Annotated in this window: 223 protein-coding genes, 2 tRNA genes and 5 pseudogenes (2 of these 230 only partly in view); 97 read left to right on the forward strand and 133 right to left on the reverse strand. The window is 59.2% G+C overall.

The window, feature by feature from the left end:
- The 8 genes from AC0TOF_RS08625 to AC0TOF_RS08660 all read right to left on the reverse strand — a co-directional run.
- Positions 1–308, reverse strand: the 5' end (the start) of a protein-coding gene (locus AC0TOF_RS08625; protein WP_473767920.1) for a M20 family metallo-hydrolase. 922 nt of this gene lie to the left of the window's left edge; only the first 308 of its 1230 coding nucleotides appear in the window; it begins with the start codon at positions 306–308; its stop codon lies beyond the left edge, outside the window.
- Positions 309–432: 124 nt separating this feature from the next.
- Positions 433–2229: a flavin monoamine oxidase family protein gene (locus AC0TOF_RS08630; RefSeq protein WP_473767921.1), complete on the reverse strand. Its 1797-nt coding sequence runs from the start codon at positions 2227–2229 to the stop codon at positions 433–435.
- Positions 2230–2313: 84 nt separating this feature from the next.
- A complete protein-coding gene (locus AC0TOF_RS08635; protein ID WP_473767922.1) occupies positions 2314–3591 on the reverse strand; it encodes an amidase in 1278 nt (425 codons plus the stop codon).
- Positions 3592–3652: 61 nt separating this feature from the next.
- A complete protein-coding gene (locus AC0TOF_RS08640) occupies positions 3653–4846 on the reverse strand; it encodes a substrate-binding protein (protein WP_473767923.1) in 1194 nt (397 codons plus the stop codon).
- Between the two features lie 51 nt (positions 4847–4897).
- Positions 4898–5599 carry an urea ABC transporter ATP-binding subunit UrtE gene (urtE, locus tag AC0TOF_RS08645; protein ID WP_210250354.1) on the reverse strand — a complete coding sequence of 234 codons (702 nt, stop codon included), beginning with the start codon at positions 5597–5599 and terminating at the stop codon, positions 4898–4900.
- Positions 5596–6303 carry an ATP-binding cassette domain-containing protein gene (locus tag AC0TOF_RS08650; RefSeq protein WP_151572732.1) on the reverse strand — a complete coding sequence of 236 codons (708 nt, stop codon included), beginning with the start codon at positions 6301–6303 and terminating at the stop codon, positions 5596–5598. The genes urtE and AC0TOF_RS08650 overlap by 4 nt, the downstream gene beginning before the upstream one ends.
- On the reverse strand, positions 6300–7310 hold the full coding sequence (locus AC0TOF_RS08655) for a branched-chain amino acid ABC transporter permease (protein WP_473767924.1): 1011 nt from the start codon (positions 7308–7310) through the stop codon (positions 6300–6302). The genes AC0TOF_RS08650 and AC0TOF_RS08655 overlap by 4 nt, the downstream gene beginning before the upstream one ends.
- A 4-nt stretch (positions 7311–7314) precedes the next feature.
- On the reverse strand, positions 7315–8163 hold the full coding sequence (locus AC0TOF_RS08660; protein WP_151572736.1) for a branched-chain amino acid ABC transporter permease: 849 nt from the start codon (positions 8161–8163) through the stop codon (positions 7315–7317).
- Positions 8164–8269: 106 nt separating this feature from the next.
- Here AC0TOF_RS08660 and AC0TOF_RS08665 point away from each other — a divergent pair, with 106 nt between their 5' ends.
- Entirely contained in the window at positions 8270–9181 is a 912-nt protein-coding gene (locus AC0TOF_RS08665; protein ID WP_473767925.1) for a LysR family transcriptional regulator, read from the forward strand.
- 262 nt (positions 9182–9443) lie between these two features.
- On the opposite strand, the gene AC0TOF_RS08670 is transcribed toward AC0TOF_RS08665, so the two are convergent.
- The 3 genes from AC0TOF_RS08670 to AC0TOF_RS08680 form a co-directional block, all read right to left on the reverse strand.
- Entirely contained in the window at positions 9444–9992 is a 549-nt protein-coding gene (locus AC0TOF_RS08670; RefSeq protein ID WP_473767926.1) for an FAD-dependent oxidoreductase, read from the reverse strand.
- Positions 9993–10098: 106 nt separating this feature from the next.
- On the reverse strand, positions 10099–10284 hold the full coding sequence (locus AC0TOF_RS08675) for a hypothetical protein (protein WP_473767927.1): 186 nt from the start codon (positions 10282–10284) through the stop codon (positions 10099–10101).
- 215 nt (positions 10285–10499) lie between these two features.
- Positions 10500–11396, reverse strand: a complete 897-nt coding sequence (locus AC0TOF_RS08680; RefSeq protein WP_473767928.1) for a LysR family transcriptional regulator — start codon at positions 11394–11396, stop codon at positions 10500–10502.
- Positions 11397–11535: 139 nt separating this feature from the next.
- Between AC0TOF_RS08680 and AC0TOF_RS08685 the strand changes: the two genes are divergently transcribed.
- From AC0TOF_RS08685 to AC0TOF_RS08710, 6 genes are all read left to right on the forward strand, one after another.
- The gene (locus tag AC0TOF_RS08685) at positions 11536–12309 is read left to right on the forward strand and encodes an SDR family oxidoreductase (protein ID WP_151572758.1); all 774 of its coding nucleotides are present in this window, start codon (positions 11536–11538) and stop codon (positions 12307–12309) included.
- Between the two features lie 73 nt (positions 12310–12382).
- Entirely contained in the window at positions 12383–13759 is a 1377-nt protein-coding gene (locus tag AC0TOF_RS08690; RefSeq protein ID WP_473767929.1) for an aldehyde dehydrogenase family protein, read from the forward strand.
- A 19-nt stretch (positions 13760–13778) separates the two neighbouring features.
- A complete protein-coding gene (locus AC0TOF_RS08695) occupies positions 13779–14408 on the forward strand; it encodes a hypothetical protein (protein WP_473767930.1) in 630 nt (209 codons plus the stop codon).
- 14 nt (positions 14409–14422) lie between these two features.
- The gene (locus tag AC0TOF_RS08700; protein ID WP_473767931.1) at positions 14423–16228 is read left to right on the forward strand and encodes a monovalent cation:proton antiporter-2 (CPA2) family protein; all 1806 of its coding nucleotides are present in this window, start codon (positions 14423–14425) and stop codon (positions 16226–16228) included.
- Positions 16225–16800: a DUF924 family protein gene (locus AC0TOF_RS08705; RefSeq protein WP_473767932.1), complete on the forward strand. Its 576-nt coding sequence runs from the start codon at positions 16225–16227 to the stop codon at positions 16798–16800. Before AC0TOF_RS08700 ends, AC0TOF_RS08705 begins: the two co-directional genes overlap by 4 nt.
- An 83-nt stretch (positions 16801–16883) precedes the next feature.
- A complete protein-coding gene (locus tag AC0TOF_RS08710; protein WP_473767933.1) occupies positions 16884–18134 on the forward strand; it encodes a GGDEF domain-containing protein in 1251 nt (416 codons plus the stop codon).
- Positions 18135–18323: 189 nt separating this feature from the next.
- Here the strand turns inward: AC0TOF_RS08710 and AC0TOF_RS08715 are convergent, their stop codons facing one another.
- Both AC0TOF_RS08715 and AC0TOF_RS08720 read right to left on the reverse strand, forming a co-directional pair.
- On the reverse strand, positions 18324–19469 hold the full coding sequence (locus AC0TOF_RS08715) for an MFS transporter (protein WP_473767934.1): 1146 nt from the start codon (positions 19467–19469) through the stop codon (positions 18324–18326).
- Positions 19466–20818 carry an HdeD family acid-resistance protein gene (locus AC0TOF_RS08720; protein WP_473767935.1) on the reverse strand — a complete coding sequence of 451 codons (1353 nt, stop codon included), beginning with the start codon at positions 20816–20818 and terminating at the stop codon, positions 19466–19468. The genes AC0TOF_RS08715 and AC0TOF_RS08720 overlap by 4 nt, the downstream gene beginning before the upstream one ends.
- Positions 20819–20994: 176 nt before the next feature.
- Between AC0TOF_RS08720 and AC0TOF_RS08725 the strand changes: the two genes are divergently transcribed.
- Positions 20995–21264, forward strand: coding sequence for a hypothetical protein (locus tag AC0TOF_RS08725; protein ID WP_473767936.1), 270 nt, complete (start codon positions 20995–20997; stop codon positions 21262–21264).
- Positions 21265–21357: 93 nt separating this feature from the next.
- On the opposite strand, the gene AC0TOF_RS08730 is transcribed toward AC0TOF_RS08725, so the two are convergent.
- From AC0TOF_RS08730 to AC0TOF_RS08740, 3 genes are all read right to left on the reverse strand, one after another.
- Positions 21358–22353 (reverse strand): DUF4424 domain-containing protein, encoded by a 996-nt coding sequence (locus tag AC0TOF_RS08730; protein WP_473767937.1) that lies wholly within the window; start codon positions 22351–22353, stop codon positions 21358–21360.
- A 17-nt stretch (positions 22354–22370) separates the two neighbouring features.
- The gene (locus AC0TOF_RS08735; protein ID WP_473767938.1) at positions 22371–22976 is read right to left on the reverse strand and encodes a DUF3011 domain-containing protein; all 606 of its coding nucleotides are present in this window, start codon (positions 22974–22976) and stop codon (positions 22371–22373) included.
- A 70-nt stretch (positions 22977–23046) separates the two neighbouring features.
- Positions 23047–23496 (reverse strand): hypothetical protein, encoded by a 450-nt coding sequence (locus AC0TOF_RS08740; RefSeq protein WP_473767939.1) that lies wholly within the window; start codon positions 23494–23496, stop codon positions 23047–23049.
- A 405-nt stretch (positions 23497–23901) separates the two neighbouring features.
- Between AC0TOF_RS08740 and AC0TOF_RS08745 the strand changes: the two genes are divergently transcribed.
- The 16 genes from AC0TOF_RS08745 to AC0TOF_RS08820 all read left to right on the forward strand — a co-directional run bounded on the left by AC0TOF_RS08745 (position 23902) and on the right by AC0TOF_RS08820 (position 41114).
- Positions 23902–24198 (forward strand): hypothetical protein, encoded by a 297-nt coding sequence (locus AC0TOF_RS08745; RefSeq protein ID WP_473767940.1) that lies wholly within the window; start codon positions 23902–23904, stop codon positions 24196–24198.
- Positions 24199–24260: 62 nt separating this feature from the next.
- The gene (locus AC0TOF_RS08750; RefSeq protein WP_265613400.1) at positions 24261–24449 is read left to right on the forward strand and encodes a YegP family protein; all 189 of its coding nucleotides are present in this window, start codon (positions 24261–24263) and stop codon (positions 24447–24449) included.
- A 590-nt stretch (positions 24450–25039) separates the two neighbouring features.
- Positions 25040–26026: a LysR family transcriptional regulator gene (locus AC0TOF_RS08755; RefSeq protein ID WP_473767941.1), complete on the forward strand. Its 987-nt coding sequence runs from the start codon at positions 25040–25042 to the stop codon at positions 26024–26026.
- Between the two features lie 216 nt (positions 26027–26242).
- Positions 26243–28348, forward strand: coding sequence for a hydantoinase/oxoprolinase family protein (locus AC0TOF_RS08760; RefSeq protein ID WP_473767942.1), 2106 nt, complete (start codon positions 26243–26245; stop codon positions 28346–28348).
- A 1-nt stretch (position 28349) separates the two neighbouring features.
- Entirely contained in the window at positions 28350–30494 is a 2145-nt protein-coding gene (locus AC0TOF_RS08765; RefSeq protein ID WP_473767943.1) for a hydantoinase B/oxoprolinase family protein, read from the forward strand.
- 13 nt (positions 30495–30507) lie between these two features.
- Positions 30508–31269 carry an SDR family NAD(P)-dependent oxidoreductase gene (locus tag AC0TOF_RS08770; RefSeq protein WP_151572790.1) on the forward strand — a complete coding sequence of 254 codons (762 nt, stop codon included), beginning with the start codon at positions 30508–30510 and terminating at the stop codon, positions 31267–31269.
- Between the two features lie 45 nt (positions 31270–31314).
- A complete protein-coding gene (locus AC0TOF_RS08775) occupies positions 31315–32769 on the forward strand; it encodes an aldehyde dehydrogenase family protein (RefSeq protein ID WP_473767944.1) in 1455 nt (484 codons plus the stop codon).
- Between the two features lie 57 nt (positions 32770–32826).
- Positions 32827–33615, forward strand: coding sequence for a class II aldolase/adducin family protein (locus AC0TOF_RS08780; protein ID WP_473767945.1), 789 nt, complete (start codon positions 32827–32829; stop codon positions 33613–33615).
- A gap of 17 nt (positions 33616–33632) precedes the next feature.
- A complete protein-coding gene (locus AC0TOF_RS08785) occupies positions 33633–34736 on the forward strand; it encodes a cupin domain-containing protein (RefSeq protein ID WP_473767946.1) in 1104 nt (367 codons plus the stop codon).
- Positions 34733–35338, forward strand: coding sequence for a maleylpyruvate isomerase N-terminal domain-containing protein (locus AC0TOF_RS08790; protein WP_473767947.1), 606 nt, complete (start codon positions 34733–34735; stop codon positions 35336–35338). Before AC0TOF_RS08785 ends, AC0TOF_RS08790 begins: the two co-directional genes overlap by 4 nt.
- Before the next feature lie 59 nt (positions 35339–35397).
- Positions 35398–36102, forward strand: a complete 705-nt coding sequence (locus tag AC0TOF_RS08795; protein ID WP_473767948.1) for a fumarylacetoacetate hydrolase family protein — start codon at positions 35398–35400, stop codon at positions 36100–36102.
- Positions 36099–36743 (forward strand): maleylacetoacetate isomerase, encoded by a 645-nt coding sequence (gene maiA / locus AC0TOF_RS08800; protein WP_473767949.1) that lies wholly within the window; start codon positions 36099–36101, stop codon positions 36741–36743. The genes AC0TOF_RS08795 and maiA overlap by 4 nt, the downstream gene beginning before the upstream one ends.
- 51 nt (positions 36744–36794) lie before the next feature.
- A complete protein-coding gene (locus tag AC0TOF_RS08805) occupies positions 36795–38006 on the forward strand; it encodes a 3-hydroxybenzoate 6-monooxygenase (protein WP_473767950.1) in 1212 nt (403 codons plus the stop codon).
- A gap of 260 nt (positions 38007–38266) precedes the next feature.
- Positions 38267–39247 (forward strand): TRAP transporter substrate-binding protein DctP, encoded by a 981-nt coding sequence (gene dctP / locus AC0TOF_RS08810; protein WP_473767951.1) that lies wholly within the window; start codon positions 38267–38269, stop codon positions 39245–39247.
- 29 nt (positions 39248–39276) lie between these two features.
- Positions 39277–39801, forward strand: a complete 525-nt coding sequence (locus tag AC0TOF_RS08815; RefSeq protein ID WP_473767952.1) for a TRAP transporter small permease — start codon at positions 39277–39279, stop codon at positions 39799–39801.
- A complete protein-coding gene (locus AC0TOF_RS08820) occupies positions 39801–41114 on the forward strand; it encodes a TRAP transporter large permease (RefSeq protein WP_473767953.1) in 1314 nt (437 codons plus the stop codon). The genes AC0TOF_RS08815 and AC0TOF_RS08820 overlap by 1 nt, the downstream gene beginning before the upstream one ends.
- A gap of 155 nt (positions 41115–41269) precedes the next feature.
- Here the strand turns inward: AC0TOF_RS08820 and AC0TOF_RS08825 are convergent, their stop codons facing one another.
- The 11 genes and pseudogenes from AC0TOF_RS08825 to AC0TOF_RS08875 form a co-directional block, all read right to left on the reverse strand.
- Complete coding sequence (locus AC0TOF_RS08825) at positions 41270–41911, reverse strand: trimeric intracellular cation channel family protein (protein ID WP_473767954.1); 642 nt, start codon at positions 41909–41911, stop codon at positions 41270–41272.
- 253 nt (positions 41912–42164) lie between these two features.
- Positions 42165–42515 (reverse strand): annotated as a pseudogene (locus AC0TOF_RS08830) (transposase); the annotation flags it as partial.
- A gap of 372 nt (positions 42516–42887) precedes the next feature.
- Complete coding sequence (locus AC0TOF_RS08835) at positions 42888–43625, reverse strand: helix-turn-helix domain-containing protein (protein ID WP_473767955.1); 738 nt, start codon at positions 43623–43625, stop codon at positions 42888–42890.
- A 340-nt stretch (positions 43626–43965) separates the two neighbouring features.
- Positions 43966–44385, reverse strand: a pseudogene (locus AC0TOF_RS08840) (hypothetical protein); the annotation flags it as partial.
- Positions 44386–44527: 142 nt separating this feature from the next.
- Complete coding sequence (locus AC0TOF_RS08845; RefSeq protein ID WP_473767956.1) at positions 44528–45565, reverse strand: DUF7146 domain-containing protein; 1038 nt, start codon at positions 45563–45565, stop codon at positions 44528–44530.
- Complete coding sequence (locus AC0TOF_RS08850) at positions 45566–49915, reverse strand: strawberry notch-like NTP hydrolase domain-containing protein (RefSeq protein ID WP_473767957.1); 4350 nt, start codon at positions 49913–49915, stop codon at positions 45566–45568. It abuts the gene before it with no gap.
- Between the two features lie 229 nt (positions 49916–50144).
- Entirely contained in the window at positions 50145–50561 is a 417-nt protein-coding gene (locus AC0TOF_RS08855; protein WP_473767958.1) for a hypothetical protein, read from the reverse strand.
- A gap of 65 nt (positions 50562–50626) precedes the next feature.
- Positions 50627–51193, reverse strand: coding sequence for a hypothetical protein (locus AC0TOF_RS08860; RefSeq protein WP_473767959.1), 567 nt, complete (start codon positions 51191–51193; stop codon positions 50627–50629).
- A gap of 201 nt (positions 51194–51394) precedes the next feature.
- On the reverse strand, positions 51395–51559 hold the full coding sequence (locus tag AC0TOF_RS08865; protein WP_192798561.1) for a hypothetical protein: 165 nt from the start codon (positions 51557–51559) through the stop codon (positions 51395–51397).
- Positions 51560–52018: 459 nt separating this feature from the next.
- Entirely contained in the window at positions 52019–52495 is a 477-nt protein-coding gene (locus AC0TOF_RS08870) for a hypothetical protein (protein ID WP_473767960.1), read from the reverse strand.
- A 95-nt stretch (positions 52496–52590) separates the two neighbouring features.
- A complete protein-coding gene (locus AC0TOF_RS08875) occupies positions 52591–54720 on the reverse strand; it encodes a ParB/RepB/Spo0J family partition protein (protein ID WP_473767961.1) in 2130 nt (709 codons plus the stop codon).
- A gap of 160 nt (positions 54721–54880) precedes the next feature.
- Between AC0TOF_RS08875 and AC0TOF_RS08880 the strand changes: the two are divergent.
- A pseudogene (locus AC0TOF_RS08880) lies at positions 54881–55258 on the forward strand (class I SAM-dependent methyltransferase); the annotation flags it as partial.
- Between the two features lie 72 nt (positions 55259–55330).
- On the opposite strand, the pseudogene AC0TOF_RS08885 reads toward AC0TOF_RS08880, so the two are convergent.
- The 8 genes and pseudogenes from AC0TOF_RS08885 to AC0TOF_RS08920 all read right to left on the reverse strand — a co-directional run.
- Positions 55331–55757: pseudogene (locus tag AC0TOF_RS08885) on the reverse strand (ImuA family protein); the annotation flags it as partial.
- Between the two features lie 182 nt (positions 55758–55939).
- Positions 55940–58000: an ATP-binding protein gene (locus tag AC0TOF_RS08890; protein ID WP_473767962.1), complete on the reverse strand. Its 2061-nt coding sequence runs from the start codon at positions 57998–58000 to the stop codon at positions 55940–55942.
- Positions 57997–58527, reverse strand: coding sequence for a hypothetical protein (locus AC0TOF_RS08895; protein ID WP_473767963.1), 531 nt, complete (start codon positions 58525–58527; stop codon positions 57997–57999). Before AC0TOF_RS08895 ends, AC0TOF_RS08890 begins: the two co-directional genes overlap by 4 nt.
- Complete coding sequence (locus tag AC0TOF_RS08900; protein WP_473767964.1) at positions 58527–59762, reverse strand: SIR2 family protein; 1236 nt, start codon at positions 59760–59762, stop codon at positions 58527–58529. The genes AC0TOF_RS08895 and AC0TOF_RS08900 overlap by 1 nt, the downstream gene beginning before the upstream one ends.
- A 108-nt stretch (positions 59763–59870) precedes the next feature.
- Complete coding sequence (locus tag AC0TOF_RS08905) at positions 59871–60221, reverse strand: XRE family transcriptional regulator (protein WP_473767965.1); 351 nt, start codon at positions 60219–60221, stop codon at positions 59871–59873.
- Between the two features lie 41 nt (positions 60222–60262).
- A complete protein-coding gene (locus AC0TOF_RS08910) occupies positions 60263–60541 on the reverse strand; it encodes a hypothetical protein (RefSeq protein ID WP_473767966.1) in 279 nt (92 codons plus the stop codon).
- Between the two features lie 56 nt (positions 60542–60597).
- A complete protein-coding gene (locus AC0TOF_RS08915) occupies positions 60598–60897 on the reverse strand; it encodes a helix-turn-helix domain-containing protein (protein ID WP_473767967.1) in 300 nt (99 codons plus the stop codon).
- Between the two features lie 51 nt (positions 60898–60948).
- Entirely contained in the window at positions 60949–62367 is a 1419-nt protein-coding gene (locus AC0TOF_RS08920; protein WP_473767968.1) for a tyrosine-type recombinase/integrase, read from the reverse strand.
- A gap of 157 nt (positions 62368–62524) precedes the next feature.
- On the opposite strand from AC0TOF_RS08920, the gene AC0TOF_RS08925 reads away from it, so the two are divergent.
- Positions 62525–62607: transfer RNA gene (locus AC0TOF_RS08925), tRNA-Leu, on the forward strand.
- A gap of 65 nt (positions 62608–62672) precedes the next feature.
- Here AC0TOF_RS08925 and AC0TOF_RS08930 read toward each other — a convergent pair.
- The 3 genes from AC0TOF_RS08930 to AC0TOF_RS08940 form a co-directional block, all read right to left on the reverse strand.
- Positions 62673–63011 (reverse strand): hypothetical protein, encoded by a 339-nt coding sequence (locus tag AC0TOF_RS08930; RefSeq protein ID WP_473767969.1) that lies wholly within the window; start codon positions 63009–63011, stop codon positions 62673–62675.
- A gap of 132 nt (positions 63012–63143) precedes the next feature.
- Entirely contained in the window at positions 63144–64427 is a 1284-nt protein-coding gene (locus tag AC0TOF_RS08935; RefSeq protein ID WP_473767970.1) for a cystathionine gamma-synthase family protein, read from the reverse strand.
- A 141-nt stretch (positions 64428–64568) separates the two neighbouring features.
- On the reverse strand, positions 64569–65018 hold the full coding sequence (locus AC0TOF_RS08940; RefSeq protein ID WP_121999971.1) for a universal stress protein: 450 nt from the start codon (positions 65016–65018) through the stop codon (positions 64569–64571).
- 242 nt (positions 65019–65260) lie between these two features.
- Between AC0TOF_RS08940 and cysK the strand changes: the two genes are divergently transcribed.
- The gene (gene cysK / locus AC0TOF_RS08945) at positions 65261–66247 is read left to right on the forward strand and encodes a cysteine synthase A (RefSeq protein WP_121999970.1); all 987 of its coding nucleotides are present in this window, start codon (positions 65261–65263) and stop codon (positions 66245–66247) included.
- Positions 66248–66745: 498 nt separating this feature from the next.
- Here cysK and AC0TOF_RS08950 read toward each other — a convergent pair whose 3' ends face one another.
- The 3 genes from AC0TOF_RS08950 to AC0TOF_RS08960 form a co-directional block, all read right to left on the reverse strand.
- The gene (locus AC0TOF_RS08950; RefSeq protein WP_025092165.1) at positions 66746–67621 is read right to left on the reverse strand and encodes a 3-hydroxybutyryl-CoA dehydrogenase; all 876 of its coding nucleotides are present in this window, start codon (positions 67619–67621) and stop codon (positions 66746–66748) included.
- 353 nt (positions 67622–67974) lie between these two features.
- Positions 67975–68904 carry an electron transfer flavoprotein subunit alpha/FixB family protein gene (locus tag AC0TOF_RS08955; protein WP_121999968.1) on the reverse strand — a complete coding sequence of 310 codons (930 nt, stop codon included), beginning with the start codon at positions 68902–68904 and terminating at the stop codon, positions 67975–67977.
- A gap of 23 nt (positions 68905–68927) precedes the next feature.
- Positions 68928–69674: an electron transfer flavoprotein subunit beta/FixA family protein gene (locus AC0TOF_RS08960; RefSeq protein ID WP_121999967.1), complete on the reverse strand. Its 747-nt coding sequence runs from the start codon at positions 69672–69674 to the stop codon at positions 68928–68930.
- A 351-nt stretch (positions 69675–70025) separates the two neighbouring features.
- Here AC0TOF_RS08960 and queC point away from each other — a divergent pair, with 351 nt between their 5' ends.
- The 3 genes from queC to queE are packed head-to-tail and all read left to right on the forward strand — an operon-like array spanning position 70026 to position 71799.
- Positions 70026–70724: a 7-cyano-7-deazaguanine synthase QueC gene (gene queC, locus AC0TOF_RS08965; RefSeq protein WP_473767971.1), complete on the forward strand. Its 699-nt coding sequence runs from the start codon at positions 70026–70028 to the stop codon at positions 70722–70724.
- Entirely contained in the window at positions 70724–71080 is a 357-nt protein-coding gene (gene queD, locus AC0TOF_RS08970; RefSeq protein WP_473767972.1) for a 6-carboxytetrahydropterin synthase QueD, read from the forward strand. Before queC ends, queD begins: the two co-directional genes overlap by 1 nt.
- Positions 71059–71799 carry a 7-carboxy-7-deazaguanine synthase QueE gene (gene queE / locus AC0TOF_RS08975; RefSeq protein WP_473767973.1) on the forward strand — a complete coding sequence of 247 codons (741 nt, stop codon included), beginning with the start codon at positions 71059–71061 and terminating at the stop codon, positions 71797–71799. Before queD ends, queE begins: the two co-directional genes overlap by 22 nt.
- Here queE and AC0TOF_RS08980 read toward each other — a convergent pair whose 3' ends face one another.
- From AC0TOF_RS08980 to AC0TOF_RS08990, 3 genes are read right to left on the reverse strand one after another with little or no spacing between them, the layout of a single operon-like run.
- Positions 71800–72390 carry a cob(I)yrinic acid a,c-diamide adenosyltransferase gene (locus AC0TOF_RS08980; protein WP_473767974.1) on the reverse strand — a complete coding sequence of 197 codons (591 nt, stop codon included), beginning with the start codon at positions 72388–72390 and terminating at the stop codon, positions 71800–71802. It lies immediately after the preceding gene.
- 2 nt (positions 72391–72392) lie between these two features.
- Positions 72393–72596 carry a twin transmembrane helix small protein gene (locus AC0TOF_RS08985; RefSeq protein ID WP_104754986.1) on the reverse strand — a complete coding sequence of 68 codons (204 nt, stop codon included), beginning with the start codon at positions 72594–72596 and terminating at the stop codon, positions 72393–72395.
- A 33-nt stretch (positions 72597–72629) separates the two neighbouring features.
- Complete coding sequence (locus AC0TOF_RS08990; protein WP_473767975.1) at positions 72630–73484, reverse strand: SDR family oxidoreductase; 855 nt, start codon at positions 73482–73484, stop codon at positions 72630–72632.
- Positions 73485–73625: 141 nt separating this feature from the next.
- Here AC0TOF_RS08990 and AC0TOF_RS08995 point away from each other — a divergent pair, with 141 nt between their 5' ends.
- Entirely contained in the window at positions 73626–74489 is an 864-nt protein-coding gene (locus AC0TOF_RS08995; RefSeq protein ID WP_473767976.1) for a YihY/virulence factor BrkB family protein, read from the forward strand.
- Here AC0TOF_RS08995 and AC0TOF_RS09000 read toward each other — a convergent pair whose 3' ends face one another.
- On the reverse strand, positions 74490–75347 hold the full coding sequence (locus tag AC0TOF_RS09000; RefSeq protein WP_404573000.1) for a DMT family transporter: 858 nt from the start codon (positions 75345–75347) through the stop codon (positions 74490–74492).
- Positions 75348–75462: 115 nt separating this feature from the next.
- On the opposite strand from AC0TOF_RS09000, the gene AC0TOF_RS09005 reads away from it, so the two are divergent.
- Entirely contained in the window at positions 75463–75948 is a 486-nt protein-coding gene (locus AC0TOF_RS09005) for a YaiI/YqxD family protein (protein WP_109369900.1), read from the forward strand.
- Here AC0TOF_RS09005 and AC0TOF_RS09010 read toward each other — a convergent pair.
- Entirely contained in the window at positions 75940–76560 is a 621-nt protein-coding gene (locus AC0TOF_RS09010; RefSeq protein ID WP_473767977.1) for a LysE family translocator, read from the reverse strand. The genes AC0TOF_RS09005 and AC0TOF_RS09010 overlap by 9 nt on opposite strands.
- A 53-nt stretch (positions 76561–76613) precedes the next feature.
- Positions 76614–77318, reverse strand: a complete 705-nt coding sequence (gene tlpA, locus AC0TOF_RS09015; RefSeq protein WP_473767978.1) for a thiol:disulfide interchange protein TlpA — start codon at positions 77316–77318, stop codon at positions 76614–76616.
- Positions 77319–77372: 54 nt separating this feature from the next.
- Between tlpA and argH the strand changes: the two genes are divergently transcribed.
- From argH to AC0TOF_RS09035, 4 genes are all read left to right on the forward strand, one after another.
- Complete coding sequence (gene argH / locus AC0TOF_RS09020; protein ID WP_473767979.1) at positions 77373–78773, forward strand: argininosuccinate lyase; 1401 nt, start codon at positions 77373–77375, stop codon at positions 78771–78773.
- Positions 78774–78882: 109 nt separating this feature from the next.
- Positions 78883–79065, forward strand: coding sequence for an LPS translocon maturation chaperone LptM (gene lptM / locus AC0TOF_RS09025; protein WP_121999956.1), 183 nt, complete (start codon positions 78883–78885; stop codon positions 79063–79065).
- 23 nt (positions 79066–79088) lie between these two features.
- Positions 79089–80354: a diaminopimelate decarboxylase gene (gene lysA / locus AC0TOF_RS09030; protein ID WP_473767980.1), complete on the forward strand. Its 1266-nt coding sequence runs from the start codon at positions 79089–79091 to the stop codon at positions 80352–80354.
- 98 nt (positions 80355–80452) lie between these two features.
- Positions 80453–83086: a TIGR02302 family protein gene (locus AC0TOF_RS09035; RefSeq protein ID WP_473767981.1), complete on the forward strand. Its 2634-nt coding sequence runs from the start codon at positions 80453–80455 to the stop codon at positions 83084–83086.
- Between the two features lie 26 nt (positions 83087–83112).
- Here the strand turns inward: AC0TOF_RS09035 and hpt are convergent, their stop codons facing one another.
- A complete protein-coding gene (gene hpt, locus AC0TOF_RS09040) occupies positions 83113–83649 on the reverse strand; it encodes a hypoxanthine phosphoribosyltransferase (protein WP_473768113.1) in 537 nt (178 codons plus the stop codon).
- A gap of 164 nt (positions 83650–83813) precedes the next feature.
- Here hpt and AC0TOF_RS09045 point away from each other — a divergent pair, with 164 nt between their 5' ends.
- The 3 genes from AC0TOF_RS09045 to AC0TOF_RS09055 all read left to right on the forward strand — a co-directional run bounded on the left by AC0TOF_RS09045 (position 83814) and on the right by AC0TOF_RS09055 (position 86775).
- Entirely contained in the window at positions 83814–84593 is a 780-nt protein-coding gene (locus AC0TOF_RS09045) for a class I SAM-dependent methyltransferase (RefSeq protein ID WP_473767982.1), read from the forward strand.
- Positions 84594–84737: 144 nt separating this feature from the next.
- The gene (hisC, locus tag AC0TOF_RS09050) at positions 84738–85844 is read left to right on the forward strand and encodes a histidinol-phosphate transaminase (RefSeq protein WP_473767983.1); all 1107 of its coding nucleotides are present in this window, start codon (positions 84738–84740) and stop codon (positions 85842–85844) included.
- A 4-nt stretch (positions 85845–85848) separates the two neighbouring features.
- Complete coding sequence (locus AC0TOF_RS09055) at positions 85849–86775, forward strand: prephenate/arogenate dehydrogenase family protein (protein ID WP_473767984.1); 927 nt, start codon at positions 85849–85851, stop codon at positions 86773–86775.
- A 48-nt stretch (positions 86776–86823) separates the two neighbouring features.
- Here the strand turns inward: AC0TOF_RS09055 and AC0TOF_RS09060 are convergent, their stop codons facing one another.
- Positions 86824–87843, reverse strand: coding sequence for a DUF2125 domain-containing protein (locus tag AC0TOF_RS09060; protein ID WP_473767985.1), 1020 nt, complete (start codon positions 87841–87843; stop codon positions 86824–86826).
- A 211-nt stretch (positions 87844–88054) separates the two neighbouring features.
- Between AC0TOF_RS09060 and AC0TOF_RS09065 the strand changes: the two genes are divergently transcribed.
- Positions 88055–88624 (forward strand): gamma-glutamylcyclotransferase, encoded by a 570-nt coding sequence (locus AC0TOF_RS09065; RefSeq protein ID WP_122000004.1) that lies wholly within the window; start codon positions 88055–88057, stop codon positions 88622–88624.
- A gap of 110 nt (positions 88625–88734) precedes the next feature.
- The gene (locus tag AC0TOF_RS09070) at positions 88735–89025 is read left to right on the forward strand and encodes a YggT family protein (protein WP_061344492.1); all 291 of its coding nucleotides are present in this window, start codon (positions 88735–88737) and stop codon (positions 89023–89025) included.
- A gap of 82 nt (positions 89026–89107) precedes the next feature.
- Here the strand turns inward: AC0TOF_RS09070 and ppa are convergent, their stop codons facing one another.
- From ppa to ftsE, 6 genes are all read right to left on the reverse strand, one after another.
- Complete coding sequence (gene ppa / locus AC0TOF_RS09075; protein ID WP_010657539.1) at positions 89108–89638, reverse strand: inorganic diphosphatase; 531 nt, start codon at positions 89636–89638, stop codon at positions 89108–89110.
- 138 nt (positions 89639–89776) lie between these two features.
- Complete coding sequence (locus AC0TOF_RS09080) at positions 89777–90559, reverse strand: lysophospholipid acyltransferase family protein (protein ID WP_473767986.1); 783 nt, start codon at positions 90557–90559, stop codon at positions 89777–89779.
- The gene (locus tag AC0TOF_RS09085; RefSeq protein ID WP_473767987.1) at positions 90559–90684 is read right to left on the reverse strand and encodes a hypothetical protein; all 126 of its coding nucleotides are present in this window, start codon (positions 90682–90684) and stop codon (positions 90559–90561) included. The genes AC0TOF_RS09080 and AC0TOF_RS09085 overlap by 1 nt, the downstream gene beginning before the upstream one ends.
- 26 nt (positions 90685–90710) lie before the next feature.
- A complete protein-coding gene (locus AC0TOF_RS09090) occupies positions 90711–91619 on the reverse strand; it encodes a YdcF family protein (RefSeq protein ID WP_473767988.1) in 909 nt (302 codons plus the stop codon).
- A complete protein-coding gene (locus AC0TOF_RS09095; RefSeq protein WP_473767989.1) occupies positions 91616–92641 on the reverse strand; it encodes a cell division protein FtsX in 1026 nt (341 codons plus the stop codon). The genes AC0TOF_RS09090 and AC0TOF_RS09095 overlap by 4 nt, the downstream gene beginning before the upstream one ends.
- Positions 92634–93257 carry a cell division ATP-binding protein FtsE gene (ftsE, locus tag AC0TOF_RS09100; RefSeq protein ID WP_473768114.1) on the reverse strand — a complete coding sequence of 208 codons (624 nt, stop codon included), beginning with the start codon at positions 93255–93257 and terminating at the stop codon, positions 92634–92636. Before ftsE ends, AC0TOF_RS09095 begins: the two co-directional genes overlap by 8 nt.
- A 252-nt stretch (positions 93258–93509) precedes the next feature.
- Between ftsE and AC0TOF_RS09105 the strand changes: the two genes are divergently transcribed.
- Positions 93510–94136 carry a hypothetical protein gene (locus tag AC0TOF_RS09105; protein WP_473767990.1) on the forward strand — a complete coding sequence of 209 codons (627 nt, stop codon included), beginning with the start codon at positions 93510–93512 and terminating at the stop codon, positions 94134–94136.
- A 9-nt stretch (positions 94137–94145) separates the two neighbouring features.
- Here AC0TOF_RS09105 and AC0TOF_RS09110 read toward each other — a convergent pair whose 3' ends face one another.
- Positions 94146–94418, reverse strand: coding sequence for a hypothetical protein (locus AC0TOF_RS09110; RefSeq protein WP_121999944.1), 273 nt, complete (start codon positions 94416–94418; stop codon positions 94146–94148).
- Positions 94419–94794: 376 nt separating this feature from the next.
- Here AC0TOF_RS09110 and aqpZ point away from each other — a divergent pair, with 376 nt between their 5' ends.
- Positions 94795–95481 carry an aquaporin Z gene (gene aqpZ / locus AC0TOF_RS09115; protein WP_473767991.1) on the forward strand — a complete coding sequence of 229 codons (687 nt, stop codon included), beginning with the start codon at positions 94795–94797 and terminating at the stop codon, positions 95479–95481.
- A gap of 208 nt (positions 95482–95689) precedes the next feature.
- Positions 95690–96931 carry an MFS transporter gene (locus tag AC0TOF_RS09120; protein WP_473767992.1) on the forward strand — a complete coding sequence of 414 codons (1242 nt, stop codon included), beginning with the start codon at positions 95690–95692 and terminating at the stop codon, positions 96929–96931.
- Between the two features lie 22 nt (positions 96932–96953).
- On the opposite strand, the gene AC0TOF_RS09125 is transcribed toward AC0TOF_RS09120, so the two are convergent.
- From AC0TOF_RS09125 to hemC, 5 genes are all read right to left on the reverse strand, one after another.
- Positions 96954–97433, reverse strand: a complete 480-nt coding sequence (locus tag AC0TOF_RS09125) for a tellurite resistance TerB family protein (protein WP_473767993.1) — start codon at positions 97431–97433, stop codon at positions 96954–96956.
- A gap of 179 nt (positions 97434–97612) precedes the next feature.
- Positions 97613–99262, reverse strand: coding sequence for a heme biosynthesis HemY N-terminal domain-containing protein (locus tag AC0TOF_RS09130; protein WP_473767994.1), 1650 nt, complete (start codon positions 99260–99262; stop codon positions 97613–97615).
- A gap of 11 nt (positions 99263–99273) precedes the next feature.
- Positions 99274–100635, reverse strand: coding sequence for a COG4223 family protein (locus AC0TOF_RS09135; protein WP_473767995.1), 1362 nt, complete (start codon positions 100633–100635; stop codon positions 99274–99276).
- Between the two features lie 83 nt (positions 100636–100718).
- A complete protein-coding gene (locus AC0TOF_RS09140; protein WP_473767996.1) occupies positions 100719–101453 on the reverse strand; it encodes a uroporphyrinogen-III synthase in 735 nt (244 codons plus the stop codon).
- Positions 101454–101455: 2 nt separating this feature from the next.
- Positions 101456–102400 carry a hydroxymethylbilane synthase gene (hemC, locus tag AC0TOF_RS09145; protein WP_473767997.1) on the reverse strand — a complete coding sequence of 315 codons (945 nt, stop codon included), beginning with the start codon at positions 102398–102400 and terminating at the stop codon, positions 101456–101458.
- A gap of 64 nt (positions 102401–102464) precedes the next feature.
- Here hemC and tsaD point away from each other — a divergent pair, with 64 nt between their 5' ends.
- From tsaD to AC0TOF_RS09170, 5 genes are all read left to right on the forward strand, one after another.
- Positions 102465–103544 carry a tRNA (adenosine(37)-N6)-threonylcarbamoyltransferase complex transferase subunit TsaD gene (gene tsaD, locus AC0TOF_RS09150; protein ID WP_473767998.1) on the forward strand — a complete coding sequence of 360 codons (1080 nt, stop codon included), beginning with the start codon at positions 102465–102467 and terminating at the stop codon, positions 103542–103544.
- Entirely contained in the window at positions 103541–104521 is a 981-nt protein-coding gene (locus AC0TOF_RS09155; RefSeq protein WP_121999935.1) for an NAD(P)H-dependent glycerol-3-phosphate dehydrogenase, read from the forward strand. The genes tsaD and AC0TOF_RS09155 overlap by 4 nt, the downstream gene beginning before the upstream one ends.
- A 68-nt stretch (positions 104522–104589) precedes the next feature.
- Positions 104590–104880, forward strand: coding sequence for a YciI-like protein (locus tag AC0TOF_RS09160; RefSeq protein ID WP_473767999.1), 291 nt, complete (start codon positions 104590–104592; stop codon positions 104878–104880).
- 12 nt (positions 104881–104892) lie between these two features.
- Positions 104893–105321: an EVE domain-containing protein gene (locus AC0TOF_RS09165; RefSeq protein ID WP_121982353.1), complete on the forward strand. Its 429-nt coding sequence runs from the start codon at positions 104893–104895 to the stop codon at positions 105319–105321.
- On the forward strand, positions 105321–105977 hold the full coding sequence (locus tag AC0TOF_RS09170) for a class I SAM-dependent methyltransferase (protein ID WP_473768000.1): 657 nt from the start codon (positions 105321–105323) through the stop codon (positions 105975–105977). Before AC0TOF_RS09165 ends, AC0TOF_RS09170 begins: the two co-directional genes overlap by 1 nt.
- Here AC0TOF_RS09170 and AC0TOF_RS09175 read toward each other — a convergent pair.
- Complete coding sequence (locus tag AC0TOF_RS09175; RefSeq protein WP_473768001.1) at positions 105974–106846, reverse strand: DMT family transporter; 873 nt, start codon at positions 106844–106846, stop codon at positions 105974–105976. The two genes, AC0TOF_RS09170 and AC0TOF_RS09175, sit on opposite strands and share 4 nt — an antisense overlap.
- Positions 106847–106973: 127 nt before the next feature.
- Here AC0TOF_RS09175 and AC0TOF_RS09180 point away from each other — a divergent pair, with 127 nt between their 5' ends.
- Both AC0TOF_RS09180 and AC0TOF_RS09185 read left to right on the forward strand, forming a co-directional pair.
- Positions 106974–108467 (forward strand): aminotransferase-like domain-containing protein, encoded by a 1494-nt coding sequence (locus AC0TOF_RS09180; protein ID WP_473768002.1) that lies wholly within the window; start codon positions 106974–106976, stop codon positions 108465–108467.
- A 219-nt stretch (positions 108468–108686) separates the two neighbouring features.
- Positions 108687–110168 carry a nucleobase:cation symporter-2 family protein gene (locus tag AC0TOF_RS09185; RefSeq protein WP_473768003.1) on the forward strand — a complete coding sequence of 494 codons (1482 nt, stop codon included), beginning with the start codon at positions 108687–108689 and terminating at the stop codon, positions 110166–110168.
- 5 nt (positions 110169–110173) lie between these two features.
- On the opposite strand, the gene AC0TOF_RS09190 is transcribed toward AC0TOF_RS09185, so the two are convergent.
- The gene (locus AC0TOF_RS09190; RefSeq protein WP_473768004.1) at positions 110174–110719 is read right to left on the reverse strand and encodes a L,D-transpeptidase family protein; all 546 of its coding nucleotides are present in this window, start codon (positions 110717–110719) and stop codon (positions 110174–110176) included.
- A 143-nt stretch (positions 110720–110862) separates the two neighbouring features.
- Here AC0TOF_RS09190 and optR point away from each other — a divergent pair, with 143 nt between their 5' ends.
- Both optR and AC0TOF_RS09200 read left to right on the forward strand, forming a co-directional pair.
- Positions 110863–111546: a response regulator OptR gene (gene optR / locus AC0TOF_RS09195; protein ID WP_006467959.1), complete on the forward strand. Its 684-nt coding sequence runs from the start codon at positions 110863–110865 to the stop codon at positions 111544–111546.
- Positions 111547–111580: 34 nt separating this feature from the next.
- Positions 111581–112039 carry a cyclic nucleotide-binding domain-containing protein gene (locus AC0TOF_RS09200; protein ID WP_473768005.1) on the forward strand — a complete coding sequence of 153 codons (459 nt, stop codon included), beginning with the start codon at positions 111581–111583 and terminating at the stop codon, positions 112037–112039.
- A gap of 6 nt (positions 112040–112045) precedes the next feature.
- On the opposite strand, the gene AC0TOF_RS09205 is transcribed toward AC0TOF_RS09200, so the two are convergent.
- The 6 genes from AC0TOF_RS09205 to tesB form a co-directional block, all read right to left on the reverse strand.
- Entirely contained in the window at positions 112046–113626 is a 1581-nt protein-coding gene (locus AC0TOF_RS09205) for an ABC-F family ATP-binding cassette domain-containing protein (RefSeq protein ID WP_473768006.1), read from the reverse strand.
- A 109-nt stretch (positions 113627–113735) separates the two neighbouring features.
- Positions 113736–114542: an exodeoxyribonuclease III gene (locus AC0TOF_RS09210; protein WP_473768007.1), complete on the reverse strand. Its 807-nt coding sequence runs from the start codon at positions 114540–114542 to the stop codon at positions 113736–113738.
- Positions 114543–114632: 90 nt separating this feature from the next.
- Complete coding sequence (locus AC0TOF_RS09215; protein WP_473768008.1) at positions 114633–115304, reverse strand: outer membrane lipoprotein carrier protein LolA; 672 nt, start codon at positions 115302–115304, stop codon at positions 114633–114635.
- Between the two features lie 64 nt (positions 115305–115368).
- The gene (locus tag AC0TOF_RS09220; protein ID WP_473768009.1) at positions 115369–117939 is read right to left on the reverse strand and encodes a DNA translocase FtsK; all 2571 of its coding nucleotides are present in this window, start codon (positions 117937–117939) and stop codon (positions 115369–115371) included.
- Between the two features lie 226 nt (positions 117940–118165).
- Entirely contained in the window at positions 118166–119467 is a 1302-nt protein-coding gene (locus AC0TOF_RS09225) for an ammonium transporter (RefSeq protein WP_473768010.1), read from the reverse strand.
- Positions 119468–119767: 300 nt separating this feature from the next.
- Complete coding sequence (gene tesB / locus AC0TOF_RS09230) at positions 119768–120670, reverse strand: acyl-CoA thioesterase II (protein WP_473768011.1); 903 nt, start codon at positions 120668–120670, stop codon at positions 119768–119770.
- Between the two features lie 316 nt (positions 120671–120986).
- Here tesB and AC0TOF_RS09235 point away from each other — a divergent pair, with 316 nt between their 5' ends.
- Positions 120987–122231 (forward strand): ubiquinone biosynthesis hydroxylase, encoded by a 1245-nt coding sequence (locus AC0TOF_RS09235; protein ID WP_473768012.1) that lies wholly within the window; start codon positions 120987–120989, stop codon positions 122229–122231.
- 67 nt (positions 122232–122298) lie between these two features.
- A complete protein-coding gene (locus AC0TOF_RS09240) occupies positions 122299–122736 on the forward strand; it encodes an OsmC family protein (protein ID WP_473768013.1) in 438 nt (145 codons plus the stop codon).
- A gap of 46 nt (positions 122737–122782) precedes the next feature.
- Here the strand turns inward: AC0TOF_RS09240 and AC0TOF_RS09245 are convergent, their stop codons facing one another.
- The 7 genes from AC0TOF_RS09245 to AC0TOF_RS09275 all read right to left on the reverse strand — a co-directional run bounded on the left by AC0TOF_RS09245 (position 122783) and on the right by AC0TOF_RS09275 (position 128358).
- Entirely contained in the window at positions 122783–123154 is a 372-nt protein-coding gene (locus AC0TOF_RS09245; RefSeq protein ID WP_006470952.1) for a VOC family protein, read from the reverse strand.
- 8 nt (positions 123155–123162) lie between these two features.
- A complete protein-coding gene (locus tag AC0TOF_RS09250) occupies positions 123163–124023 on the reverse strand; it encodes a nucleotidyltransferase domain-containing protein (RefSeq protein ID WP_473768014.1) in 861 nt (286 codons plus the stop codon).
- Positions 124024–124091: 68 nt separating this feature from the next.
- The gene (locus AC0TOF_RS09255; RefSeq protein ID WP_121999919.1) at positions 124092–124871 is read right to left on the reverse strand and encodes a succinate dehydrogenase iron-sulfur subunit; all 780 of its coding nucleotides are present in this window, start codon (positions 124869–124871) and stop codon (positions 124092–124094) included.
- Between the two features lie 15 nt (positions 124872–124886).
- On the reverse strand, positions 124887–126728 hold the full coding sequence (sdhA, locus tag AC0TOF_RS09260; RefSeq protein WP_473768015.1) for a succinate dehydrogenase flavoprotein subunit: 1842 nt from the start codon (positions 126726–126728) through the stop codon (positions 124887–124889).
- A gap of 7 nt (positions 126729–126735) precedes the next feature.
- On the reverse strand, positions 126736–127131 hold the full coding sequence (gene sdhD, locus AC0TOF_RS09265) for a succinate dehydrogenase, hydrophobic membrane anchor protein (protein ID WP_025089930.1): 396 nt from the start codon (positions 127129–127131) through the stop codon (positions 126736–126738).
- Positions 127132–127145: 14 nt separating this feature from the next.
- A complete protein-coding gene (sdhC, locus tag AC0TOF_RS09270) occupies positions 127146–127544 on the reverse strand; it encodes a succinate dehydrogenase, cytochrome b556 subunit (RefSeq protein WP_121999917.1) in 399 nt (132 codons plus the stop codon).
- 355 nt (positions 127545–127899) lie between these two features.
- Positions 127900–128358, reverse strand: a complete 459-nt coding sequence (locus tag AC0TOF_RS09275) for a GNAT family N-acetyltransferase (RefSeq protein WP_006470954.1) — start codon at positions 128356–128358, stop codon at positions 127900–127902.
- 162 nt (positions 128359–128520) lie between these two features.
- Here AC0TOF_RS09275 and AC0TOF_RS09280 point away from each other — a divergent pair, with 162 nt between their 5' ends.
- A complete protein-coding gene (locus tag AC0TOF_RS09280; RefSeq protein WP_473768016.1) occupies positions 128521–128880 on the forward strand; it encodes a hypothetical protein in 360 nt (119 codons plus the stop codon).
- Positions 128881–128886: 6 nt separating this feature from the next.
- Here the strand turns inward: AC0TOF_RS09280 and AC0TOF_RS09285 are convergent, their stop codons facing one another.
- From AC0TOF_RS09285 to rplS, 3 genes are all read right to left on the reverse strand, one after another.
- The gene (locus AC0TOF_RS09285; RefSeq protein ID WP_121999916.1) at positions 128887–130092 is read right to left on the reverse strand and encodes a GGDEF domain-containing protein; all 1206 of its coding nucleotides are present in this window, start codon (positions 130090–130092) and stop codon (positions 128887–128889) included.
- 174 nt (positions 130093–130266) lie between these two features.
- The gene (gene leuC, locus AC0TOF_RS09290; RefSeq protein WP_473768017.1) at positions 130267–131676 is read right to left on the reverse strand and encodes a 3-isopropylmalate dehydratase large subunit; all 1410 of its coding nucleotides are present in this window, start codon (positions 131674–131676) and stop codon (positions 130267–130269) included.
- A 310-nt stretch (positions 131677–131986) separates the two neighbouring features.
- Positions 131987–132427 (reverse strand): 50S ribosomal protein L19, encoded by a 441-nt coding sequence (gene rplS / locus AC0TOF_RS09295; protein WP_121999913.1) that lies wholly within the window; start codon positions 132425–132427, stop codon positions 131987–131989.
- Positions 132428–132754: 327 nt separating this feature from the next.
- Between rplS and AC0TOF_RS09300 the strand changes: the two genes are divergently transcribed.
- Positions 132755–134218, forward strand: a complete 1464-nt coding sequence (locus AC0TOF_RS09300) for an NCS1 family nucleobase:cation symporter-1 (protein ID WP_473768018.1) — start codon at positions 132755–132757, stop codon at positions 134216–134218.
- 79 nt (positions 134219–134297) lie between these two features.
- Here the strand turns inward: AC0TOF_RS09300 and AC0TOF_RS09305 are convergent, their stop codons facing one another.
- The 3 genes from AC0TOF_RS09305 to rimM are packed head-to-tail and all read right to left on the reverse strand — an operon-like array spanning position 134298 to position 135942.
- Positions 134298–134648 (reverse strand): DUF4260 domain-containing protein, encoded by a 351-nt coding sequence (locus tag AC0TOF_RS09305; RefSeq protein ID WP_473768019.1) that lies wholly within the window; start codon positions 134646–134648, stop codon positions 134298–134300.
- A complete protein-coding gene (trmD, locus tag AC0TOF_RS09310; protein WP_473768020.1) occupies positions 134645–135376 on the reverse strand; it encodes a tRNA (guanosine(37)-N1)-methyltransferase TrmD in 732 nt (243 codons plus the stop codon). The genes AC0TOF_RS09305 and trmD overlap by 4 nt, the downstream gene beginning before the upstream one ends.
- Positions 135373–135942, reverse strand: coding sequence for a ribosome maturation factor RimM (rimM, locus tag AC0TOF_RS09315; RefSeq protein ID WP_473768021.1), 570 nt, complete (start codon positions 135940–135942; stop codon positions 135373–135375). The genes trmD and rimM overlap by 4 nt, the downstream gene beginning before the upstream one ends.
- Positions 135943–136113: 171 nt before the next feature.
- On the opposite strand from rimM, the gene AC0TOF_RS09320 reads away from it, so the two are divergent.
- From AC0TOF_RS09320 to AC0TOF_RS09330, 3 genes and pseudogenes are all read left to right on the forward strand, one after another.
- Positions 136114–137061 (forward strand): tyrosine recombinase XerC, encoded by a 948-nt coding sequence (locus AC0TOF_RS09320; protein WP_473768022.1) that lies wholly within the window; start codon positions 136114–136116, stop codon positions 137059–137061.
- A gap of 42 nt (positions 137062–137103) precedes the next feature.
- Complete coding sequence (locus AC0TOF_RS09325; RefSeq protein ID WP_473768023.1) at positions 137104–138111, forward strand: TraB/GumN family protein; 1008 nt, start codon at positions 137104–137106, stop codon at positions 138109–138111.
- A gap of 70 nt (positions 138112–138181) precedes the next feature.
- Positions 138182–138343: pseudogene (locus AC0TOF_RS09330) on the forward strand (flagellar basal body P-ring protein FlgI); the annotation flags it as partial.
- Here AC0TOF_RS09330 and AC0TOF_RS09335 read toward each other — a convergent pair.
- A complete protein-coding gene (locus AC0TOF_RS09335; RefSeq protein WP_473768024.1) occupies positions 138280–138477 on the reverse strand; it encodes a hypothetical protein in 198 nt (65 codons plus the stop codon). The pseudogene AC0TOF_RS09330 and the gene AC0TOF_RS09335 sit on opposite strands and share 64 nt — an antisense overlap.
- A gap of 386 nt (positions 138478–138863) precedes the next feature.
- Between AC0TOF_RS09335 and AC0TOF_RS09340 the strand changes: the two genes are divergently transcribed.
- The gene (locus tag AC0TOF_RS09340) at positions 138864–139130 is read left to right on the forward strand and encodes a hypothetical protein (protein WP_473768025.1); all 267 of its coding nucleotides are present in this window, start codon (positions 138864–138866) and stop codon (positions 139128–139130) included.
- Positions 139131–139187: 57 nt separating this feature from the next.
- On the opposite strand, the gene lpdA is transcribed toward AC0TOF_RS09340, so the two are convergent.
- The 12 genes from lpdA to AC0TOF_RS09400 form a co-directional block, all read right to left on the reverse strand.
- Positions 139188–140591, reverse strand: coding sequence for a dihydrolipoyl dehydrogenase (gene lpdA, locus AC0TOF_RS09345; protein WP_473768026.1), 1404 nt, complete (start codon positions 140589–140591; stop codon positions 139188–139190).
- 110 nt (positions 140592–140701) lie between these two features.
- Entirely contained in the window at positions 140702–141244 is a 543-nt protein-coding gene (locus tag AC0TOF_RS09350; protein ID WP_473768027.1) for a hypothetical protein, read from the reverse strand.
- A 70-nt stretch (positions 141245–141314) separates the two neighbouring features.
- Positions 141315–141953, reverse strand: coding sequence for a LysE family transporter (locus AC0TOF_RS09355; RefSeq protein ID WP_121982383.1), 639 nt, complete (start codon positions 141951–141953; stop codon positions 141315–141317).
- A 41-nt stretch (positions 141954–141994) separates the two neighbouring features.
- Complete coding sequence (locus AC0TOF_RS09360) at positions 141995–142408, reverse strand: MAPEG family protein (protein ID WP_473768028.1); 414 nt, start codon at positions 142406–142408, stop codon at positions 141995–141997.
- Positions 142409–142417: 9 nt separating this feature from the next.
- Positions 142418–143662: a 2-oxoglutarate dehydrogenase complex dihydrolipoyllysine-residue succinyltransferase gene (gene odhB, locus AC0TOF_RS09365; protein WP_473768029.1), complete on the reverse strand. Its 1245-nt coding sequence runs from the start codon at positions 143660–143662 to the stop codon at positions 142418–142420.
- A gap of 80 nt (positions 143663–143742) precedes the next feature.
- A complete protein-coding gene (locus tag AC0TOF_RS09370; RefSeq protein WP_121999902.1) occupies positions 143743–146748 on the reverse strand; it encodes a 2-oxoglutarate dehydrogenase E1 component in 3006 nt (1001 codons plus the stop codon).
- 237 nt (positions 146749–146985) lie between these two features.
- Entirely contained in the window at positions 146986–147888 is a 903-nt protein-coding gene (sucD, locus tag AC0TOF_RS09375; RefSeq protein ID WP_006467990.1) for a succinate--CoA ligase subunit alpha, read from the reverse strand.
- A gap of 3 nt (positions 147889–147891) precedes the next feature.
- Positions 147892–149088: an ADP-forming succinate--CoA ligase subunit beta gene (gene sucC, locus AC0TOF_RS09380; protein WP_473768030.1), complete on the reverse strand. Its 1197-nt coding sequence runs from the start codon at positions 149086–149088 to the stop codon at positions 147892–147894.
- 130 nt (positions 149089–149218) lie between these two features.
- Positions 149219–150181, reverse strand: a complete 963-nt coding sequence (gene mdh, locus AC0TOF_RS09385; RefSeq protein ID WP_006470965.1) for a malate dehydrogenase — start codon at positions 150179–150181, stop codon at positions 149219–149221.
- Between the two features lie 461 nt (positions 150182–150642).
- The gene (locus tag AC0TOF_RS09390) at positions 150643–152214 is read right to left on the reverse strand and encodes a DUF1254 domain-containing protein (RefSeq protein ID WP_473768031.1); all 1572 of its coding nucleotides are present in this window, start codon (positions 152212–152214) and stop codon (positions 150643–150645) included.
- Between the two features lie 306 nt (positions 152215–152520).
- On the reverse strand, positions 152521–153687 hold the full coding sequence (zapE, locus tag AC0TOF_RS09395; RefSeq protein WP_121999899.1) for a cell division protein ZapE: 1167 nt from the start codon (positions 153685–153687) through the stop codon (positions 152521–152523).
- A gap of 183 nt (positions 153688–153870) precedes the next feature.
- Positions 153871–154410 (reverse strand): protease inhibitor Inh/omp19 family protein, encoded by a 540-nt coding sequence (locus AC0TOF_RS09400; protein WP_121984953.1) that lies wholly within the window; start codon positions 154408–154410, stop codon positions 153871–153873.
- Positions 154411–154777: 367 nt separating this feature from the next.
- On the opposite strand from AC0TOF_RS09400, the gene dapF reads away from it, so the two are divergent.
- The 6 genes from dapF to AC0TOF_RS09430 are packed head-to-tail and all read left to right on the forward strand — an operon-like array spanning position 154778 to position 160499.
- Positions 154778–155704 (forward strand): diaminopimelate epimerase, encoded by a 927-nt coding sequence (gene dapF, locus AC0TOF_RS09405; protein WP_473768032.1) that lies wholly within the window; start codon positions 154778–154780, stop codon positions 155702–155704.
- Positions 155704–156987: a tRNA (N(6)-L-threonylcarbamoyladenosine(37)-C(2))-methylthiotransferase MtaB gene (gene mtaB, locus AC0TOF_RS09410; RefSeq protein ID WP_473768033.1), complete on the forward strand. Its 1284-nt coding sequence runs from the start codon at positions 155704–155706 to the stop codon at positions 156985–156987. Before dapF ends, mtaB begins: the two co-directional genes overlap by 1 nt.
- A 19-nt stretch (positions 156988–157006) precedes the next feature.
- Entirely contained in the window at positions 157007–158491 is a 1485-nt protein-coding gene (gene ftsY, locus AC0TOF_RS09415; RefSeq protein WP_473768034.1) for a signal recognition particle-docking protein FtsY, read from the forward strand.
- A complete protein-coding gene (locus AC0TOF_RS09420) occupies positions 158491–159150 on the forward strand; it encodes a septation protein A (RefSeq protein ID WP_121983439.1) in 660 nt (219 codons plus the stop codon). The genes ftsY and AC0TOF_RS09420 overlap by 1 nt, the downstream gene beginning before the upstream one ends.
- Positions 159151–159169: 19 nt before the next feature.
- The gene (gene gloB, locus AC0TOF_RS09425; RefSeq protein WP_473768035.1) at positions 159170–159952 is read left to right on the forward strand and encodes a hydroxyacylglutathione hydrolase; all 783 of its coding nucleotides are present in this window, start codon (positions 159170–159172) and stop codon (positions 159950–159952) included.
- Positions 159953–160007: 55 nt separating this feature from the next.
- Positions 160008–160499 carry a hypothetical protein gene (locus tag AC0TOF_RS09430; RefSeq protein WP_473768036.1) on the forward strand — a complete coding sequence of 164 codons (492 nt, stop codon included), beginning with the start codon at positions 160008–160010 and terminating at the stop codon, positions 160497–160499.
- Between the two features lie 56 nt (positions 160500–160555).
- Here the strand turns inward: AC0TOF_RS09430 and AC0TOF_RS09435 are convergent, their stop codons facing one another.
- Positions 160556–163081, reverse strand: coding sequence for a heavy metal translocating P-type ATPase (locus tag AC0TOF_RS09435; protein ID WP_473768037.1), 2526 nt, complete (start codon positions 163079–163081; stop codon positions 160556–160558).
- 80 nt (positions 163082–163161) lie between these two features.
- On the opposite strand from AC0TOF_RS09435, the gene AC0TOF_RS09440 reads away from it, so the two are divergent.
- Positions 163162–163587 (forward strand): MerR family transcriptional regulator, encoded by a 426-nt coding sequence (locus tag AC0TOF_RS09440; protein WP_473768038.1) that lies wholly within the window; start codon positions 163162–163164, stop codon positions 163585–163587.
- A 22-nt stretch (positions 163588–163609) separates the two neighbouring features.
- Here AC0TOF_RS09440 and AC0TOF_RS09445 read toward each other — a convergent pair whose 3' ends face one another.
- The gene (locus AC0TOF_RS09445) at positions 163610–164440 is read right to left on the reverse strand and encodes a DUF3108 domain-containing protein (RefSeq protein WP_473768039.1); all 831 of its coding nucleotides are present in this window, start codon (positions 164438–164440) and stop codon (positions 163610–163612) included.
- 348 nt (positions 164441–164788) lie between these two features.
- Here AC0TOF_RS09445 and rpmB point away from each other — a divergent pair, with 348 nt between their 5' ends.
- Together rpmB and AC0TOF_RS09455 are read left to right on the forward strand one after the other, a co-directional pair.
- Positions 164789–165085 carry a 50S ribosomal protein L28 gene (rpmB, locus tag AC0TOF_RS09450; RefSeq protein WP_112586719.1) on the forward strand — a complete coding sequence of 99 codons (297 nt, stop codon included), beginning with the start codon at positions 164789–164791 and terminating at the stop codon, positions 165083–165085.
- Positions 165086–165164: 79 nt separating this feature from the next.
- The gene (locus AC0TOF_RS09455; protein ID WP_121999890.1) at positions 165165–165821 is read left to right on the forward strand and encodes a queuosine precursor transporter; all 657 of its coding nucleotides are present in this window, start codon (positions 165165–165167) and stop codon (positions 165819–165821) included.
- An 82-nt stretch (positions 165822–165903) separates the two neighbouring features.
- Here AC0TOF_RS09455 and cobT read toward each other — a convergent pair whose 3' ends face one another.
- From cobT to AC0TOF_RS09470, 3 genes are all read right to left on the reverse strand, one after another.
- On the reverse strand, positions 165904–167817 hold the full coding sequence (cobT, locus tag AC0TOF_RS09460; protein ID WP_473768040.1) for a cobaltochelatase subunit CobT: 1914 nt from the start codon (positions 167815–167817) through the stop codon (positions 165904–165906).
- 103 nt (positions 167818–167920) lie between these two features.
- Complete coding sequence (gene cobS / locus AC0TOF_RS09465) at positions 167921–168910, reverse strand: cobaltochelatase subunit CobS (RefSeq protein WP_473768115.1); 990 nt, start codon at positions 168908–168910, stop codon at positions 167921–167923.
- A gap of 228 nt (positions 168911–169138) precedes the next feature.
- On the reverse strand, positions 169139–169768 hold the full coding sequence (locus AC0TOF_RS09470; RefSeq protein ID WP_121999888.1) for a J domain-containing protein: 630 nt from the start codon (positions 169766–169768) through the stop codon (positions 169139–169141).
- Positions 169769–169954: 186 nt separating this feature from the next.
- On the opposite strand from AC0TOF_RS09470, the gene AC0TOF_RS09475 reads away from it, so the two are divergent.
- A complete protein-coding gene (locus AC0TOF_RS09475) occupies positions 169955–170269 on the forward strand; it encodes a BolA family protein (protein ID WP_473768041.1) in 315 nt (104 codons plus the stop codon).
- A 702-nt stretch (positions 170270–170971) separates the two neighbouring features.
- Here AC0TOF_RS09475 and AC0TOF_RS09480 read toward each other — a convergent pair.
- A tRNA-Arg gene (locus AC0TOF_RS09480) sits at positions 170972–171048 on the reverse strand.
- 113 nt (positions 171049–171161) lie between these two features.
- Positions 171162–172325 (reverse strand): M20 aminoacylase family protein, encoded by a 1164-nt coding sequence (locus AC0TOF_RS09485; RefSeq protein ID WP_473768042.1) that lies wholly within the window; start codon positions 172323–172325, stop codon positions 171162–171164.
- Positions 172326–172613: 288 nt separating this feature from the next.
- Here AC0TOF_RS09485 and AC0TOF_RS09490 point away from each other — a divergent pair, with 288 nt between their 5' ends.
- Together AC0TOF_RS09490 and AC0TOF_RS09495 are read left to right on the forward strand one after the other, a co-directional pair.
- Entirely contained in the window at positions 172614–173735 is a 1122-nt protein-coding gene (locus tag AC0TOF_RS09490; RefSeq protein ID WP_473768043.1) for a D-alanyl-D-alanine carboxypeptidase family protein, read from the forward strand.
- Position 173736: 1 nt separating this feature from the next.
- On the forward strand, positions 173737–174891 hold the full coding sequence (locus AC0TOF_RS09495; RefSeq protein ID WP_473768044.1) for a CobW family GTP-binding protein: 1155 nt from the start codon (positions 173737–173739) through the stop codon (positions 174889–174891).
- Between the two features lie 3 nt (positions 174892–174894).
- Here AC0TOF_RS09495 and AC0TOF_RS09500 read toward each other — a convergent pair whose 3' ends face one another.
- The 5 genes from AC0TOF_RS09500 to AC0TOF_RS09520 all read right to left on the reverse strand — a co-directional run bounded on the left by AC0TOF_RS09500 (position 174895) and on the right by AC0TOF_RS09520 (position 178854).
- On the reverse strand, positions 174895–175152 hold the full coding sequence (locus AC0TOF_RS09500; protein ID WP_473768045.1) for a sulfurtransferase TusA family protein: 258 nt from the start codon (positions 175150–175152) through the stop codon (positions 174895–174897).
- Positions 175131–176390: a L,D-transpeptidase family protein gene (locus tag AC0TOF_RS09505; RefSeq protein ID WP_473768046.1), complete on the reverse strand. Its 1260-nt coding sequence runs from the start codon at positions 176388–176390 to the stop codon at positions 175131–175133. The genes AC0TOF_RS09500 and AC0TOF_RS09505 overlap by 22 nt, the downstream gene beginning before the upstream one ends.
- Positions 176391–176611: 221 nt before the next feature.
- On the reverse strand, positions 176612–177565 hold the full coding sequence (locus AC0TOF_RS09510) for an acetyl-CoA carboxylase carboxyltransferase subunit alpha (RefSeq protein WP_121999880.1): 954 nt from the start codon (positions 177563–177565) through the stop codon (positions 176612–176614).
- 135 nt (positions 177566–177700) lie between these two features.
- On the reverse strand, positions 177701–178624 hold the full coding sequence (gene xerD / locus AC0TOF_RS09515) for a site-specific tyrosine recombinase XerD (protein ID WP_473768047.1): 924 nt from the start codon (positions 178622–178624) through the stop codon (positions 177701–177703).
- 2 nt (positions 178625–178626) lie between these two features.
- Positions 178627–178854 carry a hypothetical protein gene (locus tag AC0TOF_RS09520; protein WP_121999878.1) on the reverse strand — a complete coding sequence of 76 codons (228 nt, stop codon included), beginning with the start codon at positions 178852–178854 and terminating at the stop codon, positions 178627–178629.
- A gap of 176 nt (positions 178855–179030) precedes the next feature.
- On the opposite strand from AC0TOF_RS09520, the gene AC0TOF_RS09525 reads away from it, so the two are divergent.
- The 4 genes from AC0TOF_RS09525 to AC0TOF_RS09540 all read left to right on the forward strand — a co-directional run bounded on the left by AC0TOF_RS09525 (position 179031) and on the right by AC0TOF_RS09540 (position 182782).
- A complete protein-coding gene (locus AC0TOF_RS09525) occupies positions 179031–179621 on the forward strand; it encodes a shikimate kinase (protein WP_121999877.1) in 591 nt (196 codons plus the stop codon).
- 54 nt (positions 179622–179675) lie between these two features.
- On the forward strand, positions 179676–180809 hold the full coding sequence (gene aroB / locus AC0TOF_RS09530) for a 3-dehydroquinate synthase (RefSeq protein ID WP_473768048.1): 1134 nt from the start codon (positions 179676–179678) through the stop codon (positions 180807–180809).
- Between the two features lie 106 nt (positions 180810–180915).
- Positions 180916–182223, forward strand: coding sequence for an HlyC/CorC family transporter (locus tag AC0TOF_RS09535; protein WP_473768049.1), 1308 nt, complete (start codon positions 180916–180918; stop codon positions 182221–182223).
- A gap of 118 nt (positions 182224–182341) precedes the next feature.
- Positions 182342–182782, forward strand: coding sequence for a GFA family protein (locus tag AC0TOF_RS09540; RefSeq protein ID WP_121999997.1), 441 nt, complete (start codon positions 182342–182344; stop codon positions 182780–182782).
- Here AC0TOF_RS09540 and AC0TOF_RS09545 read toward each other — a convergent pair.
- The 8 genes from AC0TOF_RS09545 to AC0TOF_RS09580 are packed head-to-tail and all read right to left on the reverse strand — an operon-like array spanning position 182779 to position 192622.
- On the reverse strand, positions 182779–184416 hold the full coding sequence (locus AC0TOF_RS09545) for a GMC family oxidoreductase (protein WP_473768050.1): 1638 nt from the start codon (positions 184414–184416) through the stop codon (positions 182779–182781). The two genes, AC0TOF_RS09540 and AC0TOF_RS09545, sit on opposite strands and share 4 nt — an antisense overlap.
- Before the next feature lie 10 nt (positions 184417–184426).
- Entirely contained in the window at positions 184427–185191 is a 765-nt protein-coding gene (locus AC0TOF_RS09550) for a 3-ketoacyl-ACP reductase (RefSeq protein WP_473768051.1), read from the reverse strand.
- Positions 185188–186672: a GMC oxidoreductase gene (locus AC0TOF_RS09555; RefSeq protein ID WP_473768052.1), complete on the reverse strand. Its 1485-nt coding sequence runs from the start codon at positions 186670–186672 to the stop codon at positions 185188–185190. The genes AC0TOF_RS09550 and AC0TOF_RS09555 overlap by 4 nt, the downstream gene beginning before the upstream one ends.
- Before the next feature lie 12 nt (positions 186673–186684).
- Positions 186685–188205: an aldehyde dehydrogenase family protein gene (locus AC0TOF_RS09560; RefSeq protein WP_473768053.1), complete on the reverse strand. Its 1521-nt coding sequence runs from the start codon at positions 188203–188205 to the stop codon at positions 186685–186687.
- Positions 188199–188975 carry an enoyl-CoA hydratase/isomerase family protein gene (locus AC0TOF_RS09565; RefSeq protein ID WP_473768054.1) on the reverse strand — a complete coding sequence of 259 codons (777 nt, stop codon included), beginning with the start codon at positions 188973–188975 and terminating at the stop codon, positions 188199–188201. Before AC0TOF_RS09565 ends, AC0TOF_RS09560 begins: the two co-directional genes overlap by 7 nt.
- Positions 188968–190578 (reverse strand): acyl CoA:acetate/3-ketoacid CoA transferase, encoded by a 1611-nt coding sequence (locus AC0TOF_RS09570; protein WP_473768055.1) that lies wholly within the window; start codon positions 190576–190578, stop codon positions 188968–188970. The genes AC0TOF_RS09565 and AC0TOF_RS09570 overlap by 8 nt, the downstream gene beginning before the upstream one ends.
- Positions 190579–190583: 5 nt before the next feature.
- Positions 190584–191585: a Gfo/Idh/MocA family protein gene (locus tag AC0TOF_RS09575; RefSeq protein WP_473768056.1), complete on the reverse strand. Its 1002-nt coding sequence runs from the start codon at positions 191583–191585 to the stop codon at positions 190584–190586.
- On the reverse strand, positions 191564–192622 hold the full coding sequence (locus tag AC0TOF_RS09580) for a LacI family DNA-binding transcriptional regulator (protein ID WP_473768057.1): 1059 nt from the start codon (positions 192620–192622) through the stop codon (positions 191564–191566). Before AC0TOF_RS09580 ends, AC0TOF_RS09575 begins: the two co-directional genes overlap by 22 nt.
- 243 nt (positions 192623–192865) lie before the next feature.
- On the opposite strand from AC0TOF_RS09580, the gene AC0TOF_RS09585 reads away from it, so the two are divergent.
- On the forward strand, positions 192866–194035 hold the full coding sequence (locus AC0TOF_RS09585; RefSeq protein ID WP_473768058.1) for a dihydrodipicolinate synthase family protein: 1170 nt from the start codon (positions 192866–192868) through the stop codon (positions 194033–194035).
- Between the two features lie 34 nt (positions 194036–194069).
- Here the strand turns inward: AC0TOF_RS09585 and AC0TOF_RS09590 are convergent, their stop codons facing one another.
- Complete coding sequence (locus tag AC0TOF_RS09590; protein WP_121981188.1) at positions 194070–195092, reverse strand: LLM class flavin-dependent oxidoreductase; 1023 nt, start codon at positions 195090–195092, stop codon at positions 194070–194072.
- 269 nt (positions 195093–195361) lie between these two features.
- Between AC0TOF_RS09590 and AC0TOF_RS09595 the strand changes: the two genes are divergently transcribed.
- Positions 195362–196315: an ABC transporter substrate-binding protein gene (locus AC0TOF_RS09595; RefSeq protein WP_121999865.1), complete on the forward strand. Its 954-nt coding sequence runs from the start codon at positions 195362–195364 to the stop codon at positions 196313–196315.
- A gap of 178 nt (positions 196316–196493) precedes the next feature.
- On the opposite strand, the gene AC0TOF_RS09600 is transcribed toward AC0TOF_RS09595, so the two are convergent.
- Complete coding sequence (locus tag AC0TOF_RS09600) at positions 196494–197156, reverse strand: TetR/AcrR family transcriptional regulator (protein WP_473768059.1); 663 nt, start codon at positions 197154–197156, stop codon at positions 196494–196496.
- A 154-nt stretch (positions 197157–197310) separates the two neighbouring features.
- On the opposite strand from AC0TOF_RS09600, the gene AC0TOF_RS09605 reads away from it, so the two are divergent.
- Entirely contained in the window at positions 197311–197511 is a 201-nt protein-coding gene (locus AC0TOF_RS09605; RefSeq protein WP_473768060.1) for a hypothetical protein, read from the forward strand.
- A gap of 262 nt (positions 197512–197773) precedes the next feature.
- Here the strand turns inward: AC0TOF_RS09605 and AC0TOF_RS09610 are convergent, their stop codons facing one another.
- Complete coding sequence (locus AC0TOF_RS09610) at positions 197774–198334, reverse strand: cytochrome b (RefSeq protein WP_473768061.1); 561 nt, start codon at positions 198332–198334, stop codon at positions 197774–197776.
- Positions 198335–198442: 108 nt separating this feature from the next.
- A complete protein-coding gene (locus tag AC0TOF_RS09615; protein WP_473768062.1) occupies positions 198443–198955 on the reverse strand; it encodes a hypothetical protein in 513 nt (170 codons plus the stop codon).
- Positions 198956–198966: 11 nt separating this feature from the next.
- Here AC0TOF_RS09615 and AC0TOF_RS09620 point away from each other — a divergent pair, with 11 nt between their 5' ends.
- The 3 genes from AC0TOF_RS09620 to holA all read left to right on the forward strand — a co-directional run bounded on the left by AC0TOF_RS09620 (position 198967) and on the right by holA (position 201878).
- On the forward strand, positions 198967–199851 hold the full coding sequence (locus AC0TOF_RS09620; protein ID WP_121986877.1) for an ABC transporter permease: 885 nt from the start codon (positions 198967–198969) through the stop codon (positions 199849–199851).
- A complete protein-coding gene (locus AC0TOF_RS09625) occupies positions 199848–200642 on the forward strand; it encodes an ABC transporter ATP-binding protein (RefSeq protein ID WP_122002801.1) in 795 nt (264 codons plus the stop codon). The genes AC0TOF_RS09620 and AC0TOF_RS09625 overlap by 4 nt, the downstream gene beginning before the upstream one ends.
- Before the next feature lie 192 nt (positions 200643–200834).
- Positions 200835–201878, forward strand: coding sequence for a DNA polymerase III subunit delta (gene holA / locus AC0TOF_RS09630; protein WP_473768063.1), 1044 nt, complete (start codon positions 200835–200837; stop codon positions 201876–201878).
- Between the two features lie 179 nt (positions 201879–202057).
- On the opposite strand, the gene AC0TOF_RS09635 is transcribed toward holA, so the two are convergent.
- The 5 genes from AC0TOF_RS09635 to mnmE form a co-directional block, all read right to left on the reverse strand.
- On the reverse strand, positions 202058–202939 hold the full coding sequence (locus AC0TOF_RS09635; protein WP_473768064.1) for a ParB/RepB/Spo0J family partition protein: 882 nt from the start codon (positions 202937–202939) through the stop codon (positions 202058–202060).
- 44 nt (positions 202940–202983) lie between these two features.
- The gene (locus AC0TOF_RS09640) at positions 202984–203781 is read right to left on the reverse strand and encodes a ParA family protein (RefSeq protein WP_473768065.1); all 798 of its coding nucleotides are present in this window, start codon (positions 203779–203781) and stop codon (positions 202984–202986) included.
- Between the two features lie 44 nt (positions 203782–203825).
- On the reverse strand, positions 203826–204467 hold the full coding sequence (gene rsmG, locus AC0TOF_RS09645; protein WP_473768066.1) for a 16S rRNA (guanine(527)-N(7))-methyltransferase RsmG: 642 nt from the start codon (positions 204465–204467) through the stop codon (positions 203826–203828).
- A complete protein-coding gene (mnmG, locus tag AC0TOF_RS09650; RefSeq protein ID WP_473768067.1) occupies positions 204464–206374 on the reverse strand; it encodes a tRNA uridine-5-carboxymethylaminomethyl(34) synthesis enzyme MnmG in 1911 nt (636 codons plus the stop codon). Before mnmG ends, rsmG begins: the two co-directional genes overlap by 4 nt.
- A 217-nt stretch (positions 206375–206591) precedes the next feature.
- Positions 206592–207920 (reverse strand): tRNA uridine-5-carboxymethylaminomethyl(34) synthesis GTPase MnmE, encoded by a 1329-nt coding sequence (gene mnmE, locus AC0TOF_RS09655; RefSeq protein ID WP_473768068.1) that lies wholly within the window; start codon positions 207918–207920, stop codon positions 206592–206594.
- 89 nt (positions 207921–208009) lie between these two features.
- Between mnmE and AC0TOF_RS09660 the strand changes: the two genes are divergently transcribed.
- Complete coding sequence (locus AC0TOF_RS09660) at positions 208010–210034, forward strand: thioredoxin domain-containing protein (protein WP_473768069.1); 2025 nt, start codon at positions 208010–208012, stop codon at positions 210032–210034.
- Positions 210035–210091: 57 nt separating this feature from the next.
- On the opposite strand, the gene rho is transcribed toward AC0TOF_RS09660, so the two are convergent.
- The 3 genes from rho to hemE all read right to left on the reverse strand — a co-directional run bounded on the left by rho (position 210092) and on the right by hemE (position 213157).
- On the reverse strand, positions 210092–211357 hold the full coding sequence (rho, locus tag AC0TOF_RS09665; protein ID WP_105543315.1) for a transcription termination factor Rho: 1266 nt from the start codon (positions 211355–211357) through the stop codon (positions 210092–210094).
- Positions 211358–211598: 241 nt separating this feature from the next.
- Positions 211599–212135 carry a protoporphyrinogen oxidase HemJ gene (gene hemJ / locus AC0TOF_RS09670; RefSeq protein WP_473768070.1) on the reverse strand — a complete coding sequence of 179 codons (537 nt, stop codon included), beginning with the start codon at positions 212133–212135 and terminating at the stop codon, positions 211599–211601.
- Entirely contained in the window at positions 212132–213157 is a 1026-nt protein-coding gene (gene hemE / locus AC0TOF_RS09675; RefSeq protein ID WP_473768071.1) for a uroporphyrinogen decarboxylase, read from the reverse strand. The genes hemJ and hemE overlap by 4 nt, the downstream gene beginning before the upstream one ends.
- 455 nt (positions 213158–213612) lie before the next feature.
- Between hemE and AC0TOF_RS09680 the strand changes: the two genes are divergently transcribed.
- From AC0TOF_RS09680 to dnaQ, 5 genes are read left to right on the forward strand one after another with little or no spacing between them, the layout of a single operon-like run.
- A complete protein-coding gene (locus AC0TOF_RS09680) occupies positions 213613–214458 on the forward strand; it encodes a pyruvate, water dikinase regulatory protein (protein ID WP_122002810.1) in 846 nt (281 codons plus the stop codon).
- Complete coding sequence (locus AC0TOF_RS09685; protein ID WP_473768072.1) at positions 214451–215047, forward strand: Maf-like protein; 597 nt, start codon at positions 214451–214453, stop codon at positions 215045–215047. Before AC0TOF_RS09680 ends, AC0TOF_RS09685 begins: the two co-directional genes overlap by 8 nt.
- Complete coding sequence (locus AC0TOF_RS09690; RefSeq protein WP_473768073.1) at positions 215040–215888, forward strand: shikimate dehydrogenase; 849 nt, start codon at positions 215040–215042, stop codon at positions 215886–215888. Before AC0TOF_RS09685 ends, AC0TOF_RS09690 begins: the two co-directional genes overlap by 8 nt.
- Complete coding sequence (gene coaE, locus AC0TOF_RS09695; protein ID WP_473768074.1) at positions 215885–216487, forward strand: dephospho-CoA kinase; 603 nt, start codon at positions 215885–215887, stop codon at positions 216485–216487. Before AC0TOF_RS09690 ends, coaE begins: the two co-directional genes overlap by 4 nt.
- 51 nt (positions 216488–216538) lie before the next feature.
- Complete coding sequence (gene dnaQ / locus AC0TOF_RS09700) at positions 216539–217240, forward strand: DNA polymerase III subunit epsilon (RefSeq protein ID WP_122002814.1); 702 nt, start codon at positions 216539–216541, stop codon at positions 217238–217240.
- A gap of 105 nt (positions 217241–217345) precedes the next feature.
- Here dnaQ and secB read toward each other — a convergent pair whose 3' ends face one another.
- Both secB and AC0TOF_RS09710 read right to left on the reverse strand, forming a co-directional pair.
- Positions 217346–217837, reverse strand: a complete 492-nt coding sequence (gene secB, locus AC0TOF_RS09705; RefSeq protein WP_006468052.1) for a protein-export chaperone SecB — start codon at positions 217835–217837, stop codon at positions 217346–217348.
- A 154-nt stretch (positions 217838–217991) separates the two neighbouring features.
- Entirely contained in the window at positions 217992–218480 is a 489-nt protein-coding gene (locus AC0TOF_RS09710; RefSeq protein ID WP_121986861.1) for an FxsA family protein, read from the reverse strand.
- Between the two features lie 321 nt (positions 218481–218801).
- Between AC0TOF_RS09710 and AC0TOF_RS09715 the strand changes: the two genes are divergently transcribed.
- The 4 genes from AC0TOF_RS09715 to AC0TOF_RS09730 all read left to right on the forward strand — a co-directional run bounded on the left by AC0TOF_RS09715 (position 218802) and on the right by AC0TOF_RS09730 (position 221822).
- Positions 218802–219497 (forward strand): Tim44/TimA family putative adaptor protein, encoded by a 696-nt coding sequence (locus AC0TOF_RS09715; RefSeq protein ID WP_122002816.1) that lies wholly within the window; start codon positions 218802–218804, stop codon positions 219495–219497.
- 223 nt (positions 219498–219720) lie between these two features.
- Positions 219721–220818: a murein transglycosylase A gene (mltA, locus tag AC0TOF_RS09720; protein ID WP_473768116.1), complete on the forward strand. Its 1098-nt coding sequence runs from the start codon at positions 219721–219723 to the stop codon at positions 220816–220818.
- Complete coding sequence (locus AC0TOF_RS09725; protein ID WP_122002818.1) at positions 220819–221433, forward strand: Smr/MutS family protein; 615 nt, start codon at positions 220819–220821, stop codon at positions 221431–221433.
- Positions 221430–221822: a helix-turn-helix domain-containing protein gene (locus AC0TOF_RS09730; RefSeq protein ID WP_112586821.1), complete on the forward strand. Its 393-nt coding sequence runs from the start codon at positions 221430–221432 to the stop codon at positions 221820–221822. Before AC0TOF_RS09725 ends, AC0TOF_RS09730 begins: the two co-directional genes overlap by 4 nt.
- A 16-nt stretch (positions 221823–221838) precedes the next feature.
- Here the strand turns inward: AC0TOF_RS09730 and AC0TOF_RS09735 are convergent, their stop codons facing one another.
- The 4 genes from AC0TOF_RS09735 to hslV form a co-directional block, all read right to left on the reverse strand.
- A complete protein-coding gene (locus tag AC0TOF_RS09735) occupies positions 221839–222804 on the reverse strand; it encodes a DUF1402 family protein (protein WP_473768075.1) in 966 nt (321 codons plus the stop codon).
- 145 nt (positions 222805–222949) lie between these two features.
- Entirely contained in the window at positions 222950–224254 is a 1305-nt protein-coding gene (gene hslU / locus AC0TOF_RS09740; protein ID WP_122002820.1) for an ATP-dependent protease ATPase subunit HslU, read from the reverse strand.
- Positions 224255–224256: 2 nt separating this feature from the next.
- Positions 224257–224847, reverse strand: coding sequence for a DUF2585 domain-containing protein (locus tag AC0TOF_RS09745; RefSeq protein WP_122002821.1), 591 nt, complete (start codon positions 224845–224847; stop codon positions 224257–224259).
- A complete protein-coding gene (hslV, locus tag AC0TOF_RS09750) occupies positions 224844–225398 on the reverse strand; it encodes an ATP-dependent protease subunit HslV (RefSeq protein ID WP_122002822.1) in 555 nt (184 codons plus the stop codon). Before hslV ends, AC0TOF_RS09745 begins: the two co-directional genes overlap by 4 nt.
- A gap of 191 nt (positions 225399–225589) precedes the next feature.
- Here hslV and hisB point away from each other — a divergent pair, with 191 nt between their 5' ends.
- The 4 genes in view from hisB to hisA are tightly spaced (at most 4 nt apart) and all read left to right on the forward strand, a layout consistent with a single transcriptional unit that may run on beyond the window.
- Positions 225590–226198 carry an imidazoleglycerol-phosphate dehydratase HisB gene (gene hisB, locus AC0TOF_RS09755; RefSeq protein ID WP_473768076.1) on the forward strand — a complete coding sequence of 203 codons (609 nt, stop codon included), beginning with the start codon at positions 225590–225592 and terminating at the stop codon, positions 226196–226198.
- A gap of 3 nt (positions 226199–226201) precedes the next feature.
- Entirely contained in the window at positions 226202–226744 is a 543-nt protein-coding gene (locus AC0TOF_RS09760; RefSeq protein WP_473768077.1) for a DUF2628 domain-containing protein, read from the forward strand.
- Between the two features lie 2 nt (positions 226745–226746).
- Positions 226747–227397 carry an imidazole glycerol phosphate synthase subunit HisH gene (gene hisH / locus AC0TOF_RS09765; protein WP_473768078.1) on the forward strand — a complete coding sequence of 217 codons (651 nt, stop codon included), beginning with the start codon at positions 226747–226749 and terminating at the stop codon, positions 227395–227397.
- 4 nt (positions 227398–227401) lie between these two features.
- Positions 227402–227614, forward strand: partial view of a 1-(5-phosphoribosyl)-5-[(5-phosphoribosylamino)methylideneamino]imidazole-4-carboxamide isomerase gene (gene hisA / locus AC0TOF_RS09770; protein ID WP_473768079.1) — the 5' end (the start) only. 570 nt of this gene lie beyond the right edge of the window; the window shows 213 of its 783 coding nt (coding positions 1–213); its start codon is at positions 227402–227404; its stop codon lies beyond the right edge, outside the window.

Raw genomic sequence — 227614 nt, forward strand, 5'->3', positions numbered from 1 at the left:
AGTCCCGCCAGGACGCCCAGTATTCCATCGAATCGTCCACCGGTCGGTTGGGTATCCAGGTGGCTTCCTACGGCGATCGGCAGGGCTTTAGTGTCCTTGCCGGGTCTCACCGCGAACATGTTGCCGACTTCATCCACAGAAACCATGCAACCGACCTTCTCACAGCTGGATCTGAACCAGTCGCGGACGCGCCGATCTTCAATCGAGAGCGTCAATCGCCGGACCCCGCCGTGCAGAGCTCCACCGAAAGATGCCGTCTCTTCGAGTGTGCTCCAGAGGCGTTCTGGGTTGATTTTCAGATTGTGCAATTATGCGATCCTCGAATAACATTCCAACTATCGGAGACAATTGTCATCTGGCCGATGATCGATCCCAAGGGCAAAGCGCTGGGGACTGATCATCGGCGGTGGTTTTCTGAGTTTTGAAATAGCCTCAGCCCGCAACCGGTTGGGGGTCGATTGGTTTGAGAGCGTCCCACTTATCCAGCGGACCAGCCTTGTTATGAGCATGCCCACCAAACGCCTTGACTACAGCATGCGCGGCATTCAACCCTGTCGTAACGGCACCTTCCGACCAACCGCCGGTCCAGGAAATATCGTCGCCGGCAAGAAAGAAATTGATCCCTCGGTTCAAATCGTGCTCGGCGAAGTGTGAATAGAGTGCCCGCTGGTATCGGTAATGACCGGGCAAGTTGTTCTTGAAGGCGCCCATGAAAAAACGCTCGGAATCCCACATTATGGTCGCCGAATCGAGTTCGCCCGAACTCTTCTTGTTGATTCGTTCGTTGATTTTGGCTAGCGGATACATCTCATCAAGTGCCAGCAAGGCAATTGCGGCACGTTCATGTTCCGTAAGCGGCAACATTTTCAGGGCGTCGTCATTCCAGGTATAGGTCAGGCATATGACTGCCTTGTCGTTCTGGTCTTTGGAGTCCCTGTAGTTCAACAGATAGGTGCCGCGCGTCACACGATCCGAGAGGGTTGTGCTCATCAGATGTTTGCCGTCGCCGTCCTTCTCCGCCCAAAACGCAGACTTTGCCGAGACGAACGTTTTCGACGACTGCATATAGTGCGTGTATTCAATGGCCTCCCACATATCCTCACTCAGAAGGGCCCGCGTTGCCTTTCCGTGGTGGGATTGATCCCGCATCATTTGCAGAACCCGGACGTGCGGCGTGTAAATCACAGCATCGAAGAGAGCGTCGTCGCCAGTTTTTTGCGCGCCGTTCGTATAGACATGGAATTTCTTCGTCTTTTCGTCATGCTCTATGCCGTGCACGACGTTGCCGAGAACGTTGTCCGACCCGAAGTACTCCTCCGCGAACTTTCGAAGGCTCATATGTTCGTAGTTGCCGTTCACATTATCCTTGAAATCTGACGGAGTTTTATCAAACAGCCTCTTCGGCAGGGTATCCACGCCATCAAAAAACAACTGATGGTTCGACTCCATGTCCGTGTAAGCGACCCGTAGGATTTCCAGGAAACAATTGACAAAGTTGGTGTTCCAGCCGCCTGACCCGAACCCGACCTGGCCAAACAATTCAATGTCATCGGCGCTCCAATTGTGATTCACCAGAACGTGGTGAAAACTTTCATTGTCATGTGATCCAACAAGCGCATTCCATATCTTCTTTATGGAAGCAGCGTTCGTTTCCGGATCCGTAAGATGTTGTTGCATCGTCTCTAAATCGTACGGCTTGTTTTTGAGGAGCGCGTCCCATTTTGCCTGGAGGTCTCCGTACTCCTTCGGCCTGGGGAATTTTTGATCCGTTACATCGTAGTATTTGTTCTTCCCCCTGTAGTTCACGAGGTTTCCAGGAGAATTTGGCGTGCCTGGATTTGGAAAATCACCCGTGCGGTCCTTCATTCCCGCCTTGCCGAAATAGTGAAACAGTGTCTTGCAGGTTGGCGGGAAACGCATTGCACCCAGTTCAGCGATCCCTCCGTTTTCCAGCTGTTTGGAATACATCCTGCCGCCAATCCGGTCGCTCGCTTCAAAAACTACGGGAGCAAATCCAGCACGGAGGAGTTCATAGCCAGCGACCAGGCCGGATATCCCCGCGCCGACAATTGCGACGCGCTTGACAGTACCCCCATTGGTGAAGAGTGCATTCCTGCCGGCCGACGTGACGAATTTTCCATAGTCGAACGGAAAATCCGGCATTGCCGCGATAACCTTGGAAGGTTCTGTAGGACCCTTTTGAATTCTGTTGGGAATATTCGCAGTCATTTCACGTCTCCTTGTTGGGTAGCAGGGATCATGGAAATCAATGTGCTGCAGAGCGCGCGCCGACGGCGCATGCACTTTTATTCATCAATCCTCCAGCGATGCGGCAAACGCGATCACGTCGTGATCGCGAAAATGGTTGCCGACGATCTGAATGCTGGCGGGAATAGCTGTTCCAGGAAGCTGCTGCCCCAGTGGCATGGCTAGCGCCGGAAATCCTGTGTAGTTGAAGATGGCGGTGTTGCGGATCAGTGCAGAAAGCACGGGCAGTTGGCGTCCGCTCCATGTCACCGAGGTCGTTCCTTGCGTGGGGGGTGGGCAAGGGAGCGTCGGAAGAACAATAAAATCCACCCGCTCTAAGCCTTGACGGATTCGATGTTCCATATCGTGCAACTCGTCCAGGGCCTGCACGAAATCATAGCCACGGACGCCCTCGGCGAATTCAATTCCACTTGCTGCGTCCGAAGGAAGCTTGGTCAACTCGTCCGGGAAGTGCTTCTTGTAATACGCTGCGGCTTCCGAGAGGCTGCCTGCGAGATGCGCCCGTATCGCCTCCTCTGGGGAGGGCAAATCGATCTGTTCCAGTGAATGGCCTCGGCGCTCCAACGAGACAAGGAAGTCTGTAAACGCCTCGGTGACTTCAATCGCTGCATCGGTCCGGTATGTTTCGGAGTATCCAACGCGAAATGGCCGTTGATGCTTGACCGGAGGGTTGTCGACACGGCTGCTCGTCATCGCGTTTATGATGAGCTGAAGATCGTCTGCACACCGCCCTATAGGACCGACATGGTCGAACGATGCTGCAAGCGGTCGGACGCCTGACGTCGGAACGAAACCTTTAGTCGGCTTGAAACCATAGACGCCACAGCAGGCCGCGGGAATGCGAACACTGCCTCCTGTGTCGGTCCCGACCGCGAAGGAGCTCCATCCGGCAGCGACAGCAGCAGCCGAGCCACCGCTCGATCCTCCGGCTATCCTTGAACGATCGATCGGATTAACGACTTCTGGCGTTCGCACGCCAAACGCACCGCTGTCCGTTCGCGCCATGCCTATGACGATTGCGTCCGCTGCGCGCAAGCGCCTGACAACCTCGGCATCAGTTGAAGCCTTGTATCCGGCGAGAATGTCGAGTCCGCCACAGCTTACCGCATCCTCGACGTCGATCAGGTCCTTGACAACGAAAGGAACCCCGGCCAGCGGCCCAAGTTGCTGGTTGTGCTTGCGTTTAAAATCGATCGCTTCGGCCTCAGCCATTGCCCTGTCTTTCAGGACATGGCTCAGGGCACTGATCTGCGTAGTTTTCTCGTCTATTTGCTTGAGGTAGGATTCGCAGAGGACGGTGGCGGAGACCCGCTGATCGGCCATGGCCGATAGCAGGTCCCTGATCGTCGTTGCGGTCCTTGTCGGACTGGCTAGCAAAATGGCCTCACAGTGCGCAGCCTGTTACGGCCGGAGCGATCATGCCGAAGTTCTCGATGATCTCGAACGTCGTATCCGCCCGGCATCGACCAACGATGCTTGCGGTGTGCATATGGTTGTTGGAGGGATCGATGTGGACCTCGCCTTCCGGCGCTTCGAAACGCGCTTCCCGGATCGCAGCGATAACCTTCCCGGTTTCTGTTGAGCCGGCAGCCTCCACAGCCTTCGCATAGAGCCAAACACCAGCGTAAGTAGATTCACCGATGGCGTTCACGACCGTATTCGCGCCGAATGCGGTCCGGTAGCTTTCGATAAAGGTCTGGCTTGCAGGAGTTTGCAGCGCCGAGAAATACGACTGATTCACGATAATGCCTTCGACCTCACTGCCGGAAAGCCCGGCGGTGAAGATTTCATCGATGCCGTTGCTGACCAGCTTCGCAGACAAGCCGTAGCCCGAATACTGCTTTATGAAACTGACCGCGTCGGCGCCGGCGAACAGGCACCACACCATGTCGGGATTGGCGGCGCGTACGCGTTCCAGAACCGGTCCGAAATCGGTCGTGCCGAAGGGAAAGAACTCCTTGCCCTTAACCTCCCCACCCGCAGACGTGGCCGCAGCCGCGATCTCGTCTGCGGTCTTCTGCGGCCACACATAATCGGACCCGAGAATATAGACGGATTTGCCGACATTTTTCGTGAGCCACGGATAGAAGGGCGCCACTGCCTGATTGGGAATCTGGCCTGTGCAGACGAGGTACGGATTGCATTCACCGCCTTCGTAATAGGTCGGATAAATGAGAAGTTTCTTTGCAGGTGTGCTGACCGTGAGGGCAGCCTGGCGCTCGAGACTTGTGATCATGCCGATAATGGCTTCGACATTGTCCTGAAAAAGCAGCTTGCGGGTCTTCTCGATTGAACCGCGCGTGGTCGTCGCATTGTCTTCGACGACATAGGAAAGACGCCGACCGCCGACGCCGCCGGCTGCATTGATCTGATCGACTGCGAGCTTGAAGCAATTAAGCTGCGTTTCGCCGAGGATCGTCTGAAGGCCGGTCATAGCCGTGCAGAAGCCGATTTTGATGTCATCCGCGGCACGAAGGATGCCGGGAAAGCCTGTGACGGCCGCAGCCGTCCCAGCGCCGATAAGAAGATTCCGCCGGGAGATACCGGTACCCGAAAGCAAAGTGCGATATTCCGTCATGCCCTTCTCCTGCTTGTTCGCCTCTGGTTAGGTTGATGTGGCGGCATGCCGTCAAAGCGACATGGCCGCCACTATGCGTGCGTCGTCCATCAACTCCTCCCTGGATAGCTCGGTCCCTATCAGACCCTTTTCGATGACGATGGCGCGGTGGGCGACCTGCCGAGCCAGGTCGATATTCTGTTCCACCACCAGCACGGCGATCCCGAGTTCGGAACTGACTGACCTCAACAACTCGCCGATCCTTTCGACGATTGAGGGCTGAATGCCCTCAGAGGGCTCGTCCAAAAGCAGAAGCTTGGGTTCGCCACAAAGCGCGCGAGCGAGCGCCAGTTGTTGCTGCTGGCCTCCCGAAAGGGAGCCACCGCGTTGCTCAAACTTCTCAATCAGGATCGGAAACCGTTCCAGTATGTCCCTTGGAATCTCCTTGACGGGCGTTCTTCTCGCACGCAGCCCGGTAAGGAGGTTTTCCCGTACGGACAGTCTGGGAAATATCCCGCGCCCCTGGGGGACGTAGCCCATACCGTGCCGCGCCCGCTGGTGGGGTGCTTCCTGAGAGACGTCCGCCCCGTCAAAGTGGATGCTTCCCGATTGGAGCGGCAGATCGCCGATCAGTGTCCTGAGCAGTGTCGTCTTCCCAACACCGTTGCGTCCCAGAAGCGCGACAACTTCACCAGAACGGACCTCAAGGGAAACCCCATGCAGGACTGGCAAAGCGCCGTATGAAGCTCGAATGTCCGTCGCCTTTAACATCATTGCCGCCCCAGATAGATGTCGCGTACAAGCTGATCGCCTTCGAGTTCCTCGACCCGACCCGACATGAGCAGCTTGCCCTGGTGCATTACATGCGTGAGGCCACCCAGATCGCGTACGAAACGCATGTCGTGCTCGATCGCCAGGATCGTCACCTTACTGGACAGGGTTTTCAGCAGTGCCGCCGTCCGGGCCGTCTCCGTTGGCGTCATGCCGGCGGTCGGCTCATCGAGCAGCAACAGTATGGGCTCGATCATCATTGCCATGCCGATCTCAAGCCACTGCTTCTGGCCGTGTGCCAACAGCCCCGCTATGCGGTGGCGGTCAGCGGCGAGGTCGAGCGTGTCGAGCAGCGCTCCCACCCGTTCCCGTGCCGACGAATCGGTGGCGGACGCAGCGACGAGAAGATTGTCTTCCACGGAGAGAGACGAGAAGACACTTGGCACTTGGAATTTTCGGGAAATCCCGATGCGTGCGAAGCGATGCAGTGGCAGCTTGGTGATGTCGTCTCCGCGAAACAGTATCTGGCCCGACGTAGCTGGCAGCGCTCCGCAGAGAACGTTGAACAGGGTGCTCTTGCCAGCCCCGTTCGGGCCGATGATGCAGTTGATCGTGGAGGGCTCCACGGCGATCGAAACGTCATCGACCGCTTTGACGCCGCCGAAGCTCTTCATGATGTTTCTGGCTTCGAGAATTGGACCGTTCATTGTGCGGCCCTCGCAGGCTTGGACAAACGGTTTTTGGCCGACCCGAGGATGGAAACCGCAAGACCAACGATACCGCGCGGAAATATGAAGACGGCGCCGACGAAGAGACAGCCCAAAACGAGCGGCCAGAGCTGATAGCTGACGGAACTCAGCCAGTTCTCGAGCGCCAGCACGAGCACTGCGCCAATCACAGGACCGGACAACGTTCCCCTGCCACCGATGGCCACCCAGATAACCACCTGTGTCGAGAAGGAAAGGCCAACTGTATCCGGGGCAACGAAGCCCGCTCCAGAGGCATAGAGCGCACCTGCCAGGGCTGCGCAGACAGCTGAAGCGATGAACACGAACAGCAGGTACGCGGGCGTATTGTTGCCGAGTGCTGCGGCGCGAAGCTCGTTGTCGAGGATAGCGTTGAGGACAAGCCCGCGCCGGGAAGTCTTCAGGAAATAGAGGAAGCCGGTGATTGCAACAGCCGCGGCCAGGACGACATAATAGTAGACTGTTCCCTGCAGGAAAAACGGGCCGTCTCCCCCCGGCAGGGCGAGTGTCATCGAGCCGATGATCCCGGTATTTCCGCCCGTCACCCTGGGAAAGCCGAGAACAAGCTGCTCGAAGATAACGGCGAGGGCCAGTGTGACAATGGTGAAATACGCACCACGCACACCGCCGAACAACAGGAAGTAACCGATCAGGGCGCTGACCAGCGCGGCGGCAGCCAGCCCCGCCACAACGCCGAGCCAGGGTCCGGCAAGAGGGCCCAAAGCCGTTGAGCCTATCGCTACCGCGTAGGTGCCCAGCCCGAAGAACGTGGCGTGGCCAAAGCTCAACAATCCGGCCTGCGACCATATGAGGTTGAGCGCCATCGCGAAGATTGCAAAACAGATCAGGTCGCGCAGGAACTGGAGCCGGTACTCGCCAACGAGCAGAGGTGCTACGAGACAGGCGCCCAGAAGCAGGGCCACCACACAAAGATCGGTTTTCGGAGAGAGGTTTGCGGTTTCGTTCATTGGGTTACTCGCTGAAGATGCCGGTTGGCCGGTAGCGGACGAGCATGATCGCGAGGCCCAACACCAATGCTTGCGCGAGAGACGCGCTGATTACGTAATTGAAGACCGTCTCCAGCCCGCCAATTACGGCACTGCCTGCCGCGACACCTGCGACGCTTCCGACACCTCCAACGATGACGACGAAGAACGACTTGGCGAGGTAGTTGACGCCCATCTGGGCAATCACAACCGCCATCGGAGCCAGCAATGCCCCGGCGATAGCCGCGAGCGCGGCTCCGATTATGAATGCGCTCATGTAGATACGGCGGGTGTCGATACCGAGCGCCTCGGCCATTTGCCGGTTCTGCAGCACCGCACGCAGGTCGGTTCCATAGTTCGTATAGCGAACGACTGCCCAGCAACCGGTGATGATCGAAAGCGACAAGCCGATCAAGAGGAAGCGGTAGATGGGGTAGCCAATGCCCGCAAACTGGATACTGCCGGAAATTGGAGCTTGGGCCGGCAGAGGGGCAGCCCCGAAAATTAACTGGAGGAGCTGCTGAATGATAAGGCTAAGACCCCATGTAGCGAGAATGGCCGACACAGGCCGTTCATAGAGTCGTTTGAGGACACCCCATTCGACCAGAAAGCCGACCGTTGCGCCCACCAATGGCGCCACAATGAACCCGATCCAGAAACTACCACCCGCCAGTTGAACAGCGGCAACCGAATAAGCACCGATCGTGACGAACTCGCCATGGGCGAGATTGATCACGCCGATCAGGCCATAGATGACCGCCAAACCGATGGCGATCAACATCAGGATGCTGACAAGTGTCAGGCCGTTCAGCAGTAAGCTGACAACAATCTCCATGCTATTGTTCCCCTTGCCCATTTTTTGAGCTTTTTTGCATCTTGCCTTATATGAAGGCGCAGGGATATTCTAAATTTCTGACATTCACTTCAGGATTTATTGATGTATGGGCCGAACAATCAATCTGCTGCATGACGTCGACATGAGGCTCATCCGGACCTTTATGACTGTGGTCCGGTGCGGGGGCTTTGCCGCTGCACAGGCTGCACTCAATGTCAGCCAGTCCAACATCAGCATGCAGATTAAGGACCTTGAAGTTCGACTCGGCGTGCGCCTCTGCCATCGCGGCCGACGCGGTTTTTGGCTCACCGAAGAAGGTAAGGATATCTATGCCGCTTCAGAGCAGCTGACAGCTGCGATTGGCGAGTTTCGCGCCCGAACGGATGCCGTACGCGGCGGCCTCACCGGTCGCATCCATATATCTGTTATCGACAATTCGATCTTTTGTGAGGACTTCCGGCTGAAGGAGACGGTTGCGTCCTACCGCGATAATACCAGGGCCATGGAGATCGAGATCGATGTGCTCACGCCGAACGCAGTCGAGCAGTCCATCCTCGATGGCAGCCGGGATATCGGCATAGGTTTCTTCATCGCCCGCAGACAGATGCTCGATTATCATCCTCTGTTCGAGTCAGACATCCACCTGTATTGCGGTACGGGGCACCCGCTATTCGACCAGGTTGAAAACGCGGCGGAAGAAAAGGTTACCGCTGCCATACACGCGGCTCGTGGATACGTTACTCAAGCGCAATTGCCCGTATTCGAGCGAAGGCTGGAGGTCGGGGCCTCATCCGCATCTGTGGAAGGATTGGCGACGCTTATCCTTTCAGGCGTCTACACTGCCTATCTTCCGGAGCACTATGCACGTTTTTGGGTTCAGTCCGGTCAAATGCGGGCCATTCGGCCGGACCTGTTTTCATATAGATCAAGCTATGAAGCGATAACGCTTAAAGGTATGGCGAGGACGCGTGCAAAGACCGAGTTTCTCGCGCGACTTCTTCAGCAACATCAAAAATAGCTCATCCTCCTCAACAATCTCCGAATTTCCGCTTCGAGGTACCGATCCTTCGATAAGTGGAGCTTTGAGGAAGTTCCTGATGAGAAAACATACCCACAAGCCGAAGACGCACACTGAGGGAACCGGTGTCGTTCCGGCAAAAGCCGCATAGCCGGATTCATCAGCCGGTCGCGCCTGCTGGCGCAACCGGCTTCTCATGTCGCGGGCGCTGGTTTAGGTTTTTTAACCTGACGGTCGATTCCAGTTCAATCCGCCCAACAAATCATGTGCTTGGGTTCCATTTTGTGTCGTACAGGGGATAGTCCCTCTCGAAATTGAAATTCTTGTTCTGGAACTCGCCGCCTGAATTAACGACAACATGCATCACCGCGTCGAGCGCCATTCTCAATGAAGGCTCGGTCCAGCCGCCGTCGACAGAGAATCCTTCGCCGGACAGATAGAGACCGGACTTCGCACTGTATTCCTGATTGTATGCGAGAAGTCCTTGCGTTTCCGCCCATGCACCGGGCCGATAGAGCTTTGCGCATCCCTGTATAAACCGTTCCTTCTCCCAATGCACGATAACGGGCTGACTTTTGTCGACATAGCTGGAGATCGATTTCTTGATGTTGGTACAGCGAAGTAGAATGCGATCGACTTCCTTCAAGCAGCGTTCGACGAGCTCTTTATTGTCGTACAACCCAAGCTTCGTCGCGTCATCCTCCCAAGTGTAGCTCACGAGTAGGACGCCGTCTTCTTTATATTTATCTGTCGATTTGCCTGCCACCGGCGCGCCCCTCCGCCGCTCAGCCTTCAGCTTGCCCGCCAGCACGGCAAACAGAGGATCATGGCGAGAGCATCATGGTCGTTAACATCCTCACAGCCCAGCGCTAGGCCGAACAGACGCTGGCCAACCAGCGTCTTCACCGAATGTTCGATCAAGTCCGGATCGCACCGATCCACAAAGCAGGCGGGCGCTCAACCAGCCTCAGGCTTCGATCCGTCGATCCCAGCAGCAACGCCCCAGCGTCCGAGGTGATAGCACCCCCGTCGAAACCGGCCACAACTTTATGGCCTTCGACAGGCTCGAAATCGAATCGCTCCGTGTTACGCTCTGTCGGCATCGAGGAACTCCTGAGAGGCAGCTTAACTCTTTGTTACAAAAGAATTTTTACTGATTCTCAGCCTCGATGCACCTGATTTCTGTGAGATATGCAGGCTAGTTGTCTGATGGTTCGTGCTTGGGTGGCGAGCACCCATTAGAGATCTGGGATGGGCTGAAATACCAGGCCGCATCCGGTTGGAATGGAGCAACCACTCTGAGCGCTTTGATCTCGGCTCACCGCAGCTCTCGCTTCAACAGCGCCTCTAGCCACTCAGCAAATACCTGAAGCCTCCGCGAAAGGTGCTGACGATGTGGGTAGAGTAGCGTCATTGGCATCGGTTCGGCGCGGTGAATGGGCATTACTTCCAGGAGTTCGCCCGCTTCGATGTGACGCCTGACGTCATAGGCCGGGATCTGGATCAGGCCGAGGCCGGCCAGACAACAGGCGATATAGGCCTCGGCGCTGTTGACGGTGACGCGACTGCGCATCGGCGTAGTCTGCAATGCTCCTCCCTGGACCCATTCCCATGCTTCAACGCGTCCGCTCGATGGCGATGCGTAGTTGACCGCCAGGTGGCCCTGCAAATCGTCAGGCGATCCGGGTATCCCATGTCGTTTGAGATAGCCAGGGCTCGCCACATTGATAAGTCGGAGTTCCCCAATCGAACGGGCGATCAGACCGGAATCTGCGAGTGGCCCCACCCGCAGAACGCAGTCGACACTCTCCCCGACAAGATTTACGGCCCGATCGGTGACCCCAAGATCGATATCTATCTCCGGATATTGGTCCAGGAAGGCTGGCAACGCAGGCGCAATGATGAGACGCCCGATGCGGCCTGGGACGTCGACCCGCAACTTGCCTGCCGGCGTCGCGGATTGCCGGAAAATGTTCTCTGTGTCCTCGACGTCGGCGATCAGGCGCAGGCAGCGCTCATAGAAAGCGGACCCGTCCTGTGTCGGCGAGACTACTCTTGTCGTTCTATGTAGAAGTCTCGCCCCGATCCGAGCTTCGAGCTCCAGCACCGCGGCCGACACCGAGGATCGCGGCATGCCAAGACTATCGGCTGCACGCGTGAAGCTCGAGCATTCGACGACACGGGTAAAGATGCGAAACAGATCAATGCGGTCCAAGTGAGAATACCTCTATTGTCCAGAAATGCCGACAAGTGATGTCAGGGCGATCGACTTTATAGGATAATCATAGACGATATTATATGCTCTCGAAAGCGGCGGCATGACGCGGTCGCATACAGGCAAGGAGACTGACGCCATGACCGATCACAGCATCAAAGGTAAAACCGTGATTATCGCCGGAGGGGCGAAAAACCTCGGCGGCCTGATCGCCCGCGATTTGGCCGCGCAGGGCGCCAAGGCTGTCGTGATTCACTACAATAGTGCAGCAACGAAGGCAGATGCCGATGCAACGGTTGCCGCTGTCAAGGCTGCCGGAGCTGAGGCAGTCGCAATCCAGGCCGATCTCACGACGGCCGGCGCGATGGAAAAGCTCTTTACCGACGCGGTCGCCGCTGTCGGCAAGCCTGACATCGCCATCAACACCGTCGGCAAAGTGCTGAAGAAGCCGATCGTCGAAATCTCGGAAGCCGAATACGACGAAATGAGCGCCGTTAACGCCAAGTCGGCCTTCTTCTTCCTCAAGGAGGCTGGCAAGCACCTCAACGACAACGGCAAGATCTGCACGTTGGTAACCTCGCTGCTCGGCGCATACACCCCGTTCTATGCCGCCTACGCCGGCACCAAGGCCCCGGTCGAGCATTTCACACGCGCAGCCTCCAAGGAATTCGGCGATCGCGGCATCTCGGTAACCGCGATCGGTCCCGGTCCGATGGACACCCCCTTCTTCTATCCAGCCGAGGGCGCGGATGCGGTCGCCTATCACAAGACGGCGGCGGCCTTGTCGAAGTTCTCCAAGACCGGCCTCACCGATATCGAGGACATCGTTCCCTATATCCGCTTCCTCGTCTCGGACGGCTGGTGGATGACCGGTCAGACTATCCTCGTCAACGGCGGCTACACCACTAAATGATGCTGCAGCACCCCGGCAAGCCTGACATTGCCAGGGTGCTTCTCATCTCGTCGGAAATTGAAGGGAGGTCGCGATGACCAATCCGTTCCAGTCCGTGCTCGACGCTCAGCGCGAACATTTCCTGAGCGATGCGACCAAAAGCTATGAATGGCGCATCGACCAGCTCGATCGCATGGAGCGGATGCTCACAGAGAACAAGGATGCGCTCTGCGCCGCGCTTCACGAGGATTTCGGCAAGCCGCCCTTCGAGCAACTGTTCGAGATCACCGTGCCGATGGGCGTGATCCGCTATTACCGCGAAAACCTGAAGGCCCTGATGACGCCCGAGCCGGTGAAGATTCCAGACGGCCTCGAAGCGACCGGCAATCGCGGCATCATCTACAAGGAGCCCTACGGCGTCACGCTGGTGATCGGGCCATTCAATGCACCGATCCTGCTGCTGCTCGACCCGGCGATCGCGGCGCTTGCCGCCGGCAACACAGTGATCCTCAAGCCCGCCAACACCACGCCGCGCACCGCCGCGCTGCTGGCCGATCTGGTGCCGCGCTATTTCGCGCCCGAGAACGTCGCCATCGTCACAGGCGGGCGCGAACAGATCTCGGCGCTGCTGGAGCTGCCGTTCGACTTCATCTCCTTCACCGGCTCCTCGGCCGTCGGAAAGGTGGTGATGCGCGCCGCCGCCGAGCATCTGACGCCGGTCCTGCTCGAACTCGGCGGACAGAACCCGACCATTGTCGATGCGACCGCTAATCTCGACATCGCCGCCGACCGCATCGCCTGGGGGCACAACGCGATCTCCGGCCAATGGTGCATCGCGCCGGGCTATGTCTGCGTGCATGAAAGCGTCGCCGACAGCTTTATCGCCAAGCTCAAGGCGGCGATCGTGAAGATGTATGGCGACGATCCGAGCCGAAGCCCGGATTTCGCGCGGATGATCAGCACGCATGATGCGGAGCGGGTCGCCTCCTACATCCTGCCCGAAAAGGTCGTGCATGGCGGGCGCTTCGATGTCGAGGCGCGCTATGTCGAGCCGACCATTCTTTATCCCTCTACCTGGGACGATCCGGCCCTGCAGCAGGAGGTGTTCGGTCCGGTGCTGCCGGTGATGCCTTATTGCGACCTCAAGGAGATCGTGACCCTCGTCAAGCGCAAACCGAAACCGCTCGCGGCCTACATCTTCAGCAAGGACCAGGCGACGATCGACTATGTGCTCGGATCGCTTTCGTTCGGCGGCGGCTGCATCAACCAGACCAACCTGCATTGCTGGATCGACAGCCTGCCCTTCGGCGGCGTCGGGAACAGCGGCATGGGCAAATATTACGGCAAGGCCGGCTTCGACGCGCTCAGCAACACCAAGGCCATGCTGATCGGCAATCCTGATGTCGAGCTGGATGTGTTCCCGCCCTATGCGGGCAAGGACATCGCGAAGAATCTGAGCGTGTTTTCCTGAGGAGGATCGATCGATGCACATGGCAATGGTGATTGGCGGAGGCATCGTCCTGTTCGGCCTGTTTCTTCTGTTCGGAAAGCTCTGGGGCGGTGATCTCTCCGGTGTCGCCGCCGGGGCAAAGTTTTTTATTCCGGTCTGGTTTGCCATCGCTCTGACGAATCTGTGGGTTGGCGTCACCCGGGCCGGCTATACAGTGGCTCAGGAATTGCCGATCCTTCTCATCGTCTTTGCGGTCCCCGCGATCGTGTCGGCGGTTACCGCATGGCAACTCGCGGGAACCGCCCCGCCGTATTTGCCTCCTCACCAACAAGAGAGAACAACCATGTCGGTCACTCTTCCGCCAGCCCTTCAATCTGCCGTCTATGCGATAAACGCAGGCGACGAAGATGCCTTCGTTGCCGCCTTTTCTCCCGTCGGCATCATCAATGACTGGGGACGCACCCTCACGGGAACCGATGGAGTGCGGTCGTGGGCACGTTCGGATGCGATCGGTGCTCAGGCCCGAATGACAGTCCTTGAAGCGGCTACCACGGCCAATACGACGCACATCGTGTTCGACTGGCAGAGCCGTGTCTTCAATGGCCGCAGCGAGGCCTATGTGACCATCCTGGACGGACTGATTACAGAATTCCGCATTCCATCGAAATAAGAGAAAGCCAGATCATGGCCGCTGAAACTGTTACCCAGGCTGCAGAAGCGGCCCATCATGGCGGCGTCGACCTGATCGCCGTCGTCGTTCTGCTCGCGGCCGCAGTCGTTGCTGTACCACTGTTCCGCCGCGCGGGGCTCGGCTCGGTCCTAGGCTACCTCGCAGCAGGACTTGCAATTGGCCCGTTCGGCCTCGGCTTCTTCCACGACGCGCAATCGATCATCCACGTTGCTGAACTTGGCGTCGTGCTCTTCCTGTTCATCATCGGCCTGGAGATGCAGCCTTCGCGCCTGTGGGCCATGCGCGGCGAGATCTTCGGGCTCGGCCTCCTGCAGGTGGGCCTCGCCATCGCGGTACTAGTCTGGGTCGGCATCGCGCTCGGCTATCCGACGGCGGCAAGCTTCGTCGCCGGCACAGGCTTCGTGCTGACCTCGACCGCCATTGTGATGCAGATGCTGGAGGAACGCGGCGTGATGGGACTGCCGAAAGGGCGCCGGATCATCGCGATTCTGCTGCTGGAAGACCTCGCTATCGTGCCGCTGCTGGCACTGGTCGCCTTCCTCGCGCCGGGCGGGGCCGAGGCGACCCTGGCCGATCGTCTCACGGGCGTTGCCATCGGGCTTGCGGCAATCGCGGCGCTGGTGCTGGCCGGACGTTATCTGCTCGATCCGATGTTCCGCCTGCTGGCCCGGTTCGGCGCCCGCGAGGTAATGACGGCGGCGGCACTTCTGGTCGTGCTCGGCGCGGCGGTGCTCATGCAGGTCGGCGGACTGTCCATGGCGATGGGCGCATTCCTTGCCGGTGTGCTCCTATCGGAGTCCTCCTTCCGCCACCAGCTAGAAGCCGATGTCGAGCCTTTCCGCGGACTGCTGCTCGGCCTGTTTTTCCTCGGCGTCGGCATGGCGCTCGATCTGAACATCATTGCCGCGAACTGGACCGTCATCGCGATCTCGGTGCCGGCTTTCATGTTCCTCAAGATGGTTGTGATCTACGGTGTCGCGCGTTTTCTGAAGGCAGACAACCGGGAAGCGATCGAGCGTACGGTGCTGATGGCGCAGGGCGGCGAGTTCGCCTTCGTGCTCTATTCCACCGCCATGCAGTTCGGCATCCTGACACCCGAATGGAACGCCAACCTGACGGCAATCATCATTATCTCCATGGTGCTGACGCCGCTGATGGTTATCGTGCACGACCGGCTGCTCCCGAAGCCGGTGCAGTCCATGGATGGCGTGGATATCGCCGAAGGCCTTTCCGGGAGTGTCCTGCTGATTGGCTTCGGGCGCTTCGGGCAGATCGTCAGCCAGCCACTTCTGGCGCGTGGGCATTCGATCTCGATCATCGAGACGAGCACCGAGGCGATCCGCGATGCCGAAGATTTCGGCTTTAAGGTCTATTATGGCGACGGATCGCGCCTCGACATCCTTCATGCAGCAGGAGCGGAAAACGCGAAAGCGATCGTCGTTGCAGTCAATGACGCGAAGGCGGCAAGCACCATCGCCGAACTCGCCCGGCACGAGTTTCCACTGGTGCCAGTCCTGGCGCGCTCGATAGATCGCGAGCATGCCATCGAATTGGTCCATGCCGGGGTCGACTATCAGGTCCGCGAGACCTTCGAATCCGCCCTCAGGCTGGGCGAGCGGGTGCTGGTCGTGCTCGGCGACGAGCCGGAAGCCGCCACTGAGCTGATGGCCGGCATCCGCAGGCGCGATGCGGAGCGCTTCGAGATCGAAACGGTCGGAGGCATCTATGCCGGCCGCGATCTGATCCATGGTAATGCTCCCGGCACAAGCCGACCTGCGCAGCCGGAGGCTTCGTCATGATCGCGATGCTGGGAACGCGGCGGCGCCGAGACGACGGGCTGATTCCAGATGTTGTCGGCTTCTGGAAGGATGCCGGCCAGGAAGGTCGATGGTTCGACAAGGACAAAGACTTTGACCGCAGGTTTAGGGAGCGCTTCTTGAACCTCCACATGGCGGTCGCCGAACGGCGGCATGACGGCTGGATCGAAACGCCGGAGGGTGCACTGGCGCTGCTTATCCTCACCGACCAGTTCCCGCGCAACGCCTTCCGCGGCACGGGCCACATGTACGCCACGGACCCGCTGGCCCGAAACTATGCCCGACAGGCGCAGGCGGTCGGGCATATGGAGCGTGTCGAGCCTGAACTGCGCCTTTTCTTCTGCTTGCCCTTCGCCCATTCGGAAGATGTCGCTGACCAGGACGTCTCGGTGGCGCTCAATGCAAGGCTCGGCGAGCCGTGGCACTCTCATGCCGAGGGCCATCGCGATATTGTCCGTCGTTTTGGGCGATTTCCGCACCGCAATCCTATGTTGGGGCGCGAGACAACCGCCGAGGAAGCCTCCTTCCTGCGCGAAGGAGGCTTTAGAGGATAGAGGCGCGGCGGTTCAACAAGGTGGGAACCAATAAACGGGAGGACAGGCAGAAACGAGATTGCGGTTGGGGGCTTATTGACGACATGTCGGGTTTTCTTGTGCTGCTGACGCAGGCAGTCATCTATTTCGCCGCGATGGCGGCCATTTTTCACTATCGAGCGGCAATAGGGATCGGGATCTTCTATTCCGTCCTCGGGGCCATGCACTTCCTCGAGACCTACCTGGCGGCGGTCTTCTTCATCGAACTGCCGTTCGGGCTGATCTCACCCGGCTCTACCGTGATGTTTGCGGGCAAACTCGCCTTCTTCCTGCTGCTCTACATCAAGGAAGATGCTGAGAGCATGCGCCAACCCGTCTATGGGTTGCTGCTCGGCAACATCCTCATGGTGGTGCTGGCGGTGATCCTGCGTGCCTACAGCGGTACCGTCAGCTTGCCGGGCTATAACGTGGATCTGCCCTTCCTCGACCAGATCGGCTTCCTTATGGTCTGGGGCACGGTACTGCTCTTTGTCGACCTGATCGCCATGGTGATCATCTACGAACGGCTTGGCGCAATGGTGACAAACACCGTTCCGGGCAGGATCTTTATCAGTCTGGCCGTCGTACTAAGCCTTGATCAGGTTTTCTTCTATGTCGGTTTGAACCTTCTGTCCGGGGTGCCGGTCTCGGCCTTTTATGGCGGTTGGATCGCTAAGATCGGCGCGGCGGGCTTCTTCAGCATGATGCTCACGCTTTACCTGCGCATCATCGAGAAAAGCACGCCCCGCAGCCGCCCACAGAAAGCCGGCGACATCTTCGACCGCCTGACCTACCGCCATCGCTACGAAAAGCTTGTCGAACGGATCGGCCGGGACGCCCTTACCGGGCTGAAGGATCGGGGACAGTTCGATGCCAAAGGCCCGGCCATGTTGAAGGCGGCCTCGCGTTCGAAGCTTTCGGTGAGCCTCATGATGATCGACATCGATCACTTCAAGGCGATCAACGATACGCACGGACACCCGACGGGAGACCGTGTGATACAGACGGTGGCCGACATCATCGCGCGGACGAAACGCGAAGGAGACAAGCTATTCCGCTATGGTGGTGAGGAGTTCGCGCTGCTTTGCCCGGAAACACCGCCGGGCGCCATGGCGCTTGCCGAGCGTATCCGCGCCGCCGTGGCAGGCTCTCCAAATCCCGGCCTGGACCTCGAGGTTACGATCAGCATTGGCATTGCAACCTTTCCGAGGGATGCGAAGGATTTCCGGGAACTGCTCACGCGGGCGGATGCCGCGCTCTACCAGGCCAAAGCTCTGGGGCGAAACAGGGTCGTGGGCCGTCCAGATTTTGTATGAGATCACAAATCAAGGTGTCGACAGATGTTCCGAAAGTGTGAATCTATTGAAGGACGGCTCGCACCACCAAGAGTTTCACGGGCAGGAATTGAAGTTCATGCTTCACCGACAGCATTTTCGGCAGCGGTAAGTGTTTTTCACGAGCCCCTCCCGCAATAGTCCACAACGGCGCATAACTGTTAAGCTCGACTAGCGGACGGAAACCCGGCTCCGGATCGGCATGAAGATCGAAGCCAGGCCAAAAATGCCGCAGGCAACGGCAGCAAAGAGCGGAAGCCCGTGCAGGGTCATCTCCATGGCAATGCCACACAGGAGCGGTCCGGCGAAGGCGCCCACTCCCCATGCTACGGAAAGCAGCGCATAGATCCCCACGAGTTCGCCCCCTTCGTAAAGATCGCCGAGCATTGCGACCGTAGTCGTGTAGATTCCGACGAACACACCGCCCCACACGAACAGAAGCGGATAGGCAAGCCAGGCATGCGCGAGCGCCAATGGCCAGAAGGCTGCTCCAACGGTCGCGACCAGTGCCAGCAACATCAGAAGTTTCGAGCGCGGCATCCGGTCCCCGAGCCAGCCAATAGGCAATTGCATGGCAATTGAGCCGATGAGAAGTACGGTTAGAAGGATCGTTGCGGATTGCTCCGGCCATCCGAGGCTCACGGCATAAATTGGCAGAAGGCTGAGTCCCGCCGCTTCCAGAGCTGCATTGAGCGCCGCAGATGCGACTGCAACGGGCACCAGCCTGAGATACCGGAATGGATTTCCGATCTCCTCGCGTTCGGACTTCGGCTCTTTCGGTTTGCCGAAAACAAGGACAATGCAGGCGGCAAATGTGACCAGTGCACCGATGACGAATGCCCAGAGTTCGTGCCGGCCCACAAGGGCGAGAATGGTGGGACCGAGGGCCGTCCCGCACGAAAGCGCGGTCATGTATATGGCAATCAGACGTCCGCGTGATGCCTCGCTTGCCAGATGGTTGAGCCAGGTTTCCGAAACGACGAACAGTGTCTCGGACACGGCGCCAAGCGCTGCCCGCAGCGGAAACCATATCCAGAGAAAGGGAGCGGCGGGGAACAGGAGAAGAATGCTGCCGGCTCCGAGAAGGGCGCTTTTCGCGAGGCGTCCAAAGCCGAACAGGCCGAACAGGCGCGGCATGAACGGGGCGGCCAGCAACACACCGACGGCATACATCGCGCCGTTCGCACCGATGAAGCTCTCGGAAAACCCCGCTTCGGCAAGCTCGAGCGCGATTAGCGGCGCACTCAGGCCATAGGTCAGACCGAAAATCGTCGCCGTTATGGTGATGACCACCGCGGTTCGAGTGTTCTGGTTCATAGCTGCCTCGCGGCAGCTTCGGCGCGCTCGTCCTGATGAGCAAATGAACGTCGCGCCTGAAGCGCCTGGCGAAGTTTCCTGCGCCAGCGGCCCTGATTGTTCTCGACCACAGCGAGTAGCAGGCGCGAATAGTCCAGCACTAGCCCCGGTGTCCAGGTCATCGCCTCCGCACGACCGCGGACAAGGCGCAGCAGCCAGAACTGCGGATTGGTTAGAAGTTTGAAGAGATCGCACCAGATGTGGCCGGTATAGCTGCTCCCTTCTAGGGCCGCATCCAGTGCCTGGATCACGGTTGTAGAGCAATTGCGCGCTGTCAGATTGTAGGTGTTGTCCTCAGAGTAGGCAGCCCAGAAACGACGCAACGCTTCCGGCTTGAAACGCCGGAACGTCACCTTCTGGTCTGGCATGCACCAATTGGCTGCCTCCCATTCCAGCGACGGATTGAACCGACCGGGCACGTCATTTTCGTGACCTGCACGAAGCAGTGCCCGAAAGTCGTCGGGGTTATGGTCGATATCGTCAGCCGGATAGTGGCTGATGTAGAGATGAGGCGGCATTTCGAGCGCCGCGTGTCCAGTCGAAATCACGCCATTCTTGTCGACCGCCGCGACATACCGGTCGATCAGCACTCTTCGCTCCGGGCTTCCGATCGCGCCGGCCGCCGTCCAGACATAGACATTGAGAATCTCATCCGCCGAACTCCAAACATCCTCGTCCAGGGGGATGACGGGGCGCGGCACGCCACCTTGCCAGTTGCGGGCGGCATAAAGCGGAAGAGCTGTTACGGACCCGCCTTCGGGAAGCTCGCGTAACGGCAGCGCCATTCGCACGATGGCGTATCCTGAGGTCAGCAGCAAAAGCGCGAAGCAGAACGGTACAGTCAGCAGATGTGGAACCGGCCATGACATCAATATGGCCACCGCGAGACACACCTCGGTCACTCCCGCAGCTATACCGACGCGCCAGCGCGAGCTGTGGACGACGAAAGCCGTAGCGATCCGGAAAAGCCCATCCACCAGGAAGGCGAAGCCGAACACGATCGCAGCCCCGATATTGCCATCCCAGGGAACATTGAACACGAGAAAGGCGGCGACAAGGAAGGCAAGCCCCCGGAACGCATCAATCCAGTGCTGTCGCACACCGACCGAAAAAGCAGCGGTGAGCTCAATCAGACCTTCAACGATGAGGAAAATGGCGAATGTGTCGAGCAGGAGGAACAGCTTGCCGTCGCTCAGATCGAACAGGATGGCAATGCCAATCAGCATCCAGGCGACGCCGGCGGTTACCAACACTTTCCAGGCGGGTTTGAGCGCCCTGGCCCCAAGAAGCAAGAATACGAGCCGTATCATAATAATCCATCCGGAGAAGCGTCCGTTCTCCTCCGGTTTCTGCTTGGAGGATTCTTATCGGCAGGGTCCTGCCGAATGGTCCGATAAATTCCAGGAATCAGAGCTTTTCCCCGGAGAAGGCCTCGACTGGCTGCGCCGGCGATGATCGAATGAGATAGCCAGCGATGTGCCCGAGAATGGAACCCGGCCCGCTATTGGGTGAAGCCTTTCGCTTTCATGCAATCCGCTACCAGCTTTTCCCTGTCCAGCTCCTGCTCTATGCCATTGGCGATACCGGCGCCGATGGCGCTCTCATAGGTCTTGTAGTGTCCGCCCGATCCGATACCGATCGTGGCGGCCTCAGCCTGGTACTTGCACTCTGCCATGGCCTGTTCGGTTTCGGATTGGGGGACGTCGCTTTTGACCCATGGCTTCTTGCTGCTGGTGCAGCCAGCCAGAAGAATTGACGCGGAAAGTAGAATTATTGAGTTTCTGATCAACACTGTAATTTGTCCCTCGATAATTGTTGTTCACCATCAAGTATAAACTGGCGACGTTGCCTATTGCCCCTCAAAAACGACGAAGCGGATGTCCTCTGTAGGTGTGAAGTCTTTTCGCCTTATCTCGAACGTCGTGGGCCCGGTCTTGTTGAGCCCGCTCATGCAAAGCGAAAGAACCGCATGCGGCTTTTCCTTGTCGATCGTCAGATGAAAATCTCCGATCGGTCCCTTCCAGTTGGCGCCGGTGGTCAACACATAGCTCAATTCGTTGGGTGCGATTCCAGCCGGCTTTTCCGGATCGGCTTTCGCCGCGGCCTGTGCCTGCTTCAGTAGATGGCGGACTCCCGCCTTGCCCTGGTCATCGAGGCAGTAACGTACATAGTCCTTGAACTGCGCTTCGTCCGAGAAAATCGAAGTGCCACCGACGATGGGCTTGTAGCGGTGGTGTATGACGACAGCTTTCCCTGCAGGGAAAGTCTGCTCCCAGTGAAAGGTCGCGCGCAGGTTCCAGTTGACGCTGAAATCGGCCGATCGATCGGACGGATCTTCCTCCTCAATAAACCCCTGAGCCACAAGCTCCCGCCAGACTTTCTCCGGCAAGGCGCGCGCCTTGTCTTCCCACCCTGGCAGTTTCGAATTGACCGGCAGGCCGGCCTTCGTGATCACGGTTGTCACATCGGCGCCGCTATCGGTGAATGCCTTCTGCTCAAGCTTGGGATGGATGGACTTTCCGTCCGCGGTCACCTGGAAGCCAACGAAGTTCTCATGATCCTCAACTGGCAGGAACACCGTTGCAAAGGCGCTCTGATCGATGTCTGGAAGGGGAAAGGCCACCGTTGTGGTGATGTCCCGGTCGCTTTCATTGCGAAAGACGTAATGTATGCGAACCTCGCTCGGCGACAGATAGAGATCCTCACTCGCCATCACGATATGGTCCGAAGTCGTCAGCGACAGCCCGCCGGCGCCGAGCACGGCACTCGTGTCGTTGGCATGGACCGGGGTGGTCACAAGCAGCAACGCGAATAGTGCTTTAGCCGGGATATGATTGGCATGCATGTTGTTGACCTCCCAGATTACTCAGCGTCGCCTGGATCGTCGACGAGGCAACCTGCGCCATGGCAGCCCTGGTAGTTGCCATGCACGTCAAAATTCGGTTCTCCCTGCCTGTCGAATTGCGGTCTGGTATCGATCACCTCGTCCGGATTATCGACCATGCATCCGACCCCGTGACAGCCATTATAGCCGTCGTCGCGCCGGTAATTGCTCGTTGTGTGCCGACGGTTGTGACTGCTATCCGCCATCCCCTCGATCAGAGCGCCGAGAATGGCGCCGCCGACAACCGCACCAACATCATGGCCGCGTTGGTCATACATGCGGGCATTCGGATCAAAAGTGTCGCCGCGGCCATGATGGTAACCCCCGACATCGGCGAAAATCCCTGAGCAACCTTGCGCGACCCAGATATATTTGCTGCGGGGATTGTAGCCCCATGTCCGGTTCAGAATGCATGGGCTGCCGGAGGTCTGATGAATGAGCTGCGGCTTGCTCAGCGGCCCGGCCCAGCACTCACCGTACTGATAATGCCTCGACTGGCATTCGACAGTCGATTGCGCGCGAGCGTCAGAAACCGCCGAGGACGAGCCGAGTGCGAGTGAAGCGATGAACAGGTAACGTAGCATTTGAACCCCTCAAAATTGTCGACGACGGGCGACTCCGCTATCGTCGGGATTGGCCTTCATCGATCAGGTGTCAGTCGTTGATCGCGGTGATCCTGATGGTGTTGCTGTCCCCAACACCGGAAAACCAGACCTCACCGTCACCGATCGACACGCCTTGCCAATTGGCGAACAGCGTCGGGTAGGTCTGCTTGAGAACGGCCTGCTTCACCTTGGTGGTGATGATCTTGTCGTAGTCGGCCAAAAAATGCGCGGCGTCGGTTATCTTGGCAGCCCTACCCCCAATCCGTGCGCGGAACGGATAATCTACCATCGAGGCGACGGCCTGCTTGTCGCTTGCGGCAATGGCTTTTTGCAGCTTCTCGAAAAACTGCTGATAGGCTGCATGGCTGCCGAACAACGCATCAAGCGCCTGGTTTGTTTCTGCGGCGGTCTGTGCTGTCGCGGAGCCTGGGACGCCGCAACTCAAGAAAGCGGCGGAGGCCGCTATCAAGACTAAATGCTTCATTGCATGTCCTTCCATCCGGTTCGTTCAACTGCCAGGCCACTGGCTGGAAATGTCTTTCGGACGTCCATGCCATGGCTGATGCTTCGAATTGACGTCGAACAAAAAGACAACGACACCTCATCATCGGCGGACTGGCATGCAGAGGCGTCCATCAAATCTAATATTTCATTGCTCCGATCCCTCAAAGCATTGCGAAATTTTCGGAACAAAGCTGCCGTCGATTTTGATTGGATTTCGACATACTGATCTGATTTCGACAAGGAAACGGTCGGCAGACAGCAGCAACACCCCACTTCCGCCCCGATTTGCATTACCCAAACAATCGCTGAGTTGAGGGGACTTCTTTAGGTGCTTGTCTTCATTGAAGTTTTATCGCTATCTCTCGATTGGAACAACGTCTGATTTTGAGGAGGTGGAATTATGGATATCGGTACAATTCTCGCCCAGCTTATTGGCGGGGCAGTCGGGGGAACCGCAGGCGGCAAGGTTATCAAGGAGTCTGATCTGGGTAGCCTCGGCAATCTCATCGCTGGCGCGATCGGTGGTATCGGCGGCGGGTCGCTGTTGGGCTCTATCCTCGGCGCGGCCGCAGGGGACGCTTCTGCAGGCCTCGATATAGGCGCGGTCCTCGGCCAGCTCGTCGGCGGCGGGGTGGGTGGAGCGATCGTTCAGATCGTCGTCGGCCTGATCAGGAACCAGCTGATCAGCAGCCGCTGAGCCTCTCACGATAAAATTCGCAGCCGAACTGGCTGGATGTAACCTCGAAAAGGAAATCTGAAATGTACAAATTCGAAGTTTATCAGGACAAGGCTGGCGAGTACCGGTTTCGTTTTCGCGCCTCGAACGGTGAGATCATGTTCAGCTCCGAGGGCTATTCGGCGAAGGCATCTGCCCTGAAGTCGATCGAGTCCCTGAAGAAGAACGTCCCCGCGGCAGCAATCGAAGACCAGACGACAGCTACAGCATAACGCCGCAGAGTCCGGTACGGCATATCTACCGTCCCGGCACCGAAAGGATTCGGCAGGCGGGACAGCTATTGCGTCTCCCCTTGATGATTGGCAACTCTATTGACGCTCCAGTGCTCACACGCTCCAAAGGTTCATTAATGCATATCGTGCATTTGATTGTACCTGCACTGGCCATTCTGCGGGACGGTTGATCGCTCCCTTATGAGCGCATCCCGGCCATCCGCCGGTGGCATACAGTTATTGTTGCTTCCGGAGCACTCGCTGTCGCCGCTCTTGGTGGAATTCCGCAGGGGGCTCCCACCGAGTTTACTCGTAGAACCAAGCTCGTCGCAAGCTCTTGAGCGTGTTCGATCAGAATTCCATTCAGATCCTGGCGCTCACAGCCCACCGCTACTGCATCCGCGTTCATATTTTCAGCTGATCGCGAGAGGGACTCCAATTACCGCTCCTGCATGGTTGATGGCAGCCTTATTGATCAGAAAGTCGAGCTGAATCATCAAGGGAAGCTGCCCGGAAAGGGCAAAACAATGAAAGGTTTGTGAATACCCAGAAGGGGGCTATGATTGGTTTCAACATATAGTCACTGGACTATGTCAGGGAGGGGAGCGTTGAAGCGGATATTTGCGTCACAGACGACGCTGCACAAACTCGAGATATTTTGCACAGTGTGCGAGTTGCAGAGCGTCACTCGTACCGCAGAACGCATGTCAGTGGCACAACCCGTCGTAACTGCGCATCTACGCTTCCTCGAAGACAAACTCGGCGTCAAGTTGTTCGAGCGCAGTGGCAGGCGGCTGGTACTCACAGCCGCCGGTCGGCGTGTCCACATATGGGCCAATGAGGTCATAACACGTACCCGCGAATTGGAGCGTGAACTCAACATTTCAGGTGAGGCCGAACTGGGTACGGCAATTGTTTCTGCATCGATGACCGTCGCATCCTATGTGTTGCCACCTCTTTTTTCCGTGTTTCGTCAAAATCACCCGACAGGTGACGTTACACTGCTTGTTTCCAATCCCCAGCTCGTCACCGCCTCTGTCCGTGACGGAAGCTGCGACTTTGGTGTGTGCATTCTCGATCCTCGCCATGACGTAGACGGACTTTCTGTAGAACGTCTGTGGACCGAACGTCTCGTACTGGTTGCAGCCGCTGGTAGCACCTTGGTCGGTGAATCGGTGTCGCCAGAGGAAATAGCTGCGCTTCCCTTCGTATCTTCCCCGCGCAATCAGGTTCGCCGGGAACTGGAGGAGGATGCACTGCGCGCCCATGGCATCATTGGTCGGCAAGTCGTTCTCGAGCTTGGGCATCCTGAAGCCATGAAACAGGCAGTCCGTGCTCATGCAGGCGTTGCCTTCGTCATGGAGACATCGGTGCGAGACGAATGCGAGCGCGGTATCCTTCGTCGTATCGCGACGCCGGGTGTCGATCTTTCTGTCCCTGTCTTTCTTGTGAGCAGACGGGACAAAAGCTTTTCCGATTTTCAGTCCAGCTTGATGGAGTTTGTCCGCAACTCCGCGGAGGATGGCCAGCCTCCATCCGGTTTTGAGACCGCCGGGCTCAGGTCATTTATCAAGTAGGTTGCTACCCAGCCGCCTCCGTCCGAACCAGAACCATACGAAAATGGCTATGGTTTTGGTGAAATTATATATTGGATAGGCCCCAACGCGATAGATACTATCCTCCTTAACCGCGGTTCCACAGATTCCGCGGACGCATTCGCCGAAGACTGATGAGGCTGTGCCGTATGGCGCGGGGGATTCGGCGGAGTGCGCAGCCAATTCGGGAGGAGCGGAATGTTTCTGGGAGTGGATATCGGAGGGACGTTCACGGACCTCGTCATGCTGGACGAGAACGGCGACCTGGTGACAACGAAGGCCCTATCGACGCCCGGCGAACTGGAAGTCGGTGTCTTCAATGCAGTCGAAGATGCGGCCCGGCAGCGGGGCATGTCGGGCGAGGAGCTCTTGGCCAAGGTCACCGCATTTGGCCACGGCACGACACAGGCGACCAATGCCGTCATTGAGCGGGATGGTGCGCGGACTGGCCTGATTGCCACGCGCGGTTTCGGCGACACGCTGGCAATCCAGCGGTTGATGGGATTTACTGCTGGCGTTCCGGTTGACCGGCTCGGCTGGTACTCGCGGCGGCGTTATCCGCAACCGATCGTGCCACGGCAGTTGGTGCGAGAGGTGCGCGAGCGCGTCGATCATGCCGGCACGATCCTGGTGCCGCTCGATGAGGACGAAGTCCGCACAGCGGTCCGTTCGCTCGTTGCAGAGGGCGTACAGACGTTCGCAGTTGCCTTTCTGTGGGCGTTTCGTAACCCCGAGCACGAACGGGTTGTCGCGCGGATCATTCGCGAGGAAGCACCGGGAGCCTATGTCAGCCTTTCGAGCGAGATTGCGCCGGTTCTCGGCGAATATGAGCGGACCGCAACCGCTGCACTTAATTCCTATCTCGCGCCGAAAGTCGTCTCCTATCTTGACGGTATCGAGCAGATGCTGCGCCGCAAGGGTTTCAAGGGAGCCTTTTCAATCCTGAATTCGGCCGGCGGCGTCATGCCTGTTGCCGAAGCGTCCCGGCGACCGGTCACCCTCGTCACATCAGGACCGACCGGCGGTGTCATGGGTTCGGTTCATCTCGCCAAGAAGCTCGGCTACCGCAATCTCATCACCACGGACATGGGTGGCACCTCGTTCGACGTCGCCATTGTCGTCGACGACAAGCCGTTGATGTCGACCAACCACGAAGCTGGCGGATTCCATATCGCAACTCCGATGATCGAGGTGCGGGCCATCGGCGCTGGAGGTGGTTCCATCGCGCGCGTCATCGACGGCCAACTCCGCGTGGGTCCCGATAGCGCCAGCGCATGGCCGGGCCCTGCTTGCTATGGTCGTGGCGGCACGTTGCCGACCGTCACTGATGCCGATGTCGTTCTTGGCGTTATCGATCCCGAGACCTTCCTCGGCGGCAAGATGAAGCTTGATCGCGTGGCCGCTCTCACCGCGATTGAGACGTACATCGCCAAACCCCTCGGCCTTTCCGTCGAAGAGGCGGCCGCCGGCATTCGCCGGATCGTCGACTCGCAGATGGCCGATACATTACGCGAGGTGACGATCGGCCGCGGATTCGATCCGCGGGACTTCGTGATCTTTGCCTATGGTGGCGCGGGCCCCGTGCACTGCGCGGGCTACGGCGCGGAGCTTGGCGTGTCGAAAATGGTGGTGCCCGTCACATCGATGGCGCACTCCGCCTATGGGGCGCTAGCTGCCGATTTGCAGTTTTCCACCGAACGGGCGCTTCTCATGCGCGGCGGTGGGGGTTCTCGACCGCTTGGCGAAGGGCTGGAAGCCGGCCGTATCGCCGCAACCCTCGCGGAACTTGAAATCGAGTGCCTCGAAGCCATGAGCCGGGCCGGTGTCACGGCGTCGGATGTCAGCCTGGTGCGCACAGCGGACCTGCGCTACCGGCGACAGACCAATGATCTGATCATTCCGTTGGACGACGGCGCCGTCACCGACGCTGCGATCGCAAGCCTCGTCGACAGCTTCGAACAGACCTATGAGCAGACCTACGGCAAAGGCTCGGCGTTCCGTGAAGCAGGGATAGAGTTGACGAATATCCGCATTGAAGCTTTCGGCAAGACGCGCCGTCCGGAAATTGCCCTGCGAACGCCGACCGAGGCGCCGACGGCGGGCAGACGCTCGATCTTTGAGCCGGTGGTCGGGCGCCGCATGGATTGCGCCGTCTACAACTGGCGTGACCTACCCACGGGGTTCACCGTGGAGGGACCAGCCGTCATCGAGCATCCCGAAACCTCGGTCTTCGTAGCGGCGAGCCAGGTCGCGCAGCTCGACAGCCATTCCAACATCACCATCGAGCAGCGGGAGGAGATCTGACATGGCCGCGACCGACAAGAACACCATCGATCCGATCACTTTCGAGGTCGTGCGCAACAAACTCCAGGCGATCACCGAAGAGCAGGCAATCACCCTGAAGTCTGTTTCCGGCTCGCCCGTTGTCACTGAGGCGACGGACTTCAACAACGGGCTCTACCTTGCCGACGGTTCGATCGTGACGATGGGACCACAGGTTCTTTTCCATACCGGGACGATGTCCTCGGTGATCCGCTCGATAAACGAGAACTTCTCGGAAAACCCCGGGATTGGCGAAGGGGATATGTTCATCCTCAACGACCCCTATCGCGGTGCGATTCACCAGCCGGATGTTTCCATCGTCGCGCCGGTCTTCCACAATGGCCGGCATGTCGCCTGGGCAGGCTCCTGCGCTCACCAGCTCGACGTCGGCGGGATGAGCTTCGGCTCCTGGGCGATCGGCGCCACCGAGATCCAGCAGGAAGCGATGCTGCTGCCTGGTATCCGGATCGTCGAAGGCGGCGTCCTGCGCCAGGACCTCTGGCAGATGATCATGGGGATGACACGCTTGCCCCATGTGCTCGGCCTCGACCTCAAGGCAATGATCGCGGCCAACAACGTTGCCGTGCGCCGGCTTGTCGAACTGATGGACCGCTATGGCGGTGATGTCGTCGACTCCATCATGCGCGAGGAGATCGCCAGCTCCGAGCGGCAGGTACGGCAGGTGCTGTCGTCCCTACCCGACGGCGTGTTCCGCGCCCGCGATTACATTGAGCACGATGGCCACGACAACGTGCTCTACCAGGTTTGCGTGACGGCCACCAAGAAAGGCGACCGGCTCACTCTCGACATGACCGGGACCTCGCCGCAGGCGCCGGGTTTCATCAACTGCACCGCCTCCGGCATGCGTGGGGCAGCGTTGACCGGACTCCTGCCCATTCTCGCGCCGCGTATCCGCTGGAACGAGGGCATCATGCGGGCCGTCGACTTCGTCGCACCCGAAGGCATTCTGTGCAACGCGACATGGCCGGCTCCGATTTCCTCGGGAACGATTTCGACGGCTTGGATCGTGCAGAACGTCGTGGTCGCGGCCCTGTCACGCATGGTCGCCTGCTCGCCGGAGCACCGCAATGAAGGCCAGGCGGTGACCAAGGGCCATATGATGGTGATGACGCTCGCAGGCAAGGACCGTGACGGTGCCCTATTCGGCACGTTCCTGCTTGACTCGACGGCCGGCGGCGGCGGTGCATTTCCGGACCACGACGGCCTCGACGGTTCTGGCGACTATTGTGTCCCGCGCCCCGCCATCGCCAATGTCGAGGCGAACGAAGGCAATGGACCGTTTCTTTACCTGTTCCGTTCCTTTGTTCGCGATACTGGCGGGCCGGGCCGACAGCGAGGTGGTGCGGGCACAGCCCTTGCCATCGTTCCCTATGGCACGGACGGATTGCAGGCGATGATGCTCGGCCATGGCGTCGAAGTTCCCAATTCGGCCGGTCAGTTCGGTGGCTTGCCGGGCGCGTGCGGTCGCAATGTCCTGCTTCGTGACGCCGGTGATCCGGCGACAATTGCCAGCCTTGCCGGAAACATCGCAGAGCTTCTGGATGCGGGCGTCGAACACCTGGGGCCGAAGCCGGGTCGGATGGGACTCAGCCAGCGCGACGTGCTCGGATACGCCTTCCAAGGCGGTGGTGGCTACGGCGACCCCCTGAAACGTGATCCAGCCGCGGTGCTGGCAGATGTCCTGAACGGTCATGTGAGCATCGAGGCTGCGCGTGAGCAATATGGCGTAATCATCGTGAACGATCAGGTTGCCGCTTCCGAAACTGAGGCTGAGCGCCATGCGATCCGGACCCGACGGCTTGGCGGCGACGCACCGCGAAGGCTTGCGAGTGCGGGCGAGATGCAGGCCGCGAACGGCAGGTTCAGGTGTGGCTGCGGCTGCGATCTCGGCCCTACCGACGAAAACTGGAAGGTGCGGGCGCGTTGCTATCGCGTGGAGCCCTCGTCCTATGGCCAGCACATTCGCACCCACGCGGATCTGGAACTGCGCGAACATGTCTGCACCGACTGCGGCTCCCTGCTTGAAGCCGAAACCGTGCGCAAGGGGGAGGCGTCACTCGTCACATGCCTGCTCGACATAACCGACAAAACTGACGCTGCGGCCTGACTGGGAGAAAGTTATGAATCGTTATCCTGAAAACGGCGCTGTTGTCGTCACCGGTGCGGCGCAGGGGATCGGCCGGCGGCTGGCGCTGAGCCTGGTGGCCGAGGGCGTCGATGTCCTGATCGCCGACTGGAATGCCGAAAAGGGCGAGGCCGTCGCGGTTGAGGCGTCACCTGGCACCGGTCGCCGGCTCTTCGTTCGAACGGATGTCGCCAGCGAGGAGAGCTGCCGCGCCACCATTCAAGCGGCCACGGACGCCTTTGGCGGCGTCTTCGGCCTGGTGAACAATGCCTCCATCTTTTCGACGCTTGAAATGCGTCCCTTCTGGGACATCCCAAGTGAAGAATGGGACCGCGTGCAGGCTGTCAACCTGAAGGGCGTATTCAATATGACGCGCGCGGCTCGCGAGGCCCTGGTGGCTTCCGGTGAAGGATCGGTCGTCAATATTGCGTCCTCGACCATTCATTTCGGACGGCCGAACTACGCCCACTATGTCTCGTCAAAAGCTGGCGTCATGGGCCTGTCCCGGGCAATGGCGCGCGAACTGGGCGCCTTCGGCGTGCGTGTCAATACGCTGACGCCGGGCCCAACGTTTACCGAAGTGGAGCGGGCAACCGTCACACCGGCGCAGAAGGAAGCGATGATCGAGCAACAGTGCCTCAAACGGGCCGGCGGCCCGGATGACATTGCGGACGCTATTGCATTTCTGCTCTCGCGACAGGCGCGCTGGGTGACCGGCCAGCTTCTGAATGTCGATGGCGGCATGATCACACACTGACGATCCGATGGCGCCCGGCGCCACACATTAACAGGAAACATTGTCATGGCTTACGTGACCGCATCCGATCGTATGCTGATCGGTGGCGAGCTGGTGCACGGCTCGACCGGGGAATTCGACGACTCCATCAATCCCGCGACCGAGGAAATCATCGGCCGCTCTCCGCGCGGCACACGCGACGACGTCGCCCGTGCAGTTGCGGCAGCGGAAGCCGCGTGGCCCACTTGGGCCGCGTTGACACCCGCAGAACGCGGGGGGCGCCTGCGAGCCTTCGGCGCAGCACTGAAAGCGCGGGCAGAAGAGATACTCCAAGTCGAAGTTGCAGATACCGGCAACACCATCACGCCGATGCGCGGCGATGTCGGCATGGCTGTGGAGAGCTTGGATTATTATGCAGGCCTCATCCATGAATTGAAGGGCGAGACCATTCCGGCAACCGCCGAGAACCTGCATCTCACGCTACGCGAGCCTTATGGAGTTGTCGCCCGGATCGCGCCGTTCAATCATCCGCTGATGTTTGCTGTCGCCCGCACCGCCGCGGCACTTGCCGCCGGCAATGCTGTCATTGTCAAACCGCCGGAAACCAGCCCTCTCTCTGCCCTCGTCCTGGCGGAAGTTGCGCGCGAGGCGTTGCCACCCGGCGTGTTTAACGTTCTGACAGGAACTGGCGCCACTGTTGGAGACGCGATTGTGCGCCATCCCGATATCAAGCGCATCGCTTTCATTGGCTCTCCTGTGACCGGGCGTGCGATCCAGCGGGCAGCCGCCGAGGTCGCGGTCAAGCACGTCACGTTGGAACTGGGTGGCAAGAACCCGCTGATCGCGTTTCCGGACATGGATCCCGACGTGATCGCCGCCGCCGCCGTTCGGGGCATGAACTTTACTTGGCAGGGGCAGTCCTGCGGTTCGACCAGCCGCCTTCTGTTGCACGAGGATATTCACGATGCCGTGCTGGCGCGCGTGGTCGAACGCGTTGCAGCACTGAAGGTCGGCGACCCCGCCGATCCGGCCTCCGATATGGGACCGCTGAACTCCCGTGTGCAGTACGACAAGGTGCTGTCCTTCTTCGAAACAGCCCGTCACGACGGTTCGCGACTGATGACCGGAGGCAAGCGACCTGCAGGGCGCGGCTTCGAAAAGGGTTTCTGGGTCGAGCCGACGGTCTATGCCGACATCAAGCCCGGCATGCGGCTCTGGCAGGAAGAGGTCTTCGGTCCGATTCTGTCGGTCGGTCGCTGGAAGACTACGGAAGAGGCCGTCGCGCTCGCCAACAGCACGGAATACGGCCTGACGGGCGCCGTCTGGACCAACGACATCAAAAACGCGCTCAACGTCGCGCGCCGCGTGCGTTCAGGTCATATGTGGATCAACGGCTGCTCCAACCATTTCCTCGGCGTTCCCTTCGGCGGAATGAAAAATTCCGGCGTCGGTCGCGAAGAGGGCATCGAGGAGATGCTGTCCTACACCGAAGCGAAGACGATCAACATCATGCTCGGCTGATCGGCCGGGCCGGAAAGAAGTCGATCTGTTTTCATAGACTTGCCAAGGATTACGCTCATGTGTTCGCCTGACAATCCGCATCAGCCCATCGCCGTCGCGATTACCGACACTGCCGAGGCGGCGCCACCACCATCCCCACAACTGATCGAGGACCTGGTCGCGGCCAACCATATCCTTTTCGATCAAGGCGTGGTTGATGGCTTCGGCCATGTCAGCGTCCGTCATGACAAGCGGCCGGACCGGTTCCTGCTTGCCCGCAACATGGCGCCGGGCCGTGTGAGCCGAGAGGATATCGTCGAATTCACGCTCGATGGCGATGCGGTCGACGCTGCTGGCCGCAAGGTCTATCTCGAACGCTTTATCCACGGCGAAATCTACCGTCGCCGGCCTGACGTCAAGGCCGTGGTGCACAGCCATTCCCACGCCATTGTACCGTTCAGCATCGCCAAGAACTTCCGCATGAAGGCCGTGTTCCACATGGCCGGTTTCGTCGGTCAGAATGTGCCGGTCTACGAGATCCGTGAGGCGGGCGGCGACGCGACCGACCTGCTTGTCAGTAACAACCATCTCGGGCGCGCGCTCGCCGAGAAGTTCGATGCCAGCGATATCGTGCTGATGCGCGGCCATGGTTCCACCGTCGTCGCCGACAGCATCCAGCGCGCGGTCTATCGGGCAATCTATGCTGAACTCAATGCCCGCTACCTGATGGATGCCAGCAAGCTCGGTGAGGTCGTCTATCTCACCGAGGGGGAATGCCGCGCGGCAGCCGAGAACATCGAAGCGCAGGTTCATCGGCCCTGGGACCTCTGGGTCGAGCAGGCCCGTGCCCGGCGCTCAGGCCGGTGAACAGGAGGAGGAACATCATGACGATGAAGGATCACGCGGCGGTCAAGAACGCCATGCAGCCGGACGATACGCCGGAACTGCGCAAACTCTATGCGGGCTTCGAACGCGAGCATCTGAAACCCCTATGGACGCAGCTCGGGAATCTCATGCCGATGCACCCCAAACCGAGGGCCGTGCCGCATGTTTGGAAATGGGCCAACCTTTATCCGCTGGCAAAGCGCTCCGGCGATCTTGTGCCCGTTGGACGCGGCGGCGAAAGACGAGCGCTCGGACTGGCAAACCCTGGCCTCGATGGCAACGCCTATGTGAGCCCGACGCTCTGGGCGGCGATCCAGTATCTCGGGCCGCGGGAAACCGCACCCGAACATCGTCATGCCCAGAATGCTTTCCGTTTCGTGGTGGAAGGCGAAGGAGTCTGGACAGTGGTGAATGGCGACCCTGTTCGCATGAGTCGCGGTGATTTCCTGCTCACGCCGGGATGGCATTTCCATGGGCATCACAACGACACCGACCAGCCGATGGCCTGGATCGACGGGTTGGATATTCCCTTTTCCTACCAGAACGATGTCGGCTTCTTCGAGTTCGGTTCTGAGCGGGTGACGGACTATGCGACGCCGCGTTTCTCGCGCGGCGAGCGCCTGTGGTGCCATCCAGGTCTGCGTCCGCTGTCCGGCTTGCAGAACACCGTCAGCTCGCCGATCGGCGCCTACCGCTGGGAGAACACGGACAGGGCGCTGACCGAGCAGCTCCTTCTGGAGGATGAAGGCCAGCCCGCTACGGTCGGACAGGGCCATGCCGCCATACGCTTCGTCAATCCAACGACCGGCGGCGACGTCATGCCGACCATTCGCGCCGAGTTTCACCGGCTGAGGGCGGGCGCGCAGACGCCACCGCGCCGCGAGGTGGGATCTTCTGTCTTTCAGGTGTTCGACGGTCGCGGCTCGGTTGTGCTCGGCGGCATGGAACACCAGCTGGATATTGGTGATCTGTTCGTCGTGCCTTCCTGGACACCCTGGTTCTTGCAGGCCGAAACGCGGTTCGATCTCTTCCGCTTTTCCGATGCACCGATCATGGAACGCCTGCATTTCGACCGCGTGTTCATTGAGGAAGAACCGAGATGAGCGCGAAAGAGCGGCCGCAAGACGAGCGGGAGGCGCTCGCCGCGCTCCGGGTTCGGCAAGGCAAGGGCGCACGGTATGATTCAGCCGCCGCCCCGGCTTCTGACCTTCTCCTGGCGCGAAGGGGAGCGGCCTATTTCGCCCGCAAGCTTAACGAACTCGACGACGTGGCGCTCGACGGCAGTTCGTCCCTGAGCGGGATCGGTCGTCGGTTGATTGTCGCTCGTGTCGGGTACGAGGCCCGAGCGATGGCGCGTATCGCAGAAGCCGCGCGCGAAGGACGCGGGGAGGAAAGTCTTGGTGACCCCGAACAGGAGCCCGACGACGAGGTGCTGGGCGCCTGCCTTCCGGCCCACGCGTTGCGCTACCTCTTCGAGCATTCCCAGGCGCATCTCAATGTCGAATGGCGTGATCTGACAGATGCGGCATGGGACCGTTCGGTCGTTTCGCTGACGGGCCGCCGGGTGACGCCGAGGCAGATGGTTCGCGAACGCGCCGTCACGCTTTGGCTCAGTGCCGTGGCTCTCGGAAATGGCGGCCGATTAAGCGACGTCCCGGGCGAGATCCACTCAACGAGCATCAGTACGAACCATCAACCGAGCTAACCACGCCTCGGCAGGCAATTCCATGGCGCCGCGCGGGCGCCTCAGACAGGAGAACATCAATGACGTCCCGCAAACTGTTTCCGTCTCCGGCGTTTCCCTCCATCGCTGTCCTTGGAGAAGAGGCAACCTATCCCGTTCATCGCATATTCTGTGTCGGCCGCAACTATGCAGAGCATGCCAAAGAAATGGGGGTGGAGGTCGACCGCGAGGCGCCTTTCTACTTTCTGAAGTCGCCGCTATCGACCGTGAGCAGCGGGCTGACTTTACCTTATCCACCGGGCACCGCAAATTTTCACTATGAGATGGAACTGGTGGTCGCCATCGGCAGGCCAGCCTTCCGCCTCCGCCCGGACGAGACTGAGCCTGCCATCTACGGCTATGCCGCCGGGCTCGACATGACGCGCCGCGATCTGCAGCTTGATGCGCGCGCCAAGGGGCGACCGTGGGATTTAGGCAAGGACTTCGAACAGTCGGCGGTGGTGTCGGACATCGTCAAGGCAACCGACTTCGGCGTTGTTGGAGAACAACGCATCCGCCTTGACGTGGATGGCGCGACTCGCCAGGACGCGCGTCTTTCCGATCTCGTCTGGTCTGTGCCCGAAATCATCGCGCACCTGTCGGGCTTCTACCATCTTGATGCCGGCGACCTCATCTTCACGGGTACACCTGCGGGGGTTGGAGCCGTTATGCCGGGCAATGTCGTCGTCGGGGAAATCGACGGTCTTCCCCCAGTGTCCCTGACGATCGGGGAGGCCGAAGCGTGATTCTGCACGGCTATTTTCGCAGTTCGGCAGCCTATCGTTGCCGCATCGCCTGTAACCTAAAAGGCGTTTCCTACGATACCGTCTCCGTCCATCTGCGGCGGGATGGCGGTGAACAGAAGGCGCCAGCTTACCGAACGCTCAATCCTCAAGCCCTCGTGCCGACCCTTGAGGTCGACGGTGCGGTTCTCACGCAATCGCTTGCGATTGTCGAATGGCTGGATGAAACGGTTCCCGAGCCACCGCTCCTGCCGGCGGATTCGATTGGCCGCGCCCAAGTCCGAGCCTTCGCGCTGGCGATCGCCTGCGATATCCATCCGCTGCAAAATCTGCGGGTGCTGGATTACCTGAGGACAGAACTCAATCAACCGCAGGAAGCACTCGACGCCTGGTGTCGCCGATGGATCGGCGACGGGCTTGCCGCTTGCGAAGCTCTGCTGACGAAGGCAGATCGTTCCGGGCCTTTTGCTTTTGGAGCGCGCCCGGGCCTCGCGGACATCTGCCTCGTCCCGCAACTCTATTCCGCAAACCGCTTCGGTGTCGACCTCTCGGCCATGCCGCGCCTCATCGAAATCGGACGTGCCTGCGATGCGCTACCGGCCTTTGCGTCCGCACATCCGTCCCGTCAATCCGACAGCGAATGAAAGAGAATTTTGCCCGTTGCGAAGGCACGGGCTGCTTGTGGAGGAAATACCATGTCCGAACAGCTTCCCATCATCATCGCCGGAGGTGGCATTGGCGGCCTTGCAGCAGCCCTCGGCCTCGCCCGCAAGGGGTATCGTTCCATAGTTCTGGAGAAGGCGCCACAACTTGGCGAAATCGGCGCAGGTATTCAGCTTGGGCCAAATGCCTTCCACGCTTTCGACTATCTCGGCGTCGGCGACATGGCGCGGCGCATGGCCGTATACATCGACAGCTTGCGCTTCATGGATGCAATGACCGGTGAAGAAGTCACCCGTATCCCGCTCGACGATACATTTCGCACACGCTTTGGAAACCCCTACGCAGTCGTCCATCGTGGCGAACTCTTCGGCGTCTTTCTGCGAGCGTGCCAGGAAAACCCGTTGATTGAGCTACGCACCGGGTCCGAGGTGAAGACCTATGATCAGGATGGCTCCAGTGTCACAGCATTTTTGGCCAATGGTGAAGCAGTTGTCGGTAGGGCTCTGATTGGGGCCGATGGACTCTGGTCGAACATACGCCGCAAGCTTGTCGGTGATGGCGCCCCTCGTGTTTCGGGGCATACCACTTATCGTTCCGTCATTCCGATCGAGGACATGCCCGAGGACCTGCGTTGGAACGCGGCAACCCTTTGGGCTGGGCCCAAATGCCATATTGTGCACTATCCCCTTTCCGGTTGGAAGACCTTCAATCTGGTGGTGACCTATCATAACGACGCAGCTGAACCCGTCGCGGGCCTGCCGGTCACGAAGGAAGAGGTTGCAAAGGGTTTCGCGCATGTGGCTCCGGTCGCTCGCCAGGTCATCGAGCGCGGCAAAGACTGGAAACTCTGGGTTCTTTGTGACCGGGATCCCGTGTCAAATTGGGTTGATGAGCGGGTTGCTCTGCTGGGTGATGCGGCACATCCGATGCTGCAATATTTTGCCCAGGGAGCGTGCATGGCCATGGAGGACGCCGTCTGCCTTGCGGCAGAGTTGGAGGAAAACGAAGGGAGCATCGAAGCCGCTCTGCTAGCCTATAACTCGAAGCGAGCACTTCGAACGGCGCGCGTTCAGCTTCAATCACGTGAGATTGGTCAACACATCTATCATCCCTCTGGCGCCCATGCGCGGCTTCGCAATGCGATGATGCGCGCGAAAACCGCTGAGGACTGGCATGATTCAGTTGCCTGGCTTTACGGAACGACAGGTCTCGACGGAGCTATCTCGTCAGAGATTATGAAGTAGTTGCACTGCTCGCCCGGCCGTTTTGACTTCACTGTCTTGCCCGAAACATCCAGCTGCCGAGGAGACCGCGTGAATATCTCCAGATTGTTCCGGGCATTTGTGATGAGATCATTTGTTGCACTTGAGGAGTTCGTGGATTCTACGCTCACTCATAGCTCCCAGGATATGCGTCGAAGGGGATAATATATTTTTCTTCTAGGCGTGAGCAGCTTATTCGTTGCGGTACGGCTGGAGGATAAGGCCGACAAGGGAGGAAACCAATGCGTCATCTATTGTGCGCCGGAATAGCGCTCGCAATGTTGTCATCTCTTTCCGCTGCAACGCGTGCGGAAGGGGTCGTGCTTCGCGCCATCTCGGCATTTCCCGCGAATCTCGAGTTTACCAAGCAATTCAAGGCATTTATCGATCGCGTGAACGAGAACGGCGAGGGCGTCGTCTCGATCCAGCTCGTGGGCGGCCCTGAAGTGATACCGCCACAACAACAGGATACGGCCCTGCGCAACGGGGTCTTTGATATCCAGATGGGGCCTGCATCCTATTACAACGGCACAGTGCCAGAGGCGGATGCGCTTTTCGGCGCCACGATCGGTCCCGTGGAGGCGCGCAGTAACGGAGCGACGGCACTCTTGAACCGCATATGGCGCAAGAAGTTGAATACCGAATTCATTGGCTGGCAAAGCGGCAATATCCCTTTTTACATCTACCTCGTCGATAAACCGAAATTTGCCGATAATGGAGCCCTCGATCTTACCGGCATTCAGATGCGCTCGACACCTGCATACCGCGAATGGTTTGAGAGCCTGGGGGCCAATAATGTCATGCTGCAAACCTCGGACATGTTCACGGCTCTCGAGCGGGGAGTCGTGAAGGGGCTTGGTTGGCCCGCGATCAGCTTCACCGACATCGGCGTTCACAAGTTTCTAAAATACCGTGTCGCGCCCCCGGTATGGCAACTTGATCTCGTCATCATGATGAACTCTGCGAAGTGGGATGGGCTGTCCGACGAAGCGAGAAACATTATCACTACTGCAGCGATCGAGCACGAGAAACAAACCCAGAAGGATTTCGCTGCCATCGCCGAGAAGGAGCTGCAAATTCTGCACGATGCGGGCCTGGGAACCGTTGACGTGCCTGATCCCGCTATGCACCGGAAGTCTGCACATGACCTTGTCTGGAAGCGGTTGGAGGAACGAGACGCGACCAATGCCGCCGCTTTGAAAGAGAAGTTATATCAAGAATAGACCGGCATCAGGGCGGAGGAAAAATTGTCATGTCCATAATTCTGCGAAGTGTGACGAAGGTGTATGACTGGCTTGTGTATTCCATGGCATGGCTTGCTGGAGGAGTCATTGTCGCGACGTTCATGGCGATCATCGTCGACGTAGTGTTGCGCAATGCCGGTGTAAAGGCACCAGCCTGGACAAGCGCTTTCTCCGAATATGCCATGCTGATAGCCGCTATGGCCGCCGCCCCGCTCGTCATCCGTGAGCGTGGTCATGTCTGGGTTGAGATCATCGCCACCGTTACTGGGCCGCGTTTACAGCGGATACTCGGTTTGATAGCTGTTCTGCTTTGCATTGCAATCTCGTTGGTGATGGCCTGGTACGCCACAGTAATGGCGTTCGATGCCGGCATGCGCGGAGAGGTCGATATTCGTTCTGTCATTATGCCGCGATGGTTCCTGTATTCGGTGCTCGCGGTCGGCTTCACCTTGTGCGCGACAGAATTTGCGAGATTCCTCATCCGAGGCGAAGATATGTACGTCCGGTCATCCGAGTTGCAGGAGGGCTTGTGATGGCATGGTACGAAGCTGGGGGCCTTCTCGTCGGGATAATCCTCGTTTTGATGGCTATACGGATGCCGGTGGCGATGGCATTTCTCGCGGCAAATCTGGTCGCAGCCCTCATCTTTATTGGCGGCGAGGTCGCAATTATGCAACTCGTCGCGAACGCAACAACATCCGTAACCACGTTCACGCTTGTGCCAGTCCCGCTTTTCCTCCTGATGGGGGAACTGTTCTTTCATACTGGTGTGGCTTTGCGCGTGTTTGACGCAATTGATCGACTATTGGGGCGGATTCCCGGACGGCTTTCCTATTTGACGGTGGGAGGCGGGACATTGTTTGCGGCGCTGTCAGGTTCGAGCATAGCCAACATTGCGATGCTCGGATCGACACTCTTGCCGCAGATGCAGGCTCGTCGCTACAAACCAGTTTTGTCGATGGGGCCAATTATCGCAACTGGCGGTCTCGCCATCATGATCCCTCCATCGGCGCTTGGCGTTCTGCTCGGAAGCATCGCCCAGATCGACATCGGCAAGCTCTTGATCGCCGGTATCGTGCCCGGGCTGCTGTTGGCGTCGGCTTATGTCGCTATCATTGCCTATTCCACATGGCGTGATCCGGAGGCCGCGCCGCGCTACGCGGTCGAGCCCTTGTCACTCGGTGCGAAGCTGCGTCTCGCGGCGACCAATGTGCTGCCGATGGCGGGCGTCATCTTTATGGTAGTCGGGCTGATCATTCTTGGTATCGCGACACCGTCGGAAGCTGCTGCCTTTGGTGTCCTGGGTGTCCTGGTCCTGGCAATCATCTTCCGATCACTGACATGGAAAAGCGTGCGCAAATCTGTATTAGGCACGGTGCGGGTCACCGGTATGGTGTTCCTCATCATCGTAGGTGCATCTACCTTCAGCCAGATGCTCGCCCTCTCGGGCGCTTCGAGCGGACTGATCGGGTGGGTGACGACGCTTTCTTTCCATCCACTGTGGGTTTTGGCCGGCATGCTGTTGATCGTTCTTTTGCTGGGTATGCTCATGGAATCCGTCTCGATCATCATGCTGGTTGCTCCGATCTTCTTTCCGTTGGCGGCCGGACTTGGCTATGATTCCGTCTGGCTGGCAATCCTGATACTCCTGATGTTGGAGATCAGTCTGGCGACCCCTCCATTCGGTATCGGTCTGTTTGTTCTGGCAGGCGTTGCGCCCCGCGATGTCACTCTTTCAACAATTGTGCGAGCATCATTGCCCTATATAGCTGCGGCGGTGCTGATCGCCTGCCTTCTTGTGGCCGTTCCCGAATTGGTGACGTTCCTGCCGGGCCTCATGGGTTGATGCACCTGGGTGCATCCTGCGCTGATGACCGCTGCGGCTTCCATGCAAGGCAAGATGTGGTGTTCTATGCCATCGGGTGGTCGCCAAGCCGAAGCGAAGGCGGCCCCCATTTTGCCAAGTCTGACGTTGCCACATGAAAAAGTCAGCGGTTCCCCCTAGTGCAGGTCACGATCGTAGACGAATTTCGGCATGCTCCAGTCGAAGCGCAAAGCGAGCAGCCGCAAAATCAATCCGGTTGCCATTGCTGCAAGCATGACGCCATCGTGATTGAAACCAACGGACAGCCCTAGGACATAAATGCCGCCTGCCACAACCGAAACAGTGGCATAGAGCTCGCTCCGGAACAGCAATGGAATATCGGCGCACAGGACATCGCGAAGCACACCACCTACGCATCCGGTAATCATACCGGACGCGATGACGATCAGGATTGGAAGATCCAGCGCCAGCGCCACATTGCAACCGATCACCGTGAAAACGACAAGTCCGATCGCGTCGAGCAGCAGGAATAGCTTACGCAGATGATGAACGAAACGAGCGATGACGATTGTCGCGAGCGCCGCCCCGCCAGTGATTAGCAGGTAGGACGGATGTTCAACCCATGACAACGGATGATGACCCAGAAGGACATCGCGGGCAGAGCCGCCCCCAAGGGCGGTCACGCAACCGAGCAGGCACACACCTACCCAGTCCATGCTGCGACGCCCAGCGGCAAGCGCCGCCGTCATCGCCTCCGCGACAATTGCGATCAAGTAAAGCGAATGCATGAGAAATGGCAGCTCTGCAGATAGATTCATGGCGAGTTCCCTGGCCCCCAATTATCCGGAGAGATGCTCAAGGCAACGCAGGCTCCAGAAAACGACGATTGATAAATATGCGAGACTATGACCTGTCTAAAAAGGATTGTCTCGCATTCAGTTATCACACGGGTTGCGGGTGCAGTACTGCAAGAGTTGACAGTGTTGCAGGATGGAATGCACGAATAACAGTTGCATTTCTATATATGTCGGCGCGCGCACCGCGATTTCAGGGTGATCAACGCTCCTGTCATGCTAAGCAGGCTGATAACACTCTGTTTTTTGAGCCGGATGCGATTTCGAGGGCTTCCTTGAGGATTTCACCTTCCATCGTCTTCTTGCCCAACAGGCGTTGCAACTCCTTCACCTGGTTCTGGAGCGCCCGGTATTCGGAAGCCGGAACAACCTCCTCTTCGGCGGCCGTCGCCGTCAGGGCACCTTGGGACGCTAACTTGCGCCAGGCGAACAACTGCTGCGGCTGTGTGCCATGACCACGGGCCACGATACCCACCGTCGCGTCCGCCTCGTAGGTTTCCTGGATAATGGCCAGCTTCTCCGCAGTGCTCCAGCGCCGCCGCCGTTCAGGCCCGGAAAGGACCTGCATCTTCTGGTGGTGATAGTCATAATACCAACATTACTCCTAACACTTAACAAGTGGGAGATCGTGGCCGGGGATTTAAGGGGCCGCTACAACCGCCGTATACATTATCTATTGAGACCCTCTACGAACCAGATTGGGCGCACCACGCGATGTTCCTTTGAAACATGCAATAGTCCATGGGTCCTTAAAGGAATCCGTCGAAAACGTCGGAGCTTTAGTTCAATGAGTTCACAACTGTGCATGGAAAGTAACTCGGTTGTAATTGCTTCGCCGTAATAACAACCGGCCTCAATTCCAGAAAATCCATTCCTGAAAGAGCCAAGTCGTGCAACATCTCGTTGCTGATGATGGTTCGGAGCCGTTGATAATACGGGTTTACTTACGCAAACTGTCCCGCCTTATCTGGCCCGGCGTTATCAGCCATTTATGATGCATGGTCGCGGTCATATGGCTCTGGCTGGAAAATCCGGTCAACTTCGCCACGTTGCCAAGCGGGATGTCGGTGTTCGACGCCAGTCGTTCAACCTCTCGCAGCCGCAGGCTCAGAACGAATTCGTGCGGTGCCTGACCTACGCTTTGGCGGAAGGCGCGGGTAAAATGGCTTGGAGAGAAACCGGCAACCTCTGCCAGATTGGCCAGGCTGATTTTCTCGGCAATATGGGCATTAATATAATCAGTCACCCGCGACATAATCTTTGGAGGAAAGCCGCCTTGCCTGCGCGGGACGCGTTGCTGTCCGATCTTGGAATAGCTGCGCAACAGATGCGTGGCGAAAACGGTGATAAGCGAATCCACATAGAGCTCATTCACAGCGTTGTGCCGCGCTCGCCTGAACTCGCTCTCGAGCATCTTGGCCAGCCGTAATGCAGTGTGATCGACATGGCCCGGCTGAAGGAGCTCCAGATCGATAGTGTCGTTGTCGAACTCGGCGATCGCCAACTGCTGCACCCGCTCCGGTGACAAGGCGAACAGAAAATTCTCCTTTGGAGTTTCCCACCCTGCGAATAGCTCTGATTGCGCCGGCACAAGTTCAAGAGTTCCAGCTGTCGCGCTGAACTTCTTGCGGCTATCGCTATTGAGTCCAACAATCCGACGCGGCTGTGGGCTCAACATGACGATGGCAAAATGGCTCGGAGCTATGAACGAAATAGCATTTGGCCCGGTTCGTGTCCGCGTGACACTTCCCGCCGGCGAGTGAAGCTTTGGCCCCCACACGTCTGGTACCATGCTAAGCATATTCATCCACTACCATCAGCTACCCTCCCCAATCTCGATTATGGTGCCAACAGCTTGCTTCCACCCCACCGAGTATCGTTACGTAGTTGTATACACGAAAAATACGATAAATGCATTCAACTTAATTGCACCGCAGCCCGGATTTCGCGATTTATCTGTTCTCCCATTCGACCAGAAAGCCGACCATTGCGCCCACCAATGGCGCCACAACGAACCCGGTCCAGAGGAGCTCGTCGAGGTCGGGTTCGAGGCGGGTGTCGGCCAGGGTGGTGATCAGGGCGTCGAAGATATCAGCGACAGCGCCGGCGACGGCATTGCCTTCGGGGAGCGGCCTTGCGTCCGGTTCATCCTGGAACGGACGGTAGCCATAGAGCTGGAGCTCGGTGAGGATGTGATCGGTAGGGGATGAGGAGTGGAGGGGCTCGAAACCTGCAACTTCGTAGTCGGTCATGGTGTTCGCCTTTGTCGGACTGACCGCGCCCATCGCGGCCTTCGCAGGCGACGAAGCCCACGGGCGAGACGGGCTGGCAGCGCTCGCGCTCGCGCGAGGGCCTTGATGGCCGGGTCCGGCTAATTTGCTTCGCGATGCAAAGGCGGGGCTCGTCCCCGCCGGCGGAAATTAGCCGGACGCGGCCATTGCCTAACCGGCCCGTTTGTGGGCCGATCGCCCTCTCAGAAGGCCGTGGGCGGCGGCCTCTCCGACATCACATGGTGACATTCTGATCGATACGGCAGGTCGGGTTGCTCCGCGCCTCTTCCCCGGCGGGACCGACGCATCCTCACGCCGCGAGAAACCGGCTGACGTCTTCAGGAGCGATCTGAACCCGCAAGTCCGCCCGCAAGGCGTCGATGCCGAACTGGCGCAGATCCTCGTTGAAGTCCCCGAGCACCGGCGACAGGACAATCGCCTCGATCCCGACGCTCCTTGCCCGCTCGACCAGGCTGTCTCGCGCGCCATTTCCCGCCGGATCGGAATCGCGCACGATATAGAGCCGCCTTAGCGACGGCGGGAACAGGATGGCGGCAAGGTGCGCCGCCGAGAGTGCCGCCAGCATCGGCATGCGGGGAAGACCCGAGCGGGCCGACAGCACGGTCTCGATGCCTTCGCCGGCCGCCAGGACGTCCTGCGCCACTCCGAAACGGACGCCGTGCCCCAGGAGATCGCCCATCGCGCGCCGAGGCGTTTCGACAGGGGCTTTGTCGCTGCCGTCGGGCAGGAGCCAGGTGCGATGGACGCCGGTCAGGGCGCCGTCAAGGTCGGTGACGGACGCGATCATCGCGGGCCAGGTCTCGGTCGGGCCGCCGTCTTCTGGACGATAGTAGCAACGCGGGTGTAAGCGGAGGCTGCCGGTTTCGTGCAAAGCCGTAATCGCACGGTTCCGTAGATGCGTTTCCACGATTGTACCGGCAATCGGCTGCGCCATGGCGAACAGACGCCGTGACGCCTCCGGCGATCCGGCCGGCGCTTTCCCCGGGCGGGAACGGGGAACCGGATCAGGCTCGGGCCTTGGCAGGCTGAGGAAGAGGCGGGCTTCTTCGGCCACGTCCTTGAAATCGACAAGGCCGCAGCTTTCGCGGATGACGTCGAGCAGATCGCCGTGTTCACCTGTGGCGGCGTCGGTCCATTTACCGGCAGCACCCTTGCCGGTTTCGGGGCCGATCAGGCGTACGAACATGGAGCGACCCGCCGTGTTCTGTACGTCCCCGACCAGCCAGTAACGTCCGGCGCGATGGCCGTTCGACAGATAGCGCCTGCACACCGCCTCGGCCTGCTGGCCGAGGCGGATCGCCAGTTCGGAGGCGTTGTGTCGGGCCATTTACGCCGCCTCCCGTTCCCCGACGCGCTGAACGGGATAGCGCTCGAGGACTTTGGCGAGGATGGCAGGGCCGGAGCCGTCGATCGGCACGAACATCCGCAGCTTCCACGAGATGATCTCGTGGAAGAGGCCGTAGGCCCGCAGCCGGTCCCGCATTGTATCGGTGAAGCCGGACAGCTCGATGCGGTTGGCGCCCATGACGCGGCTGCGGCGAAGCTGTAGGCCCTCTGTGAGGTCGAGGATGGTCTTGCCGTCCATCAGAGCCGTGAAGGCCTCGTTCGGCGCCAGCGTCGACGTGCCTGTGGCGAGTGCACCCGCGACCCAGGCGGGCGAGACGCGGCGACCGACGATGCGCTCGCCGTCATCGGTCTGGAGCCGATAGACGCGGGTCGATTCATTCGGCAGCCGTTTCCAGATCGGCAGCAACAGCCCGCTGACGACGTGGATGGTGCTGTCGACGAACTCCGGCACCTCGGCCACTTCCGCGTTCCAGGCCGAGGCGAAGTCCGACGGATCGGCTTCGACCCAACGGGTCTCGCCCATCATCTTGACCGGCACGTTATGGGCCTCCATCGGCCGGATCAGGCGGACTCGCCGCTCGATCTCGCCGTCATCCAGCATGACGCTGGTGGTCGGGATCTGGACAGCGGCGCGGCCTGAGCGCTCGTTGATCAGCAGCTTCGCGCGAGCGTCGCTGAGGTGATCGAGCGCCTCGGCAAGCGTGAGCGGGCGGTTGCGCTCGCGCTGGGTGATGGTCAGCAGCCGGGCTTCGGCGCCGGTGCCGGGATGGACATGGATCGTCTGTCGGTCGGTGACGACGAAGCTCTCGGCGCGGAGCGTTTCCAGCCCGACATCGTAGCTGCCGCTGGCGATGGCCCCTTCGATCTTCGCGTTGAGAAGCTGTTCGAAGGCGGTGAACAGCACGCCCTGCAGCTCGATGGTCAGCGCCAGGAGGCGGTTGAGGAAGGTGGTGATGGGCGGCAACTCATCCTTGATGCCGGTATCGTCCATCAGCTTGAGGCCGGTGGCGTCCTCGAACATCTGGAGTGAGCAGCCTTCGACCTTGCCGCGCACGAGCAGGAGATAGAGCTGGCGGAGCGCATCGCGGGCGTAGTGTGATTCCAGATTGTCCTCGGGCCGGAACAGGCCCTGACCGCCGGTCTGGCGCTGGCCGCGGGTGATCGCGCCCAGCGTGTCGAGGCGGCGGGCGATGGTCGAGAGGAAACGTTTCTCGGCCTTCACGTCGGTCGAGATCGGCCGGAACAGGGGCGGCTGCGCCTGGTTGGTCCGGTTGGTGCGCCCCAAGCCTTGGATGGCGGTGTCGGCCTTCCAGCCCGGTTCCAGCAGGTAGTGGACGCGCAGCCGCTGGTTCTTCGCGCCGAGATCGGCGTGATAGGAGCGCCCGGTGCCGCCGGCGTCGGAGAAGATCAGGATGCGCTTCTGATCGTCCATGAAAGCGGCGGTTTCGGCGAGATTGGCCGATCCCGCCCGGTTCTCCACAACGAGACGATCAACAGCGCCAGGGCTGGTCTTGCGAACGATGCGGCGCGAACGCCCCGTCACTTCCGCCACAACATCCGCTCCAAACCGCTGGACGATCTGGTCGAGCGCGCCCGGTACGGGCGGAAGAGAAGCGAGCTTCTCGATCAGACGGTCGCGGCGGGCGACAGCCTCGCGGCTCTCCACCGGCTGACCGTCACGAAAGACGGGTCGCGACGACATATTGCCCTCGGAGTCGGTGAAGGGCTCGTAGAGTTGTACCGGGAAGGAATGGGCGAGATAGTCGAGGACGTACTCGCGAGGCGTTATGTCAACACGGACGTCGCTCCATTCCTCGGCCGGAAGCTCGGCCAGGCGGCGTTCCATCAAGGCTTCGCCCGTGGAGACGATCTGGATCACGGCGGCATGGCCGTCTTCCAGATCGCGCTCGATCGAGCGGATCAGGGTCGGCGTCTTCATGCTGGTCAGCAGATGGCCGAAGAACCGCTGCTTGGCCGACTCGAAGGCCGAGCGTGCGGCGGATTTGGCCTGCCGGTTCAGCGTGCTCGAGCCGGTGTCGCCGCCGGTGATGTTGGCGGCCTGCATGGCGGCGTCGAGATTGTTATGGATGACGGCGAAGGCGCCGGCATAGGCGTCATAGATGCGGGTCTGTTCCGAGGTGAGCTGATGCTCGACGAGATCATATTCGACGCCGTCATAGGAGAGCGATCGGGCGGTGTAGAGACCCAGCGCACGAAGGTCGCGGGCGAGCACTTCCATGGCCGCGACACCGCCGGCCTCGATCGCCTCGACGAACTCCGCCCTGGTGGAGAACGGGAAGTCCTCGCCGCCCCAAAGGCCGAGCCGCTGGGCGTAGGCGAGATTGTGGACGGTGGTGGCGCCGGTGGCCGAGACATAGACGACACGGGCATTCGGCAGGGCGTGCTGAAGGCGCAAGCCTGCACGGCCCTGCTGCGAGGCGGCGACATCGCCGCGTTCACCCTTTCCGCCCGCGGCGTTCTGCATGGCGTGGCTCTCGTCGAAAATGATCACTCCATCGAAGTCGGAGCCCAACCAATCGACGATTTGTTTGACGCGGGAAACCTTCTCGCCGCGCTCGTCGGAGCGTAGCGTGGCGTAGGTTGTAAATAGGACGCCTTCCGACAGGCGGATGTCCTTGCCTTGCGGGAAGCGAGACAGCGGCGTGACCAGCAGGCGCTCCATCCCGAGCGCCGACCAGTCGCGCTGGGCGTCCTCCAGCAGCTTGTCCGACTTGGAGATCCAGACCGCCTTGCGGCGCCCTTGCATCCAGTTGTCGAGGATGATCCCGGCCGACTGACGGCCCTTGCCCGCGCCGGTGCCGTCACCGAGCATGAAGCCGCGGCGGAAGCGCACGGCGTTCGGCGCATCGTCCGTCGCGGCCGAAACCAGGTCGAAGGTCTCGTCGACCGTCCAGGATCCGGCGAGGAAGTCCGCATGGGCTTCGCCGGCATAGATGACGGTCTCAAGCTGGGCGTCCGACAACAGGCCGTCGGTGACGAGGTTGGCGGGAAGACGCGGCCGGTAGCTCGGCTTGGGCGGCGCCACCGAGGCCATGGCGGCGGACTGCACCAGCTTGGTCGGGTGAGCCTGAGAACCGGGAATACGGATCGCCTGCAATCCGTATTCTTCATAAATCGCATCCGTGATCCGGCCGCCTTCGGCCGGCGTCCAGTCCACGGCCTCGTAGGCGAGCTCAACGCCTTCGGGCTCCGCGAGAGCGCGAGCGGGAGCGGATGCGGCGGCGCGCGCGAGATAGCCGCGAACGGTGCGCGGCGCCGTGGGTGCAGCGATCGGAACCGAGACCGAGGCGTCGACCGGCAGGCGCGCCGGGACATGTTCGCCGATCCAGCCGATCAGGGTGGCGACATCCGGAGCAATCCCCGGCGAGACTGGAAACGCGGCCGGATCGTCGGCAGGCAGCTTGTCGATGACGGTAAGGCGGGTGTCGATCGTCGTGCCATGCTTGGCATAGATTGAGCCGTCGATGGAGGCCGTGAACACGACGCGACCATGCTCCTGGAGCCGGACGAAGGCGTCCCGCCAGGCCGGCGCATCGGGGGCGAAGTTGGAGCCGGTGATCGTGACCAGCCGCCCGCCATCAGCCAGGCGCGCCAGCGCCGAGGCTACATGGCGATAGGTGGCATCCGCCATCCGACCGGAGACATTGGCCATGACCGAAAAGGGAGGGTTCATCAGGACGACGGTCGGGACGATGCCTAGATCGAGGTGATCATTGATCTGGGCGGCGTCGAAGCGGGTGATGGGAACGGCCGGAAAGAGGTGGGAGAGAAGATCGGCGCGGGTGTCGGCCAGCTCGTTCAGCACAAGTGATCCGCCGGCGATCTCGGCCAGGATGGCGAGCAGGCCGGTGCCGGCCGAGGGTTCCAGAACCCGGTCGGCGGGCGTGATGGCGGCGGCGTTCGCGGCGATCAGCCCGAGCGGGATCGGCGTCGAGAACTGCTGGAAGGCCTGGCTCTGCTCGGAACGGCGCGTGTGAGTGGGGAGCAAGCCGGCGATCCTCGCTAGCAGCGGCAGGCAGGCCGCCTGAGAACCGGCTTTACGGAACAGCGCCTTGCCGTATTTGCGCAGAAACAGAACGGTCGCCGCCTCGCAGGCTTCATAGGCGGTCTTCCAGTCCCAGGCGCCGGCGGCGTCGGAGGCGCCGAAGGCGGTTTCCATCGCGCCGCGCAGGGCGGCGGCATCGACGCGCTGGCCGCGCTCGATATGGGGAAGAAGGAGAAGCGCTGCATGGTGAATGGCGGAAGGTGTATCGACCGCAGGGATATCGGAGACATCTGGAAGGCGGGCGGCGGCGGAAGCATGGGTCACGGGATGAGCCTCGGGAGAGCGGGAACGGGTCGAGCCGCGCAGCGCTCTCTCTCGACCGCACCGGCTCAAATCCGTCCCGGCCACCCTCTGGCTTTCAACGGAGCGGGCATGGCCGAAATGGAAATCGCGTCCCGCCGTGAAGCGGGACGCTCGAAACCATCATGCTCGGGCCTCGTTCTTGGCTCCATCGGGCAGTTCATGCAGGCGATAGACGGTGGTTCCGGCGATCTCAGGCATCGGATTCGCCTGCGTCCAGCACCTCGGCGAGCCAGCCATCGGTATAGGTCCAGGCGATGGTCTCGCTGGTCGCCAGATCCAGAACATGGGCACCGCCGCCGAAGGCGTTGATGCGGGCTTTCGAGGAGGTGTTCGCGTATTGAAACCCCCATCTGCCGCTCAGCCGGAATTCCCTGGCGCAGAGTTTGACGAACTGGATCAGGCGTTCGGGATCGCCGGTCCCGTCATCGCGCATCCAAAGTTGAGTGCCGCCGAATTCGGGCTCGATGGACAGCAGGAAGCCATCAGAAGGCGGCTCTTCCGTTGCCCCGTCTTTGGACAGGCGAATGTAGAGCTCGAGCGCACGGGCTGCATTTTTGGGCGTGCGGACATTGAGCAGGCAGGAGAAGTGGGTGAAATAGTCGGGCATGTCAGGCTCCAGAAAGGACACTGCCCGGCGGGTGGCCGGGCATGGATTGGGGATGTGGTTGGAGGTCAGGCGGCCTGGAGGAGTGCCGCACGGGCAGGCCCGCGCCAGACCTTGTCGACGAGCCGGCCTTCGAGAACACTGGCGGCGAATCGCAGACGCCGCGCCGCGTCGGCATTTTCCAGACCTGTTTGGGCAATGGCCTCGCCCCGCAGGCGGCTGGCTTCGGCTATGACCATGCGGGCCTCGCCGTCGGACTTTACTGGCTCACACCACCGGATTCCCTTCGCGCCGATTTCACCTGCCGCGACAAGCCGTCCTTCGCGATCGATGACGGTGACGACGCGCGGCAAAAACCGAACCGCGTCCCCCGCACTGCTTTCGATATCGTCGTGTGCGATGCGGATTTCGGTGGCGATGATCGCGTCTTGCAGCGAGCCGCACTCGCCGAGACCGACGGTGCGATCGAAGGAGATCGGTTCAGCCTCGGCATCGTCGTCAACGAAGGTGGCTGTCCCGCTCACGGCGACGCGAAGGGGGAAGCGGGCGGCGCTGCGCAGGTGAGCGACCAACTGGTTGAGTGCGATCTTTTCGACAGGTGTGAAGGTGGCGGCGTGTGGTGTGCTGTGTCGCATGAGGATGACTCCGTGACAGGCGGCGGAAGCCTCTCTCCCGACCCTCGTCCCATCACGGCCGTGACCTCCGCCCTCTCACTCTTCTGGCGATGGTTGCCGAAACGATTGCTTCGGTTCCTAAGGGCGTGGTGGCGCCGGCCGCGCACCCATTTAGGCCCGGGCGTGAGGCGCTCCGGGCCGTTGATGTGAGGCGATTGAGCCTCACTGGAAGGGATCGATTTCGAGCTGGATCATATCTTCGTCGCCATCGAACTCGGAAGCGACCATGGCCGCGTGGGTGCCGTCTCCGGCCTGGAACACAACGATCGAGACCATCAGGGTGGCGGCGAGGCTGGCGGCGAATGCAGTGGCATCTGCATAGGACATGGTTCCGGCTCCTGTCTTCTGGAGGCGGGGGACCATCCCCCGCACGACAGGCGCCCGAAGTGTCCGACCGGATCGGCAATCACCCTCGTGCGTTCGGGCATGTCCCGAATCCGCGAGGGCGGCACGCTCGCGTAAGCCGACCCTTCACGGGTTGATTGATGAGGAGCCGGATCGGACCAAGGTTAGCGAATGGAAGCGGGGGATGGTGTTTCGCATCTGACCGGGGCCGGTAACCCCTTATGTAGATGCAGCGTTTCGCCAGCCCTGGCTATACACTGATCTTACTGCAAATCGTGTTCCCTCGCTTGCGGAGTGTGACGCGGACCTAGCGCCGGCCGCTGAGTACAAAGGCGTCCTGGAATTGGCGAGGGCATGATCTGGAATAGCCATGCCAGACCTGCTGGTAACAAAAATGGCCCGCGGTCTTTCGACGGCGGGCCAGGTGGCAGGATCGGTTGGTCAGGCGGCAATGCGCCCTTCGACGACATCGGCGCCAATCTCGTCGGCCGTAATGTCTTCGAGACGCGCGCGCCTGTGACCGGCCTTCGCCAGCCAGAGCTCGGCGGCATCCCGACTTTCCGCGAGATGCAGAAGTTCAACGTTATCGCCGATATCTTGCAAGACGCGGACCTGCCCGACCTGCGGGCGTTCGACGACGCGGAAGGTCAGGCTACTATCGATGCCGTAGGTCCGCATGATCGTGACGAGGATGATGCCACCCTGGCCGAAATTGCCTTCATGCAGCGTGAAGCATGGCGGACTTGAATAGGTCGGCCGCTCGCGGGCGGGTTCCTTGCGGACAAGGCGGCCGACGCCATTGTTCCGCTGCCATGCGGCGAGCTTCTTGGTGAAGCGCGCAGGCGGTTTGGGCTCTCCATTGGCATAAGCCACCAAGGAGCCAAGTGGGGCGATGTCGAAAACAAGTGAAGCAGACACGGGTGTGGTCTCCAAAAGATTGACGGCCCGGCAACTGTCGGGTCCGATGGATGAAGTGGGAGAAAGCGAGGCGGCCGGGACCGCCCCGCAAGTGGTCATTCGGCCGCGATCAGGTGGGCCGTTTCGACATCGTCACGGTCGGCATCGTCGTCACCGCCGGCGAGGAAGTCCGGCAGGGCATCGACGTCGTCCCGGTCGGCGCCACCTGGTGACGCCGGTGCCTCGTCGAACAGGCGCAACGGCTCCGGCAACCAGCCGGTGTCAGCGAGCAGGCGCTCGGCCTCCTTGGCCATGTCGCCCTTCTTCAGATGCTCGATCAGCGAGGCGGCACGCTCCCCGGCGCCCTCTCGGACGGCTTCGAGAATGCGGGGCTTGGTGACGCGGCCAAGGTAATTCTCGACCGTCGGACGCCATCCAGCGACCACCACCATGTCGAGACCCGTTGCGCGGGCAAGCCGGTCGGCGTGGGCCAGTCGCTGATCGAGGCCATGCTGGGAGATGCCGCTACCGCTGAACGGGTTTGGCTTCTCGTAGAGCGCATTGACGCCATAGGCGACGCAATGGGCGAGCAAAGCCATGCGGCTCGCATCGTCGAGCGCGGCGATCCAGTCCCACAACGCATTGTCATCGGTCGGCAGGTCCGCCTTCCATTCCTCGTAGCGCGTCTGGATTGCCTTGGCCGATAGGCTGTCCTTGAGATCCGCGCCCTGGGCGCTGAAGAAGTGGTGGCGGACATTGACCTCCAGGCAGCCGTTTGGACGGGAATAGTTGTAACGCTCCGTCACCAGCCGGTGCAGCAGTGCCGTCATGGCGACATTAGGATTGTTGGCCACGGCGTCATGCAACGCCAGCGTCCGATGCGCCGTCAGCTCCGAAACCAGCCGCTCAGGCAGCGGCTTGATGACCTCGGTCTCTTCTTCCTCCGGCTCGGCCGGCTGGCCGCCGACGATGATAACCGCACGCTGTGCGTCGGGAATCGAAGTCGACGGATCGAAGGAAGCGCTTTGTGCACCCTCCTCACCGTCCACGGCCATGGGCGCCTCGTCCTCGGCACGGACATAGCCGCGATCGACAGACAGGTGGCCTTCGCGATCGATGCTGATGAACACGCCGGCGCGGGCGATCTCTGCCGGATCGTAGACGACGGGACGATCCTCGAAAGCGGCGAGCGCGGTCTCGATCTCGCCGATACGCTCGTCGACCTCGTCGGGATATTCGTCGGCTTCGGCATATTGGGCTTCCAGCGCTTCATATTCCGCGGTCAGGGCATTGAAGCTCGCTTGTTCCTCCTCGGTCAGTGGAGCCGTGGTGCCGATCAGCCGGCGCAGGTCGTGGCCGTAGCCATAGGGGACCTCGACACGGGCATCGACCCACTTCCAGCCCTCGGCGCCGATCGCTTCGGCTTCCGCCTTCAGCTTGTCGTCGGTGAGTTGGTCGAGCAGAGCGACATCCTGCAGCCAGCCGCCATCGTCGGACTGAAAGAGGTCGTTCAACACGATGCCGCCAGCGGCCTCATACGCGTCGATTCCGACGAACTGCGCGCGCTTGTCCGATGCGCGAACCGTGGTCTCGGTCAGCATGCGCCGGATCTGATGAGGTTCTTTTAACCAGGAATCCTTAATCGCCTCCCACACCTGTTCCTGGCGGGCATGGTCGGGATTGACGGTGAAGGCCATGAGCTGTTCCAGCGTCACGCCATCTTCCGCATAGAGGTCGAGCAGCGAAGGCGCGACGGATACCAGCCGCAGGCGCTGCTTCACGACATTGGCAGAGACGAAAAAAGCAGCGGCGATCTCTTCCTCTGACATGCCCTTAAGGCGCATGTCCTGAAAGGCGCGATACTGATCGAGCGGATGGAGCGGGGCGCGCTGGACGTTTTCGGCTAGGCTGTCGTCCTCGAGCAGAATGTCGCTGCCGGCTTCGCGAACGACGCAGGGCACAGGGGCCGTTTTCGCCAGGCGCTTGGCCTTGACCAGCAGTTCCAGCGCCCGGTAGCGGCGACCGCCGGCGGGGATCTCGAACATGCCGGTCTCCTTGCCGTCGGCATCGACGACAGGGCGGACATTGAGACCCTGGAGCAGGCCACGGCGGGCGATGTCCTGCGACAGCTCCTCGATCGACACACCAGCCTTGACCTTGCGGACGTTCGACTGGCTGAGGACCAACTTGTTGAAGGGGATGTCGCGTGAAGACGACAGAGTGATTTTCTGAGCAGCAGTGGCCATCGTGGTAGTCTCCGCGACGGGCGCCGAGAGCCTCTCTCTCGTCTCCAACCCGTCACGAAAACCCCGTCATTCCTCTTACTCTCTTTAAGATGATTTCGCCGGCTGATAGGTCTGGCAGGAAGTTTTGAGACACGTAAGACAATCGAAAGAAGGGGGCGGCATGTCGTCCATCACCTCGGGAAGCACCAAACAGTATGGCGACAGCCGGAAACTGGCAGCGCGGGCTCGGCTAAACAGCGAATATACGATAGCCGAAATCGGTTGGTTCGAATGGGTGGCGCAGAACCTGCCGATCAAGGAAGCAGATCGGATACTCGATATCGGCTGCGGCCCAGGTTGGTTCTGGCAAGCGGTTGCCCAGCAGCTACCGGCTGGGATCAGCCTGGCGCTTGCCGACCTGTCGGACGGCATGGTGGAGGAGGCGATGGACCGGTGCCGGCCGTTGCCATTTGCTGAGGTGAATGGTCGGCGTGCCGATGCGGTGTCGCTGCCGTTCGCAGATCACACATTCGACGGCGTGATAGGTATGCACATGCTTTCGGGATCAGTGTCACGGATGTGTCGCCATGCTGCGTCGGAATGAAAGGGGCAACCGATACAGGTCGACTTTGGCGGCGCCGGATAGCCGCGCAACCTCGGCGACGACGGCTCCGAGGCCACCGTGGCGCAACCCTTCTTCCATGCAGGCCAGGACCGTCTTATCGTCGCCGGCCTCCAGATAGACAACGCGATCGGATGAAAGCCCTGCCTGAGCCAATGCGGGCGCGAAAAGGTCGGGACGCGTGATGCACCAGAGAACTTTTCCGGATGTCCTGGCGGCTATGCCGGCGGAAAACAGCGCGGCGGCAGCACCATCGACGGCGCCGTTTCCGCCGCCGGCCACCTCATGAAGCGCGCCGCGTGCCAGGCCGTCGCCGGGCAGTCGCGAGTCCATCTCGGCGATCCCGAAGGGGAGCACCCGATCTGACGCGCCGGCTTCTGCCTTCGATCTTCTCGAACTGCGCACGCAAAGACTCTATGGCGGGCTCGGGCCGCAAGCTCGTTCCTGACCTCCGATGGCGGATTGGGTTTCATGTTCTCTATTTGTTCTTCCTTTTAAGCGGGAGAGTCAAGAAAGATTCATCGACCCGTTCGATGGCAGGCTTCGACTTTTCGCCCCCAACAGAAGTGGGCGATCGTCCGGTAGGCTCGCAGCGCTTGGGGGTTCCCCCGCAACTGATCAGCCTCCACTCACCATCTGAAGGCCGCCGCGCAACACTCCGACAGGCATGGGCGGGACATCTTCAGCGATTAGAATGCTCGTCGCACCTTCCGGACCGAGATCGATGTCGTATCGACGCCCGGGCTCGTCAGTCGTGCTGATCAGACGCCGGCAGAGAAGATCGGCGAGAGCAGGATCCTCGACCGCGCAGACGATCTGCCGGCGATCCAGCCGCAGCGCTGCAAGAACCTCGACGAGGTGGAGAGCCCTGAAGTCGTCGATGTGCTGAACAGGGTCATCGAGAAGAAGGGAACGCAGGGGCGTCCAGGCCCGCGCCAGATGGACCGACAACAAGAATGCCAGGCCGGCCGCGCGCCGCTGGCCGCTGCTGAAGACGAATTGGGGATTGAGGCCGTCTCCGACCTTCAAGCTCAGGAACCGTTTTATGTCGCCTCGGATGCTGTAGTCGATGGTGCGCCAATCGGCGTGAGGTCTTAATCGCTGGTAGAGCTCATTGAGCAGCGGACTGATCTGCGCCAGCCGTTCATCGATGATCTCGGCGCTGACACGTTTGACCGAACGCTCCATGTCGCGGGCGTGCGATAGTGCAGTTTGAGACTGGCCGACGGCATCCGCGAGGTTGTTGAGTTCTTCGCGCAAGCCTTCGATATTCTTCTCGATCGACGCCATGCGGGAGACCGACTGGGATGCCTCGAGTACGAGCAACGCTCTTTCGAGCTCAATCAATCTATCGCGCTCGGCCTCGACATAGCCTTCGAGCGCATCAGGGTCGCTGAGGAAGCGTCGGTCGATGTTCCAACGCTCGAAGAGGGCGGCATGAGTTTGCTCGGCCGCGCGCAAATTGCGTTCCTCGGCCTGGTGGGCTGCAAGATCGGCCTCAGCTCTCGTAAAGTTGGCTGAAGCCTCTCGCGCCTCGTCGCTGGCCGCGCCCAGTGTGCTGCGCGCTTCTTGAACACCCGAGGATAGGCTCGATATCCGCCGTCGCGCCGCGGCCAGACCGGCCGCGAATTCCTCGGAGGTTCGGTGGGCGGCGCAGAGTGGGCAATGGTCGTCATGGACGCCAAGGCGCTCGCCATGCTCGACGAGCATCGCGAGGGAGGCGGCCACAGCATCGGCATCCTCTTCTCGCGCCAGTAACGCTTCGGCCGCGGTGACTGCCTCAAGAGCGATGTCCTTTGCTTGCCTCGCCGCGTTCAACTCGGCTATCGCGGATTGGCGAGCTGAAACCGCTTCGGGGGCATTGAAGGTTTGCTGGAGCGTGAGGAGTTCTCGTCCGTCTTCGATCGCCTCTGCGATCCGAGCCGTGCGCGCCCGCCCCTCTGCCAGGGCGGCGCGGGCGGCCTCAAGGCGCGCGACCATTTCTGTCGGCGCGTCTGGCACGGCGGCGCCTATGACCGCCAACGCGGCCGAGACGTCACCGGATCGGCTGAGGGTGGCCTGGATTTCGGACTGCTGTGTCAGGCGTTCGCCCAACCTCGTGCGTGCGGTTTCATAGGCCGCTTCGTTGCGGGTGTGAGCGGCATCGGCCGCCGCGACGACCTCTTTGGCTTTAGCGGCCGCCTCCGATCCTTCGAGTGCCCCGAGGGCGGAGCGGACGAGATCGAAACGCTCCGTCTCGGAAAGATCCAGGCTCAATGCCGCGATCCATTCGTCTCGAATGATGGACGTTCGGGTCAACTGGCGTAGCGCGTCGTCCGGCGCAGGGCCGCTGCAGAGAACTGCGTGGATTTCCTCGGGAGAATGATCCGCGCCGCTTTCGCGCGTCCGAGTGATCGTGAATGGCTCGCCATCGTCTCTAATGAAGGAAGCTGTGACGTAGTACGCCTTCGGTATTCCCGAGCCGCGCCACCAGAGATAGTCGGCGAGGCTCTCCTTGGCTGCCTTCTCCACGGTGTATTTCTCGATCAAGCCGGTGATGGCGAACTCGACGGCGTCGCATAGGGTGCTCTTGCCGACGCCGTTGCGGCCAGTGATGACGGTGAAGCCGCTCCCGAAGTCTATCCGCACCTTGTCGCGGAAGCCCCGGAATCCGCAAACCTCTACATAGTCGAGCTTCATGATTTCGCTCCCAGGATGCGGGCGACGTCTGCTGCCGGCGTTTCGTTGAGGAACGCGGTAACAGCGTCGGCGGGAACATCCTTCAATCGGGCGCGAAGGCGGTCTTCGAAGTTCGAAGCGCCCAACATTGGTTGCGAGCGGATCGCCATTAGCGGGAGCAATGCTCTTTCCACGTCCTCGGCCGTCGTCACCGCAATGCGGGCGATCTTGCGGGTGAGCGTGAAGTCCTCTTCTATCCGCTCGATGGCCCGGGCCAGCGCGGGCGCGCGCTCAGCGGTGAGGAACACCGAATACACGTTCCATGCCTTTGTGCCGGCTCCGCGCAAGGAGGCGGCGTGCCGCGCCAAGGCTCCCTTTTGGCCAGCCTGCCAACCGGCCATGAGCGCTTCAGCGGTCTCGAAAATATGGACGAAGCCCATGACGGCGGCGCTCTCGAAACACGTCACCGGGCCGTTCGGGCCAGGCCATGACCACGTTTCGTACTGCGCATCCCGGAGCACGATTTCCGCTTGAGTTGAAATGTCCATTAGATGTTCAACTCCGTTCTAGCGCCGTTCAGATCGAACCAGGCTCCGGTAGCGTCGGGTCGAATGAGGTCGCCGCTTCGTCCACCCCTGACGACATTGCTCGGGAGGCCGAGATCAGTAGCACCCACTGCGACAACTATATCTGACTCTACAGCGGCGGGGGGTTCGATGAACCGTGTCCTCAGGGAGCCAAGCACCGCCTCAGCTCCGTTGATCACCCGGATTCGGCGTCCGTTGAGATCATAACCGTCCGGGCGCTGCGTCGCACCGGCCTGACGGAGCAACAGGTGGAAGTATCCCAAGGCCTCAACGTTACCGGGTCGGATCCGAGTAGCGGGTTGCCCGGCGGGAACGCCTTCGGCGTCCCTACGGAGTCCATATAGGGTCTCGCTGTCGTAGTCGGCGACGTCGAACCAGGCGGGATCACACTGGATGCCGGATGCCTCGATGGCGGCTCTGCCGGCAGCCAAGACTTGGCGTAGGTAGTTCGTCGAGAACGCTCGCCTCAGTTCATCAAGCACATCGGCGCCGGATTCGCGGACGTGCTCGAAATGCACGTTGTCGGCATGCGCGATTTGCCAGAGCTGCGGCGCTTTCTCTTCCAGCGTATCGGTCGGCGAAAGGTCCACGACGGTGACAGAGAGCGGCTGGACGTCAATCAGCGCTCCACCGATCACGGCATTCAGATATTCCCAGTCGGACCAAAAGCCGATGACGAGAAGGTCCTTCTGCCGCAGATTGGCTGCCATCCATGTCTTGCTGCGCTCGATGCGGGCGGAGATGACCGGGTCATCGAGCTGAGACGGCGCCCAGACGGTTGATCCACGATCGCGGTGCGAGCAACCATGAAACTTCAACAGAGGGGCTTGGTGGACCGCGTCGACGATGGCCTCGTCGCCATCGAGAGAGCCCCTGAAGTCGGCGCCGTAGTCCCAGGCCCTTCGCTCAATGAGCGTGTCGTAATTGCTTGATATGCCTGCTGCGGCCGCTCGCGTGAGCAGGAAGTCCGCGATCGCTGCGTGGCCGGCGTTTGACGGACGAACAAACGAGCCCCACGGGACCAAGTGATCGATGAAAATGGACTGGAGGGTGTTCGTAGCGGCGAAGTGCTCGGCCAGCGCCTCCAGGTTTTCGCGCAGTCCGACATCGCACCCGGCATCCACCTCGAGCCGGTACTTGTCGAAGCAGTGCTCCGCGACTGTCTTTGCCGACGGCAACCTGCTCGGCGGAGCCATCGAGAGGCCCGCCCCGCACACTACCAGCAGGCGGCCAGCATTCATTGAAGCGAGAAGTCGCGCTAACGTCTCTGGACTCAAATCCCATTACCCCCCAAACGCAATTTCTTATGGCTTTGTGCTCCCGCGCCTGGCGGGCTTTGGGTCTCCTGAGCGAGCAAGGTCGCCAAGATGTTGTATCCTGACCGGCGGTCGCGACGGCAACTTGACGGTAAGCTCCAGCTTCCCGCCGATCGCCTCCACGTAACCGCGTAGGGTCGACAGGTACATGTCGGCCTGCTTCTCGATCTTGGAAACCGATGGCTGCTTGATCTTGAGGGCGGTCGCGACGTCTTCCTGCGCCTTTCCGGCGATCTGACGAAGCTCGCGAAGGCCCTCGACCTCCTGCTTGAGGTCGTGATAGCGCGCTTCGATCTCCTGCTGCTCGTTCGCAGGAAGGTCGGCGATGATATCGATCATGCCCCGCGCCATCTCAATTTCCCTTTGCGGTTTTCAGCTTTCTAGATGCCCGGAGAATCTGAAACCCGGTTTTGCGACCATACGCCGAGAGAAGACTTCCGACTTCCGCGGGGTCTGTCACCAGCGACGAGCAGGGCTGCCGGACGATGTGGATCGACGGCGAATGCTGCTCGCCATTCGTCGGCTGCTTCAAAGCTCAGTTCCTTCATGTTGGAGTGCTTCGAACCTTTGAACGCGTCGGCATAGAGCCGGCCAAACTGTGAGCCGCAGTCGGTCAACAGCTTGGTGACGGTGATACGAACCTCGCGCTCGTAGGCCAATCCCTCAGCTTCGAAGGCTGCACGGAACTAGACTTCCGCAAGATATAGCTTTCAAGCTATAAGGCGTCAACGGCAAAAATCCGCGGTGCTGTAGGAGAGGCGGAAGTCGATCGTCGGCAGCTTTCCGCCCAGGCGTCGAGGTCAGAAACAGCATAGCGGACGTAACGGCCGAATTTGTAGAATGCCGGCCCACTGTCGAGCGAGCGGTAACACTCGAGCGTATGGGCATCGAGTGCGAGATACTTTGCCGCCGCTTCTGTATCGACAAAGCGGACAGGACCGGCCTCGTCGACATGGACGGCGCGTGTGAGAAGTTGAGCGGAGGGCCACTTCGCCCGATTGTTCGGTCGTGCCATGGGGTGTTCCTTTCTGATTCAGGGAGTGTTTACGGAGCTGTCGGATGAGGCCTATTCGGCCGCCTCCGTCGCCTCGGCGCGTCGCGTACCCGGCGGGACAGCCCGGTTGTCACCAGTCCGGTGCCTGAATGGACGATAGTTTCCGAGCTTAGTCCTTGAGGTGTACTTGCCATCTTCAAATCCGGGAGGCGGTGACGCCGGTTCCTGGAAGTCCGGAGCCGTTATGATCGGGGCGACGGCCTCCTCTGTCGTGTCACATCCGGCGGAAGGGTGAACGGGCGGAGTAACGATCGCACCGATCCCTGTGACCGAACGCCGATTTGCGGCCACTGCGTCGGCGGCCATTCGGACAGGATCGTCTTCCGTGTGGACGTACCGCATGAACTGCGTGACCGTCTTATGCGCAGTCAACGCCATGCCTACCTTGATGGGCGCTCCCGAGTTGGCGATGTCGGTGGCGGCACGGTGGCGAATGCCATGCGTGCCGACATGAGGGACGCCGGCGCGCTGAAGAATGCGTCGCCAAGCCTGGGAATAGGTGTTGTCGGTCATCCGCACAGAAGGGTCGAAGATCGACGGGCAAACGAATGGCGAGTCGCCGAAGCGCGGGGCTTCGCTCAACAGACGATAAGCTTCGGCGCTGAGGGGCTTGGTCATCACGCCGGTCTTGCTGTCCGGCCACGTCACCTTTCGCTGCTCAAGATCGACCCAATCCCATTCGAGAGCAAGGATCTCGGACATGCGGGCGGCGAACTCAAATTGGAGGCGAATCGCGAGGACGATGAAGGGATGTTCCAAGCCCTGTCGATCGGCTTGATCGAGATAAGTGTATAGCTTGCGCAACTCCTCGTCGGTGATGAAGCGTGTCGATCCCTTCTCGGCGTACTTTTGGACATGCCGGCAGGGGTTGGAGCCGTCTGGACGATACCCCCAGAGCTCTGCGAGGTTGAACATCTTGCGCAGGAGGGCGAGCGTCCGGTTTGCGATGATAGGCCGATCAGCCATTCCGGTCATGAACTCAGAGATATTGGCACGCGTGACCTCGTGGACCTTCAGGCGCCCGAGCCGCGGGACGATATGGTTCTTGATATTCGTCTCGTTCCCTTCGACAGTTCTCGGCTTGTTGTGGAGCTTAGAATACTCGTCTATGAACTTTGTGCACATCTCCTTCATGGTCGGCGCCGTGCGAGCCGCAGTCTTTTCGGCGCCTGGGTCGCGGCCTTGCCGGACCTCGGCGAGCCAATCCTGAGCGAGATTGCGCGCCTGGTCGACGGTCAGTTCGCCAAACCGACCCAGGGCGGGTTTCCGACGGACACCGGAGTTGCTCACATATTGCAGCATGAAGATCTTGCCGCCGGCGGGCGTGACTTTCAGCATGAAGCCAGGTACGATCGTATCCCGGAGTTCATAGTCGCGGTCCTTCGCAGTTGCGGCGTCGACTGCGGTCTTGGTTAGCTTGATTTTGGCCATCTATTGTCTCCAACGCACAAAAATTCAGGAGCCGAATAGGGGCATTTAAAGGGACGGCTCCCGGCGATTGCCGAAAAGCATGGAGCATTTTGAAAGCCACCAAGATCAAGCTAAATCATTGATCGTAGTAGATTTTCGCAAATGCGGATACATAACGGCGGGGTTGAGACTAGGCGACTTTTGCGGGCTCAAAATCCGGTTCCGAAAGGAGTGTCGGTTCGATTCCGACCACCCGCACCATTCTCATCAATCAATAATGGTGGAAAACTGCGAAGGCATTCAGCACACCTCCGCAGCAGGCCGTCTCAGCGCTTCAGCAATTGCTTCATTTCACTGCCATTCACGCCATATCTGCTCTCGGCAATGGAGCAGACCTTCTTATCCGGTACATTCTGATAGCGCAGCTTTGCGCTCTTATAGCCGTCCAGCGAGCCCTCGATGAAGCTCTTCGCAGTTCGCTCTGGATTACACTCCCTGTTGTAAGCCTTGTTTGCCATACAATACACGAACACTGCGCGCTCGGCATCAACCGCCTTATATTGAGGACAGCGAGACTGAAAATATCGCGCTTCGCCCATATGATGATCGGTTCTGAACTGTTCTGGAATGCGATTGGTCGTGCAAGCCGTGAGCGCCAGAAGCAACCCGGCGCCTAATATAAATTTGCCCCTCATTATCCCTCCAATATGTCTTGAATTGACCATACTGAATTAGCATTGGGGCCTTCTTCGAGAAAGCAGCGACAACCGGTCGCTGCTTTCTGTCGCATAAGGTTTTCAAGCCGCTTCGAGCGCTTGCGCGAGGTCGGCAATCAGATCGTCGGGATGCTCGATGCCGATGGAGAGCCGGATCGTCGATTCCAGCACACCGATGCGCTCTCGCACATCGACGGGAACGCCCGAATGGGTCATCGCAGCAGGATGGCTTGCAAGCGATTCCGTGCCGCCGAGACTGACTGCAAGCTTCAATATTTGCAGCGCATTCAGGAAACGGAAGGCCGCCGCCTGTCCGCCCTTGATATCGAAAGAGAACGTCGATCCTGCCCCCGTGCATTGGCGCTTGAACAGCGCACCAACATCCGAATTTTCATCCTCGAATGGAAGATAGTGCAGCTTCTCCACCTTCGGATGGTCGCGCAAAAATTCCGCGATTGCCAGAGCATTGCTGTTGGCGCGTTCCATGCGCAGCCCGAGCGTTTCAAGCGAACGACCGAGCATCCAGCAGGAATGCGGATCGAGCTGCGTGCCAATAGCGCCGCGCAATGCCTTGACCTGCCGAACAACGGCCTTCGCGCCCAGAACCGCTCCGGCAATCAGATCCGAGTGTCCGCCGACATATTTGGTCAGCGAATAGACCGAAAGGTCCGCGCCATGGTCGAGCGGCTTCTGGTAAACCGGCCCAAGCAAGGTATTGTCGCAGGCAATGATCGGTCGATGCCCCTGCTTTTGTTCGATTTTTTCCGCGACCCGCCGGATGGCGGCAATATCGACAATGCTGTTGGTGGGGTTGGCAGGCGTCTCGATCAGGATCACCGAAACGCGCCCTTTGGCAATGGCTTTTTCAGCCGCCTGCTCAATCGAGGCTTCATGCACGCCGTCAGCGAAGGCGACAGCCTCGACGCCGAAATTGAGAAACGTCTTGGCAAGGAGTGTCTCTGTGCCGCCATAGAGCGGTTGCGAATGCAAAATAACATCGCCGGGGCGCGCAAAGGCAAACAGCGTCGTGGCGATAGCCGACATGCCGGATGAAAACAGCGCGCAGCTCTCGGTGCCCTCATAGACGGCCAGACGGTCTTCAACGATCTCGCTGTTGGGATGATTGAAACGGGAATAGACCAGACCGGCACCCACACCAGCGGGCGGTTCCTTGCGGCCGGAAACGAAATCGAAGAAATCGCGCCCGTCTTCAGCCGTTTTGAACACAAAAGTCGACGTCAGAAATACCGGCGGCTTGACCGCTCCTTCAGAAAGTTCCGGGTCGTAGCCATAGTTGAGCATCTGTGTTTCAGGATGAAGCGGATGATTGCCCAACATGGTCTTTGAAGGCCGTGGCGCAGTCATGAATACCTCCTTGAGAAAACCCTCCCGTCCGTATTCGGACAGGAAGAGCTTAACAGAGGTTTCCGGGAATCTTCTTGCGTTGTTTCGCGCTTCCGCGAAATCGCTGCAATGCCGGAAGATGCCCGATAGAAATGCCTTCGATTACTTTATGACCAAGACCGGCACCGTGCTGAGCGACAGGACCTCCGCCGCCTGACTTCCGAGCAGCAGCTTGTTCACACCGCGACGGCCATGCGATGCAATGACGATCAGATCGGCATTCCTGGCATTGGCCGCCTCCACAATGCCCTGCGCCGGTGATTGATTCTCGATATGAACCGCTTCGGCACTGACACCGATCTCCGTTGCCTTGGCTTTGGCCTTCGTCAGGATTTCCGTGGCCGCCTTGGTGATAGCCTCACGATATTCCTGAAACGCCGCCGGGCTGGACGCCCATTCCGCTGCAACGACAATGCCATAAGAAGGCAACAGCTCGGTCACGGAGACGAAGGTCACCTTCGCTCCTGTTTCCTTCGCCAGCGCCACGCCCTGATCGACACCTTTTTCGGCAAGTTCCGATCCATCTGTCGCGATCAATATGTTCGTGTACATGCGTACTCTCCTGTTGCCTGATGTCCGATGATGCGCGCCTGCCTGTCCGGGCGCATTGACGCGGATCAATAGAGCTTCATTCAAGGCTAATACGCGTCCTTCCAATTACGATGGAATTTACTCCTAATTTTCACAATTATACAGAATAAATTTCCAAACTTGCCTAATCGAGCGCACATGCCCAACTATGCTTTTGCGCAGTTTCCTCTTAAACTTCGCGTGACAAAAAGGGAGATCACGCCATGAACAAGCCCCTGAACGAACCGCAAGCTGGCAAAACCGCAGGCCGTGGCCGCATTTACGATTCCATTCTCGACACGATCGGCAATACGCCTCTGGTGCGCATCGACAAGTTTGCCGAGGAAAAGGGCGTGAAAGCGAACCTTCTGGCCAAGCTGGAGTTCTTCAACCCTCTGGCCAGCGTGAAGGACCGCATCGGCCTGGCGCTGATCGAAGCGCTTGAACGCGACGGCAGGGCCGTGCCGGGCAAGACGGTTTTCGTTGAGCCCACTTCCGGCAATACTGGCATCGCGCTTGCCTTTGCCGCTGCGGCCAAGGGCTATCGCCTCATCCTCACCATGCCGGAAACCATGTCGGTAGAGCGCCGCAAACTCCTCAAGCTTCTTGGCGCCGAACTGGTGCTGACCGAAGGAGCAAAGGGCATGAAGGGCGCCATCGCAGAGGCGGAAGCCATTGCAGAAGGCAACCCGAACGCGATCATCCCGCAGCAGTTCGAAAATCCTGCCAATCCTGAAATTCATCGCCTGACGACCGCTGAAGAAATCTGGAACGACACCAATGGCGAAGCCGATATCCTGATCTCCGGCATTGGCACCGGCGGAACGATCACCGGTGTGGGGCAGGTCATCAAGGGGCGCAAGCCGTCTTTCAAGGTGATCGCGGTGGAACCGAAAGATTCACCCGTTCTCTCCGGCGGCACACCCGGTCCGCACAAGATTCAGGGCATCGGCGCAGGCTTTGCCCCCAAGACTCTCGATACCGGCGTCTATGACGAAGTCGTTCAGGTTTCCAACGAAGATGCTTTTGCCAATGCACGCCTGCTTGCCCGCATTGAAGGCATTCCGGTCGGAATTTCTTCCGGCGCTGCACTGACCGCCGCTGTCGAAATCGGCAAGCGTCCCGAAAATGCCGGCAAGAACATCGTCATCATCATTCCATCCTTTGCCGAACGCTATCTTTCAACAGCATTGTTCGAAGGTCTGGAATAATCCATCTGCCCCGTGAGGGCCAAAAACAAAAGCCAGAGCGGACAACCGTTCTGGCTTTACTTTTTCAATGCCGAACCGCTCGCCGGGCAAACGGAAGCTCAGGCACTCATATCAATGGTGCGTACGCGCAGCGCAAGCAGGACCTGGCCCGCGCATATAATGGCGCTCGGGCCTATAGCTCGGTGCGACGAACTCACGGATGACATTAACGCTGTCACGCAGCTGAACAAGAATGCTCATCGTCTTAACCTTCGTCAAAAACACGCTATTCGGAATGGATGCCCGTCATGCTCGTCCAACCGGGACGATAAAACGTTTTTCATTTCCGAACATCTTAATGAAAACTTTAACAATCAAAGATGAATAAGCCCTGAACTCATATGGTTAAGGGTAAGTTAATGGTAAGGATGTTCAAGCTTTTCCACAGCCCGCGAATTGTCGCCACAATTGAAAAAGGCCGGTTCGATCCGGCCTTTCATGCGCAGAAGAAGGAGCGACTTACCGCGTCGGGACCGGATGCTCACCGCGATAATCGTAAAAGCCTCGGCCCGCCTTGCGACCCAGCCAGCCAGCTTCGACATATTTGACCAGAAGCGGGCATGGGCGATACTTGGAATCCGCCAGCCCGTCGTGCAGAACCTGCATGATGGAGAGACAGGTATCGAGGCCGATGAAATCGGCGAGCTGCAACGGCCCCATCGGATGATTGGCGCCAAGCTTCATGGCCGTATCGATGGCCTCGACGCTGCCAACGCCTTCATAAAGCGTGTAGATGGCCTCGTTGATCATCGGCAACAGGATACGGTTGACGATAAAGGCCGGAAAATCCTCGGCAACGGTTATCGTCTTGCCAAGCGCGGTCACGAAATCGTTCGACTTGCGGAAGGTTTCCTCGTCCGTTGCAATGCCGCGCACCAGTTCGACAAGCTTCATCACCGGAACAGGATTCATGAAATGAATACCGATGAAACGCTCCGGGCGATCCGTTGTGGATGCAAGGCGCGTGATCGAGATCGATGACGTATTGGTCGCAAGGATCGCTTCCGGGTTCAGAACCGAACAAAGCTGCGCGAAAATCTTGCGCTTGACGGTTTCGTCTTCCGTTGCTGCTTCGATAGCCAGATCGACGCCTGCCAGATCCTCCATGGAATTTGCCGGACGAATGAGCTTCATCGCGGCTGCGCGCTGATCTTCCAGCAATTTGCCCGACGCAACCTGGCGCGCCATGTTGCCATTGATGGTGGCAATGCCCTTTTCCAGCCGGTCCGCTGCTGCATCATGAAGAAGCACATCGAACCCGGCCAGCGCGCATACGTGAGCAATCCCGCTGCCCATCTGCCCCGCGCCGACCACCCCTACCGTCTTGATTGCCACGATCACAACTCCTTCATTCAGCCGCCCCTCAACGGAGCCGACGCCGAGAGCATATGCTCTAACTTTTGTTTTTGCGCATTATCCAACGCAAAACCGCTTCGCACTTTTGCTGGAAATGCTCTGTCTCTACGCATTATCCAACGCAAAACCGCTTCGCACTTTTGCTGGAAATGCTCTGTCTCTACGCATTATCCAACGCAAAACCGCTTCGCACTTTTGCTGGAAATGCTTGAGTATACCAATTCTGTCCAAGACAAATACAGCCCTCATTCACGGAAAGGCAAAAACAGCGCTTCCGTCTATGAGGGCCCCAAATAGAAAGCGGCGGGACCTGCCCGCCGCGTTCTGATCGATCAAAGCGCTTTTTGCAGTTCCGGCAGCACGGTAAAGAGATCGCCGACGAGGCCGTAATCGGCGACCTGAAAGATCGGCGCTTCCTCGTCCTTGTTGATGGCGACGATCACACGACTATCCTTCATGCCGGCCAGATGCTGGATCGCACCCGAGATGCCGACCGCGATATAAAGGTCCGGTGCAACCACCTTGCCCGTCTGCCCAACCTGCCAGTCGTTCGGCGCATAGCCCGCATCAACGGCCGCACGGCTTGCGCCGACCGCAGCACCCAGCTTGTCGGCAACCGGCAGGATCACTTCCTGGAACTTTTCGGCCGAACCGAGTGCACGACCACCGGAGATGATGATCTTGGCCGAGGTCAGTTCCGGACGATCCGAATCCGAGAGCGCATTGCCAACGAAGCTCGACAGTGCCGGATCGGCAGCTGCATTGACGCTTTCAACCGCAGCCGAACCGCCTTCGCCTGTTGCGGAGAAGGAAGCGGTGCGTACCGTGATCACCTTCTTGGCATCCGTGGACTGCACCGTCTGGATCGCATTGCCCGCATAGATCGGACGCTTGAACGTGTCAGCCGACACCACTTCCATGATTTCCGACAACTGCATCACATCGAGAAGCGCTGCCACGCGCGGCAGGATGTTCTTGGCCGAGGTCGTCGCCGGGGCGATGATCGTGTCGTAATTGCCAGCCTGTTCCACGATCAGCGCTGCCATCGGCTCCGCCAGCTGGTTTTGCAGCGCATCGCTTTCGGCCAGCAGAACCTTGCGCACGCCTTTGAGCTTTGCCGCCGCATCGGCAGCAGCCTTTGCACCCTTGCCAGCCACCAGAATATCGACATCGCCGCCGATCTGGGCCGCTGCCGTCAGCGCCTTGGCCGTCTGGTCGGAAAGGGTTGCATTGTCATGTTCGGCAATAAGAAGAATAGCCATTTGTCTTGTCCCTTCCGATTTCTTTAAAGTACGCCGTCAGCCTTCAGCTTCTCGACCAGTTCTGCGACGGAACCGACCTTCACGCCAGCCTTGCGGCCGCCCGGCTCTTCGGTCTTCAGAACCTTCAAACGCGGTGCAATATCAGCGCCGAAATCGGCAGGCGACTTTTCATCGAGCGGCTTCTTCTTGGCCTTCATGATGTTTGGCAGCGACGCATAGCGCGGCTGGTTCAAACGCAGATCAACCGTGACGATCGCCGGAAGCTTAACGTCGATGGTCTGGAGACCGCCGTCGACTTCACGCGTCACCTTGGCCGAACCGTCGGCAAGCTCCACCTTGGAAGCAAACGTCGCCTGGCTCCAGCCAAGCAATGCCGACAGCATCTGGCCGGTCTGGTTGGAATCGTCATCGATGGCCTGCTTGCCGAGGAAGACGAGATCCGGCTTTTCCGCCTCGACCACGCCCTTCAAAACCTTGGCAACGCCAAGCGGCTCGACCGTCTCGTCGGTCTTGACCAGGATCGCGCGATCCGCGCCCATGGCAAGTGCGGTGCGCAGCGTTTCCTGCGCCTGTGCCGGGCCAACCGAAACCGCGACGATTTCCGTCACCTTGCCCGCTTCTTTCAGACGGATCGCCTCTTCAACCGCGATCTCGTCAAAAGGGTTCATCGACATCTTCACGTTCGAAAGCTCAACCCCCGAACCGTCTCCCTTTACACGGATCTTAACGTTGTAATCGACAACCCGTTTCACTGCGACAAGGACTTTCATCCGCGATTACCTCTTCAATGACTCTTGCAGCACGACTATGCCGCCGTGAACTCCCACCCGCATGTCAAAATCCGACATGAAAGCGGCACCGGCGCAACTTGGATGATGACGCAAATGCGCTGCCTATCCGCCGGGAACCGGCACGAAACCTAAAGACGGTTGACGTGCACGTCAATCAGGCATGAGCCGCTATATCGATTAAAATCAATTTATTCTGACAGGACATCATTCCGAAACTGCGCAACCCGACGCCTCCCTTTTTCATGTCGTTTACAAGCAGCGCGCCATGCTTTAGGTAACGCTCCGCAATCCGGTCGCAGCCTACCCGGTCAAAACAAGGAACCCTGACTTATGAAAACGCTCGTCGTCTGCTCCGGCGGACTCGATTCCGTTTCGCTTGCTTACAGAATAGCAACCGAACATCAGCTCACCGCCCTGCTCTCCTTCGACTATGGCCAGCGCCATAAAAAGGAGCTGGATTCGGCCAAAACCTGTGCCGAAAGGCTGGGCGTCCCCCACCAGATCATCGATATCACCAATATCGGCGCAAGCCTGACCGGATCGGCCCTTACCGACGATGTCGATGTGCCTGACGGACACTATGCCGAAGAAACGATGAAGATCACCGTCGTCCCGAACCGCAATGCGATCATGCTGGCAATCGCCTTCGGCGTCGCGGCGGCGCAAAAGGCCGAAGCGGTAGCGCTTGCCGTCCATGGCGGCGACCACTTCATCTATCCTGACTGCCGCCCCGGATTTATCGATGCCTTCCAGACCATGCAGAACCACGCACTGGACGGCTATGCGGACATAAAGCTGCTCGCGCCCTATGTGCATGCATCGAAAGCCGACATCGTTATCGACGGCGCAAAATATGGCACGCCCTTTGCGGCGACGTGGTCCTGCTACAAGGGCGGCGAACATCATTGCGGACGCTGCGGCACCTGCGTCGAACGGCGCGAGGCTTTCCATCTTGCCGGTATCGAAGACCCGACGCTCTATGAGGACCCGGATTTCTGGCGCGATACCGTAGCACAGAGGAACGTCTGATGTTTCGTATCACCAAGGAATTTCACTTTTCCGCCTCGCATCAGCTGACCGGCCTGCCAGCCGATCATCAATGCGCCCGACTGCACGGCCACAACTATATCGTGGAAGTCGAGCTTTCCGCGCCTGACCTGAACCAGCACGGTTTTGTCCGTGATTATCATGAGCTCGCGCCGTTCAAGCGCTATATCGATGATTGTTTTGACCATCGCCATCTCAATGATGTTCTGGGTCACAACCAAAGCACGGCTGAAACATTGGCACGGCATTTTTTCGATTGGTGCCATGCTCGCTGGCCGGAAATTTCCGCCGTGCGGGTCAGTGAAACGCCCAAGACATGGGCCGAGTACAGACCGTGACACACATACGAATCGCGGAAATTTTCGGGCCCACGATCCAGGGCGAAGGCGTGCTGATCGGCGAACCAACGGTTTTCGTGCGAACCGGAGGCTGCGATTACCGCTGCTCCTGGTGCGACAGTCTGCATGCCGTCGAAAGCCGCTTTCGCCACGAATGGAAACCGATGAGTGTCGAGGCAATTTGGGATGAAGTGACGGCACTTTCCCAAAACAAGCCGCTAACAGTGTCACTTTCCGGCGGCAATCCGGCCATTCAGCCCTTGGGACCTTTGATCGAGCATGGCAAAGCCGAGGGCTATCGTTTCGCGCTTGAAACCCAAGGCTCGGTTGCACAGGGCTGGTTCTCCGCGCTCGATACGCTGGTACTGAGTCCGAAGCCGCCCTCAAGCGGCATGAGCACTGATTTCGATGCGCTGGCGGCTTGTGTCGAGGTTGCAGGTACAGCGCCGCTAACAGTGCTGAAATTCGTCATCTTCGATGATGAGGATTATGCCTTCGCCAAAGACGTAGCCAGTCGACACCCGCGATTGCCGGTCTATCTCCAGCCCGGCAATCACACCCCGCCGCCGCCCGAAGCGCATGATGCCGCAATCGACATCGACGGCATCATGCGGCGGATGGAATGGCTGGTGGAAAAGGTGATTGCGGATGGCTGGTACGAAGCGCATGTCCTGCCCCAGCTTCACGTGCTGATCTGGGGCAACAGACGCGGTGTCTGATCAGCGGTTGGCGCCGGGCACCCAGAGCACGTCCTGCGCGCCGTTATTATTGACGGTTCGTGATGCCACGAACAGGAAATCGGAAAGGCGATTGATATATTGCAGGGCCTCTGCCGAAACCACCTCCCCCTCGACGCGGGCAAGTGCAACCATCAGCCGCTCGGCCCGGCGTGAAACCGTGCGCGCAAGATGCAGCGCTGCCGATGCAGGCGAACCGCCGGGAAGAATGAACGAGCGCAGCGGCTGCAAATCGGCATTGAGGAGGTCGATATCGGCTTCCACACGCGCGACCTGCGATGCGACGATGCGCAGCGGTTCGTAAGCGAGCGGCTTGCCGTCATCCGGCGTGGAAAGATCGGCTCCCAGGTCGAAAAGATCGTTCTGGATACGGCCCAGCATCGCATCAATCAGCGCATGGGGATTATCGTCGCCGCCAGTGTGAAGACGCGCCATGCCGATGCATGCATTGGTTTCGTCCACCGTGCCATAGGCTTCGACACGCAGATCCGACTTCAGCCGCCGCGGCCCGCTGGCAAGTCCGGTCGTGCCCTTGTCGCCTGTGCGGGTATAGATCTTGTTGAGCTTGACCATACCTACTGACCGTTTTTCACACGCGCGTAATAGATCGCCCCAACGATCAGGAGCACGGCGATGAACTGCAGGAAAACGCGCAGCTGCATCATCTTGTTGGAAAAATTGCCGTCACCGCCACGCATCATGTTGCGCAGGCCGATAATCAGAACGACAGCCACGGCAAACATGGCCACCATTGCCGCGCCCTTGAACAGAACGTCCATTTTACTTCCTTCCCATGCGCACTGTTCCTGACCTCATGACTGGTCGGACAGCATCCGGTAGAGCCAGCGCGCAGGCATCAGGCGCCGCGCCAGTGACCCAAGTTTCGCCGGTCTCGTCACCACATAATGCGGACGAGGACGCGGCGCCTCCAATGCATGAAGCAGTACAGCATAGACGGCTTCCGGTCCAAGCTTGTTCTTGGATTTTGTGCCGCCGCTTTCCAGTTTCGCCATCTGGCGCTGATAAAGCTCGCGATGAACCGAAGCTTCCATATCGATATTGGCCTTGGCGTGGCTCGCAGCATTATAGGTAAAACGCGAGGCAATGGGACCGGGCTCAATCAGCGACACATCGACACCGGAACCTTCCAGCTCCATGCGCTGCGCAAGCATCAGTCCTTCAAGCGCGAATTTTGACGCCACATAAGCGCCGCGCCATTTCATCGGCACCAGCCCCAGGATCGACGAGCAATGCACGATCCGCCCATGACCTTGTCGGCGCATGACCGGAACCACGCGCCGGGTGAGATCGTGCCAGCCAAAGAAATTGGCCTCGAACTGCTGGCGCAAGGCTCCGACCGGCAAGTCCTCTATCGCGCCCGGCTGGGCATAAGCGCCATTGTTGAACAAGGCATCGAGCTTGCCGTCAGTCTGACGCAACACCTCATCGGCAAGAGCAGCAATCGACTGCGGCTCCGTATAGTCGAGATAATGCGCCTCAATTCCCTTTGCCCTGAGCGCCGCAATATCCGCATCCTTGCGGGCAGTTGCAAATACGCGCCAGCCCTGACCGTGAAGCGCTTCGGCACAATAGGCGCCAATACCGGAGGAGCAGCCGGTGATGATGATACTGCGCTGTCGCTCCTGACCGGTTTTTGCCGAGGTCATCTGTCTGTTTCCTACTGCCGTTTCGCCAAGCTTGCTTGATTCGGAAGCGGTTTAAAACGGGGTCTGCCCTTGCAATCCGCAGACCGATGCTAGATTTAAGGCCTTGAAACACAGGCCAATGCTTCGGAGACAAATCTGCGGATGCGAAAAATCAAACGTTTTCTCCGTCAGATTACCTACGACGTCATCGGTCATTTCAGTTCGGACGACGGATGGGCTTTCGCCAGCCATATCGCGCTTTCCGGCCTGATGGCACTGTTTCCGTTCCTGATCTTCGCCACCACGCTTGCGAGTTTTCTCGGCACCAAGGAATTCGCCGATACGGCGGTGCATGTCATTTTCGATATGTGGCCATCGAACATCGCGGCCCCCATCGCCAATGAGGTGATGAACGTGCTGACCGTGCAGCGTAGCGGACTTCTGACCCTCAGCGTCATCGCGGCCGCCTATTTTGCTTCCAACGGTGTCGAAGCGCTGCGTATCGCGCTCAACCGCGCCTATCGCGTCACCGACCAGCGCTCGATCATTTTCTGCCGCCTGCAAAGCCTGGGCTTCGTTCTGGTCGGCACGCTGAGCCTGATGGCGATCAGCTTTCTGCTGGTTTTGGCCCCGCTTGCCGTGCGGCTTGCCGAACAATGGTTTCCCGATGTAGCGCCGTTCACGGGCACGATTTCCTTCTGGCGCTATACGGTGGCCGTGGCGGTTCTGGTTCTGGCACTGTTCATGGTGCATATCTGGCTTCCTGCCGGACGCCGCAGTCTCGGCGATATCCTGCCCGGCATTCTCATCACACTTGTCGCCTGGCTGGCGGCCGCGACCGCCTTTGCAAAATATCTCGAAACTTTTGCCACTTATGTCACCACCTATGCGGGCCTTGCCTCGATCATGGTGGCAATCGTTTTTCTCTACATGCTGTCGGCTATTTTCATCATCGGCGCTGAAATCAACGCCGCGATCATGAATTTCCGCAAACGCGAGCAGCAACCAGATCTGGTCTTGGAATAGTCAGCGCTTCATGGTCGTCAGGGCAACGCCCAAGGTCGTGACAACCATGCCGGCAATCTGGAGCGGACCGAGCGTCTCGCCGAAAATCAGATAGGCCATGATCGCCGCCGTGCCCGGCACGAGATAGAACAACGAGGCGACTTTCGACATCGCGCCTTCGCGGATCATCACCAGAAGCGCCAGAATGGCGCCGATGGAAATCGCCAGCGTCAGCCAGACCAGCGCAAAAATGAGCTGTGGCGACCAGATGATCACGCGGGTTTCAAAGCTGAAAGCACAGAGCGCCGTCAGGACGGCAGCAGCGATATACTGAACTGCCGTACCGGTTTTCAGATCACTGGTCGTGCCGAAACGCTTCTGCCAGACCGTGCCGGTGCTGATGGCAAGCACAGCGAAAAAAGCCGCCGCAAGGCTCTTGGGATCGACGCCGCTGCCTGCCGAAAACTTCGGCCAGACGACCATCGCCACACCGAGAAAGCCGATCAGCAGGCCCGTCCATTGGCGTCCGCTTGCCCTTTCGCCCAGAAGCATTGCCGCAATCAGCGTGGTGAGCATGGGTTGCAGCCCCGCGACCAGACCCGACATGCCAGCAGGCAGGCCGTGATGAACCGCCCAGAAAAGTGCTGAAAGATAAGCACCATGGATCAAACAACCGGCGATAGCCGCATGAACCAGTGTGGCGCCCTTCGGCCACACCGCCCGGCTCGCCAGCGCCCACAGCGTCATGATGACCGCCGCAATGGAAAACCGCACCGCCATGAAGGTGAACGGTTCCGCATAGGGCATGGACAATCCGGCCCCGATGAAGCCGGTGGCCCAGAGCAGAACAAACATAATGGGGAAGAAGCGCGCGGCCATAGCAAACTCTCTTATTTGCGCTCGCCTTATACCGCTTCGGCAGAAACACCTATCGCATAAATCTGATTGCAGCGTTCAATTTGCCAAAAGGCAGGCGTCGTTTTATTGAGAACGGATGACCATTGAAACCAATACGATCCGCATTCTCGTTGACGCAGATGCCTGTCCGGTGAAGGCTGAAATCTACCGTGTCGCCGAGCGGCATGGCCTGCCTGTGGTGCTGGTCGCCAACAGTTTCGTGGCGATCCCGCGTGATGCCGAACGGGTGGAGCGGGTTGTCGTCTCGGACAAGCTCGACGCCGCCGACGACTGGATCGCCGAAAATGCAAAGCCGGGTGCTATCGTCATCACCGCCGATATTCCGCTGGCCAGCCGTTCGCTCGAAAAAGGCGCATCGGTCATCGCGCCCAATGGACGCGTTCATACGCAAAGCACCATCGGCAACACGCTCGCTACACGCAATCTGATGGATTCGCTACGCTCTGCCGGAGAAATCACCGGCGGTCCCGCGCCATTTGCGCCGAAGGACCGGTCGGCGTTTCTGTCGGCGCTCGATCTCGCCATTGTGCGGTTAAAGCGCGCCGGTTTTACATCAGCTTGACCTGATCGTTGCAGTCGCAACACCAGCGCCGATCAGCAAGGTGCCGCCTGCGCGATTGAAAATCCGCAGGGCCCGCTCGCTGGCAAAGAAGCGCCGCGCCCGTGCCGCCGTCAGCGCATAGGCGAAGGCATTGAGGAAGGCGAGCACCAGAAATGTGCTTTCAAAGACCAGCATCTGGGTCAGAAAATCCCGATGCGGGCTGAGGAACTGCGGCAGAAACGCCACGAAGAAAGTGATGCTTTTCGGGTTGAGCGCCGTCACCAGCCAGGCATGAACCAGCATCCTAACCGGATGCACCTTGTCATGCCGGGCCTTGGCATTCATCGTGCCTCCGGCCCGGAACAGCTTGATGCCGAGCCAGACGAGATAGGCAGCGCCAATCCATTTAACCACCGTGAACACGGTTGCGGAAGCCGCGAGCAGTGCCCCGACCCCCAGCATGGAGAGCGTCATGGCCGTGAAATCGCCCAGCGCCACGCCCACAGCCATCGGAAAAGCCGTCTTCCATCCCTGCCCCAGCGCATAAGACACGACGAGCAGAACCGTCGGCCCCGGAATGATCAGAAGCACGATGGATGCGGCAGTGAATGCAAGCCAGACGTCGAGGCCCATGGGCTGTCTCCTTCGAAAAGGAGGAAGCCACCAATTCGCGCCGTTGTCGAGGATTAAAGTTTTTGCGCCGCTTCGATCAGTTTCATGGCGTCCGGCCCTTCCCATGGGGCGGGCCCGTTCATCGATGCGATCTGGCAGCCATCCTTATCGACCAGAAGCGTAACCGGCAGGCCGAAAGCGAGGTTCTTTCGCTTCAGTTCGTTGAAACTCGCCATGGTCGCATCCCGGTGCAGCGTGAGGTTCTTAATGCCGATCTCGCTTAGAAAACCCTTCGGCTTATCGTCGGAACCCGTGTCGATATTGATCGCCACGACATCGAAATCCTTGCCGCCCTTTTCGGCCTGCAATTTGTCGAGGGCTGGCATTTCCTCGCGGCATGGCGCACACCATGTTGCCCAGAGATTAACGAGAAGCGTCTTGCCCTTGTAATCGCCAAGCGTCATCTGCTTGCCGTCGGGGCCCGTGAAGGCAAGATGCGCGACGGAAATCGGCTTTTCGGCGGCGCGCATCGCAGCCACACTTCCGGTTGCCGCCGCATCCAGAGCCTTCAGCGCATCGGCTTTCAGAGCGCATTGGGCAGAAGCTTCATCATTTTCGGCAGAAACATTAGCCGCTACCACATTGCCAGAAGGCCGCTCCATCACGTATACCGCCACGATACCGGCAATGACACCGGCAAGGGCGGCAAGAAGGACGATCTTGCGATTTCCCGATTTCGTATGCTGTTCGGAATTCGCCTTTTCGTTGTCTTCTGCCATATCGCGTCACTTCTTTCCAATATTCCGCCAATTCGTCACTCGGGGCATATGAGCATGAGCGAACAAAAATCAAGCAACCAGATGTGGGGCGGCCGTTTTGCCTCAGGGCCCGATGCGATCATGGAAGAGATCAATGCATCGATCGGTTTCGACCGCAAGCTCTATGCGCAGGATATTCAGGGTTCGCTTGCCCATGCAGCCATGCTGGCAAAGACGGGCATTATTGCGGCGGAAGACCACAGAAAAATCGAGGACGGCCTCAAAACCATCCTGAAAGAAATCGAGGATGGCAAGTTCACCTTCTCGCGCAAGCTCGAAGACATTCACATGAATATCGAGGCGCGGCTGGCCGATCTGATCGGCCCTTCCGCCGGACGCCTGCACACCGCCCGCTCGCGCAACGATCAGGTGGCTGTCGATTTCCGTCTCTGGGTCAAGCAGGAACTGCAAAAAACTGCCGCCGCCCTCAAGAACCTGATCGAAGCTTTCCTTGAGCGCGCCGAAGAACATGCGGCAACCGTGATGCCGGGCTTTACCCATCTTCAGACCGCGCAGCCCGTCACATTCGGCCACCATTGCATGGCCTATGTGGAAATGTTCGGCCGCGATCTGTCCCGTGTGCGCGACGCCATTGAGCGTATGGACGAATCGCCTTTGGGCGCTGCTGCCCTTGCAGGCACCGGCTTCCCGATCGACCGTCACATGACCGCCAAGGCGCTCGGCTTCCGCGAACCAACCCGCAATTCGCTCGACAGTGTTTCCGACCGCGACTATGCGCTGGAGTTCCTGTCGCTTGCCGCCATCTGCGCCGGGCACCTCTCACGCCTTGCCGAAGAGATCGTCATCTGGTCGACGCCGCAATTCAACTTCGTGCGGCTTTCCGACGCCTTCTCCACCGGCTCATCGATCATGCCGCAGAAGAAGAACCCGGATGCCGCCGAGCTGGTTCGCGCCAAGACGGGCCGCATCAACGGCTCGCTGGTTGCGCTTCTGACCATCATGAAGGGCCTGCCGCTCGCCTATTCCAAGGACATGCAGGAAGACAAGGAACAGGTCTTCGACGCTGCCGAAAACCTGGAACTCGCCATTGCCGCCATGGCTGGCATGGTGCGTGACCTGACGATCAATGTGGCCGCGATGAAAAAGGCCGCAGGCTCCGGTTATTCGACCGCGACCGACCTTGCCGACTGGCTGGTGCGTGAACTGGGACTTCCCTTCCGCGAGGCCCACCATGTTACAGGTCGCGCCGTCGCTCTGGCAGAAAGCCGCAAGATCGATCTGGCAAAGCTTTCGCTTGAGGAATTGCAGTCGATCCATCCGGGCATCACAGATGCCATCTTCGGCTATCTGACGGTCGAAAAATCAGTGAAGAGCCGCCAGTCCTTCGGCGGCACCGCCCCGCAGGAAGTGCGCCGCCAGATTCGTTACTGGAAGAAGCGCATCGTAAAAGCCTGATGGCCAATTAACATGATGTCATGTGGAATCATCTCGCAAAGGGGTGATTTCACTTTCAGATATTATACGCTAGACCTAGCGTACACACATATTCCGGGAACCAAAGCTGATGACAGGCCGCTCCGCCATTTCTTCCGTGCTTCTGATCGCCGCGCTCGCGGCCACGCTCGCTGCTTGCGGTCGCAAAGGCCCGCTGGAGCTGCCGCCATCCGCCGTCGTGACGGACGAACAAGGTCACACCAAGCCTAAGCCGAAGGAAGACAAGCCGATCATCCTCGACAAGCTGTTATAAGTTTCTGCTGCAGGACCTTTTCCGTGAACCATTTCGAATATCGCAACGGCGTCCTTCACGCCGAAAATGTCAGCCTGCCTGAAATCGCACAGGCCGTCGGCACGCCTTTTTACGTCTATTCCCGCGCGACCATTGAGCGCCATTTCCGCGTATTCAGCGAAGCCTTCGCTGGCATGGAAACGCTGGTGACCTACGCGTTGAAGGCCAATTCCAACCTGGCCGTGCTGAAAACGCTGGCAAAGCTTGGCGCCGGTGCAGACACCGTTTCGGAAGGCGAGATTCGCCGGGCGCTTGCTGCGGGCATCCCGGCCAACAAGATCGTCTTTTCCGGCGTCGGCAAGACCCCGCACGAAATGGATTTTGCACTGGAAGCAGGTATCTACTGCTTCAACGTCGAATCCGAGCCGGAACTGGAAATCCTTTCAGCCCGTGCGGTAAAGGCAGGCAAGGTCGCATCCGTATCGCTGCGCATCAATCCCGATGTGGACGCGAAGACCCACGCCAAGATTTCAACCGGCAAATCCGAAAACAAGTTCGGCATTCCGCGCGTCAAGGCGCGCGAAGCCTATGCTCGTGCGGCAAGCCTGCCCGGCCTCGATGTGGTCGGCATCGACATGCATATCGGCAGCCAGATCATCGACCTGGAACCGTTCGACAACGCGTTTGCCCTGATGGCGCAACTGGTCAAGGAATTGCAGGCCGACGGCCACAATATCCGCCACGTCGATGTTGGCGGCGGTCTCGGCATTCCTTACCGTACCGACAATACGCCGCCGCCCCTGCCCGTTGCCTATGCTGAAATCGTCGCCAAGCATATCAAGCCGCTGGGCCTCAAGACCGTGTTCGAACCGGGCCGCCTGATTGTTGGCAATGCCGGACTTCTGGTGACGGAAGTGATCTTCGTGAAGGAAGGCGACGCCAAGAATTTCGTCATCGTGGACGCCGCGATGAACGATCTCATCCGCCCGACGCTTTACGATGCCTTCCACGACATCAAGCCGGTCGTTCTGCCGAAGGATGACGCCCCGCGTATCCGCGCCGATTTCGTCGGCCCGGTCTGCGAGACAGGCGATTATCTGGGGCTTGACCGGGAAGTGGCAAAGCCTGCTCCGGGCGACCTGATCGCCGTTTGCACTACCGGCGCTTATGGGGCCGTGCTCTCCAGCACCTATAACAGTCGCCTGCTCATTCCCGAAGTGCTGGTCGATGGCGACCGCTATCATGTGGTTCGGCCGCGCCGCACCTATGAGGAATTGCTGGCGCTCGATTCCGTGCCGGAGTGGTTATAAATTCCACCCGTACAATTATCATGGCAAAGCCTCGCCTTTGCCATGATGCGTGTTATCTTGTTGCGAGATGAAAACGCGATACACGCCAGAAAGCCCAGATGACGGATCGTAGCAACGACAGGAAAGACAGGTCGCGCGCCGCGCGGGATGCTGTCCTGCGGCTCTTTTCCGGGGAAGGTGCCGCCCTGCGCCGTTTGCGTCTGCGTGCATGTCTCTCTATCGGCTTCGAACGTTTCTGGCCTCTTATCCTGCCGCTGATTCTTCTTGTCGGCCTGTTTGCCAGCCTGAGCTGGTTCGGCCTGTTCGGCATGATGCCGCGATGGCTGCATATCGGCGTGCTGGCGCTGTTCGGCCTTGCCGGTCTCATTGCGCTCTGCCTGCCGTTTCGGTTTCGCTCCCCGACGGAAAGTGACGTTACAGGCCGCATCGAAGCGATCAACGGTCTTGTTCACGAACCGCTTGCCGTCCAGACAGGCCACATGGCAACCGGAGAACACGATCCGTTCGCTGTCGCCCTGTGGGGGGAACACCAGCGCCGCATGGCGGACCGGTTGAAAAATCTGCAATCCGGTCTGCCTTATACCCGTGTTCCCGAACATGACCCGTTCGGCATTCGCGCGCTGGTTGCCCTGCTTTTCGTAACCGCCTTTGCCTACAGCCTCAGCCCCAACAGCGGGCGCATTGCCGATGCATTTCACATCCGCCCCGGCGATGGCACAGCCGTTGCGCGCATTGATGCATGGGTGACGCCGCCACGCTATACCGGGCGCGCGCCGGTCTTCCTGACCGTCACGGATGATCGTGAGCAGGCCCCAATCAACGTACCGCAAGGCAGCATTCTCTCGGTCCGTGTGATCGGCGGCGGTTCTGAACGCCTGACTGCCACCGATGCAAAGGGCGAGCGCCGTGACGTGCAGCCGATAAATGCCGAGGAAGACCAGAAACAACCTGCAGAACAGGCTCTCGTCGATGAAAGCCGCAATTTCCGCTACGATTTGCAGCGGGATGAAACCCTGGCGCTTTCCGGCACCGATGCCCGCTGGAAGTTTTCTGTCACCCCGGATAATCCGCCGACGATCCGCTTCACGAAAGAGCCGGGGCACGCGCTGAATGGCACTTTGCAGCTCTCCTACCAGATCGATGACGATTATGCGCCGGTAAAGGCCGAAGGTGAGATTATTCCGCTCAACGATGACGAGGACGAGGAAGCCGCACCGCTTTACGATGCGCCGGAACTGTCGCTGGCGCTGCCGCGCCGCGGCGTGAGCGACGCCACGACGTCAAAGGACCTGACCGAACATCCATGGGCAGGCGAAAAGGTTGCGCTCACGCTGGTTGTGACCGATGCCGCAGGACAAACGGGCCGCAGTGAAACCAAGGTCATAACCTTGCCAGAGCGGCCTTTCAGCAACCCGCTTGCTCGCGCCATCGCGGAGCAGCGCCGGATTCTCGCGCTTGATGCGACGCAACGTGAGCATGTGCTCGACATGCTGTCGGCAATTACGCTACGTCCGGAAGAAACCATCAAGAATGCCGCCCATTATCTGGGACTGGTGACGATCCGCACCCGCCTTCGTCTGGCCAACAGCGATGATGCCCTGCGCGATGCGGCTGACTATATGTGGCAGGTCGCTCTCGGCATCGAAAATGGCAATCTTTCCGCCGCCGAGAGGCGTCTGCGACAGGCGCAGGAGGCGCTGAAAAACGCTCTTCAGAACGGGGCTTCGCAAGAAGAAATCGAGAAGCTGACCGCCGAACTGCGCAAGGCCATGCAGGATTTCCTCCGGGAATTTGCGCAGCGCCAGCAGCAAAATCCGAACGCACGCCGCGCCGCCCCCGACCCCAATGCGCGGATGCTGACCGAAAAGGACCTGCAGCGCATGATGGACCAGATCGAGAATCTGGCACGGCAGGGCTCGCGGGATCAGGCCGAACAATTGTTGTCGCAATTGCAGAACCTGATGGACAATCTGCAAATGGGACAGGCACAGCAGGGTCAGGGACAAGGTCAGCAGGGCCAACAAGGCCAGATGCAGCAGCAGATGAACAAGCTCGGCGAGCTGATGCGACGCCAGCAGCAGACCATGAACGAGACCTTCGATCTCGATCAGAAGATGCAGCGCCAGTTCGGCGGCAGCGATGGCGAAGGCGAATTCGGCGACAACATGTTCCCCGGCGATGACGGCTCCATGGGCGGTGAAGCCGAAAACGGACAAAACCAGAGCGGAAAGGGCGATGTTCCGCCTGATATGACGGAAGCCATGCGCAAGCTGCAACAGCAGCAGAAGGACCTCCAATCCGATTTGCAGAAGCTGATGGACGATCTGAAGGGCATGGGGCTGGAACCCGGCAAGGATTTTTCGGACGCCGGAAAATCAATGGGCAATGCCACGGATGCGCTTGGCCGCAGCGAAGGCGCGGAAGCAAGCGATCAGCAGGGCAATGCGCTCGATGCGCTGCGGCGCGGCGGGCGCGACATGATGCAGAAAATGCAGCAGGCCATGGGCCAGCAAGGCCAGGGGCAAAGCGGAGCCAACGGCAGCAAGGGCCGTGATCCGCTTGGCCGTCAGCAGGGTACCGGGGAGAGTCTTAACGACGACGTCAAAATTCCGGGCGAGATCGATATTCAGCGTGCGCGGGAAATTCTCGACGAAATCCGCCGCAAGCTCGGCAATGCGCTGACGCCGCAGATGGAAAAGGAATATCTGCAGCGCCTGCTAAAATTCGATTGATCTGATACCACAGGCGCCGGACGGGGTTACTCCATCACCCGGCCAACATAAGGCAGCTGGCGGAAAGCGTGTCCGACATCCATGCCATAACCGACGACAAAATAGTCCGGACATTCGAAAGCCACGAAATCGGCATCAAGATCGACCTTGCGACGCACACTCTTGTCGAGAAGAACAGCGATGGAAACATTGCGCGCCCCACGCTCCAGCATGAGTTCGCGCACGAATTTCAATGTCTTGCCGGATTCCAGAATATCGTCGATCAGCAGCACATCACGGTCGCGCACATCGCTGTCGATATCACGCAGCAGGCGAACTTCCGTGCTGGTCGTCCCCTTGCCATAGCTTGAAACCGTAATGAATTCCACATCGGGCTCCACACCGGCATCATGCATGGCGCGGATAAGATCGGCTGCAAAAATGAAGGAGCCTTTCAGGATCGAAATCGTCAGCAGATTGTGGAACTTGCGTTCGGCAATGGCCTTGGCGAGATCGAGATTGCGATCGGCAATCTCGTCCGGGCTAAAGAGCACTTCGATTGACTTGCCACCGACTTCGGGCATCTGCTGCTTCTCCTGATCGTTCGCTTTCGCGCAGACTTCGGCCCCGTCAAAGGTGCCGGAAAGGCACGCTCTATAGCATGGTTTGAAGAAATTGCACCCCATCACATGAAGATGCTCCGGCTTCTCCATTTCCCAGCGTCGAGAATTCATATAGCGTGGCATCCATGCATCCAGACATCATCGAACTGCGATCATTTTACGACACGACCCTCGGCCATCTCGCAGAGCGCGCGATCCGTATGGCATTGGCCGGATTGTGGGGCCATGTGCCGGGAGAGCGGCTCGTCGGCATGGGCTACAGCCTGCCCTATCTCGACCGGTTCAGCGCCGATACCGAACGCACTTTCGCCTTCATGCCGGCAGGCCAGGGAGCCGTCGCCTGGCCATCGGCTGAAAAAACGGCAACGGCGCTCGTTTTCGATGAGGAACTGCCGCTGCCCGATTCCTCGATCGATCGCGTACTGATGGTGCACGCTCTGGAATATGCGGAAAACCCGACAGAAACGCTAAAAGAGATGTGGCGCGTCCTCGCCCCCAATGGGCGGCTCGTCATCGTGGTGCCGAACCGGCGCGGCCTGTGGGCGCGCTTCGAGCATACGCCTTTCGGCAGCGGGCGCCCTTACAGCCGCACCCAGCTCGCCACCTTGTTGCGCGAGGCGAATTTCACCGTCAGCACGGTGAGTGACGCCCTGCATTTTCCGCCCGCCACGCGCCGTTGGATGATGCGGCCCTGCCTTGCGCTGGAAGGCATGGGACGGCGATTGTGGCCGGTCTTTTCAGGCGTTCTTGTGGTGGAAGCGCAGAAGCGGCTCTATCAGGGACTGCCTGTCGCCCAGCGCTCGTCGCGCCGTGTCTTCGTTCCTGTTCTCGCACCGCAGGGAACACCTGTCGGGGGATTGCGGAAAGCCTCAGCGCGACTGCACACACCGGAACATAAAAACTAGCACATTTACGCATCAACGCCCGCAAAAACGTACAGTTGCGGCAATCCACACCTGTCACCGGACAAGGTTTTTCTCGACTTGGACGCAATGGCGGGATATGCCCCATCATACCTTCAACATTGACCTTTTGGCGGAGCCAAAATCATGACCGATACGCAGAACCTTACCCGTCCCCAGCCCAAGGCAGGCCTGCTCGACATCGCAGCCTACGTACCCGGCAAGGAACATGTGGAAGGCGTTGCCAAGGTCTATAAGCTCTCCTCAAACGAAACGCCGATGGGTCCGAGCCCGCATGCTATCGACGCCTATCGACACGCGGGCGAAAGGCTGGAGCTTTATCCCGACGGGCAGGCGCTCGCGCTGCGTCAGGCAATTGCCGAAACACAGGCGCTCAACGTAACGAATATCCTGTGCGGCAACGGCTCCGATGAGCTGCTCGGCCTGATCTGCCAGACCTATCTTGCTCCGGGCGACGAAACCATCATCACCGAGCATGGTTTTGCCGTCTACAAGATCCAGACGCTCGGCACTGGCGCAACGCCGGTCACGGTCAAGGAAAAGAACGAGCGTATCGATGTGGACGCCATTCTGGCTGGCCTCTCGCCGCGCACGAAGATTGTCTTCATCGCCAATCCGGCCAATCCGACGGGCACCTATCTGCCTTTCGAGGAGGTTCGTCGCCTTCATGCCGGATTGCCCAAGCACGTGCTTCTGGTTCTCGATGCGGCCTATGCCGAATATGTACGCCGCAACGACTATGAATCCGGCCTCGAGCTCGTTTCTTCCAACGAGAACGTGGTCATGACACGCACCTTCTCGAAAATCCATGGGCTGCCGGGCCTGCGCATCGGCTGGATGTATGCGCCCTTGCACGTCATCGATGCCGTCAATCGCATCCGCGGGCCATTCAACATGAATTCTGCCGCCATTGCCGCCGGTGCGGCCGCGATCCGTGATCGCGCCCATGTCGAGACGTCGATTACCTACAATGACAAATGGCTTGGCTGGCTGACCGAGGAATTTACCAAGCTTGGGCTGCGGGTAACGCCTTCGGTCACGAATTTCCTGCTGATCCATTTCCCCGATGATGCCGCGCATTCGGCGGACAAGGCCGACGAATGGCTTTCCAGACGTGGTTATATCCTGCGTCGCGTCGGCGGTTACGGCTTCCCCAATGCATTGCGCATGACGGTTGGACCGGAAGAAGCCAATCGTGGCGTCGTCGCTGCCCTGACCGAATTTTTGAAGTAGAACAATGTCCACGGTTCATTTCGACAAGATCGCCCTGGTCGGCATCGGCCTTATCGGTTCATCGCTGGCGCGCGTCATTCGGCGTGAGAAGCTCGCCAATCACATCGCCATCGCCACGCGCAGCAGCGAAACACTGAAGCGCGCCGAAGAACTGGGGCTTGGCGACAGCTACACCACGGACAGCGCCGAGGCCGTCAAGGATGCCGATCTCGTCATCGTGTCTGTGCCGGTCGGCTCGTCAGGCACTGTCGCGCGCCAGATCGCGGCAAATCTCAAACCCGGCGCCATCGTCACCGACGTTGGCTCCACCAAGGCTTCCGTGATTGCGCAGATGCAGCCGGAACTGCCCGGCAACGTGCATTTCATTCCCGGCCACCCGCTGGCAGGCACGGAATATTCCGGTCCGGACGCAGGCTTCGCTGAGCTCTTCACCAATCGTTGGTGCATCCTGACACCGCTGCCCGACACGGATGAAGCGGCACTGGAAAAGCTGAGCGACTTCTGGATCGCCTGCGGCTCGCGGCTTGATCGCATGGACCCGCAGCACCATGATCTGGTGCTGGCCATCGTCTCGCATTTGCCGCACATCATCGCCTACAACATTGTCGGCACGGCCAGCGATCTGGAACAGGTGACGAAGTCGGAAGTCATCAAATATTCCGCTTCCGGTTTCCGCGATTTCACCCGTCTGGCCGCATCCGACCCGACGATGTGGCGCGACGTATGCCTGCACAACAAGGATGCCATCCTCGAAATGCTCGGGCGCTTTTCGGAAGACCTTGCCTCGCTGCAGCGCTCGATCCGCTGGGGCGATGGTGAAGCGCTGTTCGACCTTTTCACGCGCACGCGCGCCGTGCGACGCGGCATCATCGATGCGGGTCAGGAAGTGGATGCACCGGATTTCGGACGTCAGGCCGCGACGCGCGCATAGGGCGGCACATACTGCCCTACTGCCTTACTCCCCTATTCCCTTATTCCCTTAAAGCGCCGGCAACCTTCCGAGAGGAATAAATCCGGCACTGACCTTGCCCTTGCGCACGGCGATCTCCATCACGGGATTGCCGTTTTCGTCCTTGGGCATGGCCGAGAGAGCAAACAGAACCGTCGCGATATTGCCGCCCTGTTCGGGGAATGCTGTCTGTCCCGCCTGCGCCAGCGATTGCGGATTGACCAGCGTAAGCTTGACATCGGCTTCGATCAGCCCGTCCGCATCGACCGAAAACGGTCCCGCAACAGAAACCATGGCCCCATTGGGCATGGACAGGAACGCCTGATTGACCGTGCCGGAATGGCCGCGCAACCGCTGGTGAAAAGGCGTATCGCTCCTCGCGAGCAGCGTGGCGGCATCGGATACGTCAATATCGGCCACACCGTCAATTTCAGGACTGGCGGTATTGCCAATCGCCGCCTTGGCAAGCTTCAATCCAGCAAAGCGTCCATTGATCTTCAAGGCGCCATCCGCCTCGCTCATGCGGAAATCCATCTGCTCGAGCGTGCTGAGAGGCTCCGTCTTCGTGGTTTCGGTGCGAAGGCCAACCGTGACCTCACGCGCAGCCAGTTCGATTTCGGTCGGAAATGGACGTGCCAGCCGGGTGTTGGAAGTAAACCTGCTCCAATTGACCTCAAGCGGCTCCAGCCCCGGAAATTCGATGAAGGCAGGTCCCGTCAGGTCATTTGACAGAGAACGCGGAGCATAGACCGGCGACCCGGACGTGAACCGCCCGGCGCGAAACGACATGCCTTCGGAAGGGCGCTGCCAGGAAATGCTGTCACAGATGACATTGACACGCAGCGGATAGCCGCCCATGCGCAGGTCTTCGCATTTCACGCCCACACCTTGGGCGGCAAGCTTGGCCATGTCGGCCCTGGCGCGCGCTTCAAGCCTGTTTGCGATATAGAACCACCCCGCCGTATAGCCGGCGATCAGGACGACCAGAATGACGATGAGCGCGATGGGACGCTTTCTGGCCTTTGGTGCGTTCATTCCACTATGCGCCATTTCAAAAGCCTTGCATGAATCAAACAGTTGTTTCGAAGAGCCTCGCCGCAGGATTCAGATCGATACCCAAACCCGCCCTATTTTGCTCCTCCCGACTGTTGGCCATATTATGGCAGGAATGTGCCTTTTGAAGTGGCGAAGAAGAAAAAACAAAGGATATCCGTTGATTACCGGTGGAAATCGGCGTTCACTAAACAATATGGATACCCTCATGACCACAGCTTTCAATGACAGGCGAATGAACGATTTCTGGGTTTTCGGTTATGGATCGCTGATGTGGCGACCGGGTTTTGCGCATGTGGAGACCGTACGTGCGCGTCTTTACGGTTACAGGCGCAGTCTATGCATCTATTCGCATGTTCATCGCGGAACTCCCGATCAACCGGGACTGGTTCTCGGGCTGGACGCCGGCGGCTCCTGCCTCGGTATCGCCTTTCGCGTGCCCGGCGACATGACCGGCGAAGTCATGACCTATCTGCGCGAACGTGAAATGTCGAACCACGTTTATCACGAGAAGCATCTCCGTCTGCGCCTTGCCGACGGTCGCAGTGTCGATGCGGTCACCTATGTCGCGGACCGCCGCCACATCCAATATGCCGGATCGCTGTCAGCCGAGAACGCGGCGGCAATCGTCGCGTCCGCCCGAGGTGATTCAGGCGCCAATGTGGATTATGTCGTCAACACGCTTCAGCATCTGCGCAATATGCGGGTACGCGATCACTGGCTGGAGCATGTCAACGATCTCATTCACCGCAATATCAACCAGAATTCGATTATTTAAGCGGCTGGAAGCAGACAGAACGCTTCTCAAAATTCCTGCGCTCCAATGCTCAGCCCTTGTTCTTGACCGATGCAACCGCTACATCTCGGCCAATTGGCAAGGAGGCCTCCATGATCGCATTGTTCCGCACCATTGATTTGGCGCTCGATATCTACACCTATATCATTATTGCGAGTGCCATCTTCTCATGGCTCTATGCGTTCAATGTCGTCAATTCCGGCAACCGTTTCGTGGCGTCGATTGGCGAGTTTCTCTACAAGGTGACAGAGCCTGTCCTGCGCCCGATCCGCAATATTCTGCCCAATCTCGGCGGCATCGACATTTCTCCGATCATCCTGCTTTTGATTATCTTCTTCATCCGCCAGTTCATGTGGACGACGCTGCTGCCGCTTTTCCTGTAAGCGCATCATAAGCAAGCCTTAAAACAAAAGCGCCCGGACATTGCCGGGCGCTTTTGTTTTCAATAGACCGGATAGCTATCGCTTACTTGCCCTTGGCGCGTTCGATAGCTTCGACGATGAACTTGCGAGCGTAATCTTCATCGCCCCAGTCGCCGATCTTGACCCACTTGCCGGGTTCCAGATCCTTGTAGTGTTCAAAGAAGTGCGCGATCTGCTTCAGAGTGATCTCCGGCATATCGGTATAGTCGTGAATCTTTTCGTAGCGGCGCGTCAAGTGCGGCGACGGAACAGCGATAATCTTCTCGTCCTTGCCGGAATTGTCTTCCATGACCAGAACGCCGATCGGGCGCACGTTGATCACGCAGCCGGGAACCAGCGGACGGGTGTTGCAGACGAGAACGTCGATCGGGTCGCCATCTTCCGAAAGCGTATGCGGCACGAAGCCGTAATTGCCCGGATAGGTCATTGGCGTGTAGAGGAAGCGGTCGACAATGAGGGCGCCGGCCTTCTTGTCCATCTCGTACTTGATCGGCTGGCCGCCGACAGGCACTTCAATGATGACGTTGACGTCTTCAGGAGGATTGGAGCCGATGGAGATGGCATCAATATTCATGATGTGTCCTTTCGTGTCGGGCCCTGATAACGGGTTTCAAGATTGTGTGCAAGAAAAACGAAAGTTGAAGAAAACGCGGTGAATTGTCGTTCTCGCAATGCAATTGAACGTGATCAGGCCGTTAACATGCTGTGAGGGTTAGGCACCGAGCTCGTTCAGTCTTTGAACGGCGGTCGGCGGCATCGGGGGCGGGTTGGGATCGCGGCTGGCCGCGATCAGAAATTCATCGCAAGCCGTCTCGGTCGTTTCGATCAGCCGCTTGAGGAATTCCTCTTTCGGCAGGCCCGGCGGAATGGGCGGCAGAATACGAGCGCGAATGGTTCCCGGATAACGCAGAAACTTGCGGCGCGGCCAGTAAAGGCCTGCATTATGTGCTATTGGCACCACCGGCAGATTGAGCGCTTCATAGAGATGGACAATGCCATATTTGTATTGCGGCGGAGCGCCCGGCGCACGGCGCGTTCCCTCGGGATAAATGAGAATCTGGCGACCGTCCGCAATCGCCCTTTCCGCTCCCTTGGTGATGGAGTGCAGCGCCTTGACCCGGGACCCGCGATCCACCGGGATCATCTTCATCTTGGCGATATACCAGCCAAAAAGCGGAATGAGCATCAATTCCCGTTTCAGGATCAGCACGGGATCATCGAGATAGGGCAGGAAAGCGTAGGTATCCCAGGCCGACTGGTGCTTTGGCGCGCAGATATAGGCGCCTTCAGGAATGTTCTCCAATCCCTCGACCACACAGTTGGTTCCGGCAATATGCTTCTGGAGCCAGAGATTGACCCGCGCCCACAGCTTCGGCACGATCCAGGCCTTCTTGCGGGGCAACAGGAAATAAAAGGGCGTATAGACGATCATCTGAACGATTGTGCAGATATAAAACGCCGCATTGAACAAGATTGAGCGCAGGTAGAGAAGCATCAGTCGGCGGAGACCCTGGCTAAAGCATTTTCGTTTCCGGCTTCCGGCGAACGATCACGCACGAATTCTGGACTTTCTTCGGAAAGTGACGGCACCGATATATCAGGAAGATCGGCTATTTCCATCAGGAAATCGTAATCCGATTGAGAGATCAGTTTTCCGCCGTCGCGCTTTGCGCGGGCTGCGTTCCAAACAACCCGCTTGCGCCCACACGGACTGCGGCGCCCAGATACTTCACATATTCGATGAAGAGCACGCGCAATGTGTCGCCTTCGGCAATCCAGCTATGCTCGTGGCGTTCTCCGTTCACGACCGGATAGGGAATGAACTCGACATCCTTCATGCGATAGGACATTTCCAGCGTGCTGCGTGGAATATGATAGTTGTTGGTGACCAGGATGACGCGGCGATAGTTGTTCGTGCGAATCCAGCGTTCGCTTTCGGTCGCATTGCCGATGGTGTTGAGCGCCGATCGGTCGAGATCGACGCAGCAGTCAAACAGGCTCTGATCGGCATGGGTCGCACGCTGCAGCGCCTTTTCATTGGTCGCCGGATGAACGCCGCTGATCAGGAGCCGCTTTCCTCGCTTGTCCTTCAGGAGATTGACGGCAGCCTGAATTCTGGACTGGCCGCCAGTCAGAACGATGATCGCATCGGCAGGCTCGTCAATGACTGGCGGCTGCATGCTGGTAACCTTTTCACCAAACACGACGAAGCCGACGAGGAACGCCAGAAGGATAGCAAAGAGAACGATGGAAACCGGCTGAAAACGTCTGAACATGCGCATCATGACAGACCATAGGAAATTACCGGACGCAAGTGCAAAAGATTGCAGGGAAACGCGGTTCCGGCTTCGCCGCCAGACCACATCTCCCGTGGAAAATCCGTTTGCTGCCTGCTTCTGTGCCACTGCATCATCATGCGACCGTCGCCCACCCGATAGCACTTGCGGGATTCGCGCACCATCTCTTCTTCCATCATAGCCGGCATTGCGGCGAGAAGTCGGAGAAGCGGTGGAAAATCTCGCTTTGAAAGCGCCTGTATCGGAGAAGGTTCTCATTCGGAGCGCACCCCCGGACCGTCCATGGTGGCGAGCTGGCGGATTACCGTCAGCCGGCTGGTCAGCATGGTGAGAAAACTCACCAGAATGATAATGATGCCAGCCCCGATATAGCCGTCCCGCCCGATAGCGAAATTACCGAACATGGCAGCCGCCTGATCGCCTTCAGGCGTCGCCATGTGGCTCGATGCCCACCAGGAAAAGATCAGGAAAACCAGCATCGCCGCTGCTCCTCCGCACAGTGCTCCCTTCAGCGCCGTGCGGAAGAAATGCCATTCAAACTCGCGCGCCACGAATTTTGATTCGGCGCCGATGAAATGCAGCACCTCGATAATGTGGCCATTGCCGGACATCGCCCCGCGCGTGGCGAAGATTACGGTCAGAACGGTCGCCGCGATCACAAGCGACAGAACCCCTGTACCCACGAACACCGTCGTATGTGCCATGGAGACCAGCCTGTCGACCCAGGTCCGATGATCGTCAAACGTCGCAGCCGGAATGGCGCGTGTGATTTCAGCCCGCATGGTTTCGAAATCAGGCGGGGCAGTCTCATCAATCGTCACCACGACCAGCCGCGGCACGGGCAATTCATCGACATTGAGGCCGCTGCCGAGCCACGGTTCAAGCAGCCGCGCGGTGGCCGCCTTGTCGATAATGCTGGTGCCCTTCACACCGGCAAAGCCGCGCGCGATCTCGCTTGCCTCAGCCAGCGCCTTTTCCATGTCCTGTCCGTCGACTGGCCGGATCTGGATCGTGGCCTCGCGTGCGATCTGGCTCTGCCATGCAGCCGCCGAGGCGCGAACAAGCGTCACGCCGCCCATCGTCAGACATGCCAGGAAAGTCATGATGGCGATCACGATGACGAGTGCCGTGCCGGTCACACTGCCGTCGGGAACGATGGGGCTCGGTCCCTGGCGTTTCCGGCGCTTGCCGATACGAACGAGCAGCATGTCCTTGAGGTCCTCGAAACGGACCCGGACATCCTCCAGCTTGCGTTGCAAGGCGTTCTTTGCATCAATCATAGATGTCGAGCCGCCCATGTTCGAGGATCATGCGCCGCGCATCGACCTGATCCATCAGGGACAGATCGTGGGTCGCGATGATGACAGCCGTGCCCGAGCGGTTCAGCTCGGTGAAAAGACGCAAGAGACGCTTTGCAAGCGGCGGATCGACATTGCCGGTCGGCTCGTCGGCGAGAAGCAGTTCCGGCTGATCGATCAGCGCCCGCGCGATTGCGGCGCGCTGCTTTTCACCGCCCGAAAGAACCGGCGGCAAGACATTCATGCGGTCGCCCAGCCCTACCCAGTGCAGCAGCTCTTCCACCTCATGACGATAGGTCGCCTCTTCCTTTCCGCGCACGCGCAGCGGAAGCGCCACATTCTCGTATGTGGTCATATGGTCGAGCAGGCGAAAATCCTGAAACACGATACCGATGCGGCGGCGCAAAAGCGGGATTTCCGCGTGATTGAGCCGCGCAACGTCCTTGCCAAAAATATTGATAAGACCGCGCGTCGGCTTCAGCGCCATGAAGAGAAGGCGCATGAGCGAAGTCTTTCCCGCCCCGGAAGGGCCGGTCAGGAACTGGAATGAACGCGGCGGAATATGGAGACTGACATCGCGCAGGATCTCAGGACCCATTCCATATCGCAGGCCGACATTCTCAAAACGTATCACCGGCTGTTTCTCTTAAATTGCCCGTACGCTGACAGGCGCACGGATGACATCGATATCAGATCGACCTTTATCCCCTATGGTTAATGTTTGGTTAAATCCCGACCCATGTACTCGAAAAAAGTAAGGGTCCGCAGCTGTAGCCAGAAAGCATTAACCATTATGAGCCAGTGTGTGGCATCGGCCGAAGGAGCGAAAAACGCAAAGGAAGATGACGTCATGATGGCGAAACACCCATCGACAGCGCAGATATCGCGTGCGTCTTCGCGTGGAAAAATTCCGGCGCCATGGTTTGTTTCTGATGAGGGGGCGGTCGAGGACGCCGAATTCGAAACCATCCTCCCGGTTTCGCCTCGCCCAAAACTCCTCTCCTCCGTCATTTCGCAAAAGCCGCTCGCTTCGCGCAAATTCCTGTCGGAAACCGGTCCGGCTAGCGATTGGCCCGGATTCGGGTATTGGGTTTTCGTCGCTCTTTGCGCGACCACGGCTTTCTGGATCGCAGGGGGATATACGCTGCTTGCCGACAAGCCCGCTTCCGGCGGACAATCGATGCTGCCACTCGTTTCGGCGCTTCAACTGACCAATCTCAAAACCAGCGTCGGCGTGCATGACAAGGGCGATATTCTGAATGTCGGCGGACGCATCCGGAACACGACATCCGAAGAACGCGCCACGCCGCCGCTGATCGTCATGATTACCTATAGCGACGGCAGCAAACGCGAACGCCGTCTGGCGCCCGGGGAAACAATCTTGAAACCAGGTGCTTATATCGACTTCGAAACCTTGCTGCCGGCGCTGCGCGGCACCGTCGAGAAAATCGATGTGCGACTGGCTTCTCCGACCTGAAGTGGCAGGTTACTGCCAGCAGCCGAGGTTGCGGCCCTTGAGATTATGTGAGTCGATTTCGACCACGAGGCGCGGGTCTTCACGCAGCAGAACCAATGTGGTGCGCTGTTTGAGATCGATCTTCTGCCAGCCTGCGCACTCGGTCGGCATTGGCGTGCTGTCGATCTTCACCTTCTCCGTCCATGCCGTCGCCGTGCAGCCCGACAGAGCTGCAACAATGGGAACGACCTTGACCGCTCCTGAAACGAGCCTTTGCGTTTTCGTCCCACGATGAGTGTTCAAGGCTGACAACTCCAATCTGCCCCGCGAACCACCCGCCAATCGCTTTTGCGCTGGAGAGCGTCGCCCGTTCGACATCTGTGCTTATAACGTGCCGCGCCCCCTTTCCGCAATATAGCCAGACGGGTTCGACGGCTTTAAAAAACTCCCGTCAGGCGACGTTGAATGTCCACCAGAACCCGAATTAGAAGAGATATAAAAGCAAGTTCGAATATAAGAAGAATAGCCTCCCTGTTTACTGAGATGAGGGGATAAATCCACAGAAAACAAACGCCTTCGATCAAGTTAAACATGATTGTCGAAAGAAAAAGGTGATTATATGCTTCTTGCTAAATGATTCGCATGCGGCAGTTTCACTACACCAACCCTGGGGATTTCCATGCTGAACAAATTGTCGGCTGAATTTTTCGGAACATTCTGGCTTGTATTCGGGGGTTGCGGCAGCGCCGTCCTCGCCGCAGCCTTTCCTGAACTGGGCATCGGCTTTCTCGGCGTTGCCTTCGCCTTCGGTCTGACGGTCCTGACCATGGCTTATGCCGTTGGCGGTATTTCCGGCGGCCATTTCAATCCCGCCGTCTCGCTGGGCCTCGTCATTGGCGGCAGGCTTCCGGCAAAGGACCTTATCCCGTACTGGGTTGCACAGGTTCTGGGCGCAATCGCTGCTGCAGCGGTGCTCTATGTCATCGCTTCCGGCAAGGCGGACTTCACCGCGGGCGGCTTTGCCTCCAACGGTTACGCCGAACTCTCGCCCGGCGGCTACAGCCTGACGGCAGCCCTGCTTATTGAAATCGTCCTCACGGCGTTTTTCATCATCATCATTCTCGGATCGACCTCTTCCATCGCTCCGGCTGGTTTTGCCCCGATTGCCATCGGTCTTGGCCTGACCCTGATCCACCTGATTTCGATCCCGGTCACCAATACGTCCGTCAATCCGGCTCGTTCGACCGGCGTCGCTCTATTTGCCGAAACCGCAGCACTCGGTCAGCTCTGGCTGTTCTGGGTTGCACCGCTCGTCGGCGCAGCTATCGGCGCGATCATCTGGAAAGGCCTTCTCGGCAAGGATTGATCCAGAACGACAACACGATGAAAGGCCGGTTCAAGCCGGCCTTTTTCTTTTCAACGGCGTTTCTCTCAATACGGACAGCAGGTCGCAAAAAGTGGTTCCGATCATGGGAAGGATACTGTAAGTAACATCTATCTTGTTGTTGTTGCGCATTATCCGAAGCAAACCGCTTCGCAGTTTTTGCTCGGAAATGCTTTAGATGTTGTGAGAAATGCCCTCCTCCACCGATGCTTCTTCTGCGGATCGTTATGCCGCGTTCCGGCACTCTGCCTTTAAAAAATACTGGGGCGCCCGTTTCCTGAGCGCATTTGCGGTTCAGATCGTAAGCGTGTCGGTTGGTTGGCAGATCTATGATCTCACCCGCGACGCCTTCAATCTGGGCATGGTCGGGCTGGTGCAATTTCTACCGGCCCTCTTGCTGGTTCTGGTAACCGGTGCCGCTGCCGACCGCTTCGGCAGGCGTTTCATCATGGGACTTTCGCTCATTCTGGAAAGCGTGGTGACCGCAATACTGCTCGGCTTGACCCTCGCCGGCCTGTTCGAGCCCCTCACTGTTTTTGCCGCACTGACAATTTTCGGCGTGGCGCGCGCATTTCTCGGACCCTCTTCAGCATCGCTGGTCGTCAATCTCGTTCCAACCGAGGATTTCGCCAATGCCGTGTCGTGGAATTCATCGGCATGGCAAGTGGCCACGATCGTCGGTCCAGTTGCCGGTGGCCTTCTTTACGGCATTTCGCCGGTAGCGGCCTATTCCGTTGCAACGGTCTTCCTGCTGATTGGCTCGTTTCTGATCTTTTCCATTCCAAAGCCCAAGCAGCACACACTTGCCGAACAGCGCTCGCTGACAAGCATGCTGGCGGGCTTCCGCTATATCTGGAAGGAAAAGATCGTTCTGGGCGCGATTTCACTGGACCTGTTCGCCGTTCTCCTCGGCGGAACGGTGGCCCTGTTGCCCGTCTATGCGCGCGACGTTCTCGATCTCGGCCCCTGGGGCCTGGGCCTGCTGCGCTCCGCTCCCGGCATCGGCGCTGTTCTGACGGCAATCTGGTTGGCCGGGCATCCCATCCGCGATCATGCGGGCCGGGTGATGTTCGTATTCGTCGGCCTCTTCGGCTTCTTCAATATTATCTTCGGTGTCTCGACGCTGACCTGGCTGTCCGTCATTGCCCTGGCGCTTGCCGGTGCCGCCGACATGATCAGCGTCTACATTCGCGAAACGCTGATGCAGCTGTGGACGCCCGATCACGTGCGCGGTCGCGTCAACGCGGTGAACATGGTCTTTGTCGGCGCATCGAACGAGCTGGGCGAATTCCGTGCCGGTCTGATGGCGGCCGCCATTGGCGCTGTTCCCGCAGTCGTCATCGGCGGATTGGGATCTATCGCCGTCGCCATTGCCTGGGCAGCGATGTTCCCGCAATTGCGCAAGGCCCGCCACTTGCAGGGACGAACCTGAGCCTTCGCAACACAGCAATCCGTCAGGACGCAGGCGTGCTGCGGTTCGCCTTGTCCATGCGGTCCTGAATGGCGTTGCGGTCGTCTTCGCGAATGCCGACGAGTTCGGCAACCCTCCACATCACATCCGCCTCGACTTCACTCACCTTGCCATCGGCATAGACCATGTCCCACATCAGGGCGACCAGATCGAGCCGGGCCTGATAGTCGAGCTGCCGCTTCAAAACCGAGGTAAAATCCGACAGGTCGACGGCTTCCTGATCAGCTTTTTCCGCAGCACGGATCAACCTTTTCAGGTTGTCGCCTTTCAGGTCATATTTTTGCGACAGCACCGAAGAGAGCTTCTTGCGCTCGCTTTCCCGTGTTTCACCGTCGGCGTCCATGATGTGATAAAGCAAGGCAGCGGCAGCCAGCCTGGGATCGTCATTGGAAAATTTTTCGCTGCGGTCACGAAAACCGTTTGCAGGAAGTTCTTTTAAAAAATCCAGAAGACGATCGAACATTCAACCTCGCTGCCACATTCACTGCTTGCCGATCACCATTTTGGTTCCGGCACATCGGTTAGCAACATCGAAGGTAACGAGCTGAATGCATCAGGCAAGGCGATAAACGGTCTTGCACAGCCGTTTATCGCCCAAGAGGAGCGCCGCGTTGTTTTTCGGCAACGATTGGAGCACCCGGATCAGAAAAGCCGCAACCCGCTCTGGGCTTTCTGCGGAGCCTTGCTTTCGTCGACACCCGGATCGTCCACAACGATATGCGCACGGCGCGGCGCGGCTTCTGCGTCCTCGTCAGCCGTCACGACGTCAGCCACAGATGGCTTTACCTCACCGGCCTTTTGTGTCGGAGTGGCAGGCGACAGTTTGACGGGCTCGGCAGCCGGAACAACGACTTCGGCTTCCACCACGTCCCGGACAGGCGCTCTTCTTTCCGCAGGGGAGGATAGATCCGCCACGGCAGGCTCCGCCAGAACAATCTGATTAACCGGCTTTACGCCCACCGCCCCCCTGATTTCGGGCTTTTCCGCTTCAATGGCCGGAGCGAGTTCCACGACCGGAACTTTCCACTCAAAGCTGTTGAGCCGCCCGGTGACCGGCGAGACCGGCGCCCACCGTTCGGAAACATAGCCATCGGCAGTCCAGGCGGGATCGCGCGGGGCCTTGACCGCCCGCGCCAGCCATTCACGAACCTTGCCCTGATCGCCGGTTTCGGCTTCTTCAATATCGGCAAGCAGCAGATAGGCGCTCTCGCGCGGCGACGCACGCAGAACCTGCTCGGCGTTGTCGCGGGCGAAGCGATAATCGCCTGCCTCATAGGCAGCCCGCGCCAGAACGAGACTGCCCTCGGCAGTGTTGGAGCGCAATGATACGAGGTGCTTCGCGCGCTTCAGACGATCGTGAGCCGTATCGCCGGATCGGGCATAGACATAGGTCGAAGCAATGTCGGGCTGCGGGAACCGTTTCCAGGCCGCTTCCAGAATTTTCGAACCTTTCCGTACATCGCCATCGGCGAAAAGCGCGCGCGCGGCAACCACGGCGGCAGGCACGAGATCGGGGGCGAGCTTGTTTGCTTCCAGCGCCAAGGCCTTTGCCTGCGCATGGTCGACATCGACAATCGCCATCGCCTTGGCAGTCAAAAGCGCGGCGCGCTCCTTCTTCACCACATCCTTGCCATGGGCAAGCGCCTGCTTGCGCGCATCGACAAGCTTCAACGCCGCATCCCAGTCGCCTTCGGCACAAAGCTGCCCCATCATGGCCGACGAAGCCCATTCGAGCTGCGGCGCTTGACCGGCTGCTTCTGCGGCATAATGGCGGGCAGCATCGCGGGCGCCGACACGCTGGGCCTCGATATAAAGGCCACGCAGACCGAGCAGACGTGTCTCGGGGTCCTCCACCATCGCTTCAAAGCCCCTGCGGGCATCTTCCGTGCGTCCTTCCAGCATCGCTGTCTGCGCTTCCAGAAGCTTTATCAGCGGCTCCTGGTCGGAACTGAGCAGTTTGCCCGCCTGTTTTGTCATGCGGCGGGCTGCTTCCGGATCACCGGCTCCAGCAGCGATCAGGCCGGTCGAAAGCGACTGATAGCCGCGATCGCGCTTGCGTGCGCGAAAATGCCTGCGCAGCGTGTATGGCGACTGGATGATGCTTTTCACCAGCCACCACAGGATGAGGATGGCCGCGACAAGGGCAACGATCCCCGCAACGGCGGTTATCAGCGGCACATTGTAATGGTTGCCCGCGAAAGTGACATCAATCTCGCCCGGACGGTCCGCAAGCCACGCAAAACCGAACCCAAGGGCAGCAACAATAACGAGATAAAACAGGACACGTAGCATCGGCCTGCCTCCTATTGACCGGAAGAGGCCGCGGCCCCGCCCGTCTCGCCCGTGGATGCTCTGGATTTCAGGCTGTCCGCAACAAGCCGCTGCACCAGCACATCGGCATCACGCCGCGCTCGCATCTGATCAGCAAATTCCCGCGAGGTCGCCTTGGCATCGGCAGGCAGCTGTTCCCATTCGCTGAGCGCGCGCTCCAGATCGCCAGCCTGAAGAGCCGCTTCCATACGGGCGGTGGTTGGTCCGACGCCAGTTCCGCTAACATTGCCGGCCACGGGGCGCACGCTCACCAATCCTTTGGCGCTGGCGACAAGCTGATCCCAAATTCCGGCGTCGGCAGGCAGCTTGTTCTCCGTCGCAACAATCCGGTTTGCGACGGCGCCGAACCACGCATTCAGGTCGGCGACCGTCGGAACGCCCTTATCGGCATGAGCACGCAACTGTTCAATAGACGCCTCATCCGGCACGACCGACGCGTAAGTGTCCAGCTCCGCCTTGAACGAACCACCCCGATCAATCGCCGTTTTCAGCGCATTCGCTGCGATGAGCGCCGTCGCGTCGGGCTGGCGTGAAGCCTCACTGACCTTTTCCTGCAAGGAGGTCAGTTTCGATTCGAGCGATGAAATCGTGCCGCTGTTCCCCGTCACTCCGGCTGTTGCCTCGTCGGCCCGGCTCTGTGCCGCCGAAAGCTTGCTTTCCAGCGCATCGAGCCGTTCGGACAGGGCGGAGGTATCCGCTGCTGCCTGCTGCCCGGCTTCCTTCGGCAAGGCCGCCACTTGCTGTTGAAGATCGGCAAAGGAGCCCGCGACTGCCTCTGCCTTGATCTCAGCCGCCTGAACATTCTTTTCCAGCGCCGCAAGCTGTGCACGGCTTGCATCGTCAAGCGGCGCAGGCACTGGATTGCTGCGCAGATCGGCGATCTGCTGTTCCATATGCGCCAGCTGTTCCGCCGTCACTTTCGCGCCGGGAGAAGGGACGACATTGCCCCATTGCAGCGCCAGCAGACCACCAAGGCCGATCACGCCGCCAGCAATACCAGCCAGAAGATGCGACGCGCCCGCTCCGCTTTTTTGCGCTGGCTGCTGGATTTCCGGTTTCACACCCGACGTAAAGGGCGGTTTGGCATATGCCGTACTTTCCGGCTTTTCCGTTTTCACGATCTTTTCTGCAGTTGTTGCTTCCGGTTTGGGCGAAGCCGCTGGCTTCGCGGCTTCCGGCTTCGAGTTCTCCGGTTTTGAAAAGCTCCCTACCGGCTCCGCGTCTGGCGTCACTTTCGCCGGTTCGTCAACCCGCTTCACGTCCGATGGATCGAGATTGATCGTCACAGGATTACGGGCCGGTTTGGAATGTCGCGGAGTGCCGGGTTTCGCCATGGATCCTCTCGAAAGTGCCGATTGGTTGACTCAAACTCTATCAGATAAAATCGCCAGATGAAGGAAGGTTGCGCCAAAATGAGTCAAAGTTTGGCAAACAGCCGGAAAAGCCCTTCTTCATCAGGATGGTCCGCAACAAGGGCATTTGCCCTCCAGTTGGGCGGCAAACGGTCAGCCACACGGCCAGAAATGCACAAAAACCGCGTTTTCGCATCAATGGGCGGCTCGATTTCGCGCATCGCATCCACAAAGCTCATCGCCGCAATACCGGAATAAAGCATGACTGCGGCAAAAGGCGTGTCGCCCAGCACGGTTTGAAGCGACGCAGCCGTGTAAACACTCATCTCGGTATCATAGACATCGACAACATGCATATCGAGTTTCGCGGCCCGCATTTCGTCTTCGAAAACCGGCTGACGCACCCGTCCGGCAAGATAAAGAACACGGGATTGTTCGGGAAGTTCGCGCTGCATGGTCGCCGCAAGCCGAACAGCATCGCCGCCGCCATCGATCACGCAGCCGAAACCAGCCTTCCGTGCTGCCTGCGCCGTTCCCTGCCCCACGGCAAAGAGCGGCAGGTCAAGAAACGGCTTCAGCTGTTCCATGTCCATGTGGTGAAAGGCGTTGGCGCTTGTCACTGTCAAAGCCGCAAAGGGACCGACGGGCACAGCAAAAGAAAGCGCAACGGTCCGGCTCAGCGGAAGCAAAACCGGCTCATAGCCCTTCGACGCCAGTCTCGCGGCGGTCCGGGTGCCTGCCGGTTGCGGCCGCGTCACCAGAACCCGGCCAAGAGATGCGGTGTGTGCTCGCGCCGCCAAATCTACTCCCAGCCCTCGAAGAATTTGGGACCGGCCTTCGCGCGCAACTGCTCTGCTGCGTCCGTGCCGAGTGCGGCAGCATTCGATGTCGGTCCCTCGGCCCTTATCTCATGCGCCTCAGTCCCATCCGGCTTCAAGATCATGCCGTGGAATGAAACCGTATCGCCGTTGACCGTCGCAAGCCCGGCAATCGGTGTGCGGCAGGAACCGTCAAGCGCAGCCAGAAACGCCCGTTCGCAAGCAAGCGCTATGCCTGTTTCGCGGTGCGCAAGCGGGGCCAGCAGCGCATCGATGCGCGTATCGCCGATACGGGTTTCGATCCCGATGGCGCCTTGTCCCGGCGCAGGCGGGAAACTTTCCGGATCGGCCAGATCGGTAATGACATCGCCAAGCCCCAGACGCCGCAATCCCGCACAGGCAAGAAACGTCCCGTCGACTTCCCCGGCTTCCAGCTTGCGCAGGCGGGTATCGACATTGCCGCGGAAAATCACCACTTGAATGTCAGGACGAAGGCGGCGGATCAAGGCCTGGCGACGCAAGGATGACGATCCGACCGTCGCCCCCTGCGGCAGATCGAGAAGGCGGGAGGCCGTGCGGCCGATAAAGGCATCGCGGGGGTCTTCGCGCTCAAGAAAAACGGAAAGATGAAGACCATCAGGCAGAACCGTCGGCATATCCTTGGTGGAATGGACGGCGAGATCGATTCGGCCGTCTGTCAGCGCCTGTTCGATCTCCTCGGTAAAAAGCCCCTTGCCGCCGATCTCGGAAAGCGCGCGATCCTGAATGCGGTCGCCTGCCGTCGACATGGGAATGATTTCGATGGCTTCTTCCGGAAGACCATGCGCCTCCATCAGGCGGCGACGCGTCTCGTAAGCCTGGGCGAGAGCAAGCTTGCTGCCCCGCGTGCCTATCTTCAACGTGCCATTCTTCAAGGATGCTGTTTGCATATTGCGCCGTCCATGGTACCGGATTTTTCAAATGAATTATGAGACAGGCAGGGTCTAACCGCAAATGCGCATTCTTGGAATAGAAACAAGTTGCGACGAAACAGCCGCCGCAATCGTCGAACGGGACGATCGGGGCGAAGGACGGATATTGTCCAATGTGGTTCTGAGCCAGATCGCCGAGCACGAGCCCTATGGCGGCGTGGTGCCGGAGATCGCCGCGCGCGCCCATGTCGAAGCGCTGGACCGGCTGGTTGCCCGCGCACTGGACGACGCCGACATGAAACTTGCCGACGTCGATGCTGTCGCCGCCACGGCAGGGCCGGGACTGATCGGCGGGCTGATCGTCGGGCTGATGACCGCCAAGGCGCTGGCCATGGCGGCTCAGAAGCCGTTTTATGCCGTCAATCATCTGGAGGGCCATGCCTTGACGGCGCGGCTGACCGATGACCTGCCTTTTCCCTATCTGCTGCTGCTCGTTTCGGGCGGCCATACGCAGATGGTGCTGGTGCGCGGCATTGGCGACTATGAGCGCCTCGGCACCACGATTGACGATGCACTTGGCGAAGCTTTCGACAAGACCGCAAAGCTTCTGGGCCTGCCTTATCCGGGCGGCCCGGCAGTCGAACGCATGGCGCTTCAGGGCGATCCGAAGCGTTTCGCCCTGCCGCGGCCATTGAAAGGCGAAGCACGGCTCGATTTTTCCTTTTCCGGTCTCAAGACCGCAGTGCGCCAGACGGCAACCGAACTTGTTCCCTTGTCGGATCAGGACGTGGCCGATATGTGCGCCTCTTTTCAGGCTGCGGTCGCCGACACGCTGTCCGACCGGGTGGGTCGTTCGCTTGAACGCTTCAAAAATGAATTCCCCGATTGCGAAACACCGGCGCTCGTTGTCGCTGGCGGGGTTGCCGCCAACAAGACCCTGCGCGCCGCGCTCGAAACCCTATGCGCCCGGCATGGTTTCAGCTTTGTCGCTCCACCGCTTGATCTGTGCACCGACAATGCCGCGATGATTGCCTGGGCTGGTGCCGAACGGGCCGCAACAGAGGCGCCCGACAAGCTCGACCTTGCACCCCGCTCGCGCTGGCCGCTCGATGAAAAGTCGGCTCCACTGATCGGAACCGGACGACGCGGAGCCAAGGCATGAGCACGAAAATCGCCATTCTGGGCGGCGGTGCCTGGGGCACAGCCCTTGCGGCCATGGCGTGCAACAGCGGCCATGACACATGGCTCTACGCCCGCGATGACGAAACGGTCGAGGCCATCAACCGGACCCACCGCAATCCGCGTTATCTGGGCGAAATCGTGCTTCCCGACGCTATTCATGCAAGCACGGATGCGGCGGCTGTCGTGGAGGGTGCTGATGCCGTTCTGGCCGTCATCCCCGCGCAGGCCATGCGTGCCGGACTTTCGCAATTGTCCGACTTCATAGCGCAACGCGCGCCCGTGGTGCTTTGCGCCAAGGGGATAGAACGCAACACCGGGCGGCTGATGTCGGAGGTCGTGGCGGAAGTTCTGCCGAACCACCGGATTGCGGCGCTATCCGGTCCAAGTTTTGCAACAGACGTCGCCAGAGGGCTTCCGACCGCTGTGACCGTTGCCTGCGAGGACGCCCCAACTGCCGACCAGCTTGCAGCACTCCTGTCCGGTCCGGCTTTCCGCTGCTATTCGACAACCGATCTCAAGGGCGTCGAGATCGGCGGCGCCCTGAAAAATGTCCTTGCCATTGCCGCCGGTGCAGCCGTCGGGCGCGGTTTTGGGGCCAGCGCACAGGCGGCCCTCGTCACGCGCGGATTTGCGGAACTCCGCCGCATCGGTCAGGCCATGGGGGCGAAACCCGAAACCATCATGGGCCTTTCCGGCCTCGGCGACCTGATGCTGACCTGCTCTTCGTCGCAGTCGCGCAACTATTCCTACGGGCTGGCGCTTGGACGAGGCGAAGACCTCACCAACCGCCCGCTTGCCGAAGGCGTGGCCACCGCGCCGATCGCCGCCGAATTATGCCGCAAACACGCCATCTCCGCCCCCATCATCGATGCGACGGGAGCGCTGCTGGATGGGACCATCACCATTGACGAAGCCGTGACGGCTCTGCTCACCCGACCACTCAAGACCGAAGATTAGAGCATGATCCCGAAAAGCGGGAACCGGTTTTCGGACAAGACCATGCTCAACGGAAAGGATAATTGACGATGCTTTTTGCTCTTCTGTGCAACGACAAGCCGGACCACCTGCAAGTGCGCCTCGATACGCGCCCTGCGCATCTCGACTATCTCAAGGGTCTTGGCGACGGGCTGAAATTTGCAGGCCCCTTCCTTGGTGAAGACGGCAAGCCGAACGGCAGCCTGGTCGTTGTCGAAGCCGCCGACAAGGCCGAAGCAGAAAAGATCGCCGCCAACGATCCTTATGCGCTGGCGGGCCTGTTCGACAGCGTGACCGTGCGTCCGTGGAACTGGGTGATCAACAATCCGGCTAACGCTTGAGGCTTGTGACTGATGGCTTACTGGCTGTTCAAATCCGAACCGTTCAAATGGTCATGGGAAATGCAGAAAGCCCGTGGCGAAAAAGGCGAGCAGTGGGACGGTGTGCGCAATTATCAGGCGCGCAACAACATGCGCGCCATGAAACTGGGCGACAAGGGCTTCTTCTACCATTCCAATGAAGGGCTGGAAGTTGTCGGCATCGTCGAGGTCTGCGCGCTGGCGCACCATGACAGCACAACGGACGATCCGCGCTGGGAATGCGTGGATATCCGGGCTGTCCGCGACATGCCGAAGCCGGTGACGCTGAAAGATGTGAAGGCCAATCCGAAGCTGGAGAAAATGGCGCTCGTCACCTCGATGCGTCTTTCGGTACAGCCGGTTTTGGAAGACGAATGGATCGAAGTCTGCCGCATGGGCGGACTGGATGTCAAAGATATCTGATGCTTGATCCGGCCCATAAAAGCGCGCGCGATTTCATTCTGGCCAACACCAGTCTGCAAGCGCCGCCGCATGTGCCGGAAATTCGCCTTCATCTGGCTGATGAAGCCCACGACCTCTGGCACAAGACGGAGGAAGAGCTTGCCACGATCGGCCTTCCGCCGCCCTTCTGGGCTTTCGCATGGGCGGGCGGTCAGGGTGTGGCGCGCTATATTCTGGATCATCCCGAAACGGTGAAGGACCAGACGGTGCTGGATTTCGCATCGGGTTCCGGCCTTGTCGCCATTGCCGCCATGCGGGCGGGCGCATCAAGCGTGCTGGCTTCTGACATCGATCCCTTCGCGGGGCCAGCCATCGAACTCAATGCTGAGGCCAATGGCGTGTCGGTTTCCCCCTCTTTGGATGACCTCATCGGGCACGATGCCGGCTGGGACGTGATTCTGGCCGGAGACGTCTTTTATGAAAAGCCGCTCGCCGAGCGGCTCATGCCATGGTTTTCAGCCTTGGCGGCACGCGGCGCCCGGATCATAGTTGGTGATCCGGGCCGTGCCTATCTGCCCAAGGACAAGCTGCAACAGCTTGACGTCTACACGGTGCCGGTGACCCGCGCCCTGGAAGACGCGGAAGTCAAGAGCACGACCGTCTGGGCATTTATTTAGGCAAACCGCTTGGCACCCGCCACGCAGGCAACGACTACAGCCGCCGTCGCCACCATCCCCATGCTGACGGATTCTCCTGCGATGCCGGCAGCCAGCATAAGCCCAAAGAAGGGCTGGAGAAGCTGTAACTGGCCGACTGTGGCGGCTCCGCCCTGCGCAAGGCCGCGATACCAGAAGAAAAAGCCGATCAGCATCGAGAACAGCGAAACATAGCCGAGACTTATCCAGGCCGGCGCGCCGATGCCTGCCCATGTCTCAGGCCGCGTCATCACGCTTAACGGCAGCATGAGCGGCAGCGAGAACACCAGCGCCCAGCAGATGACCTGCCAGCCGCCGAGCCTGCGCGAAAGCTGTGCCCCTTCCGCATAGCCCAGACCGCAAACGATGACAGCGGCAAGCATAAGCACATCCCCCAGCAGCGTGGACTGGCTTCCCTGTCCATAGGCATAGGAAGCGACAATCAGGCTTCCCACCACCGAAAACAGCCAGAACATCGGGCGTGGGCGCTCGCCGCCGCGCAAAACAGCGAAGATTGCGGTAGCGAGCGGCAGCAATCCGATAAAGACAATCGCATGGGCGGAGGTCATATGCTGGAGCGCAAGCCCCGTCAGAAGCGGAAAGCCGACGACCACGCCAAGCGCCACCACAATCAGCGAAATGGCATCGTTCCGGCGTGGAAAAGGTTCCCGGAACGCCAGCAGGAGCGCCAGTCCCAGCACGCCTGCAATCGACGCGCGCACCATTGTCAGGAAGGTCGGGTCGATATCGATTACCGCCAGCCGTGTCGCCGGCAGCGACCCGGAAAAAATCAATACGCCCAAAAACCCGTTGATCCATCCCCCGGTCTTATGCCCAACATTCTTGTTCATTGTGTCTTTTCGGCTTTCTCTAAAATCGTATAAAGATTCGCAGGACAATGCCGCGAAACTGCCCGAATAATCAGGGACAGTTCCCGGACAATTTCGACAAACTGTACTGGTACGAAGGATAGTACAGATGATTTCGACGGGCCTGCTGCGCAGCCTCGAAGCTGTAGAAGCCGCCTATGCAGGCGGGGAAATTGAGGCTGGCGACGAAAACATCGCTGCCGACAGGGTGCCGCTCGTTGAAAAGGTGATGAGCATTATTCGCGGACGCATTACCGCGATGAGCCTCGCACCGGGCGCGCGGCTGCCTTCCATCCGCCGCCTCGCCGAAACGATGAATGTCTCGAAATCCACTGTCGTTGAAGCTTATGACCGGCTGGTGGCAGAAGGTATCATCCAGTCGCGGCGCGGCGCGGGCTTCTATGTTTCGGAGCGCGCGCGCCAGCCGCTTTCGCTCGCCACCAACACGCCACACAAGGAGCGCCAGATCGATCCGTTCTGGGTCATGCGGCAATCGCTTGAAGCAGGCGATGCCACGCTTAAACCCGGATGCGGCTGGCTTCCCGACGCATGGCTCCCGCAGGACGCGATCCGGCGTGCCATGCGCATGGTCGCCCGTGACGAGACAAGCAATCTTGCCACCTATGGCGAACCCCTTGGTTTTCGTCCCCTGCGCCAGCATCTTGCGCACCGGCTTGGCGAACAGGGCATCGACGTGTCGAGCGGCGACATATTGCTGGCCGATTCCGGCACGCAGGCCATCGATCTCATCTGCCGCTATCTGCTGCAGCCGGGCGATACGGTTCTGGTCGACGATCCCTGTTACTTCAACTTTCAGGCCGTGCTTCTGACCCACCGCGTCAAACTCGTCGGCGTGCCCTATAGCCATACCGGCCCTGACCTCGAAGCCTTTGCCAGAGCTGCCAGCGAACACGCGCCGAAACTCTATATATCCAATGCCGGGCTGCATAACCCGACCGGCGGCTCAATGACGCCAGCCACCGCGCACCGGCTGCTGAAGCTCGCCGAAGCGCATGGCATCACGCTCGTCGAAGACAATATCTTCGGCGACTTTCATCCCTCTCCCGCGCCATTGCTTGCCGAACTCGACGGATTCGATCGCGTCCTGCATATCGGCAGCTTCTCCAAGACGCTGTCGGCAGCGGCCCGCGTTGGCTATATCGCCGGGCGTAGCGACTGGATCGACGGGCTGACCGACCTGAAACTCGCCACCAGCTTCGGCGGCAATGCATTGTCGCCGCAGATCGTGCATGCACTTCTGACGGACGGCACCTATCGCCGCCATGTCGACAGCCTGCGCGCCAAGCTGGCCGATGCCATGACACTGACAGCCAACCGCCTGAAAGCGGAGGGCCTCACTCTTTGGACCGAGCCGCCGGGCGGCATGTTCCTTTGGGCGCAATTGCCGGATGGGCTGGACTCCGCCCAGATTGCCCGGCATGCTCTGGAAAAAGGCGTACTGCTGGCACCCGGCAACGTCTTCAGCGCGTCGCGAACGGCAAGCGGTTTTCTGCGCTTCAATGTCGCCCAATCGCTGGAACCGTACATTTTTGCGGTACTGCGCGATGCGATGCGAGACGCCCGCGCCAAAATCGACGGGTGATCCCTCAGCATTAGCGCTCCCGCATCGAAAACAATTTCAAGCAAAAGAGGCACAGTCAACCGGACGGCTCCGGTTATACTCCTACGACATGTCTTTGGAGGAGACATCGCGCATTTCATCGTCGGTTCGGTGCCGGAAGGCATGCCACGATGATCGGGCGCAGGGAGAACGGAGAGAGCAGGCTGACGACGCGTTCGCGCCTGCTGGGAGGGAGTATCATTGAATACGCACCAGTCCGGGGCGGATGCGCTTTCGCGTCCCGAAGATGAAAAATTATCTGTCACTGCCAATCTGGCTTACGGCTTTCAGCATGTGCTGACCATGTATGGAGGGATCGTCGCGGTTCCGCTGATCATCGGCCAGGCGGCGGGTCTCAGCCCGACCGAGATCGGCCTGCTGATCACCGCATCCTTGTTTGCGGGCGGTGTTGCGACCGTCCTGCAAACCATCGGCATTCCCTTTTTCGGCTGCCAGCTTCCGCTTGTTCAAGGCGTCTCGTTTTCGGGCGTCGCCACCATGGTCGCCATCGTCACATCGAGCCAGACGGGCGAAGCAGGCTTGCAAGTCGTGCTGGGGGCCGTCATCGCGGCAGCCGTGATCGGCCTTATCATCACGCCGATATTCTCGCGCATCACGCGCTTCTTTCCTCCGCTCGTCACCGGCATCGTCATCACCACCATCGGCCTGACGCTGATGCCCGTTGCAGCGCGCTGGGCGATGGGCGGCGACAGCAACAGCCCGGAATTCGGCAGCATGGCCAATATCGGCCTTGCGGGACTCACGCTGGTCATCGTTCTCATTCTAAGCAAGATGGGCAATGCCACGATTTCGCGGCTTTCGATCCTGCTTGCCATGGTCATCGGAACCTTTATTGCCTGGGCGCTCGGCATGACCGATTTTTCACGGGTGGGCGAAGGCACGATGGTGGCATTGCCGGAGGTTTTCCATTTCGGCATGCCGGTATTCAACTTTGCGGCAACGCTCTCGATGTTCATCGTGATCATGGTTACGCTGGTCGAGACCTCTGCCGATATTCTGGCTGTCGGTGAAATCCTCGGGACGAAAGTGGATTCACGACGTCTCGCCAATGGCCTGCGCGCGGATATGCTCTCAAGCATCCTGTCGCCGGTCGTCGGCTCCTTCACGCAGAGCGCCTTCGCGCAGAATGTCGGCCTTGTTGCTGTGACAGGCGTGAAGAGCCGCTATGTCGTCGCAACCGGCGGGCTGATCCTCATCACGCTCGGCCTCCTGCCGGTGATGGGCCGGGTGATTGCCTGCGTTCCTCCTGCGGTTCTGGGCGGAGCGGGCGTAGTCCTGTTCGGCACCGTGGCTGCGAGCGGCATCCGCACGCTGTCAAAGGTCGACTATGAGAACAACATCAATCTCATCATCGTGGCGACCTCGATTGGCTTCGGCATGATCCCGATTGCCGCACCGCAGTTCTATCATCACTTCCCGATCTGGTTCGAAACCGTATTTCATTCCGGCATCAGTTCGGCGGCATTGATGGCTATTGCGCTCAACCTGATGTTCAATGAGATCAAGCTCGGCAACAGCAACCAGATGTCAGTCTTTGCGGAAGGAACCGAACGCATCATCCGTCATCACAATATCGCTGAGTTGCATGACGGAGATTATTTCCTGAACGGCAAGCTCTACGATGCCAATGGCAATGAGGTCAGAATAGCTGCCGCACACTGAGGCAACTATCTCAGGACGCGGATGACAGTCCGGTCCGTCAGATGAGGCAGGAGGCGCGCCATATCGGCGCGCTTCAATGCTATGCAGCCTTCGGTCGGCGTGTAGCCCGGTCGCGCCAGATGGAAGAAGATCGCACTGCCGCATCCGCGACGGCGCGGCGCGATGTTCCAATCCATGACAATGCAGACATCGTAGAGATCGTCGCGCCGCCACATATCCTCGTGGCTTGCCGCATAAGGCAGCCTGACGGGACGGTTGTAATTGGCATCGGACGGCGCATCGCACCAGCCGTCCAGACGGCGGACGCGGCCGAGCGGCAACCGTGAGGATGGCAACAAACCCTTGTCGCCACGCCTGTATCCATAGAGCAGCCGCATGGTTGCCAGAGGCGTCGCGCCATCGCCTTCGCGCTTGAAAGCGCTGATTCCCCCCTTGCCAAGAGCACATTCCAGCACCAGATTGCCCGCAACAAGCAAGCCGCGCGTTTTGTGGCCCGGTTTGGCCCGCACATCGATAACGCCGATTCCCCGGCTAATTGTGTATCTGGCCAAGCTCCCGCCTCCGTGTCATGCATGTTAAAAACCGTTGTCGGCGGGCGCGAAAACCTGTTTCACGTTTCGCCGCTTCAACTTGTCTCCATTAAATGTCATAAAACACCAAGAGCCATTTAAATCAAAGAGTAACGAGGACAGGCATGACAGGCCGTACGATACTGATTGTGGACGATGACGAAGATCTCCGTTCCATCCTCGTCGAACAGCTGGAGCTGTGCGAAGAATTCCAGATCCTGCAGGAAGACAATGCCACCAAGGGCATCCAGACTGCGCGAAACGGCATTGTGGACCTCCTCATCATGGATGTCGGCCTGCCGGATATGGATGGGCGCGAAGCCGTAAAACTGCTGCGCAAGGGTGGTTTCAAGGCGCCGATCATCATGCTCACCGGGCACGATACGGAATCGGATACGATTCTCGGCCTCGAATCGGGCGCCAACGATTACGTCACCAAGCCGTTCAAGTTCGCGGTGCTTCTGGCGCGCGTGCGCGCGCAACTGCGCCAGCACGAGCAGAGCGAGGATGCGACCTTCATCGTCGGCCCCTATACGTTCAAGCCCGGCCAGAAGCTGCTCATCGACGAGAAGGGCAGCAAGATTCGCCTCACCGAAAAGGAAGCGGCGATCATCAAGTATCTCTATCGCGCCGGCGACAAGGTTATCGGTCGCGATGTCCTGCTGGAAGAAGTGTGGGGCTACAATTCAGGCGTTACCACGCACACGCTGGAAACCCATGTCTATCGTCTGCGACAGAAAATAGAAAAAGATCCGTCCAATGCGGCGCTTCTGGTCACAGAAAGCGGGGGATACAAGCTTGTCCCATGATGGACGGCGCCCGATGCAGGTGTATTGACGATCCATGGCGCTTGATGATGATATTCGCATTCTCGGTTCCGTAGGCCTGTTCGAGTCTTTTACGCCCGAACAGCTGCGGCTGCTTGCCTTTGGTGCGGAACGTCTCGTTCTCAGAGCAGGGCGAGAGCTTTTCCGTGAGGGACAAAGCGCGGACTGCGGATATATCGTCGTCTCCGGCAACATTACCCTGTTTCACGATAGCGAAGAGGGGCGGGTCACGATCCGCTCCGTCGGGCCAGGCGCAATGATCGGCGAAATGGCGCTGATCGCGCAAACCAGCCGCCTGACAGGCGCTCTCGCCGAAGAGGAAACGGAAGTCGTACGTATCAGCCGCGCAATCTTTCGGCGTATCCTCGAAGAATATCCGGAAGCGGCAGCCGTACTTCATTCCCACATCAGCCGCGATCTGCTCCAGCTGATCGGCGAAATCGAAAAAGTCGCGCCGCGCTTGAATGGCGACTGACCCTCTTCAAAGATCAATTCTCCTTCCCGCCCCGATAGCCTCAAGGAAAGCCTGATCGTGGCTCACGACGATCAGCGCCCCCTCATAGGTGTTGAGTGCGGTTTCCAGCGCCTCGATGGAATCGAGGTCGAGATGATTCGTGGGTTCATCGAGGATCAGCAGTTCGGGAAGCCTCGTTCCACCGAGAACGCAGGCAAGTGCAGCCCTCAACAATTCACCGCCGCTGAGGCTACCGGCAAGCCGTGAAGCACCCTCGCCGCGAAACGAAAAGCGCGCCAGCGCCGCATGCGCGTCGTTGTCGCTGGAGCCCGGATTGAGGCGCCGATAATTTTCATAAAGCGTCTGGTCGCGATCCATCAGGCTCATCTGCTGGTCGAACATCGCCAGACGCGCCGGACGCATCACGGTTCCGGCCACAGGCTGAAGATCGCCCGTCATCAGCCGCAACAGGCTGGTCTTGCCTGCACCATTTGGCCCCGTAACCACCACACGCTCGGCTCCAACAATCTTCAGCGACAGGTCACGAATCACCGGGTGGTCGGCTTGAGGTCCGCCTGAGACATTTTGCATCTCCAGCATCACCCGCCCGGACGGCGGAACTGCGCCTGTCACATCGAAATGCATCGGCTTCACCCGCTCGACTTTCGCCTGGGCCTCCTGCAACCGTTCGTTTGCCTGGGCGGACTGGCGTTCCGCCAATGCATCGCCCCGCCCCTTCGACTGTTGCGCACGGTCTTGCCGGGCATCGAGCAGCATCTTGCTCATCCCCGCATCGGCCCGCGACGCGCGGCCGCGCGCGTCACTGCGTGCCTGTCTTTCGGCTGCGGCCTGCGCCTTGCGTTCGACCTGCCTGACCTCGCGCCGCGCCGTTGCAAGATCGCGTGCCGCCGTTTCACGCTCCTCAGCTCTCTTCTCCTGATAGAAATCCCAGTTACCGCCATAGAAGCGAAGCCCCCCCGGGGACAATTCCGCTATCGCATCCATGGTCCGTAGCAGCTCACGGTCATGGCTGACCACGACGGCTGCTCCACGCCAGGCGGAGAGAAGTTCCACAACGGCCAAACGACCGGCGCGATCGAGATTATTGGTCGGCTCATCCAGTAGAATAAGATCGGGCTTGTGGAAGATAAGGGCGGCAAGCGCCGCGCGTGTTTGCTGGCCTCCGCTCAAGGTTGAAATGCGGGTGTCGGGAGCCAAATCAGGCAGGCCAAGTTCCTGCAGCGCGTCGGTGAAGCGCTGCGGCAAAAGCCAGTCGGCCTCATCCAGATCGCTGTCACTGGCCAGCCCCCGCTCAATACGGGTCAGAATATCGAAGCCTGCCCGTGCATCGAAAATATCCGCAAGCGTCATGACAGCATTGCCGCCGACATTCTGCCGCAGAACGCCGATGCTTCCATTGGCGGTCACATTTCCGCTCGTCGGAAGCAGCATCCCGCTCATGATGCGCAACAGCGTCGATTTGCCGACGCCATTGCGCCCAACCAGACCGATGCGGCCTTCGGCTACGCTGAAATTGACGGATTCGAAGAGGGTACGGCCATCAGCCGTAACGCAGGAAACATCCTGAAGTGTGAGAAGAGAAGACATCGCGAACCATGGAAACATTGAAAACACTGGTCATTTGAAACAGTGCCATCCGATCCATCGTTCTTCTCTCCTTGTTTTGACTGCGTCCTATATAGGCCTTGCGATCCTGTTAATCCAGATCGAATGTCGCAATAACTGGCACGTGATCGGACGGACGATCCCATCCGCGCGCATCGCGAAGGATTTGCAGACCCTGCATATGCCCTTCAAGATCGGCGGAACCCCAGACGTGATCCAGCCTGCGGCCACGATCCGATTCATCCCAGTCCTTGGCGCGATAGCTCCACCAGGTGAAGATTTTCTGGTCTGCCGGAATCAGATGCCGCATCAGGTCGCTCCAGCCGCCCTTCACACGCAGGTCTTCCAGCGTTTCGGTCTCTATCGGCGTATGGCTGACGATCTTCAAAAGCTGCTTGTGCGACCAGACATCGTTTTCGAGCGGGGCGATGTTGAGATCGCCGACGAGGATAGATGACAGCCCATCCTGCCGGTCGGCCACAATTGCACGCATTTCCTCAAGAAAGGCCAGCTTGTGCGCGAACTTGGGGTTGATCTCGGGGTCCGGCTCATCCCCGCCCGCGGGCACGTAGAAATTATGGATGCGGAGCTTTTTGCCGCCTGCTTCCACTACCGCGCTCAGGTGCCGACAATCGCCCATGTCGCAAAAACCGATCTTTTCCACGCCCGTCAGCGGACGCTTGGAAACTGTCGCCACGCCATGATAGCCCTTCTGTCCGCTGATCGCGATATGTTCATAACCGAGCGCGCGAAACCCTTTGGCCGGAAACAGATTGTCGGGACATTTCGTTTCCTGAAGGCACAGAACATCCGGCTGATAGTCGCGCAGAAACTGTTCGACCAACGGCATGCGCAGGCGAACGGAATTGATGTTCCAGGTAGCAACGGAAAAAGCCATGAAGATAGGACTCGCAGCAACGAAAAAGATGCCGCGAACCTAATCATTTATCCGGCAAATGCAAACGGATTGCCTGTCACAAACTGACGGCTACTGACCTTTACGCTTCATGGCGATGCGCTGATAGTCGATCTTGAACATATCGTCGGTAAAACGCACGCCGCTGCGCACGTTGAAGATCATCACGGTCGTATCGAGCTTTTGCGCGTCGGTGATGGTCCACTGCTTCAGCTCGTAGGATTTGGGGTCGAACATCATGGTGATTTTCGAATCGCCGAAGATCGACTTGTCGCCCAGCACCAGCGTGGTCATGTCCGGCTCCTGCTTCACATTCTGAAGACGGCCGCCGCCAAGATCAATGCGGTCTGCCAGAAGCAGCTTCAGGGGCGTCTTCGAAAGCGGATAGAGGTCCCATGTGTCGAGCTTGCGATTGTTGATGACGACCGATTCGCCATCGGAAATCACCCGGATCGGGGAATTGTTATAGTTGAAGCGAATCTTGCCCGGACGCTCGATATAGAAAGTGCCGCCCGTCTGCTCGCCCTTCGGGCCGAACTGCACGAACTCGCCGGTCATGGTGCGCACCGACGAGAAATGATCGGCAATCTGCTGTGCCGCAGCCCCACTGCCGCCTGCCCCTTGAGCCTGCGCCACGGCTGGCGTCAGAACCGGCAGCGCCACACCCGATCCCAGTACTCCGATGCCCAGCACGGCTGCGAGACGGCCAGCTTTTGCAAACGCGGACAAACGGGAGAGCATCATCGACAAACTTTCTCTTTTCATCATGGTAGCTAATTAGACCGCCAGTTTGGCGCTAGTATGGCCATTAATAGTCATCTTCGGTGGGCACCAGTATTTCGCGCTTTCCGGCATGGTTGGCGGGGCCGACAATGCCTTCCTCTTCCATGCGCTCGATGATCGAGGCGGCGCGGTTGTAGCCGATGCCCAGACGGCGCTGGATGTAGGACGTCGACGCCTTCTTGTCGCGCAGCACCACCGCAACGGCCTGATCATACGGATCGTCGGAATCCTCCAGATTGCCGGTGCCAGCCGGGCCGCTGCCGCCCTCGTCGTCGTCTTCATCCTCGGTGATGGCGTCGAGATATTCCGGGACGCCCTGAAGCTTCAGATGCTGCACGATGCGCTCCACCTCGTCGTCGCCAACGAATGGGCCGTGCACGCGCTGGATGCGTCCGCCGCCAGCCATGAAGAGCATGTCGCCCTGGCCGAGAAGCTGTTCGGCGCCCTGCTCGCCCAGAATGGTGCGGCTGTCGATTTTCGATGTGACCTGAAACGAAATGCGGGTCGGGAAATTGGCCTTGATCGTGCCGGTGATGACATCGACCGAGGGGCGCTGCGTGGCCATGATGACGTGAATGCCCGCCGCACGCGCCATCTGCGCCAGACGCTGCACCGCGCCTTCGATATCCTTGCCCGCGACCATCATCAGGTCGGCCATTTCGTCGATGATCACGACGATATAGGGCATCGGTTCGAGATCGAGTTCTTCCGTCTCGTAGATCGCCTCGCCCGTATTGCGGTCAAAGCCGGTCTGCACGGTTCGCGCAATCGGCTCGCCCTTTTTCTGTGCAAGACCGACACGCTGGTTGAAGCCGTCGATGTTGCGCACGCCGACCTTGGACATCTTGCGATAACGGTCTTCCATTTCGCGCACGGTCCATTTGAGCGCGACAACCGCCTTCTTCGGATCGGTCACAACCGGCGTCAGCAGATGCGGAATGCCGTCATAGACGGAGAGTTCCAGCATTTTTGGGTCGATCATGATGAGGCGGCATTCCTGCGGCGTCATGCGATAGAGCAGCGACAGGATCATGGTGTTGATGGCCACCGACTTGCCCGAACCGGTGGTACCCGCAACCAGTACGTGGGGCATCTTTGCAATGTCGGCGATGACCGGCTCGCCATTGATGGTTTTGCCGAGCGCCAGCGCCAGCTTCGCCTTCGATTGCTCGAAGTCACGGCTCGCCAGCATTTCGCGCAGGTAAACCATTTCGCGCTTCGGGTTCGGCAGTTCGATACCGATGGCATTGCGCCCCGGAATGACCGCAACGCGCGCCGCGATCGCGCTCATCGAGCGGGCAATGTCGTCGGCAAGGCCGATGACGCGCGAGGACTTGATGCCGGGAGCCGGTTCAAGCTCATAAAGCGTCACCACCGGGCCGGGCTTCACATTGATGATTTCGCCGCGCACGCCGAAATCTTCCAGCACGCCTTCAAGCAGACGCGCATTCTGTTCCAGCGCATCCTTGGAAAGCGCGGGGTCGCGCTGAACGAGCTTCGGTTCGGCAAGGAAATGGAGCGACGGCATTTCAAAAACGCCATTGTCCTTAAGGAAGGAGGGCTGCGCCTCGCGCTGGGCGCGCGGGCCGGGCTTCGGCGACGGTGCGGCCTGTTCCACACGCGCCTTGCGGGCGCGGGGCGGCGGCGCATCATGCCATTCCTGACCGGCGAGCGGCGTGTCGTCATCCATATCGTCCATATCGAAAGGCGGCGCGTCGTCGACGGCGGCAGGCGCCCCGAAACCGGGTTCCCTGCGCGGCGCATTGCGCGCTTCGGCGTTGCGGCGCACCACGCGCATATCGTCGAAATCGTCCTCGCGCGGGCGGCGACGGCCAAGCCCGGTCAGGCGCTTGAAATTGGCGGTCGTGGTCAAAACCAGATGCGTGAGCGCGCCGACAAGCTGGAAACCGCCACCAGCGGACGCTTCATCGTCTTCATCTGCGGCAAAATCATCATCTTCCGCGCCGCGGCGGGCTGAGGCTTGCGCAGGATTGACGACACCTGCCCCGCGCCCGACGATGCCGCTGGCAAAAAGGCAGAGCCAGAAAGCCGGGACAGCAAGGATGAGCGCAATGCCCGAGGCGATGGCCCCTTGCGGAAAACTGCCAAGGAAAAGCCCCGGAAATTTCAGGATCATGTCGCCAAAGACGCCACCGAGACCAATCGGCATCGGCCAGCTTGCCGGTACCGCGAAGCAGCTGGCAATCGCCGCAAACAGGAGTGCGGCGCCAAGCCACGCAAAACTGCGCTTGGCCACCCGCCCGATGCCGCCGCGCGTCATCATCAGCAGCGACCAGACAGCAAGCGGAAGCAGGGCGGGAACGCTCGCCAGGCCGAAAAACTGCATGGCAATATCGGAGAACACAGCACCGGGATAGCCCAGCGCATTCGTTACCGGATTGTCGGTCGCGTGGCTGAAGCTCGGATCGGCGACATTCCATGTCGCCAGCGCGCCGACAGCCATGCCGGTGAGCGCGAGAAGCCCCAATCCAAACAGGATATAGAACTGCCTGCGGAAGAGATTGGCCAGTTTCAGCCTGTCTTCCGTAATCCGCTCGTCACGCAGCGGGTATGAGGGCGAATATCCTTGCCGCATATAGCCTGTCCCGAACCGAAAATATTTGCTGGCCCCTGAGCGGACTTGCTCCGGGCGCATTGAATCGGTCCGATCCTAATCGTCGGATGGTTAATTCCTCATTAACCATGCATGAGGCTCGGCAAATAAAGGAAAAGGCGCGGGGATCGCCCGCGCCTTCCGAAAGCCCGACAAGCAGGGAAACACCTCCCTACTCCCCTACTCCCCTACTCCCCTACTCCCATCCTCACTGCACCGACTCCCCATGCAGCGCGATATCCAGCCCCTCGATCTCGGCCTGCTTGCTGGGCCGCAGGCCCATGACGGCCTTGACCACGTAAAGAATGATCGCGGTGGCGATGGCCGTGTAGACGACCGTGACAGCAGCGCCGAAGAACTGCTTGCCGATGGTGGCGCCTTCGCTGGCCGGGTTGATCGCCGCATCGGCAAAGAGGCCGGTCAGCACCGCGCCGACGAAGCCGCCGACACCATGAACGCCGAAGGCATCGAGTGAATCGTCGTACCCGAGCGCATGCTTGATCTTCACAGCCGCCACGTAGCAGACCGCACCGGCCACTATGCCGATGATGAGCGCGCCAGTCGGATTGACAAAACCGGCTGCAGGCGTGACGGCGACGAGCCCCGCGACAGCGCCCGAAATGATGCCGAGCACGCTTGGCCTGCCAGCAACCGCCCATTCCACGAACATCCAGGCCAGTGCAGCACCAGCGGTCGCAACCTGCGTGTTGAGCATGGCAACGCCCGCAAGCGCATTGGCCCCGACAGCAGAGCCCGCATTGAATCCGAACCAGCCGACCCACAGAAGGGCAGCGCCGATGACCGAGAGCACCAGATTATGCGGTGCCATGTTGGTGTGGCCGTAGCCGTCACGCTTGCCGAGGATGAGGGCAGCCACCAGACCGGCGACACCGGCATTGATATGGACAACCGTGCCGCCGGCAAAATCAAGCACGCCATCCGACGCCATGAAGCCGCCGCCCCAGACCCAGTGGGCAACCGGGATATAGACGATGAACAGCCATAGCGTCAGGAACACCAGCATGGAGGAAAACTTCATGCGTTCGGCAAACGATCCGGCGATAAGCGCAGGCGTGATGACGGCAAAGGTCATCTGGAAAGTGATGAACACATATTCGGGAATGGTCCCTGTCAGCGATCCCATCGTGACGCCGGAGAAGAACGCCTTGGAAAGCCCGCCGATAAATGAATTCAGCGAACCGCCATCGGTGAAGGCGAGCGAATAGCCTGCAACCATCCACAGAACGGACATGAGGCAGGTGATCGCAAAGCTCTGCATCACTGTGGACAGCACGTTCTTCTTGCGCACCATGCCGCCATAGAACAGCGCCAGACCCGGTATCGTCATCATCAACACCAGCGCGGTTGAAGTCAGCATCCACGCCGTATCGCCCGTATCGAGGGTTGGTGTCGGGGCGGCGTCCTGTGCCATCGCCGTCCCCGCCATGGCGAGGAGCGCGGGCAGGCTGGCCAGAAGGGCCGTTTGCTTGTTTCTTCCTGTTATGAGCATCGAATATCTCCGTCGAAGGGCGGCTTCAAACGCGGCTGCGCTGGAAAGACCGGTTCAAACAGAGAGAAACAAAATTCATGCCAGTTGGCCGAAGCAGGCAAATTAACCGGAAATTTTATGACATTCGGCGCGCCGGATGCGGAAATTCGCAGCTAGGAACGTGGTGCCACGGATGCAGCTTCAGACCGAATGATGCCTTAACTGATTCATTCGATTCGCTTTTTACCCCTCGGCATCTCGCCAGCCAGCAGCGAAATGCCTCAAATTTAATCGCCTATTCAGCTCATGATTAATAATTAATCATTTATTTTCCTCGTGCACGCGGATCAGGCCTTCCTGCGCGACTGATGCGATCAGCACGCCATCGCGGGTGTAGAGCGCGCCGCGATTGAAGCCGCGTGCGCCTGAAGCGCTCGGCGTATCCTGCGTATAGAGAAGCCAGTCATCGAGCCTGCACGGTCGATGAAACCACATGGCATGGTCGAGGCTCGCCACCTGCATGTCGCGGTCGAAGATAGTCCGGCCATGCGGATGAAGCGACGTGTCGAGCAGCGTCATATCGGACAGATAGGCGAGAATGGCGGCCTGCAGTGCCCGGTCATCCGGCACGATGCCGCGCGCCCTGACCCATACATGCTGGACGGGCTCGAGTTTCTCCCGCGAGAAATAATGGGTCAGCGATACGGGCTTGATCTCGATGGGCCGCTCCCGCTCCCAGTATTTGCGGACATTGGGCGGCGCCATATGGAGATATTGTTCCTTGATGTCGCGATCGCCGACGAGTTGCTCGGGCATAGGCAGCCCTTCCGGCATCGGCATCTGATGCTCAAGCCCGCCTTCGTCGATCTGGAACGAAGCGGATAACGAGAAAATTGCCTTGCCATGTTGCTTGGCCAGAACGCGCCGGGTGCTGAAGCTGGAACCATCACGGATGCGGTCCACCTCATAGACTATGGGGATGGCCGGATCGCCGGGCCGCACGAAATAGGCATGGAGCGAGTGCACATGGCGCTCCGGTTCGACCGTGCGCTGCGCGGCAATCAGCGCTTGCCCAATCACCTGCCCCCCGAAAACCCGCTGCCAGCCTACCTGCGGGCTGTTGCCCCGGAACAGGTCCACCTCAAGCGTTTCGAGATCGAGGATCGATAGCAGTTCGCGCATTGCCGCCGTCTGCTCGATACCGGGCTTTTCTTCATCGGACATGGACAGCCTGTCTCCTGCAACCATATATATGCTTCGGGTTCTTGTTTGAGCCGGAGCGTTGGAACCTGTCAAGAACCGCGCGGGAAAAGCTGTCCCTGGCAGCGGAGCAGACGGCAGGTTTCGGTATGCGCCGCGGCAAAATATCGGGTTCCCTGACCGGCGATATATGCCAAAACAGCGCGTGAGCGGTTCCAGCTAAACCAGAATCGCGAAACCGCTCTATCTCTTTGTTTCCAAGCATTTGCCTCGCGCAAAACCGCTTCGCACTTTTGCTGGAAATGCTATCGTGAGATAGATTCTCGAAAGGAAATGACAAATGGCCGTCCGAAAAAAGCAGGAAGCAGCGCGCAATAACGATGTGGTGATTGCAGGCGGCGGCTATGTCGGCCTTGTCACGGCGGTCGCAATCAGGTCAGCGGCCCCGCACCTTTCCGTGACGGTGATCGACGGCGCGCCTGCGGGCGCCTGGAAAAACGATCCCCGCGCCTCCTCCATCGCCGCGGCCGCCTCGCGGATGCTCGACAAGCTCGGCTGCTGGCAGGAAATTCTGCCGGATGCCCAGCCTATCACCGAAATGGTCATCACCGATTCGCGAACATCCGATCCGGTCCGTCCCGTGTTCCTCACCTTCGAGGGAGAAGCGGAACCGGGCGAGCCTTTCGCCCATATGGTCGAGAACCGTGTGCTCAACACGGCATTGCACAACAAGGCGGATGCCCTCGGTATTGTCTTCCTTGAGGCGGTGAGCGTCGACAATTTCGAAACCCGGCCCGAAAGCGTGACCGTTACGCTGTCCAATGGCGACAGGCTGGAAACGCGTCTCTTGATCGCTGCCGACGGTGCGCGCTCGCGGCTGCGCGATCTGGCGGGCATCAAGACCGTGAACTGGGATTATGGTCAGTCCGGCATCGTCTGCAATGTGGCGCACGAGCGCCCGCATGGCGGCCGCGCCGATGAGCATTTTCTGCCCGCCGGTCCATTTGCGATCCTTCCGCTGAAGGGCAATCGCAGCTCACTGGTCTGGACCGAGCGCACGGCGGATGCCGAGCGGCTCATCCGCGAGGATGATTTCGTGTTCGAAGCTGAACTGGAACAGCGCTTCGGCCATCGTCTGGGCGCCCTGCATGTCGAAGGGCCGCGCCGTGCCTTCCCGCTCGGCCTCACGCTGGCGCGCGAATTTGTAAAGCCGCGCTTCGTGCTGGTGGGCGACGCAGCACATCGTATCCATCCTATCGCCGGTCAGGGCCTCAACCTCGGTTTCCGCGACGCGGCGGCGATTGCCGAAGTGGTGGTCGAAACGGATCGCCTTGGCCTCGATATCGGATCTTTCGCAGCCCTTGAACGCTATCAGTCGTGGCGCCGCTTCGATACGGTGCAGATGGGCGTCACCACCGACGTCCTGACCCGGCTTTTCTCCAACGACAATCCGGCTATCCGCTCAATCCGCGATATCGGGCTTGGTCTTGTCGACCGGGTTCCAGCGCTGAAATCCTTCTTCATCAAGCAGGCTGCGGGCCTTTCAGGCGATACCCCGCGTCTGCTGAAAGGACAGGCCATCTGAGTGCTGGACCCGTTCCCGGACCGCCCTATATCGGTAGCGGAAATCCCAACCGAGAGGAGAGCTTCCCATGGACAGAAAAGCAACCGCCGTCTGGCAAGGCACGCTGAAGGAAGGCAAAGGCACCCTCAACACGCAAAGCGGTGCGCTGAAGGATCTGCCCTACGATTTCAAGGCTCGTTTTCAGGACGAAAGCGGTCGCTCCGGCACCAATCCGGAAGAGCTTCTGGGTGCCGCCCATGCAGGCTGTTTCGCCATGCAGCTTTCAGCCCTCCTGACAGAACACGGCACTCCGCCCGAAAAGCTTGAGGCAACCGCAGTCGTCAGCATCGGCCCGGCTTCCGGCGGTGGCTTTGAAATCAGCCGCAGCGCACTCACGCTCAACGCCAAAATCCCCGGCATCTCGGCGGAGGATTTCGAGACGCTTGCGAACAAGGCCAAGCAGTCCTGCCCGCTTTCAAAAGCGTTGGGCGCTATCGAGGTGACGCTGGACGCAAAACTGGCTTGAGCGAGTATAAGTTGCGAGGATAAGAAGCGGGCGCAAGCTCGCTTTTTTATTCCGGCAGGTGGCAGACAGCCTCGATATTGTGGCCGTCCGGATCGATGACAAAGGCGGCGTAATAGTCGGGATGATAATCCGCCCGCAGGCCGGGCTTGCCATTGTCCTTGCCGCCAGCGGCAATGGCTGCTTCATAAAAGCGGTCCACCTCGGAGCGGGTCCCAGCCGAAAAAGCGACATGAAGCACGCCCTCCAGCTTCGCACCCTTCTGCTTGCCGATCCAGAATTCCGGCTTGCCATTGCGGCCATATCCCACCCAATCGCCGAATTCCATGGCGCGGCCTATGCCGAGCGGCGCCAGCGCCGCATCATAAAAAGCCCGCGACTTGGGCATGCTGGAAATGTTGAATCCGATATGATCGAGCATGATTTTACCTAGCCAGAACTGGAATTCCACGGGTTCGCTACAACAGTATCATCGTTATATAACGCAGTTACCCATTGTCGCCAGAACCTGTCCACACGCTCTCTCTTGGCCGGATCAATTTCCTGCTTCGCTGTAGAACTGGTCCATTTATCGGCGATCTGAAGCTCGTCAACCAGAAACGACAGGATTTCTGCTGGAACATCGCCCTTTCCCATTTCTCGGGTCAAAGCCTTGCGAGCCATCAGGTCCGCCACATTATTCCAGATTTCTGCTGATAAATCGGCCTCTTGGCACAACGTCGGAAAATGCATCGGCGCCACTCCACGATCAGGGTGGAGCCGCATCCATCGCAGCGCCATGACCGGGCGCAGGCTGTAAAAAATCTTCTTAAGCCCGATCTCCTTCCCATCGCCTAACGAACGTTCAAACTGATTTCGCGCTAGATGGAAATAATGACGAGCTACCCCGTTCTTATCACAAATGGAGTCCGCCAGTTCCAACAATGCCAAGCGAAATTTTTCATCGGAGTGATAAACAATCGGCGAAGTTAACCATTCCAGAATGACGGCGTTGCCAGCAAGCATCAACTTCAGTGCTTTCGATAGCTCCCAACCATTAACATCTATAACAGGTGTCAATGGTGTTTCGATTACATCTCTTCTGGGAAAAAGGGTAAAGCTTGCTTCTGGAGATAGAACATAAACAAAGCGACAGTCGTAGTCGCTGTCGGGAGATGGAAATCCCCACGCACGGCTTCCGCTTTCGATTGCCAATGGAATAATAACTTCGTCATTATTCGCGATATCTCTCAACCGCCTGTCAATTTCGGCAACTGAACTGCTGTCAAAATTCTTTGGTATATTACGCATGACTTACTCCATAAAAAAGACCGGCCCCACATGTGAAGCCGGTCCCCTAAAGCCATCAAACAATAGAATTACACGCGGCGCTCGACCATCATCTTCTTGATTTCGGCAATCGCCTTGGCAGGGTTCAGGCCCTTCGGGCAGGTCTGCGCGCAGTTCATGATCGTGTGGCAGCGATAGAGCCGGAACGGGTCCTCGAGATTGTCGAGGCGTTCGCCCTTGGCTTCGTCGCGGCTATCGATCAGCCAGCGATAGGCCTGAAGCAACACGGCGGGGCCGAGATAGCGGTCGCCATTCCACCAGTAGCTCGGGCACGAAGTCGAGCAGCAGGCGCACAAAATGCATTCGTAGAGGCCGTCAAGCTTCTGGCGATCCTCATGGCTTTGCAGCCATTCCTTCTGGGGCTCCGGCGAAACCGTCTTGAGCCAGGGCTCAATGGAACGATGCTGGGCGTAGAAATTGCTGAGGTCCGGCACAAGATCCTTCACCACCGGCATGTGCGGCAGCGGATAGACCTTGATGGCGCCCTTGATGTCGTCCATGCCCTTGGTGCAGGCCAGCGTATTCGCGCCATCGATATTCATGGCGCAGGAACCGCAAATGCCTTCACGGCACGACCGGCGCAGCGTCAGCGTCGGGTCGATCTTGTTCTTGATATAGAGAAGACCATCCAGCACCATCGGGCCGCAATCGTCGCGATCGACATAATAGGTGTCGATGCTCGGATTGGCGTCATCGTCCGGCGACCAGCGATAGATACGGAATTCCGTGACGCGCTTGGCGCCATCAGGACGGGGCCAGGTCTTGCCCTCCTGCATGCGGGAATTCTTGGGAAGTGCGAGTTCAACCATTGCTCTTTCCCTTGATTAGTAAACGCGCTTCTTCGGCGCAATCTTGGCGAGGCTGATGCCGCCTTCCTCTTCCGTCGTCAACGGATCGAGGTGGACAGGACGGTAATCAAGCTTGACCTTGCCTTCCGGCGACAGCCAGGACAGGGTGTGCTTGCGCCATTCGGCATCGTTGCGATCCGGGAAATCCTCATGCGCATGGGCGCCGCGGCTTTCCTGACGCGCTTCCGCCGAAACAACCGTCGTCAGCGCATTGGCCATCAGGTTTTCCAGCTCCAGCGTTTCCACCAGATCGGAGTTCCAGATCATCGACCGGTCAGTAACCTTGACATCCGGCAGCTCCTTCCAGAGCTTTTCCATGCGCTCGACGCCCTGCTTGAGCGATTCCGAGGTGCGGAACACCGCGGCATCTTCCTGCATGGTGCGCTGCATCTTTTCGCGCAGTTCCGCGGTCGGCCGGGAGCCGTTGGCAAAACGCAGGCGATCAAAGCGCTCCATGATCTTGTCGCAGGCAGCAAGGTCGAGATCGGGAATCTTCGACTTGCGGTCGATGACCTGACCGGCGCGGATAGCAGCCGCACGGCCGAACACCACGAGATCGATCAAAGAGTTGGAGCCGAGACGGTTCGCACCGTGCACCGAAGCGCAGCCCGCTTCGCCAACGGCCATCAGGCCTGGCTGCACGCGGTCCGGGTCGTCGGCGGTCGGGTTCAGCACTTCGCCCCAGTAATTGGTCGGAATGCCGCCCATATTGTAGTGAACGGTCGGCAGAACCGGGATCGGTTCCTTGGTCACATCCACGCCTGCAAAAATCTTTGCCGACTCGGAAATGCCCGGCAGGCGCTCATGCAGAACAGCCGGATCGAGATGGTCAAGATGCAGGAAGATGTGATCCTTGTTCTTGCCGACGCCGCGACCAGCACGGATTTCCATGGTCATGCAGCGCGAAACAACGTCACGCGAGGCAAGGTCCTTGGCCGAAGGGGCATAGCGTTCCATGAAGCGCTCGCCTTCGGAATTGACCAGATAGCCGCCTTCGCCGCGCGCGCCTTCGGTGATGAGGCAGCCCGCGCCATAGATGCCGGTCGGATGGAACTGCACGAATTCCATGTCCTGCAGCGGCAGGCCGGCGCGTGCCACCATGCCGCCACCGTCGCCGGTGCAGGTGTGCGCCGAGGTAGCCGAGAAATAGGCGCGGCCATAACCGCCCGTCGCCAGAACCACCATCTTGGCGGAGAAGCGATGGATGGTGCCGTCATCGAGGTTCCACGCCACAACGCCGGTGCACACACCGTCGGTCATGATGAGATCAAGCGCGAAATATTCGATGAAGAACTGCGCGTTGTTCTTGAGCGACTGGCCGTAGAGCGTGTGCAGGATCGCGTGGCCGGTACGGTCAGCGGCAGCGCAGGTGCGCTGGACCGGAGGGCCGTCGCCGAAATTCTGCATGTGGCCGCCAAACGGGCGCTGATAAATCTTGCCTTCTTCCGTGCGCGAGAACGGCACGCCGTAATGCTCAAGCTCGTAGACGGCGGCAGGCGCTTCGCGCGCCAGATATTCCATCGCATCGGTATCGCCGAGCCAGTCCGATCCCTTGACGGTATCGTACATATGCCACTGCCAGCTGTCCGGGCCCATGTTCTTGAGCGAAGCGGCGATGCCGCCCTGTGCGGCAACCGTATGCGAACGGGTCGGGAAAACCTTGGTGATGCAAGCCGTCTTCAGGCCCTGCTCGGCCATGCCGAGCGTTGCGCGCAGGCCAGCACCGCCAGCCCCGACGACCACCACGTCGAACTTGTGATCGACATAGGTGTACTTGCTTGCAGCGGCAGGCGCCGCATTGTTTACTGCACTAGCCATCGGGCTATCAACCTCCGAAGCTCAGCTTGAGGATCGCAAAAATGCAGGCGAAGCCGACAACAGCCGTAAAGAAGCTGTTCAGCATCACCAGCACGACCTTCATGCCTTCGCCATGCACATAATCTTCGATAATGACCTGCATCCCCAGACGCATGTGGTAGACGCCGGTCAGGACGAACAGCGCCATCACGATGGCAGTGAATGGATGCGAAAGTGCAGCCCGGACTTCCGCATAGCTTGCGCCATTGAGCGAAACGACCAGGCCGATGAAAAACATGACCAGCGGCACAAGGGCGACCGCGCTCAGGCGCTGATACCAGAAATGGCCGGTGCCTTCCTTGGCCGATCCCAGACCCCGGACCTTGCCGAGTGGGGTGCGCATATCATTGTTCATACCGTTCATGAAACCAGCTCCCCTTAGCGCACCGAATAGGCGACGACCCATACGAGGATCGTGGCGATGACGGAGAAAACGACGGTCGTCCAGGCGATCTTGGAAGCGGTGTGCTTTTCAAGACCTGCGCCCGTATCCCAGATCAGGTGGCGAACGCCGCCGGCCAGATGGTGCAGAAGCGCCCATGTATAGCCGAACAGGATCAGGCGGCCGATCCAGGACGAGAACAATGCATTGACGGTGTTGAAGCACTCTTCGCTGACCGCAGCCGAAATCAGCCAGGCCGCCAGCAGCAGGGTGCCGAAGTAAAGTGCGCCGCCCGTGATGCGATGGACGATAGACATCGTCATCGTAATGACCGGCTTGTAGATAGACAGGTGCGGCGACAAAGGACGCTGGCGCGTTACAGTCGGTTGTGTCATGGCTCTGTAGGCTTCCCTGACGTTTCTCTCCGGCCACACCCCGCTGACGACGATCAGCAAGGCAGCCAGGTTGCGGGTTCTCACGAACCCGGGTTCGACGCCGTCCGAGGCACAGGGAACCGGACTTTACGATCCCGCGCCGGTACGACCCAAGAAAATATGGCTGGACCGTGGCGTACGGCCCTATGTGGCGCTTTCTACTGCTCTTTTACCATCACGTCAAAGAAGCTTTTTCACGAAAAGACTAACAATTGGTCGCACCTCGGCGACACATTCGCGTGATTGCGGCATTCAAACGATTGAAGACCGCAACCGGCAAAAACATGTGTAATTTCATCCACTTTTGCGAAATCGATCAATTGCCGAATCGAATCACATAGCTCGACCAGTCGGCAGCCGTCGCAATCTGTTCATAGAGCTTGCGCCCGTCTTCCGGAACGCGCGGGGCGTTGAGCACCAGCTTGGACCAACTGCGCTCCTCGGCCTTGTCGGCCAGCACGTCGATCAGCGCCTTGGCGATGCCTTTTCCGCGATGATCGTGGTGTACGTAGATATGATCGACCTGCCCTGCACGCAGGCCGGTCACCGGTTCGGGCAGATCGTAAAAGATCACGAAGCCGACCAGATTTCCGTCGACCCGGGCTCCCAGCGTTTCAGCGGCACGGTCCTGAAGCAGATGCTCGGCATAAAAATCATCGGGGCGGCGCGGAGCACCGCGCTTGAGCGCCTGCGCATAGCTTGCCAGCAGCGGCGCGAACTCATGGGCATCCCGCAGATGGAGGAGCGCAATATCGACGGCATGATCTTTGGTCATTGGACGTTCCTTGGCGTTTCCGGCCCTTCCGCATGCAGCCTGCGAAGCAGCAGCGCACGGAAGACCGGTTCGATTGTAGCCAGCACGGATGACAAAGGTAAAGAAAGAGTTAAGATAGTCCGCATTCTCCTGGTGATCACCGTCGACGAGGCTCGAACAACGATGGCAAAACGCAGACGGACAATCTTTGGCGCGGCTGTCGTCGGCGTGCTTGCGCTCGCCGGTGCCGCACGGGCCGACGATGCGACACGCTCCATCGATGCCTCGGGAAATCTTGTCATCCAGATGCCGGGCAATGGCGCGAAGATCATCCGGGTCGGCGCGGCGCAGAAGACAGCTTCCTCCTCGCCGCAACGCATGAAGCTGATTACCGCACCGCGAGATCGCTCGGTTGCCTATATCGTCGACAAGCCCAACAGCAATTGCGAAAGCGCGGTCGTGCTGCACGGGCGCGCCTTCATGTACGGGACCGATCGCGGAGAAACGCCGGTTCTGGACCACGCCAATTGCGGCTATCACTAGGGCTGTTCAGCGCCCCGTCATTGACCGGAATTCCAGCACGTTTTCGTCAGCCAGTATCGGCAGCGCCGTGCGCACATTGTTGCGCCCGCCCTTTTTCGCTTCATAAAGCGCGCCATCCGCGCGTTTATAGAGATCGGAAAATACATCATCGAATTCCATTTCCGCGACGCCGAAGCTTGCCGTGAACTCGATCTCCCCGTTCCTGCCCGCAATACGAATATCGCGACAGACAAGCCGCGTCTTGTCCGCGAATCGCCATGCCGATTGGATCGTGTTTCCCGGCAGGATGATCGCGAATTCCTCACCGCCGACACGGGCGGCAATGCCGCCCTTGACGCTCGCCGCTTTACGCAGTTCGGCGGAGAAGGCGGCGATGACGCGATCCCCCAAAGCGTGGCCGTGCGTGTCGTTGATGGCCTTGAAGTGATCGATGTCGCACAGGACCAGCGACAAAGCCTGCCGCATGCGCTTCGACTTTTCAATCGCCGCTTCGGCGCGAAACTCGAAACCGCGCCGGTTGAGCAGCATGGAAAGCTGATCCGTTTCCGAACGTATCTGCATATCGGTGATCAGCTCCCGCATCAGGCTCAGCAGCAGGAGCAAGCCGCCAGCGACCGAAAGCGCAGCACCAATCGACTGCGAGAACATTGCATAGGTCGTATCGATATAGTCGGCCGGCTCAGCGCCTGCACCTCCGGACAACACGGCGATAACGGGCTTGAACAGGAAATGGACGGCGCTGACGCCGAACAGCACCGCCATGAGCGTGTCGATGGCGTTGCGATCCACGCGCAGGATCACCCACACAGCAAGCAGAAGCACCAGAAAATAGGGCGTCTGATAAAGCAGCATGCCGATCATCTGGCTACGGGCGATGTCATATATGCCGTAGACCACGGCAAGCGACGCAATGGTCAGAAGTCCGAGCGCTATCCATGGCACAGGCCGGGCATACATTCGGGCCAGACCGACAACCAGACAGGACAAGGCCAGATAATAGGCCGTAAAGGCGAGCATATAGCCGATGCGGGGATTGGGAATGGAAGGCATGGCAAGCTCGGTCAGGAAATAGAGCATTGCGAAAATAAAGCCCAAGGCAAAGACCGGTGCCGCAGCATTATCCCGCGCATAAACGGCAATGCCGAGAAATGCGAAAGCAAACAGACCGGAAACGGTCATGTTGATCAACAGGATAAAGTCGGCTCCATTCATCGATGCTCTTCCCCGTGCCGGCACTCAAGGACTTCCGCCGACAGCCACCCCGCCACACCCATACAATCAAAGCGTGAAAAACCTGCTAATCTACAGCCAACGAAAAACCGCCGGGATGAACCGGCGGTTTGATCTTCCAAGAGCCTTCGAGGAACCTTCTGGTTCGGAAATGCTCTAGTTCCACTCGCGAATGTCGACGAAATGTCCGGCAATCGCGGCAGCGGCGGCCATGGCGGGCGACACGAGATGCGTACGGCCCTTGAAACCCTGACGGCCTTCGAAATTGCGGTTCGAGGTGGAAGCGCAGCGTTCGCCCGGCTTCAGACGATCGTCGTTCATGGCAAGGCACATGGAGCACCCCGGCTCACGCCAGTCGAACCCGGCTTCGATAAAGATCTTGTCGAGGCCTTCGGCTTCCGCCTGTTCCTTCACCAGACCCGAACCCGGCACGATCATGGCGCTGACGCCAGCGGCAACCTTTTTGCCCGCAGCCATGCGTGCAGCGTCGCGCAGGTCCTCGATACGGCCATTGGTGCAGGAGCCGATGAATACGCGGTCGATCTTGATATCGGTCATCTTGGTGCCGGGCTTCAGGCCCATATAGTCCAGAGCGCGCCACTTCGATGCCCGCTTGGTCTCGTCCTTGATCTCGTCCGGATTCGGAACGATGTCGGTGACGAAGACCACGTCTTCCGGCGAGGAACCCCAGGACACGACCGGGGAAATCTTGGCGGCGTCGAGTTCGACGATCTTGTCGAAATGCGCGCCTTCATCCGAATGCAGCGTCTTCCAGTAGGAAATCGCCTGATCCAGCGCTTCGCCCTTCGGCGCGCGCGGCTTGTCCTTGATATAGGCGAAGGTCGTTTCGTCCGGCGCGATGAGACCAGCGCGGGCGCCGCCTTCGATCGACATGTTGCAGACCGTCATGCGGCCTTCCATCGACAGGGCGCGAATGGCTTCGCCCGCATATTCGATCACATAGCCAGTGCCGCCCGCGGTGCCGATTTCGCCGATGATGGCGAGCGTGATGTCCTTGGCGGTGACGCCCGGAGCCAGCTTGCCATCCACACGCACCAGCATGTTCTTGGCCTTCTTCTGAATCAGCGTCTGGGTTGCCAGAACATGTTCCACCTCGGACGTGCCAATACCATGCGCCAGCGAACCGAAAGCGCCGTGCGTGGAGGTGTGGCTGTCACCGCAGACGATGGTCATGCCCGGCAGCGTAAAGCCCTGTTCCGGGCCGACGATGTGCACGACGCCCTGACGGCGGTCACGCTCGGAATAATATTCGACGCCGAAATCAGCGGCATTCTTGGCCAGAGCCTCGACCTGAATGCGGCTTTCCTCGTTCTTGATACCGTTGATGCGGTCCGGCGAGGTCGGAACGTTGTGATCGACAACGGCCAGCGTCTTTTCAGGATGGCGCACCTTGCGGCCAGCCATGCGCAGGCCTTCGAAAGCCTGCGGGCTCGTCACTTCGTGCACAAGATGGCGATCAATATAAAGGAGGCAGGTTCCGTCTTCCTGCTGATCCACTACATGGTCGTCCCAGATCTTGTCATAAAGTGTACGCGGCGCGCTCATTGCGAGAGGTCCTTTGAATGGTTCTTAGAAGCATTTCCAGCAAAAGTGTGAAACGGTTTTGCGTGGGCAAATGCGTGAAAAAATAGCCAGAGCAACTCCAATGGTTCAGTCTTGACTGGAACCGCTCTAATTTCCTGTCATATGCACCCGCCTTGGCGTTTCGTCAAGAAACAGAAACCGCCACAGGGTGTCGCAGTAACAATCTTGCGAGATTTTGGCGTAATTATGCAATATGTTACGCAAGGCTTCATTTTTGGCAAATAAAAAAGGCGACCAGAGGCCGCCTTCTTTAAACAGGATGCTGTGAAACTTATTCAGCAGCAGCGGCCTTTGCGGCGGCATCGCGCTCGGCGGCGCGCTTGTCAGCTTCGCGCTCGGCCTTGGTGCGGTTGTCCTTCTTTTCAGCAATACGCGCAGCCTTACCGGTGAGGCCACGAAGGTAGTAAAGCTTCGCGCGACGAACCTTGCCGCGGCGAACCAGTTCAACGCCTTCAACGACCGGCGAGTAAACCGGGAATACGCGCTCCACGCCTTCGCCATAGGAAATCTTGCGAACGGTGAAGTTTTCATTGAGGCCAGCGCCGGAACGGGCGATGCAGACGCCTTCATAGGCCTGCACGCGGGTACGCGTACCTTCGGTCACGCGAACCTGAACGCGAACGGTGTCGCCTGGCTGGAAATCCGGAAGCTTGCGCTTTTCTTCGATCTTTGCTGCCTGTTCGGCTTCAAGCTGACGAATGATATCGGTCATCGTCTTTCTCCTTCTGCATTCTTCTCAAACAGTCAGAGCGCTCTGCACTTGCCACCAAGCAATCCTTGGCCCTGTGGCTATGCCTTCAAATTCAGGCAGGAGCGGTACACCATTTATTGGTTTGGGACGCCTCGGGCTTTGCCCGAACGAGGTATTACAATGTCGGGATTTCCCGAACTGGCAGGCACATACAGCATCACGACCCGTTTGTCACGCCCTGTCAGAATTTTTCGTAGCCAGCCTGGAAAGACTGTGCCACAACTATCGTCAACAATAAAAATACAAATCGTAAACAACTATAAAAGTTGTAGCTAATAAGGGGACAGTATGACAATCAAAAATCCATCACCCTCATTGTACAATGAGGATTTGGCACCAGCCGAAGAACGCAAATGGGGCGCCTTCAGCATTTTCAACGTCTGGACATCGGATGTTCACAGCCTTTGGGGCTATTATCTTGCCGCAAGCCTGTTTCTTTTGTGCGGCAGTTTTCTGAACTTTGTTATAGCGATCGGTGCGGGATCATTGGTCATCTTCTTCCTGATGACTCTGGTCGGCAATGCCGGCGTACGGACAGGCGTGCCTTTTCCGGTGCTGGCGCGGGCATCCTTCGGCACGTTCGGAGCCAATTTTCCAGCCCTCGTGCGCGGTGTCGTCGCCTGTTTCTGGTATGGCGCACAGACCGCTGCCGCCTCCGGCGCCATCGTCGCGCTGCTTATCCGCAACGAAAGCATGCTGTCCTTTCACCAGAACAGCCATCTGCTCGGCCACTCGACCCTCGAAGTCATCTGCTATGTCCTGGTTTGGGCAGCCCAGCTTCTCATCATCCAGCGCGGCATGGAAACTGTCCGCAAATTCCAGGACTGGGCCGGTCCCGCAGTCTGGATCATGATGCTGATCCTGGCCGTTTATCTGGTTATCAAGGCCGGCACGTTTTCTTTCGGCAGCGAAATTCCGCGCGATGTGCTTCTCGAGAAAACAAAAGATGCAGGCGTTACCGGCGAGCCGGGTTCGTTTGCGGCACTCGCTGCTGTCGCGGCCACCTGGATCACCTATTTTGCGGCACTCTATCTGAACTTCTGCGACTTCTCGCGCTATGCCAAGGATGAAGCATCCTTGCGGCGCGGCAATCTTTGGGGCCTGCCGGTCAATCTTCTGGCCTTCTGCCTTGTCGCCGGCGTCACCACCACCGCTGCCTTCACAGTCTATGGCGAAGTCCTGCTTCATCCCGACCAGATTTCGGCAAAGTTCGATAGCTGGTTCCTTGCACTGCTTGCCGCGCTGACTTTCACCGTCGCCACGCTCGGCATCAACGTGGTTGCGAACTTCGTTTCCGCCGCCTTCGACTTCTCCAACACATTGCCGCAGAAAGTCTCGTTCAAGCGGGGCGGTGTCATCGCAGCATTGATCGCATTGATCCTCTATCCGTTCGCCCCGTGGGAAACCGGCGCCGCACATTTCGTCAACTTCCTCGGCTCCACCATGGGCCCGATCTTCGGGATCATGATGGTCGATTATTATCTGCTGCGTCGCGGACAGTTGAATGTGGCCGATCTTTATCAGGAAAACGGTGAGTTCCGGTTCCAGAATGGCTGGCACGTCAAGGCTTTCATCGCTTTTGCTATCGGCGCCCTGTTCTCATCCGTCCTGCCAATGGCCACCAATCTTCTGCCGAGCTGGTGGGCGACCTATGGCTGGTTCTTCGGCGTGGGTATTGGCGGCAGCGTCTATTTTATCCTGCGCAAGTCACAAACAGAACTTCGCAGTCCTGCAAATCAGCACTCTGCCTGACAAAAAGAGACGAAAATGCCCGGCGTCTGCCGGGCATTTTTATTCAGAGCGCATCCCAACACAACATCAGATCGGCGATCTAACGGCCAATCCGGCCCAGATGCGTATCCTGAAATCCTGATCCATATTTGAGGCCATAGCCGAGTGCGCGGTCGACGCCGATATGCACGGCCCAGATCAGCGCAATTGCGAGGCAAAGCGGCCAGTTCATGGCCCAGCCAAGCACCGCCACCAACACCACGCCGATCCAGCTATGAGCAATATTATAGACGATCGCGCCTGTACGCGGTCCCCTCACATAGCCGAAGAACGAAAGATCGGGCGCAAGGATGAGAATGGCGAAAAGCCACCAGCTTGCGCCACTGACCCAATAGGCTCCGAGCGCCAGCAGCGCGAGGGAAAGACTTTCGAGCCGCTGGATCAGGTTCATTTGCGCTTTCCCTCGCAATAGGCGTCCCAAAGATCGGGACGCCGCTCCCTGGTGATCCGCTCAGCCTGTTCGTGCCGCCATTTATCAATGGCACCATGATTGCCGGAGGTCAGGATTTCGGGAATGGGCCGATCTTCCCAAACCTGCGGGCGGGTGTAGTGCGGATGTTCGAGCAGGCCGGTCTCGAAACTCTCCGTCTCGCCGGATTCGCGATTGCCCATCACGCCCGGCAAAAGCCGCACAATGGCATCGAGCAGCACGATGGCCGCAGTTTCTCCACCCGACAGGATGTAATCGCCAATCGATACTTCCTCGAGATTGCGCGCCTCGATCACGCGTTCATCCACGCCTTCGAAACGCCCGCAGAGAATGATCGCGCCCGGCCCTTCGGCCAGTTCGCGAACGCGCTTTTGCGTCAGCGGCTTTCCGCGTGGGCTCATCAAAAGCATCGGACGCTGACCGTCGGCAACCGAATCCAGCGCGCGGGCGATAACGTCCGGCTTCATCACCATGCCGGCGCCGCCGCCAGATGGCGTATCGTCCACCATACGATGCCGCCCTTCCGCAAAATCGCGTATCTGCACCGCATCGAGCCGCCATTTGGCTTCACCGAGCGCCTTGCCCGCAAGCGAAGCGCCAAGCGGTCCGGGAAACATTTCCGGATAAAGCGTCAGCACGGATGCATGAAAGAAACCGGCCTCATCATCGACCTTGGAAACTTCGGTCATGACTTCTTCGGCTTTTTCTTTTCGCTTTGCGGACGCTCGTCCTCATCGTCGGCGATCAATCCGGCGGCATAGGGCTCGACCAGCAATGTTCCCTTGTCGAAATCGATCTCCGGCACGGCAGCTTCCGTGAACGGAATGAGCATCGGGCGCTTGCCCTTTTCGGAAAGCTCTATGAGATCGCCGCCGCCGAAATCGAAGAGCGCGCTCACCACGCCATAGGTCTTGCCTTCGGCATCCACCGCCAGCAGGCCTATGAGGTCTGTCTGGAAGAATTCGTCTTCATCCAGTTCGTCATCCGGCAGTTGCGAACGATCGATGAAAAGCTCGATCCCGTTCAGCGCTTCGGCGGCATTGCGGTCGTTGATGCCCTTGAACCGCACGACCACCACGGTCTTTGCAGGACGCGCTTCCAGAACCTCGTAGCTCTTGCCCTGTTCGTCATAAAGCAGGCCGTATTCGGCGATGGCCAGCGGATCGCCGGTAAAGGTCTTCACTCGCACTTCGCCACGCGTGCCATGGGCGGCACCGATGACGGCGAGCTGGATCGGGTTTTCTGGACGCGGCATTGCCAACCTTGTTTCTGCTGCACGGAGAGGACTATTTTTCGTTCAATAGCTCTTTCGTTGGTCTTTTTCACGTCATTTCGTCAGAAAATCGCTCTTCAACCCACGAAAACCAGCCGGTAACCTATCGCTGGCAGACTGCACGCGAATCCAGAGTGAACGATCGGCCCGATTATGACGACGAACAGCGAATTTCTGATCCCTGCCCGCGCCGACCTCGCAGCCGCGCGGGAAGAATGGCTGAAGACGCTGAAAGATGCGCGCCGCCTGTCCGAAAATACGCTCGAGGCCTATGAACGCGACACGCGCCAGTTTCTCAATTTCCTGACCGGCCATCTGGGCGAGCCGCCGTCGCTAAAAGATGTCGGCAATCTGCGGATCGCCGATCTGCGCTCCTTTCTGGCCAGCCGCCGCAATGACGGCGTCGGCGCCAGAACGCTGGGGCGTGGTCTTGCCGGTGTTCGCTCGCTGCTGCGCCATCTGGAAAAACGCGGCCTTGCCAATGCAGCGGGCGCAAGTGCCATGCGCGCGCCGCGACAGCCGAAATCCCTGCCGAAACCGCTGACCGCCGAAGATGCCCGCCGCGTGGTCGCCGCCGACGGGCAGATGGCGGAGGAACCATGGATCGCCGCGCGCAACGCCGCCGTTCTGACATTGCTCTATGGCTGTGGCCTGCGCATTTCAGAAGCGCTTGGCCTCATGGGCGACGCTTTATCCGACAGCACAGCCCTTTCGATCACCATCACCGGCAAGGGCAACAAGGCCCGCCTCGTGCCGTTGCTGCCCGTTGTGCATCGCGCCGTCGCCCAATATCGGGCGCTTTGCCCGTTCGACCTTACCGCCGACAAGCCGCTTTTTCGCGGCGCCAAGGGCGGCATTCTTCATGCGGCGATCATCCAGCGCGAAATGCAGAAGCTGCGCGCCGGTCTCGGCCTGCCCGACAGTGCGACGCCGCACGCGCTGCGCCATTCCTTTGCCACCCACCTTCTGGGGCGCGGCGGCGATCTCAGGACCATTCAGGAACTGCTTGGCCATGCAAGCCTTTCAACTACGCAGGTCTATACCGGCGTGGATACCGAGCGGCTTCTGGAAGTTTACGACAAGGCACATCCGCGCGCTTGATATTGGTCTCGCATCTGTGAAAAACGGTCTTATATTGCCCTCATGAAAAAGCTGCTTCTGACTCTTCTCCTTGCCTGTCTTGCAGGCACAATCCCCGCTCACGCCGACAATATATCCGCCGCTTGCACCCCGCACGGCGTCAATCTCATGGAGGGACTGGAGACGAGAGACCCGGCAAGCTGGCAGGAATTGCAGCGAGACGCCGATAAGATTCCCAATCGCAAAGGGCTTCTCTGGAAAATCGACAAGCAGGGCGTCGAGCCATCCTATCTCTTCGGCACAATGCATTTTTCCGATCCCCGCGTCCTGACGCTGTCGAAAGCCACCGACGAGGCCTATCGATCGGCAAGCACCGTCGTCGTTGAAACGACCGATATTCTGGACCCGAAGTTTTTCCTGCGTGTCAGACTGGAGCAACCCGAGCTGCTGCTTTTCACCGACGGCACCACGCTCAAAGCGCATCTCCCCGAGCAACGGCGTGAGGAAATCGAACGGAAGCTCGCAGAACGCGGCATTGTTCTCGACGCGGTCGCCAAAATGAAACCATGGGTGCTATCCAGCTTGCTGGCCCTTCCCAAATGCGAGAGGAAGCGGCAAGGCGAAGGCGAGAAATCGCTCGATGAAAAGCTTGCCCTCGATGCACAGGCCGAAGGCCGCGATGTTCAGGGCCTTGAAAGCGCGGAAGAGCAGCTCACCGCGATGAACCGGATGCCGCTTGATTTCCACCTCCGCAGCCTTGTCGCCACCATCGATTATGGCGACGCAATCGAGGATGCCATGGAGACGACGACTGCCCTCTATCTCGATGGTGAAATCGGGATGATCATGCCGGCGCTCCGGAAAATTGTTCCCGACAGCCTTTCCGACGATGACTATGATTTATTCTTAAAATATCTCATTTCGGACCGGAATCACCTCATGGCTGATCGCGCCGTCCCGATCATCGACAAGGGAAATGCTTTTATTGCCGTGGGCGCGCTACATCTGCCGGGCAAGGACGGTATAATCGAACTGCTACGCGCAAAGGGCTACCGGGTAATTCCGCTATAGGACCCATGTGGCTGAATATTTCTAACCGGCTCTAAGAGCCTGTTCCAAAAGTCGCCATTCCGGTCTGCAAATGGCAATTTTCTGCGTTCCGGTACTCATGTACGTTAAGTACACTGCGCTCCGGTACTCGTAAATCGCCATTTTCGCCTCGGCCTGCCGCTTTTTGATTCAGGCTCTAAGATCGGTGATACTATTTTCAATGGCAGTAATATTGAGTTCGAGTTCGGCAATCTGTCTCAGTATGGATTTTCCCGGAAGCGCTTCTTCTCTGGCTGCTTCATCCAGAAGCTTGAACTGTTCATCGCGCAAAAGCGACGAAAGCTTTTCGAAGCGCTCAATGGTTTTCATATTTTCTTTCGAAGGCATAATATCTTTTCCTTAAATTTCGGCGTGGCTTTTAAGCGCTTGTGATGATCCAGCTTTACAGTGATAAAACCTGCATAGCCAGTTGATCGATCATAATCCGGCTTGCCGGATCACTTCCGTGATTGAATATACATAGCGATAGGCAGTTTCGCTCGGGTTAACGGCTTATTCACCGCGCCCGCCCGCAGACCTATCAATCCATACTCCTTTCTTATCTTGGAGTTTTCGGAACGATCCTCTCCTTTTCGCATTGTTATATACCGGGTGTGTTTTCGCAACATGATGCGGTTGGTGCCTGAAGCGGTTCATGAATGACCCAATACCCGGCCAACTGACGCTCCCGGCTATCGCTTCGATGATGGAAGGAACCATTGGAGGAACCCGATATGGTTGATCCCCTCGACCCGCGAACCAGAGATCCGCACCTTTCGGACCCGACTGGCCAAACCGGAATGCCACCGCCCAATCGCGGCGGAAGCGGCTATCTGCTTGGCGCGGTACTTCTGGCTGCGATCATCCTTCTGGGCTACTTCTTCTACCGCAATGGCAGCGGAACCGATACTTCCGCTCCGCCTTCGCCGCCACCGGCGACACAGAGTGAGCCTGCAACCCCGGCTCCGGCTCCCCCGGCCAACCCGCCAGCGCAGAATTAGACATAAAAAAAAGGCCCGCACGCGCGGGCCTTTTTACAATGGCAGAAATGCAGCCGATCACATATGGATCGGCTTGGCAAAGGTGGCCAGCGCGGATTCGCGCACGGCTTCCGACATGGTCGGATGGGCGTGGCAGGTGCGGGCCAGGTCTTCCGACGATCCGCCGAATTCCATCAGAACCGCCAGTTCGTGGATCATTTCACCGGCATTGTAGCCGAGAATATGCGCACCCAGAACGCGGTCCGTAGCCTTGTCGGCGAGGATTTTGACGAAACCGTCGGTGTGTAGCATAGCGCGCGCACGACCATTGGCCGTGAACGGGAATTTGCCCACCTTGTATTCGATACCGGCGGCTTTCAGTTCCTCTTCGGTCTTACCGACGGAGGCCACTTCCGGCTGCGTGTAGACCACGCTCGGGATAACATCGAAATTCACGTGACCGGCCTGACCGGCAATGATTTCGGCAACCGCAATGCCTTCGTCCTCAGCCTTGTGCGCCAGCATCGGCCCCTGCACCACGTCGCCAATGGCATAGATGCCTTCGACATTGGTGCGCCAATGATCGTCGATCGCCACGCGGCCGCGATCATCGACATTCACGCCCGCTTCCTGCAAGCCGAGACCATCCGTGTACGGACGGCGGCCGGTCGCGACCAGCACCGCATCGGCTTCAAGCGTTTCGGCCGCGCCGCCCTTGACCGGCTCGAAAGTCACTTTCGCGCCCTTTCCTGCCTTTTCCACGCCCGTCACCTTGGCGCCGAGCTTGAAGGCAATGCCCTGCTTTTCGAGAAGGCGCTGGAACTGCTTCGACACTTCGCCATCCATGGGCCCGAGCACCTTGTCGAGATATTCGACGACCGTGACCTTCGCACCCAGACGCGCCCAGACGGAACCGAGTTCGAGACCGATCACGCCGCCGCCGACCACGATCAGGCTGCCCGGAACCTTGTCGAAGGAAAGCGCGCCGGTCGAGGAAACAATGACTTTCTCGTCAATATCGACCTTGACGCCCGGAATGCCGGCCACGTCCGAGCCGGTGGCGATGATGATGTTCTTCGCTTCGATTTCCTCGACCTTGCCGTCTTCGGCGGTCACGGAAACCTTGCCCTTGCCGACAATCTTGCCGGTGCCGATGAAGGCCGTGATCTTGTTCTTCTTGAACAGGAATTCAACGCCGGTGACGTTGGCCTTCACGGTCGCATCCTTATGCGCCAGCATCTTCGTGAGATTGAGCTTCGGCGTCACTTCCACGCCGAGCGTGTCGAAGGAGTGACCGGCTTCGGCAAACACTTCCGACGCATGCAGAAGCGCCTTGGAGGGAATGCAGCCGATATTCAGGCAGGTGCCACCGAAGGTCTTGCGCTTTTCTACAACAGCAACGGAAAGACCAAGCTGTGCAGCCTTGATCGCGGCGACATAACCGCCGGGACCCGTACCGATGACAACCACATCGTATGACATTGAACTATCCTTCTTCAGTCTGTCCTGAACGTTTTCGAACGCCCGGTTCATCCGGGCCCGTTCTCTCATTCGAAATTATTTCCATGCAACCGGCATCCTTGAGGGGCCGGTCATTCCTCGTCGGGCGCGCATCCCTGAAAGCGGAATGCCTCCCACTGAAGCGGCTTGTCGGGTTTTGCCGCTCCAAAATCATAACCGTCGAGCGCCGTCACCAGATCGGGCAGCAGGATCGCCTGCGCCGCCGGTTCGCCCGCCTTGGGCAGCACATCAGCTTCCGCGCCTTCCTTCAGTGCGTAGATAACGCTCTGCCAGATGCTGCAATCGTCAAGATCCTCCGCATTGGAGCCGTCGCCCTTGCAGTTATAGGTCAGCAGCGCATAGGGACGCGCCACACCTTCCTCCGGCCAGATCACCATGCCATTCAGCTTGAACTCCGGCTTGTCATTGGCCGTGATCGTGAATTCATTCGTCGGCGCCGGTGTCATTTTCAGGTCGTTCGGCTGCTCCGGGCGGAACGTCAGCGTATAGGCGTCGTCACGATCACGATAGATCGCGCGGTTCTGCGTGCAGGCCGCCTGAACGGCGGTAGAGAAGACCGTGAGCGCGAGCGCCGCAATAGCGGTGCTCCTGAGAAGCTTGTTTGCAGCGTGCATCTGTCGGTTCTCCCTGACTGTTCCGGCTGAGTGTTTCCGGCAGCGAATCTTCGGTGTCCGAAGATAATGCTTACATAGCCTTTTCGGTGGCAAGTTTAAGCCCCAGCGCGATGAAGACAACACCGCTGGCCCGATCGATCCATTTCGAGGCACGCGAGAAGGCCGCGCGCATCTTCGGCGTCGTCATGAAAAGGCTGACGCCGACGAACCACGAGATCAGGGCGGTAGCCATCACCACACCGTAACCAAGCTTCACCTCGGTCGGCGTATGGGCATGAACGACGGTGGAGAAAATCGACAGGAAGAAGAACACGGCCTTGGGGTTCAGCGCATTGGCGGCAAAGCCGAGGCCGAAAGCCTTGGCGAAACTCTGCTGCTTGCGCGGTTCCTTTGGCGCGCTCTCCACCTCGATCTTCGTCGTTCCAGCCCGCAGCGCCTTGACGCCGATATAGACCAGATAGGCCACACCGCACCATTTGACGATGTTGAACAGATAGATCGATTTGGAAATGATAAGACCGAGACCCAGCACCGTATAGGTGACATGCATCATCAGCGCCGTGCCGATGCCGAAGCTGGTGATGATCGCCTCGCGACGGCCATGCAGCAGCGACTGCCTTATGACCATGGCAAGATCGGCGCCGGGGGAAACGATGGCAAAGACGAAGATCGCCATCAGGGATGCAAGTTCGAACAGATAGGGATGCATCGCGTTTCCTTCATTGCGCGTGTCTCACGCGCAGGCTGTCATCACAGAACCAAAGCCAGAAGCATGATACCGAGCCCCACCAGACTGATCAGCCAGACGAAGGACCGGAAATAGGGAATGCCCGCCAGATAAAGCGGGATATAGACGATGCGACCGACAAACCAGAGCCACGCCCCGAGGATGCCCCATCCGGACGGATCGCCTTTCAGCACGAGCGCCAGCGCCAGACCGATGAAAGCCGGATAGGTCTCGCGGAAATTGGCGGATGCCCTCTCCGCGCGACCGGCAAACTTGCCGGAGGACTTCAGCCCCTCGTCGCGCGGACCGGCATTCCATCGGGAGCCGAGCTCCCTCGTCGCCGCAAAGCCCTGCAGGAGGATATGAACCACCAGCAGGACAACGCTTAAGCCGACCAGCGGCAGAAACGGCGATGCGGAGAAGAGGCCCGGCTCCATCGTTTTTCCTTAGAGATCGAGAACCAGACGTTCCGGATCTTCCAGGCTTTCCTTGACGCGCACGAGGAAGGTCACGGCTTCCTTGCCGTCCACGATGCGGTGATCGTAGGAAAGCGCCAGATACATCATCGGGCGGATCACGATCTGGCCGCCGACGACAACCGGACGTTCCTGGATCTTGTGCATGCCGAGAATGCCCGACTGCGGAGCGTTCAGGATCGGCGAGGACATCAGCGAACCGTACACGCCGCCATTGGTGATGGTGAACGTGCCGCCCTGCATGTCGGCCATGGACAGCGAACCGTCGCGAGCCGCCTTGGCCAGACGGCCCAGTTCCTTTTCGATTTCCGCAATCGACATGCTGTCGGCATCGCGGATGACAGGAACCACAAGGCCCTTGTCCGTGCCGACGGCCATGCCGACATGGGCGAAGTTCTTGTAGATGATGTCGGTGCCGTCGATCTCGGCGTTAACCGCCGGGATTTCCTTCAGCGCATGGGTCACGGCCTTGGTGAAGAAGCCCATGAAGCCGAGCTTCACGCCATGCTTCTTCTCGAAGATGTCCTTGTACTTGGTGCGCAGTTCCATCACCGCAGACATGTCGACTTCGTTATAGGTCGTCAGCATGGCGGCTGTGTTCTGGGCATCCTTCAGACGCTTGGCGATCGTCTGGCGCAGGCGGGTCATCTTCACGCGTTCTTCACGCGATGCATCGTCAGCCGACGATGCCGGACGGGCAGCCGCCGCAGCGACCGGAGCCGGAGCAGCCGAAACACCCCCCGAAATACCCTTGGCGATAGCGTCAAGCACATCGCCCTTCAGCACCTGACCGCGCTTGCCCGAACCGTCCACCTGATCGGCGGAGAGGTTGTTTTCTGAAAGCAGCTTGGCAGCGGCAGGCGCTGGCTGCATGGCCGGGCCGGACGAGGCGGATGCGAGCGGAGCGGTGGCAGGGGCAGCGGCAGCAGGCTTGGCTTCTTCCTTCTTCGCAGCCGGAGCAGCGGCAACGGCAGCGCCATCGGTGGAAATCTGGCCGAGAAGCGCATTGACCTCGACCGTGTCGCCTTCCTTGGCCGTGATTTCAGCCAGTACGCCAGCAGCAGCAGCCGGAACTTCCACTGTCACCTTGTCGGTTTCCAGTTCCACCAGCGGTTCGTCGGCAGCGACAGCATCGCCGACTTTCTTGAACCATTTTCCGATGGTTGCCTCAGTAACGGACTCCCCAAGCGTGGGAACGCGAATTTCGGTGGCCATGGTTTTTTCTTCCGTTGATCTTCGAATTTTGAATTTGTGTTCAAGTGCTGGAGCCGCCCGCAAGGCGGCTCCAAAACCGGTTAGCTGCCGAGCGCATCCTCAAGGAAAGCGGCGAGCTGCGCAAGATGCTTCGACATCAGGCCCGTTGCAGGCGATGCGGCGGCCGGACGGCCCGCATAGCGCACGCGCTGATGCTTGGCATCGATATGCGCCAGCACCCATTCCAGATACGGGTCGATGAACGACCACGCGCCCATGTTCTTCGGCTCTTCCTGGCACCAGACCATTTCCGCCTGACGGAACCGCGACAGCTCGTTGATGAGCGCCTTGGCCGGGAACGGATAGAGCTGTTCGACACGCAGCAGATAGACATCGTCGATGCCGCGCTTTTCGCGCTCTTCGTAAAGGTCGTAATAGACCTTGCCCGAGCAGAGAACGACGCGACGGATCTTTGCATCCTTCTGGAGCTTGATGCCTTCGTCCTTGTTGTACTGCGCATCGTCCCACAGCAGGCGGTGGAACGAGGATTCGCCCGACATTTCGGCCAGCGTCGAAACGGCGCGCTTGTGGCGCAGCAGCGACTTCGGCGTCATCATGATGAGCGGCTTGCGGAAGTCGCGCTTCATCTGGCGGCGCAGGATGTGGAAGTAGTTGGCGGGCGTCGTGACGTTCGCCACCTGCATGTTGTCTTCGGCGCAGAGCTGGAGATAGCGTTCCAGACGGGCCGAGGAGTGTTCCGGACCCTGGCCTTCATAGCCGTGCGGCAGAAGGCAGACGAGGCCGGACATGCGCAGCCACTTGCGTTCGCCCGACGAGATGAACTGGTCGAACACGACCTGTGCACCGTTGGCGAAATCGCCGAACTGGGCTTCCCACAGAACCAGAGCGCGCGGGTCGGACAGCGAATAGCCGTATTCGTAGCCAAGCACTGCTTCTTCCGAGAGCATCGAGTTGATGGCCTCGTAGATCGCCTGACCCTTCTGGATATTGTTGAGCGGGGTGTAGCGGTTCTGGTTCTCCTGATCGTAGAGAACCGTGTGACGCTGCGAGAAGGTGCCGCGCTCGACATCCTGGCCGGACAGGCGAACAGGGCTGCCTTCGGCAACCAGCGAGCCGAACGCCAGCGATTCAGCCGTCGCCCAGTCGATCCCCTCGCCCGTTTCCATCATCTTGGCGCGGTTGTCGAGGAAGCGCTGGATCGTGCGGTGGACGTGGAAGTCCTTCGGCACTTCGACGAGCTTCTTGCCGATTTCCTTGAGCGTCTTCATCGGAACGGCGGTTTTGCCGCGACGCTGCTCGTCGGCATTGTCGGCAGTGCGCAGGCCAGCCCACGCGCCGTCCAGCCAGTCGGCCTTGTTCGGCTTGTAGCTCTGGCCGGCTTCAAATTCGGTTTCCAGATTTTCGCGCCACTGCGCTTTCATCTGGTCGATTTCTTCCTGCTTGATCAGGCCTTCCGCGATCAGCTTGTCGCTGTAGAGCTGCACCGTGGTCTTGTGTCCGCGGATCGCCTTGTACATCAACGGCTGCGTGAAGGACGGCTCGTCGCCTTCGTTGTGACCGAAGCGGCGATAGCAGAACATGTCGATGACCACCGGCTTGTGGAAGGTCATGCGGAACTCGGTCGCAACCTTGGCAGCGAACACCACGGCTTCCGGATCGTCGCCATTGACGTGGAAGATCGGCGCCTCGATCATCTTCGCCACATCCGAAGGATAAGGCGACGAACGCGAGAAGGCCGGATTGGTGGTGAAACCGATCTGGTTGTTGATGATGAAATGCACCGTACCGGCAACGCGGTGGCCCTTTAGCCCCGAAAGGCCGAGACACTCGGCCACGACGCCCTGACCGGCAAAGGCGGCATCGCCATGCAGGAGCAGCGGCAGAACCTTGGCGCGGGTTGCAAGCGGAACCATGTCGTCGCGATTGCGGCCTGCGAGCAGGTCCTGCTTGGCGCGGGCCTTGCCCATGACGACCGGGTTGACGATTTCCAGATGCGACGGGTTGGCAGTCAGCGACAGGTGGACCTTGTTGCCGTCGAACTCACGGTCCGACGAAGCGCCCAGATGGTACTTCACGTCGCCCGAACCTTCCACATCGTCGGGAGCATAGGAGCCGCCCTTGAACTCGTGGAAGATGGCGCGGTGCGGCTTGCCCATGACCTGGCTGAGCACGTTCAGGCGGCCACGATGGGCCATGCCGAGAATGATTTCCTTGACGCCCATGGCGCCGCCGCGCTTGACGATCTGCTCAAGGGCGGGGATCAGCGATTCACCGCCATCCAGGCCGAAACGCTTGGTGCCCTTGTACTTGACGTCGATGAACTGCTCAAAACCTTCCGCTTCGATCAGCTTCGACAGGATGGCCTTCTTGCCTTCCGGCGTGAAAGCGACCTTTTTGTCCGGGCCTTCGATGCGTTCCTGAATCCAGGCCTTCTCAGCCGGATCGGAGATATGCATGAATTCGACGCCGATCGTGCCGCAATAGGTGCGCTTCAGAATGTCGAGCATTTCCGGCACGGTCGCGTATTCGAGGCCGAGCACGTTGTCGATGAAGATCTTGCGGTTGTAGTCGGCAGGCGTGAAACCGTAGTTTTCCGGCTCCAGCTCATTGTAATCGTTCGGCTTTTCGGAGAGGCCGAGCGGGTCGAGATTCGCATGCAGATGGCCGCGCATGCGATAGGCGCGGATCATCATGATGGCGCGAACGCTGTCGCGTGCAGCCTGCGTGATCTCTTCGCTGGTCAAGGCCGCACCGGTGGCGCCCTTGGCTTCGCCCTTCGCAGCCTTGCCCTTCAGCTTGTCGGTGACATGCTTTTCGACTTCGGCCCAATTGCCGTCGAGCGCGGAAATGAGTTCGCCATTGGCGGCGATCGGCCAGTTCTTCCGGGTCCACGACGCGCCTTCGGCGTTCTTCTTCACATCGTCGGCATTGTCGCCCAGTTTGGCGAAGAAATCGCGCCACTGCGGATCGACCGAATTTGGATCGCTCTCGTATCTGGCGTAGAGTTCCTCGATATAGTCGGCGTTGCCACCATAGAGGAACGAGGTGAGGGCGAAAACGTCGTTGGCTTGTTCCTGCCTTGCCATAGCCTACCCGGAGCCTAGCTCCGTCTCCTTGTCAGCGGTTCATTTTGCGCGGGCCGGAAGCTTTTGACCTTCATCCCTCACGCCGCCGGGGAGGAACCGCTACAGACCCCGGCATAACTAAACTCTACGCGTCGGAACGGTCGCATCCGTTCCCTTGTCGCCGGAATGGCCCGGCTTTCATGCCAAACCCGGCAGCGGCTTTCGCCGCAGCCGGGATATTCAGATCGATGACCGATCTCAGCCCTTAAGGACTTCGACCAGCGTCTTGCCAAGCTGCGCCGGCGACGGCGACACGCGAATTCCAGCCGATTCCATGGCCGCAATCTTGTCTTCCGCGCCGCCCTTGCCGCCGGAGATCACGGCGCCAGCATGGCCCATGGTGCGTCCGGCAGGAGCCGTGCGGCCAGCGATGAAGCCGACCATCGGCTTCTTGCGGCCACGCTTGGCTTCGTCCTTGAGGAACTGCGCCGCATCTTCTTCAGCCGAACCACCGATTTCGCCAATCATGACGATCGACTTGGTTTCGTCGTCGGCCAGGAACATTTCCAAAACGTCGATGAACTCGGTGCCCTTGACCGGATCGCCGCCGATACCGACAGCGGTGGTCTGGCCGAGGCCTTCGTTCGAGGTCTGGAACACAGCTTCATAGGTAAGCGTGCCGGAGCGGGAAACAACGCCCACCGAACCCTTCTTGAAGATATTGCCCGGCATGATGCCGATCTTGCATTCTTCAGGGGTCAGGATGCCGGGGCAGTTCGGTCCGAGCAGGCGCGACTTCGAGCGTTCCAGACGCTCCTTGACGCGAACCATGTCCATGACCGGAATGCCTTCGGTGATGCAGACGATGAACGGGATTTCAGCTTCGATGGCTTCGATGATCGCATCGGCTGCGCCTGCTGGCGGAACATAGATCACGGATGCGTCGGCGCCCGTGCGTTCCTTGGCTTCGGCAACGGTTGCGAAGATCGGGAGCTTTTCGCCCTTGGCGCCTTCCCAGGTTTCGCCGCCCTTCTTGGGGTGGATGCCGCCGACCATCTGCGTGCCGTAGTAAGCAAGCGCCTGTTCGGTGTGGAAGGTGCCGGTCTTGCCGGTCAGGCCCTGTACGAGAACCTTGGTGTCCTTGTTGACGAGAATGGACATGCCTTAATTCCCCTTCACTGCAGCGACGATCTTCTGCGCCGCATCGTCGAGATCGTCGGCCGAAATGACGTTCAGGCCGCTCTCGTTGATGATCTTCTTGCCGAGTTCGACATTGGTGCCTTCAAGACGGACAACCAGCGGAACCTTGAGGCCGACTTCCTTGACCGCGGCGATCACGCCTTCGGCGATGACGTCGCACTTCATGATGCCGCCGAAGATGTTGACCAGAATGCCCTGGACAGCCGGATCGGCGGTGATGATCTTGAACGCCGCCGTCACCTTCTCCTTGGAAGCGCCGCCGCCAACGTCGAGGAAGTTGGCAGGTTCTGCACCGTAGAGCTTGATGATGTCCATCGTTGCCATGGCAAGGCCTGCGCCGTTGACCATGCACCCGATATTGCCGTCGAGAGCGACGTAAGCGAGGTCGTACTTGGACGCTTCGATCTCTTTTTCGTCTTCTTCCGACAGATCGCGCAGTTCCTGAATGTCAGGATGACGGAACAGCGCATTGCCGTCGAACGACACCTTGGCGTCGAGAACGCGCACGCGGCCATCGGTCATGACGATCAGCGGGTTGATTTCGAGAAGGCTCATGTCCTTTTCGGTGAAAGCCTTGTAGAGGATCGGGAACAGCTTGACGCCGTCTTCGCGCGCCTGACCTTCAAGCTTCAGCGCATCGGCGAGCTTGGTGGCGTCCTCATCCGTCACGCCCTTGGCAGGGTCGATGGCGACGGTGACGATCTTTTCAGGGGTTTCTTCGGCGACGGCTTCGATGTCCATGCCGCCTTCGGTCGAAACGACGAAAGCCGGACGGCCAACGGTGCGGTCGATCAGGATCGAGAGATAGAGCTCGCGATCGATGTCGGCGCCGTCTTCGATGTAAAGACGGTTGACCTGCTTGCCGGCCGGGCCGGTCTGCTTGGTGACCAGCGTATTGCCCAGCATTTCCTTCGCATTGGCAACCACTTCCTCGACCGACTTGGCGAGGCGCACGCCGCCCTTTGCATCGGCTGGCAGTTCCTTGAACTTGCCCTTGCCGCGTCCGCCAGCATGGATCTGGCTCTTGACGACATAAAGCGGTCCGGGAAGCGTCTTTGCCCATTCTTCCGCCTGCTCGACGGAATAGACAGCCACACCATTGGCGATCGGCGCGCCGTAGGTGTGAAGCAGGCGCTTGGCCTGGTATTCGTGAATATTCATCTGGTTGTCCTCTGCGGATTCCCGGCCCGTTTCGCAACGAAACCGGTACGGCCCAAATCTTCGACCAATAATTGACAGCCGGAAAAGGCCGGTGCCGCACGCATGCGGCGATCCGGCCTTGTCTGGAATTTTACTTCAGCGACGGAGCGATGGCGATGCAGGCTTCGCAAAGACCGGCGACGGAAGCCACCGACTTGTCGAACTGCGCCTTCTCGTCCTTGTCGAGATCGATTTCGATGATGCGCTCGACGCCATTGGCGCCGATCACGGTCGGCACGCCGACATACATGTCCTTGACGCCGTACTGGCCCGAAAGCTGGGCAGCGACCGGCAGGACGCGCTTCTTGTCCTTGAGGTAGGATTCAGCCATCTGGATGGCCGACGAAGCCGGGGCGTAGAAAGCCGAACCGGTCTTGAGCAGGCCGACGATTTCCGCGCCGCCGTCACGGGTGCGCTGGATGATCTTGTCGAGCTTGTCCTGGCTGGTCCAGCCCATCTTGACGAGGTCTGGCAGCGGAATGCCGGCAACGGTCGAGTAGCGAGCCAGCGGAACCATGCTGTCGCCGTGGCCGCCCAGCACGAATGCCGTGACGTCTTCAACCGAGACGTTGAATTCTTCCGAGAGGAAATAACGGAAGCGGGCGCTGTCGAGAACGCCAGCCATGCCGACAACCTTGTGCGCCGGAAGACCGGAGAACTTCTGCAGCGCCCAGACCATGGCGTCGAGCGGGTTGGTGATGCAGATGACGAAAGCTTCAGGGGCATATTTCTTGATGCCCGCGCCAACCTGCTCCATCACCTTGAGGTTGATGCCCAGAAGGTCGTCGCGGCTCATGCCCGGCTTGCGCGGCACGCCTGCGGTCACGATGACAACGTCTGCGCCTTCGATTGCAGCGTAGTCGTTGGCGCCGGTGTACTTCGCATCAAAACCGTCAACGGGCGAAGATTCGGCAATGTCCAGTCCCTTACCCTGCGGGATGCCTTCCGCAATGTCGAAAAGGACGACGTCGCCGAGTTCCTTCAGACCGGCCAGATGAGCGAGCGTGCCGCCGATCATGCCGGAGCCGATGAGGGCAATCTTGTTGCGTGCCATGATTGTTTCTTTCCTCACTTTTGATCCAGAAACGCATCAGCCCATCCGGAATCCTCCCCGGAAACGCTCAAGCGTTGGAACTGCGAGATAGGACTCTTTGGCGATAAACTCAACTCATTATTTTGCGACCAATGTTTTCAATCGGTTAGATTTATTGGTTCTTACGTAAACGTAAGATAATTTGTCATTTTCAAGGCAAAAAGGCCCTTCTCCCGGCGGTCTCGCATCCTTCGAGACGTGCCAGCAGGCGCTTTCATCCCGCCGCCAAGATAATGCTTGTTTTGCATATGTCGAGTCCATAGGTTCGCCGTCAGCATCAGGTTCGCAATCAGCATCGGCCCGAAAATCAGAAACGATTTTCGGAAAGCACGATACACAGATTCACTGAATGAGAGCGCCGCGCGCCCTCACGGACGCGCGGCGCTCTCAGCGAATTATCATTCATGTCGAACGGCGAATTGCTACTTGACCGGTTCGAACTCGCCCGGTCGCCAGCTCTTGTCGAACCAAGGTTCGAGTGGCCCATAAAGCCGAAGCAGCGTGTACCATCCCTTGCCGGGGACGGTTTGGATCCAGTTTGCTTCCTTGCCTTTGGGGGCCTTCGGACCGAAATAGAGCTCGACCGAGCCGTCGGGATTCTCGATCAGCTTGTCGCGCTTGTTGTTCTTGCTCGGGAAGGTCTGACCGGTTTGAAGTTCCGAGCGCGTCTGCGGGTCGTAGACCACCACGGACCAGAAATCCTTGGCCGGCGCATTGGCGGGAATGCGCAGCTTGTATGTCTTCGCGCCATCCAGATACTTGCCGTTCCGGTCGGTCGCAGCATAGGCATACTGGGAACCGGCACCGATCATTTTCTCTACCATGGCAGGTGTGTTGACTGTAGCCTGGTAAAAGAAGAGGGTTCGGGCATCGAGATATCGGCCACCCTTGCCGCCATCCCGTAGCCATTCATAGCTTCCGCCAACGAAGGCCGCGCCCCATGCACTGTTCGGATAGAGATGGAAACCGTCGAGACGGGGCCGGAAAATCAGCGCGCGGGCGGTTGCATTGCCAATCGCGACTGCTTCGGTCAACAGTTTCTTCATCCGTGCATCTGGCGCGAAGGGCTTGCCTTTTTGAATGCCGATCGATGCAAACAGGCCCAGCAGTTCGGGATCGAGCATCGACGTCGGTTCGCGCTCGATGACCGTATGAAGTTCTTCATAGAAGTCGTAATTGTTGGCGTGAATGGTATTCCAAGACTTGCGCGATCCGCTGATGAACTCCATTTTTGGCGGGTTGTCGCGCTTGCTGAGCGGGTAAACCTTCAGCCCGCTCTTGAAGGAAGCGACTGCCGCGTCGGGCTTGCCATCGACCAGAAAGCCGCGCAGGATCAGCCAGTTCACATAGCTGGTGGACTTCGAGACGAAGTACTTTTCGCCGTCGACCTCTGCCTCCATACCGCCGACCGGCGGATTGAGATCGCCCTGGTAATCGGGCGGCAGGATCAGATACTTGCCTCCCCTGCCACGATCAGGGCCCGGCCCGCCCATGTCGGTCACGAAACGAAAATAGGCATCGTTGACCGTGCCGGGGCCAGACTTGGCGGGGATTTCGACAACCGTCGGCCCGTCCTTGCCCAGATCGAGAACGACGCTGCCATAGACAGTATCAGTGTTACCGGTGAGGAACAGAGGCGCCGAGTCCATGAGCTGGTCAAGAAGGACTGCCTTGTTGGACGTGTCCGCGCCCATTTCCAGATGTCCCAGTCGAATGGCTTCGACGGAGGTGGCAGGAATGCCGTTGAGGAATGTCTCGACGCCGCGCATGAGGTCGAGATTGTCATAGAGCCTATCGGTCGTTGCTTCATCCGGCATCCCGTCAAAGAATTTGAGCGTACCGAGCCGGGTTTTCACCGTGTCGGGGGTCATGATCTTTTCGGGGATTTTATGATTGTAGCCGGGGGTTTTTACCTCGCCGACCGCAACAAGTGTTGTTGCAAGCAAACCGGCCGCGGCCAACGCGGCAGGACGAAGCATTTCAGATAACAACATTGTTTTCTCCCGGATTTTTTCAACTGACACGCACCACCCGCCTTGCATACAGAAGAGGCCCCACCGCGACCTCTCCTATACGGTCACCACCACGGGCATCGTGCCAGCACCCGGAGCATTCATTGCAGAGACTAGCTGTATCCCCCCAGTCAGTCTTGCCATTTCACGCCAACTCGAACACGGCCCCATCCAACACGTTCTTACTAAACGGATTTTACAGAACAACCCCTGGCTGTCCCATGAGCAGCACCGTTCGCGACCGGCATTTATGGAGTAACTTCCTTTGAATTCCGGTCGGATTGCGCTTCAGCCCTCGCCCTGCCCGGAAAAGGCATCGAGATATTCCGCGCTCTGCATCTCGAAGAGGCGGGAAGCGGTGCGGTCGAACTCGAAGGCTTCCGTGCCCTTGTTGGCTAGGTAAAGCTTTTCCGGCTGGGCTTCGGCGGAAATGAACACACGCGCATGGTGATCGTAAAGAACGTCGACCAGCAGGATGAAGCGCTTGGCCTCATTGCGGCGCGAATAGTCCAGCACCGGCACGTCGTCGATGAACAGCGTCGGATAATGCTTGACGATGGCGATATAGTCCGCAGCACCCAGCGGCTTCGAGCACAATGCATCGAAGGTGAAGCGTGCCGCACCGTGCACGGCACGGGCAATCTCGATGTCGCGCCCCTTGATGCGGATCACGTCGGCCTTTTCAAGTACGCCGTCCTTTTGCGCCGCCCAGGCCGCATCCATGCGCTTGGTGGTTTCAGCCCCCAGCGGCGACAGATAGACCGGCTGGCGGTCAAGCTTTTCGAGGCGGTAGTCGGTGCGTGAATCCAGATTGATCACATCGACATGGCTCTTGAGAATATCGACAAAGGGCAGGAAGAGCTGCCGGTTCAGGCCATCGCGATAGAGATTGTCCGGCGCGACGTTGGATGTCGCCACCAGCACCACCCCACGGGCGAAGAGTGCGCTGAACAGGCGCGACAGGATCATCGCATCGGCAATGTCGGTCACGGTGAATTCGTCGAAGCACAGCACCCAGGCCTGCGCGCTCAGCGCATCTGCCACTGGCGGGATCGGATCGTCCTGCTTGGTCTCGCCGCGCTTCAGCGCCTGGCGATGCGCATAGATGCGCTCATGCACATCAGCCATGAAATCGTTGAAATGCGCGCGGCGCTTGCGTTCGACCGGCAGAAGCGAAAAGAACATGTCCATCAGCATGGTCTTGCCGCGCCCGACCTCGCCGTGCACGTAAAGCCCCTTGATGACGCTCGTTGCCTCCTTGCGCTTGCCGAACAGCCAGCCGAGCGCGCTCGACTTGCGGGACAGGCGCTTGGTGCAGATTTCCTCGATCAGCCGGTCATAACGGCTCGTCAGTTCGAGTTGAGCGGGATCGGCTTCCACATCGCCCGCCGCGACCATTGCATCATAATGTTCGCGGACGGAGGGAAACGCCTTCAGATTACCGTCGAAAGACATGATTGCTTCCGTTCAACCTTTCAATTGCAAAAACGGCGGACCATCTTGCGATGATCCGCCTGTCTCCAGCGCGCATCCCGAAAAGTGGGAACCGGTTTTCGGGCAAGATGCGCGGCAAAACAAACAATTGGAGCGCCGATCTGATTCAATCAGATCGAAATGCGCTCCAAGCGAAAGAATGTCTTAGCGCGAAAGCGATACTGCCTGCCCGCCCGAAGTCTGCCCGTCGAAGCGGCTCTGTCCCGAAGAATAGAGCGAAGCGACGGTGCCGCCATTCGCATCATAGAGAACGAGCTGCTTGCCGTTGACTGCCCAGGAAGCGAGATTGCCGAGTTCGCCGGGGCAACGCAGCGGACCTGCGCGGTAGCCCTGACCATATTTAGTCTGCGGCGTTGCGATCTTGCAGCTCTGGCCGCCGAGCGATGCGTTCCAGACACCGGCGACGGAGCCGGGCGTCAGATCGGGCGCGGAAGCCGGTGGCAGGCTTGCAACCTGCGTGCCGGGCTGCGCATTCGGGTTCGTGGTCGGGGCCGTCGGGAACTGCGAAGCATTGGGAGAAGAAAGATTGCCCTTTTGCACCGTGCCCGCCGGAGCGGCGGCTACTGGTGGTGGCGGCGGCGGTGGCGAAACCGTATCGAGATTGCCGAACCGGGAGCTCTGGCACCCGGCCAGGACAATGCCAGCCGCCGCGAGGCTGAGCAGACTTGCTTTCGAAATTCCCATCTGGTTCTCCATTTCCGCATTTCTCATCAGGGGTGGGGGATGCCCCGGACTTCCTACCGAAGCCCTGCAATGTGACAATATTGGACCGATAAAATGGCTATATGGTTAAAAAAGCAACACCAGAACCTGTCATTTTTTCCCTCCAAACCCTTCAACATCGCTTGAAAGGACCCGATATTCCTGAAACTGGGACAGGAAGGCCACAGTTTCTCCGATATTGGGAGCTGTTCTGGCGAAACGTCCGGGCTGCAACTTTTCGCAATCTCATCCGGGTACTGGCAATTTGCGGGCTTTTCCGCCATATAGACCCTAATTGTCCCATAGGCTTCATGAGCATAAGCCGCAGGAAAACGGAACCACGATAGTTATGGCCACCAGGGCAGCCTTCGCCAAGATGAACGGGCTCGGCAATCAGATCATCGTTGCCGACATGCGCGGTCGCGCCGACCGGATCAAGCCGGAAGCCGCGATCCGTCTTGCGGGCGACAGCGAAACCGTCTTCGATCAGATCATGGCGATCCACGATCCGCGCATCGCGGGAACCGACAACTATATAGCGATCATCAATTGCGACGGCACGGAAGCGCAGGCTTGCGGCAACGGCACACGCTGCGTCGTGCAGGCGCTGGCCGCCGAAACCGGCAGGCAGCATTTCACCTTTGAGACCCGCGCCGGAATCCTGACCGCGACCGAGCATGAAGACGGCCTGATCTCGGTCGATATGGGCAAGCCGCGCTTTGAGTGGCAGGACATTCCGCTTGCCGAAGAATTTCGCGATACGCGCATGATCGAATTGCAGGTCGGTCCCATCGACGCGCCGGTGCTGCATTCGCCGTCGGTCGCCTCCATGGGCAACCCGCATGCCATCTTCTGGGTCGACCGCGATGTCTGGTCCTATGAGCTGGAAAAATTCGGGCCGCTTCTGGAACATCATCCGATCTTCCCCGAACGCGCCAATATCTCGATTGCCCATGTCACCTCGACCGAGACGATTGACCTGCGCACCTGGGAGCGCGGTGCGGGCCTCACCCGCGCCTGCGGCTCCGCCGCCTGCGCCGCCGCCGTCTCGGCAGCACGCACGCGCCGCACCGGGCGCACGGTCACCGTCAATGTTCCGGGCGGCCCGCTCAGGATCGAGTGGCGCGACGACGATCATGTCATGATGACCGGCCCCGCCGAATGGGAATTTTCCGGCACGTTCGATCCGGCAACCGGCGAATGGAGCCGCGACGCCCAGACGGACAAGCCAATTGACAGGCCAACTGACAGGCCAACTGACAGGGGTGCGGCCTGATGTCGGTGGAAGTCGTAACTTTCGGATGCCGCCTCAACACCTATGAATCCGAGGTGATGAAGCGCGAGGCCGATGCCGCCGGTCTCGGCGAATTGAAGGATGGCGCGATCATCTTCAATACCTGTGCGGTGACGGCGGAAGCCGTGCGCCAGGCGCGTCAGGCGATCCGCAAGGCCCGCCGCGAAAACCCGGAAGCGCGCATTATCGTCACCGGCTGCGCCGCGCAGACCGAAGCCGACAATTTTGCCGCCATGGACGAAGTAGACCTCATTCTCGGCAATGAGGAAAAGCTGAAATCCAATTCCTACCGGATGCTGCCGGATTTCGGCGTCAACCAGTTCGAAAAGGTGCGCGTCAACGACATTATGGAAGTGCGTGAAACCGCAAGCCATATGGTCGATGCCATTGAAGGCCGCGCGCGTGCCTTCGTGCAGGTGCAAAATGGCTGCGATCATCGCTGCACCTTCTGCATCATTCCCTATGGTCGCGGCAATTCCCGTTCCGTGCCGATGGGCGCGGTGGTGGATCAGGTCAAGCGCCTTGTCGGCAACGGCTATGCCGAAGTGGTGCTGACCGGTGTGGACATGACCTCCTACGGTCCCGATCTGCCCGGCAATCTCCGCCTCGGCAAGCTGGTGAAGACCGTGCTGGCGCAAGTGCCGGATTTGCAGCGCCTGCGTCTGTCCTCCATCGATTCCATCGAGGCCGATGACGATCTGATGGATGCGATTGCCAATGAAAAGCGGCTGATGCCGCATCTTCATCTGTCCTTGCAGGCGGGCGACGACATGATCCTGAAGCGCATGAAGCGGCGCCATTTGCGCGACGATTCGATCCGCTTCTGCGAAACGGTGCGCGGGCTTCGGCCCGATATCGTCTTCGGCGCGGACATCATCGCCGGTTTCCCGACCGAAACCGAAGAGATGTTCCAGAACTCGCTGAAGATCGTCGAGGAATGTGGGCTGTCCCACCTCCACGTCTTCCCCTACAGCGCACGCGAAGGCACGCCTGCCGCCCGCATGCCGCAAGTGCGGCGCGAGATCGTCAAGGAACGCGCAGCCCGCCTGCGCGCCGAAGGGGACCGTGCCTATGAAAAGCACCTCGCTTCTCTCAATGGCACAGCCCAGCGCCTGCTGGTCGAGAAGGAAGGCATTGCACGCACGGAAGGCTTTACGCTGGCATCGGTGGACGGCGGCGCACCGGGCGAGATCATCGAACGTATCGTGACAGGGCATGACGGTGAGAAGCTTCTCACCCGCAAGGTCGAGCCACAGGCAGCATAAGAGAATCAGAAGCGACACAATGGCAATCGGTTTCATCAAGAAAATGTTCTCCTTCGGCAAGAAGGAGGTTGAGGAAAAGCCGGTCGAGCAACCGGCGCCGGATGCCGTGGAAACGGCTTTGGAAACAGAGCTTCCTGAAACTGCCGAAGCACCCAAGGAAACCGAAAGCGCTGTCGTTGAAGCGGTCGTTTCCGAACCGGAAGCGCCCGTGATCGCCAGCGAGCCTGAGCCGATTGAAGAGCCTGCCGCTGAAACGGTTGCGGAAGAAAAGGCAGAACCGGAGCATCCGGTAGCCGAGATTGAAATCCCGATTGAACAGCCTCCGGTGATGGAGCCAATCGCGGTCGAGGCACCTGCGCCAGAATCTATTGTCGAGCCTGTTGTCGGGCCTGCTGTCGAGTCCGAGCCGGAACCAGTTGCCGAGCCCGAACAGCCCGAAGTCGCAAAAGCTGCTGATGCGCCGATTGTGGAGGAAGCGGTCGAACCCGCGCCTCAGCCAGAGCCGGTGAAGCCGAAAAAGGTAAAAGTTGCCAAGGCGGTCGAGGAAACGGCGGAGGAAGTGCCCGTCGAGGTCGCACCGGAGCCAAAGCTTTCCTGGTTCGAGCGCCTGCGTCGCGGGCTTGCCCGCTCATCCAGTTCGCTCAGCGAATCCATCGGCGGCATTTTCACCAAGCGCAAGCTTGATGACGACACGTTGCAGGATCTGGAAGACGTGCTGATCCAGGCCGATCTCGGGCTTGAAACCGCGATGCGCGTCACCGACGCACTTGCCTCAGGCCGCTACGGCAAGGACGTGACCGGTGAGGAAGTGCGTGCCATCATGGGCGCGGAGATCGAAAAGGTTCTGGGTCCGGTAGCCAAGCCGCTGGAGCTTGACCTGTCGCACAAGCCGCATGTGATCCTTGTCGTCGGCGTCAACGGCACCGGCAAGACCACGACAATCGGCAAGCTTGCCGCAAAGCTCACCGCGGGCGGCCTCAAGGTCATGCTGGCGGCTGGCGATACATTCCGCGCAGCCGCCATCGAGCAGTTGCATATCTGGGGCGAACGCACCGGCTCTCCCGTTGTCTCTTCCAAGCTCGGCGCCGATGCGGCTGGCCTTGCCTATGATGCGTGGGAAAAGGCCAAGGAAGCGGGCAGCGACGTTCTCATCATCGACACGGCCGGACGCTTGCAGAACAAGGCCGAACTGATGGACGAGCTGGCCAAGATCGTGCGCGTGCTCGGCAAGCACGACCCGGAAGCGCCGCACACGGTGCTACAGACGCTTGACGCCACCACTGGCCAGAACGCGCTCAATCAGGTCGAGATTTTCAAGAATATCGCGGGCGTCAACGGCCTCGTCATGACCAAGCTTGACGGAACCGCGCGCGGCGGCATTCTGGTCGCGATTTCGGCCAAGCACAAATTGCCGATCTATTTCATCGGCGTCGGCGAAGGCGTCGACGATCTGGAACCCTTTGCGGCCAAGGATTTTGCCCGCGCCATCGCAGGAGTTGCCTGATGGAGCATCCCGTTTTCGAACGCGACCCGTCGCAGAAAAGTGAAGCCGAGCGCCGGGAAGTGCCGCCGCTCCTGAAGCTGGCGCTGGAGCTGGGACCGCTTCTGGTCTTCTTCTTTGCCAATGCGCGTGGAGAAAGCCTGATCGAGCACTTTCCGGTGCTGGCCTCCATCGGCGCGCCGATCTTTCTCGCGACCGCCCTGTTCATGGCTGCGACCGTGATTGCGCTTGCCATTTCATGGTCGATGACGCGCACGCTGCCCATCATGCCGCTCGTCTCCGGCATCGTTGTGCTGGTGTTCGGCGCACTGACGCTGTGGCTGCACAACGACACTTTCATCAAGATGAAGCCCACCATCGTCAACACGCTGTTTGGCGTGATCCTGCTCGGCGGCCTTTTCTTCGGCAAATCCCTGCTCGGCTATGTGTTCGATTCCGCCTTCCGCCTCGATGCCGAGGGCTGGCGAAAGCTGACGCTGCGCTGGGGCCTGTTCTTCATCTTCCTCGCCGTGGTCAATGAAGTGGTCTGGCGGAATTTCTCGACCGATGCCTGGGTATCGTTCAAGGTCTGGGGCATTATGCCCATCACCATTGTCTTCACGCTTTTACAAATGCCGCTTATCCAGAAGCATTCACTGACGGAAGACAACAAGACTGCATAGCAACGGGAGGACAGGCACCATGAACGGGATCGCACCACGGCTTGAAATTGAACAGTTCATCTGCCGCAGCGACAATTACGGCGTCCTGATCCACGATCCCCAAAGTGCGCTGACCGCCACCATTGATGCGCCCGACGCGGCAGCAATTGAGGCCGCGCTGCAGCGGCGCGGCTGGACGCTCGATTTCGTCTTCACCACCCATCACCATCTCGACCATGTCGAGGGCAATGAAGCGCTGAAGGCGAAATACGGCGTCAGCATCATCGGCCCAAAGGCCGAAGAAACGAAGATTCCCGGCATCGACCGGACCGTGCAGGACGGCGACGAGTTCACCTTCGGCCTTTTCCGCGTGAAGGCTATTGCGACACCGGGCCATACCGCAGGCGAGGTTTCCTATTATCTGCCGGAAGCAAAGGCCGTCTTCACCGGCGACACGCTGTTCGCGCTTGGCTGCGGACGGCTGTTCGAGGGAACGCCGCTCACCATGTTCCAGTCGTTGCAGAAGCTGATTGCGCTTCCCGGCGACACGGCGGTCTATTGCGGCCATGAATATACCGAAAGCAATGCGCGTTTTGCGCTCACCATCGATCCGGCCAATTCCGCTCTCAAGGAACGCGCCGCCGAGATTGCAAGGCTGCGTGCTGCCGATCGCATGACATTGCCGTCAAGCATCGCGCTTGAAATGGCGACCAATCCCTTCCTGCGCTGGCACGATGCCGGCATTCGCAGCCGTCTCAGCTTGCAGGATGCGCCCGACGAGGCGGTGTTTGCGGAAATCCGCAAGCGCAAGGATATGTTCTGACATATGTTATTGCTATTTGAGAACGCGAATCGTTCCACAGTTCGAGGATAGAAGAATGACGGTGTTATCCCGTTTCAAGATTGCAGGCTGCGCCGTTTTCCTCGGCCTTTCGCTTATCGCCCTGCCCGCTTCCACCAGCATCGCGCTTGCCGACGATCTGCTCAATGTCACGCCGAAGCAGACGCCTGCCGAAATCAACAATTTCAAGCTGAGCGAAGATTTCCTGTCGCGCATGGAAAAAGTGCAGGAACAGCTGGGCGGCATGGAACTCTCGGCGACGGAAGAGGAAGGACAGGATGCCACGCCGTCCTTCGACAAGATGGTGAAAAGCATCGAAACCCGCCCGCAGGTCGTGGAAGTACTGAAAGCCCAGAACATCACGCCGTCCGACTATATTCTGGGTTATTTCGCCCTGATGAGCAGTCTTGCCGCGGCTGACGCCGAGAGCGAACCGCAGCTGGTGGACGAATTGAAGGACATCAATCCCGAACATCTCGCCTTCGGCAAGCAATATAGCGAGCGCATTCGCGTCCTGATCGGCGAGTAAGTTTTCCGTGGTTGTCCATCTCCTCAAGATGAGGAGATGGATCGCCGGCAACCAATTTACCGCGCCGGTTGCCGCAAAAGCCGCAAGGCATTGATCGTCACGAGAACGGTTGCGCCTGTATCGGCCAGAATTGCTGGCCAGAGGCCGGTGATGCCCAGAACGGTGGTCACCAGAAAGACAGCCTTCAATCCGAGCGCTATGGCAATGTTCTGATGGATATTGCGCATGGTTCGCTTGGAAAGATCGACCATTTCCGCCACATCGCCAACCCGCCCGTGCAGGACGGCGGCGTCAGCCGTTTCCAGCGCCACGTCGGTACCGCCGCCCATGGCGATGCCGACATCGGCCGCGGCAAGTGCTGGCGCATCGTTGATGCCATCGCCAACCTTGGCGACAATCAGCCCTTCCTTGCGCAATTCGCCGACGATACGCTGCTTGTCTTCCGGCAGAAGCTCTGCCCGCACCTCGATCCCGAGATCGCGTCCGACAGCTTCTGCGGTGCGGCGATTATCGCCGGTCAGCATGACGGTGCGAATATTGGCGCTTTTCAGCTCCTGCAAACCGGCAATGGCATCGGCGCGGGGTTCGTCACGCATGGCGATTGCGCCGGCGATCTTGCCGTTGGCCACCAACACGGAAACCGTCTTGCCCTCGTCGTTGCAGGCGGCAATGCGACCCGCCAGCGCATCGGGAATGGCGGTAATATCATTGGCGGCACGGCGCGATCCCAAAAAGAGATCCTTCTCGCCGACCGTACCCGATACACCCTTGCCGCCATGGGCCTTGCCCTTGGTAACGGGGGAAGGTTTCAGGCCGCGCTGTTCGGCAGCGCCGACAATCGCCAATGCCAGCGGATGGCTTGAGCCTGCATCCAGAGACGCGGCAAGACGCAGCACCTCATCCTCGGACAGATCGCCCGCAAGCACATCCGTCACCTTCGGCTTGCCTTCGGTCAGCGTGCCGGTCTTGTCGAAGCAGGCCGCTGTAATCTTGCCGATGGTTTCCAGCACAGCGCCGCCCTTCATGAGAAGGCCGCGCCGCGCACCCGACGAAAGAGCCGCTGCAATGGCGGCAGGCGTGGAAATGACCAGCGCGCAAGGGCAGCCGATCAGAAGGATCGCGAGACCCTTGTAGATCCATTCATTCCAGTCGGCACCCGCAACGAGCGGCGGCAGGATGGCGACGAGAGCCGCCACAACCACGACGCCCGGCGTGTAATAGGTGGAAAACCGATTGATGAAACGCTCGGTCGGCGCCTTGGCCTCCTGCGCTTCTTCCACCAGCCGCACGACGCGGGCAATGGTGTTATCCTGCGCGGCGGCAGTGACCCGCACCCGCAGCACACCGTCGCCATTGATCGTGCCGGCAAAAACCGTGTCGCCCTCAGCCTTGCCGACCGGCGTGCTTTCGCCGGTGACAGGCGCTTCATCGATAGCGCTTTCGCCCGTCAGGATTTCACCATCGGCAGGTATCCGGTCGCCCGGACGGATCGAAATCACGTCGCCGACCGCCAGACTGTCGGCGGCAACTTCCGAAGTCGTCCCGTTTTTCTCAAGAAATGCGGTCTTCGGCACCAGCGCAGTGAGCGACTGAATGCTGGCGCGCGCCTTTCCGGCGGCAACGCCTTCCAGAAGCTCGCCGACGAGGAACAGGAACACAACGGCTGCCGCTTCCTCGGTCGCGCCGATGAACATCGCGCCGATAGCGGCAATCGTCATCAGCATCTCGATGGAAAACGGTGTGCCGTTAATGGCAGCCATCCAGGCGCGCTTGGCAATCGGCAGGAGGCCGATCAGCATCGCCGCCGTAAACGCCCATAACTCAATCGCCGGATAGAGATGCCCGGCAATATAGGCCGCGACCAGCCCGCCGCCACAGGCCAGCATCATCTGGCCCTTTTTCGAGCGCCACCACGGCACAGGCTTTCTCGGCGCGCTCGCCTTCGGGGCGGAACCGGCGGCGGCGGCTTTTCCGGCAAGCGTGGTCTTGTAGCCGAGCGCCGTCACCTTGGCGGCGATTTCATCGCTCTTCGCTGTTCCGTCGTGATTGACGTTCATCGCACCGTTGGTCACTGAGACAGACACATCCGTCACGCCCGGCAAGCGGCGCACGGCGGTGTCGATCTTGGCCGCGCAGGAGGCGCAATCCATGCCGTCGACCTGAAAGCGCAAACTGTTGGCCGTCACGGCAATCTCTTTGCCGTGGGCTTCATGATCGTGCTCATGCTCATGATCATGGTGGTCGTGGTTTCCGCCGCACGCACTATGGTCGTGGTCGTGGTCGTGGTCGTGGTCGTGGTGAGAATGATCCTGCGAATGCTCATGCTTCGCCAGGTTTTTTTCTTTCGCCGGCTTTTCCGGGGCGATGGGCTCCGCGCCATAACCGAGGCTGCGGACCTTGCCTGCAATCTTGTCGGGATCGCTTGTTCCATCGTGGCTGACGGTCATCGTGCCTGTCGCAACCGACACCGACACATCCTCGATGCCGCGTACCCGCCGCACAGCCGTATCGATCTTGGCTGCGCAGGAGGCGCAATCCATGCCGTCGATGCGAAAGCGAATCTGGTTCTGTGTTTCACTCATGATCTGCTCTTTTCAGCACTGCTCTTGAATTATGTTGAGCAAGGTCTACATCCTCTAGTGACTAGAGGAGCAAGCGCAAAATGATCACAAATGTCGCAATCGGCGAAGCATCGAAAGCAAGCGGCGTGAAGGTACCGACAATCCGCTATTATGAGCAGATCGGCCTTCTGCCAGTGCCGCCGCGCACGGAAGGCAATCGCCGCCTATACGACCGCAACGATGTGCAGCGGCTGGTTTTCATCCGTCACGCGCGCGATCTCGGTTTCGAAGTGGATGCCATCCGCACGCTTCTCGACCTTCAGGATAATCCCGACCAGTCATGCGCGGCAGCCGATGCCATCGCGCGCGCGCGCCTGAGCGATGTGGAGCACCGCATCGCAAAACTGCTCTCGCTCAAGACGGAATTGCAGCGCATGCTGGAATGCACCGCCCATGGCCGCATCGACCAGTGCCGCGTGATCGAAATCCTCGGCAACCACGAGGAATGCGCGCATCACGCGCACTGAACCGCGAACAGGGCCCAGACCGTCAGTTCACCTTGGAAAAGCGGGTAGCCTGGATCTTGAGCGTGCCGATCTGCGTGCCGATCCGCGCCACCACGGGGGCATAGATGCCGGAATTGCCAAGCGAGGCGAAGGAAATGGTCATCCGGCTGCGATTGCTGAGGTAATCGATGGCCTTCTTGCCCTTCTGATAACCGGAAATCGGAATGAATTTCGCCGAACAGATGACCGATTCGCCGGTGAAGCCATCGGTCGTGAACGATTCGGTGCCGTTGAAGGAAAGCCTGATCTCCGCCCGTGTCTGACCGTCGAACACACTGAGCGAACGATCACAGACTGCGCGGCCATTCTTTGCCGGTATCATGAGCGCGCTCAGCGGGTCGCTGACATTCACCAGATCCTGCGGCGATGTTTCCACCCAGGGATCGCGCTTTTTCACCGGAGGCTGGTTTTCAGCCGAGACCACATTGCCATCGGCGAAGCGGATCGTGGTGCTCTTGTTCTTGCGGCCATGCTTATAGGCCAGATCGAAGCTTTTCGGCACGACCTTGCCGCCGACGGCGCTGCCGGTGACATGCACCGTGCCGTCCGTATCGTCGAAAACACGCGCCAGGCCGGACGTCAAAAAACGGCCATTGAGGTTGTAATTCGCGCCACTGACACTGGTTTCTATGGCAGAACGCGCGATCGAAAGCCCGAAAATGGAAATATCATACTCGGTCCGGTAGAGATCGTCGGCCCTGGCTGGTCCACCCGCAATCGCCGACCCGGCAATCACGAGTCCCGCAAGGGCCGGGACGATGCAACGCGCCAGACGGTTTCGAGCAGTTTTCAACGCATGCGACGTTTCGATCATGTTCGACATTCCTTCCGCCAGCTTTTCCAATATCGGTTTTCAACCACATTGGAACGCCGAAAAGTTGCGTGGGATTCTTCGATACAGTATCTGTGCAACAGGCAAAACCGGCGAAGTTATGATCGCAAGCTTTCGTGAAGACCCGGCGAAAGCCGGAAATCCGCGTCTTTGCGCGATGGATACGGAATCTCACTTGACTGCAACGGCTGCTGTCACTATAGAAACGCGACTTTCCCAATAGGCCGCCTGTCCGAGATCGCGCGCCAGCAGCATCAAACTGCGTTGATTGCTTGAATTCGGACATTCGGGTCGGGGCCTGAAAAGAACGTAATTGAAGGTGAGACCAAAATGTCCCGCGCTTGTGAATTGACCGGCAAGTCGGTCCAGTACGGCAACAATGTCAGCCACGCGAACAACAAGACGCGTCGCCGCTTTCTGCCGAACCTCTGCAATGTTACGCTGATCTCCGAAACGCTCGGCCAGAGCTATCGTCTGCGCGTCTCCGCCAACGCCCTGCGTTCGGTTGAGCATCGCGGCGGTCTCGATGCGTTCCTCGTCAAGTCTGACGACAAGGAACTCTCGCAGCGCGCTCGCCTGCTGAAGCGCCAGATCGCCAAGAAGCAGGCTGAAGCAGCTGCTGCCTAAGCTTTCGGCCAAATGATTTGACAAAAAAGGCCGGCTTCTGTCGGCCTTTTTTGCTGGTTCCATCACCCAGGATAAAAAAATGTCAATCGAGACACCTTCTTATTCCCGGCTTATGCCTGCGATACTGGCCATGTGCGTGGCGGTTGCCGCGTCGAACATACTTGTCCAATATCCGTTCCAGCATTTCGGCCTCGGTGAAGTGCTGACCTACGGTGCCTTCACCTATCCCGTCGCCTTTCTGGTCAATGACCTGACGAATCGCCGCTTCGGCCCTGCCGCGGCGCGTAAAGTGGTCTATGCCGGTTTCGTACTGGGCGTCGCGATGTCAATCTGGCTGGCAACCCCGCGCATCGCGATTGCCTCAGGCTCCGCTTTCCTCTTCGCACAGCTGATGGACATTACTGTCTTCGACCGCCTGCGCCGCAAGACCTGGTGGAAGGCCCCCTTTGCCGCCGCCATGTTCGGCTCGGTGCTCGATACGATCCTGTTCTTCTCGATTGCCTTCGCGGCTGGTTTCGCCTGGATCGACAGGCTGACCGGAATGCCCGATTCGTCGCTGGCCGAACCGGCATCCTTTCTCGGCCTCGGCGTGCCGCTCTGGGCGTCGCTCGCCTTCGGCGACTTCTTCGTGAAGGTCATCATGGGAACGCTGATGCTGATTCCCTATGGGGCAATCCTTGCCGTCTTCGCCCCGACGCTTTACGCGCCCAATCGGATTACAGCAGAGAAGCCATAAGAAAGGGGCCCGCTGGCCCCTTTTATTCGTAGATTCAATAGGTTCGAGCGACCTTTGCGCGTCCGTAAGGACGCACGGCGCTCTATCGTCTGCCAGCCCGGCGCTTGCCCTTGCCGGAGGCCGCAGCACCCTGCTCCTCGAACAGCGAAGCAAGCTGCTCCGTCATGGCGCCAGCCAGTTCCTCCGCATCGACGATGGTGACCGCGCGCTGATAATAGCGCGTGACGTCATGGCCGATGCCGATGGCGATCAGTTCCACCGGCGAACGCGTCTCGATTTCCTCGATCACGGCGCGCAGGTGCCGCTCCAGATAATTGCCGGGATTGACGGAAAGGGTCGAGTCGTCGACCGGCGCGCCATCCGAAATCATCATCAGGATCTTGCGCTGCTCGGGCCGGCCCAGCAACCGCTGATGCGCCCAGATCAGCGCCTCGCCATCGATGTTTTCCTTCAGCAGCCCTTCGCGCATCATCAGGCCCAGATTGCGCCGGGAACGCCGCCAGGGCGCATCGGCGCTCTTGTAGACGATATGGCGCAGATCGTTGAGGCGGCCCGGATTGGCAGGCTTGCCGCGTCCAAGCCATGCTTCGCGCGACTGGCCGCCCTTCCACGCCTTGGTGGTGAAGCCCAGAATTTCCACCTTCACGCCGCAGCGTTCCAGCGTGCGGGCGAGAATATCGGCGCAGGTCGCGGCGACCGTGATCGGGCGACCGCGCATGGAACCGGAATTGTCCAGCACTAGCGTCACAACCGTATCGCGGAAATCCGTATCGCGCTCCTGCTTGTAGGAAAGCGGCTGCGTCGGATCGATGACGATGCGCACCAGACGCGCCGAATCGAGATAGCCCTCTTCCAGATCAAAATCCCACGAGCGGTTCTGTTGCGCCATCAGGCGGCGCTGCAAGCGGTTGGCGAGACGCCCCACCACGCCTTGCAGATTGGCAAGCTGCTTGTCGAGGAAGCCGCGCAGGCGGTCGAGTTCCGCCTCGTCGCAAAGATCGGTCGCCTCGACCTCCTCGTCGAACTCGCGCGTGAATACCTTATAGTCGACATGCTCGGCAAAATTCGCGAAAGGCTGGTTGGGGCGGCGCGTATCGCCCGGCGTTTCCGCGTCGATATCCTCGCTGTCGTCCATGTCGTCGGCGGAAGCATCGGCGGCATCCATTTCGCCCTGCTCGCCCTCGTCGCTCGAATCGTCGGATTCCTCGCTTTCAGCGGAATCGGAACCTTCCTGGCTCTCGTCGCCGCCTTCCTCGTTCTCGTCGGAATCCGGCGTCTGCTCGTCGTTCTGCTCTTCTTCGTCGCTCGGCTCTTCCTGCGACAGCTCTTCCGCCATGTCCATGGAGGCCAGCATGTCGCGCACCGTGCGCGCAAAAGCCTGCTGGTCTTCGAGATTGTCGCCAAGCCGCGCAATGTCGGCGGCGGCCTTCTGCTCGATCCAGTCGCGCCACAGTTCCAGCACCTGACCGGCTTCCGCAGGCGCGGCCCGTCCGGTCAGCTTTTCACGCAGCAGAAGCGACACGGCTTCCTCAAGCGGCGCATCCTCCTTGGCTGTGACGGCAGAGAAATTGGCTTTCGAATATTTGTCGGCCAGCATGGTGGAGAGGTTGTCCGCCATGCCTGCCATGGCGCGGGCGCCAATGGCTTCGACACGCGCCTGCTCGACCGCGTCGTAGATCGCACGCGCCTGCTTGCCTTCCGGCGCAAGGCTGGCGTGAATGCGCGGATTGTGGCGCGCCTGGCGCAGGGCCATGGAATCGCCAAGGCCGCGCGTGACGGCGATATCATGCGCGGTCGGACGCTTCGGCAGGTCAGGAAGGCGGGCGCGATTGGCGCTCAAGGCCGGGCGATCATTGGTGAACGCCACTTCCAGCTCATGCTCGCCGGAAATGGCGCGGACGCAAGCCGTTAGAGCGCGCTTGAACGGTTCGGAATCCACCGGCCCCGGTTTCCGCTCGCGCGAATTATCGCCTATTGCTGATTTCTGGCCCGACATATGCCCATCCTGACTTCGCTTTCAAGCAAGGGCGAAACCTATCGCCCCCGCATCAGACAGTGCGCTGCCGCCGGACATGATCAGGCGGCAGGCTTCTTCCGCATCAAGCGAGAACGATATTGGCTGCCGATTCCGGCAGTTCCACGCCGAAAGCGCGCTGATAGAATTCAGCCACCGTGGCGCGTTCCAGCTCATCGCACTTGTTGAGGAAGGTCAGGCGGAAGGCAAAGCCGATATCATTGCCGAAAATGGCAGCATTTTCGGCCCAGGTAATGACGGTACGCGGGCTCATGACGGTCGAAAGATCGCCGTTGATGAACGCCTGGCGGGTCATGTCGGCAACGCGCACCATCTTGTTCACGGTCTCGCGGCCTTCGGCATTCTGATAATGCTTGGCCTTGGCCAGAACGATGGCCACTTCGTTGTCGTGCGGCAGATAGTTCAGCGTCGTCACAATGGACCAGCGGTCCATCTGCGCCTGATTGATCTGCTGGGTGCCGTGATAAAGGCCGGTCGTGTCGCCGAGGCCAACGGTGTTGGCGGTCGCGAACAGACGGAAAGCCGGGTGCGGGTGAATGACGCGGCTCTGATCGAGAAGCGTCAGGCGGCCCGAGGTTTCCAGCACGCGCTGGATGACGAACATCACATCCGGGCGACCGGCATCATATTCGTCGAACACCAGCGCCACATTGTGCTGATAGGCCCAGGGCAGAATGCCGTCCTTGAATTCAGTGACCTGCATGCCGTCCTTGACCACGATGGCGTCCTTGCCGACGAGATCGATACGGCTGACATGGCTGTCGAGGTTGACGCGAACGCAAGGCCAGTTGAGGCGTGCGGCAACCTGTTCGATATGGGTCGACTTGCCGGTGCCGTGATAGCCGGAAACCATCACGCGACGGTTATATGCAAAGCCTGCAAGGATCGCGAGCGTCGTCTGACGGTCGAAAAGATAATCCGGATCGCGTTCCGGCACATAGGAATCGCCCGCCGCATAGGCTGGTACCGTCATGTCGGAATCAATCCCGAACACTTCACGCACCGAAACCGTCGTATCCGGCAAATTGGCTATATCCCGCTCAACCTTGTTCATCATGCCTCCAGAGCGGCAGGCAGCGACCGGCCGCGAATTGATACCGGCAAGCTGCCGACCGGCAACTTTCATCCGCGGGCATGTTTTTCCGGCGAGCCGGACGGTATGCCCCTTCCGTAATTCGTTGCGGGCATCCGTGCTTGCATCCACGCGTCAGCGCGGCAGAAGAATGTCCGTCGGAGCCATCGGGGACAGCTCCATAGCCGACCTGTCAAGCCCAAACAGGCTTTAGCAAAAACCTGCCTGCTTGAGCAATTGATAAGCCTGAATAACATCGCGAAATCTTTCTTCCGATCCGCGATCACCACCATTCGCATCCGGGTGGTGCTGCTTTACCAGCTCTTTATAGCGCGCCTTGATCTTATCGCCAGTCGAATTTGGTTCAAGGCCGAGTGTGGCGAGCGCCTTGATCTCCAGCGTGCGCGGCTTGCGCTGCGCTTTCTGGCCCGGCGCATGCCCCTTCGCTTCCTTGAATAGATTGAAAGGGTCGCGGATGCGATTGTGGTAGGAAGCCGAGCCCGACCGCATCTTCGCCATGTCCGGCGACGTGCGTGCCTTGGCCGTTGAATTGGCCGTCGTCGACCAGGTCGGGCGATGGCCGGTGATCGCATCCTTCTGGAATTTCGCGATGTCGCCATCGGAAAGCCCGGAGAAGTAATTGAAATTCTTGTTATATTCCCGCACATGATCAACGCAGAAGCGGAAATATTCACCTTCACGCATGCGGCCGACAGGCGCGCGATGCGTGCCCGGCTTGTCGCAGCCGTCCCACTGGCAGCAAGGCCCCGAAGCCTTCGCCTCTGCGGTCTTCTTGGGCTTGATGCGGATACTGTCGAAAAATTTTGAGTTCGTTGTCATCGAATCGAATTATGCGGATTATGAGTTGCTGAACAAGAATTGACATTTCGTCCGGTCTGGCTTTTGGCCATTTCAACTGGGCGAAATTGGGGAGCAGTTTGCTTTCCTGTGCGGATTTGCCCCACCTTTTGCCGCCGAAGCAGCGTTATATGAGGCACAGCGTCTATATGGGGAGAAGTGGTCCAAATGTCCATTCACAATAGCAAACAAAGCGCGATGGAAGCGAAACTGACCACGGCTTTTGCTCCTGAACGGCTTGAAGTCATCAATGAAAGCCATCTCCACGCCGGGCATCACCATGAAGAGCGCGGCCACCACGAAGTTTATGACGGCACCGGCGAAACGCATTTCCGCATCCGCATCGTCGCCGAAGCCTTTGCCGGAATGAGCCGCATCGAGCGTCACCGCGCCATCAATGCATTGTTGAAGGAAGAGCTCGAAAGCGGCGTACACGCGCTGGCGCTTGAACCCTCCGCCCCCGGCGAAGCAACGCGGCGCTGAATAATTTTCGCAGTGCCTGTCGGCAAGCCCTGCCCGTCATCTCGGTCGGGGCAACGGCGCATGGCCGGATCGCATCAGCAGCACTTGCAAGACATAGCCAAAACACACAAAGCGCCCTTTCGGACGTCTTTGCGATGTGTCCAATGCCATTTGTTCAATGCCACGCGATCAAGATCGACCGAACTTCGCGGAGAAAAGAAATTCCAGAATAGCATCCAATGTCAGCACGAATAGATAACGCTGTATTTCTCTCATTATAAAGCATGCGATATGAAAGCTTCTCCGCAGTTTTCGTATCGGAACATAAGCTAACTATAATAAAATATACCGTGCGCCTGTATACAAGCGCGTCGCCATCAGTACATTTCCGAAAATACATAAATTGTACGATAATTTCAAACGAAATATCTTATATTGTGTACAATTTGGTGCGAGTATTTATTAGTAAAATCTTATATTGCTTTCTTGCACCTGATTCTGCTCCAGCCACTATCTCTCCGGGGCGCATGTCCGAGTCTGAAATTGCAAGACTATTCCGGACAGGTCTTTTGAAAAGACCCGCATATCATTTGACAATAATAATGTTACCGAACAGCTTGTTTTGTAGAAGCCTGCCAGCGGCATAAATGGAAAGAGCGAAAACCTGCAACATGCAGAAGATTTTCAACGGCTCAATTTATCCAATGATTTCAGGGGCTTCGGTGGTGATCCCGACAGGAATCGAACCTGTGACCTACAGATTAGGAATCTGTCGCTCTATCCTACTGAGCTACGGGACCAGCCGGTGCGCATTTGCCGGTGATTCCGGCATTGCGAATGCTTTCAGACACATACTGTTTTTCATCTCGGTCGCCAACCCCGCAAAAAGCGGGGCAGGCGGATTTATTCAGTTTCAGGCGGCAAGCGCCGTTTCTGCCAGAGCCACGAAATAGCTCACGCCATATGGAATGGCGTCGTCGTTGAAATCATAGGCCGGGTGGTGAAGGCCGGGCGTGTCGCCATTGCCGAGGAAGATGTAGGCGCCGGGGCGCGCTTCCAGCATGTAGGAAAAATCTTCCGCCGCCATCATCGGCTCGACATTCTCGTCCACCTTGCCCTCGCCCGCAACCGAGCCTGCAACGCGGGCGGCAAACTCCGTCTGCGCATCGTGGTTGAAGGTGACCGGGTAATTGTTCTTGTAGCGCACCGTGATTTCCGCGCCGGTGGCGGCGGCGATACCGGCAGCAGCCTCGCGGATGCGGCGTTCGGCAAAGGCGCGCGTTTCCTTCTTCAAGGTGCGCACTGTGCCCGACAGCGTCGCCTTTTCCGGGATCACATTATAGGCCTCGCCCGCAATGAACTTCGTGACCGAGATCACGAGCGAATCGAGCGGATCGGTGTTGCGCGAGACGATGCCCTGAAGGGCAATCATCAATTGCGAACCGGCAAGGATCGGATCGATGGTGCGGTGCGGCTGCGCCGCATGGCCGCCGCGTCCTGAAATGAAAAGGTCGAACTCATCGGTCGCCGCCATGATCGGGCCTTTTCGCATCGCGAACTGGCCGACCGGCAGGCCCGGCATGTTGTGAACGCCGTAGACTTCCGTGATGTTATGGCGGTCCATCACGCCGTCCTCGACCATGGCGAGGCCGCCCGCGCCGCCTTCTTCGGCAGGCTGGAACAGAAAGGCGACCGAACCGCGAAAATTGCGGGTCTCAGCAAGATATTGCGCCGCGCCAAGCAGCATGGATGTGTGACCGTCATGGCCGCAGGAATGCGCCTTGCCCGGATTTTGCGAGGCCCATTCGACGCCGCTCGTCTCTGTAATGGGCAGGGCATCCATGTCGGCGCGCAGGCCGATTGCCGGGCCATCGCCGTGCCGTCCCTTGATGATGCCAACCACGCCGGTGCGTCCGACGCCGGTTTCCACATGATCGCAACCGAAGGATTTCAGCTTGTCTTCGACGAATTTCGCAGTCTCGTGCACGTCATAGAGAAGTTCGGGATTCTGGTGCAGTTTTCGCCGCCATGCGGCAATTTCCGCTTGTGTTTCAACGGCACGATTCAACACTGGCATTTTCTGAGGGCTCCCCGGATTGGGCATGATTTGAAGCAAACAGGATATGACGTTTCGGTGAAAGCGGGCAATCCCTGTTTGCCTTTTCATCGCCACATGGCATAGATAAAGAAATCGTTAATCTCCGATTAGGGCGGTTCCAATTGATTTGAGAGCAATTGAAACAGCTCTATCTCATTGTTTTTACGCATTATCCGACGCAAAACCGCTTCGCACTTTTGCTGGAAATGCCCTATAACGCAATTCGAATTCGCGGAAGTCGCAAGCCGTTTCGATTGGAACTACGGAATGATGTCGAAATCACTGAAAATCTGGTTGGCAGCTGCGGGCCTGTCCGCTGTCGCATTGGCGTCTGCTGCGGCTAATCCCTCGATTGCCGTGGATGTGGCAACCGGCAAGGTCTATGGGCAGCAGGATGCGTTCCAGCGCTGGTATCCCGCTTCCCTGACGAAGATGATGACGGCCTATGTGGCATTCCGCGCGCTTCAGTCGGGCCAGATGACGCTGGAATCGCCGGTGCGCATGACGGTCAATGCCGCCAAGGAACCGCCGAGCAAGATGGGTTACAAGCCCGGATCGGTGATGACGCTCGATACGGCGCTGAAGATCATGCTGGTGAAATCGGCCAATGACGTCGCGGTTGCCGTCGCCGAAGCCGTGGGCGGGACGGAATCCGCCTTCGTCCAGCGCATGAATGCGGAAGCGCAGCGCATCGGCATGGTCGGCTCGCATTTCGCCAATCCGAATGGGCTGCACGATCCCCAGAATTACACGACGGCGCGCGATCTTGCGGTTCTGGGCGTGCAATTGCGCCGCGAGTTTCCGCAATATGCACATTATTTCGCGACCGAGGCGATCGATCCGGGCGCAGGCAAGAAGGTGCAGGCCAATTACAACATTCTGCTTGGCCGCTATGACGGCGCAGATGGCATGAAGACCGGCTTCGTCTGCGCATCCGGCTTCAACCTCGCAAGCTCGGCCACCCGCAATGGCCGCACCGTGCTGGCAATCGTTCTGGGCGCGGACCGGCAGGAAGCGCGCGCGGTTCAGGCCGCGCAGCTGATGACCGATGCTTTCCGCGCCAATGTCAGTGCCAGTGCCGGGGGCGTGACGCTGGCGACGCTGCGTCCGACGGCGGGCGGCAATCTCAACCAGGCCACCGATATGCGCAAGGCGATCTGCAGCCAGCAAGCCATGGCCGACCGCTGGGATGGCCGCGATGTCGAAGGCAAGCTGAAGATCAATTCGCCCTATATTCACGCGATGGATCGCGATCCGGTTCCGGTTCGCGTGGGTCTGGTGTCCGAGCCGGGGCCGATCACCCGGCCGAGCCAGCTCGACATTTCGCAGGTTCCGGTGCCAATGCCGCGTCCGCAGCGGGCGGCGGGCGTGACAACGGCCATCAACTGACATGCGAAATCCCATTCCCGTTTCCGTACTGACCGGCTTTCTCGGCTCAGGCAAGACGACGCTTCTCAACCGGCTTCTGAAAGACCCGGCGCTGAGCGACACGGCGGTCATCATCAATGAGTTCGGCGAGGTCAGCATCGATCATCTGCTGGTCGAGCAGGCGAGCGAGGGCGTGATTGAGCTTGCCGACGGCTGTCTGTGCTGCACGGTGCGCGGCGAGCTGGTGGATACGCTGGCCGATCTGATCGACCGGCTGCAGACCGGGCGCATCAAGGCGCTGAAGCGCGTCATCATCGAAACCACCGGCCTTGCCGACCCGGCGCCGGTGCTGCATTCGATCATGGGCCATCCGGTGCTCATGCAGGCTTTCAGGCTCGACGGGGTTCTGGCGACGGTGGATGCCGTCAACGGCATGGCGACACTCGACAATCACGAGGAAGCCGTCAAGCAGGCGGCAATGGCCGACCGCATCGTGCTGACCAAGACCGATCTGCCGGAAGCGCAGGCAGGGCTGGCGGCGTTGCAGGCGCGCCTCCATGCGCTCAACCCTGGCGCGGATATTCTGGAAGCCGGTGAACAGCGCACGGGCTATGCCGCGCTTTTCGAATGCGGGCTTTATAACCCGGAAACAAAATCGGCGGATGTGCAGCGCTGGCTGAGGGCGGAAGCCTATGAAGACGAGCATCATGGTCATGACCATGTATGCGGGCCGGATTGCGACCACGACCATCATCACCATGATCACCATCAGGGTCATGCGCATCATCATCACCATGACGATGCGATCCGCTCCTTCTCGCTGCGTCACGACGCGCCGATCCCGCTCTCGACCTTCGACATGTTCCTCGATCTTCTGCGTTCGACGCATGGCGAGAAGCTGTTGCGGGTGAAGGGCATTGTGCAGATTGCCGAGGACCCGGACCGTCCGGTCGTCATCCACGGCGTGCAGAAGATTTTCCATCCGCCTGCACGTCTGCCGCAATGGCCGCAGGACAAGCATGAGACGCTTCTGGTGATGATCGTGAAGGATCTGCCGGAAACCTATGTGCGTGAGCTTTTCGATGCGTTTTTGGGACGTCCGGCGCTGGACAGGCCGGACCGGGCCGCGCTGACCGAAAATCCGCTGGCTATTCCCGGTTTCTCGCCCCGGAACTGATACTTACTTCTTGCGAATGAGAAAGCGTTGCAGCGTGCCTTCTCGCTGCTGCGCGATGAGGGCGTGGCCTTCCTGCGTGCAGAAATGCGGGACGTCGATGCCTGACAGCGGATCGGTCGCCTCTACCCAGAGAAGCGCGCCGCTTGGCATTTTTTCCAGACGATTGCGGGTTTTCAAAACCGGAAGGGGGCATTTAAGCCCCCTCAGGTCGTAGACAGGAACGTCATCCTGCAAAGTCGTCAGTTCCCGATGATCTTCCACCACGGCTTCTTCGGTTCGGCGGCTGCGACAGGTGCCGGCTGTTCGGCATTCTGCGCCACCGTGCTGGCGGTCGTCATTGAAGAGACTTGGGAAGAGACCTGAGGCGAGACTTGCGGAGCAGCGGCTTGTGCAGACGCCGCCGGGTTCGGCTGCGGTGCGGGCACGGCTGCGGGCATGGCTACGGACTGCGTTGCAGGGACGGCCACCGGCTGCGGCGTCGCGGCAATGGCTGTCGGCTGTACGGACGGCGTTGCCGGGCGAATGTCCGGCGCGCCCGCCTTTTCAGCGGAAGAAGGCGAAAGCGACGGTGGCTCGCGCGTCACCTTTTCGCCGCGCGCACGCGCTGCACTCCATGCGGAGACGAGCTTGGCCTCGGCAATGCCCTGAATGGACGGCGCCGGTGCCTTCTGGCTGGCGCTGAATGCCGACTGGAAGGTCTTTTCATACGACGCATAGGACATGGCCTCGCCGCCAGCAGATGGCGGGCAGGCATCCGTCGGGGAAAGCGGCTGGCCATCCGGCGTCGATACGTTGAAGACGTAGCGCTTCTCGCAGACATCGACCTTCGGCGGGACCTTGGTGATCTCAAACGCGTCGTAACCCTGCTTCAGCATCTTCCAGAAGGAATAATTCGGGTCGTTCTTGTAGCGCGCCATGTTGGCGGCGGTCATGCGGAACGGGAATGCCTGAATCTGGAAATCGCGCTGGCCGCCCTTGAAGGCGTCGCGACCAAAGGCGTAAATCTCGGCGACCTGTTCGTCGGTCATCGAATAGCAGCCCGATGACGAACATGCGCCATGCACCATCAGGTGCTGGCCAGTGCGGCCATTGGCGCGGTCATAGGCGTTGGGAAAGCCGATGTTGAACGACAGATAATAGTTCGAATTCGGATTCATCTGCGCGGGGCGGACGGTGTAGAAACCTTCCGGCGCCTGACGGTCGCCCTCGATATATTTCGGCCCGAGCTTGCCCGACCATTTGCAGATTTCATAGGATGCAATCTGGTCGTATTTGCCGTTGTTCTTCTGCTTCCAGACCTCAAGAGTGCCTTCTTCCTTGAAGATGCGCACCATGATCGGCGACGTGCGGGTCATGCCCTTCGCCTTCATCTTCGCAACAACCTTTTCGGGAAGCGGTTTTTCAGCCCTGAGGCTCAGATCGGATACGGACGAACCCTGACAGCCCGCGAGGAGTGCGGTTGCCATTACGGAGGCTAGAATTGCGGTTCTGATCTTCATGTCGCATCAAGTCTGTTAGAGCTACGCCAGAGACTTTATGAGCAAAAGTCAATTTCCTGAAGGTCCAATCCTATAAACGAAACCTTACGGTATCGTTTATGAATTCTTGCTCAGATAGCTAAAATCCAGCGCGTCGGCAATATGGCCGAATTTGCAGCATGATGCAAATCCGGGAGGCGCGAGGCTTCCCGGATGCAATATCAATCAAGTGATGATGAAAATCAGAGGTTGCGGCCGATTGCGAGGAACTTCTGGCGGCGTTCCTGCTTCAGCGTTTCGCCGTCGACATCCTTCATCGAACGCAGCGATGCGGTGATGATGTCGCCAGCCGCATCGATGACGGCTTCCTTGCCGCGATGCGCGCCGCCCATGGGTTCGGGAATGATGCCGTCGATGACCTTGAGGTCGAACAGGTCCTGCGCGGTGATGCGCATGTTGGAGGCGGCATCCTTGGCGCGGGTCGAATCATGCCAGAGGATCGAGGCCGCGCCCTCGGGCGAGATCACCGAATAGATCGAATGCTCAAGCATATAGACGCGGTTCGCCACCGCGATTGCAATCGCGCCGCCGGAGCCGCCTTCACCGATGATGATCGAGATGACCGGAACGCGCAGCTTGAGGCATTCCGCCGTCGAGCGGGCGATGGCTTCCGCCTGTCCACGCTCTTCGGCGCTGACGCCGGGATAGGCGCCTGCCGTGTCGACAAAGGTGATGAGCGGCAGCTGGAAACGGTCGGCCATTTCCATGATGCGGACGGCCTTGCGATAGCCTTCCGGGCGAGCCGAGCCGAAATTGTGCCTGAGGCGCGTCTTGGTGTCGGAACCCTTTTCCTGTCCGATGATCGCGACGGCCTGGCCGTTGAAGCGACCGAAACCGGCCTGGATGGCTTCGTCATTGGCGAATTTGCGGTCGCCGGCAAGCGGGGTGAATTCGGTGAACAGCCGGTCGATATATTCCAGGCAGTGCGGACGGTCCGGATGGCGGGCGATCTGCGCCTTCTGCCACGGGGTCAGCTTGCGGTAGATGTCCTTCAGCGCATCGGCCGAACGCTTCTCGAGGCGACGAATCTCGTCGCTCATCTCGACGCTGCCCTGTTCCTGCGCGAGCTTCTTCAGCTCAAGAATCTGGCCTTCGAGGTCGGCGACGGGTTTTTCAAAATCGAGATAGTTGTACATCGGGCCTGACTGTTCGTGCTTTTTCCAAAGGGAGTAGCGCTATTGCGAGCCTGAAAAAGGCTGTTTTACGGCGCCTTACATATTCACTGCGGGCTCATCTTGCAAATTTTCGGTTTTCTCATAACCGGACAGAAGCTAATCGGCAAGCGGATGATGCTCGCTGACAAGCTTATGCAGTCTTTCCTCCAGCACATGCGTATAGATTTGCGTTGTGGAAATGTCGGCATGGCCGAGCAATTGCTGCACGGTGCGCAGGTCCGCTCCGTTCTGCAAAAGATGGCTGGCAAAGGCATGGCGAAGCACGTGCGGCGAGATGGCGGCTGCCGACAAGCCCGCTCGTGCCGCAAGCCCCTTCAATTCGCGGGCAAAAACCTGGCGCGCCAGATGGCCGCTTTCCGAAAAAGCCGGAAACAACCATGGATTATCGTCGCTGCCGGGCAAGGAATCCCGCAAGGTGAGAAAACGCTGCAAGGCTTCGCGCGCCTTGGGCGAAAGCGGAACCATGCGTTCCTTGGAACCCTTGCCGCGCACCAGCAGAAAACGATGGTCTGTGCGCGCGACGGTGACGGGCAGGCCCACAAGTTCCGAGACGCGAAGCCCAGTGGCATAAAGTGTTTCAAGAAGCGCATGAAGGCGCAGCGCCTTGATGCGATCAGCCGGTTCGCCGGGCTCATCGGCTTCGAGCACTGCCCGGTCGAGAAGCCGGGTGACGTTTTCGACGCTCATGATCTTCGGCAGCGGCTTTTGCTTTTTGGGCGCGTCGACGGTGCCGGTCGGGTCGTCCTGCCGAAAGCCTTCCGAATAGAGAAAGCGGAAGAACTGGCGCAGCGCCGACAGGCGCCGGGCCTGCGAGGTGGCGGCAAAGCCTTCCGTCGCCATGGCATCGATGGCGCTGCGGATATGGTCCGGCCCGGCCTCGGTGAGATTGACGCCGCGGGCTGCCAGCACTTCCGCCACCGCTTCCAGATCGCGCCGGTAGGATTCAAGCGTGTTTTCCGCCGCTCCGCGTTCGGCGCTCATCATTTCCAGAAAATTCTCGATCGCCAGCGATGCGCGCATCGTCACTCCTGCGGTGTCTGTGGCGATTGGGTGTCCGTGCCGGCGGTTTCCGCCGGGGCAGGCTCGGCCGTGGGGCGCGCAATCGTGACCGGCTTCAGTTTCGAGGACGGAATTTCGACGGTGATCTCGCGCGTGTCGGGCTCCACGAAATTGGCAAGCGCATACATCGCGCCATAGATGATGGCGGCGGCAAGGGCGAGAAAGGTAACGAGGCGCGTCAGCGTGGGCATGCATCTTTTATGCTGTGGCATTGAGACGAAAGCAAGGAGGGCGGATGAAAGCGAGGACGGTGACGAAAGAGCGGGCAAAAAAGCCCTGCTTCCGGTCCTCCGCATCGCGAAAACCAATCAAAGCAATTGACGTCGCCCCGTTTTTCATGTGGAACCGGAACAAATGGACGAGGTCAATGAGCAGTACGGCAAAACAAAACAATCTACATGAGAAAGCGGCGCAGATCCGCGATCTGCTCGGTTCGAAAGTCGTGGTGCTTGTGGGGCTGATGGGCGCGGGCAAATCCACCGTCGGGCGCAAGGTGGCGAGCCTGCTCGGCCTGCCGTTTCGCGATGCCGATACGGAGATCGAAGCGGTTTCCCGCATGACCATTCCCGAACTGTTTGAAGCCTATGGCGAGGTCGAATTCCGCGATCTGGAACGCCGCGTCATCATGCGCCTTCTGGAAGACGGGCCGATGGTGCTGGCAACCGGCGGCGGGGCCTATATGAATGCCGAAACACGCGCTGCAATCGCGCGGGCAGGCGTTTCCATCTGGCTCAATGCCGAGATCGATATTCTGATGGAGCGCGTCTCGCGGCGTCAGAACCGCCCGCTTTTGAAAAACAGCGATCCGCGCGGCGTCATGCAGCGGCTGATGAACGAGCGTTATCCCGTCTATGCGCTGGCCGATATGGAACTGATGTCGCGTGACGACAAGAAGGAAGTGATCGCCGCCGAACTGATCGATGTTCTGGCCGATCATCTCGAAAGATTAGAGGCATAAGGGCTGTCAGACCGACAGAACCGGTAATGTCCTCGCATGTATTGGAGACTACGCATGAACGCGCCTTCCATCGCCGGTGTCACCACCGTTCCCGTGTCGCTCGGCGACCGCTCCTATGATATCCTCATCGGTAAGGGACTGGTTGACCGTGCGGGCGAGGAAGTGGCACAGCGTCTGAAAGGCGTGCGCGTGGCGGTGGTGACGGACGAGAATGTCGCCAAGGCGCATCTTGAGCGCCTGACCGAAAGCTTCGTCAGGGCCGGTATCGATGTGACGCCGGTGATTGTCGCGCCGGGCGAGAAATCAAAATCCTTTGCAACGCTGGAAACCGTCACCAATGCCGTCCTGGCGGCGCGGCTGGAGCGCGGCGATGCGGTGGTGGCGTTTGGCGGCGGCGTGGTCGGCGATCTTTCGGGCTTCGTTGCCGGGATCGTGCGGCGCGGCATGAATTTCGTACAGATGCCGACCTCGCTGCTGTCGCAGGTGGATTCCTCCGTTGGCGGCAAGACCGGCATCAACACCGCCCACGGCAAGAACCTCGTCGGCGTCTTCTATCAGCCGCAGCTCGTGCTGGCCGATACGGATGTGCTCGATACGCTGAGCCCGCGTGAGTTTCGGGCCGGTTATGCCGAAGTTGCGAAATATGGCCTGATCGACCGCCCGGACTTCTTCGAATGGCTGGAAAAGAACTGGCAGGAAGTTTTTTCAGGCGGCGCGGCGCGGACGGAAGCCATCGCCGAATCCTGCCGCTGCAAGGCGGCTGTCGTTGCGCGTGACGAGCGCGAAACCGGTGACCGCGCGCTTCTCAATCTCGGCCATACGTTCGGCCATGCGCTGGAAACGGCGACCGGCTACGATTCCAGCCGCCTCGTGCATGGCGAGGGCGTCGCCATCGGCATGGCGCTGGCGCATCGCTTCTCGGTCAAGATGAACCTCTGCGGCATCGAGGATGCGGAGCGCGTCGAAGCGCATCTGAAGGCCGTCGGCCTGCCCTATCGGCTGTCGGATGTGCCGGGCGGATTGCCGCCGGCAGAAAAACTGATGGATTATATTGCGCAGGACAAGAAAGTAGCACGCGGCGCCCTGACCTTCATCCTGACGCGCGGCATTGGCCAGTCCTTCATTGCAAAGGACGTGCCGCCAGCCGCCGTGCTGGAATTCTTGAAAGACCGTCTGGAAACGAAATAACACCAAGTTAACTGATTGAGACTTGGGTAGGCCCGTGCGGCGATTGAGCAACTTCAGGGCGTGATGCGTCAGCATCCTGGCGCCCTGCTATAAGAGGACAAGGCGAATGGCTTTCGGGCTTTGGGTCATGTGCGGCATCATCCTGCTCTGCGTCATTCTCTCGGCGTTTTTCTCAGGCTCCGAAACGGCGTTGACCGCCGCGTCACGGGCCCGCATGCTTACGCTCGAACATAATGGCGACGAGCGGGCGGGGCTGGTCCAGCGCCTTATCAGCCGCCGCGACCGGCTGATCGGCGCGCTTCTGATCGGCAACAACCTCGCCAATATTCTGGCTTCCTCGATTGCCACCAGCATCTTTTTGAACCTGTTCGGCGATGCGGGCGTCGCCTATGCCACGCTGGCGATGACGATCATTCTGGTCATCTTCGCTGAAGTGCTGCCGAAATCCTGGGCAATTTCCGGTCCCGACCGTTTTTCGCTGGCGGTTGCGCGCGGTGTATCGCTTGTCGTCCTGATCCTCGGTCCGATTTCCAGTGCCGTGAACTGGATCGTGCGCGCGATCCTCAAGCTGTGCGGCGTCAATCTGGCGGCAGGCCGTTCCATGCTTAGCCCGCAGGAGGAACTGCGCGGCGCGGTGGAGGTGCTGCATCGCGACAAGTCGCTCATCAAGGAAGACCGCGACCAGCTGGGCGGCCTCCTTGACCTCAAGGAACTGGAAGTCAGCGACGTGATGGTGCACCGGACCTCGATGGGCACTGTCAATGCCGATGCCGCGGCGGAAGAGATCGTGCGCGATATTCTGGCGAGCCCCCACACGCGCATGCCGCTCTGGCGCGACGATATCGACAATATTGTCGGCATCATCCACACCAAGGATCTGCTGCGCGCGCTCTACGATGTCGACAATGATTTCACCCGCATCGACATCATGAAGGTCGCGCGCAAGCCGTGGTTCGTGCCCGACACGACGACATTGCAGGACCAGCTCGACGCCTTCCTCCGCCGCAAGGCGCATATCGCCATCGTCGTCGATGAATATGGTGATGTGCAGGGACTGGTGACGCTGGAGGACATTCTGGAAGAGATCGTCGGCGATATTGCCGACGAGCACGATATCGACATGCAGGGCGTTCGCCTGCAGCCGGACGGCTCGGTGATTGTCGACGGATCGCTGCCGATTCGCGATATCAACCGTGCGCTTGATTGGTCCTTGCCGGATGAAGAAGCGACGACGATTGCCGGTCTGGTCATTCATGAGACTCAGACGATCCCGGAAGTGAAGCAGGCTTTCACTTTCCATGGGAAACGCTTTTCCGTGCTCAAGAAGGAAAAGAACCGCCTGACGCGCTTGCGCATCGTGCCGCTCGACGCCGATGGAAAACCTGCCCCGATTGTTGCGGCTTTACCGCGCTGACAGCCATTCAGACGAACTGTTGCAGCCGCCCTTCGATGCCGTGCAGGCCTCCCGTCACGACGGCAGTGGCAAACCGGCAAAAAACAAAATAGCCTTCGTGCAAAAGCGAGGAGAGAAAATGAACCCCGATATCAAGGAAGCCAACGGTGCGTGTCACTGCGGCACCGTGCGTTTTCGCGTCAAATTATCGAACGGCCTGCATACGGCCCGGCGCTGCACCTGCTCCTATTGCCGGATGCGCGGGGCCGTGGCGGTTTCGGCTGATCTTGGCGGGCTGGAAATCCTTGAGGGCGAAGACGCGCTGACGCTCTACACCTTCAATACCGGCATAGCGAAACACTATTTCTGCTCGAAATGCGGGATTTACACCTTCCACCAGCGCCGCTCCAATCCGAACCAGTACGGCGTGAATGCGGCCTGTCTGGAAGGCGTCTCACCGTTTGATTTCAAAGCTGTTCCGGTCAGCGACGGCGTCAATCACCCGTCCGACACTCCGAACCGAAAGGGGTCGGGTGTGGTGGGGTATCTGCGTTTTGAGCCAGCCGTTGACGGAGACTAAATCCGCGCCCGTTGCTTCTGTTCGTTTTTCTCCCATGAAAACACCGTGGGCGGCAGCGGGTCGAGGCCGCGAATAATGTCCGCTCCCTTTTCGCCGATCATGATGGTCGGCGCATTGGTGTTGCAGGATGGAACGCGCGGCATGACCGAGCTGTCGCAGACCCGCAGGCCCTCCAGCCCGCGCACCTTAAGATCGAGATCGACTACGGCCATGGCATCGGTTCCCATCTTGCAGGTGCCGACCGGATGATGGTCGGTCTTGGCATTGGCGCAGGCATAATCGAACAGCTCGTCATCGCTGGCGACCTTCGGCCCCGGCAGGCGCTCGGCCATGACATAGGGCTTCAAGGCGTCCTGGCTCATGATTTCGCGGGCGATCTTCAATCCTTCGAGCGACATTTTGCGATCATGCGGGTCGCTCCAGTAATTGGGATCGATCAGGGGGGCGACTGTCGGATCGCTGGAGGCAAGCCGTATCGTCCCGCGCGAACGCGGATGCAGATAGGCGGAATTAAGCGTCACGCCGGCATTCTTGAGTTTCTCGACACCGGCTTCAATGCCTGAACCCAGCCCCAGATGGAACTGGATATCCGGCGAGCGGGCATCCGGGTCCGCATACCAGAAGCCGCCGGTCTCAAACAGGCTGGATGCCACCGGGCCGGAACGCAACAGCATATATTGCAATCCGGCGGCAAGCGTGCGGTGCAGCTTTGCCACGCCGTCATAGGTGTGGTCGCCGGTGCATTCGGCAATGACAAACAGGTCGAGATGATCCTGCATGTTTTCGCCCACCCCCGGCAGATCGTGTTTCACACCAACGCCGACCTTTTTCAGATGATCGGCGGGGCCGATACCCGATTGCAGCAGGAGCTTCGGTGAGCCGATAGCGCCGGACGAGACAATCACCTCGCGGTTTGCGCGCAAGATCTCGCCGCTCATCAGCGCAACGCCGGTTGCGCGCGTCTTCTCCAGCACGATATTGGCTACCTGCGCATTGATGCGGATTGTCAGATTCTGGCGCCCCTTGATCGGCGCGAGATAGGCAAGCGAGGCCGAGGAGCGGCGGCGGTTGCGCTGGGTGAGCTGGTAAAAGCCGACGCCCGCCTGCTCGCGCCCGTTGAAATCGGGATTATAGGGAATGCCCAGTTCCTGCCCGGCGCGGATATAGGCATCGCAGATCGGCAATGGCGCGGAAGGCATGGAAACGCCCAGCGGTCCGCCATAGGAATGATAATCATCGTTGAAGCGCTGATTGTCCTCGGCGCGCTTGAAATAGGGCAGCACATGGCGATAGTCCCAGCCGGTGCAGCCTTCTTCATCGGCCCAGAGATCATAATCGGCGGCATTGCCGCGCGTATAAATCTGCGCATTGATCGAGGAGCCGCCGCCGATGACTTTCGCCTGCGTATAGCGCAGCACACGGTTTTTCAGGTGCTTTTGCGGAACGGTTTCAAACCCCCAGCTGGCAACGCCCTTGGTCATCTTGGCGAAGCCCGCAGGCATATGGAACAGCGGATTCCAGTCGCTTCCGCCCGCCTCCAGCAGCAGCACTTTTATCGACGCATCTTCGCTCAGGCGATTGGCGAGAACGCAACCGGCGGGTCCGCCGCCGACGATGATATAATCGTAATCCATCGCGCTACCCTTACAGTTTTGCAATCGACAGGCCGCCATCGGCATGGATCGCCGAGCCTGTCGCAAAGATGAAATCGCCACCGGCAAGCCCGGCCACGATCGCGCCGACATCGCCCGCCTCGCCCCAGCGCTTCATCGGCACCAGACCAGCTTCGATCAGCCCGTCATAACGCTCGGCGACTTTAGCTGTCATATCGGTGCGGATGATGCCGGGGCGCACCTCGAACACGCCAACCCGCGCTTCGGCAAGACGCAGCGCCAGCCCCTGCACGAAGGCGGTGAGGCCTGCCTTGCTGATGCAGTAATCAAGCCGCTCGGGCGAGGTCATCACCGACGAAACAGAACTGATGGTTATAATGCTGCGTGGAAAGCGCACTTCGGCTGCGGCCAGCATGGCCTTAACCACGGCCTGCGTGAAAAACACCGTGCCGCGCAGGTTCACATCCATGATCGTGTCGAAGTTCTCAGGCTTCAGCCCCAGAAAATCGCCGCGCTCGACCGAACCCATGCCTGCATTGTTGACGAGGCAATCGATGCCGCCGAATTCCTTCATCACCGCGGAAACGGTTTTCTCATGCATTCCAACGGCGGCGAGATCGCTTTCAAAAAAAGCCACCTTTCCGCCAAGACCGCGCAATTCATGCGCGACGGCGTCGTCGCATTCGCGGTCGGTGATCGCCAGATCGAAGCCCTTGGCGGCAAGCGCGCGGGCAATGCCAAGCCCGATCCCGCGCCGCCCGCCGGTTACCAGCGCCACAGGTCTTTGACGGTTCATGCCAGCACCTCCCGGTTCAAATGGTCCGCCACGCGCAAGGCTTGCGCGGCAATGGTCAGCGCCGGATTGACCGCCGCCGATGTCGGCAGGAATGACGCATCGACCACATGGAGATTGGGGTGGTCATAAGCGCGGCACCAGGGGTCAAGCGGTGCCGTCGCCGGGTCGTTGCCGATGCGCACCGTGCCGCATTGATGCGACGGCGTGCGCCGGTCGAAAGCCCGCGACAGCACCACCGGAAAGCCCGCCGCACGCAGCGCGGATTTGAGCTTTTCAACCAGCATCAGATGCGCCTTCCAGTTGCTGCGCACCCAATGCAGGACGATGCGATCGCCATCCACGCTCACGCGGCTTTCCGGCGATGGCAGGTCTTCGCTCATGGCGTAGAAATCGATTGTATGCCCGGCGAGGCGGTTCAAAAGCCATTCGGGCACTTGGCGCATATTGGATTTCAGGATCGCCCCCGACACGCGACCCAGCAATTGCACATTGCCGAGCGGCGGCCCGCCTGCCCCATCCGACAGATAGTAATCGTTGAAACCGAATGTCTTCTGGTAGACGCTGTGATTGCGATAGCGCGGATCGAAAGCGATCACCGCACTGGAATTATGATTCATGAAATTGCGGCCGACCTGATCGGAACGGTTCGCCAGTCCCGACCGCAACAGAAGCGCCGCCGACTGCACGGCACCGGCAGACAGGATGACGAGCTTCGGGCGCAGGACCAGCGCCTCGCCGTTCTTCACATAATGCACCGCCACAATAGTCTTTCCATCCGGCCCCGCTTCCAGCCGCGTCGCGCGCGCGGAAGTTTCCAGCCGGACATTCGGATATTGAAGCGCTTGCGCAAGCGGACAGCTTTCCGCATCCATCTTGCCGTCATCGCAATTGGGATGCGCATCCCACGGCGTTCTGGCCTTTGCCAGCCAGCGCTCGATATCAACACCCAATGGCAAGGAAGCCGGATGCAGCCCCGCCTTTTTCAGCCGCGCCCGCACATCGGCAATCGCACGCTCGTCATGGATAGCCGCATAAGGATATGGCCTTGAATGATGCGGCTCGGTCGGATCGTCGCCCAGTTCGCCGCGCACCTGAAACAGCTCTTCCGCCTTGCAATACCACGGCTCCAGCTCCTCATAGGCAAAGGGCCATGCGGGCGACACGCCTTCCAGATGCGCCAGCTCCTCAAAATCCTCGCGCCGATAGCGGATCAGCACCGCGCCATAGAATTTGGAATTGCCGCCGACATTGTAATAATTGCCGGGATTGAACGGCGTGCCGTCCGGCTCATGCCAGAACTCTTGCGGGCGAAAGAAGCCCTGTTGGAAAATAGCGCGCGGGTCGCGGTTTTCCGGCCTGTCGGCCAGGCGCTCTCCCGCCTCCAGAATAAGAATGTCGGCACCGGATGCGGCAAGACCGGCGGCCATTGTCGCGCCGCCGATACCCGATCCGATAATGACGATATCCGGCTGTCCTCCCAAAGCCGTCGCTCCCTATTGTCCTTGCGGCATCCACCAGCCCGTGCGCGCGCCGATATGCATGTTGAGCGTCTTGGTCTCGGTGTAATCCTCCACCGCATGACGCCCCAGTTCGCGCCCCAGACCGGACTGGCGATAGCCGCCGAAAGGCAGTTCCGGCGTGCCGTCCATGAATGTGTTCATCCAGACCGTGCCCGCCCGCACCTTGCGCCCGATGGTCATGCAGGTATCGAAATCGCGGCTCCACACGCCCGCCGAAAGCCCGTAATCGACCGCATTGGCAATCGAGATCGCCTCATCCACCGTATCGAAGGACAGCACCGACAGAACCGGGCCGAACACTTCCTCGCGCGCCACGGCCATGTCGGCCTTTACACCGGCAAGGATCGTCGGCCCCATATATTGGCCAAGGCCGAGGTCCAGCACATCGCCGCCATGGGCAATCGCAGCGCCTGCCTTTTTGGCCTGATCGACATAGGCGCCAACCTTTGTCAGATGCTGCGGCGTGATGATCGCGCCCACCTGCGTGCTGACATCAAGCGGATCGCCAACGATCACCTTTTTCGACAGATCGGCGACGCGCCCGACAATCTCATCGACAATCGACCGGTGCACGATCAGGCGCGACCCGGCATTGCAGCATTCGCCCGCGTTGAACCACGCGCCGAACACTGCCGCGTCGATAAAGGCATCCATATCCGCATCTGGAAACAGGATTTGCGGGTTCTTGCCGCCAAGCTCCAACGATACTTTCTTAAGCGTCTGTGCCGCATTGGCCATGGTGAGCTTGCCGACGCCTGTGGACCCGGTGAACGACACCATGTCCACATCCGGATGCGTGCTCATATGCTGGCCGACATCGGCCCCCGTTCCGGTGACGATATTGACGACACCGTCCGGCACACCTGCCTCGGCCAGAATTTCACCAAGTAGCAATGTCGAGCCGGAGGTCAGTTCCGAAGGTTTTGCGACTGCCGTACAGCCAGCGGCCAGCGCGAAAGGCAGCTTTTGCCCGACGATCAGGAACGGGAAATTCCACGGCGTGATGATCGACACCACGCCGATTGCCTCGCGCAGCACGACGCCCAAAGTGCCATCGCCCAGCGTGTTGTAGCTTTCGCCATGCAGGTCGCGCGCAAGTGCTGCCGCATAGCGCCAGATATCGACAGCGCCACCGATTTCGCCCCGCACTTGGCTAATTGGTTTGCCGGCTTCAATCGCATCGAGATAGGCAAGTTCTTCCGCCCGCGCCTCGATCAGATCGGCGGCTTTCAGCAGAACCAGCGAACGCTGCGAAGCAGTTTTCGACGACCAGCGCCCATCATCGAAAGCCTTGCGCGCAGCTGCAACGGCGCGTTCCACATCGGCCTTATTACCCGCCGGATAACGGCTCACGGTGACGCCATGGCCGGGCGCCACGCGCTCGATGGTCTTTCCGCTTTCGCTGCCCACCCATTTGCCATCGATCAGCATGGAGAATTCGCGGACTTCCAGCCCGGTCAAAGGCTGTGGTTTGACGACAACGCTCATCACCATTTTCCTTCAAAATTCGCTTCGCGCTTTTCGGTAAACGAGCGCACGCCTTCTTTCAAATCGCCGGTCTTGGCGACGAGGATGGACCCCAGCGCCTCGACGGCGGTTCCGTTGTCCTCGCCATTGGCGACAGACAGCATCAGCTTGGAAATTTCGAGCGCGGCCGGTCCGCGTTTTGCCACCCGCGCCGCATAGGCCTGCGCCGCCTGCAAGGCTTCGCCCGTATCGACCACATGATCGACCAGCCCATGCGAAAGGGCTTCGTCTGCCGTAAACATTTCGCCGCCCAGCACCATGCGGCGCACGATCTGCGCCCCGAAACGGCGCACAAGGCGCTGCGTGCCAGACCAGCCGGGCACCATGCCGAGCGAGGTTTCTGGCAGGCCGATCTTCGTCTGCCGCTCGACAATGCGGATATCGGCAGCTCCTGCCAGTTCCAGCCCGCCGCCCAGCGCATGACCATTCATCGCCGCGATCAGCGGCACACGCAAAGTCGCCAGACGCTCAAACACACGATGCCCGTAGCGCACCCAGGCATGGCCGAATTCTTGCGGCTCCATGCCGCCCCAGGCCTTGATGTCCCCGCCAGCGGAAAAAGCCTTGCCCTCACCGGTCAGGATCGCAACCCGCACGCGGCTATCCGCCTCCACCCGGTCACAGGCGGCAGACAATTCCTGCAAAAGCTCGATATCGAACGCATTGAGCTTTTCGGGCCGCTTGATGGTCATGACGGCGATGTGGTTTTGGATGGCAATTTCTATTCTGTCAGCCATGTTGCGCCTCCAGCTTTCGGGCAGGTTTTTGCGGCAGCGAAAGCCCGATTGGTTCTTCGCGGAACAGCGCCTCATCCATGGTCTTGAGCCGGTCAGAGACAATCAGCGGAAACTCGGCTTGATCCAGAATATGCGCCTGCAAGTCGATACCGGGCGCAATCTCGGTCAGCACGATGCCGTCCGCGGTCAGCTTCATCACGGCGCGCTCGGTGACATAAGTAATGTCCTGCCCCTGCTCGACGCCACGCGGGCCGGAGAAGGTGACATGCTCGACTTGCGTGACAAGCTTTTTCAGCTTACCTTCCTTTTCGATCACCAGCTTGCCGTCAGCGACCGACAGTTTCGCACCGGCATTGAACATGCCCGAGAAAACAATCTTTCTGGCGCGCGCGGTAATATCGACAAAGCCGCCAGCACCCGCCGTCACATGCGGACGGAATGACAGCTTCGACACATTGACCGAACCGTCGCGTCCGATCTCAAGAAAGGACAGAAGCGAGGCGTCGAAGCCCGCCCCCTGAAAATAGGTGAACTGATAGGGCGATGGCATATAGGCGTCGGCATTGGACGCACAGCCAAAGGCAAAATCCAGCAACGGCACGCCGCCGACAGCGCCCTGCTCGATCACCCATGTCACCGCGCCATGCAGGCCCTCTTCCAGCAGAATGCGCGGCACATTGGCGGAAATGCCAAAGCCAAGATTGACCGCACTTCCCGCCTGCAATTCCTGCGCGACACGCCGCGCAATCGCCTTCTGGATATTGAATTCTGCCAAACGGAACGTATCAAGCGGACGGAAAATCTCGCCGGAAATAGCCGGATCATAGAGCGTCTGCGTCGTCTGCTTCTGGTCGGGATCAACCACGATATAATCAACCAGAACACCAGGCACGCGCACATCATGCGGCTTCAGCGTGCCTTCCTTGGCGACGCGCTTGACCTGCGCAATGACGACGCCGCCATTGTTGCGTGCAGCCAGCGCCTGATCCAGACCGCCGAGATAGGCACCTTCGTGCTCATAGGTGAGATTGCCGCGTTCATCCGCAGTCGTTGCCCGGATGATGGTGACATGCGGCACGATATTGGGAAAAAAGAGCCAGTCTTCGCCCTCAAAGCTGACATGCTTGACGACAGGTTCCTCCCGCGCCTTATCATTCATCGCCGTGCCCTGACGCTTGGGATCAACGAATGTATCGAGCCCCACTTTGGTCAGCACGCCGGGGCGCTTGGCGGCAGCTTCGCGGTGCATATCGAACAGGATGCCGGACGGGATATTATAGGCCGGGATCTCGTTATTGGTGATCATATTCCAGATCAGCGGCGGCTCGGCACCGGATGGCCCGGACGGATAGGAACCGCCAATGATCTTCTTGAGAAGCCCCTTTTTGGCAATGTAATCCACCCCCTTGATGCCGCTCATATCACCCGCCGCGATCGGATGCAGCGTGGTGATATTTTGGGGGTGGCCGGTTGCATCGAACCGCTCGCCAATGGCTTTCAGCATCATATCCGGGCAGCCAAGGCCGCTCGATGAAGAAACCGAAACAACGGCATTGTCGGGGATAAGTGAAGCGGCTTCTGCAAATGAAATATGCTTGCTCATAAGTCTCAAAGTCCTGAATGAACGGCGGTTGCCTTGCCGGTCTTGGCAGCTTCAGCGACGGCAAGCCCGGTCGCAAGCGACCAGATGCCGTCCTCCAAAGTGGCCGAAGGCTGGCCCCTGCCCTCAATGGCATTGTGGAAAACCTGCAAGGCGGTTTCGTAGAGATTTTTGTGGTCGAGCGGCAATTCGTGCTCGCCGTTCTTGTCACGCAGCAGCACGGTCCCGACCGGCTTTTGCGTCATCACATTGCGCGCAATCAGCGAGCCTTCGCTGCCATGCACCTCGAAGCCGGTTTCGGCATATTTGGTGGTGAAGGCATCGTGAAACTGGGCAATCGCGCCGGATGGAAAACGCAGAACGCCCATCACGCCGTCTTCCAGCCCTTCGCCACTCAAGCCGCCCTGCTGGCTGAAAGCGACCGCTTCGACCGGGTTTTCACCCAGCACAAAACGCAGCGTATCCGCATCATGCACGGTGATGTCGAGGATCACACCGCCGCCCGCATCGGGGCGCTCGATGCGCCAGCCTTGCAGGTGCGGCGGCAGGTAAACCGCATGAAAGACGCGGGCACCCAGCACCTTGCCGATCTTGCCCGCAGCAATGGCATCACGCATGGCGCGGTGGCTCGCGGCATTGCGCAAATGATGGTTGGTGCCTGCCACAACGCCCGCCTCGCGCACGGCTTTCAGCATCTGGTGCGCGTCGCCGATCGTCAGCGCCAGCGGCTTTTCGCACAGGATATGCTTGCCCGCTTGTGCCGAGGCAATCGCCTGATCTCGATGCAGTTCATTGGTGGTGGAGATATAAACGGCGTCGATTTCCGGGTCGGACAAAAGCGCTTCGAGGCTTGTAACCGAACCGGCAATTCCGTTCTCGCTCGCATAGGTTTCGCCGCGTTCAGCATTGGTGCTGTAAACCGAAATCACTTCGCCGCCGGTCGCGCGAATGGCTCCGATCACCCATTCTTTCGCAATGGTGCTTGCGCCTATAAGGCCCCACTTTGCCATTCGAATTTCTCCTCCGGTTTTCTGAACGGCGCGCCGCAACTTGCACGCACTGCAAGACGCACCGACAAGCGCTGCGCCTCCGCCTCCACCCGTTCCGAATTGATCTGCTTCAGCAAAAGCTGCGCCGCACGTTCTCCCAAACCTTGCGGGTCGACAGCCACGGTCGTCAGTGCCGGAACAGCGGTCTTGGCTTCAATCACATCGTCAAAGCCGACCACGCCAAAATCCCGGCCCGGCTCCAGATATGCGGCCCGCAAGCCATCGCAGACACCAAACGCCACCGCATCGTTGAAACACACTGCCGCCGTCGGTTTCAGGCCGTGCCGCAGCATCTGTTCGACCGCCTCGACGCCGCCCGCGCGCGACGGGGCGGAGGTGAAGACCAGCGCCTCATCGAAGCCGATCCCGGCCTGCTCCAGCCCTGCGCGGTAACCCGAAACGCGCTCGGCAAACACCGCTATATCCGCATAACCGCCCATGAAGGCGATGGACCTATGCCCCAGCGACACCAGATGCTCGACCGCCTTCGCAACACCGCCGCGATTATCCGAAACGATGGAGGAAACGCCGGAACCTGGCACATCGCGGACCATCTGCACAACCGGCAGGCCGCTTTTCGCCAATGGTTTCAGATCACCAGCGTCTGTTCCACGCGCTGGCGAAATAATCAGCCCGACAATGCCGTGTTCGCGCATCGAGGCGATCACCTCGCGCTGACGGTCAACGCTTTCCGCCGTATTGGCCAGAAACTGCACATAGCCAGCCGACTGCATGACACGGTCCACGCCCACCGCCAGTTCGGCAAAGAAACTGTTGGTCAGATCATTGACCACAAGGCCGATGATTTTCGATTTCGCCTGACGGAGATTGGCCGCCGAACGGTTATAGACATAACCCAGTTTCTCGATTGCCGCCTGAACCTTGGCGCGGGTTTCGGCATGAACCAGCGGACTGTCGCGCAGCACCAGCGAGACGGTCGATTTCGACACGCCAGCCTCGCGCGCAATATCGATAACGGTGACGCTGCCCTTACTCATGATCTGCTCCGATTTCGATTGCCGATTTAATTGGAACGTTCCAACACTGTCAAGAGCCGAGAGAAAAACCGTTCTGCGCCTTGAGTTCGCCACAATTCAAGCCGGTTTTCGGCGCATCTTTCTCCCGAAAAATCGTGTTTGGTGCCAAAACACGCTCAAATCACACTTTCGCCACAATTTTTGACCGAATTGCCATTTGGAACGTTCTAAACTAAAAACGGCATGAGAGGCGGAGGAACAATCATGGGCGATCATCAACTGATCCTGCCGGACGGCAATGGAAGCCTGAATGCCTACAGGCTGACCGGGACACAAACGCCGCGCCCCAAAAACCCGCCGCAGTTCAACCGCATCGCCTATGCGGCAGCGCATGTGGTTTCCGATCCGCTGAAAGATACCCGCCCGTGGAACGATCCGGCCATCGACTGGGACGCGACCATGGCTTTCCGCCATCACCTGTGGGGCCTCGGTTTCAGGATCGCCGAAGCAATGGATACCTCACAGCGCGGCATGGGGCTGAACTGGGCAGGCGCACAGGAACTGATCCGCCGCTCACTGGCGGAAGGCAGGACGGTGGCAGGCGCCGATCTCGCCAGCGGCGCTGGTACCGACCACCTCGATCCGGCGGACGCAAAAAGCCTTGATGACATCATCAAGGCCTATGAAACACAGGCCGGTTTCATCGAAAAACACGGTGGTCGTTTCATCCTGATGGCAAGCCGCGCGCTGGCCCGCATTGCCAGGTCGCCCGACGATTATGCCAGGGTCTATGGCCGGATTCTCGCGCAAGCCCGCGAAAAGGTCGTGCTGCACTGGCTGGGCGATATGTTCGACCCACAGCTCAAAGCCTATTGGGGGGCGGAAAATTTCGATGAAGCACTGAACACCGTCATTGGTATCATCGAAGCCAATCGCGACAAGGTTGAAGGCATAAAAATTTCACTGCTGGAAGAGCGCTATGAAATCGCGTTACGCAACCGCCTGCCGGAAGGCGTGCTGTGCTTCACAGGCGATGATTTCAACTATGCGCCGCTGATCGAAGGCGACGGAAACAGGCACAGCCATGCGCTGCTCGGCATTTTCGACGCGGTCGCGCCGCAGGCTTCCAGCGCGCTTGCAGCGCTGGCAGCGGGCGACAATGCCCGCTTCCGCGCGATCATCGAGCCGACCGTGCCGCTATCGCGAAAAATCTTTGAAGCACCGACGCAATATTACAAGGCGGGCGTGGTGTTTCTCGCCTGGCTGAACGGCCACCAGACCCATTTCACGATGCCTGCCGGAATGCAGTCGGCGCGTGGCATTTTGCACTACGCCGACATTTTCCGTCTTGCCGATCAAGCCAATGTGCTGGACCAGCCGGAGCTCGCCATCCGCCGCATGAAAAAGCTGATGGCCGTTCACGGCATATCGTGAAAACAGGCGGGATTCGCCGCCTGTTTCCAACTCGTCACCGCCAGCCGAGACCCGGCGCGACATGCTTGAGGATCGACTCGATCACATGCGCGTTGTACTCGACGCCAAGCTGGTTCGGCACGGTGAGAAGCAGCGTATCGGCTTCGGCAATCGCCTCGTCCTTGGCCAGCTCCTCGATCAGCCGGTCAGGCTCGGCAGCATAGGACCGCCCGAAAACGGCCCGCAGGTCTTCCTCGATATAGCCGATGGAATCCTGTTCCTTGCCGCCATTGCCGAAATAGGCCCGATCGCGATCGTCGACCAGCGCGAAGATGCTGCGGCTCACCGAGACACGCGGCGTGCGCGTATGTCCGGCTTCCTTCCAGGCTTCACGATAGGCGCGAATCTGCTTGGCCTGCTGGATATGCAGCGGCTCGCCAGACTCGTCCTTCTTCAAGGTCGAGCTTTGCAGGTTCATGCCAAGCTTTGCCGCCCACACAGCCGTAGCGTCCGATGCAGCGCCCCACCAGATCCGGTCGCGAAGGCCTTCCGAGTGCGGCTCAAGGCGCAGCAGACCGGGAGGGTTCGGAAACATCGGACGCGGATTGGGCTGGGCAAAGCCCTGTCCCTTCAGCGCCTCGAAAAACACCTCGCCATGCTGGCGGCCCATATCGGCATCGGTCTTGCCCTCTTCCGGCGCATAGCCGAAATAACGCCAGCCGTCGATCACCTGTTCCGGCGAGCCGCGGCTGATGCCAAGCTGCAAGCGGCCCTTGGAGATCAGGTCGGCAGCGCCTGCATCCTCGACCATATAGAGCGGATTTTCATACCGCATGTCGATGACGGCGGTGCCGATCTCGATCTTGCTGGTTTTGGCGCCAATGGCTGCAAGCAGCGGAAAGGGCGAAGCGAGCTGGCGCGCAAAATGGTGCACGCGGAAATAGGCGCCATCGGCCCCCAGTTCCTCGGCGGCGACGGCCAGATCGATCGACTGCAGCAATGTATCGCTTGCCGAACGGGTTCCCGATTGCGGCGACGGCGACCAGTGGCCGAAGGAAAGAAAGCCGATTTTCTTCATGATGATGTTCCCTGATTGCGGGCAAAAATTTGGTTCCCGTCCAATATGGCGGCGCAGGGCACGATTGGAAGGGCGCCAAACACGGACACAGTGTTCAGTATTCGCAACCTGCAGCTTTCACGCAGGAGGCAACCGCACCTTCTTCGGATACGTTGACAGTCTATCCGGAGCCGATTAAGCCTCAAATCTGGCGGATAAACCTTCAATCTGAGGTTATTGGAGAAAAGGTGTTTGCCGATAAGCAACGCACCAAAACAGGGGAGATTTTCATGCGTTCTATGCTTCTGGCCTTGCTGGCCGCAACGGCCATTGCCACTTCGGCACAGGCAAAAGACGTCACCGTCGCCGTAACCGCCATCGTTGAACATCCGGCCCTCGACGCCGCCCGCGACGGCGTGAAGGACGCGCTGGCGGAAGCAGGCTTCAAGGAAGGCGAAAACCTGAAATTCGTCTACCAGTCCGCACAGGGCAACCCGGCAACCGCAGCGCAGATCGCCCGCCAGTTCGTCGGCGAAGCGCCGGACGTGATCGTCCCGATCTCCACGCCGTCGGCACAGGCCGTCGTTTCGGCCACCCGCGATATTCCGGTGGTCTTCACCGCCGTTTCCGATCCGGTCGGCGCGCAGCTCGTCAAGGACATGGCAAAGCCGGGCGGCAATGTCACCGGCCTTTCTGACATGTCGCCTGTGGCGGAGCATATCAAGCTCATCAAGGAAGTGATGCCGAACATCAAGAAGCTCGGCTATCTTTACAATTCCGGCGAAACCAATTCCGTGTCGCTTCTGGCGGCGCTGAAGGAAGCTGCTTCCGCCGAAGGCATCGAAATCGTTGAATCGGCCGCCACCAAGTCGGCTGAAGTCCAGGGCGCTGCCCGTGCGCTCGTTGGCCGCGCGGATGCGATGTATGTCCCGACCGACAACACCATCGTCTCGGCTCTGGAAAGCGCCGTCGGCGTTGCCGAGGAAAGCAAGCTGCCGCTCTTCACCGCCGATACGGATTCCGTGAAGCGCGGCGCAGTGGCTGCGCTTGGCTTCAACTATTATGATGTCGGCAAGCAGACCGGCGCCGTCGTGGTCAAGATTCTGAAGGGCGAAAAGCCGGGCGACATTTCGGTCGACATCGCCAAGGGTACCGATCTCGTCATCAATCTTGGTGCCGCAAAGAAGATGGGCGTCGAGTTCCCGCAGGCCGTCATAGACCGCGCCACCAGCAAGATCGACTGATCCAGCGATCCGTCTCCGACATTTGCGTCGCCGGTCGATGCAAATGTCGGAACAAATTTCAAAAGTGTGAAACGGTTTTGCGTTCGGAAATGCGGAGAAAACAGAGCATTTCCAGCAAAAGATCGCGCTCCATGCCGGGCCCACCCATCCTGTGCGAGGCCATGCGTGAAAATCGGGATCAGGCCGCTTCTTTCAAGATCGGGCGGATGGGCAGCGGTGCCGTGCCCAGATATCCCGCGACCATCCGGGTGATATGTTCCACAATCTCGTCCTCATCGGACAGGGAATGCCCGCAATCGTTGAGAACTATGGCATGGGTCAGCGTCTCCACGGTGGTTACGCAAATAAACGCAGCCGTATCAAGGTCCTTGAGCTGAACGTCGTCCCTGCATTCTTCGAGATAATGCCGAACCAGATGTAGCGTATCCTTGCGGATCGCTTCCACCTCGGCCAGTTTTCCGATTCTGGGGACTTCTTCCTTCAGGATGCGGTGGAGCTCGGGATCAACCCGATGCGCGGCGATCATGGCGCGAATGAGTTCCCGCATGGCGCTGTTCAGGTCGTCCGACGCGCACTCCCGCATGGAATTTTCAAGCAAGGCCAGAATTTCGCGATTGTGCCGCGCGACAAGCGCCGCCACCAGCGACTCCTTGTTTGGAAAATACTGATATAGCGACCCGATGCTCACGCCGGCTACCGCGGCGACGCGGTTTGTGCTGGTCCGGGCATAACCTTCACGCACCAAAACGCGAGCAGTGGCATCCAGTATCGCTTCGACGGTCATTCTTGACCTCTCCTGCGAGGCCGATTTTCTGGGATTTGTGGCGCGCAGCTTGGCCATGTCGCGATTTTTCCTAATGCGAGTAGACAATGTGAGTAAACACTCACATATTTTGTATAAATCGTCAACAACAATGAACGAGAAGTATTTTTCAGTGAAAAATCACTGAAATTTTCACATATCATTCACCGTTAAACATGGGTTCTATAGAAAAATGAATTTCATCAATGCTGCGTTGCTTGTTGCCATGATGGTAACAGGAGCAGGATGCGTGAGTGCTGCGCAAAACGATGTTCGCTCTATCCAGGCGGACTGTGTGAATGCAAACCATGGCCGGGCATTCAATGAAAATTGCGACGCGCCCAAACTGGGGTGGAAGGGCGCAAATGGAAGTGATTTCCTCATCAGCCGCTGATTGACCGGCCGAGCGCATCACGCAGGGAAATCAGTCCGCCGGACTGATTTCTGCTCCTGCTTCGATCGGATAGGACGCGCTCCAACCTTTTGTTTTTACCGCATTGTCCGACGCAAAACCGCTTCACACTTTTGCTGGAAATGCCCTGTTTTCCGCATTGTCCAACGCAAAACCGCTTCGCACTTTTGCTGGAAATGCTCTGTCTTTACGCATTGTCCAACGCAAAACCGCTTCGCACTTTTGCTGGAAATGCTTTGACTGATCACCGCTTCGATTCTTGGCCGATCATTCTGCGAAGAGTGTCATCCCCCAGCATGAAGTGGTGAAGCATTGCCATCGCGACATGTCCTGCAATCGCCGCCAGCAAAACCCAGCCCAGCAAGCTGTGGGCTGCATTGCCGGGAGCCGTCAGCGCCGTATTTTCCACAGCGGCAGGCGTGAATATTTCGACGCCGAGGAACGAAAAACCGTATTGATCCCCTGCAGCCCGCATCAGCGCCAGCAAGGGCACCAGGAGCATGAGAGCGTAAATAACCAAATGCCCGGCGGCGGCCAGTCTTCCCGACAGTCCAGGCGCGTGGTGCCGGCGGCCGAGATTCAGGATTCCCCATGCGCCACGCAGAAAGGCCAACAAAAACAAAGTGAACCCGACTTGTTGGTGCAGCGGCCAAAGCGCATCGCTTACGGCGCCCTCTCCCGACAGAGAAAGGGTAACCGCGATGCCAAACTGCAAGATAAATAAAACGGCCATGGACCAGTGAAATATACGGCTCACCAACCCATAGCGATTAACAGAGTCCAACAATGAAGAAGCACTGCTCATGAATATTCCTATATAATTAGATATTATTTTATATATTTCTTATTCTATAACGATAGATTGAAGTATAATCTATTCTGTATTCTATTTTTTATAACGAATCAATAGCCATCAAGCCTTGGCATGCTTCGATACGAATGGATCAGACCTGCGCTCCAGATGTTTTCCTTTGAACGTGCATCCCGAAAATCGTTTCCCACTTTGCGGGATGGGCACGAACCGCAGCGCGATAAACCGCCATCCTCGCCGATTGACAACATGGCCCTGGAATTCATGGAATGGGTGATGAACTCGCTTGATGGCGCTTTTTGGCGCATTTGTAGCGATAATGCTTGCGCGCTGGCGCTTTTTGCGTTGTATCGCCAAAGCGATATAGCAAGAAACCGCTAGCAATGCGGCAAATGAAATTTGCAGTGCCCTGCACCCGGCTGGATGCAGTTTCGCTGCAAGCATAAACCGGGGAAATGTTTCAGGTGACAGGCTCACCGGAAGCGAACTCAGAACAAACCGGTCGTGACTGAATCTGGCCGAGCGGACCGTCCGGGAATTCCCGGTTTTCGCAACGCCGACGATGAAAGCCGCCCTGTAGCGGAAATCGTTCGTTTTGGTCGCGGCGAGAAACAAGGAATGACATTGTGAGTCAGATCGCCTTCTGGGGTGCGGTCGAATTGGGCCTCGTCTTCGCATTTGTAGCCATCGGCGTCTATCTGGCGTTCCGTGTCCTCGATTTCCCCGATCTGACGGTTGACGGTTCGTTCCCGCTGGGCGCTGCCGTCACCGGCGTGCTGATCCTCGGAGGCATGAATCCCTGGCTCGCCGCGGCCATCGCCATGATTGCCGGTGCCGCTGCCGGGCTTGTGACCGCAACGCTGAACGTGCGTTTCAAGATTCTCAATCTTCTCGCCTCCATCCTGACCATGATCGCGCTGTTCTCGGTCAATCTGCGCGTCATGGGTGCGCCCAACATCTCGCTCATCAGCCAGGACACCATGCTGACGCCGTTCTTCGGCCATGGCATTCCCGAATATTATGTGCGCCCGCTGTTTCTCTTCGTGCTGGTTGCCATCGCGGTCTTCCTGGTCTGGCGCTTTCTGGAAAGCGACATGGGGCTTGCCATGCGCGCAACCGGCGCCAATCCGAGAATGGCGCGCGCCCAGGGCGTTCGCACCGACCGGCAGATCTATCTCGGCATGGCGCTCTCCAACGCACTGGTGGCGCTCGGCGGCGCGCTCTTCGCGCAGACAAACGGCTTTGCCGATGTGACCTCCGGCGCGGGCACCATCGTGGTTGGCCTTGCGGCGGTCATCATCGGTGAAACGCTGCTGCGCAGCCGCTTCATACTGGTCATCCTGCTTGGCTGTGTGCTTGGTTCGATCATCTATCGCATCGCCATCCAGTTTGCGCTTTCCAAGGGATCGGCATTCGGCCTGCAGGCATCCGATCTCAACATTGCGACCGCCCTTCTCGTCACTTTCGCCCTGATATTGCCGCGCCTGCGTCGCGGAGGAGCATCCGCATGATCGAACTTTCCAATCTCGATGTCGTCTTCGGTCGCGGCACTCCGCTTGAAAAACAGGTTCTGAACAAGATCAACCTGACCATGGATCAGGGCTCCTTCGTCACGGTCATCGGCTCGAACGGCGCCGGCAAATCGACAATGCTGGGCGTTCTCGCAGGCGATGTCATCCCCACTGCCGGAAATGTCGTCATCAGTGGCAAGGATGTGACTCGCAAATCCACCGCCGACCGCGCCGGTCTGGTCGCCCGCGTGTTCCAGGACCCGCTGGCCGGAAGCTGCGGCACGCTGACCATCGAGGAAAACCTCGCCTTGGCCGCCTCACGCGGCAAGGCGCGCGGCCTCACCCACGCGCTCAATTCGAACCGCCGCGCCTGGTTCCGCGAGCGCGTGGCAAGCCTCAATTTGGGGCTGGAAAACCGCATGCATGACCGCATGGAACTGCTCTCCGGCGGCCAGCGGCAGGCGCTCTCGCTCATCATGGCGACGCTTTCCGGTTCGGAAGTCCTGCTGCTCGACGAGCACACGGCAGCGCTCGATCCCGGCATGGCCGAATTCGTCATGGAACTGACGCGCACGCTTATTGCCGAGAACAAGCTGACCGCGCTGATGGTCACCCACTCCATGCGGCAGGCGCTGGATTATGGCGACCGCACGATCATGCTGCACGGCGGCAAGATCCTGCTCGACGTGACCGGCGACAAGCGCAAGACGCTCGGCGTTGAAGACCTCATCGAAATGTTCCGCAAGGTGCGCGGCCAGACGCTCGATGACGATGCGCTTCTGATCGAATAGAGCATGATCCCGAAAAGTGGGAACCGCCTGCGCAGGGAAATCAGTCCACTGGACTGATTTCTGATCCTGCTTCCATCGGATAAAATCATGCTCAAACAAAACGCAGGTTTTGCAAACAGCTATGTTTCACAGCCGCCGTCGACCCGACCGGCGGCTGTTTTGTTTCTGCTCGAAATGTTCTAAGAACCGGATATGGCGCAGAAAAAAGCAAATGAAGTCGACAGTTTTCTGGCAAGGCCGACGAGCTCGTTCCCGGTCGTGCTGCTTTACGGACCCGACAAGGGGCTGGTGAGCGAACGCGCACGCCGTTTTGCAGAAGCCAGCAAGCTGCCGCTGGACGATCCGTTTGCCGTCATTCGCATGGAAGCCGACGAGATCGAGGCCGACCCGGCGAAGCTCGCCGACGAAGCCCGCACGATCTCCATGTTCGGCGGCCAGCGCCTGATCTGGATCAAGAACGCCGCTGGCCAGAAGAAGCTGGCCGAAGCGATCAAGCTGCTTGCGACCGAGCCGCCGCAGGAAACTTTCGTGCTTGTCGAGGCGGGCGATCTCAAAAAGGGTGCGGGTTTGCGCAGCGCTGTGGAGAACGCGTCTGCGGGCATGGCCCTGCCTTGTTATTCCGACGACAGCCGCGGGATTGACGGCGTCATTGACGACGTTCTGGCCGAATGGAAGATGCAGATCACGCTTGACGGTCGCCAGCTCCTGCGCGCCAGCCTTGGCGGCGATCGTCTTGCCACGCGCGGCGAGCTTGAAAAGCTCTGCCTTTATGCACGCGGCAAGGAACGGATCGATATAGACGATGTGCGCGAAGCGGTGGGCGATGTCGCCGGGCTTTCCACCGATGAGGTGATCGACGCGGTTCTGGCGGGCGATCTTGCACGCTTCGAAGTTTCCTTTGACCGCGTGGTGAAATCCGGAACCGCGCCCTTTCTCGTGCTCAACACGGCGATGCGCCAGTTCCAGCAGGTGCAAACCTTGCGTTATATCGCCGATACGGAGCGCAAAAGCGCTTCCGTGGTTGTGGCGGCGGCGCGCCCGCCGATCTTCTTCAACCGCAAGAAGCTGATTGAGAATGCGGTCAGCCGCTGGAGCGGCGAAAGCCTTGCGCGCGTGATGGAACGCCTGCAACGCGCCGTTCTCGAAAGCCGCCAGAATGCGGGCCTTGCCATTCCGATCATCCGCCAGTGCTTGCTGGCAATCGGGGTGGAATCGCTTCGAAACACCCGGCGATAGCACAGCATTTCCAGCGTAGCGGTTTTGCGTCGGGTAATGCGAAAAGAAAATAGATAGAGTACTTCCACTTGAGATGCAGGGAATAATCTATCAGTCACCTCTGGTATTTTTTCGATACAAACGAAAAAGCTCGCCGCAAATATAAGCAGCGAGCTTTTAATTTATATATTCTTTGAAGATCAGCTCTGGAGACGACGGCAAATCTCATCGAGTTGCTCAAGAGAACTATAGCGTATCTTGACCTCACCGCCCCGATCGCGATGATTGATTTCGACCTTCATGCCGGTAACATCAGAAAGCAGCTTTTCGAGCGCCTTGGTGTCGGCATCCTTCTCGACCGGACCTGCCTTGCCCGGCTTGGCTTCCGCGCCGCCCCGTGCTTCCGCCTGCGCGAGCGCCTCGACCTGACGAACCGACAGACCATCCTTGACGATCCGTTCCGCCAGCGCGGTCGGGTTTTCCATCGTGATGAGGCTGCGGGCATGACCTGCAGAAAGCGCGCCGTCGACAATGAAATCCTGCACAGGCTGCGGCAGTTTCAGCAGGCGCAGCGTGTTGGCCACATGGCTGCGGCTTTTGCCGATGACCTGCGCCAGATCGTTCTGCGTATAATCGTGATTGTCGATAAGCTGTTGATATCCAAGCGCTTCTTCAACCGCATTCAGGTCGGCGCGCTGGACGTTTTCGATGATCGCGATTTCAAGTGCCACACGGTCATCGACATCACGAACAATCACCGGGATCGTATCGACACCGGCGCGCTGCGACGCGCGCCAGCGGCGTTCACCGGCGATCAGCTCGAAGCGGTCGGGCTGGCCCGGTGCGGGGCGCACGACGATCGGCTGCACAACGCCATGTTCCTTGATCGACTGCGCCAGATCTTCCAGTTCGCCTTCCGAAAACATGCGGCGCGGATTGCGCGGATTGCGCGTCACGAACTCAATCGGAACATTCCGCTCGATGGGAACCGGTGCCTTCCGCTCTTCAGCAGGGCGGTCGATCTCGCCGATCAGCGCCGCTAATCCGCGGCCAAGGCGCTTTTTTGAAGGATCGTCATTCATCGTTCGGCTTATTCCTGAATTGTTTCGTCATCGAATCGATCGGCTCAAGCGGCCTGCAATTGCCGCTCGCGCTGGATAACTTCCGATGCCAGTTGCAAATAGGCCTGACTGCCAGCGCATTTCAAATCGTAAAGAATGGCTGGCTTGCCATGTGACGGCGCTTCCGACACACGCACATTGCGTGGAATAACGGTGCGATAGACCTTTTCGCCCATGAAAGAGCGAACATCATCCACCACTTGCGCGGCAAGATTGTTGCGGCTGTCGAACATGGTCAGCACAATCCCCTGGATCGACAGCTCGGGATTAATCGACGAGCGCACCTGATCGACGGTCTGCAAAAGCTGGCTCAAGCCTTCCAACGCAAAAAACTCGCATTGCAGCGGCACCAGAACGGAATCGGCTGCCGCCATTGCGTTCAGCGTCAGGAGGTTGAGCGATGGCGGACAATCGACCAGCACATAAGAAAAGCGTTCGGACACGCCGGAATCAAACCGCAAGGCGTCGCGCAGGCGGCGCGTGCGGTCGGCCGACTGCGCAATTTCCATTTCGATACCGAGAAGGTCGAGCGTCGATGGCACGATATAGAGGTTCGGCACATCGGTCGGCATTGCGGCGTCCGGAACGGACGATTCCTGCGTCAGCACGTCATAGGATGACAATGGCCGGTTGCGGCGATCAATGCCGAGGCCGGTGCTGGCATTGCCCTGCGGGTCAAGATCGACGATCAATACCGTTTCGCCAATAGCGGCCAAGGCCGTCGCCAGATTGATGGCGGTGGTCGTCTTGCCCACGCCGCCCTTCTGGTTTGCAATGGTTATGATCCTGGACATTTTGTTCATCACCGTCGCCTTGCTGCTGCCCGCCCGTTCGAAATTTCCAGCCATCAACCGGTCTTGCGCCGAAGATTGCTGATTTCGAGAATGACCGAAGCCTGATCGATAGCACTTTGATGTTGTACCAGATCGAAACTCCAACCGACACGGCTTTCATCGATCTCGCGCTGATAATCCCGACCTTTTTGGAAGAGAGCCTTGGCGCCATTGGTCAGCCACGGCTCCGCCAGACCAAAAAGGTCGTTCAGCGATGCCAATGCGCGCGCCGTAACCACTTGCGGGGTCTCGATCTTCTGCCACATCGCTTCTATGCGCGCTGAGTGAATGCGTGCCGGGACGTTCAAATGGCCGGCTGCGGTGCGCAAAAACGCCGCCTTCTTCCCCGCACTCTCGATAAGATCGATAGCGCTACCGGGTTGTTCTGCGAGGAAACAGGCCGTCACGATGCCCGGAAACCCGCCGCCGGAGCCGATATCCAGCCAGTTCTTGGCGTCACTCGCCAGCGGAAAGAGCTGGGCGCTGTCCAGAATATGCCGCCTCCACAACTCATTCAGGGTCGCGGGCGATGCGAGATTGATCGCCTTCGACCATTTGCGAAACAGTTCTTCAAAGGCAATCAGACGATCCGCTGTTTCACGTGAAACAGCGGGAACAATTGCTTTCAGGCTCTCAAAACGTGTATCGGCGCTCATGCAGCGCCCTGCCCTTCGATGAGGTCCGCAGCCGCCTTATGGCGATAACCGAACTTCTTGATCTGTGCGATGAGAAGCGCCAGCGCCGCTGGCGTCATTCCATCGACACGCTGCGCTTCGGCGATTGTTTCCGGCTTGCGCTGCTTGAGCTTGTGCTTCAACTCATTGGAAAGACCGGATATTCCATCAATATCCAATCCTGCCGGGATAAGCAGCTGCTCCTCGCGCTCCATCACCGCGATGTCGCTTTTCTGGCGGTCCATATAGACAGCATATTGCGCCTCGATCTCCAGCGCTTCCCGCGTTGTCGGATCGATGGCTTCCAGTTCAGGCCAGATGGACTTCAGCCGGTCAAGATCGATTTCCGGATAGGACAGGAGATCATAGGCCGACCGGCGGACACCATCCTGATTGAGCCGCAGATCGTAGCGATTGGCGAGATTAGGCGTGATTGTCAGCGATTGGGTTAGCGACCGCGCCTCGCTTAACGCCGCCTCGCGTGCTTCAAAGCGTTCTTTGCGGGCCTGCCCCACTATGCCAAGCCTGTCTGCCAGCGGCGTAAGACGCTGATCGGCATTGTCCGCACGCAGCGACAGACGGAACTCGGCCCGCGAGGTGAACATCCGATAAGGCTCGCTGACACCGCGCGATGTCAGGTCATCGACCATGACGCCGATATAAGCCTCGGTGCGCTGGATAATGACGGGTTCGCCGCCCGACGCCCGACGCGCGGCATTGATACCGGCGAGCAGACCTTGCGCGCCAGCTTCTTCATAGCCGGTCGTGCCATTGATCTGTCCGGCCAGAAACAAGCCGGTGACCTTCCGGGTTTCAAGACTGCGCTTCAACTCGCGCGGATCGATGAAATCATATTCAATCGCATATCCGGGTTGCAGCATAATAGCCTTTTCAAGCCCAGGTATCGTCTTCAATAGATCAAGCTGCACGTCCTCGGGCAGCGACGTCGATATGCCGTTTGGATAAACGGTATCGTCATCCAGACCTTCCGGTTCAAGGAATATCTGGTGGCCATCGCGATCGCCAAACTTGACGATCTTGTCTTCGACGGACGGGCAATAACGAGGACCAATCCCCTCAATCGAGCCTGAATACATCGCGGAACGATGCAAGTTGGCGCGAATGATAGCGTGGGTTTCCGGGGTTGTGCGGGTGATGCCACAATCGATCTGCGGCGTGGTGATCCGATCCGTCATCAGCGAAAACGGCACAGGATCTTCGTCGGCAGACTGCATGTCCAGGCTTTGCCAGTCGATTGTGCGGCCATCCAGTCGCGGCGGGGTGCCCGTCTTGAGACGGCCAAGCGCAAAGCCGAACGATGTCAGGCGTTCGGACAGGCCGAGCGCCGGCTTTTCACCCATGCGGCCAGCCGGAATTTTCTTCTCGCCGATATGGATCAACCCGTTCAGGAATGTGCCGGTCGTCAAGACAACGGCACCGCATGTCAGGGTCCGTCCATCGGACAGAACAACACCGGCAACGCGCCCATTCTGTTCCAGCAGGTCTTGTGCACCGCCCTCCACGACAGTCAGATTGTCCTGCGCGGCAATCATCTTCTGCATGGCGAGTCGATAAAGCTTGCGGTCGGCCTGGGTTCGAGGGCCACGGACGGCAGGTCCCTTGCGGCGGTTCAACAGGCGAAACTGGATGCCAGCTTCATCGGCGACGCGACCCATCAGGCCATCAAGCGCATCGATCTCGCGCACAAGATGCCCCTTGCCCAATCCGCCGATAGCTGGATTGCAAGACATGACGCCAATCGTATCAAAGCGATGCGTCACCAGCGCCGTCTTGGCGCCTGCGCGCGCAGCAGCAGAAGCGGCCTCGCATCCCGCATGGCCGCCGCCGATCACAATGACATCAAAGGCTGTAGCTTCGGTCGAACTCATTTGGTTCATCCTGACGCAACTCGAATCCGTTTCTGAAAGATGTCTCTGTGCCACGAATGGGTTTGAAACGAAAGATCAAAGTGAGCGCCGGGGCGATCAAATATCCGGGTTAGCTCGACTCATGAATGCGTGAGGGAGTCAATCGGAACGGCGATATTCCACAGATGTTTCACGTGAAACAATTCTGGCAACGATTACGCGTCGTGTTTCACGTGAATCATTTACCGATGCAGAATTGCGAGAAAATGACGTCCAGAATTTCCTCTACATCGACGTCACCGGTAATCCGTCCGAGGTACTGGGAAGCCAAACGCATATTCTCGGCGCGAAGCTCCAGCGGCAGATGTGTGCCCGCCAGGGCTCTGTCGATCTCCGCCACCGTTGAGCGTAACAGATTGATGTGGCGCTGGCGTGTGGGAACCGCATCTTCGATTTGCCCGATCTGGGCTTCGGCAAATGCTTGCAGATCGGAGAGCAGTCGGTCCAGCCCCTCCCCGGATTTCGTCGAGATTCGATAGGCCCAGTCGCTAGATGATGTGTCGTTCAAGTCGGCTTTTGTGCCCACCGTCCACAAAGCTGCGGAGGTTTCCTCCGTTGCGATCGGGATGGGATCATTCATATCTTCCAGCACCAACACCAGATCGGCGTCGGCCATGCGAGCCCGGGCGCGCTCAATACCAATCTTTTCAACCACGCTTTCCGTTTCGCGCAGCCCTGCCGTGTCGGTCACGTAAACCGGAATGCCGCCAAGATCGAGTTTCACTTCCAGGAGATCACGGGTGGTTCCCGCTTCCTCCGATATAATCGCCACTTCGCGACCGGCCAAAAAATTCAACAGGCTGGATTTACCGGCATTTGGTGCGCCGACAATAACAACGTGCAATCCATCGCGCAGCATGGAAGCACGTTTGCCGCTTGCTATATGGTTTTCGATCTCGCTCTTTAGTAGCGCCAGCGATTGCCAGACCTGCTCCGACACCGAACCCGGCACATCGCTTTCATCGGCAAAGTCCAGCTCCGCCTCAATAAAGGCACGCGCACGCAACAACCGTTGACGCCATTCGGTATAAAGTTCGCGCTGCGTGCCGGAAGCCACCTGCAAGGCAAGGCGCCTTTGTCCCTCAGTTTCCGCCGCGATAAGATCGGCGAGACCTTCGGCAATGGTCAAATCCATCTTGCCATTGGAAAAAGCCCGGCGCGTAAACTCGCCTGCTTCGGCTATGCGGCACCCTGCCAGCTCGCCCAGTTCGGTCAGGAGTTTTTCGACAACCGCTTTGCCGCCGTGCAAATGAAATTCGGCGCAGTCTTCCCCGGTAAAACTGTTCGGGCCAGGGAAAAACAGCACCAGTCCCCGATCAATCGGATCGCCATTACGGGAGCGAAATAGCTTGTAAGCTGCGTTGCGCGGTGTCGGAATGGCGCCGATTATCGTTTCGAGTACGAATCGAACACGCGGGCCGGAGATGCGCACGACAGCCACGCCGGACGGCAAACGCCCGCTCGATAGAGCAAAAATCGTGTCTTGGAGGGAAGCGATCTCGCTCATTCCATTTCCTGACCTATAATTATAAGCATGAAGCAGCCACTATTGCTGAAGGAATGGCATATTCATTCGCGCAGTGAAAGAAAAGCCCTATGACAGAACCAGACCGCAATCGCCCCGCTGGCAGCAACCGCCTCGCCGATGAACCGAGCGCCTATCTGCGCCAGCATACCGACAATCCAGTTCACTGGCAGCCATGGGACAGGCAGGCGCTGGATGCGGCGAAGGAACTCGACCGGCCCATTCTGCTTTCCATTGGTTACGCGGCCTGTCACTGGTGTCACGTCATGGCGCATGAGTCATTCGAGGATCCTGACGTTGCGGCGGTGATGAACGCGCTTTTCGTCAATGTGAAGGTGGACCGCGAGGAGCGGCCTGATATCGACCAGATTTATATGGCAGCACTGGGAGCAATGGGACAGCAGGGCGGATGGCCGCTCACCATGTTTCTGCGCCCTGATGGCAAGCCCTTCTGGGGCGGCACCTATTTCCCGCGGCACAAGCGTCACAACATGCCCGGCTTTGTCGACGTGCTGCACGCGGTCAATAATCTCTGGCACAAGGATAAAGAGAAAATTAACCATAATGCGCAAGCCGTTTTCGACCATCTGGAAGGTCGTCTGGCCGCGCAAATCGCCCCGGTAACGAATGAAGTAGAGCGATTTGACGAGATCGCCACCCGCATCGGCAGCCTGATTGATCCGGCCCGTGGCGGCTTGGAGGGAGCGCCAAAGTTCCCCAACGCGCCTTTCATGGACAATCTGTGGCTGTCTTGGCTTTATGGCCGTAACGAGACGCATCGGGACAATTTCCTCCTCTCGCTCAAGGTGATGCTGCAGGGAGGGATTTACGATCATCTGGGCGGTGGGCTTTGCCGCTACTCCACCGATGCCGAATGGCTGGTCCCGCATTTCGAAAAAATGCTCTACGACAATGCCCAGCTCATCCGCCATGCGACCTATGCTTTTGCCGAAACCGGGAATGATTTGTTTCGTCTGCGAATCGAAGAGACGATCAACTGGCTGATCCGGGAAATGCGTCTGTCCGATGGAAGCTTTGCATCCAGTCTGGATGCAGACAGCGAAGGCGAGGAAGGACGGTTTTACGTCTGGAGCGAGCAGGAAATCGACGAGGTCCTCGGCGACGACAGCAAAATCTTCAAGGATTACTATGGCGTCACGGCGGGCGGAAACTGGGAAGGCCACAACATCCTGAACCGCCTTCATGCGGTCACTGACAGCGCGATTCTGCCGCCATCGATAGCTGCATCGCAGCAAAAACTGCTTGCGCGCCGGCAATTGCGAATACGTCCCGGACGGGACGAGAAAGCGCTGACCGACTGGAACGGACTTGCCATCCGCGCGCTGGCTGAAGCGGGCCGCAGTTTTGGAAGACAGGATTGGATCAATCTTGCGGTGGAAGCCTATCGTTCCATCACGAGCAGCTTTCGGGACGGCCGCATCGCGCATTGCCGCATGGAAAATTCGCTTCTCTACCCTGCCCTTTCGACCGATTATGCATCAATGATCAACGGGGCCATCGCTCTTTATGAAGCAACGAGCGAGCAAGCTTATATTGATGACGCATTGAAGTTCAAGAAGGCGCTAGATGACGGGCATCTTGATGGCGCCGGTAATTATCGACTATCCGCGCTGGACGCCGATGACGTCATTCTGCACGCCTATGGCGATTACGATGAAGCGATACCGAGCGCCACCAGCCAGATCATCGAAGCGCTGACCAGACTGTTTCTGGTAACGGGCAATATCGAACTTTATCAGAGCAACGAGACCCTGATCGAACAGGCGCTTGGGCGGGCCTTCGCGCAGCAATATGGCCAGATCGGAATATTGAACGCGGCACGTTTTGCGGCCGAACCGCTTTCGCTTGTCGTCGCCGAGGATGACGGAGAACTTGTTTCGACAGCGAATCGAAATCCCGATCCCCGGCGCGTGGATAAATTTGTGCGCTTCGAACCCGGCAAAACGATCGAACTACCGACAGGAGGAACCGCAGACGTGGAGCATCCGTCGGCCTGGTTCTGCAAGGGCCATGTCTGCTTGCCGCCTGTCGAAAACGCGGATGCTTTGCGGCTATTGCTCGGCAAAACATCGTGAAACAAAAACGCCGCAACGGTTTCCCGTGCGGCGTTTCAAATGGCGCTATGGAGCCGATTACGTATTCATCGAATCGAAGAATTCGCCATTGCTCTTGGTCTGCTTCAGCTTGTCGATAAGGAATTCGATCGCGTCGGTCGTGCCCATTGGCGCGAGAATACGGCGCAGAACGAAAATCTTCTGCAGATCGGCGCGCGGAACCAGCAGGTCTTCCTTGCGGGTGCCGGACTTGAGAATGTCCATGGCCGGGAAGATACGCTTGTCGGCCACCTTGCGGTCGAGCACGATTTCCGAGTTGCCGGTGCCCTTGAATTCTTCAAAGATCACTTCGTCCATGCGACTGCCCGTATCGATCAGCGCGGTGGCGATGATGGTGAGCGAGCCACCCTCTTCGATGTTGCGTGCCGCACCGAAGAAGCGCTTCGGACGCTGAAGCGCGTTGGCGTCGACACCACCGGTCAGAACCTTGCCGGAAGACGGCACAACGGTGTTGTAGGCGCGACCGAGACGGGTGATCGAGTCGAGCAGGATCACAACGTCGCGGCCATGTTCGACAAGGCGCTTGGCCTTTTCGATGACCATTTCGGCAACCTGAACGTGACGCGCCGCCGGTTCATCGAAGGTCGAGGAAATCACTTCGCCCTTCACCGAACGCTGCATGTCGGTCACTTCTTCCGGACGTTCATCGATCAGAAGAACGATGAGATAGCATTCGGGATGGTTTGCGGTGATCGAATGGGCGATGTTCTGCAGAAGAACAGTCTTACCGGTACGCGGCGGCGCGACGATCAGGCCGCGCTGGCCCTTGCCGAGCGGCGCCACCAGATCGATGACGCGCGGCGACAGATCCTTGGAGGTCGGAACTTCCAGTTCCATCTTGAAGCGCTCATTCGGGTAGAGCGGCGTCAGATTGTCGAAGTGAACCTTGTGGCGGATTTTTTCCGGATCTTCGAAATTGATCGTATTGACCTTGAGCAGCGCGAAATAACGCTCGCCTTCCTTGGGACCGCGGATCGGTCCTTCGACCGTATCGCCGGTCTTGAGCGAGAAACGACGCAGCTGCGAGGGAGAAATATAAATATCGTCAGGACCCGGCAGGTAGTTGGCGTCGGCGGAACGCAGGAAGCCAAATCCATCCTGCAGCACCTCAACGACGCCCTCGCCGATAATTTCGACGTCCTGGGCTGCCAGCTTCTTGAGGATCGCGAACATCAGTTCCTGCTTGCGCATGGCGCTCGCGTTTTCGACCTCAAGCGTTTCGGCAAAAGCCAGCAGCTCCACCGGTGTCTTGTTTTTCAGTTCTTGTAGTTTCATTTCCTGCATGGATGAGGAACTCTTTTTAAAATGTAAGGAGAAAATGCAGTTGTTCGGAAAGGTGGCCACTTGGATCGTGACCGGCATCGAAGGCCTGCTGTCTTGAAGGGAAGAGGCTTCCTACATACTGATTTGCAGCGTGTAGAGCAAGTCTCATGTAGGGATAGCACGAAATTTCTGCAACAGAAAAATGGCGGAAACCCGGCACAATGTCAGGCCCGAGTGGTTTCCGCCCGAATATTTTGGGCAATCAGAACGGTTTCACGATCACCAGAATGACGATGAGGATCATCAGGAGGGTCGGAATCTCGTTGACGATTCTCCAGTGTTTCGCCGGTTTCGTATTGCGGTCCTCGGCAAAAAGCCGCGTGGATTTTGCCAGATATCCGTGCAAGCCGGACATGAGAACAACCAGAAGCAGCTTGGCATGCAGCCAGCCGCCCTGAAATCCGAAGATTTCCCAGGCCATCCACAGGCCGGCGATCCAGGTCACGGCCATGGCGGGATTGATGATGAAACGCAGCAGGCGGCGCTCCATCACCTTGAATATCTCCGATTTTTCGGAGCCGGGCACGGCGTCTGCGTGATAGACGAAGAGGCGCGGCAGATAGAGCATCCCCGCCATCCATGCGATGACGGCAATCACGTGCAGCGATTTGACCCAGAGATAGGCGTCGGCTGGATTCACGTGAAACAATCCCCAGACGCCGAGCGCGACCACGACCAGCGAAACGACTGTGCGAATGGCAACCGCCGATCCGCGATTTTCCGGAGCTGTCTGGCTCATGATTTTCCTCCGCGAATACGGTCGATCATGCGCTGCACATTTTCGATTGGCGCTTGTGGCGTGATTCCGTGTCCAAGATTGAAGATCAGCGGGCCCTGGCCCAGACGTTCGAGAACGGCATCGACGCCTTCATCCAGAGCGCTGCCGCCAGCCACCACGCGCAGCGGATCGAGATTGCCCTGCACCGCGCCCTCTTCCTGCAAGGCGGCCGCAAAGGACAGGGGAACCGACCAGTCGAGGCCAAGCGCGTCCACACCGGTCTTCTGGCGATAGCTCGCATAAAGCATCCCGGCTCCTTTCGGGAAGCCGATGATGCGGGCCTCCGGATAAACCGCCCTCACCTTCTGGACGATCCGGGCAACGGGCTGGACGCAGAAACGCTCAAAGCAGTCCTCGTCCAGAACGCCCGACCAGGAATCGAAAATCTGAACCGCGTCTGCGCCCGCATCGAGCTGTTCGATGAGATATTCGGCGGAAACATCGGCAAGATCGTTCAGGAGCTTTTCAAAGGCTTCCGGGAAGCGATAGGCGAAAAGGCGGGCGGGCGCCTGATCCGGCGTGCCGTGACCGGCAATCATATAGGTCGCAACGGTCCAGGGAGCGCCGCAGAAGCCGAGCAGTGTGGTTTCGTCGGGCAACTGCTCGCGCAGCAGCCGAACCGTCTCGTAGACCGGCTCAAGCCTTTTGGCGACGCCTTCGGTCTCAAGCCAGAAAATCTCGTCGGCATCGATCGGCGTCATCAAAGGCCCTCTTCCTTCTTCAAAGCGAAGGTCTCGTCCAAGGGCGTGAGGGATGACAAGAATGTCCGAAAAGAGAATGGCTGCATCAAAGCCAAAGCGGCGGATCGGCTGAAGCGTCACCTCGACGGCCAGATCGGGCGAGTAGCACAGATCGAGAAAGCTTCCGGCCCTTTTGCGGGTCTCGCGATATTCGGGAAGATAGCGTCCGGCCTGTCGCATCATCCAGATTGGAGGCGGAAACACCGTTTCGCCGTCGATCACTCTCAAGACCTTGCGCTTCATCTGATTTTTATCCGCTTTGTTGGTTGCCTGATCCGGCGTTGGTCAAAAGTTATCCAGTCCGGTTCTCATAAAGAAGGGATGATTCAGGAATCTTTTGATTCTTAGAGTCTGTTGGAATCGGGGATTAAGCTCTGTCCCGGTTTTCCCCACAGTTCCGAAATTGCCGTCTCATCCTGTGCAATTATTCACCGACAGTCTGACCAAATAAAAAGAAAACTCAATTCCCTCTTTTAATATAAAGGGTTACCAATTGACGCAGTTCATGCCGATTTGTGGAAAAGCTGGGAATTACCGCGGGATTTCGCGTTTTCATGAGTCTTGTCCACAGATGTTGATGAACACTCGCCACATGTTGGCCCGCTGTGGATGACTTGCCAAGTTTCCCACCGCCTGCCATGGCTTGTGGAAGACGTTCGTCCGTTACGCACAGCCGTCAACAGGAGGGCAACAAAACTGTGGTGAGACCGCTTTCCTACTTTCATCTTCATCTGATTTCTGATGCGACCGGAGAGACTCTCCTCGCGGCGGGCCGCGCGGCGGCGGCGCAATATGCCAGTGCCCGCGCTATCGAGCATATCTATCCGCTGATCCGCACCGAAAAGCAGCTGCGCAAGGTTCTCGAAGGCATCGATGCGGAGCCCGGCATCGTCCTCTATACAATCGTGGACCAGAAACTGGCGGCGATCATTGACGAATCCTGCGCGGAAATGGGGGTTCCCAGCGTTTCCGTGCTGGAGCCGGTGCTCAACACGTTTCAATCCTATCTCGGTGCGCCCGCGCACCGCCGCGCCAGCGCGCAGCATGTCCTCAATGCCGATTATTTCCGGCGGATCGACGCGCTCAATTTCACGATGGAGCATGATGACGGGCAATTGCCCTATGACATCGAGGAAGCCGACGTCATTCTGGTCGGCATTTCACGCACATCCAAGACGCCGACGAGCATTTATCTCGCCAATCGCGGCATCAAGGCCACCAATGTTCCCATCGTGCTTGGCATTCCGCTGCCGGAAGTCCTGTTCACAACCAAACGGCCGCTGATCGTCGGGCTGGTCGCCACCGCCGAACGGATTTCGCAAATCCGCCAGAACCGGCCGCTCGGCAATGTGCCGTCGCTGGATACCGGGCTTTATACGGACCGCGTTTCCATCTCGGAAGAACTGGCTTATGCGCGTAATATATGCAATCGGCACGGCTGGCCGATCATAGACGTGTCGCGCCGGTCGATCGAGGAAACTGCGGCGGCTATCCTCGCTTTGCTGCGCGAAAAGACGAACAGAAGGGATTTCGACCATGACTGAACTTATCCTTGCCTCCAAAAGCCCTTTCCGTTCGGCCTTGCTGAAAAATGCCGGCATCGCGTTTTCAACGGCAAGCGCGGAGGTCGACGAGCGCGCTGTCGAAGCCCCGCTTTACGAAACGGGCGCCACGCCGGAAGAGGTCGCGCAGGTTCTGGCCGAGGCGAAGGCGCTCGATGTGAGCGAAAAGAACCCTGGCGCGGTGGTGATCGGCTGCGACCAGACCCTGTCGCTCGGCGACAAGATTTTCCACAAGCCCGCCGATATGGAAGCGGCGCGCCGCCAGCTCCTGAAATTTTCCGGCATGACCCACCAATTGAACAGCGCTGTCGTGCTGGCGAAGGATGGCAAAACCCTGTGGCGTCACGTTTCGATCGCTCGCATGACGATGCGCGATCTCGATCCCGGTTTTGTCGGACGTTATCTCGGCCGCGTCGGGGAAGCCGCCCTTTCCAGCGTCGGCGCCTATCAGGTCGAGGGGCCGGGCATCCAGCTCTTTGAAAAGATTGATGGCGATTATTTCACGATTGTCGGCCTGCCGCTCCTGCCGCTGCTCGACGAACTGCGCAAGGAAAAACTGATCGATGGCTAAGAAGGCATTTGTCACCGGCTTTCCGATAAAACATTCACGCTCGCCGCTGATCCACGGTTTCTGGCTCGCCGAACTCGGGATAGACGGTTCCTATGAAGCCATAGAAGTGAAGCCCGAGGACTTTGCCTCCTTCGCTTCCTTACTGGCCGAAAACGGTTTTGCCGGTGGCAATGTCACCATTCCGCACAAGGAAGCAGCCTTTGCTGCCGTGGAAAGTCTGGACGAGGCGGCCAAAGCCATCGGCGCGGTCAACACGCTCTGGCTTGAGGGCGGCAGGCTTCATGGCGGCAATACGGATGCCTACGGTTTTGCCGCCAATCTCGATGCGTCGGCTCCCGGCTGGGACAATGCCGATAGCGCCCTTGTCCTGGGGGCCGGTGGCGCAAGCCGGGCGATCGTTCATGCGCTCCTGTCGCGCGGCTTTGCGAAAGTCGCCATCGTCAATCGCACGGTGAGCCGGGCGCAGGATCTTGCGGCCCATTTCGGACCGCGTGTCTCGGCGCATGGATGGGAAGCGGCGCAGGACCTCGTTTCCGATGCCGGACTGATCGTCAACACCACATCGCTCGGCATGAGCGGCCATGATGACGGGGAAACATTCCCGCTCGATCTGGGCAAAGCGTCGCCAAAGGCAGTCGCTACCGATATCGTTTACGTGCCGCTGCAAACGCCGTTTCTGAAAAAGGCCGAAGAAGCCGGACTGGCAACCGTGGACGGGCTTGGCATGCTGCTGCACCAGGCTGTTCCGGGTTTTGAGCGCTGGTTCGGCAAAAGGCCGCAAGTGACGAAAGCCCTGCGTGAGCATATTCTGGCGGATATGAAAAAGGCTGGTGCTTTATGATTGTGCTCGGACTGACCGGCTCCATCGGCATGGGAAAAACAACGGCGGCGAACATGTTCGCCGAAGCCGGCGTGCCGATCTATAGCGCCGATGACGCCGTGCATCGGCTCTATTCCGGTCGCGCGGCCCCGCTGATTGAGGCTGCTTTTCCGGGCACGGTGGAAAACGGTGCGGTCAACCGGGACAAGCTTTCCGCCGCCGTCATTGGAAAACCGGAAGCCCTGAAAAAGCTGGAGGCAATCGTCCATCCGCTCGTGCGGGAGGAAGAAGAAGCCTTTCGCCGCGAGGCGGAAGAAACTGGCGCGGCCCTGGCGCTGATCGACATTCCGCTGCTTTTCGAAACCGGCGGCGACAGGCGTGTGGACAAGATCGTGGTCGTCTCCGCGCCCGCCGAGGTGCAGCGCGCCCGCGTGCTTGCAAGGCCGGGCATGAGCGAAGAAAAGCTCGACGCCATTCTCGCCCGCCAGACACCGGACGCCGAAAAGCGCGCGCGCGCCGATTTCATTATCGATACGAGCGGGAGTTTCGACAATCTGCGCCGCCAGATTACCGAAATCGTCGCGGAATTAAGTGGAAAGCCTGCGGTCGCGACCGAATAGCGGCGGCCGCTGTGCTATAGCTGCTCAAGATATTTCCCGAGAGGTTCTTCAATGCGTGAAATCGTTTTCGATACGGAAACCACCGGTCTGGAAAGGCTTGAGGACCGTGTGATCGAAATCGGTGGCGTGGAACTGATCAACAAGTTTCCCACAGGCCGCAGGTTCCACAAATACATCAACCCGCAGGGTCGTCAGGTTCATCCCGAGGCGCTCGCGGTGCACGGCATCAGCAATGAACAATTGCTCGACAAGCCGACATTCGCGGAAATTCTGGACGAGTTTCTGGAATTTTTCGACGGCGCGAAACTCGTCGCGCATAATGCCATGTTCGACCTTGGCTTCATCAATGCGGAACTGGCGCGGCTCGGAAAGGCTGAAATCCAGGCGGAACGCATCGTCGATACGCTGGCGCTGGCGCGCCGCAAGCACCCGATGGGTCCGAACTCGCTCGATGCGCTGTGCAAGCGTTACGGCATCGAAAACGGCCACCGCACGCTGCACGGCGCCTTGCTCGACTCCGAGATTTTGGCGGAAGTCTATATCGAACTGATCGGCGGCAAGCAGACGGCGCTTGGCCTCAGCATGGGGGGAACCGCAAGCGGCGGCAATGCCGGGGATAGCGGCGCGGCCATCATCCTTGCTGCGCGCCCAAGGCCGCTTGCACCGCGCATTTCCGATGAGGAACGGGCGGCCCACGCAGCACTCGTGGCCGAACTCGGCGACAAGGCTATCTGGAAGAAATATCTGTCCTAGGCAGGTCCTATTTTAGAGCGCCGATCTGATCCAGTCAGGTCGAAACCGCTCCAAACGAAAAAAGCCCGGTCGAAACCGGGCTTTCTTGTGTCATGAAGCCTGCGATCAGCTCTTCACAGCCGACTTGGCCTGTTCTTCGGCCATGCGGGACTGGAACATCTGCGCGAAATCGATCGGGTCGATCATCAGCGGCGGGTAGCCGCCGTTGCGCGTCGCGTCGGCGATGATCTGGCGTGCGAACGGGAACAGGAGACGCGGGCATTCGATGAACAGAAGCGGCAGCATGTGCTCCTGCGGGATGCCCTGAATGCGGAACACGCCGCCATAGACCAGCTCGGTGTTGAAAAGGACGTCCTTGCCGTCAACGGCCTTGGCTTCCAGCGTCAGCACAACGTCGAAGTCCGTTTCGGACAGCGGATTGGCGTTGACGTTGACATTGATGTTGATGGACGGCGCCTTTTCGCGCGGGCGCAGCGACAGCGGCGCGCCCGGGCTTTCAAAGGACAGGTCCTTCACATATTGCGCCAGAATGTTGAGGGACGGCTCGGCCGTCGCGCCATTGCCGTTCTTTACTTCGCCCGCGGCCTTATCGCTCATTATCGGTATGCCTTCTATCGGTGATTAAGATTTTTGCGCTTCCGGCGCAGCCTGTGCGCAAGCCGCTCCGGAAGGTCGGAGTGTTTGGCTAGCATGTGCGCGGGCATGAGGCAAGAAAGGCTTTTTAGGTTAGTATTTGCGCATTCAGCGATTGTCACTTGCCGGATTTATCGTCGGGCCGGGCGGTGTAATCTTCGGGATCGAGATCGATGACATGGTCCTGGCGCGGATTGTGGCCGGGGCGCTGCTGCCCGTAACCGTCCGAATAGCGTGCCGACGTGGCGACGACCATGCGGCCGCGCATGAATTTTTCCCACATGACATCGCGAATGAACGGAACGAACAGCAGAATGCCGATGGCGCTGCTCACAAAGCCGGGCACGATCAGCAGGATCGCCGCCAGAACCAGCATGGCGCCATGCACCACTTCGCGATCCGGAACGCGCCCGGCTGCGGTTTCGGTGCGAATGCGCTGCAAAAGCCCGATGCCCTGCACGCGCAGGAGGAAAAAGCCCAGCATCGCGCTCAGGATAACCAGGCCGAGGGTCGCGAAAACGCCGATCTTGCTGCCGACGATGACGAAACCGGCAATTTCGATGAAAGGCATCGCCAGCAGGACGAGAGGGGCGAAAGAGGAGGACACGGAGGTTACGACCTTTGTTGTTTGGTTCCGGGGTTCAGTCTAGCCTGAATTGTAACTTTTTAAGGTTCGGAACGAAATTGAAACTGTCTGTCATGCAATATCAAATAGGTACGCATGATCGGGATTTGAATGATGACGTAAGCCGATCTATATGTATGGGATATAAATGGCAGCGCATCCCGAAAAATGCGAAGCGGTTTTCGGAAAAAGATGCGCGTAAGGACAAATGGATAGGGCATTTCCAATGGTTCAATCAGAACGGGAAATGCTCTAGGGATAGGAAAGGCGAAACGCCGGTTCCTTCAATTAGCGGCAGGCGGCATGGAATTTTTTGATTTTGGCACGATATTCTTCTTCATCGCAGCGGTGATCATCTTTCTCCAGCTGAGGAATGTTCTTGGCCGTCGTACCGGAAATGAAAAACCGCCCTTCGATCCGTACACGTCCGCACGCAGTGCCGATGCTGCACCGGCGAGCAGCGAGACGGACAATGTCGTCTCCCTTCCGCGCCGGACGGGCGAAAAGGATTTCACCGCCATCGACAAGGCGGCTCCTCTTGGCACGCCCGTCAATGACGGCCTGCGCGCGATTTATACCGCCGATCCGTCGTTCGATCCGGCCAGTTTCGTGGAAGGCCTCAAGATCGCTTATGAGATGATCGTGATGTCGTTTGCCGATGGCGATCGCAAGGTCCTGAAAAATCTGCTTTCCAAGGATGTATATGAAGGGTTCGTTTCGGCGATCGATGAGCGCGAAGCCCGTGGCGAAACCGTGCGTTCGTCCTTCGTCGGCATCGACAAGGCGGCAATCACCGGCGCCGAGATGAAGGGTTCGGAAGCGCATGTGACGGTCAATATCGTCAGCCAGATGATTTCCTCCACCTATGACAAGGACGGCAAGCTGATCGACGGCGATCCGGATAATGTGATCGAGATCAAGGATCTGTGGACCTTTGCCCGCGATACGCGGTCGCGCGATCCGAACTGGAAGCTTGTCGCGACCGAGGCGGACGATTAAGAGAAAAATATGAATCGGGCCGCTGACCCAACGCAGCGGCCTTTTTGTTTGTGCTCGGAGTATTTTTGAGCCAAAAGTGCGAAGCGTCTACGCAGGGAAATCAGTTCACTGGACTGATTTCTTATCCTGCTTCGATGCGTCGGATAATGCGTAAAAACAGAGGGATAGCGCTGTTCCAATGACTGTGTGTAGTTGGAGCGGCTCTGGCTGGACGGATGCGGCGATGAACGGCTTGGCGAGGATTTTGCGCCCGGTGGCCTTTTCGGATTGTCCGGGCTGGAACCGCGACGATCAGTCCGCTGCATTCGCCGCATTTCGCCGTTCGGCCGATTACGCTGCCCGCCAGACCTACAAGAGCGGCAGTCTTGGCATCCATTTCGAAGCGCTGGCGCCGATCTTTGCCGCCGCGCGCGCCCTCGACAATCCGGGCGTGGCGGAAGCGCGGGCTTTCTTCGAACAGAATTTTGTCGCCTGCCGCATCGTTCCCGAACAGGGAAACGGCTTTGTCACCGCATTCTACGAACCGGAGATCGACGCCTCGCTTCACGCCGACAGCCGGTTCAAAGTGCCGTTCTATCGACAGCCGGACGATCTTGTGAAGGTAACGGACGATATTCGTCCTGAGGGTTTTGATCCGTCCTTTGCCTTTGCGCGCCGGACGGAAAACGGTCTGGCGGAATATGACGACCGCCACACGATTGAAATGGGCAGCCTTTCGGGCCGAGGGCTGGAAATCGCTTTCGTCGCCGACCGGGTCGATGCCTTTTTCGCGCATGTGCAGGGCGCGGCGCGCCTGAAACTGCGCGATGGCGGCTTGCTGCGCATCACCTATGCCGCCAAATCCGGCCACCCGTTCACAGGCATTGGCCGCATTCTGGTCGCCAGTGGCGAAATTGCGGCCTCGGAAATTTCCATGCAGACGATCCGGCGCTGGCTGGCCGAACACCCCGACCAGGCCGATGACCTCATCTGGCAGAACCGGTCCTATATTTTCTTCCGGGAAGCGCCGGTGGACGACCCGGATGCCGGTCCGATTGCCGCCGCAAAAGTTCCGCTGACCGCCGGGCGTTCGCTTGCCGTCGACAGATTGCTCCACACATTCGGGACGCCGATCCATGTCAGTGCGCCAACTGTGACCGTCTTTGACGGCCAGCCTTTTGCGCGGCTGATGATCGCGCAGGACACCGGAACGGCTATCGTCGGCCCTGCCCGCGGCGATCTGTTTGCCGGCTCCGGTGATATTGCCGGCGAGATCGCCGGTGGCGTGAAGGACGATGCGGATTTCTATGCGCTGGTGCCGCGCACCCTGCTGGGGGCTTGAATGGCACGCGCGACCGACAAGCCGGAACAGGATTATCTGCGGCCCGAAGACCGAATCTTATGGGAAACGGTCGCCAAGACCGCAAAGCCGCTGGTAAAGCCGAAGGCGAAACCGGACGCGCTTCCCGATTTCAAGACATTGATGGCGGAAGAAGAAAAGCGCCCGGCCAAGGCGAAGGTTCAGCCTGCGGTGGAGGCGAGCAAGCCGAAGAAGGGCTTGTCGGCGCTCGGCGAAATGCAGATTCAGTCGCTCGACAAGCCGACACATCGAAAAATAGCGAAAGGCCGCGTCGATATTGAAGCCCGCATTGACCTCCACGGTCTTACGCAGGGCGAAGCGCACGGCCTGCTCTACGGGTTTCTGGTCAGCGCGCATGCACGCGGCCTGCGTCATGTCATGGTCATCACCGGCAAGGGCCGTTCATTCGGCAGCGAAGGCATTTTGCGGCAGGCGGTGCCGCACTGGTTTTCCACGCCGCTGTTCAGGCTTCTGGTCAGCGCCTATGAGGATGCGGCGCGTCACCATGGCGGGCATGGCGCGCTTTATGTCAGGCTTCGCCGCCAGACCCAGAACACGGCCCAGCAAGCACTACCCGGAGGAAACAGGCCGCGATGACGCCATTTGGGATACGCCTGCGCGAGTTGCGGGAAGAGCGGGGGGTGACGCAGAAGGACATGGCGGCGGCGCTTCGCGTTTCGCCGGCCTATCTGTCGGCGCTGGAACACGGACGGCGCGGCCAGCCGACCTGGGACCTGCTGCAGCGCATCATCACCTATTTCAACATTATCTGGGACGAGGCGGAAGAGTTGCAGAACCTCGCCGCCGTATCGCATCCGCGTGTGGTGATCGATACGTCGGGCCTGTCGCCGCAGGCGACCGAGCTTGCCAATCTTCTGGCGCGCAATATCCGCATCATTGATCGCGAGACGATCAGGCATCTGAGCGAGGAAATCGAGGCGGCGCGCAAGCGCCGTCGCGGGATCAAGCCTGTTCAGCCCCTGTGATGTTCAGCACTTGCGATCAGAACAGCGCTTTCAATTCATCGAGCTTCGAATTGACCAGCCAGCCATAGTAATTTTCTTGCGGCAGCACCGGAGTCTGACCGTCTGCCTTTCGCCTGGCATTTTCGTTGGCCAGTGCCCGCGCGCGCGCTTCCGCACCGCCGGTATTGTAGAGCGTGGCGGTGAGGCCCGGATTCTTCGAAATGTCGAAATCGGCGATCTGCCGGTAGGAGTTGATCGACTGTTTCAGCGTTGCCGCGATGTATGGTAGTGTCAGGTCGGGGTCCATGATCGTCTTGTAGACCACATTGCCGTCTTCGGCGTTGAGCTTGGGTAGGCCGGAAACGCGGTTCACCATGTCCGACATCTGCAAGGCCGTCAGCGGGTTGATCTGGCCAAGGCCGAATGTCTGGCCCGCATAGAAAGGCTGGAAGAACACCGCGCTGAAACGATTGTTGGGATAGGCGTTGCCGCCGACCGACTTGCCGCGGAAATTCTTGTTCCAGATATTTTCCCGGCAGGACCACAGCGAATAGCTGTCCTTGTGCTTCAGGCAGTCGGCAAATTCAGGCCGCTTGATGAACTGGCCGATGCTCTCGCCATTATAGCCGAAGCTCACGCCCTGATTCACATAGGACATGGCCTTGACGTAATAGGTCTGCAGCCGGTCATAGACGTCGACATTATAGGTATGCTCGCCGACGATCGCGCCGACAATATGAATGGGATCGATGCCATAGGCTGCCGCCGTTGACCGGATCTTGGAGCGCAGCGCAGCATCCTTTTTCAGGAGGCCGTAGATCTTCTGATACTTCTTCTCGTAGGTCGTGCTCAGTTCACGCGTGCGCTTGGCGGATGCGCCGGGGATCGGCGGCTGTTCCGCATTGCGATTGCCGGGAGGGACGAGTGTCGCCGCTTGCGCGCTCTGGCTGGCTACAATGAAGGCGAGGCAAAGGCCAGCAAAGCGGTTCAGTGATCTGGTCATTGTGCGGAAACGGCCCCAATATGGTGAAGATCTGGTAAATTGGCCGGAAAATAGAAAACCCCCCGATGCAAGTCGAGGGGTTTTTGCGCATTCCTTGACAAGTGGCCGGAAGCCGTGGCTTTCCGGTCACTTACAGGCGTCTTCATCAGAGAATGAAGCGCGACAGATCGGTGTTCTTGGCAAGACCGCCGATCTTGTCCTTCACATAGGCTGCATCGATGGTGAAGACCGCGCCGGTCTTGTCGGGAGCGGTGAACGAGATTTCGTCCAGAACCCGTTCCATCACCGTTTGCAGGCGGCGCGCGCCGATGTTTTCAACCGTTGCATTCAGATCGACGGCGATATCGGCCAGAGCGTCAATGGCGTCATCGGTGATTTCGAGCTTCACCTCTTCCGTCGCCATCAGGGCGATATACTGCTTGATCAGGCTTGCTTCGGTCTCCGTCAGGATGCGGCGGAAGTCCTCACGCGTCAGCGCATTGAGTTCCACGCGGATCGGCAGACGGCCCTGAAGCTCCGGCAGGAGATCGGACGGCTTGGAGACGTGGAACGCGCCGGATGCGATGAACAGCACGTGGTCGGTCTTGACCGGCCCGTATTTGGTCGCAACCGTCGTGCCTTCAACCAGCGGCAGGAGATCGCGCTGCACGCCTTCACGCGACACGCCTGCACCCATGCCGCCTTCCCGCGATGCGATCTTGTCGATCTCGTCGATGAACACGATGCCCTCGTCTTCGGTGACGCGAAGCGCTTCCTGCACGATCTGGTCCTGATCCAGAAGCTTGTCGGATTCGTCGTTGATCAGGATCGCATAGGAATCCTGCACCGTGGTCTTGCGCGTCTTGGTGCGCCCGCCCATCGCCTTGCCCAGCATGTCCGACAGGTTCATGACGCCGATATTGGCGCCCGGCATGCCCGGAATCTCGAAGCTCGGGCCGGAGCCGGTATCGGCGACCTCGATTTCGATTTCCTTGTCGTCCAGCTCGTTATTGCGCAGCTTCTTGCGGAAGCTGTCGCGGGTTGCGGGGCTCGCCGTCTTGCCGACCAGCGCATCCAGCACGCGTTCCTCCGCATTGAGATGCGCCTTGGCCTTCACGTCCTCGCGGCGCTTTTCGCGCACCAGCGTGATGGCAACCTCAACCAGATCGCGGACGATCTGCTCGACGTCGCGGCCCACATAGCCGACTTCGGTGAACTTGGTCGCTTCCACCTTGACGAAAGGCGCACCGGCGAGCTTGGCGAGACGGCGGGAAATTTCCGTCTTGCCGACGCCGGTCGGTCCGATCATCAGGATGTTCTTCGGCATCACCTCTTCGCGCATCTGGCCTTCGAGCTGCTGGCGGCGCCAGCGGTTGCGCAGCGCAATGGCGACGGCGCGCTTGGCGTCGTTCTGGCCGATGATGAAACGGTCGAGTTCCGAAACGATTTCACGGGGGGAGAAGTTACTCATGATTATAACCCACTTTGCCACTGCTTGATGAACTCGAACGGATGCAGCAGCATGATCACGTTGAGCGTAAGATTGTCGCGGATGACGATCAGCGCCAGAATTTCAAAGAACAGCGCGATGGCGACGGTTATTTTCGTTGGCAGTCTGGCTGCGAGCAAAAAGCCAAGAGCAGCGGCAACCGTATCGGCAACCGAATTCACGATGCTGTCGCCGAAATAGTCCACCGAGGACGTATTGGCGCGATAGCGTTCGATGATGAAATTCGAATTCTCGATCAGTTCCCAAACGGCTTCGATGCCGACCGCAGCCGCAAGCCTCAAGCCGAGCGGGGCTTTGGGTGCGATGACCGTGAACAGCCAGTAGAACAGAAAGCCATGGATGATGTGCGACAGCGTATACCAGTCGGATATATGCTGTGAGTTTTCGGACATCAGCGAACCCGACCATAATTTTATGGTTCCGCATTCGCACATGGCGATCCGCCCGTCGAGATAGAGCCAGAAGGCTTGTACCGCGACGATGGCGAGAACGATCAGGGCGCCCAGACCCCAGCGTTGCGCATTCGGTTTTGAGGCCTGCGCCAGCGAGCTCATTCTGCGTCCAGGCTTTCCACGAGGATATTGTGGTTGGTGTAGATGCAGATATCGGCGGCGATCTCCATCGCCTTGCGGGCGATTTCCTCGGCTGACTTGTCGGTGTCGATCAGCGCGCGGGCGGCGGCCAGCGCATAATTGCCGCCCGAACCGATGGCCATAACGCCATGTTCGGGTTCAAGCACGTCGCCGGTGCCGGTCAGCGCCAGCGTCACCTTGCTGTCGGCAACCAGCATCATGGCTTCCAGCTTGCGCAAGTAGCGGTCGGTACGCCAGTCCTTGGCAAGTTCGACCGAAGCGCGCATGAGCTGATCGGGATATTGTTCGAGCTTGGCTTCGAGGCGTTCCAGCAGGGTGAAGGCGTCGGCGGTGGCCCCGGCAAAACCGGCAATCACATTGCCCTTGCCGATGCGGCGCACTTTACGCGCATTGCCCTTCATGACGGTATTGCCCAGCGAAACCTGTCCGTCGCCGGCAATGACGACCTTGCCGCCCTTGCGCACGGTGACGATCGTGGTGCCGTATATGGTTGTGGGATTGTGGTCGATCATGGATGCTCCTTTGGCGAGCTGTGTATTCCCGGACGGCGAAAACACAGGTCCCTTGCTATGCGGTTATACGCATTTCGATCTGATTATTTAAGAAGGCGTTGCCGAATTGCAAATGGCAAACCGGCAAAAGGAATTGGCAAAGTGGGCAAGCTGTTCTAGAACGCCTCCAAGCTATAGGATGAGGAAAGCTTATGACTGCTGAAAGCACCCGCAAGGCAAGCATCGAACGCTCCACGAAGGAAACGAGCATTGCCGTTTCAGTCGATCTGGATGGCGTCGGCAAGTTCGACATCACCACTGGCGTCGGCTTCTTCGATCATATGCTGGAGCAGCTTTCCCGACATTCGCTGATCGATATGCGCGTGATGGCCAAGGGCGATCTGCATATCGATGATCACCACACGGTCGAGGATACCGGCATTGCGCTCGGTCAGGCCATTGCCAAGGCCTTGGGCGAACGCCGCGGCATCGTGCGCTATGCCTCGATGGACCTCGCCATGGACGATACGCTGACCGGCGCTGCGGTCGACGTGTCGGGACGCGCCTTTCTGGTCTGGAACGTCAATTTCACCACGGCCAAGATCGGCACGTTCGACACCGAACTGGTGCGTGAGTTCTTTCAGGCTTTCTCGATGAATGCGGGCATCACGCTGCATATCAACAATCATTACGGCGCCAACAACCACCATATTGCGGAGTCGATCTTCAAGGTGGTGGCCCGGGTTCTGCGCACGGCGCTGGAAACCGATCCGCGCCAGAAGGATGCAATCCCCTCCACCAAGGGCTCGCTGAAAGGCTGAGTGATGGCGCAATTCGTCGTTCTTGAACCGGAAGATACTCAAGCAATTCCCGGAAAAGTGGGAACGGGTTTTCCGTCTGGAACTGCGATGCAAAAAAGCCTTGAGCAAACCGTGTTCGTGCGCGACGGATTCCATGTGCTGGGACTGCTGTTGCCCTTCGTCTGGCTGCTGGCGCAGCGTCTCTGGTTCGAAGCCTTCGCTGTGTTGGGCGTCACGATCCTGCTTGGTCTCGTTGCGACCCACTTCGGCATTGACGGTGCGGTGCCTCTTCTAACCCTGTTCATGTCGCTCTTTGTCGCGCTGGAAGGCGTCAACTGGAAGATCGCCAAGCTCAGGCGTCAGGGTTTTGTCGAAAAGGCGGTCATAGACGCGTCCGATCTGGAAGAAGCGGAAATCCGCTATTTCCACGGCCTCGAAGATGCGGGCAAGCCAGCCGCACCGCTTGCGGGCCAGCCTGCCCCCGACTGGACTCAGGGTACCCCTCGTCCGATCTATTCCTCATTTGGCTCAACGATCGGATTCGTGGGTCATCGCGGAGAAAACTGAAAATGCGTGTTGCAATCATCGATTACGGCTCCGGCAATCTGCGCTCGGCCACCAAGGCTTTTGAGCGTGCCGCGCATGAGAGCGGTATCGCGGCGGAAATCGACCTGACGGCGGATGCCGACCGCGTGGCGAAGGCTGACCGCATCGTGCTTCCCGGCGTTGGCGCCTATGCCGATTGCCGCCGCGGCCTCCATGCCGTTCCGGGCATGGTGGAAGCGCTGGAAGATGTGGTTTTGAAAAAGGCGCACCCTTTCCTTGGCATCTGCGTCGGCATGCAGCTCATGTCCGAGCGCGGGCTTGAAAAGGAAATCACGCAAGGTCTTGGCTGGATTGCCGGCGACGTGCGTGAAATGACGCCATCCGACCCGACGCTCAAAATTCCGCAGATTGGCTGGAACAGGATTCACGTGAAACATTCTCACCCGGTCTTCGACGGGATCGAGACCGGCGAGACCGGCTTGCATGCCTATTTCGTGCATTCCTATATGTTCGACGCGAAGAACAAGGCTGATGTGCTGGCTGTGACCGATTACGGCGGCGATGTCACCGCAACGGTCGGTCGCGACAATATGGTCGGAACGCAGTTCCACCCGGAAAAGAGCCAGCTGCTCGGCCTTTCGCTCATTGCCAATTTCCTGAAATGGAAGCCCTGAGATTATGATCCTATTTCCCGCCATCGATTTGAAAGACGGTCAATGCGTGCGCCTGAAGCTCGGCGACATGGATCAGGCCACCGTCTATAATGAAGACCCGGCAGCGCAGGCCAAGACCTTCGAGGATCAGGGTTTTGAGTGGCTGCATGTGGTTGATCTCAATGGCGCTTTTGCTGGCGAAAGCGTCAACGGCAAGGCCGTTGAAGCGATCCTGAAA

The organism is Ochrobactrum sp. PL_is501 (assembly GCF_055816895.1).

Bases quoted from the DNA above. Each gene is read 5' to 3' on its own strand.
- AC0TOF_RS08770 (WP_151572790.1), top strand. From the start codon at position 30,508: ATGAATCGTTATCCTGAAAACGGCGCTGTTGTCGTCACCGGTGCGGCG.
- AC0TOF_RS08775 (WP_473767944.1), top strand. From the start codon at position 31,315: ATGGCTTACGTGACCGCATCCGATCGTATGCTGATCGGTGGCGAGCTG.
- sdhA (WP_473768015.1), bottom strand. From the start codon at position 126,728: ATGGCTAGTGCAGTAAACAATGCGGCGCCTGCCGCTGCAAGCAAGTAC.
- AC0TOF_RS08935 (WP_473767970.1), bottom strand. From the start codon at position 64,427: ATGACTGCGCCACGGCCTTCAAAGACCATGTTGGGCAATCATCCGCTT.
- AC0TOF_RS08720 (WP_473767935.1), bottom strand. From the start codon at position 20,818: ATGATACGGCTCGTATTCTTGCTTCTTGGGGCCAGGGCGCTCAAACCC.
- rimM (WP_473768021.1), bottom strand. From the start codon at position 135,942: ATGCCGCGTCCAGAAAACCCGATCCAGCTCGCCGTCATCGGTGCCGCC.
- AC0TOF_RS08655 (WP_473767924.1), bottom strand. From the start codon at position 7,310: ATGAACGAAACCGCAAACCTCTCTCCGAAAACCGATCTTTGTGTGGTG.
- AC0TOF_RS09285 (WP_121999916.1), bottom strand. From the start codon at position 130,092: ATGAATGGAGCCGACTTTATCCTGTTGATCAACATGACCGTTTCCGGT.
- AC0TOF_RS09305 (WP_473768019.1), bottom strand. From the start codon at position 134,648: ATGAACCTGATCCAGCGGCTCGAAAGTCTTTCCCTCGCGCTGCTGGCG.
- trmD (WP_473768020.1), bottom strand. From the start codon at position 135,376: ATGACCGAAGTTTCCAAGGTCGATGATGAGGCCGGTTTCTTTCATGCA.
- AC0TOF_RS09005 (WP_109369900.1), top strand. From the start codon at position 75,463: ATGACCATTGAAACCAATACGATCCGCATTCTCGTTGACGCAGATGCC.
- AC0TOF_RS09540 (WP_121999997.1), top strand. From the start codon at position 182,342: ATGAACCCCGATATCAAGGAAGCCAACGGTGCGTGTCACTGCGGCACC.
- AC0TOF_RS09420 (WP_121983439.1), top strand. From the start codon at position 158,491: ATGGAGCATCCCGTTTTCGAACGCGACCCGTCGCAGAAAAGTGAAGCC.
- AC0TOF_RS09155 (WP_121999935.1), top strand. From the start codon at position 103,541: ATGAGCACGAAAATCGCCATTCTGGGCGGCGGTGCCTGGGGCACAGCC.
- aqpZ (WP_473767991.1), top strand. From the start codon at position 94,795: ATGCTGAACAAATTGTCGGCTGAATTTTTCGGAACATTCTGGCTTGTA.
- sdhD (WP_025089930.1), bottom strand. From the start codon at position 127,131: ATGAACGGTATGAACAATGATATGCGCACCCCACTCGGCAAGGTCCGG.
- AC0TOF_RS08805 (WP_473767950.1), top strand. From the start codon at position 36,795: ATGTCCGAACAGCTTCCCATCATCATCGCCGGAGGTGGCATTGGCGGC.
- AC0TOF_RS08730 (WP_473767937.1), bottom strand. From the start codon at position 22,353: ATGCATGCCAATCATATCCCGGCTAAAGCACTATTCGCGTTGCTGCTT.
- hemE (WP_473768071.1), bottom strand. From the start codon at position 213,157: ATGAAGCGCAAGGTCTTGAGAGTGATCGACGGCGAAACGGTGTTTCCG.
- AC0TOF_RS08985 (WP_104754986.1), bottom strand. From the start codon at position 72,596: ATGGACGTTCTGTTCAAGGGCGCGGCAATGGTGGCCATGTTTGCCGTG.
- mnmE (WP_473768068.1), bottom strand. From the start codon at position 207,920: ATGAGCGAGATCGCTTCCCTCCAAGACACGATTTTTGCTCTATCGAGC.
- AC0TOF_RS09175 (WP_473768001.1), bottom strand. From the start codon at position 106,846: ATGAACAAGAATGTTGGGCATAAGACCGGGGGATGGATCAACGGGTTT.
- sucD (WP_006467990.1), bottom strand. From the start codon at position 147,888: ATGTCCATTCTCGTCAACAAGGACACCAAGGTTCTCGTACAGGGCCTG.
- AC0TOF_RS08750 (WP_265613400.1), top strand. From the start codon at position 24,261: ATGTACAAATTCGAAGTTTATCAGGACAAGGCTGGCGAGTACCGGTTT.
- hslU (WP_122002820.1), bottom strand. From the start codon at position 224,254: ATGAGTAACTTCTCCCCCCGTGAAATCGTTTCGGAACTCGACCGTTTC.
- hemC (WP_473767997.1), bottom strand. From the start codon at position 102,400: ATGCAAACAGCATCCTTGAAGAATGGCACGTTGAAGATAGGCACGCGG.
- AC0TOF_RS09245 (WP_006470952.1), bottom strand. From the start codon at position 123,154: ATGCTCGATCATATCGGATTCAACATTTCCAGCATGCCCAAGTCGCGG.
- AC0TOF_RS09200 (WP_473768005.1), top strand. From the start codon at position 111,581: ATGGCGCTTGATGATGATATTCGCATTCTCGGTTCCGTAGGCCTGTTC.
- cysK (WP_121999970.1), top strand. From the start codon at position 65,261: ATGAACAAGCCCCTGAACGAACCGCAAGCTGGCAAAACCGCAGGCCGT.
- AC0TOF_RS08710 (WP_473767933.1), top strand. From the start codon at position 16,884: ATGTCGGGTTTTCTTGTGCTGCTGACGCAGGCAGTCATCTATTTCGCC.
- AC0TOF_RS09605 (WP_473768060.1), top strand. From the start codon at position 197,311: ATGAATTTCATCAATGCTGCGTTGCTTGTTGCCATGATGGTAACAGGA.
- AC0TOF_RS09565 (WP_473768054.1), bottom strand. From the start codon at position 188,975: ATGGCTGACAGAATAGAAATTGCCATCCAAAACCACATCGCCGTCATG.
- AC0TOF_RS09325 (WP_473768023.1), top strand. From the start codon at position 137,104: ATGAAAAAGCTGCTTCTGACTCTTCTCCTTGCCTGTCTTGCAGGCACA.
- gloB (WP_473768035.1), top strand. From the start codon at position 159,170: ATGAACGGGATCGCACCACGGCTTGAAATTGAACAGTTCATCTGCCGC.
- dapF (WP_473768032.1), top strand. From the start codon at position 154,778: ATGGCCACCAGGGCAGCCTTCGCCAAGATGAACGGGCTCGGCAATCAG.
- optR (WP_006467959.1), top strand. From the start codon at position 110,863: ATGACAGGCCGTACGATACTGATTGTGGACGATGACGAAGATCTCCGT.
- AC0TOF_RS08760 (WP_473767942.1), top strand. From the start codon at position 26,243: ATGTTTCTGGGAGTGGATATCGGAGGGACGTTCACGGACCTCGTCATG.
- AC0TOF_RS09210 (WP_473768007.1), bottom strand. From the start codon at position 114,542: ATGGCTTTTTCCGTTGCTACCTGGAACATCAATTCCGTTCGCCTGCGC.
- urtE (WP_210250354.1), bottom strand. From the start codon at position 5,599: ATGATGTTAAAGGCGACGGACATTCGAGCTTCATACGGCGCTTTGCCA.
- AC0TOF_RS08755 (WP_473767941.1), top strand. From the start codon at position 25,040: ATGTCAGGGAGGGGAGCGTTGAAGCGGATATTTGCGTCACAGACGACG.
- AC0TOF_RS09455 (WP_121999890.1), top strand. From the start codon at position 165,165: ATGTCAATCGAGACACCTTCTTATTCCCGGCTTATGCCTGCGATACTG.
- AC0TOF_RS09045 (WP_473767982.1), top strand. From the start codon at position 83,814: ATGCATCCAGACATCATCGAACTGCGATCATTTTACGACACGACCCTC.
- AC0TOF_RS09745 (WP_122002821.1), bottom strand. From the start codon at position 224,847: ATGAGCTCGCTGGCGCAGGCCTCAAAACCGAATGCGCAACGCTGGGGT.
- AC0TOF_RS09165 (WP_121982353.1), top strand. From the start codon at position 104,893: ATGGCTTACTGGCTGTTCAAATCCGAACCGTTCAAATGGTCATGGGAA.
- AC0TOF_RS08835 (WP_473767955.1), bottom strand. From the start codon at position 43,625: ATGTTGAGCCCACAGCCGCGTCGGATTGTTGGACTCAATAGCGATAGC.
- AC0TOF_RS08705 (WP_473767932.1), top strand. From the start codon at position 16,225: ATGATCGCGATGCTGGGAACGCGGCGGCGCCGAGACGACGGGCTGATT.
- AC0TOF_RS09400 (WP_121984953.1), bottom strand. From the start codon at position 154,410: ATGGGAATTTCGAAAGCAAGTCTGCTCAGCCTCGCGGCGGCTGGCATT.
- AC0TOF_RS08715 (WP_473767934.1), bottom strand. From the start codon at position 19,469: ATGAACCAGAACACTCGAACCGCGGTGGTCATCACCATAACGGCGACG.
- AC0TOF_RS08915 (WP_473767967.1), bottom strand. From the start codon at position 60,897: ATGGCACGACCGAACAATCGGGCGAAGTGGCCCTCCGCTCAACTTCTC.
- AC0TOF_RS08955 (WP_121999968.1), bottom strand. From the start codon at position 68,904: ATGGCTATTCTTCTTATTGCCGAACATGACAATGCAACCCTTTCCGAC.
- AC0TOF_RS08690 (WP_473767929.1), top strand. From the start codon at position 12,383: ATGACCAATCCGTTCCAGTCCGTGCTCGACGCTCAGCGCGAACATTTC.
- mdh (WP_006470965.1), bottom strand. From the start codon at position 150,181: ATGGCACGCAACAAGATTGCCCTCATCGGCTCCGGCATGATCGGCGGC.
- AC0TOF_RS09300 (WP_473768018.1), top strand. From the start codon at position 132,755: ATGACAATCAAAAATCCATCACCCTCATTGTACAATGAGGATTTGGCA.
- AC0TOF_RS09335 (WP_473768024.1), bottom strand. From the start codon at position 138,477: ATGCCTTCGAAAGAAAATATGAAAACCATTGAGCGCTTCGAAAAGCTT.
- AC0TOF_RS08785 (WP_473767946.1), top strand. From the start codon at position 33,633: ATGACGATGAAGGATCACGCGGCGGTCAAGAACGCCATGCAGCCGGAC.
- AC0TOF_RS09010 (WP_473767977.1), bottom strand. From the start codon at position 76,560: ATGGGCCTCGACGTCTGGCTTGCATTCACTGCCGCATCCATCGTGCTT.
- AC0TOF_RS08860 (WP_473767959.1), bottom strand. From the start codon at position 51,193: ATGCGACACAGCACACCACACGCCGCCACCTTCACACCTGTCGAAAAG.
- AC0TOF_RS09085 (WP_473767987.1), bottom strand. From the start codon at position 90,684: ATGGAAATAGCCGATCTTCCTGATATATCGGTGCCGTCACTTTCCGAA.
- AC0TOF_RS09280 (WP_473768016.1), top strand. From the start codon at position 128,521: ATGGCAAAACGCAGACGGACAATCTTTGGCGCGGCTGTCGTCGGCGTG.
- AC0TOF_RS09055 (WP_473767984.1), top strand. From the start codon at position 85,849: ATGTCCACGGTTCATTTCGACAAGATCGCCCTGGTCGGCATCGGCCTT.
- AC0TOF_RS09735 (WP_473768075.1), bottom strand. From the start codon at position 222,804: ATGACCAGATCACTGAACCGCTTTGCTGGCCTTTGCCTCGCCTTCATT.
- AC0TOF_RS09510 (WP_121999880.1), bottom strand. From the start codon at position 177,565: ATGTACAACTATCTCGATTTTGAAAAACCCGTCGCCGACCTCGAAGGC.
- aroB (WP_473768048.1), top strand. From the start codon at position 179,676: ATGAACGCGCCTTCCATCGCCGGTGTCACCACCGTTCCCGTGTCGCTC.
- AC0TOF_RS09580 (WP_473768057.1), bottom strand. From the start codon at position 192,622: ATGAGTAAGGGCAGCGTCACCGTTATCGATATTGCGCGCGAGGCTGGC.
- AC0TOF_RS08890 (WP_473767962.1), bottom strand. From the start codon at position 58,000: ATGAAGCTCGACTATGTAGAGGTTTGCGGATTCCGGGGCTTCCGCGAC.
- AC0TOF_RS09120 (WP_473767992.1), top strand. From the start codon at position 95,690: ATGCCCTCCTCCACCGATGCTTCTTCTGCGGATCGTTATGCCGCGTTC.
- tsaD (WP_473767998.1), top strand. From the start codon at position 102,465: ATGCGCATTCTTGGAATAGAAACAAGTTGCGACGAAACAGCCGCCGCA.
- lpdA (WP_473768026.1), bottom strand. From the start codon at position 140,591: ATGTCATACGATGTGGTTGTCATCGGTACGGGTCCCGGCGGTTATGTC.
- argH (WP_473767979.1), top strand. From the start codon at position 77,373: ATGAGCGAACAAAAATCAAGCAACCAGATGTGGGGCGGCCGTTTTGCC.
- AC0TOF_RS09470 (WP_121999888.1), bottom strand. From the start codon at position 169,768: ATGACAACGAACTCAAAATTTTTCGACAGTATCCGCATCAAGCCCAAG.
- AC0TOF_RS09640 (WP_473768065.1), bottom strand. From the start codon at position 203,781: ATGAACAAAATGTCCAGGATCATAACCATTGCAAACCAGAAGGGCGGC.
- AC0TOF_RS09205 (WP_473768006.1), bottom strand. From the start codon at position 113,626: ATGTCTTCTCTTCTCACACTTCAGGATGTTTCCTGCGTTACGGCTGAT.
- AC0TOF_RS08920 (WP_473767968.1), bottom strand. From the start codon at position 62,367: ATGGCCAAAATCAAGCTAACCAAGACCGCAGTCGACGCCGCAACTGCG.
- hisH (WP_473768078.1), top strand. From the start codon at position 226,747: ATGCGTGTTGCAATCATCGATTACGGCTCCGGCAATCTGCGCTCGGCC.
- mtaB (WP_473768033.1), top strand. From the start codon at position 155,704: ATGTCGGTGGAAGTCGTAACTTTCGGATGCCGCCTCAACACCTATGAA.
- AC0TOF_RS09170 (WP_473768000.1), top strand. From the start codon at position 105,321: ATGCTTGATCCGGCCCATAAAAGCGCGCGCGATTTCATTCTGGCCAAC.
- AC0TOF_RS08675 (WP_473767927.1), bottom strand. From the start codon at position 10,284: ATGCCGACAGAGCGTAACACGGAGCGATTCGATTTCGAGCCTGTCGAA.
- AC0TOF_RS09360 (WP_473768028.1), bottom strand. From the start codon at position 142,408: ATGGAGCCGGGCCTCTTCTCCGCATCGCCGTTTCTGCCGCTGGTCGGC.
- AC0TOF_RS09035 (WP_473767981.1), top strand. From the start codon at position 80,453: ATGACGGATCGTAGCAACGACAGGAAAGACAGGTCGCGCGCCGCGCGG.
- AC0TOF_RS09320 (WP_473768022.1), top strand. From the start codon at position 136,114: ATGACGACGAACAGCGAATTTCTGATCCCTGCCCGCGCCGACCTCGCA.
- AC0TOF_RS08940 (WP_121999971.1), bottom strand. From the start codon at position 65,018: ATGTACACGAACATATTGATCGCGACAGATGGATCGGAACTTGCCGAA.
- AC0TOF_RS09125 (WP_473767993.1), bottom strand. From the start codon at position 97,433: ATGTTCGATCGTCTTCTGGATTTTTTAAAAGAACTTCCTGCAAACGGT.
- AC0TOF_RS09440 (WP_473768038.1), top strand. From the start codon at position 163,162: ATGATCACAAATGTCGCAATCGGCGAAGCATCGAAAGCAAGCGGCGTG.
- AC0TOF_RS09560 (WP_473768053.1), bottom strand. From the start codon at position 188,205: ATGGTGATGAGCGTTGTCGTCAAACCACAGCCTTTGACCGGGCTGGAA.
- AC0TOF_RS08745 (WP_473767940.1), top strand. From the start codon at position 23,902: ATGGATATCGGTACAATTCTCGCCCAGCTTATTGGCGGGGCAGTCGGG.
- tesB (WP_473768011.1), bottom strand. From the start codon at position 120,670: ATGTCCGATGAAGAAAAGCCCGGTATCGAGCAGACGGCGGCAATGCGC.
- AC0TOF_RS09730 (WP_112586821.1), top strand. From the start codon at position 221,430: ATGACGCCATTTGGGATACGCCTGCGCGAGTTGCGGGAAGAGCGGGGG.
- AC0TOF_RS08700 (WP_473767931.1), top strand. From the start codon at position 14,423: ATGGCCGCTGAAACTGTTACCCAGGCTGCAGAAGCGGCCCATCATGGC.
- tlpA (WP_473767978.1), bottom strand. From the start codon at position 77,318: ATGGCAGAAGACAACGAAAAGGCGAATTCCGAACAGCATACGAAATCG.
- AC0TOF_RS09575 (WP_473768056.1), bottom strand. From the start codon at position 191,585: ATGGCAAAGTGGGGCCTTATAGGCGCAAGCACCATTGCGAAAGAATGG.
- AC0TOF_RS08635 (WP_473767922.1), bottom strand. From the start codon at position 3,591: ATGGCCGATCAGCGGGTCTCCGCCACCGTCCTCTGCGAATCCTACCTC.
- rho (WP_105543315.1), bottom strand. From the start codon at position 211,357: ATGCAGGAAATGAAACTACAAGAACTGAAAAACAAGACACCGGTGGAG.
- hslV (WP_122002822.1), bottom strand. From the start codon at position 225,398: ATGATCGACCACAATCCCACAACCATATACGGCACCACGATCGTCACC.
- AC0TOF_RS08865 (WP_192798561.1), bottom strand. From the start codon at position 51,559: ATGTCCTATGCAGATGCCACTGCATTCGCCGCCAGCCTCGCCGCCACC.
- AC0TOF_RS08630 (WP_473767921.1), bottom strand. From the start codon at position 2,229: ATGACTGCGAATATTCCCAACAGAATTCAAAAGGGTCCTACAGAACCT.
- AC0TOF_RS08820 (WP_473767953.1), top strand. From the start codon at position 39,801: ATGGCATGGTACGAAGCTGGGGGCCTTCTCGTCGGGATAATCCTCGTT.
- AC0TOF_RS09585 (WP_473768058.1), top strand. From the start codon at position 192,866: ATGGGCGATCATCAACTGATCCTGCCGGACGGCAATGGAAGCCTGAAT.
- mltA (WP_473768116.1), top strand. From the start codon at position 219,721: ATGAACGGCTTGGCGAGGATTTTGCGCCCGGTGGCCTTTTCGGATTGT.
- AC0TOF_RS08855 (WP_473767958.1), bottom strand. From the start codon at position 50,561: ATGCCCGACTATTTCACCCACTTCTCCTGCCTGCTCAATGTCCGCACG.
- AC0TOF_RS09215 (WP_473768008.1), bottom strand. From the start codon at position 115,304: ATGATGCTCTCCCGTTTGTCCGCGTTTGCAAAAGCTGGCCGTCTCGCA.
- AC0TOF_RS09250 (WP_473768014.1), bottom strand. From the start codon at position 124,023: ATGCGTAATATACCAAAGAATTTTGACAGCAGTTCAGTTGCCGAAATT.
- AC0TOF_RS09090 (WP_473767988.1), bottom strand. From the start codon at position 91,619: ATGAGAACCTTCTCCGATACAGGCGCTTTCAAAGCGAGATTTTCCACC.
- hemJ (WP_473768070.1), bottom strand. From the start codon at position 212,135: ATGAGCCAGACAGCTCCGGAAAATCGCGGATCGGCGGTTGCCATTCGC.
- AC0TOF_RS09255 (WP_121999919.1), bottom strand. From the start codon at position 124,871: ATGGTTGAACTCGCACTTCCCAAGAATTCCCGCATGCAGGAGGGCAAG.
- AC0TOF_RS09060 (WP_473767985.1), bottom strand. From the start codon at position 87,843: ATGGCGCATAGTGGAATGAACGCACCAAAGGCCAGAAAGCGTCCCATC.
- AC0TOF_RS09235 (WP_473768012.1), top strand. From the start codon at position 120,987: ATGGCCGTCCGAAAAAAGCAGGAAGCAGCGCGCAATAACGATGTGGTG.
- AC0TOF_RS09495 (WP_473768044.1), top strand. From the start codon at position 173,737: ATGCGAAATCCCATTCCCGTTTCCGTACTGACCGGCTTTCTCGGCTCA.
- AC0TOF_RS08875 (WP_473767961.1), bottom strand. From the start codon at position 54,720: ATGGCCACTGCTGCTCAGAAAATCACTCTGTCGTCTTCACGCGACATC.
- AC0TOF_RS09545 (WP_473768050.1), bottom strand. From the start codon at position 184,416: ATGGATTACGATTATATCATCGTCGGCGGCGGACCCGCCGGTTGCGTT.
- AC0TOF_RS08845 (WP_473767956.1), bottom strand. From the start codon at position 45,565: ATGGCCCGACACAACGCCTCCGAACTGGCGATCCGCCTCGGCCAGCAG.
- secB (WP_006468052.1), bottom strand. From the start codon at position 217,837: ATGAGCGATAAGGCCGCGGGCGAAGTAAAGAACGGCAATGGCGCGACG.
- AC0TOF_RS09130 (WP_473767994.1), bottom strand. From the start codon at position 99,262: ATGCTACGTGTCCTGTTTTATCTCGTTATTGTTGCTGCCCTTGGGTTC.
- AC0TOF_RS08660 (WP_151572736.1), bottom strand. From the start codon at position 8,163: ATGGAGATTGTTGTCAGCTTACTGCTGAACGGCCTGACACTTGTCAGC.
- AC0TOF_RS08895 (WP_473767963.1), bottom strand. From the start codon at position 58,527: ATGGACATTTCAACTCAAGCGGAAATCGTGCTCCGGGATGCGCAGTAC.
- coaE (WP_473768074.1), top strand. From the start codon at position 215,885: ATGATTGTGCTCGGACTGACCGGCTCCATCGGCATGGGAAAAACAACG.
- AC0TOF_RS08980 (WP_473767974.1), bottom strand. From the start codon at position 72,390: ATGGTCAAGCTCAACAAGATCTATACCCGCACAGGCGACAAGGGCACG.
- AC0TOF_RS08765 (WP_473767943.1), top strand. From the start codon at position 28,350: ATGGCCGCGACCGACAAGAACACCATCGATCCGATCACTTTCGAGGTC.
- AC0TOF_RS09160 (WP_473767999.1), top strand. From the start codon at position 104,590: ATGCTTTTTGCTCTTCTGTGCAACGACAAGCCGGACCACCTGCAAGTG.
- dnaQ (WP_122002814.1), top strand. From the start codon at position 216,539: ATGCGTGAAATCGTTTTCGATACGGAAACCACCGGTCTGGAAAGGCTT.
- AC0TOF_RS08795 (WP_473767948.1), top strand. From the start codon at position 35,398: ATGACGTCCCGCAAACTGTTTCCGTCTCCGGCGTTTCCCTCCATCGCT.
- AC0TOF_RS08905 (WP_473767965.1), bottom strand. From the start codon at position 60,221: ATGATCGATATCATCGCCGACCTTCCTGCGAACGAGCAGCAGGAGATC.
- AC0TOF_RS08825 (WP_473767954.1), bottom strand. From the start codon at position 41,911: ATGAATCTATCTGCAGAGCTGCCATTTCTCATGCATTCGCTTTACTTG.
- AC0TOF_RS09475 (WP_473768041.1), top strand. From the start codon at position 169,955: ATGTCCATTCACAATAGCAAACAAAGCGCGATGGAAGCGAAACTGACC.
- AC0TOF_RS09490 (WP_473768043.1), top strand. From the start codon at position 172,614: ATGATGTCGAAATCACTGAAAATCTGGTTGGCAGCTGCGGGCCTGTCC.
- AC0TOF_RS08995 (WP_473767976.1), top strand. From the start codon at position 73,626: ATGCGAAAAATCAAACGTTTTCTCCGTCAGATTACCTACGACGTCATC.
- cobS (WP_473768115.1), bottom strand. From the start codon at position 168,910: ATGAACAAGGTTGAGCGGGATATAGCCAATTTGCCGGATACGACGGTT.
- rsmG (WP_473768066.1), bottom strand. From the start codon at position 204,467: ATGAGCGCCGATACACGTTTTGAGAGCCTGAAAGCAATTGTTCCCGCT.
- AC0TOF_RS08685 (WP_151572758.1), top strand. From the start codon at position 11,536: ATGACCGATCACAGCATCAAAGGTAAAACCGTGATTATCGCCGGAGGG.
- dctP (WP_473767951.1), top strand. From the start codon at position 38,267: ATGCGTCATCTATTGTGCGCCGGAATAGCGCTCGCAATGTTGTCATCT.
- AC0TOF_RS09445 (WP_473768039.1), bottom strand. From the start codon at position 164,440: ATGATCGAAACGTCGCATGCGTTGAAAACTGCTCGAAACCGTCTGGCG.
- AC0TOF_RS09105 (WP_473767990.1), top strand. From the start codon at position 93,510: ATGATGGCGAAACACCCATCGACAGCGCAGATATCGCGTGCGTCTTCG.
- AC0TOF_RS09080 (WP_473767986.1), bottom strand. From the start codon at position 90,559: ATGCTTCTCTACCTGCGCTCAATCTTGTTCAATGCGGCGTTTTATATC.
- AC0TOF_RS09505 (WP_473768046.1), bottom strand. From the start codon at position 176,390: ATGAAGATCAGAACCGCAATTCTAGCCTCCGTAATGGCAACCGCACTC.
- AC0TOF_RS09520 (WP_121999878.1), bottom strand. From the start codon at position 178,854: ATGCCCACGCTGACGCGCCTCGTTACCTTTCTCGCCCTTGCCGCCGCC.
- AC0TOF_RS08695 (WP_473767930.1), top strand. From the start codon at position 13,779: ATGGCAATGGTGATTGGCGGAGGCATCGTCCTGTTCGGCCTGTTTCTT.
- AC0TOF_RS09275 (WP_006470954.1), bottom strand. From the start codon at position 128,358: ATGACCAAAGATCATGCCGTCGATATTGCGCTCCTCCATCTGCGGGAT.
- AC0TOF_RS09760 (WP_473768077.1), top strand. From the start codon at position 226,202: ATGGCGCAATTCGTCGTTCTTGAACCGGAAGATACTCAAGCAATTCCC.
- AC0TOF_RS09355 (WP_121982383.1), bottom strand. From the start codon at position 141,953: ATGCATCCCTATCTGTTCGAACTTGCATCCCTGATGGCGATCTTCGTC.
- AC0TOF_RS09340 (WP_473768025.1), top strand. From the start codon at position 138,864: ATGGTTGATCCCCTCGACCCGCGAACCAGAGATCCGCACCTTTCGGAC.
- AC0TOF_RS08640 (WP_473767923.1), bottom strand. From the start codon at position 4,846: ATGACGGAATATCGCACTTTGCTTTCGGGTACCGGTATCTCCCGGCGG.
- AC0TOF_RS09685 (WP_473768072.1), top strand. From the start codon at position 214,451: ATGACTGAACTTATCCTTGCCTCCAAAAGCCCTTTCCGTTCGGCCTTG.
- AC0TOF_RS09535 (WP_473768049.1), top strand. From the start codon at position 180,916: ATGGCTTTCGGGCTTTGGGTCATGTGCGGCATCATCCTGCTCTGCGTC.
- AC0TOF_RS08815 (WP_473767952.1), top strand. From the start codon at position 39,277: ATGTCCATAATTCTGCGAAGTGTGACGAAGGTGTATGACTGGCTTGTG.
- AC0TOF_RS08665 (WP_473767925.1), top strand. From the start codon at position 8,270: ATGGGCCGAACAATCAATCTGCTGCATGACGTCGACATGAGGCTCATC.
- AC0TOF_RS09600 (WP_473768059.1), bottom strand. From the start codon at position 197,156: ATGGCCAAGCTGCGCGCCACAAATCCCAGAAAATCGGCCTCGCAGGAG.
- AC0TOF_RS09000 (WP_404573000.1), bottom strand. From the start codon at position 75,347: ATGGCCGCGCGCTTCTTCCCCATTATGTTTGTTCTGCTCTGGGCCACC.
- AC0TOF_RS09435 (WP_473768037.1), bottom strand. From the start codon at position 163,081: ATGAGTGAAACACAGAACCAGATTCGCTTTCGCATCGACGGCATGGAT.
- AC0TOF_RS09595 (WP_121999865.1), top strand. From the start codon at position 195,362: ATGCGTTCTATGCTTCTGGCCTTGCTGGCCGCAACGGCCATTGCCACT.
- queE (WP_473767973.1), top strand. From the start codon at position 71,059: ATGGGCCGAGTACAGACCGTGACACACATACGAATCGCGGAAATTTTC.
- hpt (WP_473768113.1), bottom strand. From the start codon at position 83,649: ATGCCCGAAGTCGGTGGCAAGTCAATCGAAGTGCTCTTTAGCCCGGAC.
- AC0TOF_RS09135 (WP_473767995.1), bottom strand. From the start codon at position 100,635: ATGGCGAAACCCGGCACTCCGCGACATTCCAAACCGGCCCGTAATCCT.
- odhB (WP_473768029.1), bottom strand. From the start codon at position 143,662: ATGGCCACCGAAATTCGCGTTCCCACGCTTGGGGAGTCCGTTACTGAG.
- AC0TOF_RS08900 (WP_473767964.1), bottom strand. From the start codon at position 59,762: ATGGCTCCGCCGAGCAGGTTGCCGTCGGCAAAGACAGTCGCGGAGCAC.
- queD (WP_473767972.1), top strand. From the start codon at position 70,724: ATGTTTCGTATCACCAAGGAATTTCACTTTTCCGCCTCGCATCAGCTG.
- AC0TOF_RS08735 (WP_473767938.1), bottom strand. From the start codon at position 22,976: ATGCTACGTTACCTGTTCATCGCTTCACTCGCACTCGGCTCGTCCTCG.
- AC0TOF_RS09370 (WP_121999902.1), bottom strand. From the start codon at position 146,748: ATGGCAAGGCAGGAACAAGCCAACGACGTTTTCGCCCTCACCTCGTTC.
- rplS (WP_121999913.1), bottom strand. From the start codon at position 132,427: ATGACCGATATCATTCGTCAGCTTGAAGCCGAACAGGCAGCAAAGATC.
- hisC (WP_473767983.1), top strand. From the start codon at position 84,738: ATGACCGATACGCAGAACCTTACCCGTCCCCAGCCCAAGGCAGGCCTG.
- AC0TOF_RS09550 (WP_473768051.1), bottom strand. From the start codon at position 185,191: ATGAACCGTCAAAGACCTGTGGCGCTGGTAACCGGCGGGCGGCGCGGG.
- AC0TOF_RS08725 (WP_473767936.1), top strand. From the start codon at position 20,995: ATGGAACCCGGCCCGCTATTGGGTGAAGCCTTTCGCTTTCATGCAATC.
- leuC (WP_473768017.1), bottom strand. From the start codon at position 131,676: ATGAGCGCGCCGCGTACACTTTATGACAAGATCTGGGACGACCATGTA.
- AC0TOF_RS09390 (WP_473768031.1), bottom strand. From the start codon at position 152,214: ATGTTGTTATCTGAAATGCTTCGTCCTGCCGCGTTGGCCGCGGCCGGT.
- AC0TOF_RS09635 (WP_473768064.1), bottom strand. From the start codon at position 202,939: ATGAATGACGATCCTTCAAAAAAGCGCCTTGGCCGCGGATTAGCGGCG.
- AC0TOF_RS09570 (WP_473768055.1), bottom strand. From the start codon at position 190,578: ATGAGCAAGCATATTTCATTTGCAGAAGCCGCTTCACTTATCCCCGAC.
- queC (WP_473767971.1), top strand. From the start codon at position 70,026: ATGAAAACGCTCGTCGTCTGCTCCGGCGGACTCGATTCCGTTTCGCTT.
- AC0TOF_RS09095 (WP_473767989.1), bottom strand. From the start codon at position 92,641: ATGATTGATGCAAAGAACGCCTTGCAACGCAAGCTGGAGGATGTCCGG.
- AC0TOF_RS08650 (WP_151572732.1), bottom strand. From the start codon at position 6,303: ATGAACGGTCCAATTCTCGAAGCCAGAAACATCATGAAGAGCTTCGGC.
- AC0TOF_RS09225 (WP_473768010.1), bottom strand. From the start codon at position 119,467: ATGCTCATAACAGGAAGAAACAAGCAAACGGCCCTTCTGGCCAGCCTG.
- AC0TOF_RS08790 (WP_473767947.1), top strand. From the start codon at position 34,733: ATGAGCGCGAAAGAGCGGCCGCAAGACGAGCGGGAGGCGCTCGCCGCG.
- AC0TOF_RS09610 (WP_473768061.1), bottom strand. From the start codon at position 198,334: ATGAGCAGTGCTTCTTCATTGTTGGACTCTGTTAATCGCTATGGGTTG.
- AC0TOF_RS09715 (WP_122002816.1), top strand. From the start codon at position 218,802: ATGGAATTTTTTGATTTTGGCACGATATTCTTCTTCATCGCAGCGGTG.
- AC0TOF_RS08960 (WP_121999967.1), bottom strand. From the start codon at position 69,674: ATGAAAGTCCTTGTCGCAGTGAAACGGGTTGTCGATTACAACGTTAAG.
- sucC (WP_473768030.1), bottom strand. From the start codon at position 149,088: ATGAATATTCACGAATACCAGGCCAAGCGCCTGCTTCACACCTACGGC.
- xerD (WP_473768047.1), bottom strand. From the start codon at position 178,624: ATGCGCGCATCGCTGGCGATCGAGAATTTTCTGGAAATGATGAGCGCC.
- AC0TOF_RS08780 (WP_473767945.1), top strand. From the start codon at position 32,827: ATGTGTTCGCCTGACAATCCGCATCAGCCCATCGCCGTCGCGATTACC.
- mnmG (WP_473768067.1), bottom strand. From the start codon at position 206,374: ATGAGTTCGACCGAAGCTACAGCCTTTGATGTCATTGTGATCGGCGGC.
- zapE (WP_121999899.1), bottom strand. From the start codon at position 153,687: ATGTCTTTCGACGGTAATCTGAAGGCGTTTCCCTCCGTCCGCGAACAT.
- AC0TOF_RS09180 (WP_473768002.1), top strand. From the start codon at position 106,974: ATGATTTCGACGGGCCTGCTGCGCAGCCTCGAAGCTGTAGAAGCCGCC.
- AC0TOF_RS08740 (WP_473767939.1), bottom strand. From the start codon at position 23,496: ATGGAAGGACATGCAATGAAGCATTTAGTCTTGATAGCGGCCTCCGCC.
- hisB (WP_473768076.1), top strand. From the start codon at position 225,590: ATGACTGCTGAAAGCACCCGCAAGGCAAGCATCGAACGCTCCACGAAG.
- AC0TOF_RS09525 (WP_121999877.1), top strand. From the start codon at position 179,031: ATGAGCAGTACGGCAAAACAAAACAATCTACATGAGAAAGCGGCGCAG.
- lptM (WP_121999956.1), top strand. From the start codon at position 78,883: ATGACAGGCCGCTCCGCCATTTCTTCCGTGCTTCTGATCGCCGCGCTC.
- ftsY (WP_473768034.1), top strand. From the start codon at position 157,007: ATGGCAATCGGTTTCATCAAGAAAATGTTCTCCTTCGGCAAGAAGGAG.
- AC0TOF_RS09430 (WP_473768036.1), top strand. From the start codon at position 160,008: ATGACGGTGTTATCCCGTTTCAAGATTGCAGGCTGCGCCGTTTTCCTC.
- sdhC (WP_121999917.1), bottom strand. From the start codon at position 127,544: ATGACACAACCGACTGTAACGCGCCAGCGTCCTTTGTCGCCGCACCTG.
- AC0TOF_RS09240 (WP_473768013.1), top strand. From the start codon at position 122,299: ATGGACAGAAAAGCAACCGCCGTCTGGCAAGGCACGCTGAAGGAAGGC.
- AC0TOF_RS08990 (WP_473767975.1), bottom strand. From the start codon at position 73,484: ATGACCTCGGCAAAAACCGGTCAGGAGCGACAGCGCAGTATCATCATC.
- ftsE (WP_473768114.1), bottom strand. From the start codon at position 93,257: ATGGGTCCTGAGATCCTGCGCGATGTCAGTCTCCATATTCCGCCGCGT.
- AC0TOF_RS09660 (WP_473768069.1), top strand. From the start codon at position 208,010: ATGACAGAACCAGACCGCAATCGCCCCGCTGGCAGCAACCGCCTCGCC.
- AC0TOF_RS09065 (WP_122000004.1), top strand. From the start codon at position 88,055: ATGACCACAGCTTTCAATGACAGGCGAATGAACGATTTCTGGGTTTTC.
- rpmB (WP_112586719.1), top strand. From the start codon at position 164,789: ATGTCCCGCGCTTGTGAATTGACCGGCAAGTCGGTCCAGTACGGCAAC.
- AC0TOF_RS09590 (WP_121981188.1), bottom strand. From the start codon at position 195,092: ATGAAGAAAATCGGCTTTCTTTCCTTCGGCCACTGGTCGCCGTCGCCG.
- AC0TOF_RS09725 (WP_122002818.1), top strand. From the start codon at position 220,819: ATGGCACGCGCGACCGACAAGCCGGAACAGGATTATCTGCGGCCCGAA.
- AC0TOF_RS09220 (WP_473768009.1), bottom strand. From the start codon at position 117,939: ATGCGGCAAGGATATTCGCCCTCATACCCGCTGCGTGACGAGCGGATT.
- cobT (WP_473768040.1), bottom strand. From the start codon at position 167,817: ATGTCGGGCCAGAAATCAGCAATAGGCGATAATTCGCGCGAGCGGAAA.
- AC0TOF_RS09070 (WP_061344492.1), top strand. From the start codon at position 88,735: ATGATCGCATTGTTCCGCACCATTGATTTGGCGCTCGATATCTACACC.
- AC0TOF_RS09485 (WP_473768042.1), bottom strand. From the start codon at position 172,325: ATGCCAGTGTTGAATCGTGCCGTTGAAACACAAGCGGAAATTGCCGCA.
- AC0TOF_RS09625 (WP_122002801.1), top strand. From the start codon at position 199,848: ATGATCGAACTTTCCAATCTCGATGTCGTCTTCGGTCGCGGCACTCCG.
- holA (WP_473768063.1), top strand. From the start codon at position 200,835: ATGGCGCAGAAAAAAGCAAATGAAGTCGACAGTTTTCTGGCAAGGCCG.
- ppa (WP_010657539.1), bottom strand. From the start codon at position 89,638: ATGAATATTGATGCCATCTCCATCGGCTCCAATCCTCCTGAAGACGTC.
- AC0TOF_RS09350 (WP_473768027.1), bottom strand. From the start codon at position 141,244: ATGCACGCTGCAAACAAGCTTCTCAGGAGCACCGCTATTGCGGCGCTC.
- AC0TOF_RS09690 (WP_473768073.1), top strand. From the start codon at position 215,040: ATGGCTAAGAAGGCATTTGTCACCGGCTTTCCGATAAAACATTCACGC.